The sequence below is a fragment of the Providencia sp. PROV200 genome (genome assembly GCF_049901995.1).
GTDB lineage: Bacteria > Pseudomonadota > Gammaproteobacteria > Enterobacterales > Enterobacteriaceae > Providencia > Providencia rettgeri_E.
Genome location: NZ_CP096307.1, coordinates 2,532,542 through 2,763,227 on the forward strand (window position 1 = coordinate 2,532,542; position 230,686 = coordinate 2,763,227).

The following is a 230,686-nucleotide window of genomic DNA, read 5'->3' on the forward strand; positions in this document are numbered from 1 at the left end:
ACTGACCATGCAAATAAGAACATGGCTTCAACATCGAAGATAACGAAAAACATGGCGACTAAGTAAAACTTAGCGGACATGCGGAGACGTGCACTACCGACCGAGTCGATACCTGACTCATAAGGAACGTGTTTTGTTCTGGCTTTGGCGCGGCTACCTAAAAAGTGACCCGCGACCAACATGAAAGCACAAAGACCGATAGTGCCGATAAGGAATATCGCAAACGCCCAGTTATGGGCTAACGCTAGGATTGATGTAGACATACTCGTTGCTTACTCATTACTTATGGTGTGTTAACTGCTCTTTTTTACATCACGGCAGTATTGCACCACAATTGCCCAGTTAATCGAGAAGAAAGACCAAAATTGATCACAAACTAAAATATCACCAAACTTAAATCAGTCTGTTGACTGCGTTTGGTTTGTCCTCTCTCATTACAATTTACCTTACTTAAATTAAGTAAAATAACCCGTATTTATTACAAAAACTTCACACTACAAAAACAACGGAACAACAAAAAGTACCCATAATCTGCTAAAACGTGTCAGTGTAATGATACTCAAGTAAACACGCAAACTAGTTTAACTGATTATTCGTTTTTACTACACCATTATCTCAGGAAAAACCTGTCTTAACAGATGAAAAATTGCGCTTTTTATTTGATCTAACGCACACTTTTATTGAAAAAGTACTCAAATTGTTTACATAGCATTCAATTTAACTTTAAGTCTTCTTAACTCTTTTTAACGCATGACTTCAAGTAACTACCTGACATTCCAGTGCTATTTTATCTATTCAATAAAAAAACATTGTTAACAACATAACAAATCATTAACTAAACAATGAAATTCAGGTTATGCCAGCTACATCACAATTATTTCATGGTCTTTCTTATTTAACCATACTTATTAAGTGGTTAATTGTTTTTTTTATGACCAAATATCGATAAAAAATTGATAAATTTGAATTTGATAACCTATTAAAAATATCACTGAGGATTATTTAAACACCCGCAAGCACAAATTTCTCGATGCGATTTCCCAATATTGAAAATTTTGTTTCACTGTATGAGATAATCGTTTCAGTCATCGGCAGCGAGCCACGTTCATCTGCATCAAACCGCTTAACCTACTCGTGAGGGAGTCATTCATCCAATGAAAGCCATCTCAATCTCAGTAGCAGCTTATTTAGACTGTGATTAACACATTGATTTTATTTGAACACGGGCAATAACACATTGATCACAAACAAGTGATTCAGAAATAAACGGACAAAAAGAATATAAAAAAACGGCAATCCCAAAATAATTGGAATTGCCGTCAGTACACTAAATCGATTAAATATTATGCTTAATGTAATAAGTTGAATCGATTAAGTTAATTACCTTCTTCGTTGATATCCACCAATTCACTTACTGGGGTTGCAACATAAGGGATTTTTTTGTTTTCAATCGCATCGAATACCGTAAGAACAAAATCTTTTTGCTCATCTGCATTCTTATACAACCAATACTGAATATCAGGTAAACGTGGCAACCCATCAGTTTCATTCAAGATGCGTAAATCCGCATTTTGCATTTCCATAGGCCTTGCTGTTACCCCAACTTCTGCATTTACCGCTGCGCGAACAGCAGGTAAAGAAGCGGCTTCATACGCCACATGCCATGACAAACCTGCGTCATCAAGTGCACTTGTACAAAGTTTACGATATGGGTTAGTTTCGTCCATAACCACTAATGGGACAGGCTCATTAGGACGTAATTGAAAATCTGGTGCACTATGCCACAAAACAGGCACTGTTCTTAAAGCCGTTTTGGGATGATGGCTAATTCTTGCCGTTGTTAAAGCAAGGTCTATCTCATGGTTATCGAGCATTGACTCAATAAACTGAGCCCGTTTAATACGCACCTCAACCGCAATTCTTGGGTAAACAGACGCGATACGATTAAGCAGGAAAGGTAATAAGATATCGACGGTGTCATCAGATGCACCAATACGCAATTCACCATCTGCGTCATTATAAGTTAATGATGCTGTTGCATCATCATTGGCACGCAGTATTTGCCTTGCGTAACCCAGTAATTGTAATCCATGTGCAGTGAGCAACTTATTTCGCCCATGACGAGCAAAAAGCTCACGGCCAACTAATTGCTCTAAGCGTTGCATTTGCTGGCTCACAGCAGATTGTGTTCGACAAACAGCTGCAGCCGCAGCTGCGAATGTGTTAAGATCAGCGACAGCAACGAAAGTACGTAGCAAATCAAGATCTAGGTTCATGATGGGACGATTGGAATTTATCATCGTTCATTCTCTTATATAATTTTATGTTACCTGGTGTTTCTGCTCTCCTCCATGAGAATCAGCGAGTTTATAGCGACTACTAAGCAAGTGCATTTCTAATCCATAGATCTGCAATAACTTCTCATTATTTTACTTTTTTGCACCCTGCTCGTTATTCATTGATAATAAGCCATGTGTACAAATAGCATACTTCCAAAAATCAAATAATCTTAATAAAAAGGCGAGGTTTTACTAAAAACAAGCTAAACGTGCTTTATAAGATTCGCCTAAATAGTAACATATTTAATGTAATCGCAATTATTTTAATGTAAGCACATTATAAAATTCGTTTCACTATTTTATAATAGATATAAATATCAAATAGTTAAAATTTTAAGCAGCACTTTTCGTTAAAAAAAACACCTCGAAACAATCAATATTACTAACAAAAACACACTAATTATTATAAAAAAAGGCCATTACAGCAAAAAAACCATGTCTGATTTAACCATTCAATGCTTAATATTACATTTTGATACAATTTTTCCTTCTTCAGCATTTTTATGCTTTTTTTTCTTTTTATACTCCAAAACATCAAAGAATATTAAAATTATAGTTCAACTAAACGCATATTTTAAGAACTAATAGCCTACTTAAGCGATATAATAAGATACCAAACATTACATTTACGCGTAAACCAACCTTTTACACCAAAAATAACCTTGCATCTTCAAAAGCTTCTGAGGGAAGAGTACAGTAAAGGAATAAAGTCGGTTCGACCAATATAACCCTTAGGGGAATGAGATAACTATGAATAATCTAACTAAATCCAGTAAGCTCGATAATGTTTGCTATGACATTCGTGGGCCCGTATTAAAAGAAGCTAAGCGCCTAGAAGAAGAAGGCAACAAAGTCCTCAAACTCAATATTGGTAACCCGGCCCCGTTTGGTTTTGAAGCCCCGGATGAAATCCTAGTCGATGTCTTACGTAATCTGCCAAGCTCTCAAGGCTATTGTGATTCCAAAGGGCTCTATTCTGCACGTAAAGCTATCGTCCAGCACTACCAAGCTCGTGGTATTCACGAAATGACGGTAGAAGATGTTTACATTGGTAATGGTGTATCTGAACTTATCGTCCAAGCAATGCAAGCACTGCTTAATAATGGCGATGAAATGTTAGTGCCTGCCCCTGATTATCCACTATGGACTGCTGCAGTTTCCCTTTCTGGTGGGAAAGCCGTTCATTATATGTGTGATGAGCAGCAAGGTTGGATGCCTGATATTGAAGATATTCGTAAAAAGATCACCCCAAGAACGCGTGGTATTGTAGTTATCAACCCAAATAACCCTACTGGTGCGGTCTACAGTAAAGATCTATTAATGGAAATTGTCGAATTGGCTCGTCAGCACAACCTTATCATCTATGCTGATGAAATTTATGATAAAATTCTTTATGATGATGCCGTACATCACTCGATTGCTGCCCTCGCCCCTGATTTATTAACCATCACATTCAATGGGTTATCTAAAACGTATCGCGTCGCTGGCTTCCGCCAAGGTTGGATGGTATTAAACGGCCCGAAAAAACATGCTAAAAGCTATATTGAAGGTTTAGAAATGCTGGCCTCGATGCGCCTGTGTGCTAACGTTCCAATGCAGCATGCTATTCAAACTGCACTTGGCGGCTATCAAAGCATTAGCGAATTCATTCAGCCGGGTGGGCGTTTATACGAGCAACGTAATCGTGCATGGGAATTGATCAACCAAATACCGGGCGTTTCATGCGTCAAACCGCAAGGTGCTCTCTATATGTTCCCGAAAATAGATATTAAACGATTTAATATCTATGACGACCAGAAAATGATTTTAGACCTGTTATTGCAAGAAAAAGTGCTATTAGTTCAGGGGACCGCATTTAATTGGCCTGAACCCGACCATTTTAGAATTGTCACATTACCTTATGCGGACGACCTTGAAATGGCGATTAGCAAATTTGGCCGTTTCCTTGAAGGTTATCGCCAATAAAATTAGCGTCAATATATAAAATAAAAGCCTCCTATTCTGGAGGCTTTTAATATTCTAAATCTAGCCATCATTAATAGACTGTATTATTCTGATGATTAAAGAATGGAAATAAAATAAATTGCCACCAGGAAAAAACCCAATAATATAAATGGAAAATATTTCATACTGCCTCTTTATTTCTGGATTGAACATTCATTATATTTTTTTGATTATATAATTCAACACAATTAAAATATCAGTTAACTTACAATCTAAATTAGATGTTATTATTAAGATGGTCTTGGTTTGATTGATAAATATTAAAATATAATCTTTGAATAGTAACTTATTAAAAAACAATAAATTTATATCACAGTCACATTATTTCCGTTATAATTTTTGTTGTTTGCAGACACCATAAAAGAGGACTTATGAGCTACTTTTTCGCCCACCTAGCTAGAATGAAGTTAATCCACCGCTGGCCGTTAATGCGCAATGTCCGAATCGAGAATGTCTCTGAACATAGCCTTCAAGTAGCCATGGTGGCCCATGCGCTCGCAATCATTAAAAACCGTAAATTCTCAGGGAATGTCAATGCCGAAAAAATCGCATTGTATGCGATGTACCATGATGCTAGCGAAGTGATTACCGGTGACCTACCAACACCGATTAAATATCATAATCAGCAAATTGCCCATGAATACAAAAAAATAGAGAAATTCGCTCAGCAAAAGCTATTAGATATGCTCCCAGAGGAGTTACAAGAGGATTTTAAAGCGCTGCTGATAGAAGACATACAATCAGAAGAAGAGCATTTTATTGTTAAGCAAGCGGATACGCTGTGTGCCTACTTAAAATGTTTGGAAGAGCTATCCGCAGGCAACAGTGAATTTAAGTTAGCCAAAAGGCGCCTAGAAAAAATGTTAGCGGAAAGAAATAGCCCAGAAATGGAATACTTTATGAAAGTCTTTGTGCCTAGCTTTACACTTTCATTAGATGAAATTAGCAATTAGTAACTATTATAACATGTAGGAATACACTTCTATTCCTACATACATTCATTAGACCAATACTAATGGTGTACTACAGCCTGATGATGATGGGAATGCCACGTAAAGTGTTTTTGCTTCGCCATTAACACCTAATATAACTTTGTTATTATCACTTTCAGATAATGAACAATAGAACCGATTTTGGCTTTTATAGGTTTTGCCACTTTCTGTCGTTATTTTCACCCGCCAATAATCATAATTTTCTGCTATTCCATTAAGATGTGGAAATGATAACGCATGATAAACTTTTGTTTTATCAGCAATGTCCACGATAGTCTTTGAAACACTATATTGTTCTTTTCTATTCAATATACCTGATAAGAAATGAATAATTTCAACTGATACTAATCGCTCTCCCCAATAATTTTCAAAATCACAAATACCCAATTTAAATCTATATAAATCCGTATGTTTATCTTGTTGCATTTTAAATAACCTCTTTTTTATATTTCACAGAGTCAGTTTTAGTCAACTGTAAAAAATATTAGCCATTTATTCCTATTGAATAAAAAAATTCATTAAGAATAACTTGATGCTATCAAAAGAAGTTTTTTTTCCAATCTTAATTGGAGTAATAAATTAATATTTTATAACGCACTCTATAACTGATTAAATAACTCAGTTATAGAGCCGATGTTTATATCGTATTTTAAATTTAGAAAGGAAATAAAATGGGAATGACTGCAATACTAATGAACATCACAATAATGGTAAAAGGCACTCCAATTTTCAGAAAATCAGAAAACTTATAACCACCAGGACCAAGAACTAAGGTATTCACGGGGGAAGACACTGGCGTCATAAAAGCAGCTGATGCCGCAATACCAACAACCATGGCAAATGGCAGCGGTGAAACCTCCATTTGACGTGCTGCGGCAATTGCAATTGGCGCCATCAATACCGCTGTTGCAGTGTTGGAAATAAACAAACCAATCGTGGCGCAAAGAATAAATAAACACAGCAACATAACATGCGGCCCTAACCCCCCAGCTATCTTCATTAATGCATCAACCGCAAGTGCTATCCCGCCCGTTTCTTGCAATGCGAGCGCAAAAGGCATCATCCCAACAATCAATATAATACTCGGCCAGTGAATGGATTTATACGCGCTTTCCATGTCGATACAGCGAAATTTTCCCATAAGCAAACAGGCAATCAGCGCAGCAATAAAATTAGGAATTTCATTGGTCACCATCATCGCGACCATGAGCGCCAAACAAAATAAAGCATGAGGAGCTTGAGAGGCGGCAGGTGCAACAGCCTCGACTTCAGCAGCGAGATTCAGGACAATAAAGTTACGCGGCTTTGTTGATAAAATCCGAATTAATTTCCAGTCACCAATGACTAATAAAATATCCCCCAGCCTAAGCGGTTCATCAACTAACTTTCCATCCAATGCTTTACCATCACGGCGAATACCAACAACGTTCAAACCATAGCGAGTACGAAATTTAATATCCTTTAACGATTTACCCAATAGTTCGGAATCTGGGTTCATCGAGACTTCAGCCATACCTACGTCTCGTGATTGCTCTGAAAAATAATCACCTCGCAAAATCATGGGTTCAAGGAGTTGTTCGCTACAAAACTGACGTAAGTCGTCATCACTCACAGAAATATCAATTAATAAGACATCTCGCTCGCGTAACTCCGTTCCCCCTGTAGCGCTGACCATCACACGACGGAATTTACGCCAACGCTCTATCCCTACCACGTTAGCTTCGTAACGAGAACGAAGATGCAGCTCATCAAGAGTATGGCCAATAAGTGGGGAACCTTTGCGGATAGCAAGACGGCGAGCTCTGCCCGTCAGCTTGTAATCTCGAATTAAATCACGGAAAGTACGCTGATATTTAACTGGTTGTTTATCAGTTTCATTACTGCCTAGCCAGCGCCTTGTCAGCCACATGTAGGCGATACCCGCAAATAAAACTAAAATACCAATCGGGGTAATAGAGAAAAATTGAAAGCCTTTGATCCCTTCTCGTACCAATTCACTGTTCACCACCATATTAGGTGGCGTTGCTACCAATGTCATCATCCCACTGATTAACCCGGCAAAGCCTAATGGCATCATTAACCGGCTAGGGGATGTTTTCATGCGTGATGCGACACTTAAAACGACGGGGATAAAAATAGCCACCACCCCCGTAGAGCTCATAAAAGCCCCTAGCCCAGCGACGGTAAGCATTAAGAAAACTAACATTTTGCTTTCGCTGCTTCCTGCAACGCGAACAAGCCAGTCTCCCATTTGATAGGCTATCCCTGTGCGAACAAGGCCATCACCGATGACAAATAATGCGGCAATTAGCAAGACGTTAGGGTCAGCAAAACCGGCGGTAGCTTGTTCTAGCGTTAAAGTATCGCTCAATACAAACGCGACAATGACAAGTAACGCTACCACATCCATACGGATCTTATTTGTGGTAAATAAAACTATCGCAATTAATAGGAGGGTCAAGACCCACAGCAATTCTCCGTTCAAAATATCCCCTTTCGACGAAAAAAAACATTGCTAAGTATTTTATTCAGTTAAGCATGTTTTACGGAGAATTTCTTTGATTAAATCACCATTAAGTCAAATTAGACACGAAAAGTTCATAATCACCATTATTGTCAGGCCCCGTAACGGAAATTTGTGCTAATGAACTCACAATTACTTGGATTTCATCACGACGTGGCATGCCTTCTGGCGCATGAACTGCGACCACTTGGCAACCTGCCGTTAATGCAGAATGGATGCCTGCCTGCGCATCTTCAAAGGCAATGCAGGATTTTGCAGGAAGAGAAAGTGCTTGAGCCCCAAGTAAAAACGGCTCGGGATCAGGCTTCCCATTTGTGACTTTCTCAAATGTCACCCAGTGCTTAGGTTCTGGTAGGCCTGCCGCTTGCTGACGACCATGTGCAATTGGCACTGTACCAGAGGTAACAATGGCCCACGGAGCCCCGATTTCATTTAAACGTGATAGCAAGGCAATCGCGCCAGGCAGGGCAACCACGCCCTCCACATCTTCGCTTTCCATTTTTTCTAACCAGCGAAAATAACCCATAATTTCTTCATCACTCGCCTCGGGTAAAAAATGGCGCAAACTGGTCATTGCTGGTTTACCATGAATATAGCTAATAACTTCGTCCGCACTTTTACCAATACGCTCACCAAATTTACACCAGCAACGCTCAACTACTGCCAGCGAATCCGCCAATGTGCCATCCAAATCAAATAGAAACCCTTTTGCCTTTAATTTCACGTCTACCCCTTTATTTGCTATTCACATAATAATTGAATCGATTCTGACCCATTAGTTAACGCTAAATAGGCACATATACGCAACCTCAATATAATAAATAATTAAGAATTGAGCCGAAGACTTAGATTTGAATGCGCTAGAAGCTGTTGATCCTTGCTTTTTTGAACAACATGGCGATTTCTGTTGTATTTGCTTTCTTACGAAATCATTGTGAAGCGTCTATACCATTCCTAAAAAATGCAAATTTACAGTTTGCTAAAGTACTTTTCGATATTAATCACTAGTAATTACGCAGTACCTAGTTAAATACACTATCAAATTAGACCGATAATTTCATTGATCGTGAAATCAGTTGACGATTTTCATTTTAATCGTTTTAAATCAATACATTACATCAATATCTATCGGCTGTAATATTTAGTAACATAGTTTATTTCTATGTACATTAGAACTTACTGGGCTTATCGTGGTTTAGTCTGTTTTTTGTCCGATGATTATTCTGTTTTTGCTTATTTAGGGTGTTTTTGTTAGCATTATATAGCGATATTTCAACCAGTTTACGCTAAGTCACTTATCCTAGAGAGATACGTAAGTAGTACGTGTATTTACACGCTATTCATCTGCTTTTATCATCCTTAACTCAAATCTTACCGTGCGCACGGGCTGAGATGACGAAAATTAATCGATAATTATGTCGACTTAACCCAATTTGTCATTCTGGATAAAGGATATCGCTATGCCAACTCCATGTTATATTTCCATTGAGGGAAAAACCCAAGGCAACATCACTGCCGGTGCATTTACTGCGGATTCTGTCGGTAACATCTATGTACAAGGTCATGAAGACCAAATGTTAGTGCAAGAGTTTTCTCACGTTGTGACTGTGCCGACTGACCCACAATCCGGTCAACCTTCAGGCCAACGTGCGCACAAGCCGTTCCGTTTCACCGTGGCGTTAAACAAAGCCGTTCCGCTGCTGTATAACGCATTAGCGTCTGGCGAAATGTTGCCGAAAGTGGAACTGAAATGGTACCGCACATCCGTTGAAGGCAAGCAAGAGCATTTCTTCACCACCACACTGACCGATGCGACTATCGTTAATATCGATTGCCAAATGCCACACTGCCAAGACCCGGCGAAAGCGGATTTCACGCAGTTAATCGAAGTCTCTCTGTCTTACCGTAAAATCGATTGGGAACATACGGTTGCAGGCACATCCGGTGCCGATGACTGGCGTGCGCCGCTCGAAGCGTAATTGACAATAGCCTGTTCTAATGCGTGAGTGATGACTCTTGTGTGGCTCGCGCATTTTACGTGGGAGGGTTTGCATGGCAAGAACTACTGTGCAAGGAAAAAAAGTCGGGTTACATCAAGACAAAACGACCACAGGAGCAACCTGCCTAGCCAGTATCTCAACGGTTACCAATGATGGCACTCGTGTATTACGGGTTGGTGATAAAGCCACACGTTGCCCACACTGTAAAAAAGAGGGGACGTTGGTAACGGGAGAGGAAAGCATGATATTACACGGACGTCGTGTTGTTGTTGAAGGTTCGATTGTGCAATGTGGCTGTCCCTACGGGGCTAATCGCTTGGTGTGTTGAGTTTTTTCTGTTGAATTTATAAAGGTATTTCGGTATGGATGGATTGGTTTTTACCTGTCAATTTAAAGGTGTGCCACCCGATACGTTTGCGGTGACTGAGTTTCAACTGACAGAGCACTTGTCGGAGTTGTTCACCTTATCGCTAACCGCTGTCAGCGCGCTTCCTTCCATTCCGTTTGATGACATGTTGGGGTTTGCTTGTTCATTAACTGTGACGCGCAATGGTAAACCAGTACGCACTGTACGCGGGTTACTCGCCAGCGCAGAGCAACAAAATACGGACGGTAATCGAACGTGGTATCATTTTATTATTCGTCCTGAAATTTGGGTCATGTCATTAGGGCAAAATAGTCGCATTTTTCGTCGGATGACCGTGCCGGATTTGCTTCAACAGTTGTTGTCAGAATCGCACATTAAAGCAAGTTGCAAGTTTTACGCAAAAACGCCTTACCCGCAACGCGATTACATCACGCAGAAACGCGAATCCAACTACCAATTTTTTTGTCGTTTAGCCGCCGAGGAAGGGATTAGTTTTTGGTTTGAGGATACAGGACGAGAGCCACGGCTGTTTTACAGCGATTCTCATTTAGGGATGACGTCGGGAATTGATTTGGTGTATAACCCCCAGTACGATACCGATACCCAAGACCATACTGCCTATCACTGGCGCTATCGCGAGTCGTTGCTATCTGGCAAAACCCTCTATAAGGATTACAATCCTGAGCGCCCCTCTTACCCATTAGAACATGAATTAAAAGGGGATATCCATGGTCAGCACCCCTTTTACGAAAGTTATGGACGTTTTCAAACCCAAGAGGATGCAGACCGCTTTACGGCGCTTCGTCATGAAGGGAGTCAGCAATTCCGTTGTGTTGGCAGTGCGACCACTAACTGCTTTGCTTTGATGCCGGGCAAAATTTTCTCGTTGTCATCCCACCCTAGCCTTGATATGAACCGCCCTTGGCAAGTGGTGTCGGTTTCTCATCACGGAGTCCAACCTTTAGCAGATAACAGTGGTGGCGAAGGTACGACTTTATCCAATCAACTGACATTTATTCCGAGTGAGCTAGATTGGCGCCCACCGTTTATTCATAAACCCACCGCTGATGGGGATGAATTGGCGACGGTGGTTGGGCCGGATGGGGAAGAAATTTACACGAACAAAGACGGGGCTGTGAAAATCTATTTTCACTGGGACCGATATCGTGAACCTGATTTAAGCAGCTCTTGCTGGGTACGTGTCGCACAAGGTTGGAATGGGGATGGATATGGGTTTATGGTGATACCCAGAATCGGTCAGGAGGTGCTTGTTAGCTATCTAAATGGGGATATTGATAGGCCGATTATCACGGGATGTACTTATAATGGGCGCAATGTGCCACCGTTAAATCTCCCCAATGAGATGACCCGTACCACGTTTAAAACGAAAACCCACAAAGGGGATGGTTTTAACGAATTACGTTTTGAAGACAGAGCCGGCCAAGAGGAAATTTATTTCCATGCCCAGCGCGATATGAATGTGCACATTGAACACGATACGCATTGGCATGTTCAGCATGACGCTAAACATCGTATTGATAATGACCGTTTTACAGAAATTGCGGGCAATGAGCACTTAGTCCTTAAAGGCAGCCAAAAAGAAAATATTACAGGCAATGCCTCTTTGCATATCGAAGGTGACCAGCAGACACAAGTTGACGGGAAAACGGTGCATGAAAGCAGCCAGCAAACTCATTTAGTCAGCGGCGGGAAAATCGTTCTGGAAGCGAATACGGAAATCACATTGAAAGTGGGTGGCAGTTTTATTCGTATTACCCCCGGCACGATATTTACTTCTAGCGATATGGTGGTCGGTGGTGGCAGTGCAGGCAGTGGCGCCCCAGTTGCTTTGGAATTGCCAGACGGCGTCGCGCCGTTTGAGCAGCCACCGTACCCCGTCAAAAAATACTGTGCGATGGCGGCGCAGCAAGCGGGGGGATTAACCGTGAAGCCGAGTGAGGATGAGTAATGCCACAGACTCTGATACAACAGCAGATGCTCACACAAACATCAATTTCGACCCCATGCTCAACCTGGTTATCCTGGTTAACGGCTACCCCACAAAATGATGTGTATTTTTTGATTAATACCCTATCTGACCCCAATCCGATTAAACGGTTCTATGCCCATGATTGGATTGAGGAAGCCTTCCCGATTTACCACGGAACGGCATTGGCACATTTGGCTGAGGTGAGTCCTTGGCTCGTGAAAGTAAAACGGTCAAAATTATTTCACCTCGGTAAAATGTTAGACAGTGAGCCATTCAGCGACCCCAGTTGGGGCTGGGCGTATCAAAGTCAATTGGATTGGCGTACCCAAATCACCCACTGGCAAAAATACCAGTTCGCTTGGATGGGGGAGGAGAAAATCATTTTTCGCTTCTTTGATGCTCGCATTGCGCGCACCTTATTACCTAAATTAGGCCGAGGCGACTGGGCATTACTGATGATGCCCGTTGAGAACTGCTTTATTGAAGAGAGTGAAACGAAGGTGATTTATTCACGCCCTCCATATGCAGAGCCGTTCATTAGCCCTGCTGATTATATTCTCAGTGAAGCGTTGATTAAGGTCTGGCGAAATTCAGAACAAGCCTATCTGAATGTGATTGATAATTTTTATATCCAATTTTGGGAGAACCATCCGACCTTAGCTGACCCGTTAGATGAGCCCGAAGGACGGCTAATAGGGCTTATCCGTGAATGGATGGACGAGTGTCAACAAAAGCGCTTAGACACCGCGTATCTCTTTGATGATTTATTTTTGCGTTACCTTGATGAAAATGGCTATTTACCCGACATGACAAGGAGTGCCAATGCCGTATCAGTATAATGATCCCTATTGTGCAGATTGTTCTAAGCGCAAGGCATGGATTGAATGCGTGCTGGTTGATGAATTTAACCAACCGTTAGCAGAAATGGCGTATACTTTAAAAGTCCGCAACGGTGTCATTAGAAAAGGTGTTACTGATGCGCAAGGGTATTTGAGGCAAGAAGACTTACCCCGTACGGTGGCAACATTGACCATTGAGTCTCAAAAACTCACCGATGAAATGGAAAAGCGCCCACTGAGAACACTTCGAGGGGAGGATCACTCGACCGTCAAACCGGATGCACTATTACAAGGCTATTCCTATCGGTATGCGGTTATCGGGGAATTATGCGATAAAGCCCCGGATATCGATAAATGGGAATCTGCTCGTTTTGGGCTGCCGTATTATCATTTTCCCAAAGAAGACGAATTTAATGGGTTGAAATTCATGGGAGAAGATTTTAATCAGCGTCATATGATAGAAGTCTGTCCATTTAGAGCATGGTCGCTAATTCTCAATCACACCCCAGACTATGACATGGTGAATGCCTATAACTTAGGATTGATGTCATTGCTTGTGTATAAAAATGAGACTATGGTTGACCCAACACAAGTACAAAACATGCGAGAATACATTCGCACTCCGGATACCATCACGTCTTTTTTCTATCAGCAATGCTTTGATTTATCCCAATCCCCCGTGATTAAAGACAGTCACGATTACCCCGCTATTGTGACGGATGTGCCCTTTAACCAACGTTATCGTCCAGCGATATTTTTAGATGTTACTCAGGCTAAAAATCACGAAAAAGGCGACCATGATACAAAACTCTTTTTTGTGGAAAATGAGACTCAAATCATAGTGGCGTGGCGCGGTACAGCCAGTTTGCGTAGCGTGCTCACCGATGCGACGTATCAACCCATCCCTTGCCCAACCACATTAATCTCTGATGGAAAATCAAACGTTCATCGCGGTTTTTTAGAAGCCTATCAATGTGTTGAAAGGTATTTCAGTGAAAACACAAAACAAATAGGCAGCATTTCTAAGGAAAAAAACTTATACATCTGTGGTCACAGCTTAGGCGGCGCCCTTGCTTTATTGCACGCCACAGAATTAAGAAAAAATAACCCACTGCTTTATACCTACGGGATGCCACGAGTGTTCACCATCAGCGGGGCTAAATCGCTAAGTTCACTTAATCATTACCGTCACGTTAATGATGCAGATACCGTCACCAGCGTACCGTTTGATACCAATATGGACAGTTGGCTCTTCGAAATAGGCGGTGGATTAGGGACTACATTAGGCGTACTCTGGACGGTCGCCACCCTTCCCACTGTTCCATTACAAAAAAGTCTACCGGATTTTGGTGAAGTGTATTCTCACCAAGGTAATCCAGTCAGTCTCTTTAAAGCCCGACAAATTGGTGAAGAAATACAATACACGCACACTGGCGTGACTGTCGGGAAAAAACGCTGGCGCATGAATGGCGAATATAAATTTTATCTCGTGCCAAATATAGCGAACGTATTAAATAATAAATTACAGAAAGAACAAACTGGACTGGTACAATCGTTAGGCATTGATAAACAACGATTAGATGATACATTTCCTCAGCGTAATAACCCCAATCTAGACACGATTATCACCATGCCGCTAGATCATTTTATGGGGAGTCAATATCAAGCGATTATCAATAATCAGTTACTCTTTACTGTTTCTCCTGAGAAAACCCCCAAACACGTCGCATCAAAACAACGATTTGAAGCGCTCACGCATCATCAAGACGCTTACAAATTAAATGCCGAACGCAATACCACATTTATTTCCCTTGAAAGTAAACTTACCAAGGGTGTTACCCAGCAAATAAACCAAAATTCCCGTTTAAAAGATGCGCTAGAACGTTATAAGGAAGAAACTCATGAACTACCTGTGTCATAGAACTGGATTAGCGGCATTGCTCAGTATCATTACTCTACAAGGGTGTGCGCAAAATCAGTCATTTTTACCTCCAACCGATGGGGAACGAATTCACTTTACAGCAACTATCCCCCAAGAATTAGTATCATCGCCAATTTATGCGGTATATCGTTCTGAAGTCTGCCGCAAAGAAAACCGAACCTCCAATATGGAGGTTTACACGGTCCCGGGATATCATCGCGAGCAATATCCGTTAACGATGAATGCCTTGAATCAAGTGGAAGCGAATATCCCTCAGTCTGGAGGTGGAAAATGTGACTGGAAACTCAGCAATTTTGTTTTTGAAGTCACACTCAAAGATCCGACTAAAATAAATCCCTTGATATCGGATAATTTAGGTAAAGAAATAACCTTTGTATTAGACAATAACGCGCCAGCAACATTTGATGGTGGCTATGAAAAAAAATCAGGGGATTTTAATGATACATTAACGTTATTCCCGTTGATCACAGAAGATTTTATTGGTGGTCACGAGATGTCATTTTGGTTAATAGCCAAATATGAAACCATGACATATAAAGTAAAAAATGCCAAGAATATCAATGTTAATGTTGATTATAAATCAGACTTTAAAACTCATCGGATCGGAATTAAAAAGAAAGATAATAATGAAATCGCAACTTTTATTTACTCAAATGGCGAAAAAGAAAAAACCAGATGGCTTTTTCCTGAATACAAAAAATTGATCGCGATATCAGAATCTATGACACAAAAATAAAAAACTAACCGCTATTTTCTATCGATCCAAATTTAAAATATCACTTTTAATTAGGGGAATAGGATATGCCATGATAGAGCCACTATGTAAGGATAAGCCAGAAATTCATCATAAAGATGCTTATCCGTTAAACGCGTAGCGTAATACGACGTTTATCGCGCTTGAAAACGCCCTTAAGAATGAGGTTAAACAAAGTACAGAAAAAGATGATGTATTGAAACAGGCACTTGAACGCTATAAGGATAAAACGCATGAAATTTAAAGCGAATAAAACGGTATTGGTTATACTGCTCGGCCTGTTTTTTTTACACGGCTGTGCAGCCAATAACAGTACGTTTTCACCCTCATTAGATGGCGAAAATATTCATTTTACCGCCACTGTGCCTAGCGAACTAGAAGCCTTACCCATTTCCGCGAGCTATCGCTCTGAAATCTGCCGCAAAGAAAACCGAACCTCCAATATGGAGGTCTACACGGTTCCGGGATACTATCGTAAGCAATACCCCCTAACGATGAATGCTTCGAATCAACTGGAAGCGAATATCCCTCAGTCTGGTGGAGGAAAATGTGACTGGAAACTCAGCAATTTTGTTTTTGAAGTCACACTTAAAGATCCGTCAAAAATTGATCCTTTAATATCAGATAATTTAGGTAAAAAAGTTAGCTTTGTATTAGACAATAACGCGCCAGCCACATTTGATGGTGGCTATGAAAAAAAATCAGGAGATTTTAACGAAACGTTACTTTTTTTCCCTCTTTTAACAAAAAATTATTTAGATGGATATGAAGGGACATTTTATCTCATAGGGAAAAATGATCCTTTAACATATAAAATAACCAATGCCAAGCGAGTTAATATAAATGTTAATTATAAAAAACAATACCTTTCAGTTTGGACAGGCAGGCTTAATAATAATAGACCATTTATGACTTACCCGAATGGAGATATCGTTTATGGTGAAGTTAGACCTCAATACAAAAAACTGCTCAAGATATCAGAGTCTATGCCGTCTAAATAAAAATAGGACGTACATTTTCAAGTTCCCATAAGAAGACGTTATGGGGTGTTTTGACTTAAAGAACATAAGCACGCCGTTGGCGTGAGCATCGCGGTAAAGCCGCTCTATTTCTATAATGCCCCCTATTGTGCAGATTGTTCTAAGCGCAAGGCATGGATTGAATGCGTGCTGGTTGATGAATTTAACCAACCGTTAGCAGAAATGGCGTATACTTTAAAAGTCCGCAACGGTGTCATTAGAAAAGGTGTTACTGATGCGCAAGGGTATTTGAGGCAAGAAGACTTACCCCGTACGGTGGCAACATTGACCATTGAGTCTCAAAAACTCACCGATGAAATGGAAAAGCGCCCACTGAGAACACTTCGAGGGGAGGATCACTCGACCGTCAAACCGGATGCACTATTACAAGGCTATTCCTATCGGTATGCGGTTATCAGGGAATTATGCGATAAAGCCCCGGATATCGATAAATGGGAATCTGCTCGTTTTGGGCTGCCGTATTATCATTTTCCCAAAGAAGACGAATTTAATGGGTTGAAATTCATGGGAGAAGATTTTAATCAGCGTCATATGATAGAAGTCTGTCCATTTAGAGCATGGTCGCTAATTCTCAATCACTCCCCAAACTATAATATGGTCAATGCTTATAATTTAGGGTTAATGTCATTGCTCGTGTATAAAGATGAGACCATGGTTGACCCAGATGAAGAAGAAAACATGCGGGAATTTATCAACACACCGGATACCACCACGTCTTTTTTCTATCAACAGTGTTTTGATTTATCGACCGCCCCTATCATGGCGGACTTTCACGATTATCCTGCTATTGTGACAGATGTTCCTTTTAAAGAGCGCTATCGCCCTGCAATTTACTTAGACCTTCAACAAGTGAAAGACGCACCCAAGTTTGAACATGACACCCAAATGTTTTTTGTGGAAAACGACACGCAAATTATTGCCGCATGGCGAGGTACCGCTGGTGTAAGAGACGCGCTCACCGATGCAACGTATCGGCCCATTCCCTGCCCGAAAAGCATTCTTTCCGCCGAAAACGCCAAAGTACATAAAGGTTTTTTAGATGCCTACCAATGTGTTGAAAAATATTTCAGTACGCAAATTGAAAAAATTCAAAATATATCAATTCACAAAAAATTATTTATTACCGGTCATAGTTTAGGGGGCGCACTCGCGTTATTGCACGCCAGCGAATTAAGAAACAATAATCCGCTCTTATACACCTATGGTAGCCCGCGTGTTTTTACGGGCAGTGGCGTTAACGCTTTAACATCCGTCACTCATTTTAGGCATGTCAATGATGCGGATACCGTTACCAGTGTACCATTCGATACCAATATGGATAACTGGCTATTTAATCTCTATGGTCCATTGGGCACTGTTTTTGGGTTTGGCTGGACGCTGGCAACATCACCAACTATTCCACTGCAAAAAGCACTCCCTGATATGGGGGAGGTTTATTTCCACCACGGCAACACCGTCAGCTTCTTTGAAGCCAGACAAATCGGTGAAGATCCAAAACATCCCGTCGGGGATGGAGCTGGTACCGTTCGCGCCCGTTGGCGTATGAATGGCAACTACAAATTTTACTTAGTCCCTGATATTGCCAATAAATTAAATGGTCAGTTAGAACAAGACCAAAAAAATTACATTCATGCCATCAAAGCAGACCGGACTCTTATCGATGAAATATTCCCTAAAGGTAACAACCCATCGTTAGACACGATTATGACCATGGCAACCGACCACTTTATGGCCAGTAAATACCAAATGATTATGAATAATCAGTTATTGAGTGTGTTAGAGCCCACAAAAACGCCTAAGTTAAGCGCTTCAAAACAGCGATTTGAAGAACTTATTCATCATAAAGATGCTTATCCGTTAAACGCGCAGCGTAATACGACATTTATCGCGCTTGAAAACGCCCTTAAGAATGAGGTTAAACGAAGTACAGAAAAAGATGATGTATTGAAACAGGCACTTGAACGCTATAAGGATAAAACGCATGAAATTTAAAGTGAATAAAACGGTATTGACTACATTGCTCGGCCTATTTTTTTTACACGGCTGTGCAGCCAATAACAGTGCGTTTTCTCCCCCATTAGGCGGCGAAAATATTCATTTTACCGCCACTGTGCCTAACGAATTAGAAGCCTTACCCATTTCAGCCACTTATCGTTCTGAGACGTGTCGTAAAGAACGGCGAAACTCAAGCATGAAAACCTATACCATTCCCGGATTTCATCATGCCAACTACCCACTGACTATTGGGCAATCAAACCAAGTCGAAACGCTCGTTCCTAAGTCAGGGGGCAGCCAATGCAATTGGAAACTCAGTAATATTAAATTTGAAGTCAAACTCAAAGACCCATCAAAAATTGATCCGTTAATATCAAAAAACTTTGGTATGGAAGCAACGTTTGTACTTGATAACAATGCACCAGCGACTTTTGATGGCGGCTATGAAAAAAAATCGGGGAATTTCAATGAAATATTAACGTTATTCCCTATGATTAGTCAAAGATATCCCAATGAAAACATAAAACAATTTTGGTTAATTGCAAAATATGAAACCATGACGTATAAAGTAAAAGAAGCTAAAGAAATCAACATTAATATCGATTATAAATCTGATTTAAAAAGTTATTGGTATGGGATTAAAAATAAAGGTGACTCTATGGCTACCCTTATTTACCCTAATGGTAAACAAGAAAAAACCAGAGAAATTTTACCCGAATATGAAAAACTGCTTGAAATATCAGAATCCATGATTAAAGAATAAACAAACTAACCGCTTTTTTCTATCGACCCAAATTTAAAATATCACTTTTAATTAGGGGAATAGGATATGCCATGATAGAGCCACTATGTAAGGATAAGCCAGAAATTCATCATAAAGATGCTTATCCGTTAAACGTGCAGCGTAATACGACGTTTATCGCAACGGTATTGGTTATGCTGCTCGGCCTGTTTTTTTTACATGGCTGTGCAGCCAATAACAGTACGTTTTCACCCCCATTAGACGGTGAAAGCATTCATTTCACCGCCACCGTACCTAGTGAATTAGAGGCATTACCCATTTTAGCTACCTATCGTTCTGAAATCTGCCGCAAAGAAAACCGAACCTCCAATATGGAGGTCTACACGGTTCCGGGATACTATCGTAAGCAATATCCCCTAACGATGAATGCTTCGAATCAACTGGAAGCGAATATCCCTCAGTCTGGTGGAGGAAAATGTGACTGGAAACTCAGCAATTTTGTTTTTGAAGTCACACTTAAAGATCCGTCAAAAATTGATCCTTTAATATCAGATAATTTAGGTAAAAAAGTTAGCTTTGTATTAGACAATAACGCGCCAGCCACATTTGATGGTGGCTATGAAAAAAAATCAGGGGATTTGAATGAGACATTAACGTTATTTCCGTTGATTACAGAAGATTTTATTGGTGGTCACGAAATGTCATTTTGGCTAATAGCAAAATACGAAACCATGACTTATCAAGTGAAAAACGCTAAAAATATCAATGTAAATATTGATTATAAATCAGATATGAAAACCTACAATATTGGGCCTAAAAATAAAAATGAAGATTCAATAGCCACATTTACTTACCCCAACGGTGTTCAAGAAAAAACCCACTGGCTTTTTCCTGAATACAAAAAATTGGTCGAAATATCAGAATCTATGACACAAAAATAAAAAACTAACCGCTATTTTCTATCGATCCAAATTTAAAATATCACTTTTAATTAGGGGAATAGGATATGCCATGATAGAGCCACTATGTAAGGATAAGCCAGAAATTCATCATAAAGATGCTTACCCGTCTCATATTACGATGGGGGTTGGGGTGTCGAGTGGTAACGCAGATAACCTTTACAATAATATTGTTATCGGTTATCCCATCACGGTGTGCAACCCCTTGAATATTTGGCTTCACAGCAAACAAAATTTAATGCAGCGTTTGAGGCAGCTTTGCAAGATGCGTTAGCCTGTACGGTACTGCGTGATGGAGAGCTTGTGCTGAGCTTTGAAGTCGAAGCGGGTATTTTTGCAGGTGATCCTCTGGGGCAATCTATTCCATCCATTTATTGGTACTACTTGGTGGATCGTCTGAAAGGTGAGATTGCGCCATTGCGTTACCGAAACGGTGATCCTGATGATAAACTTTATGGCTGTATTGATGAGGAAGGCACCGAATGACGAGTTTATATACGGCAACAAAGCACCCAGAGCAATTAGAAACCACGCCATTGATTGAAGAAAGTCATCACTACGATGATCCGTTGGAGCCTCAAAAGCTGGTATTTTTAGATACGGTCAATAAACAGCGTTGTGTGATTAACTCCCCACAGCGGAATAGCCAGCTCACTAATACAATACCTTTTTTTATCGTGTTACTCTTTATGGCTTTTTACACTGCATCTACTTTTTTTAAGGTGCATGTTGAAAATAAAACATCAATTGAAATGATGGCTAAACATGTAGAAAAAAAGTATGGTAATGAAAAAAAACAAAGTAAGTTATCAGCAAAGTTAATTGAGTTATATAAACCTTATTTTGGAAAAGAAAAAATAAGTTTATGGGAGTATATAAAAGCTTACAATTCAGGTAACTTTGTTATAAATGGCCAATATGGTAAATATTTAGTTATCGGCTGGCTAATTTTTTTCCCCGGCTTTTTGTGGCTATTGGGTTACCTCTCTTTCTTCACACCTCCGGTTTACCTTATTGCGGATAGGCAACGAGGAATACTGTATAGCTATGGGATGGGGAAAGTACGTTTAACACGCTATGAAGATGCTCAAATTGGCTATGCGGGCAAAATGTTGGCGATTAAACTGTATGGCATTGATGAAAAAACAGGGCAATTGAAAACCATACTTTACAAGCCAAATGTCTCACATTACTCGAGTTTCCTGACCAGCACCGACAGTGAAAACCACCGTTTTATCACGTTTCTCAATGCTTATATGCAAGAGGGGCGAGATGCCGTTTCGTCAGTCGATTACCAAGCTCGTAAACCCTTTTTGTTTTTTGGTAAAAACCCGCTTCCTGCTGATTTTGAGCAACAGGTCGAACAGATTTTAGCAAAGCTTGATCAGGAGAAAAAACGCAATGCGTAGTCTTGTGAACGGCAGAAAAATTATCTTAAAAAATGATACGACGAATACTGGTGGTACGGTACTGACAGCTTCTTCTCTCGCCAAGCAAACCCAAGGTGTCGCCTGTGTGGGCGACTCTGTTTATTGTCCTTCATGTAAAAAAACAGGGACTATCGTTGAAGGCGATAGCTTAATGAAAATTAATGGTATCCCTGTTGCGCTAGAAGGTCACAAAGTCGCTTGTGGATGTTCTGGGGGCTGTGTGCTTGTTGCTGTAGGCTAAATGTTAATGTGTTTTAACTTGCTCATATAGCTCGCATATCAGTATCACGTGTTGCTACTTTACTAATGACAAGCAAACATGCTCTAAATATTCACGCTGTAGCTAGGCGACTAGAGAAGATATCTCGGGGAACATACAAATGTATGTGTCCCGCGTCGCCGAATGTAGTCAACAACACTACAGCGCGAAGAATGACGAGTACTAAGCGTTGAAGATTTGGGATATCTCTACTGCTGATAAATGATACTGCCTTGGACATGCATGCCAAATCGCTAACATACGATTATATTTTTCCCACATTGGTGTTTGTGAGTTAAACCCATGCGTTCCGCTGTCAAAGTGGGTATAACGCCCTTCTGTGTTGACCATAAAACGGACATAGCTCAGATAACGCGCTTCTGTTGCGGCATCAAAGCCCAAAAATTGCACACGGCGGCCATCAATGTCTTCTTTATTTGCCATGTTGCTATAAGAGACTTGCAGCGCATGGTACATTTCCATGATATCAATAACAGTACGGCAGGTGTCTTCACTTAAATGACCAAAGTCTCTGTCTAACTCACGCATTTGTAAACCGAAACCACGTTCAATAATGGTTTGTAAGCGGCGATAACGTTCTGCATTATCGGGGTCAAGCATGGTCATCATTTTATATTGATTAGATAAGATCAAGCGTTGTGCGTTAGTCATTTCCATCAGGGTTCTCCCACTAAAAAGTATGGCTTATCTTCGCATTCAACATCAATCATAGACAGTGAAAACATCGCTTTTATTGATCTAAACACGTTTTTTGCATTACTTATTGTTAAATCTACCTTTTAATGGAAATCATTCCTTAGATATCTTCCAAAAAGGAACGGTCCAACTGCTTAAACGCACGTTTTAGCAAATCAGCTAACGCCATATAATCAGGTTGCTGTTCAACCGGTGCCATGACAATACCCGCTTCGGTAAATTTATCACGGATCTCGTGAAACCAGCTCAACAAGCTCGATGGCAGAGGCGTCGCCGCACGTTTTCCTAACCACCATAAACCTTGCATTGGCAAGCTACAGGCAAACAGTGCCGTAGCAATGGCGGGACCAAGTTGCCCACCTAACGCGATTTGCCATGCTAATGTGAAAATTGCAATGGGCGGCATAAAACGAATACCAAAGCGAACCGCCTTGTTAATGCGAATTTCGGGGAAGATTGGCGACAGTTTTTTCTCCATAGGAAAAGTCTTCAGATAGTGGTTACCTAATCTAAAGCGTTTAAAAAAACCGGGCGGTGTACTTTGCAATGTACTCATGAAACGTTTCCTATCGACTTCTTAAAAACTGGGGCAATAATTTATAAATTGCACGATAGTAAAATGATAGCACATTTAAGATAACGAAATTATTTCATTACATTTACCTTAAGTTAAGTCACTTTACTCAATATCAGCTATTCTAATAGCAATGTAACCCTGTGCTATAATACCACTTTATACGTCACTTATGATTTTAATCAATCAAAGCGCCTATTTTTAAAAAAAACGTATAAAATATAAAATAATTTTAGTAGAATCTACCGCATTTAGAATTGCTGTTGCATTTGTTACTTTTTAGCTTTATCCATCTTCAAAACAGAAGATAGACAACAGTTATATATATTGGGGTTATTGGTCGTTATTTCAACACTAGGTGCAAAGGTTTACTTTTATAGGCTTTTGCTGAAAAAAATAGCGTCTGTTTTATCAACTCCATAGGGATCTCACGATCTTTAACTTTTTCGCCTTTAACATGATATCAATCATGATGTTTCAGGTCATAAATACGCTAGGCTTTAGCTGTATATTTTTAATCTGAGTCTTTTCATGTTGTTTAAAAGGCTTCACAACAACAATTAACGATAGGTATTTCCATGTCAAGTAAGCTGGTACTGGTTCTAAACTGCGGTAGCTCCTCACTGAAATTCGCCATCATCGACCCAACTAATGGCGATGAATTTTTATCTGGATTAGCTGAGTGCTTTAACCTCCCGGAAGCCCGTATTAAGTGGAAAATGGATGGTGCTAAGAAAGAAGCGCCTTTAGGTGCTGGTGCAGCGCATAGCGAAGCATTGGATTTCATTGTTAACACTATTCTTGCTGAAAAACCTGAGCTATCAGAGCAAATCACCTCCATCGGTCACCGTATTGTTCATGGTGGTGAGAAATTTACCTCTTCTGTATTAATCACAGATGATGTGATTGAAGGCATCGAAGCGGCTATTCCATTCGCGCCATTGCATAACCCTGCTCATCTCATCGGTATTGAAGAAGCAAGAAAATCCTTCCCGCATCTGATCAACAAAAATGTCGCTGTCTTTGATACCGCATTCCATCAGACCATGCCGCAGGAAGCTTATCTGTATGCATTGCCATACGAATTATATTCAGAGCATAGTATCCGCCGTTATGGTGCGCACGGTACAAGCCATTACTATGTTTCCCGTGAAGCTGCGAAAAAGCTCAACAAATCGGTTGATGACCTCAACGTTATCACTTGTCACTTAGGCAACGGTGGTTCTGTTACTGCTATTGTTAATGGTAAATGTGTAGATACGTCAATGGGCTTAACGCCATTAGAAGGTCTGGTAATGGGAACTCGTAGTGGTGATATCGACCCTGCAATTATTTTCCATTTACATGATTCTTTAGGCATGAGCGTTGATCAAATCAACAAAATGCTAACCAAAGAGTCTGGTTTATTAGGTTTAACTGGCGTAACTAGCGACTGCCGCTACGTTGAAGACAACTACGGCACTAAAGAAGATGCCACTCGCGCAATGGATGTTTTCTGCCACCGTTTAGCAAAATACGTTGGTGCATACAGCGCACTGATGGAAGGCCGTCTTGACGCTATCATCTTCACAGGTGGTATTGGTGAAAACTCAGCGCAAGTTCGTGAAATTACTTTGAAGAAACTGGCTATCCTTGGTTTCGAATATGACCATGAACGTAACTTGGCAGCACGCTTCGGTAAAGAAGGTTTAATCACCACCGATAACAGCCGCCCTGCTCTGGTTATCGCAACCAATGAAGAGTTGGTTATCGCCCAAGATACTGCGCGTTTAACCGCATAAGCAACTTCTACCGCCAGCAACCTGCTGGCGGTATCGTTTTGTCATTAGAGTAACCGAAATAAAGAGGTTCCCGTGTCCCGTACAATTATGTTAATACCTACTGGCACCAGCGTTGGCTTAACTAGCGTTAGCCTAGGTGTCGTTCGCTCAATGGAACAAAAAGGTGTTCAATTAAGCGTTTTCAAACCTATCGCACAGCCACGCGTCTCTGGCAATAAAGACCAAACCACTGAAGTCCTGCGCTCTCATTCAAGTATTACCACCATTGTTGAGCCCCTAACAATGGAATACGTTGAATCGCTACTGACCTCTTCCAAAAAAGATGTGTTAATGGAAGAAATTGTCGCTCGCTATCATGACCACACAAAAAATGCGGAAGTAATTTTAATTGAAGGTTTAGTGCCAACGCGTAAACATTCATTTGCTCAATCATTAAACTATGAAATTGCTAAAACATTAGGCGCAGAAATTGTTTTCGTCACTGCACCAGGCAACAGCTCAATCACGCAAATGCAAGAGCGTTTAGAGTTAGTACGCAACGAGTTTGGTGGCCAACGTAATAAAAATATTATTGGTGTTATTATCAACAAGGTGAATGCACCTGTTGATGAGCAAGGTCGTACTCGCCCTGACCTGTCTGAAATCTTTGATGATTCAACGAAAGCGACGGTGGCTAACCTCGATACTAAGCAACTTTCTGCACTAAATCTGCCTGTTCTTGCATCCATTCCGTGGAACTTTGATTTAATTGCCACTCGTGCAATTGACATGGCAAAACACTTAGGTGCGGAAGTTGTTAACGAAGGTGAAATTAAAACTCGCCGTGTTAAATCTGTTACCTTCTGCGCACGTAGTATCCCGCACATGCTTGAGCACTTCCGCCCTGGCTCATTATTAGTGACCTCCGCAGATCGCCCTGATGTGTTAGTTTCTGCATCATTAGCAGCAATGAATGGTGTTGAAATCGGTGCGGTTCTACTAACAGGTGGCTACAACATTGATCCGCCTATTCGCCAACTGTGTGAACAAGCATTCGAAACAGGCCTACCTGTGTTTATGGTGAAAAGCAATACATGGCAAACATCACTGAATCTGCAAAGCTTTAGCTTAGAAGTTCCTGCTGATGACCATGAACGTATTGAAAAAATCCAAAACTACGTGGCCCGTCATATTAGTAGCGATTGGATCGAATCACTGGTTGCAGACTCTGAGCGCCCTAACCGCCTATCACCACCTGCTTTCCGTTATCAGTTAACTGAATTAGCACGTAAAGCTGGCAAACGTATCGTTCTTCCTGAAGGCGACGAGCCACGCACCGTTAAAGCTGCATCTATCTGTGCAGAACGCGGCATCGCAACTTGTGTACTGTTAGGTAACCCAGAAGATATTCGTCGCGTTGCGGCAGCACAAGGTATTGAGCTCGGTACGGGCATTGAAATTGTCGACCCAGTTAAAGTACGCGAAGAGTACGTTGCTCGCCTCGTTGAATTACGCAAGAACAAAGGAATGACCGAGGTTGTTGCTCGAGAGCAACTAGAAGATAACGTCGTATTAGGTACATTAATGCTAGAAAAAGGCGAAGTTGATGGCTTAGTTTCTGGTGCTGTTCATACGACTGCAAATACTATTCGTCCACCGCTGCAATTAATTAAAACAGCACCGGGCAGCTCATTAGTTTCTTCCGTCTTCTTTATGCTATTGCCTGAACAAGTGTTTGTTTATGGTGACTGCGCTATCAACCCAGACCCAACTGCAGAGCAACTATCAGAAATCGCTATCCAATCTGCTGATTCTGCAAAAGCGTTCGGTATTGACCCACGCGTTGCGATGATCTCTTATTCTACTGGTGATTCAGGTGCAGGTAGTGACGTTGAAAAAGTGCGTGAAGCAACACGTTTAGCGAAAGAAAAACGCCCAGACTTAATCATCGATGGCCCATTACAATATGATGCGGCAGTGATGGCTGACGTTGCTAAATCTAAAGCGCCTAACTCGCCAGTTGCAGGTAAAGCGACCGTATTTATCTTCCCTGACTTGAATACCGGTAATACCACTTATAAAGCAGTACAACGTTCTGCTGACTTGGTATCTATTGGTCCAATGCTGCAAGGTATGCGTAAGCCTGTCAATGACTTATCTCGTGGTGCATTAGTTGATGATATCGTTTATACGGTTGCATTAACCGCAATCCAAGCAGTACAAAACGAAAACGCATAATTTATCTCTTTATGCTAAAAAGCGCTCAATAGAGCGCTTTTTTTTATATTTGAAATCAATGGCACAAATAAACAAATTAATTACCATTAAAACTATCATCAAGTTTATTAGTCGCATTTTTTATTAACTATATCAAATTTACCGATGATAGCATTCGCACAAATTTTTTGTGTCACATGATAGCGATGGTAATAATATGAATCACCTAACTAAAAATCTTATAATCATAATCGGGACTTTATTCCTAGCGTCTTGCTCCAGTCGCCTTCCGTCTTCATCAGAACAATCAAATTTTTTGAGTAACTATGAGCGTTTATCTGAAGTCAAAACGCCGTCTGGCAATATAATCAAAGCATGGCGTTCAGACCAACTAAATATAACCCAAAAGAATAAACTTATTTTTACCCCAATAAAATTTAAGCCTCTTAATGAACACAATAAAATAAATGAAAAATTCGCAACGGTTCTACTTAATTACACGAATCAACAGGTCAAAAAAGAGTTAGAAAAGCACTTTGAATTAACTCAAACACCAGGGCCTAATACATTACAATTTTCAGGTGTCATTACCTCTGTTAGCGCAACTGCCGAAGAACTCAAACCCTATGAAGTTTTACCTGTCATGTTAGTGATAGCTGGAACCCAACTTGCGGTAGGAAGCCGAGATGCTGACACGAATATTTATTTCGAATGGAAAGTCACTGACTCACAAACTGAATTACCTTTGTATGAAGCCATTAGGAAAAACAGTGGGAACCAATTAAGCAATACAGAGCAGGTGATTACCTTAGAAGATTTAAAGGACGCTGTTGATATTATCGCGGATGAAGTTGTTCCAAACGCATAATATGCCATTACGGATGGTAAATTAAATTACCATCCGTAATTTAATAGACTATCTTTTACGCGTAAATAATGAAACTACCACTGCAACAATAATATTCAGAATAAATGCCGCAATACCGATATTCATGAAACTTAAACTTTCCCCCAACCAAGGGAACAGTTGTGCTAACGAAATTTTCTCGATATAAGTTACCGCAAGGAATAAAACCCCCGCAGAAATCCCACAAATCGCCCCTGCTGGTGTCATTGGATTTTGTTGTTTAAAGCTCATCAATAACGCAGGGAAAAACTGTGCGACAATATTTACCCCGAGTAACATAATCGCTACGAGAGTATCGTTACTGTGGAAAATAAAATACAAGCTGACTAACGCAACAACTGGCACCATAAAACGCGCATAAACACCCGACTGGCGTTTTTCTTCACTTACACCCATCGCTTTTTGCACAACGCCGGCTAACATATTGGAGGTGGTTAGCAACAACATCGACCCTGGGACTAATGCGGTTAACATCCCTGCTGCACCGATAAAACCGACCACAATCGGTGAGAAGGTGCTTTTAGATATCTCAAACAGCGATAAATCCACCGCGGCCCCTTCAAGATGCGGAATTTGCAATATAGACGCATAACCGACAAAAAAAGCAAATAGCATAATCAAGCTATAAGCTGGGATCAGAATACTATTACGTTTCAGTGATTTTTCATCCTTTGCAGTAAACACTGCGGCCATATAATGTGGCCAACAGAAATAGGCAACCACAGATAAGAATATTGTGGAAATATACCAAGGAATATTTAACCCTGTTTCGGAGAAGGTTAAAAAGCTTGGCATCGCCGTATCTATCGCTTTAAACATCTCCCCAAAACTACCGTAATAATGTAGTGGGATATAAATACCGATAAACACCACCACAATTAAAATCATTAAATCTTTCAGGGCAGATGTCCAAGCAGAACCATGAATACCTGAAATCATCACAAACAGCGTCACAGCAATAATTCCAATCCAGATGGCAATATCTGCAGGAATTGCGCCATAAGATGCTTGAGAAACAATAATACCTAACCCTTTGAGCTGCAAAACGAATAAAGGCACCATCGCAGCAATAGAAATTAAGCTAATTAAGAACCCTAAACCTGGGCTTTGATATTTCTTGGTAAACAATTCAGAAATCGTTCTGACATCATTATCTTTAGCAAAGCGCCATACTCTTGGATGTACCCAATATAAAAAGATCCCCATAAACGCATTGACTGCTAAGGTATATAGGATTGCAGGGCCTTTTCCGTAAGCCCAACCGCTCCCTCCGAGGAAGGTAAAGGTGGTATATATTTCCCCTGCACTGAGTAAAAAAACCAGCAGAGCCCCGTAGCTACGACCACCGACAGACCACCCTTCGTGATCCATCGTTTTTCCTTTTTTAGCGCGAATAGCTAAATAAATACTAAAAAAGAAAAATGCAGTGATGATAATTAATGCGGAACTCATGATGTTTCCTTAGTATTTTTATTATCTAATACATTGATTAGTAACATCACCAACGCTGTAACAATCACCCATGCGACAATCCAAAACATTAAAAATGGCAAGCCCATCACAAAAGGCTCGACTTGGTTAACGAAATAAATGCCCACGGTTAATGCTAGAATTGGGAAAATAACTAAATAATGATACCACTTCATAGAAAATTCCTTATTCCATTACCCTAAAGAAACCAATTCACGGGGTAGATGACTTAGCATTTCAACGCCATCTTCAGTGATGAGTAGCATATCTTCAATCATAATACCGCCCACACCAATCCCGTAATATGGCGTTTCTAAACTCATAACCATCCCGGCTCGAAATACTTCTGTCGTTGCAGCACTCACAAATGGGGCTTCTTCTAACCCGACAAACACCCCATCACCATGGCCTAGGTGCCCACGGTTATAATAAGGCAATCCCGAGGAACGAATAAGTGCCATGGTTTCATTAAAAACATCACTTAATGCGACACCGGGTGCAACTCGGCTTAACATATATTGATGGCCTTTTAAAATGGTTTGATAAATAGCAGCGACTTTTTCATCCGGTTTACCAACCACAAATGTGCGTGCAATATCCGCGCCATAGCCAGCCACATCAACGCCACAGTCAAATTTAATTAAATCACCTTCTTTTGCTGGTTGGTCATCTGGGATCAATTTTGGGGAAAAATCACTGCCAACTGAAATTAAATGGAAACGGCTATAGTTCGTTTCTGGGAATTCCATCACTTTCGCTTTAAAAGCTGCAGTTAATTCTGCTGAAGTACAGCCAACTCGAATTAATTTACTCGCAGCAGCGATACCGGCTTCTGTAATTTGTGCAGACTTTCTGAGGTGAGCAATTTCCCACTCACTTTTAATCATGCGTAATTCATTAAATAGAGGTGAAGAGTCAACCAAATTTAGCCCAGGGATAACCTTATCCAGCCATACTTTCCCAGTATGGGTAATTTGGTTTAATTCAATCGCAACTGGTTTCCCATAAACGCCCGCATCTGACAGCGCCTCTTTCAGTATATTAAAAATCGTTTCTATTGGGCTATTAATTGGCCTTGCCTTCATTACTTTGCCATTTTCAGGATTGTAAGGGTCATCTACATCCACCCAAATTGGAAATGTTTTAATCTTTGCATTAGGCATTTGAAGTGATAAATTCGCCGCTTCAAATTCATTCATAATAACCAATGATTCAATAGAAGGATCACGGAAAATAACTGCGATAGCAGAGCCGGTTTGCCTGAAAGTATACATAAAGAAGCTTGCAAAACCGGTTAAGTGATAAAAATTATCACCCACTGTTGCGATTAATACTTCAATCCCTTCACGCTCCATAATCTCACGAGCTTTATGAGTTACGTTCTCAAGGTGTTGTTGTTTCAAAAAAGTATTCTGTTTATCAATTGTCATTTTTATTCTCTCGAAGCGTCTATCTACATCACGCAATGCATCATATCGCAAACGATAAATGTTAAGATCTGTCACATTATATCTAGTGTAGAAATGAATACATCGTTTAACATGCAAGTTATTTATAACTAATAGTTATATATTAGCCTGAAATTAACTTTGCTAGAGATTTGATTTTAGGGAAAATAAAGAAAAGGACTAAATAAATTAGCCCTTTAATCATTTAAATCTGAGTAGTTATGAGTTTTCAGCACAAGTGATGGTTTTTTCTAACTCATTATTACGTGTTAACCATAAAGAAAGCGCTTTAAGTGAATCTGGCGTAAATTCGTCACAACGTGCGCTGATCTCTTTCGGAGTCAACCAACTGACCTCAGCCACTTCAGTTTCTTGTAAAGCGAATGGGCCATGGCTTACACAACTAAACAACCCGCCCCATACACGACAATGCGCATCTTCAAAATAAAAATGGCCATGTTCAGCAAAAGGAACACCTGCAATACCCAGCTCTTCTTCCGCTTCGCGCTTTGCAGAATCAAGGATATTTTCACCTTTTGTCACGACGCCTCCTGCTGTTGCATCAAGGAAACCGGGGTGAAAATCTTTAATATCTGTGCGTCGTTGAACCAGTATTTTTCCCATTCCATCATGGACAACGATGTAAGTTGCACGATGGCGTAGGTTTTCTGCTCGCATTTGGCTACGTGTTGCCTGAGCAATCACCGTATTGTCTTCATCAACAATATCGACCCACTCAACGACTTCGGTTGGTTGTTCCATCCTGTAAACCTTTTATTTTTAAGCTAAAACTGCTTATATCATTAGACTGATTATTATTGTGCGCCAAACAATAATAATCTGCATTGATCCACAACTATAGAAACGATCCTAGCTGAATTTGTGATGGGTTGCCATCATAAAAAAGCACTTCTTTATTACAATGCTAATGAGAGCCAGTTTCTTTAAGGTACTCCAAGCAAATCATACAAATTGTGTTCACAAATGCTATAGTTAAATCATAACTAAGCAACAACGCTGCGGTTTGGGTATATTGACAAGGGGTATCCCCTAAATAGTTCAAATTGCAGCTAGGCGCTAAGAGATGGCATCCTTAGGAGCATACACAAGTATGTGACTAAGGTGACAGAACGTAAGCAACAACGCTGCGGTTTGAAATATGACGGGGATGGCGATGAAGATACTCATAACAGGCGGCACCGGGCTAATCGGAACACCACTTATCCAAAAACTGATCTCTCTAGAGCATCAGGTTACTGTATTAAGCCGCTCTCCACAAAAAGTTTATAGCCATTTTTGCAAGGCTGTTGAGTGCTGGACGACTCTCAATGACCAAACTCACTTAAATGAATTTGATGCTGTCATTAACCTTGCTGGCGAACCCATCGCGGAAAAACGCTGGACAGAGGAACAGAAAAAATTGCTGTGTGACAGCCGCTGGAAATTAACTCAACAGCTTAGTGAATTAATTACGGCCAGTGAAACACCACCTAGCGTATTTTTATCAGGTTCAGCCGTTGGGTATTATGGCAACCAAGGCCAATCAGTCGTCACAGAAGACGAACAGCCCCACGATGAATTTACTCACCAACTCACACAGCATTGGGAAGCTTTAGCCGCTAATGCGCAATCAGAAAAAACACGCGTTTGTTTATTACGCACCGGCTTAGTGTTATCAGCGAATGGCGGTTTACTTGCCAAAATTCTCCCCATTTTTAAAATGGGTGCGGGTGGCCCAATTGGTGACGGGAAACAATACATGCCATGGATACATATCAACGATATGGTGCGTGCGATTTGTTTTCTATTAGACACCCCAACGCTCTCAGGTCCCTTTAATATGACCTCACCTTATCCGGTTCATAATGACTTATTTTCTGCCACATTAGGTGATGTTCTTAATCGCCCTTCATTTGTGCGAACACCCGCTTTTGTGATTAAAGCCATTATGGGGGAATCTGCAGCACTGGTCTTGGGTGGCCAACAGGCGATCCCCAAACGATTAGAAGAGGCAGGCTTTCAATTTGAACATATCGAATTAAAAGAAGCGCTTACTGACTTGCTTCTTCCACAGACTGATCAGTAAATATTATTTCGCCCCCTGCCAGCGGTGAAATAGGTCTTGTTCCAGTTCGATATCAAACTGATCAAGAATGCGATTCACCGTTTGGTCAATAATATTTTGGATTGTTTCAGGTTGGTGATAAAACGCAGGCATTGGGGGCATGATCACGGCTCCCATTTCTGCAGCTTGAACCATTAGTTTCAAATGCCCAACGTGCAATGGCGTTTCACGGACACCTAAGAGTAATTTTTTACCTTCTTTCAGCACTACGTCCGCAGCTCTAGTGACCAACGTATCTGTATAACTATGAACAATGCCTGATAACGTCTTCATGGTACAAGGCATGATCACCATACCTGCGGTACGGAACGAGCCCGAAGAGATTGCAGCTGCGATATCACGGCTATCATAGTTATGGTCAGCGAGCTGTTGAATCTGTTTGACACTGTAATCTGTTTCTAATGCTAATGTTTGGCGGGCAGCCGCACTCATCACCAAATGGGTTTCTACCTCTTTGACAGGTTTCAACACTTCAAGCAAGCGGACACCATAAATCGCCCCACTTGCCCCGGTTAACCCAATGATCAGTTTTTTCATTTCGCTGCCCTATTCACGATAACTCACCGTATTATATACAAATCACACTAGAATGGCAGACACCAACGACGCTGTAGCTCTAGCTATGACGAATTTTTTGGCTATCAGCCGCAATCCCAATTATACACGACCCGACTAAAATCACGTTTTTTCAAATCATCAGGGTGAATAAAGAAATTACCCACACCGATATCCCCCCAGAGGATGTCAACTTCATGGTCGCTATCTATTTGTAGGAGTAATTCATATTGTTGAATTTCTTCCTCATACGTCCTCGGATCAGTTTGGGTAAAAAATGGATAACCGCCAATACAGTGAGCACCTGACGCGAATGCATCACTATAAGGTTCAACCCATTCGTCGTAAAAATCTTCACCTTCAAATTGGTCTTCATAATCGTAGAGGTTGTCGACCCCTAAAATTTTCTGACCAAATTGGAAATCATCGATACTGATGTACTGTTCCGCAAGCGCATATTCAATACGGCATTGACAGTCTACCGGTGTATAATAATCATCGTTGTGTGCCGCAATAACCTCAGAGAAATCTTGGGTTAATTGGTTTGGGTCTTCAATAATATCCTCCCAATAAACGACTCTGAAGTCCTCTTGGTTTTGTCTATCATCGAAATCTGCACCATATAAATCATCACCACCAATAAAAAACTGCAAAATACCTTTTTCTGGGTAATTTTCAAGTTTGGGCATTTGTGCAAAATTAATTTGCGCCAACAACTTTAAAGGCGTTCCTTCACTATTGGTTGGGTATTTTTCATTCAAAGGCAAGTATGGCATACCACCGACTCGGCTCTCCCATAACACATAATTATCAACGGGGGTTAAGGCCATTTTTACAAACTGTTTTTTAGTGGCTTTAATTTTATCTGCGAAAGGTTTAATCACATCAGGAAGGGAATTGAAGTCGACCATATAGCATTCCAAATAGACAGTTAATGTCCCTCTAGACTACTCGATTTTTACGTATTTTAAATCAGATATAACTGTAACTTATTCTTTCGTTTCAAGTCATAGTTAAAAACTATAACTCATTTTCTAAATAGTTTCGGTTACAGCTAGGCGGCGAATGAAGCTATCCCAAGGAGCATACAAAAGTATGTGACTTGGGTAGCTGAATAAAGCCAACAACGCTGTAGCCTACACTATGACGAAAATTTAGCCTTCGTTGTAAATCTCCAGATCCTCGACTTCACTCTGATCTTTGAGCTTTAACTCATCGTCTTTACGTAAATTCTCTAGGTAGTCTAAATAACTTTGGTCGATATCTTTTGTCACATAAATACCATCAAATACTGAGCATTCAAACTCCGTGATTTCCGGGTTTTCTTCTTTGACAGCATCCACCAAATCACTTAAATCTTGGAATATTAGGCCATCTGCACCGATAAGCTTGCGGATTTCATCCACTTCACGACCGTGTGCAATCAATTCATTAGCATTTGGCATATCAATACCATATACGTTCGGGAAACGCACTTCGGGTGCCGCTGAGGCAAAGTAAACATTTTTTGCTCCAGCTTCGCGTGCTAGCTCAACAATTTGCTCAGATGTTGTTCCGCGCACAATTGAGTCATCGATGAGTAAGACGTTTTTATCACGAAACTCTGCACGATTCGCATTAAGTTTACGACGCACGGATTTACGACGCTCTTGCTGACCCGGCATGATAAATGTACGGCCTACATAACGGTTTTTCACAAAACCTTGGCGGTAGGGTTTATCAAGAATATGTGCGATTTCTAGCGCAATATCACACGATGTTTCTGGGATAGGGATCACCACATCGATATTTAAATCTTCCCATTCACGGGCAATTTTGGCGCCCAGTTTTTGCCCCATACGTAATCTTGCGTTATATACCGACACTTTATCAATAAAAGAGTCTTGGCGAGCAAAATAGACATATTCAAAGATACATGGGGTTAATTGTGGGTTGTCAGAACATTGGCGTGTAAATAATTGCCCTTTTTCTGTCACATATACCGCCTCACCCGGAGCCACATCGCGTAAAAATTCGAAGCCTAAAGTGTCGAGTGCAACACTTTCTGAAGCGACCATGTATTCGTGCTCACCACTTTCAGTAATGCGGCGCCCTAGTACTAATGGGCGAATTCCATGAGGGTCACGGAAGGCTAACATGCCATGGCCAATAATTAATGCCACGCATGCATATGCACCGCGTATTTTTTTATGCATGGCAGACACTGCGCTGAAAACATTGTCTGGCTCAAGAGGGAAATGATCAAACCTATCCAACTCATGCGCTAATACGTTCAGTAGTATCTCAGAATCAGAGGTAGTGTTAACATGGCGGCGAGCGGTTTCAAATAAGCTTCGCGTTAATTCGTGCGCATTTGTCAGATTACCATTATGTGCAAGGGTAATACCAAAAGGTGAGTTTACATAGAAAGGCTGTGCTTCTGATGCACTCGAACTGCCTGCTGTAGGATAACGAACATGGCCCAACCCCATACAACCTTGTAGTCTGAGCATATGTCGGGTTTCAAAGACGTCTTTTACAAGGCCATTCGCTTTACGTAAACGAATATTATTTTTGCCATCAATTGTGGCAATACCTGCTGCATCTTGCCCACGATGCTGAAGCACCGTGAGAGCATCATAAATTGATTGGTTTACCGGTGTAACACCGGCGATACCGACAATACCGCACATTTAGTCTTTCCTCATCAGCCAGACGGAGAAATGTTCTCCGGTAGGAAACTTGACGCATTTTGCAGGTAGTCAAAAAACCACCTGATTATATGACTGAACTGCGGAATAAGTTCCGAACGTTGCCAATCCTCACTTTGAGGTAATGGTGTAAATGTATCGAGAAAAAACAGCAATGCCGAAACAATCAGTACACCACGCAACGCGCCGAAGCAGATCCCCAGAACCCGATCTGTGCCTGATAACCCGGTTTTTTGTACTAACGAGCTAATCACATAGTTCACCACCGCGCCAACAATTAATGTGGCAATAAACAGTGCGGCGATAGCAATGCCATTCCTAACCAGTACATCCTCAAAGCGAGTAAAATAGCCCGCTAAATAAGGGTAGAATGTACTCGCAACAAAAAAAGCACAGCCCCATGTAACCAATGAGAGCGCCTCTCGTACAAACCCACGGATCAAGCTAACTAGTGCCGAGAAGCCAATAATGGCGATAATTGTGTAATCTATCCAGACCATATTTTATTCCAAAATTCGCACTCACGACATCAGCGAAGTGCATTCTAACAGAAAACGAAAACGTTTGCGTAACCATTTTTCTATCAAATTTAAAAAAATAGCGGCGAAAAGAAAAAATCATAATCGCCGCAGTAAGTTACTAAATCCCCTTACCTTTTAGGGATTATTGAAATTCTATTTTAAGGTTTATAGCTTTGAATTATTCCTTTTGTTCCCGTAATCTTGTTCAATTCAGGTAAAGCTGCTTCTAAGCGCTGCCTTGAGGCTTCTGGCCCTACGTAAATACGTGTGAGTTTATTATTCACCGGTTTTGCGGGAACCGTATACACTTGGTAACCAGACAACCTTAGTTTAGCGACTATCTCCTCAACTTTACTTGCATTGTTCAATGCAATCACTTGCACCACAAATGCTTTGCCCTGCGGCTGAGGTTTTGGCTCGGGCTTAGGTTCAGGCTTCGGTTGTGGTTTCGGTTCAACTTTAGGTTCTGGCTTAGGTTCTGGCTTGACTGGCTCAACGACACTCGGTGCAGGGACTGTTGCCGATGGCCGCGTTTCAACCCGTTCATTTTGCTGCTGCGTAATGGCTTCTGACAACATGGCTTCAGAAGCCCCTTCTGAAGAAGCGGTGGTTGTCGTACTCACAATAGGCGCTATTGCCTCAATATCTTCTTCATCACCCGGTTTAGGGATAATAGGAATGGCCGCAAATTCATTTTCATTGTATTTCTTATCGCCATCAAGCAGAGCAGGAAGCACAATGACCCCCACTGCAACAAGCACAATGGCGCCAGCAAGTCGATTCTGAAATTTACTAGCCACCGGCACTATCCTTCTTGATTTTCCAATAACATCATGACGTGAGCGACGGTATGAAATGACCCGCACACCACAATCACATCTTGCTCGTTCGCATCGATGCAAGCTTGTTGCCACGCTTTTTCTACGCTGTCAAACTGGTTAGCCGCCGGTAAATATTGACTAAGTTCGGCCACATCGGCTCCCCTAAACTCAGTGAGTGGCGCGAGGTACCAGTCGGTGACTTGTTGAGACAAGCACTCAAGCGTCCCTTTGATATCTTTATCGCCTAGCATCCCAACCACCGCGCGAATGCGACGGTTTTTAGTTTCTGGTAAGGTAGCTAATTTACTGACTAAGTACCCAGCTGCATGTGGGTTATGAGCGACATCCAATATCATTAACGGTTTTTCACCGATAATTTGGAACCGTCCCGGTAATTGAGCCGATTTCAAGCCTTGATGAATAGCGGGTTCAGTCACTATCTGGGCAATATCAGTGTCAATTTCCAGTAAGCAACTCACCACACCCAGCGCTGTTGCTGCGTTCGCTAAAGGTACATTAGGTAACGGTAAATTATGCCATTCACGCTGTGAACCTTTCCATGACCAACTATTCGCTTGTTCACTGTATTGCCAATCTGTACCTCGGCGAAATAGCTGTGTACCAAGCAGCTCAGCCACTTCGCCAATTGAGGCTGGCATGTCCGGCTCACCGACCACTGCATAGTGACCTTTGCGGAAAATACCGGCTTTTTCATAACCAATATGTTCACGGTCTGCACCTAGCCAATCTGTATGGTCTAAGGCAATACTGGTGATCGCCGCAATATCCGCATCAACGACATTGGTCGCATCTAACCGACCGCCTAAACCGACTTCTAAAATCACAATATCGAGTTTAGCTTGCTTAAATAATTGTAAAGCCGCCAAGGTACCGTATTCAAAATAGGTCAGCGAAATATCTGCACGTTGTGCTTCAATTATGGCAAACGCCTCACAAAAATCAGACTCAGGGAGCTCCTGGCCTTGAATACGAACGCGTTCGGTATAACGAATAAGGTGCGGTGAACTGTAAACCCCAACCTTTAACCCAGAAGCCATAAAAATGGACTCTAGTGTATGGCACGTTGTTCCTTTGCCGTTGGTTCCAGTGACTGTGATAACTTTGGGAGCAGGTTGCGTTAGGTTCATTTTCCTAGCAACTTGACCGACTCGATCCAACCCCATATCAATATTTTGGCTATGTAAGTCGGTGAGATAAGAAAGCCAAGCCTCCAAAGGAGACTTGGCGTTAGGAATGATTAGATTACTCATCATCTTTTTTATGCTTTTCAGAATCCTTTTTTGGCTCTTGGGCATCTAGTTCATCAACGGCATCAATATCGATTTCAACCGTTTCCGCTACAATGATAGGTGTCTCATTAAAGCTCGGTTTATTGGTTAACATCGCCAATATTTCAGCTAAACGGTCACGCATCTCAGGGCGGCGAACTATCATATCAATCGCGCCTTTCTCAAGTAAGAATTCACTGCGTTGGAAGCCTTGTGGTAATTTTTCACGAACCGTTTGTTCGATAACACGCGGCCCAGCAAAACCGATTAATGCTTTCGGCTCTGCCACGTTAATATCACCTAACATCGCTAAACTAGCAGACACTCCCCCCATGGTTGGGTCGGTCAATACTGAAATGTAAGGTAAACCACGTTCTTGCATTTTTGCTAATGCGGCACTGGTTTTTGCCATCTGCATCAATGATAACAAGGCTTCTTGCATACGAGCTCCGCCACTCGAAGAGAAACACACCAATGGGCAGTTATCTTCCAGTGCTTGCTCAACCGCACGTACAAAACGCGCACCGACAACAGAGGCCATTGAACCGCCCATAAAGGCGAATTCAAATGCTGCTGCTACAACAGGCATGCCTTTCAATGTGCCTTTTAGCACGATGATCGCATCTTTTTCACTCGTTTCTTTTTGCGCTGCAGCAATACGGTCTTTGTATTTTTTTGAATCTTTGAACTTAAGAATATCTTTTGGCTCAAGCTCACTGCCTAATTCCGTTGTTGAGTTTTCATCAAGGAAGGTTTCTAAGCGCTGACGTGCGTGAATTCGCATATGGTGGTCACATTTAGGACACACAGATAAATTACGTTCTAATTCAGCACCATATAATACTTGCCCACAGCTATCGCATTTAGTCCAAACCCCTTCTGGGATATTGGCTTTGTGTGATTGGGTCAAGTTACCTTTCTTTAAAATTTTTTCAATCCAGCTCATTAATGGACCTTTTTGTCTGATTCACTCTGGTTATCACCAGTATGTAATTTTTTGCCATTAAACCACAATGATATCTCACTGTAGATAAAAACTTGTTAAACCGCTTAGCGGTTATCGATTTTTTGCGCTGCCGCACGCTTTTCTTTCGCCGCTATTCGACGATGACGAATAATTTCAACCACACCCGGCAGAATTGAAACAAAGATAATCGCGACTATCAGTAATTTCAAATTGTTTTGCACGAACGGTAATTCACCAAAGAAATAACCCGCATAAGTGAATAATAATACCCAAATAAACGCGCCCGTCACATTATAAAAAGCAAAGTGACGATAAGACATTTTCCCCATTCCTGCAACGAATGGTGCAAAAGTTCTGACTATCGGCACAAAGCGTGCCAGTATAATCGCTTTACCGCCATGTTTTTCATAAAAAGCATGAGTTTTATCTAAATAAACACGACGAAAAATCTTCGAATCTGGATTTTTGAATAATTTTTCACCAAAAATACGCCCGATAGTGTAGTTCACCGCATCACCAATTATTGCCGCAGTGATCATTAAAGCGACCATTAAATGGACATTCAGGTCATTGCTGTCTAATGACGCAATCGCGCCAGCAACAAATAATAACGAATCTCCAGGTAAAAATGGTGTGACCACTAACCCTGTTTCACAAAATAGGATCAGAAATAGGATACCATAGACCCATGTACCATAATCTCTGACCAGTTCAGCAAGATGGACATCGATGTGTAAAATAAAGTCGATAATAAACGTGATAAATTCCATAAAATCCTCATTGATAATAGCATCCATGCTATTTACAAAAATTATGAGATAAATAAAAATTCGCTTTACATCAGTTCATCTGCCAGAAAAAGCGGCCCCATCACATTCTGAGGCAACTCAAATTTCTCTGGGTAATCGACACTCACTAAATACAACCCTTCCGCTTTTGCGGTTGCAGCTGCCTTGGTACGGTCTTTTAACTCAAGAAGATGCGCCATCCAATCAATGTTTTGATTGCCACAACCAATCTCCAACAGACTTCCGACAATATTTCTCACCATATGGTGAACAAACGCATTGGCTTTGATGTCTACCACCACATAATTACCGTGGCGGCTGACATTCACATGCATCACATTACGCCATGGCGACTTCGACTGACACTGGACTGCTCTGAATGAGGTAAAATCACGCTCACCCAATAGCGCCTGTGCCGCTTCATGCATTCTTTTTTCATCGAGTGGGTAATGAAAATGCGTTACGCCATTCGATAAAATTGCAGGCCGATAACGATGATTAAAAATCACATAGCGATATCGACGCGCTGTTGCACTAAAACGTGCATGAAACTCTTCAGCTACAGGTTTACACCAGCGGACAGCGATATCTGCTGGTAAATGGGTATTAGCCCCCATCGTCCAAGCCGCCTCTTTACGGATGGCCGAGGTTTCAAAATGCACCACTTGGCCTGTGGCATGCACACCAGCATCGGTACGCCCTGCGCAAAACACGCTAATTGGCTCCGCAGCAATCTTTGATAAAGCTTCTTCTAAGCAGCCTTGAACACTTTTGACTTCTTGCTGACGTTGCCAACCAAAGTAACGACTGCCGTTGTATTCAATACCTAATGCGATTCGATACAACTGTGTAGACTCAGACATTAGTAAAACAGCTCCTGAGCCAGTTTTTCTGCTGTTTCTACCGCCATCAATGCCCCACCGAAACGCACGTTATCAGCCACTGACCAAAATTGTAAAATTTCAGGTATGCCGTAATCATTGCGTACACAACCAATACTGAGTTGATCATGACCTGACGCTTCAGTTACCTGTGTAGGATAATCTCCCTCTTCTGAGACCTGAATATCGTCAAAACGTTCAAGTTCATCGTTAACTTCTTCTGCACTCATTGGGCGCAATGTTTCTAAATGAACAACTTGTGCATTACCATAAAAAACAGGAGATTGGATAAAACTCACCGCCACTGGCAAACCATCGTCTTGCAGTACCTTACGCACTTGCTCAACCAAACGACGTTCGTGAACCACACTGCCTTCCATGTCAGCCAGTAATGGCAACATATTGAACGCGAGTTGCTTACTAAAACGACCTTCTTCTGCAGGAATACCATTCAATAAACGCGCACTTTGCCCGGCCAGTTCGTCGACAGCAGCTTTACCATAACTGGAAACCGACAGCATATTTGTTAAGGTAATACGCCCTAACCCTGCGGCATCCACCAGCGGTTTAATTGCTGTTAATAGTTGGCTTACCGAGCTATCTGCCAATGAAATAATATTACGGTTGCGATAATCAGCTAGCACGTGCGGATTCACATTTGGCACGACCAACGGCACATCCGGTTCTTGGGCAAAGACACCGCTAGTATCGATAACAATACACCCTTCTTGCGCTGCCAAATCGGCATATTCTAGGCTCACACCTTCATTGGCAGCAAAAAAGGCTATTTGTGCCTGTGACCAATCAAAATCGGCCACATTTTCAACTTGAATACTTTTACCATTAAAGCGTACGCTCTCCCCTGCACTACGCTCGCTGGCAAGTAAATACAATTCGCCGACTGGGAATTCTCTTTCTTGTAACAGTGAAATAATCGCTTCACCTACAGCACCGGTTGCGCCCAATACTGCAATATTCCAACCTTCAGTCATGGCTATTCCTCTAAAAAATAAAAAAATCAAACAACCCCCAATTATTAGGGGCTATTTAATTAGATGTTCATTTTAACTACATTTATTATGCGTGGGTTAAACGAGTCTTAAAACCCAGCGCATTCAGCTGCGATGCCGTTTGTTCATTATCACAAATAATTTCAAGGGATGACCATTCACGGCGTTCTTGGTAATTTTTGCGCAGTTTATCAAATTCGCCTTTGCCCCCTGCAACCGCTCTTAACGCAGCGTCATCTCGGCGCACATCATACACGAGATGCACTAACCTTTTGAGCTGGTTTTGCGTTAATTTACCATTGAAAGTCAATTGATTAATATCTGGCTTAGGCAGTAAGGATGAAAGGCAAACTTGTGACGATTTGCCGAGAAACTGACAGTAAGCTTCATAAACTTGCGTGGTTCCTCGCGCTTTGCCTTCTAGCGTATAACCTGCAATATGCGGCGTGCCGATATCCACTAATGCTAAAAGTGCTGTGTCTAAATCAGGCTCTGGCTCCCACACATCTAAGATAACACTGAGCTTTTTTCCGCGGTTAAGTACAGATAATAGTGCTTTATTATCCACTACCTCACCCCGACTTGCGTTAATCAAAATGGTGCCAGCCCGTAATTTTGCTAAACGCGCTTCATCCATTAAATGGAAAGTTTGATATTCCCCTGACATATTCAGCGGAGTATGGAAGGTGATGACATCAGAGCGCTCAAGGAGATCTTCAAAAGAAACAAATGGCTCTTCGTCCCCTTTGGCTGCTCGCGGTGGGTCGCAGAGTAATGTTTTGACGCCCCAAGCCGATAACCTAGCGGCTAAGCGCCCTCCGACATTGCCAACGCCAATAATGCCAACGGTTTTATCACGCAAATCAAAGTTATCGCGTTCCGCTAGCAATAATAGTGAGGAAATCACATATTCAACAACGGCTATCGCATTACAACCCGGCGCTGATGAAAAACCAATATTTGCCGTTGATAACCACTCGGTATCAATATGATCAAAACCGGCTGTCGCGGTTCCAACGAATTTAACTGGCGTATTACCGAGCAGTGATTCATTGACCTTAGTGATAGAACGCACCATTAATGCATCCGCATCAATTAATTCTTGTTCTGGTATAGGACGTCCCGGTACTGCTTTCACTTCACCAAGCTCGCTAAATAAAGTTTGAGCATAGGGCATATTCTCATCGACTAAAATTTTCACGCTGTTGTCCCAATCAATCACTTTTTTGTATTGTGTCGTTATATAGATAGGTGGAACAATATTTTGCCACGGTTTAAGCCAGATGCCTATTAGAGGTTGCCTTCTACGGCAAATTCTTTCACTCGAAAACGGTCTGGTGTCACCCCTGATATTTGCTGGAACATTGCAATAAAAGCGGATGCCGAACTGTATCCAACATCAAGTGCGACTTCATGTACACTCTTCCCTTTTTCTAGCCCTGCAACCGCATGTAGGTATCGCAAGCGTTGGCGCCATTCACTAAATGACATCCCTAGCTCTTGTTGGCAGCGTCTTGATAACGTGCGTTCCGATGTGTAATAGCGTTTCGCCCATTGTGCTAATGTCGTGTTATCGGCTGGGTCGCTTTGTAACTCTAATAAAATGGGGGCAAGAAATTTGTCTTTTGAAACTGGTAAATAGGTGTCTTGGCAGGAAGACAATGGAAATTGGTCAATCAACACATGCGCCAAACGCAGGTCTTGCTCGGTTTCAGGTTGAACAATACCGCGTTGGTACATATCCGTCATAATTGATTGAAATATAGGGCTAAGCTTAATCACACAAGGCCGTTGAGCAAGCACTTGGTTGTATTCATGTGAAAAATCTATGATCCGAAATTTGACACTTTCTTTATTAAAGCTAGCATGGGAGATGTTGGCAGGGATCCAAATGCAAAATTCTGGTGGCGCTAAATAATGTTGGCCTGCCACCTCCATTTCCATGATGCCACAAACCACATACAGCATTTGTCCAAAAGGATGTGAATGGGATTTATACTCAGTGAGAGCCGCTGTTTGCTCGTGACGAAAAGCCACCAATTCGGGCTCTACGATATTGCATTCACTAATTTGCCAGATGTCTGATTTTAAGTTTTCCATAGTCCTGTCTGAAAAGCGTTATTGATTGTCTGATTATCAGTATATATAAAAAATCGGACAGATGTATACTAGCGCCCATTCAATATGGGAGAGTGTTTTAATGAAAAATCTTCTTTTTCCGCTCATTGCGGTTTTATTATGGTCAGTTAACGCCATTGTTAACAAAGCGGCGTCAACTGCCATTGACCCTGCGGCAATCTCATTTTACCGGTGGGCACTGGCATTTCTTGTCATGACCCCTTTTGTATTACGTTCTGTGCTGCGTAACTATAAAATGGTCATGAAACATTGGTGGCAACTCGCCATTTTAGGCGCTTTAGGGATGATGCTATACCAAAGTTTGGCTTATTATGCCGCACACAGTGTGAGCGCCACCTTCATGGGAATTATGAACTCGATGATCCCATTATTGACAGTCATTATTAGTATCTTTGTGCTACGCGTTATTCCTACCGTAGGGATTGTGCTCGGTTCAATTCTCTCATTATGTGGATTAGTGTGGCTAGTGAGCCAAGGAAGTCCAAGTGCGTTATTCTCTCAAGGCTTAGGCCAAGGGGAAGCCATGATGTTGGTTGCCTCTGCAGCATACGCCCTATACGGTGTTCTGACTAAGCGTTGGTCAATTCAGTTATCGAGTTGGGATGCACTTTACGTTCAAATTTTCTTTGGCGTGATCATGCTACTCCCTAATTTCTTATTCGCTGAAGATGTCTCTCTGAACAGCCAAAATATTGGTTTAGTGGTGTTTGCAGGTATTGCCGCTTCCATTATTGCGCCTGCATTATGGATACAAGGTGTCATGCGTCTTGGTGCGAATACAACCTCTATTTTTATGAATCTTGCCCCTGTTTTCACTGCCATTATCGCTATTTTCGCCTTAGGTGAAGAATTAAAAAGCTACCATTTAATCGGTGGTGGAGTGGTATTGCTTGGGGTCATGTTAGCGCAACAATTACGCACTCCACTGACAGAATTATTCCGCCGTGAAAAAAAGGTGGTTCAAGAGGATTCTTGCCAGTAGAATAGAATTATAAAAGCAATAAATGCAATGTCGTCACTCATATGCCCCACACTGTGGGGCTATGTTTGAAATCCCCTCTATTTTTTCTTCATTTTCCCGTTAGTTTTCTTCACCATTCATACTTTGTGACATTTAAAATATCTTCAATTCACCTTTAACTCGCTCATCATTGATATGATTTATCGGATTACCATGTTCCAGATAAGGGAAAATCCGATTGAATCTTCTAGGATTACAATTAGACTTAAACAAAATCAAATACCTCTTTAGGAGTAGCAACTCCACTCAATAAGCCATGATAACGCGATAAACCTAAATGGAGCGTGGCAAGTAACCACTATAATAAGGAATAACAATGACTAAGGCGTTTAAAGTTGGGTTGTTCATATTGATAATAATTGCTGTAGCCACTGGCATTTATTTTATCAATAACACCAACTCATCCTCTCCCTCCCAATTAGGCTATGATTTATATCAACAAGGTGAATCTCAAGCTGCATTTGAACAGTTCCAAAAAACAGCAGAGCAAGACGCACAGTCCGCTTTTGCATTAGCCATGATGTATAAAGACGGTATTGGTACAAATGTCGATGATGTGGCAGCTCAACACTGGTTAATTAAGGCAGCAGAAGCTAACAATAAAAATGCATTATATAACCTTGGTTTTTTCCGCTATAAGCACATGATAGAAGACACTTCTACAGATGAAAACGGGTTAACTTCTTTAACGAAAGCCGCTGACCTCGGTGTAAAAGAAGCACAAGAAATGGTTGGTGGTATTTATTTAGCTGATAAATACGAAGAAGTTCCGCAAAATATTGAACTTTCTCGCCAATATTTCACTTTAGCTTCTGACCAAGGCTCAAAACTGGCCAAATTTGCTTTAGGTTATATCGCCCATGACTTTGACAATGACAGTAAGAAAGCCGTTGATATATTAACACCACTTGTCAGCAACGATTTTCCCTTACCCGCTATGCTGCTTGCCTCGATTTATAAGGATGGCGGTAACGGTATACCACCGAACCCATTACTCGCTAAAAAGTACGAACGCCTCTCTTTCTCCTCTGCATTAGAATACATTTCTGACGCAGATGAATTAGAACCAGGGCCTTTATCATTGTATGGTTCACAAACAGAAGAAGAGAAGCAAGCGGTCATTACTAATTTAGAGGAACGGGCGAGCCGTGGTGATGAGAACGCCATCTATGTGTTGTACCAAAAATACATGACTGGCGATGGTGTTAGGAGAAATAAAAACCGTGCAATGGCTTATATCCGCCCTCTTGTAGACGAAAAAAAACCTAAAGCCTTATTTTTAAATTACCAAGCCGACAAAGATCGTATTCAGGATTTAACTGACGCCGCTGATGGTCAATATCCTCCCGCGATGTATCAAGCCTATAACGTGTATTCTGGCCGTACATTTAGCGATGTTAAGCGAAATGATGCTTTAGCTGAAAAATATCTCACCGCTGCCGCAGACCTTGGCGATTTAAACGCACTTGTTACCATCAACCAGAGAGCAATTTCCAGTTACGATTTTCCAAACAAAAAACTGAGTGATATTGTCGCCAAATATACCCCTATTTTAATGGAAAAGTACCCGAACTCCGCGGAAGCGTTAGAGGCGGCAAGTGATGTTTATAGTGTTAAAGGTAGCCCATTATTTTCGCCAGAAAAAGCCTTCGCCGCGTTAGAAAAAGCAAATCGCATTGACCCCAATTATGATGCTCAGATGCAATTAGCGCGTTATTATATTAATGCTTTTGGTACTAAGCAGGATGTGCAGAAAGCCGCTAAATTACTCATCGACAACCTTAATGAAAACGGTTATCCATCAACCGCTGAGCGCTTATTGGTTCAAATATATTATCGCTATGATATTAAAGCACTTATCGATGAAAAAACGATTATTGATATCCTCAAAGAAGATATAATTAAACGCGAAAATTATTCCTTAGCTTATTTATATGCTGACTATTTACTAAAGGAAGATGCTGAGAAAAATAGTGATCAGGCTTTTGATTTATATGAAAAATCAATCAAACAAAATTATAATAGCCAGGTTTATTATGCTGCTGCATTATTAAAATATCGACCAACAGAGATCGATAAAATCGCTAACCTGATTAGCAATGTACTCTATTCATCTCAAGCACAAGCTGAATTACGTCCACATGAGCTACAAACCGCCCAAGATGTTTTATTAAAAGTAGGTTTAAATCGCGCTGATACAAAAGCAATATTGGTAAAAATGGCGTTATACGATAACCATGCCGAAGCACAAAAATTAATTGAACCGCTTATTAGTAATGATGCTGATATCACTTATTTATATGGGATAAACAAACTTAATCAATTAACGAATGTTGACACTTTAAGTGATGCTGAAATAAAACCATTGTACGATTATATTTTAAAAGCCGGAGAATTAGGTAGTTCATCAGCTTATTTATATATCGCACAGAACCTTGATGGCGTCACTTACCACAATGATAAGGCATATTATAAATCTCGCTTCCAACAAATTACTGGGCTTACCGTAAAAGATTTAATTCCTCAATATAAAAAATGTGCGGCACTGAAGAACAACCGTTGTTTATATGAATTAGGGGAAATTTATCAAGAAGGTAACTACGGGGAAGATGCCAATTATGATACTGCCCTTTTCTATTACAATCAGATTTCTGATCCTGATTTTAGCTTCTTAAAATCACGTAAAAGAGAAATTGAAAAATCCAAAGCTTCATTTGCCAATATTCTAGAAAAAGTGAAACAGAATGACCCAGATGCGTTACGTACACTCGCCAATGCTTATAAATATGGTAACTATGGGCAGAAAATCGACCAGAAAAAATGGCTTGAATATCTAGAGAAAAGTGCAAAACTCAATCAAGAAAGTGCGCTTGAAGAGCTTATTGATTATTACCAACAAGATCAATTTATCAATGCAAATAAAGCCAAAATCTTAGGGTATTACGACCAATTAGCCGCCATTGGCAGTAAAGACTATACTCGTAAACTGGCACACCAATATTTAAAAGGCAGCCAGCTTGTTGATATTAATCGACAAAAAGCACGTGAGTATTACCTTAAAGCAGGAAGTTGGGGCAATGAATTCATCAAGTATATGGATGATTATGACATTGGTATGAAAACGCTCAATGACAGCCCTTCTGCGAAATACAAAGTGGGTCGAGCTTATTTCTATGGGCGAGGTGTCAAAGAAGACTTTTGGGAAGCGGCTAAGTACCTAAAACAAGCGAGTGATGAAGGTAATGACTACGCCATCGCACTCTATAGTGAAATGCGATATATGGGCGTACTGAATGAAGAAAAAAACGCTTGGGTAATGGAACCTGATTGGGATGAAGCCATTGTTTATCTAAGAAAACATTCTAATCCAAAACGGGTTGGTGATTATATTGAAGCCTATGAAACCCTCGTGGTCCCTGCCCAAAAAGGCGATATAAGCGCTTATATTAAACTTGGCGATTGGTATAGTACGCGCGGCCGAGATCTCGCAGCGCAAGATTGGTATAAGAAAAGTATCGACGCTGGCAATTTAGCTGCTTATCAATCTCTTGATTCCGTGACTGAAGATAACCAAACAAAACGCCAAAATTATATTGATGGCACAGCGAAAGGTGACCTTTTCTCTAAAGTTCAATTAGCCGAAACGTATTTATATGATAACAAAATTCTCACGAACTCTCCTGAATATGATTTAGCGATTCAATATCTACAAGAAGGAATGAAATCAAGCGATAATAAGCTTTCGAATGAAGCCTTTAATGCATTGGGGGATTTATACAAAAATGGAATTGAAGATAAAAAAAGGGAGCTCAATCGTCCCAAAGATCAACAAAAATACTTAGCGCTGCTGTTAAGTGAAGAAAATACTCGTACCCAAGCTTTAATTGACCTTTATTACTATTATGTAAATAGTGATAACGCTAAAGCCTTAACCTATTTACAACGGGCTTACGATAAGGGTGATTTAGCGGCAACGAAAAAACTCTATCAAATCTATTATCCCGGCCAATATTGTAGTAACAGCGATAATGTGGATATGGATAAAGCGAGCCGATATTTGAAGGAATGGATTGAAAAAAGCAATTTCCAGAAAAATACCGACAAACATTATATTCATTATCCTGAGAGCCTTTCCGAAGAGATGGGAACCACCTATTTAAAAGGCGATTGTAATGTTGAACAAAATATCGACAAAGCCATCGAATGGTACCAAATTTCGCTAAATTACCATCCTACTCATGCACTTGGTTCGATTTATAAGGCTTATGTCGAAAAAGGCGATGCCAAGCAGGCTTATTACTATGCATTACTACTTGATAAAAAACCAAGCTACATCGAGCTACTGGATACACTTTCAGCGCAAGATAAACAAGCGGTTGAGAAACAAGTTGCCGATGAAAAAGCCTATGAGAAGTATGGCCGCTTTGCCGAGCAAATTGAAAAACAGCGTGTCGAAGCTGAGGCAGGCGATAAAATGTCAGCCTTCTCATTAGGTATCGCCTATGCGCGTGGTGAGCACGTGCCTGAAGATACGCAAAAGATGATCTATTATTATGAATTAGCAGGGAAAAATGGCTACCCTCGTGCTTATAATATTTTAGGCAATCTGTATCGTAAAGATAACGAGCGCGGCATTGAAAAAGACTTCCCGAAAGCGCTTTATTACTTTGATTTAGGTGCACAACAAAATGACAGTAATACGGCTCACCTCGCCGGTGATATGCTCTACTTTGGCCAAGGCATACCAAAAGACTATGTTAAAGCGGCTAAATACTACGATATAACAGACCTAGAACAAGGCACCCACCATGCAATGGCAAAATACAAACTTGCTTATATGTATTATAACGGCTGGGTCGGTAGCAAAAGTAAAGAAGATATCCAAAAAGCCCATGACTACCTTGAACTGGGTGCTAAATACCTCGACAAAGACTCAATCAAAGCATTAAAAGAATGGGACTTTAGTATGTTAAATCAATAAGCCATAACGCTAAGGCGCTAATTAACTTAGCGCCTTCATCCATCTACAATCATCATTTTTACACCCACCAAAATCGTCTTTTATAGCAGCTACTTATAATATAAGTAAAAAATTATTAGCTAATGATTTTGAGTTATATTAATTAAATTTTCATATTAAATAAAAATTAGTCTTCCTCCCATCGTTAGATTATATTTTATTTGCGTCTGCATATCGGCAGATTTAAATAATCTATTAACAAGGAGTGTTTACTATGATTTCAACATTTAATAAAGCGCATAAATCATTGGGAAGTATAAAAATCCAAGATATATATAAGGAGATAGACTATTCAACAATCTTATCTATTAGTAAAAAACCACCCATAAATACCATTTACCTAGAAAAAACATATCAAAGTGTTCTAGAAAATGCAGAGCAAAATAGTATAAATATTCGTCACTTACTTAATAAAATTGATTATTTAAAACGTAAATTTAAAGCGGCGGGTTCTGATGAATTGAATGAATTAAAAAATATAGAACATACACTTTCCGTACAAGCCGAAAACCAAGAAAAAAACTTCGACAGATTACAGTTATTACACAGTAAGCATACGAACAAGCAAGGGCATTATACAATTTCAGAAATTTCAGAGTTTATGAGTCTCAATAAGTCCCATTTAATTGACCGATATGAAGCCGATTTATTGAGTTTACAGAATGAGATGGAAGACCATTTTATTTTACCTGATGAAATTTCACATCAAAGAAATCATATTATTCTAAATGCCATCAGCTCAGAACTTAACCAAATTAATGCTAACCTAAATAACAGTTACCATTTATCGCGAAAATATCTACATAGAACCACTGAAAACATGCAATCTAGGCTTACCTTGATGCAAAAAGCATTCTACGCAGAAGGAGATATACATAATTTATACAATGACTCTAAAGAAAGTAAAAATAACGTAGAAAAATTGCTAAAAAAACTTAATAATGATGGAGTAATGCACTCTGCTAGCAATAATACTATCAATAAATTGATAAAACATACGACAAAATTAAATACTCAATATGCAAAAATTCAATATTTACACCATAGTTTTGATACAATAAAAAGCTTTGAATATTTAGATGATGTTCAAAAGCACATTGAACAAGACAACGGATTTAACAGCAACCGCATTAAAAGCGATTTCCAAGAAAATAAAGAGTTAAAATTACTCACTGAGTTATCCAAATCCGTTGATAATTTAAAAACATTAAAATTTAATGCCGGAAAAAAATTGGATAATCATATCTTATCCATTGATGGGCTATTTCCATATGGCTCTGACAGACAAACAAAATACCAACAAGACATTCAAAATAAATTAGAAAAGTTGTTCGACAAAATTGAACTACGTATCAACATAGAAATGAAAAAAGACGCCGGTTTATATTACGACCAGTCCACATATTTGATCCATCGGTCTCAGCTAGAAAGAAACATACTGAATATAAAAGAAGATTTAGAAAATTACATCATTGAAAATAGGCTGTTAGCTCAGGAGAAAAATACCCGTGATAATATTGAAGAGTTAGCGACCCAGTTTTCTGATGAATTCCTTAGAACAAAAACACTACAAAAATTTATTAATTTAGAGTTTAATAATCATCTACAACAATTTTCTCCACCAATTGAGGTAGGCTCTTATATTAATAATTTTGGTGAAGGTAAAGATAATATCTACATGTTAGCTGTGGAAAAAAAACTATTGAAAAATGAAATAACTAATTTAATTTCTAACATTCGTATAAAGGTCCCCTTAAAATCATCGTCATCTACGATTGATGAAAATACATATTATCAAACGGTTCAAGATAAAATGTATTCCTTATTAAACTTAACTGAGCAATTAGTCGCGTTATCAAAACTGTACGACTCAAAAGGACATTCAGAAATACGCGAATTCATTAATGATATACATGCTTTAGAAAAACAAATTGCTCAGACCGAGAAAGAGATATCTCTATACATTTATACCCACTCAGAAAATAAAGACAAAAAATCAATTTCTTCAGAAATTACACCTTTGCTTATTGAATTAATTAACAAAAAAACAAAAATCATGTCAATTGAAACCACGATTAACAAGAACTCAGATAAAATCAACCTGAACGTCGTTGATAACGATGGAAATGATAAAGACCTAGGAGCGTTATTATCATCGATCATCGCTGAGTTTCCACAAGACACGATTGCGAGTGATGTTAACCACCAACCCTTGCATAATAAATCAATGCCTATATTTGCCCCATCACAATATTAACGCGTATTCTCATTAGATTTACTATTTCACTGCGATTGAAACCACCTACCGTATTGGGTGGTTTTTTTTAAAAAGGCGCTTGGCTAACTTTGAATGCGATTCGAACTAACAATCCATTGAGTAATTTACTTTTTAATAATTGAGGTTCAGAACCATGATAGCGCGCAATATCTTTTACGAGCGCCAATCCAAGCCCCGCTCCTTCCTTCCCTAATGCATTATTTAAACGTGTAAACGCTTCCATTGAACGGTTAATTTTAGCATCAGGGATCCCAGGCCCCGAGTCCTCCACTTCCAAGACCCAATGAAAATGGTCGTCACTACTGACCACTCGGACGGTGACCTCCCCATTTTCAGGTGTATATTTGATGGCATTATCAATTAAATTTGCACACATCTCTGCGAGTAGAATTGGCTCGCCTTTGATCCATGCCGTTTCTGCGCCTTCATAGCCTAAGTCAATATTTTGGCTTTCTGCTTGGGATAGCCGAGTAAAACAGACTTGATGAACAATTTCGACCAAATTTATGGCTCGGTACTGTGCAATGGCCTCTTTTTCATGAGCTTTTAATCGCGATAGCTGCAAAAGCCTATCAGTCAGAACAATCGTATTATCGAGTGTTTTTTCAATGGCTTGTAAACTCTGTTGCCGTTGGGTTTCATCTGTACTATTAATCGCCACAGAAACTTGCGTTTTAAGCACCGTAAGTGGAGTTTTAAGCTGATGAGAAGCATCTGCACTGAATCGCTCTTGTCGTCTAACCATCCGCTTTAGGCGGGAAATATACCGGTTTAATGCATCAATAAGCGGTGATAAATCAGACCACGGCAGTAAATCTGGCAATGGCGTTAAATCATTAGCAGAACGCCCTAACATTAAATGAGACAATTTTTTCAACGGTGCTAGTAGCTTACTCAGTAGGATATAGGCAAGAACCAAGGTTAACAACACCACTGTCCCTTGGCTCATCAAAGCAGAGATTAACAATTGGTTAGCGAGATCTTGTCGTGAATAGACCGTTTCCGCTACACGGATTTCAACCATCCCCGTTATTCCATCTTCATTAATAGGTTGATAAAACGCAGCAATACGGATAGGCAAGCCCTTATACTGCGCATCATAAAAATAAACTAGCGCAGTATAATGCTGTGAACGCATCCAATAAGCGGGAATTGGCGGCAAATCGTCATAACCGGAGATAGTTTCACCGTCAGGGGAGATTACTTGATAAAAAATTCGGTCATTATTATTTAGTTCAAAACTATCAAGCACGACATAAGGCACACTCACAGAGAGGTGCCCATCGATTACTTGCAAACGTTCTGCAACTGTCCGTGCTGAAGCTAATAAGGTTCGGTCATAGGCTAAATTTGCGGCATTTTTTGCACTGTAATAGTGGGTATAAACCGAAAAACTGCCCAATAAAATGAGGGGGATACCGAAAAAGAGCAGCAACTGATGAAAGAGAGAGCGTGGATGAGAGACTAATTTCATACACTACACTGCTCTAATCGGTATCCCAATCCGCGTAAAGTATTGATATTAACATCTGAACTGGCAAGCTTTTTTCTTACACGATGAACATATAATTCAATACTTTGTAAATTGGCTTCATCAGATAACGAAAAGACCTGTTCAAATAATTGCATTTTAGAAACAGGACGTCCTCGCCGATGAAATAATGTGTTTAACACCGCATATTCTCTTGGTGTTAAGCCGAGAGGCTCTTCGCCTAATAAAAAATAGCCATCCTCATGGTAACTCAGTAATCCAAACTGTTGTGACTCATTGACTTTCCCTTGGCTGCGTCGCAATAAAGCACGAAGTCGCGCTTCTAATTCCGCAATGTCAAAAGGTTTCGTCAGGTAATCATCAGCCCCCGCATTTAGCCCCTGTACACGGTCGGCCACGTCTGAATTCGCCGTTAATAACAAGACAGGGGTTTCTTGATGGCGTTTACGCATTTGCGCTAATACCTCAAGCCCACTCATTCTCGGAAGTGATACATCTAACACGACTAATTCATAGTGCTCAGTCTGCAATAGTTGGTCCGCTATTGCGCCATCACTGGCAACATCAACCGCAAACCCAGATGATGATAACGCTTTTTGTAACCATAATGACAATTCGTCATGGTCTTCAACCAATAAAATTCTCATGCCGCATACTCATTATAATTATTTATCAGTATACGTTGGCATTCCATTGGATGAATGGAAAGCAAATGTGACCATTTTTACTGTGTCCATCACAACTATTGCTAACAAACACTATTAACGTGATTAATTTAACATTAAATTAACATAACAAAAAAGTAAAAATACAAAACAATCTGATATATATCACATAAAAATAATAATATTTGTTAATGAAAGGTAAATGAAAGCTTCATCGGGCAATGATGTCATACGAATACAACAAGAAGTAAGCAATTTTTACCTCTAATTATTGTCTTAGTAAGGAAAAAAGAATGAAAAAATTCACACTGAAGGCCTTAGCAACAGCAATATTTTTAGTTGGCATTAACTCTGCAAACGCCCTACCCGAACGTACAGAATGTATTGCCCCCGCCAAACCTGGCGGTGGTTTTGATTTAACCTGTAAGTTAGTACAAGTGTCTCTTCTTGAAACCAAAGAAATTGAAAAACCGATGCGCGTGACCTATATGCCAGGCGGTATTGGCGCGGTCGCTTATAACGCGATTGTTGCTCAGCGCCCTGCGGAACCCGGCACCATCGTTGCATTCTCCGGGGGGTCATTGCTCAACCTTGCACAAGGTAAATTTGGCCGCTATAACGAAAATGACGTGCGTTGGCTTGCCAGCGTTGGCAGTGACTACGGCATGATTGCCGTTCGAGCTGACTCCCCTTATAAAGATCTCAAAGATTTAATGGATACCTTCAAAAAAGACCCTAATAGCATCGTATTTGGGGCGGGAGGATCTATTGGTAGCCAAGACTGGATGAAAACGGCTTTACTCGCAAAAGCGATAGACATTGACCCTCGCAAAATGCGTTATGTCGCTTTTGAAGGAGGCGGTGAAACCTTAACCGCGCTGCTGGGTAACCATATTCAGGTACTTTCAGGGGATATCAGCGAAATGACGCCATATATCAATGAAGGTAAAATTCGTATCCTTGCCGTCTACGCAGACAAACGCCTTGGTGATGGGTTATCCGATATCCCTACAGCAAAAGAACAAGGGTATGACATTGTCTGGCCAATCATTCGCGGTTTCTATATGGGTCCAAAAGTGTCTGATGCAGATTATAACCAATGGGTTGAAGCCTTCCAAAAATTGCAACAAACCGACGAATTCAAAAAACAACGCGAACTGCGTGGTTTATTTGAATACAACTTAACCGGGCAAGAACTCGATAGCTATGTCAAAAAAGAGATCGAGCAGTATCGTGAACAAGCCCGTGCTTTCGGTTTAGCCAAATAACGGAGTGAACGATGAGCCAACGCATATTTGCCATAGTTTGGCTAATACTGTGTGCTATCGGAATTTATATTGGCTGGGGGATCCAAAGTGAGTTTACCTACGAACCACTGGGCCCCCGCCCTTTTCCGGTTGTCATACTCTCCTTAATGGCGCTTTGTGCTCTTGCCTTATTATTTGGCAAGCAAGAAGCCGTTGAGTGGCCAAAACCCTATGTATTACGCCGTTTAGTTTTATTAGTCGTTGCACTCGTGATCTATGCATGGGCTTTTGAATGGTTAGGATTCCCAATTGCAACCACTTTACTCACCATCAGTATTGCCCTGCTATTTGGTGCGACGCCCATCGCCGCGATTATTTCAGGCCCTATCTTAGGTATCTTTTTGTTCTATGCCTTTGATAAATGGCTAGATGTAACCTTGCCTATTGGCAGCTTGCTAAGTTAAGGAGCGAAATCATGGAAACTTGGATGTATCTATCTCAAGGTTTTGAGGTCGCACTGGTTCCTCAAAATATCTTGATCGCCTTAATCGGCTGCTTTATTGGGACTATCGTGGGGATGCTTCCCGGCCTCGGCCCTATCAATGGCGTCGCAATTTTGCTGCCGTTGGCTTTTGCACTGAAATTACCTGCTGAATCTGCATTAATCTTACTCGCCACAGTTTATTTAGGTTGTGAATATGGCGGACGTATATCATCAATCTTACTCAATGTTCCTGGCGATGCCGCTGCCATCATGACCACGCTAGATGGTTATCCTATGGCAAAACAAGGAAAAGGTGGTGTCGCGCTCTCTATTTCTGCGGTCAGTTCGTTCATTGGTTCAACAATTGCGATTGTAGGGATAATTCTATTCGCTCCCTTGCTTGCGCAATGGTCACTCGCCTTTGGCCCTGCCGAATATTTCGCCTTAATGGTTTTTGCCATTGCCTGCTTAGGTAGCATGATGAGCCAAAACCCAATCAAATCACTATTGGCGGCCTTAATGGGGTTATCACTCGCCACGGTGGGAGTGGATGCCAACTCTGGGGAATATCGTTTTACGTTCGATAGCGTACATTTATCGGATGGTGTGCAGTTTATCGTCGTAGTTATTGGTTTGTTCTCTGTCAGCGAAATTTTATTGATGCTCGAAGGCACAGCGACAGGCCAAGGTCTGATCCGCAAAACAGGCCGAATGCTGTTCAATCGCAAAGAAGCTAAAGCGTGTGCTGGCCCGGCTTTACGTTCTTCTTTTATCGGTTTCTTTGTTGGCGTTCTTCCGGGAGCGGGAGCCACCATTGCCAGCGCTATCACTTATATGACGGAAAAGAAAATCAGTGGTGAGAAAGGGGATTTTGGTAATGGCGATGTTCGCGGTGTCGCAGCACCAGAAGCGGCCAATAATGCCTCTGCCTGTGGCTCATTTATCCCAATGTTAACCCTTGGTGTGCCGGGTTCAGGAACCACAGCGGTCATGATGGGGGCGCTAACGCTCTACAATATCACCCCAGGCCCAGGGATGTTTACTGAACAACCTGATATTGTTTGGGGGTTAATTGCGGCTCTGTTGATTGCTAACGTAGTCCTACTCATCATGAATATTCCATTAATTGGCTTATTCACGCGTATGTTAACGGTGCCATTATGGTTTTTAGTCCCTGCTATTGCTTGCATTTCTGCTGTAGGGGTGTATGCCGTTCACAGTACAACGTTTGATTTGTTACTGATGATGGGGCTAGGTGTATTTGGGTTTATTCTACGAAAAATGAACTTCCCACTTTCACCATTAATTTTAGGGTTTGTACTCGGTGAAATGTTAGAACAAAACTTACGCCGTTCACTGTCCATCAGTAATGGTAATTTCGATATTCTTTGGAGCAGTACGATTTCTCAAAGCTTATTAACACTTGCGGTATTAGTACTAATTCTACCACCGATTATAAAGCGTATTCGTAAACGTAAACAATCCACTGTCTCATCGTAATTAAGTGTTCATACAATCTCTGTAAAACTTTGCCCCAGTGTATTTGGGGCATTTTTTATTAATAAGTAGAGAGTCTTATATAGCTAAGTAAAACCATATTTTCATCACGAGTTCCTTCGCCATAATAGACATACTTTGATGGTGAACTAGTGATAGTACTTGGCCGCTATGGAGCATTTCTATGTAGTGGAAATGGATTCTCAATATTATGTATTTTACTAATCATTTTACTAAATTTACTGCGAATATAACGAGATAATGCCTTGCCTAAAATTTTAAAATCCTGCATCCAAATAGCCGCATGAAACCTTGTTACACTCATATAATTTCCTCTATTCATCTAAAAATTGAGCTAATATCATGTCACTGTTTTGGATAAAAAAATTTAATAAAATGATGTATATTCACTCAGTCATTAATAAGTCATTGATTAAGATAATGACGATATATTGAATAGCGTCAATCAATTATTTTAGTCATCTCATTTATTAAAACATAAAACACAATGTTCGATAGATTACTTTTCGTCCTTTTTAACATCCAGCCGAAACCGCTAGCGTATACGCGTACCATTGATGTCTATGGCGACCGTTACACTATTCATAGCCAAAAACCCGTAACTATCACGGAAAAAGACAGCGGTTATATCGAAATAAAAGCGCTGGGTAAAATACATATTTTTTGTGGTAAAATTCTGCATATCAGCGTAAAGAAAAATACCACTTTGGTGACTATTGGTTGGTCGAAAGGCAAAAGTCAAATATTTGAAGTGCGTAAAAATGTGAAAGAAACTGCATATCGAGTGAATTCAAATAATTCGAGTTCAAGCTACACGCCCCCTTATTATGACTGCGCATCCAGTGATGATAACCACCGCTCAAGTAGCCATTATTGTTCTAATGATAACTCAAGTTCTGATTGTTCATCATCCGATTCAGGGGGAGCTGATGGCGGAGGTAGTGATTAAACAAAAAAACGAGAACCGAAGTTCTCGCTTATTTAATACCTTAGGCTAATACAAATTACGCTTTGTATTTGCTCATCACTAATGTGGCGTTAGTTCCACCGAAACCGAAGCTGTTAGACATGACGGTTTCCAGTGCTTGTTCCGTTGGTTTAGTCACGATGTTCAAGCCAGCAGCTTTCTCGTCTAAGTTTTCGACGTTAATGCTTGGTGCAATAAAGCCGTGCTCTAACATCAGTAAGCTGTAAATCGCTTCGTGCACACCCGCAGCGCCTAATGAGTGACCACTCATCGCTTTCGTTGCAGAAATTGCAGGCGAATGGCTACCAAACACTTCTTGGATAGCTTCTAACTCTTTGGTGTCACCCACTGGCGTTGACGTACCGTGTGTGTTGATATAATCAATTTTATCAACACCCTGCATTGCCATTTGCATACAACGCACTGCACCTTCACCTGAAGGGGCAACCATGTCTGCACCGTCAGAGGTCGCACCATAGCCGACAATTTCAGCGTAGATATGTGCACCACGCGCTAACGCATGTTCTAATTCCTCGACAACAACGATACCGCCACCACCTGCGATAACGAAACCATCACGGTCTTTATCGTAAGTTCTTGATGCTTTGTCTGGCGTTTCATTGTATTTAGTCGACAATGCGCCCATCGCATCAAACTCACAGGTCATTTCCCAGCTCAGCTCTTCACCGCCACCTGCGAAAACCACATCTTGTTTGCCTAATTGAATTAATTCAACCGCATGACCGATACAGTGCGCTGATGTTGAACAAGCAGAACTGATTGAGTAGTTTACACCTTTGATTTTGAAAGGCGTTGCTAAACAGGCAGAAATACCCGATGCCATTGCACGGGTCACCATATATGGGCCCACACCACGTAAACCTTTCGCACGCATACCGTCAGAACCCGCTACTTGGTTACGTGGAGAACCACCACCCGAGCCTACAACGATACCTGTGCGTAAATTTGAAACTTGTTCTTCAGCTAAACCTGAATCCGCAATCGCTTGTTCCATCGATAAATAAGCATAGGCGGAGCAATCACTCATAAAACGGAAAATCTTACGGTCGATTAAGTCTTTTGGGTCTAAATTTTTGACATTACCCCAGACATGGCTACGTAGCCCTGCCTCTTTGAATTCTTCTGAGAAAGTGATCCCGGAACGACCTTCCTTCAGAGAAGCCAGTACTTCTTCCTGGTTATTACCAAGGCTGGAAACAATACCTAGACCAGTGATGACTGCACGCTTCATTCGTTACCTCATGTCTATAATTATATGATTGCGGGATTACAGGGTGTCACTTTAGCTTACACTTGTACGCTGAACAAGTCCGATCAGGGTAAATATTTGTATTTTTTTCTTTGTGACGCGAATGAGACTTTTTTATGACGGTAGCCTTACACCGATATCAGCGGTAAAATTTAGGAATTATATAAATAATGTAGGCTTATCGTGAAAAAGAACGCTGTACAAACCGCACGCCTAAGTTGGAATGACGAAGGCACCCCCATGTCTGAACAGTTTGCAGATATCTATTTTTCTAACCAAAATGGCTTAGAAGAAGCTCGCCATGTTTTTTTGCAAGGAAATCATTTTCCTGGCCGTTTTGCTACGCACCCTTCTGCAACCTGTGTAATTGCCGAAACAGGGTTTGGTACCGGTTTGAATTTTTTAGCATTGTGGCAATCTTTTAATCAATTTAAAGCCGCAAACCCCAATGCAACATTACAGCAATTGCATTTCATCAGCTTCGAAAAATACCCATTAACAAAAACAGATTTAATCGCAGCACATCACTGTTGGCCTGAACTTGCTGCCTTATCGCAATCCCTTTGTGATAGCTGGCCACAAGCTTTACCGGGTAACCAGCGGATCATATTAGAAAATGGCCATGTCATATTAGATTTATGGTTTGGCGATGTTAATGAGCACATTTCTTTACTGAAAAATAATTTAAACAATAAGATAGATGCATGGTTTTTAGATGGTTTTGCCCCCTCAAAAAATCCCGAAATGTGGAGTGAACAGCTGTTCACTAACATGGCAAACTTAGCCCGCCTTAATGGGACTTTTGCCACATTTACCGTAGCAGGCGCGGTCAAGCGAGGCCTACAACAAGCTGGCTTCACCCTTAAAAAGGTCAAAGGCTTTGGCAACAAGCGAGAGATGTTAACGGGTGTATTAGCCGAAAAAGAAATTGATATCCCAACGCCTTGGTTTGCAAGACGAAAAGCAGATAACCCAGCTGATGTCGCTATCATTGGTGGTGGGCTCGCCAGTTTAGCAGCGGCCTACGCCCTTCATCATCGCGGTGCAAAAGTTACCCTATATTGCCAAGACGTCCAAGTTGCGCAGAATGCTTCAGGTAATCGCCAAGGGGCTATTTACCCCTTACTCACTGGCACTAATGACCCCCTTGAACGCTTTTTTGTCAGCGCTTTCCCTTTTGCCTCTCGTTTTTATCATCAGCTGGCCAAACAAGGGCTCGCGTTTGAAGGGCAATGGTGTGGAGTGAGCCAATTAGCCTATAACGACAAAGTGGCTCGCAAAATAGCAGGAATGTTAGGAACCGAGTGGCCGGCTGATTTTGCGATTGGTAAAAGTCGTCAGCAACTGAGTGATATTTGCGGCGTTGATGTCAACCATGATGGCATTCATTATGCTTCTGGAGGATGGCTGTGCCCTGCTCAACTGTGTGAGAGTTTGCAACAATATTTGCAACAACAGGGAGTCAACTTCTGTTTTGAACATAGTGTCGTTGAATTAAAACAAACGGAACAAGATTGGCAGTTATTAATTGAAACGGCACAATACAAACAGCTAACACGTGTTCACTCAACAGTCATCATTGCTAATGGGCACAAGTTGCGCCAATTTACACAAACCGTTAATTTACCCATTTCACCTGTGCGTGGGCAAGTCAGCCATATTCCAACCAATCATACGCTACAACAGCTGAAAAATGTTTTGTGTTTTGAAGGGTATTTAACGCCAGCCGATGCCTCTGGCGCGCAACATTGCTTAGGCGCTAGTTATCAGCGTGAACGACTTGATTTAGATTATAGTGAGGAAGAACAACAAGGAAACCGCCAAAAACTGGTTGATAACCTACCCGATGTGACTTGGCCTAGGGATATCGATATTTCCCAGCAACATTCACGCCAAGGTATTCGTTGTGTTATTCGTGACCACTTCCCTTTGGTAGGAAATGTGCCTGATTTCGAGCAACATTTGGCGCACTATCATGATTTACCGACTAAAATCGCCAAGCAACAGCCCATCGCCCTAGCGCCTGTTCACCCAAATTTATTTATTTTTGGTGCATTAGGGTCAAGAGGGTTATCAACCGCCCCACTTTGTGCAGAATTACTTGCCGCCCAAATTTTTGGGCAAGTGCTCCCATTTGACGATGAAACCCTTGCAGAACTCAACCCAAACCGTTTTTGGGTAAGGAAATTATTATTAGGTCGCCCTATTAAACTCCCTTATTAATACATTAAGTTAATGAAATAGCCATTGCACAGCGGTCTTCAGCTGCAAACCCTGCATCGACCTCAGATTGTAAAATAGCCTGTAACTCAGTGGTTAGCTCATTAATTTCAAGAATTTTAAAACCTAAGCGTTGGTAATAAGGTGCATTCCAAGGCACATCACGGCAAGTGGTCAATGTCACTACCGTGATCTTGCGTGCCAAAGCGGCATCAAGAACCTGCTTAATCAACTTTTTACCCAGCCCCTGACCTTGCCATTGCTGGCAAACAGAAACCTCACAAATATGCAGGCTATGATGATGATTTTCAGCATTGATAAAGCCAATTGGTTCATCACAATCATTCACCACAACCCATTCTAATTGCGCTGAAATAAAGCCGAGGTGGTCTTGCTCTGTTTGTCCCTCTCCCTCAGCAAGCCATTGATATTTTTCGACACTCGAGAACGCCTGCCCTGCAGAAGCTTCTACAGCAGGAAGGTGCTTGGCATCAAAGGGGGTTGCTAAACGAATATTCGCCATAATGTTTACCTACAACAAAATTTAGCTAACAAAAAAGCGGGTTTCCCCGCTTTTCATGCAGAAATCTATAAAATTAAATTGCGTTATTTAATAAGTTTTTCCACATATCTAATACCAATACTTGGTCTGGTGGCGTCAATTCGCCTGCTTTGATGGCATTTTGAATACTGACTTCAACACGTTGGTATAATGCTTCAGAACTGGTTTCGTTTTCTTCTTCCAGTTCAGCTACAGCAAGGGTTAAGTGACCACGCAAATAGCCGCCAGCGAAGAGCTCATCATCACTCGCGTGTTCAACCATATCATCAATTTTCGTTAGTATGCGTGTTTCTAAATCCGCAAGCATGCTTAATCCTTACTATATTGTGTGTTCATTAGGCAAAAATATCTTCCGGGTAAGGAAAAGCTTCTGCACAAAGAGGTGGCGTATTGTAAAACAATTGTAACGCATTAATAAAGCGTAATGGGCGCTCAGGGATGCCATTTTCTAAATAAAGCATCACTTGGGCATGAACTTTGCGCATAAACGCAATGCGGTCAGGCTCAAAATCCCCTTCTAAGTTGTCACAACTGACATTAAATGGAATGCCAACAGCAACACAAAACAACCAATCAAGTGCTTGAGGTTTGATTTCCACCACTTCAAACTCACACTGTGTTTTTTCATCTCGCCCATCAGGGCAATACCAATAGCCGTAATCAACTTGCTGGCGCCTTGCTTCCCCTGCGATACACCAATGTGAGATTTCATGTAATCCACTGGTGAAAAAGCCGTGTGCGAATACAATTCGGTGATAAGGCACAGCCTCATCTGCGGGTAAATAAATGGGTTCATCATCCCCTTTTACCAGTCTGGTGTTATATGTCACACCAAAGCATTCATCAAAGATGTTGATTAGATCCTGATAATTATGTGTACTCATGAATAATTTAAATCATCTTAAAATAATGAGAGAAACCAAGCTTTAATCACGTCACCATGGCTATCATGGAGTAATTTAATACTCATCAGCAACGAAATCACCACGATCATCGGCCTGATCAGTTTCTGTCCTTTGGTTAATACCAAACGCGCACCTAAGCGAGCGCCAACCATTTGGCCAATTAGCATAACAAAACCTAATGCCCAAAGAACATGACCCCCGATAATAAAAAACACTAAAGAGCCGAAATTAGAGGCAAAATTAAGTAACTTCGCATGTGCAGTGGCTTTGGCAAGGTTATAGCCAAGCAACAAAACATAACCTAACGCTAAAAATGAACCGGTTCCGGGACCAAATGCCCCATCATAAAAACCCAGAGTCATCCCAATTGCCACCCCGAAAAATGGCATACTAATACGTTGTTGACGGTCTTGCACACCAATTGACGGCGTTAATAAAAAGTATAAACCGACACAAATCACCAAAATAGGCAACAGTTGTTTTAAAAATGCGGTATCAATCATTTGAATGACAATCGCACCTAACATGGCGCCAATCATCGTCATAATGAACGGAAACAGTTGTTCTCGTAAATCTATTGCTTTACGCCTGACGAAATAGAGTGTTGAAGAGAACGAACCGCCAACCGCTTGCAATTTATTGGTCGCTAAAGCTTCAACAGGCGTTATTCCTACAGATAACAGGGCAGGGATCGTTAATAGCCCCCCGCCACCAGCGATAGAGTCAATAAACCCTGCAAACAGCGCAACAAAGAAGAGTAAAGCATAAACTTCAGGTGCAACGGCAGTTAGCCAATCCATTTTACTATCCAAAAAGAAGAAATATCATGATGTTGATGTGAATATATCGCCAATCAGATTTGGTGATATCACAACCTAGATGAGGTATTTTTAGGAGGCTTCATCCGAACCTTCATCATCAACAAAGCGACCTTATAGGCCGCTCAGTTGTCACTACATAAACACAGTAAAAACAGTTACTCAAACGGTTCCATTACTGGTGTCACATCCGCACATTGGCCTCGATGACGTAAATAGTGGTCCATCAGGACAATCGCCATCATCGCTTCTGCAATTGGTACCGCGCGAATGCCTACACAAGGGTCATGACGCCCTTTGGTGATCATTTCAACTTCTTCACCATCACGGTTTAATGTTTTACCTGAAACGGTAATACTGGATGTCGGTTTTAACGCAATATGCGCAATAATCGGCTGGCTGCTGCTAATACCACCTAAAATGCCGCCTGCATGGTTTGAGGTGAAACCATTACGGGTAATTTCATCACGATTTTCACTACCTTTAAGCGCAATAACCCCGAAACCATCACCAATTTCCACCCCTTTCACAGCATTAATACTCATTAACGCATGAGCGAGATCGGCATCTAAACGGTCAAATACCGGCTCACCTAAGCCCGCAGGGACATGCTCTGCAACGACGGTAATTTTAGCACCAATCGAATCACCTTCTTTCTTTAAACCACGCAATAATTCGTCAAGTGCGTCTAACTTGCTTGGATCGGGACAGAAAAATGGGTTTTCTTCGACAATTGACCAGTCTTTAATTTCACAAGCGACTGACCCCATTTGCGTTAAACAACCATGAATTTGCACACCGAGCTTTTCTTGTAAATATTTTTTCGCAATCGCACCTGCTGCAACACGCATGGCTGTTTCACGTGCTGATGAACGACCACCACCACGGTAATCACGCTGGCCATATTTTTGTTCGTAAGTGTAATCCGCATGGCCGGGCCTAAATACATCTTTAATCGCGCCATAATCCTGCGAGCGTTGATCGGTGTTTTCGATTAATAACCCAATACTGGTGCCCGTAGTAACTCCATTAAACACACCAGATAAGATTTTGACTTGGTCAGGCTCCCGACGCGCTGTCGTATAACGCGATGTTCCTGGACGACGACGGTCTAAATCTTTTTGTAAATCTGCTTCTGTCAGTGCTAAGCCTGGGGGAACCCCATCGACGATGCAACCTAATGCAACCCCGTGTGACTCACCAAATGTGGTTACGCGGAAAAGTTGCCCAATTGAATTTCCTGCCATCGGAGTTTCCTATTCTAAGCCATTCTTGTTTTACTAAGAATTTTGGTTGTTAATTATTATATCGTTGTGTCGTTATTATTGATTACATGATCTTGAAACATCACGCAACTGTTGATTAATCGATATAAAGCTCAAAATGTGCGTGGTGCTCGACAAGTTGTTCACGCGTTAACATAAACACCCCGTCACCACCGTATTCAAAGTCTAACCAAATAAATGGAATTTCAGGATATTGTTCAATCAGATGAACCATACTGTTACCCACTTCGCACACTAACACGCCTTCTTCTGTCAGAAAACGCGGTGCATTGGCTAAGATACGACGCACCAGTTTCAAACCATCACTTCCAGCGGCTAGTGCTAGCTCAGGCTCAACACGGAATTCTTCTGGTAAATCGTCCATATCTTCCGCATCCACATACGGAGGATTAGTGACAATTAAATCGTATTTAACCTCTGGCATTTCCCTGAATAAATCCGAACGGATAGGGATCACTCGATGCTCCAAACCATGATTGGCGATATTCTGCTCAGCAACGCTTAGCACATCACTTGAAATATCAACCGCATCGACTTCTGCATCAGGGAATTCATACGCACAAGCAATCGCAATACAACCACTTCCTGTACATAAATCAAGAATGGTTTGTGGTTCATCCGCCACTAAGCCAACAAAATGGTTATTGATTAATTCACCAATTGGCGAACGTGGGATAAGCACGCGCTCATCAACATAAAACTCATGGCCACAGAACCATGAGCGATTAGTCAGGTATGCGACTGGAATACGCTCATTAATACGGCGCAAAACACGCTCAATAATGCGGTGGCGTTCCGTTGGCGTTAGGCGTGAGGTTAACAGCTCATCGGGCAGGTCTAGAGGCAGGTAAAGTGTTGGTAACACCAATTGTAGCGCCTCATCCCATGGGTTATCTGTACCGTGGCCATAGTACACATTGGCTGCATTAAAGCGGCTCATCGTCCAACGTAAAATATCTTGAATGGTATGAAGTTCTGCAACGGCTTCATCAACGAAAATCTTTTCCAAGAAGGGGTTCTCCAGCCTGTATTTTGAAAGGGAATATATGAATAACTAAAGTTTGCCACGAAGTGAAAGACAAATCAGCAGATTAATGTAATAAAATTTGCCAAGGGGATCGGCTCATCGCGCTTATTAATGCATGTTTTGACGTAAAAACGCCCTTTATTTAGCTAAAGGGCGTGAGGAAAATAACAAGTTCAGCAAAGAAGCAACAATATTAGCTTTCGTTTTGCAGTACGATTTCCGCCTCTTTCACAGGTTTTTTTACCCAAAGTGCGTAGGCGATAGTCAGTAATACTAACCAAACAATGCCTACATAGAGTGCAATTCGTGTTGATTCAAAATACCCCAAGACACCAAAAACAAACACCATAAATGCAATGGCTAAAATAGGAGCGACAGGCCACATCGGTACAGGGAATTTTAATTGGCTAATTTCTTCTGGCGACATTTTTTTGCGCATTGCAAACTGTGACAGTAAAATCATCAACCATACCCAAATCGTCGCGAACGTCGCAATTGACGCAATCACCACAAACACATCGTCAGGAATGACATAGTTCAATACTACGCCCACCAGTAATACCGCGACCATCACTAATACCGTCATCCAAGGCACGCCGTTTTTTGTCAGCTTGGTAAAGGCTTTTGGTGCTTGTCCTTCATGTGCCATGCCATACATCATACGCCCTGCACCAAAGATATCGCTGTTAATTGCCGAAATTGCTGCTGTGATCACCACAATATTTAAGATATTCGCTGCAGATTGAATACCTAAGCTATCGAAGATCTGCACAAATGGACTACCTTGCTGCCCAATTTGGTTCCATGGATAAATACACATCAAGACAAATAACGTCAGGACATAGAACAATAAGATACGAATTGGCACCGCATTAATCGCTCTTGGGATCGTGGTTTCAGGGTTTTTCGCTTCACTCGCGGTAATACCAATAACTTCAATTCCCCCGAACGCAAACATCACCACCGCAAAGGATGCAATCACCCCACCAATACCATTTGGCATAAACCCATCGTGAATAAATAAGTTTGATACCCCAACCGCATGGTCTGCAGCTTGGCCAAAACCAAACATCATAATGGCGGCACCACCGACAATCATCGCAATAATCGCAATAACTTTAATGATTGACAGCCAAAACTCCATTTCACCGAAGGTTTTCACGTGACATAGGTTTATCGCACCAATAAAGAAAATAATGCTTAACACCCAGATCCACTGTGCAACCTCTGGAAACCACAGTTTCATATAAACACCAAATGCCGTCACGTCCGCCAAGCAAACAATAAGCATTTCAAAAACATAGGTCCAACCCGCAAAAAAACCGGCTCTCGGCCCTAAATAATGGCTGGCATACTGTGAGAACGACCCCGCAAGTGGTCGATGAACCGCCATTTCACCCAGTGCTCTCATAACCATAAACACTGCGGCACCGCCGATAATATAGGCGAGCAATACCGCGGGACCCGCGGTTTCTATTGCTTTCGCTGAACCATAAAACAAACCTGTACCAATCGCAGAACCTAAAGCCATAAATCGAATGTGGCGCGCAGAAAGCCCTCGCGCAAGTTGTGATGTGCTTTGCATGATTTATCCTTCGTATTATTTTATTGTCGTGCAGATAAATACTTCAGGCGGCCAGTACATTGCCGGCCACCTTTTATTTGCTTGATATATTAGTTAGGGAAGACTGCGCCAGCCTTGAAGAGCGCAGACAGTTTATATTGGTTAATTAAATTAATTGCCGCTTCAATATCAGGGGCAAAATAACGGTCTTTATCATAGTAAGTCACTTGATCACGTAATGTTTTACGTGCTTTTTCCAAGGTTTCACTCGACTTCAAACCTTCACGGAAATCCATACCCTGACACGCAGAAAGCCATTCAATGGCTAAAATACCCGTGACATTCTTTGCCATCTCCCATAATCGACGCCCCGCTGCAGGTGCCATCGAAACATGGTCTTCTTGGTTAGCCGACGTTGGTAGGCTATCGACACTTGAAGGATGGGCTAATGCTTTGTTTTCACTGGCTAATGCAGCGGCCGTCACTTGGGCTATCATAAAACCTGAGTTCACGCCCCCATTATTCACTAAGAACGGTGGCAACTGCGACATGTGGGTATCCATCAATAATGCAATGCGACGTTCGGATAACGCACCAATTTCCGCTAACGCAAGCGCAATATTATCTGCCGCCATCGCAACAGGCTCTGCATGGAAATTACCGCCCGAAATAATATCGCCATTATCAGTAAAGACTAATGGGTTATCTGACACCGCATTGGATTCAATTAATATCACTTCGGCTGCTTGACGAATTTGAGTTAAACAAGCCCCCATGACTTGTGGTTGGCAACGTAATGAATACGGATCTTGCACTTTCACACAGTTCTCATGGGACTTCGCCAATTCACTCGTCGGTGATAAAATATCACGGAACATCGCCGCAACATCAATTTGCCCTTTTTGCCCTCGAACTTCTTGCACGCGTGCATCGAACGGTTTACGAGAGCCCAGTGTGGCTTCAACACTCAGCGCTCCACAGACAATGCCAGATAGCAGCAATTTTTCTGCTTCAAATAACCCTTTTAGTGCAAAAGCGGTGGAAGTTTGCGTCCCATTTAATAATGCCAAGCCTTCTTTCGCTTCTAATTTCAGGGGCTTTAACCCGGCCTTTTCAAGGGCTTTTTTCGCTGAAATCCATTTACCTTCAACGCGTGCTTTACCCTCACCTAATAAAATCAAGCTCATATGCGCTAATGGCGCTAAGTCGCCAGAAGCCCCCACAGAGCCCTTAGCCGGTATAAATGGATAAACTTGCGCATTCACTAATGCAATTAAAGCATTAATGACTTCAAGGCGAATACCAGAGAAACCGCGAGCCAAACTATTAATTTTGAGTACCATGATTAAACGCACGAGGTCATCATCTAACGGCTCGCCAACACCCGCTGCGTGAGACATCACAATAGAGCGTTGTAATGATTGCAAATCTTTAGTCGCAATACGCGTATTAGCAAGTAAGCCAAACCCCGTATTGATACCGTAAGCGGTTCTATCTTCCTCAATAATTTTATTTACTGTCGCGACACTTTTTTCAATCGCCGTATGCGCTTTTTTGTCTAAAGAGACAGTTACTGCTTGCTGGAAAACAACGCGTAAGTCTTCGAGTGTCATTTTTCCTGGGTGAATAGTTAACTTAGTCATTAATGGCACTCCTTAACGTGTTTTAATCATTGGTAAATTAAGATTTTTTTCTTGCGCACAGGCAATCGCGATGTCATAGCCCGCATCAGCATGGCGCATGACGCCAGTTGCCGGGTCATTGTGCAATACTCGAGCAATACGCTCTGCAGCTTCATCCGTTCCATCACACACAATCACTACCCCTGAGTGCTGAGAGAAGCCCATGCCTACGCCACCACCGTGATGTAAAGACACCCACGTCGCACCACTGGCTGTATTTAATAACGCATTGAGTAACGGCCAGTCTGAAACAGCATCAGAGCCATCTTTCATAGATTCTGTTTCTCGATTTGGGCTTGCTACTGAACCTGAGTCTAGGTGGTCACGGCCGATAACAATTGGAGCCGAAACCTCGCCGCTTCTGACCATCTCATTGAATGCTAAACCTAATTTAGCGCGATCCCCAAGCCCGACCCAACAGATACGCGCTGGCAAACCTTGAAAGCTGATACGTTCACGCGCCATATCCAACCAGCGGTGCAAGTGCTTATCATCCGGTAAAAGTTCTTTCACTTTCGCATCGGTTTTATAGATATCTTCAGGATCCCCTGATAACGCGACCCAACGGAATGGGCCAACACCACGGCAAAATAGCGGACGGATATAAGCCGGTACGAAACCGGGGAAATCAAACGCATTTTCGACGCCCATTTCCAATGCCATTTGGCGAATATTGTTCCCATAATCAAAGGTGGGGATCCCTTGTTGTTTGAATGCCAGCATCGCTTTAACGTGTTCCGCCATGGATTTTTTTGCCGCTAACGCGGTGGCTTGCGGGTCTTGTACACTGCGTTCACGGTACTCTTCCCAGCTCATCCCAATTGGCAAATAACCATTCAATGGGTCATGAGCACTTGTCTGATCGGTCACCATATCCGGTTTTACACCACGTTTGACAAGCTCAGGAAGAACTTCAGCGGCATTCGCACACAGTGCGATAGAAATGGCTTTTCCTTCCGATGTGTATTTTTTAAGACGCGCTAACGCATCATCAAGATCGGTCGCTTGTTCATCCACATAATGGGTTCTTAAGCGGAAGTCGATGCGGCTTTGTTGACATTCAATATTCAAAGAACACGCACCCGCCAATGTCGCAGCAAGAGGTTGCGCCCCTCCCATACCACCTAAACCTGCGGTAAGTACCCAGCGCCCGGTTAAATCACCGTTAAAGTGCTGACGCGCGGCTTCAACAAAGGTTTCATAGGTTCCTTGCACAATGCCTTGACTGCCGATGTAAATCCAGCTACCTGCGGTCATTTGCCCATACATGGCGAGGCCTTTCGCATCCAACTCATTAAAATGTTCCCAGTTTGCCCAATGTGGCACTATATTTGAGTTGGCGATTAAAACACGCGGAGCATTTTCATGGGTTTTAAAAACACCGACAGGCTTACCTGACTGTACCAACAGTGTTTCATCGCTCTCGAGCTGTTTCAGGGACTCAACAATTTGGTCATAACATTGCCAATTCCGTGCCGCACGCCCAATGCCACCATAGACCACTAATTCATGAGGGTTTTCTGCAACATCCGGGTCAAGGTTATTCATTAACATACGTAATGGGGCTTCAGTGAGCCAACTTTTGGCACTTAATGTGCTCCCCCGCGGCGCCCTAATTTCGATATTTCGATATTTATTATTCAGTCCTGTCACTTGTATACCCTCTTTTATCTGTCCATTAACGACCTTTTACTGTTCTTATAGATATAGTTGTATATACATGTAGGATCAATCAATCTTTTAACATAAAGATTAAAAAAATGTGACATAAAGATATTTTTGTTTAGATAAAACAATTAGATAAAAAACAAGATTGATATTTTGGTGTGTTTTCTTTATTCTAAATATGCCTACCAAGTCACATTTAATTTACAATAAATTCACACCAAATGGGTATGGAAGAGAATAGCTCGATACGATAAGCGGAAAATAGGTTGTATATCATTCCGCCCATATATTTACGTGGTGAAATAACTTATGACGTGAAACTACCTTTAAGCTTATAGCGGTGGCCAGGAAACAATAGCTTGGTACTTGTCACCGTGAAAGACTGGGACCAAGTACGCCTTGTAATTAGCAAACAAGATGCGCCGGTGGTTATTTGCAATAACCTTGCTGAACGCTCATCAGCTTCTACAGCCTCAACAATATGCTCTCCTTGTGTTAAAGGAGCTACTTGAGACAAATAATCATGAGGTGTGATCGATAAAAAATTTTGCTGTAAATAATCAGGCGCTGCTAACGCATTGACATATCTGTCTTCAATTTGAACAGGAATATCATTCTCTAAATGAACAATAATAGAGTGGAACACTGCCGTATCCGGCCTGATATTTAACTCATTTGCGAGTGCGGGTGATGCTTGTATTTCTTCGAGTTTAATTATCCGGCAACTATATTTGTGGTTTCTTGCCAGTATTTCCGCTTCAATACTGTGAATTTCAAATAGTGCAGATTGACCTTTTGGCTCAGCCACAAACGTCCCTACCCCCTGCAAACGAACCAACAACCCTTCTGCAGTTAATTCACGTAGTGCTCGGTTTGCCGTCATTCGACTACATTGAAACTGCGTGACTAACTCAGCCTCAGATGGAATCCGGTCATTTGCCTGCCATTCTGCTGTATGGATCTTTTCAATTATCGATTGTTTTACTTGCAAATACAGTGGGAGCGGTGCCCCTTGTTTATCCTTTTTATCGGCTGTCACAGTCATTTCCAATTTAATGATTAAAATCTTAAGTATTAATATGCTATTTATTAAATAGCATACAACACGACCTGGGTGCTATCGGACATTTTTTATCCTGACAGTCGCGAATAAAAACATCATGCTTAATTATTGAGCATTTACATAATTAAACGATGCTATTTCAATAAAAACAAACAGAAAACATTTAAGGTATATAGCAGCAAACATCCTCATTCACTGCTATCAATTATTGTTATTTCTGTGGATAAACTGATGGGTCACACATATCACCGTTTCGATGGGTAATGTTGCCTTCATGGACTCTGATGAGCAATGGGTTGCTCCCTTGCTCATAAATCATTTCGACTGGCTCTTGCGCATCCCACACAATAAAATCAGCAACAAAGCCCGTTTTTAACTGCCCATGGCTATTTTCACGGCCTAACGCTTTCGCTGCGTGACGTGTCACGCCAGCCCATACCTCTTCAGGTGTCAGCTTGAATAAGACAGCACCCATATTCATAATAATACGCAATGAAGCAAAGGGACTGGTGCCTGGGTTAAAATCTGTTGAAACCGCCATAGGGACATTGTATTCCCGCAATAATTCAATAGGCGGCAACTTGGTTTCCCTTAAAAAATAAAATGCCCCCGGTAGTAAGACTGCAACGGTTCCGCTCGCTTTAAGTGCTTTAACCCCTTCTAAATCTAGATATTCAATGTGGTCAACCGATAAACCTTTGTATCGAGCAACTAATTCGCTCCCACCTAAATTTGATAACTGCTCCATATGCCCTTTCACAGGAATGCCTAATTTCTGAGCTGCTGAAAATAATTTTTCGCTTTGGGCGAGGGAAAACCCCACGCTTTCACAGAAAACATCGACTGCCTCAAACAAGCCTTTTTCCCATAGTTCAGGCATAATTTTTTGACAAATCAAATCAATGTAGTCATCAGGCTTATCTTTATATTCAACGGGTACTGTGTGAGCGGAGAGTAATGTTGAACTGACTGAAATAGGATATTGTGCAGATAACCGTTTTGCGACTTGCAATTGTTTTTCTTCATTTTCATAGTCGAGACCATAGCCCGATTTCATTTCAATGCTTGTCACCCCTTCTCGAATTAATGCTTCGAGCCTTGGTTTTGCCCGCTCAAATAATTCGTTCTCGCTCATCTTACGTGTTTCTCGCACTGTAGAATTAATTCCACCACCTTGAGCGCTGATGGTTTCATAAGAAACCCCATTCATTCGCTGTTCCCATTCAGAAGCGCGGTCACCACCAAAAACGAGATGTGTATGGCAATCGATTAATCCTGGGGTTATTAATTTACCTTTTACATCAATAACCTGGCAGTCATTTAATTCAATTTCCTGAGTAGGAACAATTGCAACTATTTTATTATCACGAACGACTAAATCATGGTGATTAATAAGTCCATAAGGGGCAGGCAGTTCTGGATCCATAGTGGCAATACGGCCATTACGCCAAACAACATCCTGCGAGTGTGTTTTGAATACCATCGTTTTTCCTATTGTTATTGAACTGAGTTTTACTCATTGATTCATAAATAGTATAGATATGTATATACAATTAGACTAGCAAGTCCCCTTTTGTCAATGCTTACCTGCAAAAAGGTTATAAATATGTTACTTAGCGCGAACAATCTGCGATTATCACCATTCACCAAAAATGAGTTACACTACCAACCAGAAAAATTGATCACAAAAATACACGATTAACATTATGAAAAAAAAATTTGGTCTAGAAGATGAAGAGATCCGTCTTTTCAAAGAAGCCATTAGTGGAGCAAAAAAGATCCACCAGGACCAAGTCCTGCACGCACCTGTTCGCACCAAGGTGACACAACCATCAAATAAAAAAGTCATGCAAGAACAGGTTGACGCCTCTTTTTATTTTTCAGATGAATTTCAACCTCAACTTGAACATGAAGGCCCAACGCGTTATTTGAGGCCCGACGCTAACCCTTATGAATTAAAAAAACTTCGTCGGGGTGACTATGTTCCCGAATTATTTTTAGATTTACATGGCTTAACACAAATGGAAGCAAAACAAGAAATTGGTGCGCTCATTGCGGCATGTAAGCGTGAAAATGTCTATTGCGCCTGCATTATGCACGGCCATGGTAAACATGTTTTAAAGCAACAAACACCATTATGGTTAGCCCAACACCCTGATATTATTGCTTTTCACCAAGCACCTAAAGAATGGGGGGGGAATGCAGCCTTATTACTACTCATTGAAACTGCAGAGAGCGCTCGCCGTTAAGCGCTCATCCGTTCTGTATTATTTTGCAAATAATAGTTGTGATGGACTCAACATCCATTCTAAATGACTTTTCTGATGAGCCACGTCAATATCAACACATGCCACTGTTGATGTGGTGAACATCGGAGGTTCTTTATGTGGACATAGCTCCGACACTAAATACCCTACCAGCGGTAAATGAGATACAACTAATATCGCATTAGCGCCTAGCACAGCAAGGTCTCGAATATGATCAGCCACAAATGCGGCATTCCCACCTGGCGTTAATTGCCTTAAAACTTCCGACTTTGCTGGTAAATCAAGGTGTTGACTCACAACCTGCCTAGTTTGTTCGGCTCTTAGATAGGGGCTCACTAACACCGAATCAATCTTAATACCTTGGTTCTGTAACCATTGAGCCATTAATACTGAGTCGTCTTTTCCCTTTTGAGTCAATGGGCGCTCAGCATCGCTAGGCGCTTGTATCGCTGCATCACCGTGACGCATAATGTAAACTTGCATAATCCACCATCTGAGTAACCTACCTGATTAAGGTGGCTATTCTTTTGTTGTTAAGATAATTGTTGTAAAAGTAACCATCAGTTGGGGTGAAAGGTGATTCTGCATGAAATGTTCAATAAAGAAAATGATTTGAGTGGATTTTTGTCTATGTTTTATCGGCAGACATGACAAAAAACAGATTTATTTTTTTAATATCATAAAGTTAATACAGACAATTTATTATCGTGGATAATCGCTCTGCACGTTCAGAGAAACCTAATACTAAAAACAGGTTCAGTATCAGGCATTAGGCCATTGAATTGACGGTTAAACCGCTACCATTTCAATGACCTACTCTCTCGCTTTTTACTTGCTCTTATTCTTCCATATGATCAGGGAAAAATGTTTGATTACTCTCAGCCATATCACACAATAACTCGCAAGGCTTAAATTTATCGCCGTATTGCATTGCTAAGTTGTGTAGCGTATCTACAGTCTTAGTAATCCCCAAGCTATCCATATACCGAAACGGACCACCAAAGAATGGCGGGAAACCGATACCAAATACCGCCCCTACATCCCCATCACGTGCACTTTTAATAATCTTTTCATCAAGGCAACGGGCCGCTTCGTTAAGCATCATCATAACGCACCGCTGTGCAATATCCGCTTTAGTCAATGTATTGTTGGGAACTACGCCAATCAGTGAATAAATGGTTTTATCGACTTGACGTTTACTGGCTTTTTTCCAAAACCACAACTTATTAGTGTGATGACCATATTCATAAAAACCTTTGCCGTTTTTCTTACCTTTACGGCCATCTTTAACGACTTTATCGAGAATATCAGGGGCTTTGAAACGCTCACCAAAACGCTCAACTAAAATCGGTAAAATTTTAGTTCCTACATCAATACCGACTTCGTCTAATAGATTAAATGGCCCGACAGGGAAACCAAATTCAACTAAAGCGCGATCAATGTGCTCTATTGACTCGCCTTCAACAAGGCATTGGGCAGCTTCACACAAGAAAGGCGCTAAAATGCGATTTACATAAAAACCGGCATCATCCCCTACGACAATGGCTGTTTTACCTTGACGTTTTGCTAAAGCAACAACGGTTGCAATCGTTGTTTCGTTTGTTTGTTGGTGAGGGATGACTTCAACCAACGGCATTTTATCGACTGGACTAAAATAGTGTAGACCAATGACTTTTTCCGGGTGAGTCGCATTCTCTGCAATTTGGTGAATAGGTAAAGATGATGTATTAGAAGCAAAAATGGCTTGTTGTTTCGACATCTGTTCAACTTCAGCAACCATTTTTTGTTTTAGAGCCAAATCTTCAAACACGGCTTCAATAACAATATCTGCGTTTTCAAGCCCTTGATAACTCAATGTGCCTGATACCTTAGCCATAATAGCGGCACGTTCTCGGGCTAATAACCGCCGTTTGATAACTCGCTGAGTCAGTAGATCCCAGCTATAACGCAAAGCTTGGGTGACACCTTTATCTGAAATATCTTTAATACGAACCGGCAATTTACCTTGAAAAGCGGTGACATAAGCAATTCCCCCCCCCATCAACCCGCCGCCAAGCACACCAACTTGATTAATTTTCAAGGGTGCGGCTTGCGCCCCTGTTTCATTTTTTAACGCAGTGACCGCAAAAAATAAATTACGTAATGCGGCAGACTCTGGTGTCATCACGAGTTCACCGAAGGCTTTCGCTTCTTCTGCGTAACCTGCTTGTAAACCTTTATTCATACCTGTTTTCACAACATGAATAATTTTTTCGGGGGCTGGATAATGGCCTTTGGTTTTGCTGAGCGCTTTTTGCTTTGCACTATCGAATACTTTATTACGTAATAATTTACTGCTTAATAAACGCTGTTGCCAATGGATAGCGGGACGCTGAACGCCCCCTTTTTTCACCATCTTCACTGCAACGTCGAGTAAAATAGGCTGAGGAACGACATCATCAACCAACCCTATTTTCAGCGCCTGTTTTGCTTTTAACTGGCGGCCTGTCAGCATTAAATCCAATGCATGTGGAATACCAATCAACCGAGGTAAACGCTGCGTTCCCCCAGAACCTGGCAATAACCCCAACTGTACTTCGGGCAAGCCTAATTTCGTTTTATCATCATGGGAACAAACCCGCGCATGACATGCCAAGGCAAGCTCTAACCCGCCGCCTAAACACGCGCCGTGTATTGCAGCAATAATAGGCAATGGGTAATTATCGATTTTATCAAATAGTACGTGGCCTGCTTTTGACAACTCACTGGCTTGGGCTTTACTTTCACAGCCAGCTATCATGCTAATATCTGCGCCTGCAATAAAATTGTCTTTTTTCCCTGAGGTGATAACTAAACCTTTTAAACCAGAGGTAGACTGCGCTTGTTGTAAAATGGCAAGGAATTGCTCCGCAAATTCCGCTTTTAATGTATTCACTTTTTCATTCGGTACATCAATGAAGATGACCCCGACGTTTTCATCATAAATTTCTAAACGGAAAGCCTGTTGTGTTTTTTCTCTTGCAACTTCTATAGCAGAATTTTGAGCCATTATTCCACCTCTAAGATCATAGCTGCACCTAAACCACCCGCAGCACAAGCTGTTGTTAAACCAAAACCACCACCCCGTCTGCGCAATTCATTTAGGGTTTGTGTCACCATTCGTGCGCCTGTGGCTGCAAATGGGTGCCCGTAAGCGATAGAGCCCCCTAGGACATTAAATTTATCCATATCCACTTCGCCAATTGCGTTATCCATTCCCAATTTTTCTTGAGCGAATTTACGGCTACCAAACATGTGTAAATTAGCGAGCGTTTGCGCTGCAAAAGCTTCATGCATATCAATCAGGGATAAATCTTGCAGCGATAACCCTGCTCGTTTCAACGCAAGCGGGGTAGCATAAGAAGGCCCTAAAAGCATATCTTCCCATACGTCTATCGCTGAAAACGCATAGCTTCGAATATAACCTAACGGCGTATAACCCAGCGATTTTGCTCGAGACTCGGTCATCATCAATACTGCTGCGGCACCATCCGTCAACGGCGTGCTGTTCGCCGCGGTCACACTACCGTGCTTACGGTCAAAGGCCGGTTTTAATTTCGCATAGGATGATAATACTGAGTTTGTACGCACATTGTTATCTTGGGAAAAGGCTTGCTTAAAGGGGGGCATATATGCGGTCATAACTTCATCATTTAACGCACCATTTTCCCACGCTTTGGTCGCTAACATATGCGAGCGATGAGCAAGCTCATCTTGCTGAGCTCGGCTAATTTGATAACTTTTCGCCATTTGCTCCGCAGTATCTCCCATACGCAGCCCCGTAGAGTATTCCGCAACCCCGGGAGCAACAGGCGCTAAATCTTTCAAGCGTAATTTCGCTAACAGTGATAATTTTTGCCCAACAGACTTTGCTTTGCTTAATGCTAATAATGTCTCTGCCAATTTTTTTGATACGCCAATTGGAAGCACAGAGGATGAATCAGCTCCGCCAGCAATACCGATAGAAATATCGCCAACCTTCATACTTTGAGCAACGTTAACAATTGCTTGAAAGCTGGTGGCGCAAGCTCGGGATACACTATAAGCATCCGTTGAGACACTCATCCCTGTTCCAAGAACAATTTCCCGCGCAATATTCGGTGCTTCAGGCATTTGTACCACTTGCCCAAATACCAGTTGCTCAATCAGGTTTCTATCTAAATCATTACGGGCTAATAATTCAGCAACTACGGCTTTACCGAGATCGACGGCTGGGATTCCTGCGTATGCCGTAGATTGCTTTGCAAAAGGCAAGCGTAGACCACTGACAATGGCGATCCTTTCATTTGTTTTATCTGTATTTTCACCATGGTTGAGATGTTGATTCATGGTCGCTCCTGCTAAAAGCAAAAATGAAAATTATAGTTAACTAACTCACTAAGCGGACAAGGAGGTCTGACCTGTAGTGATTGTTAACATAAATTTCACAATTATCAATGAGTATTAATAAAAAATGCGAGCAGGTACGCAACTTAGAGTAAAAACCCAACAAATTATCGCAGAAGAAAACAGAGAGGAATAAAGGAAGCCTTTTATCACTGAGCGTTAATTACGCTATCGTTTTAGTGATAAAAGGCAAATCAGAGCAAATTCAAACGATTGATTAGCGAAGGCCTAATTGAAAAATCAGGCTTTCAGCTTCACAGCTAAAACTAAACTCAGCCGTCAGCTCAACGCCACCCTCTACAGACTTAATAGAATGGGTTATCGCACAAGGGTCTGACTCAACAGATTTTGCTTTCTCTGTGAGTGTTTTCAACATAGTTTCCGCTTCATTTTGTGTAGCGAATACATGCTGATACGAGGCAGTGCAGTCTTTATTATCTAATACTGTTCCCACATCTACGCAGCAGCAGGCTGCGGTTTCATCCGCGCTACAACGGTTAATCGCATCAGTCATTTTACTCTCCAAATAAACAAACTGTTAAGTCGCTATCATAACGCTGAAAAAGTGCTAAAAACTAGTGTGTATCAAAATATATCACTAATAATTAAACATAAGTTTGATCTTACCCCGTGTTCGTATACTTTTTGCTCCCAATTCGTCAGTCAATGTTGCTATTTTGTTAAATATGTCGCATTTTTGAAAACAAAGTCACAATAACTGCAAAACAAGCTTGCAACATATCAGGTGGTCAGACCTATACTCTAGTAACTGGTCTGATTTGTCATAACGGCAAGGGACCCTACAATTCTGCGCTTCTTGCGATAGAAGTCGCTTTATTCAAAATAAAACATAAGAGGGTTTTGGTCATGAGCCAGAAAAACCTGTTTTCTAGATCAGCTTTAGCAATAGCAGTGGCAATTGTATCATCCAACGCAGGCGCGGCTGGTTTTTTGCTTAATGAATATTCTACATCCGCACTGGGACGCGCGTTTTCTGGGGCGGGTGCGATGGGCGACAACGCAAGTGAGGGAAGCCGAAACCCTGCTGCCATGATGTTGTTTGATCGTCCTTCTCTTTCTGTTGGTGCCGTTTATATTGACCCAAGCGTTGATATTAAAGGCCGCGATAATAGTGCTTTTACTTCCAATGATATTGCTCCAAGTGCAGTTGTACCTAATGCCCATTTCATTTTCCCAATTAATGATAAATGGGCTGTTGGTACATCAATGACCACTAACTTTGGTTTAGCCACTGATTTCCCTAAAGATTACGCTGGTGGCCCAGTTGGCGGCAAAACTGATTTAAAAACCGTTAACTTAAATTTAAGCGGTGCATATCGTTTAAATGATAATTTTAGCTTTGGTTTAGGCGTTAACGCTGTCTATGCAGATGCCGAAATCACGCGTCATATGGGAGTTGGAGCCTCACAAATCCCACCATCCTTAGGCGTGACACCAAGCACAACTGCAGCCAAGCTTAAAGGTGATGACTGGGGCTACGGTTGGAATACCGGAATCTTATATGAATTTAATCAAGACAACCGTTTAAGCTTAACCTATCGTTCAAAAGTTAAAGTTAAATTTGAAGATGGTAAGTTTTCAAACGACCTTCCAGCAATGCTTGGGGGGTTAAATGGTGGTAGCGTTAAAGGTAAACTCGACCTTAATCTACCAGATATTTGGGAATTTTCCGGCTACCATAAAGTCGCGCCAAAATGGGCTCTCCACTACAGCGCTTCCTATACAGGTTGGAGTACATTTAAAGATTTAACGGCTTATCAAAAAAGCGATGGCAAAGAGCTATTCCATAAACCAGAGCACTTTAAGGATGCATGGCGTTTAGCATTAGGTACAACCTATTTTTATGATGATAATTGGACCTTCCGCACGGGTATCGCCTATGATGAAAGCCCAGTCCCTGCAAAATACCGCTCAATTTCGATTCCTGACCAAGACCGTTATTGGTTAAGCGCAGGAACCACTTATGCATTCAATGAAAATACAACTGTTGATGTGGGTATTGCTTATATGCATGGCAAGAAAGTTAATATCAACGAAATGCTAAAAGAAGGTGACCCAAACACAACAACTCGCTTCAAATCTGAAGGTTCTGCTTGGTTATACGGTGTAAACTTCAACTATACGTTCTAATTAATCGAATTTTTAAGTATCGGGGAGTCCTCTCCCTGATACTATTATCAATGTCAATTGCTCCATCCCACTCATTTTCAAAACTTAACATAAATTTTCTTGACCCTAACCCGCATCATATGTAAATTAAATGTTAATCACATGAGTTCACCTCATCATTTCTTTATAAAATACACACTATCGCATTTTTAAGATAAATCGTTTTATATTTCATTAGATTATCATTCGTTCTCTGAATGTTCTTATTTGCAAGTACAACTCAATAGCATAATTTATATTGATGATACCCACTAATATATATGGCCTTTCATCAAACTGTATTAATAACGCTATATTCTATTATTGGCTACTGCCGCGAAGGCGTGTAAAAGAGGCAACAATGACGAAAACTTAGGAGGCTGTATGGGAACACTGTTTACTGTCGGTTTTATTGGTGTATTAGGGGTAATAGCCTTGATTGACACCGTCTCTCAACGAGGAAAGCGAGACAATGATTAGTTTTTTATTTATCACTCTCTAGTATCATGCGTATACAAGAGAGTGATAAACCTTCCAAAACAATTCAATTTACTAATCTATCGAATCAAGCTGGTCTTCAATCGCTGCCGCATTTGGGTTTTCTGTTGCTTTTAACGCGCCACCACTTGATAAAAAGTCATTACGTTGGAAATAGGCTTCTCGCATCATTAAGTACGGGTCTGAAGAGTTCTTCAATAATCCATCTGAATCTAATAGCCTTGCTCGGGTTTCAATTCCTTCCAGTGCCCATTTACCCGCTGACATCCAGAAAGTGAGATAGCTTAGCATTGGATATAAGTCATCAACTAAGTCACCCCCTTGCTCCCTTGGTGTTGCACTGCCGTATCCCGGTAACACCACATAAGGACCATAGCCCACATCGTAATAGCCTAAGGTATTACCAAAACGTTTTGGCTCTTCTTTTGCTAATTGAGGGTTTGCCATTGTCGCCACATCAATGAGCCCCCCCATACCGAAGACGGTATTAAGGAAAAAGCGGTTAAAATGTTTGAAACCTTGAGTCACTTCCCCACGCAGAAAGCTATTTAACATACTTGCAGGTTCTTCAAGGTTAACAAAAAAATTGGTTAATCCATTACGGGCAGGCATCGGGACATAATCATTCCAAGCAACAGCAACTGGCCTCAAAACATAAGGGTCAAGGACGTTATAGTTGAAATTAAACATTGCTCGGTTAAACCCTTCTAAGGGGTCTGAACGCTCATGTGTTTCTGGGTCAATGCTACTTGCACAACCTGCAATTAGCACCCCTGCCAGAAAAACGCCCGTCATGCGAAACTTCATAACACTTCTCCATTCCCTGTACCGTCCTACTGCGGTACTTTTCCACTGTAATAACTATTTTGCTTATAGTAAGGCGAAAAAAAGAATTATGTTAATCCTTTTGAGTTATTCGATTATCATAAAGGTTAATTATACGCCATTTAATAATATTCTTATTATAAGAAAATTGGACAATTAGTACAAAATAGAAATGTGCCCACTCAACCATAAAGATGGTAACCACCCTATTTTCGAATGAAAAACAGCCAAATAAATATTTATGGAAGATAAATTCGATTATTTGTCCGTAACAACTTGATTCAATTAGACCTGAACAGTAAAATGCCTTCGCTGTCGTAATTATGACGCCAAAAGTCCCCTTAGTTAAATGGATATAACGAGCCCCTCCTAAGGGCTAGTTGCAGGTTCGATTCCTGCAGGGGACACCATTGCCACTTCTAAAGACCTCTCAAGACTTCCAATTTTTCAAACAAAAACAACAAATTAATTATTTTGACTTCCAAGAAGGTCTAGTAACTTCTAGTGGAATCTAAGTGCTAATGTGTATAGTATTGTGTATAGGTCTAGGTTCGATAAAAAAACTATACACATTATGCTGCTCACTGATATCCAAATTCGTAAAGCTAAGCCTAAAGATAAGGTTTACACCCTAAATGATGGCAATGGCTTATCCCTTCTCATTGACCCCAATGGTTCCAAGGGGTGGCGATTTCGTTATCGCTTTGCGGGTAAGCCTAAAATGATTTCATTTGGCGTGTATGGGCAAATTTCTTTAGCCGATGCCAGAAGAAAAAGAGATGAAGCAAAAAAACAGCTTTCAGATGGCATAGACCCAAGTGATGCGCGCAAATCGGAAAAGATCACACAAAAATACGCTGCTGAAAATACGTTTAAAGCGGTTGCAATGGAATGGCATGCATCAAAATGCTCTACATGGTCAAAAGGCTATGCGAGCGAAATATTGCGTTGTTTTGAAAATGATGTTTTCCCTTTCATTGGTAGTCGGCCTATTGACCAATTAGCGCCATTAGAATTACTTGCCGTATTGCAGAAGATAGAAAAACGTGGAGCATTAGAGCAGGCAAGTAAAATTCGCCGTCGTTGTGGTGAAGTGTTTAGGTATGCAGTTATTACAGGCCGAGCAAAATATAACCCTGCCCCAGATTTGTCTGGTGCAATGAATAAGCCTGAAACCAAACATTTCCCATTCTTGCAAGAAAGTGAAATTCCTGATTTTGTAAAAGCGCTTAATAACTACCAAGGCAGTAAAATCACGAAATATGCCACCCAGCTATTAATGCTAACAGGTGTTAGAACTGTTGAGTTAAGATTCGCGGAATGGTCAGAATTTGATTTTGAAAATGCACTTTGGGAAATACCTAAAGAACGAATGAAAAAGCGTCGCCCTCATTTAGTTCCTCTCTCACCACAGGTATTAGAGATCCTTGATAAGCTAAAAGTTATTTCAGGTAACTATTCACTACTTTTCCCTGGGCGTAATGACTCACGAAAACCCATCAGTGATGCGAGTATAAATAAAGTTATCGCCAAAATTGGCTATAAAGGTAGGCTGACAGGTCACGGTTTTAGGCACATTATGAGCACTATTTTACATGAAAAAGGCTTTGATAGTGCGTGGATTGAGTTGCAACTTGCGCATGTTGATAAAAACTCCATCCGTGGAATTTATAATCATGCTTTATACCTAGAAGGTAGACGTACAATGTTAAATTCATATTCTGCTTTACTTAAATAAACTAGGTGTAATTTCGTGGAATGTTTGATAATTTATTAATGGAGATGTTAGAAAATGCGGAATTTATATTATCTATGAAACCAAATATTTCATTTTCTAATGAAATAAAGGTATTTTTAGGGCCATTATTTAACGTAATCCCAGCTTCACTAAATTTATCTATTAAATTTCTTTGATGCACTTTATAATTATATTTTCCTGCAGTACTAGTAATACAATTGTTCGCTGAGTTAATTATCCCCTCAACGCCAGACATAAATTCAATATAGTCTTGAGATATATTTAACTCACCAGACCTTGATTTCGGAAACATTAAATTATACAAACAAAAAATATTTATTTTATCTGACTTTAGCATATCTCGCTTGTTTATTTCAGTATTAACATAATCCTTGAACATCCCAAAATGAGATATATGGTTTGTTATTACCGTGTTCTTAGCATTCAATTGATATGTATCTAATGCTATGCGATTATTGTTTGCATTTAGTTCATATGTATTTAAAGCAATAACCACACCTACCACAGTAATAAATGTAGTTATAACCCAGAAAGCAACCTCTATTATTGATAGTGACCACTTTATTTCTTTATATAAATTATCAATTCCATGACTAGATAGATTAAAACCACGTTCATATAACTTAGAAGACACTACCGTCCAAGCTATTGAAACAACGCATATAACTACCGAAAAAACCAAGATCCCCGCGATAATATAAATAGCTACCCTTATTAATGGGTTTTCAATTTTCATATTCCTTTATCCCCTTTTACCTTCGGGTTTGATTTTTTGCAATTCATTTCTAAGATAGGTAACCATGTTATGAAATTCTATAGACCTATTCAAAATAGAAGTTCTATAATAAGTTAAATGATATTTTCTACTATACCACGATTTATTATTATTCCCTTTTGAGTATGATGCTCTTAAACTGTTTAGTGCTGCCTTTGTTTTTTGCACATCTCTCCATGAAGGCAATGGCTTTATTTTTGCTATTACTTTAAAAAATTGAAGGTGTTTATTATGGTTCAATCTTCCTAGTCGATTGATTCTACCTAAACATCGATTATATTCTTTTCTATAAGTACCAGACGTCCTCATGTTATTTTTTTTAGCTAAATTACATAGATTATGTAATGATGCTCTAATTTTCTTGACTTCATCTGATGGTACTCTTGGTTGTGCAAAATCAACTCGTAGCCCATGAACAACAAGCGGCTGCATAGACTCTTTTATTACTTTGGTTTTATTTTTATTTACAGGCAAATCTTTATTTGCAAGCATGTTTTCAATATGTAATTTTATTTGCGAGAAATCAAAATTAGGTAGCTTTGACGATACAGTAATATCGTCAACTAATCTTGTATAAACTAAATTTTTCCTCTCAGCTCTTTTAACAATATCAGCCTCTAAATCATGCAAACATAATGAGGCAATATAACTAGATGTTAAAGCACCTTGAACAATGAAATTACCTTTACAGCATAAGTCAGTAATAAGTTGTAATGCATCTCCTTGTATTTTCAATACCTTGCTAAATACACTTGTTACTATATCTTTATGAATGTTGTCAAAAAAGTTGTTAATATCAATTTTAAGTATCGATCTAGCGCCACAATGCAAGCTTGCACATGCAACATAATCTCTTTTAATATTATCTTCATGGTTATCATTATCACTTGGTACTGAACCAAATAAATGATTAGGCCATTTAATTAAGCCCCGAAATATTCTTCTGTTAATTCTATATTGAACCTTACGTAAATCTGAATTCAATGAATAAACTATTCTATCAGTACCATCAATTTTAGGAACTTTAAGCTCTATATACTTTTCATTATCAGGCAATGAGTTAATCCTGATCAGCTCACTCTCACTTATAGAAAGCGCCTCAGATAAAGTTTTTAACGAAGTTATTCTCTGTTTTGCTAGGGAGCGAGGTGTATGAGGACAAAAATTTTCATTATTTAACATAAGATAACATCTAGTATAAATAGCAAAGTTACACATAGCCTTCCCATAATCAAGGGTGCACAGAGTGATGTAATCTTAACCAACTTTTGTTAGCATCAGCCATCACTCTATAGCGGCTATGTGCAATATGCCGTAGGCTACGGTATCTTTTCCGCCGTTGACTGCGACGGTCGTGTCCTTCGGAAATGTCCAAATATATTGGACGCTTTAAATATAAAAATTTAAAGCAGTAATCTAACAAAAAATATGTTGGTTGCAATTAATCAGCGAAACGCTGACGCAAATAAACTATAACAAAAAATATATTTAGTTCAAGCTTAAGTGAAACAAAAACCCACGTAAAATTCACTACACCGCACCCGCCTGCACAATTTGGATCATAAAATTATTTCAGTTTTAAAATTCTACAAAATATATCGCTAAGCCGTACCAATACTAGGGCGTACCCGAAAATCTCAAACTGAAATGTGTGAAAAGATTTTCAATGAATTTCAGTTTTCAAGTGAAGCACACCTAGTGAATTAATTTATAATCACTTGAATATAAATAACTTTTCTATTTTACGTGAGATTTTCACTTAAGAGTTGAAGCCGCATAAAAACTGAAAAACTAGCATCCATGCGGCTTGAGAGGAAATAAAAAACTGAAATATGAACAAATTACTTTTTTATTTTAGTGTGCGTTTTTTGAACTAATGAATCTTTATTTAACCACTTATCAATCAAACGGTGGGCTTCTTTTTCTGTATATCCCCTTAGCTCTATGACTTTTTTAGTGTCACTCACTTCTATTCGAATATTACGTTTTTCATTAAACATATTTAATTACCCTTAGTAATAATCGCTACTTGGTTATATGTCGAAGGGAGTTAAAAAATATTTAACAACAAGAATACAATTTAATTAGATAAATAAGTTAAAATAATCACTTTTAATAGATAAAAAATCCAATACCATCAGCTGTACATTAATGCTTGGTGAGCTAATTAGTAGTCAAATAGAGTTATTCTTCGTATTAAATTAAGCTAGTCCAACTTCTTCAAAATACCCTCTACTTATTGTTCTAAATGCTTTTTATCGTATTAATACAAATGATAACAATGTCAACTTACAGCAGATTAAATGCAGTAAATATGATTATGATAATTCAATTTTAGTGAGATAATGCCTTTCCATGCCTGTCTCAGGGAAATCAGGCAATGACATTTGTTTCACATACCCTAATTTTTCATAAAATGGCAAGGCTTGAAAACTGAAGGTGTCAACTAAGCTATGAATACAACCTATTTTGATTGCTTCCCGTTCAGCAGCCTTCATCAATTTACTGCCTAACCCCATTTTTCTGGCGTCCTCACTCACCCATAAAAAATCAATACAGAGCCAATTCGCCTTCACAGAAGCCAGTAATCCTCCAAGCATAACACCAGAGTCATTTTTAAAATAAACGCCTAGCTCACCAAAACGTTCTGCATTCAAATATTGGATATTAAAACTACGTAACCCTGCAAGGAGTTCTTCTTTATCTTCAGTGGTGATTTCATGTGCAATAATAATATTCATTCGATGCTCTGTTAATACTCGGCTAATAACGTGTTATTTCAAACATATTTACTTTGATAAGTAAACAGTAAAATAGGAGAGGATTGAATATGCTATTTTAAAATACATCAGTTTCTATAATTTGGGTAATTAAAGCCGTTACAGACAATACCAATGAGGATTTGATCATTTGCTGAAAACGGTGTTTTTGTAATTCAATTAATTGGTTATCGACAAGATCCTCTGGTTGATTGAATCTCATCATTTCTGGTAAAGGTTCCATACAATGAAGCATTTTAATACTGCCTAAAATTTCATCATCGGTGAAATTCAGATCCACGTTTTCTACTGATAACGATCCATTCAAAGCAAGGAATAATTCTATATCCTCATAGGTTTCTCGAGAAATAGCCCCTAATGCAAATAGGAGTTTCAAACGAACTGATAACTCACCTAATGGGCCATTTCCAGTCAAAAGAGGCTCAACTGCATATTTTACTGCATAATCATCCTTTCTAAAAACTTTTAACATTAATTTATCAATAGCTTGTGAGATTAAAATAACAACCTCCTGGACAAATAAATGCACCTCCGGTCGTTGATTTAACCGTTCAAGAACTTGATTTTCAATGTTTTGTTTATTTTCCATATTAGCTTCTTTTATCACTTTATAGCTATATTACTTTATCTCACATAGCAAATAGCCATAAAGTGATTGAACCTCAAAAATTAATCCATTACCCGTAATATTACTTATTATTCAGCATCATTAATTGATATTGAGTACAAATTCTATCAATTATCTCTGGATATTGCTCTAACCCACAAAGCTCAACAACCGCTTGATATATACCTTTGCAAGCAACTAGCTTTGCCATTTCATTTGCTTGGGGATCGGCTTCACATCTGAAATGTAATGCGGCAGCAATTCCTATGATCAGATTTTCATTTGGTAATTGGTATTCTAATGTGCCTAACAACGGCTTAATTAAGCGATCATTAGAACTTAATTTTCTCATAGGCTGCCGCCCTACTCGACTGACATCATCTTTTAAATATGGGTTTGAAAAGCGACTTAGTATTTTATCTATGTATTGATTATGTATTTGTGAATCAAAACCATAACGTTGAATTAAAACTTGTCCGCTTTCTTGCATAGCTGATTTAACAACAGTATAGATCCTCAAATCTCCAATTGCCTCGCTGATTGTCTGGTACCCATATCGCTGCCCTAAATACGCTGTCATTGCATGACCTGTATTTAATGTAAATAATTTACGTTCAACAAATGCCATTAGATTGTTCGTCAATTCCATTCCATCGATAATAGGAATATCACCAACAAATTGTGTTCGGTCAACAATCCACTCACTAAAGGATTCGACAGTAACATCAAGTGGGTCATCATTCGCTGCATCCATCGGAGGAACGATCCGGTCAACTGCGGAGTCTACAAAACCAATATGTTGGTCAACCCATTGATGTAATTCTTCCGGCAAATGAACCAACACATGTTGTTTTAATTGGCTAGTTCCCCTTACCATATTTTCACATGCAATTATATTGAGTGGCTGGTTATTTCCCTGCGATTTTCTATAAATTATGCCTTTAGCTATCGTTGACGCTATTTTTTCAAGTACTTGTGGCCCGACAGCAGTTGTAAGCATATCCGCTGTTGCAATAAACTCTATCGTTTTAGGGTCATTACTATTAACAGCGTGAATGTGTTGGACTTTCTCGATACGATTTTCCTGACCAACAACATGAACATTATAAGATTGCTGATGCGCGAGTTGGTCAATTAATGGCTGATTGACATCAGTAAAAGTTACTTGTGAATTTGCGTCTGCTAATAATTTACCAATAAAACCGCGGCCTATATTTCCTGCACCAAAATGAATGACTTTCATTATTATTCTCCTTATGCTGCACTTTGAGACGCTAAAATTTCGAGTACTTCCTGAACATCTTGGGTTTCACATAAACGCTCAATAACCCCATCTTCATCTAACGCGGAAGTAATTCGTGTGATAACTTCAATGTGCTCATTATTTTGTGCTGCAATACCAATAACTAAGCGGGCAATTTCATCAGGTTCTTCACCAAATTGTACGCCTTCAGGGTATTGGCAAATAACAATGCCGGTTTTTAATACACGATCTTTTGCTTCTATGGTGCCATGAGGAACAGCAATAGATTCACCTAGATAGGTTGAAGTCAGTTTTTCGCGAGCTAACATCGCCTCAATATAGTCAGGCTCAACATAGCCACCCTCAACTAATTTTTGCCCTGCAAATTGAATGGCTTGCGTTTTATTCTGTGCAGATAGGTTTAAATGAATATGCTTTGCACTCAATGTAAATATCGCATCATCATGATCTTCCATTTCATAGGATTCATCATTTGCTGCAATAATCGTTTGTTTAACCAGTCGTCCATCATTTGCTGCTTTAGGATTTTTTTTAGCTATTAAATTGGTGACTAAATCATTATACGTTTGGCTATCTAAGAAGTTTGTTAAAGAAATATGCATTGCATTTGGTGCAAATGACTGTGCCCTTTGTGTTAGGTCTCTATGAGTAATGACAATATCAACGTTATCTGGCAGGTCGTTAATTGCCATATTAGTGACGGTAATATCGATTAACCCTGCATCTCGCACTTTTTTGGCTAATACCCCAGCCCCCATTGCACTTGACCCCATGCCTGCATCACAAGCAACAATAATGCTGCGCACTTGAGCTAAATTGATAGAGGTATCTTTATTGATTGAGCTTGTTGCTGATGACTTTGATTGCGTTTTCATATTGCGCATTTTTTTCGTCGCACTTTCGAGCTCATCATCATCGCCAATTCGTGTTCGTTTTAATAAAAGTACTGAAACGATAAAAGAAACAACTGTAGCACTGGTGACTGATAAAATAACGCCAATAAGTGATGATTTAGGGGTCATCAGTAGAACTGCAAATATTGAACCCGGTGATGCTGGGGAGACTAACCCTGCATGAAAAAGGTTCATAACAAACACTCCTGTCATCCCGCCCAGAATAACAGCAAGAATTAACCGAGGGTTCATTAAGACATAGGGGAAATAAATCTCATGAATCCCACCAAAAAAGTGAATAATTGTGGCCCCTGGTGCAGATTGCTTGGCATTACCTTTACCAAAAAACATATAAGCGAGTAAAACGCCTAAACCTGGTCCGGGGTTTGCTTCAATTAAGAAAAAGATGGAGGAACCTGTTTCAGATGCTTGCTGAATACCTAACGGTGAAAAAATACCGTGATTAATAGCATTATTGAGAAATAAGATTTTTGCAGGTTCAACAAAAATAGACGTGAGTGGAAGTAAGTTATTCTCCACCATCACGTTCACACCAGCCGCTAATATTTTGGATAACCCTGCAACAAGAGGACCGATCGCTAAATAAGCCAAAATAGCTAATAACATGCCGATAATGCCGGATGAAAAATTATTCACCAACATTTCAAAACCTGTTTTAACCTTGCCTTCAATCCACAAATCAAAACGTTTTATTGCATATCCGCCTAATGGGCCAGCAATCATTGCCCCCATAAACATCGGCATGTCAGCACCAACAATGACTCCCATTGTTGTTATTGCACCAACTATTCCACCCCGCTCTCCACCGACCAAACGGCCACCGGTATAACCGATTAATAGAGGGAGTAAATAGGTGATCATAGGACCAACAAGTTGAGCTAATGTCTCATTAGGCCACCAGCCCGTTGGGATAAATAACGCGGTAATTAATCCCCAAGCGATGAAAGCACCGATATTAGGCATAACCATATTACTGAGGAAACGCCCAAAATTCTGTACCTTTAATTTGATATTTGATGTTACCATGATAGAACCCCGTGGTACGAGAATGATAAAGTTGTAACGTTATCGCCAAATAACGTCTGTGATTTTTTCAACTCTTTCACTCTAGCATGAGCTTTATCAGATCCGCACCACGTGGGCCTTTATGTGAACAAGATCACTATTAGCCCCCGACTTACCCCACCTTTATATTGATGAAGATCACATAAAAATCATGTTACTAAATTACATTGCTCTTTTTTCACACAAAAAAACCATTTTTAGTGATGTTAGTCACAGTTTAAAACTCGTTATTTATCTTCAATTAGTGAAGAACATCACAATTTATTTTCTATTTATCTTTTTTATCCTGTGGACTGATATCAATTATCCAACTGTACAAATCACTTTTTATATTTTGTAATAAAATTACTAAACGCACTTTCTTCATTTTTCTTTGCATGCTGCAATAAATCACATTATCGTCTTTCGTAGTCAATGCCTGTTATTGCTATGTGAAAACTTCATTTTCTATTTCATTATTACTACCGTCTTTTTGCGATAATCTTAAACTGAATTAACGACAACGTATTATTATCAATACATTATTTAACCTTGCTTAGTCTGGTCTTCACCGATAAATTACCTCTAATTTTCTTAATTAAAATGTGAATATCATGACGTTAACCATTATTGTTTTTCTTTTGGTTTATATTGCGATGGGCTTTGGTAAGCTACCCGGCTTTAAAGTTGATAGAACTGGCGCTGCGGTTATTGGTGCCCTAGCTATGATGGCTATTGGTAGTATTACCCCTCCTCATGCATGGAATGCTATCGATTACCGAACGATTGGGATGTTATTCGGGCTTATGGTTGTTTCAGCTTCTTTTGTTGTGTCTGGTTTTTATAGCTGGACCGCAAATAAAGTCGCAATGCTAAAAGTTTCGCCCCCTATATTACTCGCTGTTTTAATTCTTGTTGGTGGCTTTCTTTCCGCATTGCTCACGAATGATGTTGTTGTTGTCGCGATGACTCCATTATTAGTATCAATTAGTTTATCTCGCGGTTTAAACCCAATTCCTTTTTTACTTGGCTTTTGTTTCGCAGCGAATAACGGAGCTGCAGGTTCATTAATTGGTAGCCCACAAAATATGATCGCAGCACAAGGGCTTGATATCTCGTTTGTTGGCTTATTACAGGCATCAGCAATACCAGCCCTGCTTTCCTTACCATTAACATGGTTAGTACTCGTTTGGTTATATCGTCATCGTTGGTATTTGACTAAAGAAAATACGCTCTCAACTCCCCCTAAATCAACCCAAGAAACATTAGATGTCTGGGAGACAGCAAAAGCGGGTGTCATTACTTTCGCAGTCATCATTACCTTTATTGTGACTGATATTCCTAAAGAACTTATTGCATTAACGGCTGCTGGATTTTTATTATTAAATCGATCTATTGCCTCGAGTGATATGCTTAAACTCGTTGATGGTAATCTTTTATTACTCATCATGGGGCTATTTGTTGTCAATGCCGCTTTTGCTGCCACGGGACTACCTCAGCAATTATTAACTGATTTGCGAAACTACGGTGTGGACCTCAATAATCCATTAGCCCTATTTCTAGTGACCGGTGTCCTAAGTACTATTGTTGGAAATAATCCTTCCGTCATGCTACTTGTTCCTTTCTTAACACCTGAAGGCAATGCCGATTCGTTAGGCTCTGCTCTCGTATTGGGTTCTGGTTTTTCAAGTAACTTACTGGTCTTCGGTAGCCTTGCTGGCATTATCGTCGTTGAGCAATCAGCGGCATATGGCGTGAAAATTTCTTTCGGTGAGTTCTCTAAATCAGGGGGAATTGTCGCGCTATTGTGTATGCTATTAGCCGCTGCTTGGATTTTACTTGCGTTATAGTCGTTTTAACCAATCTGCTATCACACTGGCAGATTGGTTATCATGATATTTTCTATGACAGGATCGCAAAAGAACGAACAGGAAAACCACTGGCATTATTGGGTTTTGCGACGATATTAAAAATTACCGCACCACGTGTAGGTACTTGGTCTAAATTAGCAAGCAATTCAACTTGGTAGGTATCTTGTTCTAATACATAATACTCACCGAGTAATGCATTATTTTTTCGAAAATCTTTTGCGGCATCAGTATCAAATGTTTCATGGCCAATTGCTTTTATACCGCGTTCTTCAAATAAAAATTTGAGTGCGTCCATACCCCAACCCGGTATTTGGTTATTGCCCTCGTCATCTTTATTATCCATAAGCTCTTGTGATGGCCAACGTTTACTCCAGTCAGTGCGTAATGCGACAAAACTCCCAGATTCAATTCGGCCATTTTTCGCTTCAAAATTAAGGATATCATCAAGAGAAAATGCAAAATTAGGATCTTCTTTTGCTCTCTCAGACTGGTCAATAACAATTAATGGCAGAACAAGTTCCTTTAATTCGAGCTCATGTAAATAACGTTTTCCTTCCACGAAATGGCAAGGTGCATCAATATGGGTGCCATATTGCCCTGGAAATGTAAACTGCTGCGCAAAAAAGCCTTCTGGGTAGCCAAATAATGTTTTAAATTCGGCAGAGTCAAACATAAAAAAATGCGGTGAGTCTTTATCGAAACTATGGGTCAAATCGACCCATTTTTTAGATTTTATTATATTAAATGCATCAATTAATTCATTGCTCATATTTGCCCCTGTCAGTTCTATTGTCTAAATAAACCTATCTACAAACTATTTTTATAATGCCTTTCCTAACCTATTAAATAACGAAAAAACATTCTGTTGTCTACAAATTCAACACGAATCTTTTTCATATTAAATCAGTAAGATATTTATTTTATATAGAAAAAACCACTAATTAATAAAAATTAGTGGTCAACGTAATAATCAAAATAAAAAATAGACTAGGATTTTATTTAGGATATTTATTCCAGCTCTCAGGTTCAATAAAGCCATCATAAATACGCTGCGAACGAATATAATCTGCATACTCTTTAGACTCAAAAGCGTCTTTCAAATCTTTTGCCCACTGAGCATCTAAATCTTTTTGCATAACAGTCACAATAACGCGATGCTCTAGCGGTGAGCTTTCTACAACTAAACCATCAGCAATACGTTGGCCGGCACTTGCCACATAGTTACCATTCACAACAACAAAATCAACATCATCTAATAATCGCAACCCTTGTGCCGCATCGGTTTCTCGAATATCTAAGTTATATTCATTTGGGGAGATATCATTAACACTAAAACTTAATGTACTCACATCTGGCTTAATTTTTATCCAACCTAACTTTTCCAAGATCCTCGCGCCACGCTCTGCATTAACGGGGTCATTAGATAACGCAACAATCATACCGTCTTTCACTTCATCCAGTGTTTTATGTTTATTTGACCGCAGACTTTGAGGTGCACTCGGTGAGTCTGTTAACGCCACCATATTAATATTATTCTTTTTGTTATAAGCCTCCATATAGGCGCGGCTTTGGTTTACAGATGCATCAATAGAGCCTTCCTCAAAAGCAGGGTTAATTTGTCTATTCTGGGAAAATTGGCGCAAATTAACGGTATAACCTTTTTTCTCTAAAATCGGTACGATACCTTTGTCTACTTGGTCAATATAATTGCCAACACCAAAACCTATTGTAATTTGTTTTTTATTCGGATTATCTTTTTCGCTATTATCGCCACACCCAGCCAGCACCGCTAAAGCCACAGTCATTAAAGATAAATTTATTAATTTTTGTTTTAACATAGATAACAACCCTGTAAAGATATTTTGGGCAGTATAATCATAATTAGCGAGTACAACTTAGACTATATCGTTATAACTTAATACTAAAGTAATATAAGAATGGCATTTGATTCCTTTTAGTTATAAGTATATAACAAATAGATCGTTCGATTAGTAATGTGATTGATATGTAATGAAGGAGATAAAAAACATTTAAAAAAGTGAGTTGCTTTATGAGTCTTTCCTATAATGATGTAATTAATTCTTTAACTAATTTAACACCAGATTCCAGCCTAGCTAAAATTCGCCATGAACGCGCAGTGGCGACTGAAAATACTCAAGCCGTATTTGACGCTATTTTTTCTACGCCATCGACACTTCTCACAAATGATGTGAAATACTATTTTGCCTATGAAGTTGCAAAAGTGACAGGGAGTCCCCGCCTCACTGAATTTTATTTTCAATTAATAGACTCAATGCCTGATGAGCCGCTTAGCAAACCACTGGCTACAGCAAAAGAATATCTGCAAGTTTTAACACAATCACCTAAAGATACCCATTACCAATTAATGACTGCGTTAACTGAACAAGGTTGGCAACAAAGTGACATCATTCTACTTGCTCAATTAATAACTTATGTCACCTATCAAGCGCGTCTAATCGAAGGGGTTCTGTTACTGACGAATAATAGTCATCTTGCACATAACTCACCTAAAGTGGTGGCTGGCAAATGGAACCACCAACCATTAACCCGCAAAGGAGAACCTTCCCCAACGGCTTTTACACAAGATAATTTAGGATGGGAAGCTTGGATTTCAGCAAGGGATGCAAAAACGCTATCCGCTGAAGAAGCCCAAATCATGAAAAAATTTGGTCAATTAAACTCTGAGTATTTTTTACTACTCGCCCATCAAAGTAAGATTTTAGAGTTACGAACTTTAATTGACCGTGGCGTATTTTATACCTCAGAAGGGTTACCTCGCTGGGAACGTGAATTCGCTGCAGCCGTAACCAGCAAAGTTAATGGCTGTATATACTGCGCTTCTGTACATGCGAGAAAAGCCAGCCAGTATGCAAAAGAACGACGCGCTGATGTTGATAAACTACTAGCAACTGCGACGGGTTCAGTACTTGCTGAAGGTTTTGATGACAGACTCCTAGCCATTACAGATTTAGTCGCCTCTTTATCTGCAACCCCCATCCAAGCCACACCATCACAAATTGAAGAGTTAAAAAATTTGGGGTTATCTGAACTTGAATTACTTGATTTAGTTCAATCCACGGCCTTCTTTTCATGGGCGAACCGCTTAATGTTATCGCTGGGTGAGCCCTTTGAAATAGTAGAGGACAAGGAGTAATTCAATGGAACTGATTATGGGTTTAGAGGTATTAGAAGCGCAAATAAAACAAGATTTGCAGTATTTAAATTTACCGATAACGTCTTGGTCATTATCAAAAAATGACCCTGAAAACCAAACTATTGATGTCGCTATCATTGGTGCGGGTATGTCCGGGATCACAGCTGCGTTCGCTCTGAAGTTACGTGGTATCAATGCCGTTGTTTTCGACCAAGCCCCTGTAGGCAAAGAAGGCCCATGGCAAAGCCCTGCATTAATGGAAACATTACGTTCCCCAAAACATGTGGTTGGCCCTGCGCTTGCATCCCCCTCTTTAACTTTTCAAGCTTGGTTTAAAGCCCAGTTTGGCATTCAAAAATGGGATGAACTCGATAAGATTCCACGTTTGCAGTGGGGGGAATACCTGCAATGGTATAAAACCATGACAAAACCCTATGTACTTAACCAATACCAATTAGTCGATGTTCAATTAAACGATAACTACCGTGAATTAATTTTTGATACTCCTAACGGTACTGTCAGGTATCAAGCACAACATGTTATTTTATCGACGGGTATGGAGTCTTTTAGTGAAGCTAATATCCCTAATTTTATGAATGATATCCCAACAACCTATTGGGAACATTCATATGCAGGTACTGACTATCGTCGTTTTAAAGGCTTAGACATTGGTGTTGTGGGTTATAGTGCCGGTGCGATGGATAGTTCAGCAACAGCATTAGAAAATGGCGCTAATTCCGTTGAGATTTTGATCCGCGCTAGCGACATGCCCCGCGTAAATCGAGGAAAAGTTGCTGGAAGTGCAGGATTTACCAATGCGTATGCCTATTTTACAGATGCTCAGAAGTGGCATTACACTGATTATGTTGCCAAAGCCAAAACGCCAGCTCCTCATGGCAGCACGTTGAGAGTTTCTCGCCATAAAAATGCTTATTTCAATTTCAATACCCAAGTTAAATTTATTGAATTGAAAAATAAAAAATTGCATGTCACAACAACGACAGACAAATTCGTATTAGATTATTTAATCTTGGCAACTGGCTATCGGATTAATTGGGCCAAACACGGTGCCTTTCATCAATTATCTCCGCTAGTTAAAACGTGGGGAGATGCATACACGCCATCCATTCATGAAGAAAATACAGAGTTAGCTTCACATCCTTATTTAGGTAATCACTTTGAGTTTCAAGCTAAACACAAGCAAGACACATTAAAAATCAATCAGTTATATTGTTTTAACTTAAGTGCATCGCTCAGTATGGGCCCGGTCATAGGGTTAATCCCTGGAACGAATATTGGGGCAGAACGATTGGCTGACCATATTGCAGCTCAATTGTACTTGAGCCATCAAGAACAACACCTTGAGCAAGTCAAAAATAGCCAAGAGGCTGAATTATTAGGTGATGAGTGGCAACCCGCTGCACCACCTTCAGAACGCGTGCAATTAACTGATAATGTAGAGTAAATCATGATTACCTTTCAAAATATTCAAAAAGTCTATGAAAAAGATGGGCAGTCTTTAGTTGCATTGCAAGACATTAATTTGCATATCAATAAAGGTGATATCTTTGGATTTATTGGTTATAGCGGAGCGGGTAAAAGTTCACTTATCCGCTTGGTGAATCAATTAGAAAAACCAACCAGTGGTGCCGTTATTATCAATGGCCAGAATATTGCTGAACATACCCCTGCAGAAACTCGTTCACATAAAAAAAGCATCGGTATGATTTTCCAGCATTTCAATTTGCTAGAAACGAAAACTGTTGCTCAAAATATTGCGATGCCCTTATTACTTTCAGGTGTCGATAAACAAGAAATCACTCGGCGAGTTGATAGTATTCTTGAATATGTCGAGCTTAGCGATAAAAAAAACCAATACCCTGGGCAGTTATCTGGTGGGCAAAAGCAGCGTGTGGGGATTGCGCGTGCGTTGATCAACAACCCACAAATTTTACTATGTGATGAGGCCACTTCAGCACTCGACCCACAAACGACGCGCTCAATTTTGCAATTACTAAAAAAGATCAATCAAGAGCAACACATTACTATCTTGCTAGTTACTCACGAAATGGAAGTTATTGAACAAATTTGTAACCGTGTTGCTGTTATGGGGTCTGGCAAAATTGTCGAAGAAGGAACTGTACTTGATATTTTTGCCAACCCACGCCAAGACACAACCAAGAAATTTGTAGGAACCGTATTAGACGAAGAAATTCCAGAACGCGTTCTACATAACTTAGAACATCAACAAGATGTTTATCGTCTTGAATTTTTAGGGGCTTCCGCGCAACAACCTGTCGTTAATGAGTTAATACTCAAAGAAATTGTCAAAATAAATATCTTATTTGCCAATATGAAAGAGATCAGTGGTGTCGTGCTGGGCAGTATGTTTGTCCAATTTATTGGTGATAAAGAAAAAATTGATGAAGCCGTTGCTTTTCTTCGCCAACGTGGAGTTGCAGTCAATCAGGGGGCGCTATGACACAATTATTTGAAACCGCTTTAACGACGAAACAGTTTTTATTAGCGATGTCAGAAACCTTTACGATGGTCAGCATTGCCCTTGTATTAGGTTCTATATTTGGGATCCTATTAGGTATCGTACTTGTTGTAACGAGGCCAGAAGGTATCTGGGAAAACAAATGTATTTATCGCATTGTGAACCCGATTATTAATATTATTCGTTCATTGCCTTTTATCATCTTATTAGTTGCAATGATCCCCCTTACGCGCTTTATGGTAGGAACCTCAATAGGAACAACTGCAGCCATTGTGCCATTAGTCATTTTTATTGCTCCCTATACTGCACGCTTAGTTGAAAACTCATTACTTAGTGTACATTCAGGTATTATTGAAGCGGCTGATTCTATGGGAGCAACAAATTGGCAGATTGTTTGGCACTTCATTTTACCTGAAGCGAAGTCATCATTAATTCTCAGTTTAACCGCTGCCAGTATTACTTTAGTTGGTGCAACCGCGATGGCAGGAGCCGTTGGTGGTGGCGGTGTCGGTGACTTGGCCCTAAACTACGGCTACCAACGTTTTGATAATATAGCAATGGCTATCACCGTTGTCACATTAGTGATTATCGTACAAGGCATGCAATTTATTGGTGACTATTTAGCGAAAAAAGCACGCTTCCATTAGTTTCGTGGTAAAGGTCGAAAATATATTCGGCCTTTTCTCTTTTACCTAACTTTATAAGTGTCGATTATCATCCTTAATACTTGCGGCAGCCCCAACACCATAATTATCGTTAATAGAAAAAATTAACAATAAAACTCACTCTCGCGCTTACTTATTCATATTTATCATTTTTTTACGTATTTTAGTGCTCTTTTATAGTGAAAAATGCGATAAATAATCAAATTATTTAAATTTATTTATATTATAATCATGTAGATATATATTTTAATGGATGTTATCTGCTTTTTGCTAAAATAATCTGTTCTCAATGTATATTTAATCATTTTGTTGTTTTTTGCTTTCTACGCGCGCTTTACGATGCATCGTCAGCGTTTTATTCACTTACAGATTAAACTGATTATGCCAACTATTGAACAACTTATTTTATTGATTTCTATACTTATTCTTTTGGGGATTTTCTCTAGTAAATTATCTGCTAGACTCGGTTTGCCCATGCTTGTCATGTTTTTATTTGTTGGCATGTTAGCGGGTGAAGATGGGATAGGTAAAATTACGTTTGATAACGTTAATGTTTCGTATGCTGTTGGCTCTCTCGCACTTGCTTTAATTTTATTTGATGGGGGTCTTCAAACATCAGTAAAATCTATTCGTCTAGTTTGGAAACCGTCTTTTACACTAGCAACACTAGGCGTTCTTGTAACCGCAGGGGTGACTGGCCTCGCGGCGGCTTATATCCTCGACGTTCCTCTTCTGGAAGGTCTATTGTTAGGCGCGATCGTCGGTTCTACGGATGCTGCCGCCGTTTTTTCCTTACTGCGCAACGCCGGGATCTATTTAAATGAACGCCTGCAATCGACTTTAGAAATAGAAAGTGCAACCAATGACCCCACTGCTATATTCTTAACGGTTGGCTTATTACAACTCTTAATGAATCCACAAGCTTCAGGTAGTGAGTTAATTCTGCTATTTTTTAGCCAGATGGGGATAGGTACAGTTGTTGGTTTGAGTGTAGGCTGGGTTTCAGTCAAAATTATCAATAAGATTAAACTAATAGCTACTGGGTTATATCCTGTGCTTGTCGCTGCCTGTGGGCTGCTTTCTTTCGGTCTCGCAAGTAATTTAGAAGGTAGTGGCTTCTTATCTATTTTTGTTACTGGTGTAGTAATTGGTAACCATCGGTTTGTTTTTCAACGCAATACATTTTTGTTCCATGATGGATTAGCATGGCTAAGCCAAATTATCATGTTTGTTATGTTAGGGTTACTTGTCAACCCAAGCTCTCTAATTGAAGTCTGGCTTGAAGGTTTGATTATTGCCCTTGTCTTAACGTTTATCGCAAGGCCATTGGCTGTAATACCGGTTCTAAAATTATTTGGTTTCCCTAAACCTGAAATTACATTAATTTCTTGGGTAGGATTACGTGGCTCTGTCCCTATTATTCTTGCTATTTTTCCGTTTATCTATGGTTTACCTAATGCTCATCTAATTTTTGACGTAGTTTTCTTTGTGGTATTAATTTCAGCGACCTTACAAGGTTCAACCTTGCCTTATGTTGCACGCAAATTAAATTTAATGCAGCCACCGCCATTGATCCCTGCGGCAACGTTAGATATTACCGCTGTAGACCAAATAGATGCAGATTTAGTGGAATATACATTAGGTGAGGATTGCTCTGCAGTAGGTCGTCGATTATCGCAACTTGCATTACCTGACCAAACTGTTATTGCAATGATCACGCGAGAAAAAAGTGTTTTACCTCCAAGAGGGTCAACTATCCTTCATGCCGATGACCATTTATTTGTTGTTCTTAAACCTGAGAATCGTATTTTTCTGGAGCATTTATTTTCAGAAAAAAACATCTCTGAAAACACGCCTATTGAACTACCCGAAACAGGATTAAGTTTAAAAGGAACGACCCGATTAAATGAGATCCACTCATCTTATGGTATCCAAATTGATAATGGCGATGAAAGAACGCTTAACCAATTTATTTATGCTTCTATATCAGAACCTTTACAAGATACCGTCTTGAAATTAGAACAACTGCAATTAAAAATTGGGGAAATGATAGGGACACGCATCATAACCGTAATATTAGAACCAATTAAAGAGATGGAAGGTTGACTATGTTCAAATGTGCCAGAGATAATGACTCCCATTTTAAGTAATAGTGAATTCAACGATAAAAAATAAAAGCCCTTTCGGGCTTTTATTTGTTCTTTTATGAAACATGGAATAATAATAGTTATTGTCTGATTTAAACTATAAACAGCAATTGTGTTTAATTTACGTTCCTAATTTAAACAATTAAGAATGAAAATCAATTATGTTTCATTCTGGGACAATATCGATATCTGGCTATATAAGGGTATATGCAGTACTTTCAAACCCTTTATTACCTGTGTCCTCATCTACTTGAGTATCCTCTTGTAGGACTTCACTAAAAAACTCACCCATGTTAACGTCTAAAACTTTTAGTACTCGAACAAGACAATCTATATCGATACGATTAACACCACGCTCGTAACGAAATAGCTGCTGTTCACTTATATCTATCTCTTTAGCTAACTGAAAAACAGTAAAGCCTTGAGCTCTTCTAAGGGCTTTTATTTTTTGTCCAACTGCACAAGCGACAGGATATTTCGTGTTCATAAACATTCTCGCTTCAATTTATTATTAAGGAAATAAAAATTAACAGATAATTATCTGCAGATTTTATTTTTATATTTATGTGTATAACAGTGATAATGCTATAGACGATTCAGCATATATCGGAAAGAATGATATACTACCCTTATAATTAGTTTCAACTAGTCCTAAATTGACATTGCAACTATGTAACAAAGTGTTTCATGCTATACATTTTGCATTTGAAAGCGAAATACCGCTTTAAAATCACTCAGTTACACTAAATGTGCGTAATTTTTTTAAATAGTCGCCCAAAAGATATATCTCTCCTTATGGAATATTAATCTAAAAAAGACCCACATTGCCGATGTATAACCTAAAAATAAAGGAAATAAACAGAATTATTTAACACTGTAACAATATTAATGTTATTGATACAATTTAACATAACCAGAAATGATAACCCCTGTATTCATGGCGCTTTAATGTAAAAAATAGTAAAAACAATCAATTTTATCTTTAAAAATCTCTAATTTGACAAATATTAGTACATTAAAAAAACAGCGAGGCTGTTACAATTAGCAAATTTTTAAATTAGCGAGACAGCGATTTATTATGCTCAAGTACCAATCATAACAAAACCATAACGTTAAGAAAGCTTATTATTCATTTTACTAGATGAATATCACAAAATTATGAAAAATAAATTTCATCGATAATCCATTTTTGATTTAACTTTTTTTGTTTTTTACCGTGTGAAAATCAATACAAAAACTCAAAAGCAAACACAATCTTAGAGTTTTAAACTGAAATATAGCGCTTTCCATTTACTATGTGATAAGATTTGTTTATAAAAAATTATATTTACTTTTTCTATTCTACAAGTAACCACGAAACATTCATTTCCACCGTTTTATTTTGCCAGTTATGTATAATGAAAACATTCTATTCTATAACTAGCCAAATATATTCTGTTATTGCTAGATTGAAATATCGATATAAGTGCTAGGTGGTATTTATAAGGTGTATACTGGGTTATTATGCATATAAAGTGAGCCGCAAAATCATTAATTGTCAAATTCTTTACCATGCAACTCAGAAAATGTAATCAACAAAATAAGTATATATCCGTTAGATTTAATCTGTAATGAAGTTATGTTTGATTCACTTAGAAATGGCTTGAGATGGTGGGTCGTGCAGGATTTAAATCCTTCGGATTTACCCTACGGGCTGAACCTGCAACCAGCTTGTCAAGGCATGGCTTAGCGGCTGAGTGTTTATTTGGTTAGGGGTGTATTCGAATTTACAACTTTGAGATGGTGGGTCGTGCAGGATTTAAATCCTTCGGATTTAGCCTTCGGCCTGAACCTGCAACCAGCTTGTCGAGGTATGGCTTAGCGGCTGAGTGTTTATTTGATTAGGGGTGTATTCGAATTTACGACTTTGAGATGGTGGGTCGTGCAGGATTTAAATCCTTCGGATTTACCCTACGGGCTGAACCTGCAACCAGCTTATCGAGGCATGGCTTAGCGGCTGAATGTTTACTTGATTAGGGGTGTATTCGAATTTACGACTTTGGGATGGTGGGTCGTGCAGGATTTAAATCCTTCGGATTTACCCTACGGGCTGAACCTGCAACCAGCTTATCGAGGCATGGCTTAGCGGCTGAATGTTTACTTGATTAGGGGTGTATTCGAATTTACGACTTTGGGATGGTGGGTCGTGCAGGATTTAAATCCTTCGGATTTACCCTACGGGCTGAACCTGCAACCAGCTTGTCGAGGCATGGCTTAGCGGCTGAGTGTTTATTTGGTTAGGGGTGTATTCGAATTTACGACTTTGAGATGGTGGGTCGTGCAGGATTTAAATCCTTCGGATTTACCCTACGGGCTGAACCTGCAACCAGCTTGTCGAGGCATGGCTTAGCGGCTGAGTGTTTATTTGGTTAGGGGTGTATTCGAATTTACGACTTTGAGATGGTGGGTCGTGCAGGATTTAAATCCTTCGGATTTACCCTACGGGCTGAACCTGCAACCAGCTTGTCGAGGCATGGCTTAGCGGCTGAGTGTTTATTTGGTTAGGGGTGTATTCGAATTTACGACTTTGAGATGGTGGGTCGTGCAGGATTCGAACCTGCGACCAATTGATTAAAAGTCAACTGCTCTACCGACTGAGCTAACGACCCATCTTGGAATTTTTTATTTTTTACTGCTTAGATGGTGGGTCGTGCAGGATTCGAACCTGCGACCAATTGATTAAAAGTCAACTGCTCTACCGACTGAGCTAACGACCCATCTAAATTTGTATTTTAATGCGAGTAATGAATGAAGTGGTGGGCGATAGCGGGCTCGAACCACTGACCCCCTCCTTGTAAGGGAGGTGCTCTACCAACTGAGCTAATCGCCCACTTCATGACTTATACTACCACATTGTAATAAATAATTGGTGGGCGATAGCGGGCTCGAACCACTGACCCCCTCCTTGTAAGGGAGGTGCTCTACCAACTGAGCTAATCGCCCACTTCATGACTTATACTACCACATTGTAATAAATAATTGGTGGGCGATAGCGGGCTCGAACCACTGACCCCCTCCTTGTAAGGGAGGTGCTCTACCAACTGAGCTAATCGCCCAATTATTTATTTTTCATCGTCAACGGTGGTGGGCGATAGCGGGCTCGAACCACTGACCCCCTCCTTGTAAGGGAGGTGCTCTACCAACTGAGCTAATCGCCCCGTCGTCGATGGAGGTGCATTATAGGGATACTGAGTTCTGAGTCAACGCTTTTTCAATAGATTTTTTTCGTTCGTTGCAAAAATAATCAAGATGTTTCAATATTCGCCAGAAAAGCCGCCTTTTTAATCAATTACCTATCATTTTCTCGTTATTCTTTTAAGAAAAAAACAGAAACTATTTTTAAAGCGCATTTATTTATGTCAAATTTGGCGAAACAAACTAATTTCTTGCCTTCTATTCTGATAACTTGATTGAGGAATCATTGTAGGATGATAGAATAGATATACATTTTAGCAATGCTTAGACATTTCACTGCTTAGAACATCAAACTCGCTATCAAGTTAATTGTGCCTGTTTTTAGTTTCCTAACCGTGAACAGATAAGCGCTTCAAAAACATGTTTTGCAATTAAGGCAATCTCGATGAGTAAAATCAAAACCCGTTTTGCGCCAAGTCCAACTGGCTATTTACACGTTGGTGGTGCACGTACCGCTCTGTATTCCTGGTTATTTAGTCGCCACAATCAGGGCGAGTTTGTCCTGCGTATTGAAGATACTGACTTAGAACGCTCAACTCAGGAAGCTATCGACGCCATTATGGACGGTATGAACTGGTTGAATTTAAATTGGGATGAAGGCCCTTACTATCAAACTAAACGTTTTGATCGTTATAATGATGTCATTGACCAAATGTTAGATGCGGGTACCGCTTATCGTTGTTATTGTTCAAAAGAGCGCTTAGAAGCGTTACGTGAAGAGCAAATGGCCAATAACGAAAAGCCTCGTTATGATGGTTGCTGCCGTGACCACGCCCACAATCATACACCTGATGAGCCACACGTTGTTCGTTTCCGTAACCCACAAGATGGTTCTGTTATTTTTGATGATAAAATACGTGGGCCAATTGAATTTAGTAACCAAGAGTTGGATGATTTAATCATTCGTCGTACTGATGGTTCCCCAACATATAACTTCTGCGTAGTCATTGATGACTGGGATATGGAAATCACTCACGTTATCCGTGGTGAAGACCATATCAACAACACACCTCGCCAAATCAATATTCTAAAAGCATTAGGGGCACCAGTGCCTGTGTATGCTCACGTTTCGATGATCCTAGGTGATGACGGTAAAAAACTGTCAAAACGCCACGGTGCTGTTAGCGTTATGCAATATCGTGATGATGGTTATTTGCCGCAAGCCCTTCTTAACTATTTAGTACGTTTAGGTTGGTCTCATGGTGACCAAGAAATTTTCACTGTTGAAGAAATGAAAGAGTATTTCAGCCTTGATGCTATCAGTAAGTCAGCAAGCGCGTTTAACACTGAAAAATTACAATGGTTAAACCATCATTATATCAATACCTTACCAGCCGAAGAAGTTGCAACTTATCTTGCATGGCATATTGAACAACAGAATATTGATACCAGCACAGGGCCTCAATTAGTTGAACTAATCAAGTTACTGGGTGAACGTTGCAAAACATTGAAAGAAATGGCGGAATCTTGCCACTATTTCTACCAAGATTTTGACGAGTTTGATGCAGATGCTGCGAAAAAACATTTGCGCCCAGTCGCTCGCCAACCATTAGAAGTGATAAAAGCTAAGTTAGCTGCGATAACTGATTGGACTGCTGAAAATGTTCACCAAGCCATCGAAGCAACCGCAGCAGAATTAGAAGTGGGTATGGGTAAAGTGGGTATGCCTTTACGTGTTGCTGTGACAGGTGCTGGCCAATCTCCAGGCCTGGATGTCACTGTCCACGCTATCGGCCAAGCACGTTCCATAGCTCGTATTGAAAAAGCCTTAGCGTTTATCGCTGAACGTGAAGCTTCTGCTCAATAAGTAAAATGATTGGCCTCCAATTTATTGGGGGCCAGTTCTCTACCTCAATCCCCCTTCTCCACTCAGCTGACTGCAAAATGTTCTATATTTCAGCAATTAAACCTAAAACCCGATTATTTTATTGACACTCTAACTTAGCTTGAATATGATGCATCCCGTCCAAAAGATTTTGTTTGGGGCTATAGCTCAGCTGGGAGAGCGCTTGCATGGCATGCAAGAGGTCAGCGGTTCGATCCCGCTTAGCTCCACCATCTAATTCCCTGTTAGGTGGCACAATACAAAACATTTCGATTGGGGCTATAGCTCAGCTGGGAGAGCGCTTGCATGGCATGCAAGAGGTCAGCGGTTCGATCCCGCTTAGCTCCACCAATCATTTAAATACTAAACGTCACTACTCGTCTCTTCCATTTTAAATCAATATATACTCAATAAATTCAATATGATGTGATCGTCACGAAGCCAAATTCTCTTGAAGATACGCTTTCCCTACGACAATGTAGATCAGTCGCATACAGAGTGAACTTTAGTCCAGATCAAATATTTGGGGATAATATGATGTGCTAGAACGATTGAGATTAAAAAGGGCTTAACACCAAGCCAGTCAACTAACCCCGTTTTAATGGCTTTACCAGCCCTTCTAGGCCCTCAATTTTAAGCCCTAGCGTCATTTCCATTAACTGTCCTAAACGTCCAGCAGGGAACTCCCCTTTCTTATAAAACCATAATAAATATTCTTCGGGTAAATCAATCAATACACAGCCTTTATATTTACCAAATGGCATATACGTGTTGGCCATATCAATGAGATCTTGTTTTTCCATTCTGAGTTCTCTTTCATATCAAGCACAAAAAACGGCGTTCATCTGAACGCCGTTTCGTAATCTAGCATGTTTTCGTGGATTACAAAACCAACCCAACGACCGCTGCAGATAAGAAGCTAACTAAAGTTGAACCGTACAGTAATTTCAAGCCAAAGCGAGCTACGGTATTACCTTGTTTCTCATCTAAGCCTTTAATTGCACCCGCAATGATACCAATAGATGAGAAGTTAGCGAAAGACACTAAGAATACGGATAAGATCCCAACAGAGCGCTCAGATAACCCACCAGCAATCGCTTGCAAGCCGTCCATCGCAACGAATTCATTCGTGACCATTTTCACTGCCATAATTCCGCCAACTTGTAAGGCTTCATCGGCGGGAATACCAAGCATCCATGCAAACGGATAGAACACGTAACCTAACATGGTTTGGAAGTCGATACCGAATACCGCGGAGAAAATACCGTTAATCATCGCTATGAGGGCAATAAAACCAATCAACATCGCTGAAACGATAATCGCTACTTTAAACCCAGCAAGAATATATTCACCTAACATTTCAAAGAAGCTTTGTCCTTCATGCAGGTTGCTCATTTGAATATCTTCTTCACCTTCAGGTGGATACGGGTTAATCAGTGATAGGACGACGAAAGTACCAAACATATTTAGAACCAATGCAGCGACCACAAAACGCGGCTCTAACATGGTCATGTATGCCCCAACGATAGACATAGATACTGTTGACATGGCAGTTGCCGCCATGGTGTACATTCTGCGGTCTGACATCCGGTTCAGTTGGTCTTTATACGCAATAAAGTTTTCTGACTGACCCAGTAACAATGAACTGACTGCGTTAAAAGACTCTAACTTACCCATACCATTCACTTTCGATAACACGGTACCGATGATACGGATCACGATAGGGAGAATTTTGACGTGCTGTAAGATCCCGATCAACGCAGAAATAAAGATGATTGGGCATAACACTTGTAAGAAGAAGAACGCTAAGTTGCCTTCAATCATGCCACCAAAAATAAATTTAGTCCCTTCTGCTGCATAGCCTAGCAAGTGGGTAAATACCCCTGCCACACCAAGAACAAAAGATTCGCCAATATTCGATTTTAAGAACAAATACGCTAATGCAATTTGAATAACGAGTAGTTGAACAACATAGCGAGGACGGATCCCTCTACGGTTACTACTGGCTAAAATGGCAAGTGCTGCAATTACAACTAAAGATAAAACGAAATGCAGGATCGAGGTCATATGCGACTCCAACAAATTTAAGAATCAGTCTATGTGCATATTCTATGTAATAGACAACATTTAAATGAGACGGGAGTCACATTAATATGAAAGCTTACTAGGTGTATTTTGCAAAAAGAAGAAGGTGATCACGTTTCAACGATAACAATTCCTACCATTCGCTTTTTTTGCACAGAAATTTTACTGAAAATTTAAGTTAAGACTTACAACAACCTGCGTATAAAATTGTTGCCTACAATGATTGTAGGCAACTAAGTCAAATTGAATATAGTTCACTATTGGATATTCAGCAAACGAATCAATTCATTTTCATCAATAACGCGTATGCCGAGTTCATTTGCTTTTGCTAATTTAGAACCTGCGGCCTCTCCTGCGATAACTAAATCTGTTTTTTTAGAGACGCTTCCTGAGACTTTCGCGCCCAAAGCGACCAATTTGTCTTTGGCTTCATCACGGGTTAATACACTCATCGAGCCAGTCAACACCACCGTTTTACCTGCAAATGGACTGTCGATTTCTGCACTATTCACCACTTTGACTTCAGGCCAGTGAATATTTGCTTTAGTCAGTAAATCTTCAATCACCGCTTGGTTATGAGGTTCACGGAAAAAATTGACCACATGTTTCGCAACTACATGACCAATATCTTGAACGGTTTTTAGTGACTCTTCATCCGCCGCCATCACAGCCTCAAGTGTGGTGTAATGCGCTGCTAAGTTTGCCGCCGTTGCTTCGCCAACCTCACGAATTCCAAGGGCATAAATAAAGCGAGCCAATGTTGTTTGCTTAGACTTATTGAGTGCATCAACCAGATTCTGTGCCGACTTCGGCCCCATTCTATCGAGGCCAGTTAAGATACCAGCACTTAACTGATAGAGGTCTGCGGGGGTTTTGACATACTCTTTTTCAACTAACTGGTCGATAATTTTATCGCCCATGCCATCCACATCCATTGCGCGGCGTGAGACAAAATGCTTCAGTGCTTCTTTGCGTTGTGCCCCACAAATCAGCCCACCTGTACAGCGCGCTACCGCTTCACCTTCAACTCGTTCGATATCAGAGCCGCATACAGGGCAATGGGTTGGGAAAACAATTTCGCGGCTATCGGCAGGTCGCTTATCAACGACAACACTGACGATTTGTGGGATAACATCCCCTGCTCGGCGAATAATGACCGTATCACCGATATGCACGCCAAGACGTTCAATTTCATCTGCATTGTGTAGCGTCGCATTGCTGACGACTACACCGGCAACTTGCACGGGTTCTAAACGCGCCACAGGCGTGATGGCACCGGTACGCCCAACTTGAAATTCTACATCTTTTAATAGTGTTACTTGCTCTTGAGCAGGAAATTTAAACGCCGTCGCCCAACGAGGTGCTCGAGAAACAAAGCCTAACTCTTCTTGAATTGCAATCGAGTTAACTTTAATCACCACACCATCGATATCAAAGCCAAGATCAGGACGAACTTGCTCAATTTCACGATAGAAATCTAATACAGCCTGATGACCAACACGTAATTGAACATAATCACTAACCGGCAAACCCCATGCTTTGAATTGCATCAAACGCTCATAATGTGTATCTGGTAACGTGCCACCTTCTACTAACCCAACACCATAACAATAAAAAGTGAGAGGCCTTTTGGCGGTAATACGTGGATCCAATTGACGTAGAGAACCCGCAGCCGCATTACGAGGGTTCGCAAAGACTTTACCATCTGTTTTACGCGCTTGCTCATTCAGCGCTTCAAACCCTTTTTGAGGCATGAAAACTTCACCGCGGATCTCAACACGATCAGGCACATTGTTACCTGTTAAACGTAATGGAATAGCGCGTATGGTTCGAACATTCGCAGTAATATTTTCACCGACAGTCCCATCACCGCGAGTCGCAGCTTGTACTAACTCACCGTTTTCATACAACAAACTTACCGCTAGCCCATCAAGTTTGAGCTCACAACAGAAAGTCAGTTCTTGATGATTTTTCAAACGGTCTCTTACCCGTTTATCAAATGCAAGATAACTTTCCTCATCAAAAACATTATCTAGCGATAACATAGGAATTTCATGGCGTACGGTATCAAACGCAGCTAATGGCGCGGCACCAACACGTTGAGTCGGCGAATCACTCGTGACAAGTTCAGGATGTTGTGCCTCTATCTCTTTGAGACGTTGCATTAACTTGTCATATTCAACGTCTGGAATTTCAGGCGCATCTAATACATGGTATTGATATTCATGATGACGTAACTGTTTTTTTAATTCGTCTATTTCTTGTTTGGTTGTCATGATCCACTCATACAGATAAAAAACCCCCAATTAATGGGGGTTCTGTTCAATGTTTATTTAACTTAATGTATTTCTAATTCGAGCATGGTACACCTCTATTTTTTGAGGTGTCAGCATTTTACGTTCGTCATCAAGGACTACCCCTCCCGCATCTGATGCGATACGTTGAGCGGCTTGTAACATCAGTTTGAAATTTTGCCCTGCATCACCGTAAGACGGTACCATCATGAACATGGAAACCCCTGGCGTAGTAAAGTCAGCCATTGTCTCAGGGTCGAATGAGCCCGGTTTCACCATGTTAGCAAGGCTAAACAACACTGGTCCCGTACCCGATGGATTGACATGGCGGTGGAATATTTTCATTTCCCCGAATTGGAAACCGGCTTGTAAAATACTTTGCAGTAATAACTCACCTTGAAGTTCCTGCCCTTGCAAAGCGGCTACGTGAAGTACCAGGACTGTCTCCTTGCTACTTGTTGTAGCAGGATCTTCCTGCGGCTCAGCTTTCTTCTCAATATGCTGCGTCTCTTGTTCATAGGTACTCGACTGGGGCTCTTCTCTTAATTTAGTTGAATCAATATGTGGTTCAGTAGCGGCATTGGTAACCGGTTGAGTTTGAAGTTCAGGCTCAACGGCTACTTCCTCACTCATGTTAATGGTGAGTTGCTCAGGAACATGAACAGCTTCATTACGTTGATGCGGCGTAGGTTCGCTATGTACGGGTGATTTAGCCTCTGGCTCCCTATTCATAACAATATCAGGTTCAACCGACGCCTGTGCCTGTATATTAGGTTCAACTGGAGACTCATTTTTTACCGGATATACAGGCTCAGTGGCAGCTGGATGAACAGGTGCCTGCTGAGTAGGTTGATTTTCAGTAAATAATGCAGAACTATCATATTCTGATGAGTTCTCTTGCATATCGTTCTTTCTACGTTTTACGGGTCTGTCGCGAAATAACTTCGAGCGCTCTTTACGGCTGGTCCATAAACCATGCAGTAATAAAGCGACAATCGCTATCGCACCTACGACCACTAATATCAGACGCAAATCCTGCATCGCTGCTATCTCTAGTTGATGAATGATAATGCCAACACGGCGGAAACTACCTTAAGATTATTTCTCAATTGCTCTAAGTGCAACCCCCAGAACGATTTTCTTACAAGAAAGAGAATATTCCGCTTTCATTTGCTGCTTTTTTAAGCGAATAATGGCTAGTCAGCCTAATTTCATATCTATATGATACATGGTCAACCGAAAAGGAGAGAACAAGAAGTATGACCCAATCGACATTTTCGACACAAAAAGACCATTCTGGTTTTTATTATTTTACACAAGGCTGGAGACTAATCACTCGGCCCGGTATTAAACGTTTTGTTATTTTGCCCCTATTAGCCAATATTTTATTCTTAGGCGGCGCATTTTGGTGGTTATATACCAAGCTTGGTGGCTGGATAGACCAAGTGATGGCTTACATTCCTGACTGGCTACAATGGCTCGATTATGTTATTTGGCCAATCGCTGTTATCTCTATTTTGCTCGTATTCACTTATTTTTTTAGTACGGTTGCTAATATTATCGCTGCACCTTTTAACGGTTGGTTATCAGAAAAACTCGAAGCGGAGCTAACAGGTAAACCGTCACCAGATACTGGCGTTGCTGAGTTATTAAAAGATGTACCTCGTATGATAAAACGCGAGTTTGTCCGAATCGGTTACTATTTACCTCGCGCTATTGGGTTATTGATCCTATTTTTCATACCTGGTATTGGCCAAACCGTCGCTCCGGTACTGTGGTTTTTATTTGGTGCTTGGATGATGTCAATCCAGTATTGTGATTACCCGTTTGATAACCACCGTGTTGGTTTTAGCGAAATGAAACAAGCGCTTGCCAAAGAACGGATGCGAAATATTCAATTTGGTGGCGTTATCAGCCTGTTAATGATGGTCCCTTTTGTCAACTTAGTGATCATGCCTGTTGCAGTTTGTGGTGCAACATTGATGTGGGTTGACCGGTATCGTGACCGCTACGCACGCTACTAATCTATTAAATCATTGCGCAGGTTTACCGCCTGCGCTCTTCTTTTATTTAATTCTCTTACCTATTTTCTGCAAAATTTCTTAGAACTATTAGGTCTAAAATAGCATTTCGTTATAAGCTTATACTCAAATCGTATTTGCATTAATTTGTTCTTTCCGTATGTTGAATCCATCTCATTATTTTTTAATCAATACTGATTACATTACTGGCTAACCGATTTTTAAGGATATCCCATGAGCAAAATTTATGATGACAACTCGTTGACCATTGGCCACACCCCGCTTGTCCGATTAAAGCATTTTGGTAATGGCAATATTTTAGCAAAAGTGGAGTCTCGCAACCCAAGCTTCAGTGTTAAGTGCCGTATTGGTGCGAACATGATTTGGGACGCAGAGAAAAAAGGTATCCTAAATAAAGACAAAGAATTAGTTGAGCCAACCAGTGGTAATACAGGTATCGCTTTAGCCTATGTCGCTGCGGCGAGAGGTTATAAATTGACCTTAACCATGCCTGAAACGATGAGTATTGAACGCCGTAAACTGCTCAAAGCATTGGGTGCCAACCTCGTTTTAACTGAAGGGGCAAAAGGCATGAAAGGTGCGATAGCTAAAGCTGAAGAAATAGTGAATAGCAATCCTAAAAAATACCTATTACTTCAACAGTTTAACAACCCAGCAAACCCTGAGATTCATGAAAAAACCACAGGCCCTGAAATTTGGGAAGATACTGACGGCAATGTCGACGTTGTGGTTGCAGGTGTCGGTACAGGTGGAACCATTACAGGGATTGCAAGGTACCTGAAGAACACCAAAGGCAAAGATGTGACTATTGTAGCTGTTGAGCCAGAAACCTCCCCCGTTATCACACAAGCCTTAGCAGGTGAAGAAATTAAACCGGGACCACATAAAATCCAAGGGATCGGAGCTGGGTTTATTCCAGGTAACTTAGATTTGAAATTACTCGATAAAGTCATTCAAATCAGCGATGACGAAGCCATCAAAACTGCTCGTGAACTGATGGAAAAAGAAGGCATCCTAGCGGGTATTTCATCAGGCGCTGCTATTGCTGCTGCCACTCAAATTGCCGTAGACCCTGCCTATAAAGGTAAAAATATTGTCGTTATTTTACCTTCTTCGGGTGAGCGTTATTTGTCTACAGCCCTATTTGCTGACATCTCCGCTGAGTAACATAATTTCGTTACAATATCGTTAAAAAAGCACCTAAATGGTGCTTTTTTTGTGGTATGGATCAAACTTTAGCACGGATGGAGATGATTTATAATTCGGGGTTTAGTATTAAACATAGTAATTATTTTGCACCTCGAAATTAATCACTTTTTAGCCAACCTCAAGGGCAACTAAAATAATGTATCAATGAGAAAAGGTGGCGAGATAGCAAGAAAAATAGAAAAAGGGTTGATACCGCACAAAGTAGGAAACCTTTTTTCAAGTTAATAATCTAACTTATACGCAAACCTAGTCTATTTCATCTACAATTGGCTGGGTAATTAAAAAAACGAAAGTTATTGAGGAAATACTATGTTTCAGCAAGAAGTTACTATTACGGCACCAAACGGTCTACATACTCGTCCTGCAGCTCAATTTGTAAAAGAAGCAAAAGCATTCTCTTCTGACATTTCTTTAATTTCTGGCGGCAAATCCGCTAGCGCAAAAAGTTTGTTTAAATTACAAACCTTAGGCCTAACGCAAGGCACAGTTGTGACAATTTCTGCTGAAGGCGAAGACGAAAAAGAAGCCGTTGAGCATTTAGTTAAACTGATGGGCGAATTAGAATAATTTCGCACGAAAATAGCATTTACTGATTTCATTCAATGTCCCTGAGTGATGTCATTCGGGGACATTTGTATAATCGGCTATATTCATTGTCGTCTCTGCAACATCAGAACTCCCAGCACTAGCAGCAGTAAGGTAATATTATGATTTCAGGAATTTTAGTATCCCCGGGTTTTGCTTTTGGTCAAGCTTTAATCCTCAAAGAAGATCCTATCGTTGTTAGCACAAAGAAAATTGCTGACGATCAGGTTGATAAAGAAATCGCTCGCTTTATTGAGGGGCGAAACAAGTCAGCCGAACAACTCAATTTGATTAAAGAAAAAGCCGAAAAAAATCTTGGAGCTGAAAAAGCTGAGATTTTTGAAGGTCATATAATGCTGCTGGAAGATGAAGAACTAGAGCAAGAAATTGTCACTTTAATCAAAGGCGACAAAAAAACGGCGGATGCAGCTGCATACTCTGTTATTGAAGATCAAGCCCAAGCGCTTGAATCCCTTGATGATGAATACCTTAAAGAACGTGCCGCTGATGTGCGTGATATCGGTAAGCGTTTATTAAAAAATATCTTAAATATTCCTATCGTTGATTTAAGTGCAATCAGCGAAGAAGTTATTTTAGTCGCAGCTGATTTAACCCCTTCAGAAACCGCACAGCTGAATTTAGATAAAGTATTAGGGTTTATTACTGATTTAGGTGGCCGTACATCACATACCTCAATTATGGCGCGTTCCCTTGAATTGCCAGCCATTGTAGGTACGAGTGATGCCACCAGCAAAATTAAAAATGGCGATTTCATTGTATTAGACGGTGTTAACAACACTATCCACCTAAATCCATCTGAAGCCGAAATCGATAAACTGAAAGCCTTCCGTGATGAATATCTTCAAGAAAAAGAAGAGCTCGCAAAATTAAAAGATTTGCCAGCTATCACCCTTGATGGTCATCAAGTTGAAGTTTGTGCCAACATTGGTACCGTCCGTGATGTCGCTGGTGCAGAGCGCAATGGCGCAGAAGGTGTTGGGCTCTATCGAACTGAGTTTTTATTCATGGATAGAGACTCTCTTCCTACCGAAGAAGAACAGTTCCAAGCTTATAAAGCCGTTGCAGAAGCAATGGGCAGCCAAGCCGTTATTGTCCGCACTATGGATATCGGCGGTGATAAAGACCTGCCATACATGAATTTACCGAAAGAAGAGAACCCATTCCTCGGCTGGCGTGCAATTCGTATTTGTCTTGATCGCAAAGAAATCTTACACTCACAATTAAGGGCTATTTTAAGAGCCTCTAAATTTGGTAAACTGCGTATTATGTTCCCAATGGTTATTTCCGTTGAAGAAGTTCGTGAACTAAAATCAGAGCTAGAAATACTAAAAGCGCAGTTACGTGAAGAAGGTAAGGCATTTGACGAGTCAATTGAAGTCGGTGTGATGGTTGAAACCCCAGCCGCTGCGGTTATTGCTCGCCATTTGGCAAAAGAAGTTGATTTCTTTAGTATTGGGACGAACGATCTCACTCAATACACTTTAGCGGTCGACCGTGGTAATGAACTGATTTCTCATCTTTACAACCCGATGTCACCCGCTGTCCTAAACTTAATTAAGCAAGTGATCGATGCATCACACGCTGAAGGTAAATGGACTGGGATGTGTGGGGAGTTAGCTGGAGATGAGCGTGCAACCTTATTGCTACTTGGCATGGGTCTGGATGAATTTAGTATGAGCGCAATTTCAATTCCACGTATCAAAAAGTTAATTCGCAATGCGAGCTTTACTGATACTCAAGCTTTGGCTGAACAAGCACTTGCTCAACCAACAGCGGATGAATTGATGAAACTTGTAGATACCTTTATCCAAGAAAAAACGTTATGCTAAGAACAGCACATTAGTTCGGTCCCATATAAAACGATTAGGAGAAGGTCCATGGGTCTGTTTGATAAACTGAAATCACTCGTTTCGGAAGACAAAAGTAGCAGTGGCAGTATTGAAATTATCGCACCTTTATCGGGTGAAATTGTCAATATTGAAGATGTTCCAGACGTTGTGTTCGCAGAAAAAATTGTGGGTGACGGTATTGCGATTAAACCCGCAGGTAACAAAATCGTTGCTCCTGTAGACGGCACAATTGGTAAAATTTTTGAAACTAACCATGCATTTTCTATTGAGTCAGATGATGGCATAGAACTATTCGTTCACTTCGGTATTGATACCGTTGAGCTTAAAGGTGAGGGTTTTAAACGTATCGCTGAAGAAGGTCAAACGGTGAAAAAAGGTGATTTAATCATTGAATTTGATTTAGCACTGTTAGAAGAGAAAGCAAAATCAGTTCTAACGCCTGTTGTCATTTCTAATATGGACGAAATCAAAGAACTCAACAAACTGACTGGCTCAGTGACTGTCGGTGAAACTGTTGTCATGCGTATTAAGAAATAACTCAACAGCCAATATTTAGTTTAAACCATCAGGCCTTGCCTGATGGTTTTTCATTTCTGAGCTCTTTATTGAAAACAGCTGAATTCAATGGTCTTACTCATTAAATACACCCGTTGATAAATAACGGTCTCCTCGGTCGCAAATAACAGCCACGATAACCGCTCCAGGGTTAGCCTTCGCCACTTTTAACGCACCGGCAACCGCCCCTCCAGAGCTCACCCCACAAAAGATACCTTCAACTTTAGCTAAAGCTCTCATAGTCTCTTCCGCTTCTTGCTGGTTTATATCCAGTACGCTGTCGACTAATGAGTCATCGAAGATACCGGGCAAATAACCAGGGGACCAACGGCGAATACCGGGGATCTGACTCTTTTCCGCAGGCTGCAAACCTACAATATGTACATCTGAAGATTGGGATTTTAAATAACGGCTTACCCCTGTAATTGTTCCTGTAGTTCCCATACTGGATACAAAATGGGTAATGTTTCCGTTAGTTTGCTGCCATATTTCAGGGCCTGTGGTTTTAAAATGGGCCAACGGGTTATCAGGGTTATTAAATTGGTCTAAAACTTTCCCCTCACCTCTTTGTTCCATTTCCTTAGCCAAATCGCGGGCACCTTCCATACCCACAGCCGTACTCACTAAGATGAGTTCTGCACCATAGGCTTGCATTGAAGCTTGCCGCTCTTTACTCATGTTATCTGGCATGAGTAATTTCAGTTTGTAGCCTTTTACTGCGGCAATCATCGCAAGTGCGATACCTGTATTTCCACTCGTTGCTTCAATTAGCGTATCACCTGGTTTAATTTCACCCCGTAATTGCGCTTCATTAATCATTGAGAATGCCGCGCGATCTTTTACTGAACCCGCGGGGTTATTGCCTTCAAGTTTCACCCAAATTTCAGCGTCAATCCCTTGTGTTAAGCGCTGAAGTTTTACTAATGGGGTATTACCGATAAACTGTTCCAGAGCCGACACTTTACCATCCTTATAATTTTTATATATAAATAAGAAACAATAGAGATAAGATATTACCCCAATATTGATACGTGAAAGTTGAAATCTCTTCACATTAATATTAGAAAAATAGGTTATCTTAATAAGCATTTCTGATATAGCTAATTGATATATTATATTACAATAAGTTTATAGAATTGCCAGCAATATTTCACATAAAAATACAACGATTAATGTCGCAATATCAATCAGTTACAGGAGTTAAGACGCAAAGGGAATTAGGCTAAATATCTACATATATAAAGCCTAACCATTGGTAATATATGGCGGGAATAATAGAAAATATAACACCAATAATATATTTATCAGTATTATAAATTATTGAATTTTATATTCATGCGCTTTTAGCTAATGGTGGAAAAATTAATTCCTGATCCCCTTGATAAATCTTTGCCTGTTGGCTGCCTAAAAAGTAACATTCACCTCGGGTAGGTATGGTTTTAGCAGACTGCCAAATCACTGACAACGGTTCTTTACCCCAACCTAAAGGCTGAACAGTTAATTGCCAAAAATGCCCTCTTGGCCCCGATTCGGTAACCCTAACGGGTAAGCGGTGCTGCTCATCCACTTCCGCTTGTAATGAAATATCCCAAGGCCGTAAAAATACATCGACTTCACCTTGCTGAGCACCTGTATGCTTTAGTGGGAACTCATACCCATCGATATTTAATGTGGAACCTTTGATATGGGCAGAAATCTGGTTAATTTCCCCCATAAATTCAAGGACAAAACGTGTTTCTGGGCGCTGCCAAATATCGCTCGGCGTCCCTACTTGTTCAATATGACCTTGGCTCATCACCACCACTCTGTCTGCCACTTCCATGGCTTCTTCTTGGTCGTGGGTGACAAAAACACTGGTAAATTTTAACTCGTCATGTAATTGGCGTAGCCAACGGCGTAACTCAATACGCACTTGTGCATCGAGCGCACCAAAAGGCTCATCCAATAATAAAATTTGCGGATCAACCGCGAGAGCCCTTGCTAATGCCACTCGCTGTTTTTGTCCCCCTGATAGCTGTGCGGGATAACGTGAAGCCAAATGACCAAGTTGAACCATTTCTAGCAATTTGGTTACTTTATCTTTAATAACCTGAGCTGATGGCCGCTGTTTTCTAGGTAAAACAGTTAAACCAAATGCCACATTATCAAATACTGTCATGTGGCGAAATAGCGCATAATGTTGAAATACAAAACCAACATGCCTATCTTTGGCGTGGATTTTACTGACATCCTGACCATGAAAACGCAATAACCCCTGACTTTGCTGTTCAAGCCCTGCAATAATACGCAATAAGGTTGTTTTTCCTGAACCAGAAGGCCCTAATAGGGCAACCATTTCACCCGATGCAATATCCAGTGAAATATCGTTGAGTACTTGGGTTTTACCAAAGAACTTACCGATTTTTTCAATTTCAATACTCATGATTAATGGACTCCTGATTCAGATTGCTGGCGACTTAAATGCCACTGCAATGCACTTTTAAGAATTAAGGTGATAATGGCCATGACAGCTAGGATCCCCGCAGCCGTAAACGCCCCTACCGTATTATAATCTTGATGCAATAATTCAACCTGCAACGGTAAGGTGTATGTTTCTCCACGAATAGCCCCGGAAACCACTGAGACCGCACCAAATTCACCAATCGCCCGGGCGTTAGTTAAAACGACCCCATACAAAAGCGCCCAGCGGATATTCGGTAAGGTCACACGCCAAAACATCTTCCACCCTGAGGCTCCCAGTAACACTGCCGCTTCATCTTCTTGGCTACCTTGGCTTAGCATCAAAGGCACCAGTTCACGTACAACAAATGGGCAAGTCACAAAAATGGTCACCAATGCCATACCTGGCCATGAAAACATCAGTTGGATGTCAAAACCTTCAAGCCATCCACCAAACCAACTGTTTGAACCATAAAAAAGTAAGTACAGCAAACCCGCGACAACAGGCGAAACCGCAAACGGGATATCAACCAAGGTTAATAATAACTGGCGACCGGGAAACTGAAATCGCGTCACTAACCACGCCATCATGGTGCCAAACACTAAATTTACAGGAACGGTAATTAAAGCAATTAATACTGTTAAACCAATGGCATGTAACATATCAGGGTCTGCCAAATTCAGTAAAACGGCATCTAACCCTTTTTGAAAAGCCGTAATAAATATCCAAACAATTGGAATGACTAACAGTAAAAATGAAAATAATAAACCTATTGCAATAAGTAGCCATTTTCCCCAGTTAATTTGAGTACGGCTAGCGGTGTGAATTGGTGTAATTTGCGCCATTACTTGCCCCCTAACCGTTTACCAAAGCGGCTTTGTACTAAATTGACACTAAATAAGAGTAACAATGAAACCGCTAAAATAACTGAGGCGACAGCACTGGCTGCCGGATAATCAAATTGCTGTAGCTGACTAAAAATCATTAATGAGACCACCTCGGTTTGCCATGCAATATTACCTGCAATAAAGATAATGGCACCGAACTCACCTAAACTACGTGTAAAGGATAAAACCGTCCCGGCTAATAGTGCCGGCGAAACTTCCGGCAATATGACACGGCGGAAAGTCTGCCAACGGTTAGCCCCCAGGGTTTGAGCCGCCTCTTCGTACTCAGGTCCGAGCTCTTCCAGTACTGGCTGAACCGTGCGTACAACAAACGGAATACTGGTAAACGCCATCGCAACCGCAATTCCCAGCCAAGTATTCACGACTTTAATATCAAACTGCTGAAGATATTGCCCATACCAGCCCGAGGTTGCAAACAGGGTTGCCAATGTCAGCCCCGCGACAGCGGTAGGTAAGGCAAAAGGTAAATCCACTAAACCATCTAAGAACAAACGCCCAGGAAAACGATAACGCGTTAGGATCCACGCTAATAGCATGCCAAACACCGCATTAAACAAGCTTGCGACTAGCGCTGACAATAGCGTCACTTTATACGCGGCAACCACTTGCGGGTAACTAATGACCGCCCAATATTGCTGCCATGTCATTTCTGATAATTGAATTACCAATGCGCTCATGGGTAATAGCAATATCAAGCAGGTATAAAACAGGCTGCTACCTAGCGTTAGCCCGAAACCCGGCAAAAAGCGCTTTCCTGAACGATCCATTAACGGCGCCCTTCAGCCATTAATTGGTCAAACTCTCCACCCGTCGCAAAATGAACCTCCATCACTTTTGGCCAGCTCTCAAATTGTGATTCAACGGTAAAGAGCTGAGTTTCAGGAAATTTAGCCTTATTTGCATTCATCACAGCTTTGTCATTCACTCGATAATTGTACTGAGTGATGATTTCTTGAGCCTGTGGGCTATAGAGATAATTTAAGTAAGCTTTAGCAACGTCTTCAGTCCCATTTTTCTGTACATTTTTGTCGACCCAAGCGACAGGAAACTCCGCTAAGATATCTACGGGTGGCACAATAACTTCGTAGTCTGACTCACCGTACTGAGAGCGAATATTATTCACCTCTGATTCAAAACTAATGAGGACGTCACCGAGCCCTCGCTCAATAAATGACGTCGTCGCGCCACGCCCACCGGTATCGAATACTTCTACATTTTTCAAAAACTGTTTCATTTGCTCACGGGTTTTTGCTTTATCATCTTTATTTTCCTGATTAAAAGCGCCCCATGCCGCAAGGTAGGTATAACGGCCATTTCCTGATGTTTTTGGATTTGGGAAGATTAATTTGACATCTTCACGGACTAAATCATCCCACGTTTTAATTCCTTTAGGGTTTCCTTTACGAACTAAAAATGCCATCGTTGAATAGTAAGGCGAGCTGTTATTTGGTAAGCGCGCTTGCCAGTCTGCTGGGATCAGATTCCCTTTCTCATGCAAAATTTGCACGTCAGTGACTTGGTTGTAGGTCACGACATCTGCTTTCAAACCTTGTAAAATAGCCAAGGCCTGCTTAGATGAACCTGCGTGTGATTGCTTAATCGTGAGTTTGTCGTCAGGGTGAGCCTCATTCCATTGCTTTTCAAATGAAGGGTTCAACGCCACAAATAATTCACGGGCAATATCATAAGAGCTATTAAGTAGTTCAGCGGCAACTAATGGCGAGCTCCCAAGTAATGATACCGTTGCTAAACTCGCTAGTGCTGTTTTTTTCAAAAATGATTTTTTCATTCCACACCTGTTCGTAACTAAACCCAAATGGCTAACATTAAAACCACTGTATATGTTTTGGTTATAACTGTGTAGCTATCAATCACCTTTTTATATACCAAATTGGAATAACAAAGAAATGAACGTCATAAGCAGGAAAATTAACTGATTTTTTAATTAGTTAGTGATATGAATATTACTCAATGGAAGGGCATTCTATAAGTTAAATCATTACTAGGAAGTCAGTCGGCATTAATGACAATGGGTTAATAATAGAATAAATACAAATCATTATGTTTAAATTGCTAGTATAAATAGTGACTCTACATAATTTGTGTTACAGCTAGGCGGCAAGGAAGATTAGCCCTAGGAGCATACAATAGTATGTGACTAGGGTAATCTTACGTAGCCAACAACGCTGTAACACAAAGAATGACGAGTAACTCTAAAGAGACGTCAATGTCTCAATCGACGGAGCATAGTAATAACTCCCCGAAACGGCTTTCGTCATACGCAGCAAATCATCGTATTTGCCGTCTTTTTCACCGAACATGCTTAATAATTGCTGTTCAATATTGTGTAACCTTGCACAATAAGCGATAAAGAATAAACCATGTTTGCCGCTTGCTGTGCCATATGGCAAGCTGTGACGCATAACTGAAAGCTCTTCGCCCTCTTCTTCTATCACCACGCGTGAGACATGAGAGGTGACATTACGTACATCTTCATCTAATTCAACGCTATCTTTTTTCGTACGGCCAATCATTTTTTCTTGTTCATGTTCCGAAAAACGATCCCATTTTCTCAAATCGTGTTCATAGCGTTGGACTAAAACATAGCTTCCGCCTTTATCTTCACCATCTTCGATTAATGTGACTTCCGCGATTTCTTCACCTTGTGGATTTTCTGTTCCATCAATAAAACCGCTTAAATCCCTATCATCTACCCAACGAAAACCATGAATTTCTTCAACCACAGAGATGGATTTACCAAATGCTTTTAAAGCTGCCTGTGCTAATGAAAAATTAATATCATGACGCAGTGATTGAATGTGAATAAACATATCCCGCTGAGTGGCGGGAGCAAGCCCTTTCCCCAGAGTTTGAAATGGTTTCAATTCAGGGGCACTATTTGCCTTACCGAGCTGTTTCCAGATGTCAGAGCCAAACGCGATAACGGCACCAAGACGATCGTCTGGATATTGCGCTTGTAATTTGGTTAAAGCCTCGACAAAGCTTTTACATCCAGACTTAACTTCATCCAGAGATCCCTCTTGCACTTGCGCTTCAATAAAAATACCAAAACGGCTATGTTCTTTCAAAATACCACTTTGAGAATGAGACATACGGTAAACCTCGTAAAATGAATATGTTATATAACCTATTTCTTATATAAACGATTTTAATAGCTTATCTTATCGTCATGATGTTCACCTTGTTTTAACGCAAGGGAATATAGGTTTCCGGTCTATTATAAGAAAGAAAATTTAAGAAAGGGGAAATTTCTTTGAAAACAAGGAAAAAGAAATACTAACGGAAAAATATCGCCAGTATGAATAGTCCTGGCGATATCATTAACGAAATGAACCTATTTATGCCAAATAATCTGTGATATTTGCCATGTTTTCAGGTCATCATCTGAAGGCATTAGATCTTCTGGACCTTGCCATTTACCTGTAAACCGGTAAACCACTTTACTTGATTGCGGTGAATTACATTCAATTGTCGGAACGTCATTTACACGCTCACCTAAGCCGCAGATACCAAATGCTTTTTGATAAATTTCGCTAAATTCAGTACCAATCGTAGGCCCCCATTCAGTTATAATATCTGGGTCATTCACGGTAATTCGTGATACATAACCATGTTCAGGGCCAACGATTTCTAATTTTACTTCATTATCATCCATTCCTTGGAAAACTGTGACCACATCCCCACTTTCCATTTGCATACCGCTGCGTAATGTATAGCGGTCATTGAGTTGTTTCTTAATGATATCCGCTTGCATTGGTGTAAAATTTGTCACTTGGCCAAGCCCTGAATCAGAAACCACCAGCGGGCCACTAAACCAAGTCGACGGTGAAAAAACCTTCACACCCGCACACCCTGATAACAGGGCTGCTCCACAGAGTAGAGAAGCCTTAAACAACGGCGATAATCCATTATTACTATTCAACTTTGCATGTTGGGACATATCATCCTCTTTTATGAGTCGCATAATGCATATTGTGACAATCTATTTATTAAAACATTCCCATGAATAGTTAAATAAATAGTCAATTAACTTAAAAATCCGTTTCGTGCGTTAATTTTTTCGAATAAATTAAACGTTCAGGTTGTTCTTCTTCATACAACATTTTTTCAAACATACAGATAGCCGCATCCGACTCTTCACTCACTAATAGCTCTATTCTTCCGCAACCTCTGGCGATCAGTTTCTTTTCTAGTCGGCTCACTAGTGCGTTAGCGATACCCCGTCCACGGTATTCAGGATGAACGGCAAGGTAAACAGCGGTGCCGCGAATGCCATCATACCCCCCCATAATGGTGCCAACGACTTCACCGGCAACTTCAGCCACTAAAAATAAGTCTGCCCCACACTGTAATTTGCGTTCGATATCGAGCTCAGGATCCCCTGAAAATTCATTGAGAGAACAGCGTTCCCAGAGTGTCAGGACATCTTCATAATCACTTTGCCGAAAGACTCGTATTTCCATATTATTTGCCTGCTTAACCTAATCTTTCTGCCATTATCTCTGCTTTTACGACACAATCAATATTCAATATGCCTTTCTTCGTACAAAAGGGTATACTTTAACCATTATTTTTTACCTATGGTTCTATTATAAAACAATGAATTACCCAGATATTGATCGCGTAAAAAGCTATTTGCAAAGCTTGCAAGAGACGATTTGCCAAAAAATCACTGAGCTAGATGGTAAAGAAACTTTTCTAGAACAAACATGGGAACGCTCTGAAGGTGGTGGAGGTCGCAGCCGGGTACTAACTAAAGGGGCACTATTTGAACAAGCTGGGGTGAATTTCTCGCATATTAAAGGAAAAAAATTACCTGCATCGGCTTCTGCACATCGCCCTGAACTTGCAGGTCGCAGCTACCAAGCAATGGGCGTCTCTCTCGTTATTCACCCGCTGAATCCTTATATTCCAACAACCCACGCTAATGTCCGTTTCTTTATTGCGGAAAAAGAAGGTTGTGAGCCCGTTTGGTGGTTTGGTGGCGGCTTTGATCTCACCCCTTTCTATGGTTTTCATGACGATGTCATCCACTGGCACACCGTTGCTCGTGATTTATGTCGTCCTTATGGGCATGATGTTTATCCTAAATATAAAAATTGGTGTGATGAATATTTCTTCCTGAAACATAGAAATGAACCTCGTGGTGTTGGCGGCCTATTTTATGACGACCTTAACCAAGGTGGGTTTGAATCTTGTTTTGACTTCACTCAAGCAGTTGGCAATGGCTTTTTAGATGCCTATGTGCCTATTGTTGAAAAACGCCGAGAGTATTCATGGGGTGAACGAGAACGCCAATTTCAATTATATCGCCGTGGCCGTTACGTAGAATTCAACTTAGTGTGGGACAGAGGTACATTATTTGGCTTACAAAGTGGAGGCCGAACAGAATCCATCTTAATGTCAATGCCACCGCTTGTTCGTTGGGAATATGACTATCACCCAGAACCGAATAGCAAAGAAGCCGCTCTCTATACTGAATTTTTAATCCTAAATAAAGAGTGGGTTTCGCCATAATTAATGACACTGGTTTATAAATTAAGGTAGAAAGATAACTGTTCTACCTTTCTAATATAAAATAACAGCAATTGACTTTAAAGCTTATACATCAACTAGTTACAAAATTATCACAACAGATTATGATTCCATTTCACCCAACTGAATGGAGTTATAATATGAATCAATTTTTAGGCCGTTCGTTACTCTCACCTTGTTTATTGGCCAACTTAGTAACTAAAGCAGGTCATAATGACTTAAAATCAACGCTCACACATATCAATGATATTATGAGCCGAACCTATTCACATGAAGATGCATTACTTCATCGCAATAATCTTTCATCTTGTCCTATAGATACAACAGGAAAGCGTTATAACCGCTTTATTCGTGACGCTCAAGTCCCCGTTCCATATAAGCACCACTGGCATTCCGACCTACCAATCTGTGAACGTTCAGGGCTTTCTCCTGATAGTCATATGCCACATGATGATTATGCTGTCATTATGTGCGAAGACGACACTCAAGCACCCTCAAGACCCGCGGGGCAAGTATTTAATTCAATTGGCGTTATTCGCACCTTTTTTAAGGAAAAATTAAATATTGATCAAATTTTTGGCTGTTCTGCTGATATTAATGCGGTTATTCATTATGGAACAAACTATGCTAACGCATTTTGGAATTCTCAAGCTATTTTCTTTGGTGACGGGGATGGAATCGTTTTTGGTCCATTCTATAACGACATTGATATAATCGCTCACGAACTTGCTCATGGTTTTATTAGTTCAAAAGCTGATTTTAGATACTCTTTCCAGTCTGGAGCACTGAATGAGTCCGTCGCAGACGTACTTGGGATTATGGTGAAGCAATATTTGAACAATGAAACCGCGGATACATCCAGCTGGTTGCTTGGTGAAAATTTATTTATTGACCAAATAAATGCGCCTGCACTGCGTTCTATGATAAATCCAGGCGACGCTTATTATCTTTCTGATGACATTAGAGATCCACAAGTTGGCCATATGGCTCAATATCAAGATTTACCTATTTTTATTGATAATGGTGGCGTACATATTAATTCAGGCATTCCAAATAAAGCCTTTTACCTATTAGCCAAAAGCCTTGGCGGCTATACATGGGATATTGCGGGTAAAATTTGGCTTGAGGCCGTATCTGACAAACGCGTAACCTCGAAGGCGACCTTCATCGAATTTGCAGATGCAACGATCCGTGCAGCTAAGAAATTGTTTGATGATAATATCGCACAAAAAACACAACAGAGTTGGCTAGATGTTGGGTTGAAAGTTAATCTGTAGTAATCAATATCACTAGACAACATTAAACTATTTAAGATCCATTTTCTGAAAAACTAAAGGCCGATATTAAAGAGCATTCGCTAACTCTTTCAATCAGCCTTATTAACCAAACCTGCACGTCAACGTTTTTTCTTTTTTCTACCTGGTTGTGTAAATTTTTTACGTGTCGGGTTTTCTGTTTTTGCTTTTGGTTTACTTGGCGATGCTTGCTTTGTATTCCCTTTAGTCGCAGAAGTGGATTTCTTTGGCTTTTTCAATTTCACGTCTGACTCAGATTTTTCCATCATATCAAATAATTCAATCAGTTCGTCATCCGTTAAATCTCGCCACTCACCGACAGGAATACCAGTCAACCTGACATTCATGATACGAACACGTTCAAGTTTAGTGACGTCAAAACCAAAATGCTCACACATACGACGAATTTGACGGTTTAACCCTTGCACAAGCGTAATTCTAAAAACAAAAGGCGCTTCTTTCTTAACCTTACATTTTTTAGTCATTGTACCGAGGATCGGGACACCAGCCCCCATGCCACGGATAAAATCATCTGTAATGGGTTTATTGACGGTAACTAAATACTCTTTCTCATGAGAGTTTCCAGCCCGTAAAATTTTATTCACCAAATCCCCATGGTTAGTGAGAAAAATTAACCCTTGAGAGTCTTTATCTAAGCGCCCAATTGGGAAAATTCGGGTGCTGTGATTAACATAATCAACAATATTATCTTTTTCGCCACTCTCCGTCGTACTGACAATACCGACAGGCTTATTGAGTGCGATTAACACTAAATCTTCTTCATTACGCGGCTCAATTAATTGCCCATTAACTTTTACTACGTCACCCGAAAAAACTTGGTCGCCAATTCCTGCACGCTTACCATTAATAAATACATTACCTTGCTCAATATAACGGTCAGCTTCACGTCTTGAGCAAATACCACTTTCACTAATATATTTGTTTAAACGTGTAGAAGAACGAGTATCCATAATTTCCCTCAATTACTTATCCCCCTGCAGCCCTATTTTTATCTATTTTGGCAGCACAGGCACAATGTTAATTTTCCAAACCTTCGAAGTCAGTAATATAGTAAAAAGCCGTAACATCATAATTTTGTTACGGCTTTTTATAAGGTTAATAAACCTTAATTAACTAACGTTTTTTCATATGTTGCATTAAACGTTTACGCTTACGTAATTGCGTTGGCGTTAATTTATTTTTCTTATCTGCATAAGGGTTTTCACCCTCTTTAAACAGAATTCGAATTGGCGTTCCCATCACTTGTAATGAACGACGGAAGTAATTCATCAAATAACGCTTATAGCTGTCGGGTAAATCGGAGACTTGGTTACCGTGGATCACCACAATCGGTGGGTTGTGCCCACCTGCATGCGCATATTTCATTTTCACACGACGACCACGGATAAGCGGTGGCTGGTGCTCATCTTCAGCCATCTTCATGATGCGAGTTAACAGTGCCGTACCGACTCGACGAGTTGCTGACTCGTAAGCTTCTTGCACTGATTCAAATAGGTTCCCCACCCCACTACCATGCAGCGCAGAAATAAAGTGAATACGCGCGAAATCAATAAAACCAAGACGCAGTTCAAGCATGTCTTTTACGTGTTCGCGATCTTCTGGTTTCATACCGTCCCATTTATTGACCGCAATCACCAATGAACGTCCCGCATTGAGGATAAAACCAAGTAAAGACAAATCTTGGTCTGAGATACCTTCACGTGCATCAATAACTAATAATACGACGTTCGCATCTTCAATCGCTTGTAATGTTTTAATTACAGAAAATTTTTCGACTGTTTCTGTGACTTTACCGCGTTTACGTACACCTGCTGTGTCAATCAGGATATATTCACGCTCATCGCGTTCCATTGGAATATAAATGCTATCACGGGTTGTCCCAGGCATATCAAACACGATAACTCTATCTTCACCCAATATCCGGTTGGTTAATGTGGATTTACCTACGTTCGGACGACCAACAATGGCTAATTTAATCGGTAAAGTTGTTGGGTCAAAGTCGTCTTCTTCATCTTCATCAAGCTCACCTTGTGCTTCTAATTCAGCCCAATAAGCCGCATTTTCTTCTTCTTCGGTCAGCTCAACGTCTTCTTCGACTTCACCAATAAACGGTTTCAACGATTGTTCTATTAACTGAGTAACACCACGACCGTGTGATGCGGCGATAGGATGAATTTCCCCTAAGCCAAGAGAGTAAAAATCCCCAATTGCCGTTGTGACATCAATACCATCTGTTTTGTTTGCAACTAAATACGTTTTTTTCTTACGACTACGAAGATGTTTGGCAATACCTTCGTCCGCAGGCATTAGCCCAGATCTTGCATCAACCATAAACAGAACAATATCGGCCTCTTCAATGGCTTGCAAGGACTGTGCGGCCATGTGCGTTTCTACGCCTTCCTCAGTCCCATCGATACCACCCGTGTCGATAATAATGAATTCATGCCCTTCAACTTCAGCACGACCATATTTGCGATCACGAGTCAGACCGGGAAAGTCCGCTACTAATGCGTCACGGGTACGGGTTAAACGGTTAAATAACGTGGATTTTCCTACGTTTGGACGCCCTACCAGCGCTACGACGGGTATCATTCTTAGATGCCTCACAACTTTTATTAACTAAAGGAATTCTGAGGCTTTAACTCAGAAAACAAAAAAACGAAACGGCTCCTGTCTTCAGGAACCGTTGATTTTATCGATAAATTGGCGGTTTGTCAGAAAATTAACGTGTTAACAGGTAAACTGTTCCGTTTTTTGTCTGAACCATTAGCTTATCACTCGCAACGACTGGGCGACTGTGAATACCGGAGCTGTTTAGTTTGTTTTGCGCAACAAACCCACCCGTATTCATATCTAACCAATGCAGGTAGCCTTCTTTATCACCGACAACAAGGTAACCATTATACATTTCTGGCGCCGATAACCCACGATTTAACAGGTCTTCCTGTGTCCATAGCGTCACACCGTCGCTTTTACGAACAGATAATACGCGGTCATTTTGATCTACGAGATACAGGTTTTCACCAGACATCACCATGTTATTGATTGAGCCCAAATCACGTTTCCACAGAATTTGACCGGAACGCATATCCAGTGCCGCCAATGTGCCATTATAAGCAATCGCATACACTTTACCGTCATCAATAATTGGTGTCATATCGACATCATTTAAGCGGCCGATTTCTGTCGAGCTTGTCACTTGCGAAATACGTTGTTGCCAAATTAATTGACCTTGAGACAACAGCACTGCACTAACACGACCGTTATCCCCACCGACAATCGCAGCACCAAAAGCCACCGCAGGAGCAGATTCACCACGTAATGACAACGATGGAGTATCCATGTTAACGGTCCATTTGATTTCACCGCTATTGACATCTAAAGCTTGCAGTTGACCATTACTGGTGTGAATAATAACAAGATCGTTACTCACTACCGGTTTAGAGAGGGCTTCACCTGCAACTTCGACATCCCAAACAACTTGGCCATCTTCTTTGTTCAGAGCAATTACGGTTCCGCGCTCTGTACCCACAAAGATTTTGTCGCCATCAACAGTTAAACCGCCTGACAGTAACGCAGACAAGTTAGCAGAAAGAAAACCTGTTCGTTTAGATAAATCGACTGACCAGAGTTCTTTACCGCTATCGAGTTCAAAGGCTTTAACTAAACCTTTGCGGTCTGCTGCATAAACCGCTGAACCGTCCCAAGCAGGTGATAATTCAGAATAAAATTGTTCAACACCATTTCCGACAGATTTATCCCAAACAATTGATGGGCTGAATTGATTTTCAACCTGTGGAAGTGGCGCCATGATAATAGAATCAGTTTCGCTGGAACAACCGGCAAGTAAAGCTGAAGCGACTAGGCCAACTAAAAGTGTTTTGCGCAACTGCATGTTTGTCGTTTCCTTTCTTCTTATGAATTAGATACGTTGTTCAACTTCAGAGTCAAAATACCTCTAATAGATTGAGAGCCTTCACTTTCTAACCCCTGAGCGTAAGCCGCTTTCGCACCTGCTTTATCGCCCTTATGGAGTAAAGCATCACCACGGACATCCTGTGCCGTTGCTTGCCATGATTTACTTTTAATATTTGCAACTGAGGCTATCGCGCCATCAGCGTTACCTTGAGCCAATTGGACTCGCGCTAAACGCAGGTTAATTAAATCTTGCATATCTGCGGTTTTTGCCTTCGCTAGTGCATTGGTCAAAGCAGTTTGTGCGTTAGCTAAATCACCTTTATCTACAGCAATTTGCGCAAGCTCTAAACCCATCATCGCACTGTATACATCGTCAGTTTCAGCCGCGAATTTTTGTGCTGCAACAATACCTTGTTCTGAACCCGAACGTAGCTGAGTATTTACTGCTTCAAACTTTTGAGCGCTTTCTTGCAGTACATTGATTTTATGTGATTGCCAGTAGTTCCAACCAAATACACCACCAACACCAATTACGAGGCCAACAACTAATGCCACGCCATTATTCGCAAAGAAGCGTTTAATCGCATCGACTTGATCATTTTCGTTTGTATAGACTTCCACTTGTCTCTCCTTAACCTAATAACTCGGCGATGCGTGACGCCATAAGTTGCTGCGAAATGGTTTCTTGTACGCCTGTGCGTAAATCTTTCAAAGTGACGTGATTATTTTGAATTTCATCTTCCCCCAAGATCAGGGCAATTTTAGCGCCTTGTTTATCCGCTCTTGCTAATTGTTTCTTGAAGTTACCACCACCGTGGTTAGTCATTAACCGCAGTGTCGGTAGTGCATCACGCACTTTTTCGGCCACTAATATCGCTGCTTGTTGGCTATTTTCGCCAAATGAAGCAAGATAAACATCAGCCACTGAAGCATCCGCTGTAAATTCAGGATTCACCTCTTGAACTAATAACACCATGCGTTCCATACCCATGGCAAAACCTACCGCAGGTGTTGCACGACCGCCTAATTGTTCAACTAAGCCATCATAACGGCCACCCGCGCAAACTGTCCCCTGTGAGCCCAACGCCGTTGTTACCCATTCAAAAACAGTGCGGTTATAGTAGTCAAGACCACGAACTAAGCGCTGATTAACACGGTATTGAACACCAGCGGCTTCTAACAGCTTGCATAAGCCATCAAAGTGCTCACGTGATTCGACATCAAGGTAATCAAACAGTTCAGGTGCATCATTCAATAAAGTCTGAACGCCTTGATTTTTGGAGTCCAAAACACGCAGAGGATTTGTGTACATCCGGCGTTTACAATCTTCATCCAGCTTGTCTTTATGCTGTTCTAAGAAAGCAACTAGAGCCTCACGGTAATTAGCACGCGCTTCTAATGAGCCAATCGAGTTCAGCTCTAATGTCACATGCTCACTAATACCTAACGCTTTCCACCAGCGCGCTGTCATTAAAATCACTTCGGCATCGATATCCGGGCCAGCAAGCCCAAAAACTTCAGCCCCTAACTGGTGAAATTGACGATAACGACCTTTTTGTGGACGCTCATAACGGAACATAGGGCCTAAATACCACAAACGCTGTTCCTGATTGTACAGCAAACCATGCTCAATACCGGCACGGACACAACCTGCGGTATTTTCAGGGCGTAATGTCAGACTTTCATCATTACGGTCATTGAAAGTGTACATTTCTTTTTCAACGACATCCGTCACTTCACCTATCGCTCTGCGAAATAGCGGGGTCTGCTCTACAATCGGGGTACGAATTTCACTAAAACCATAACCCTGTAAAATATTTTTTAATGTTGCTTCGATTTTCTGCCATACACGCGTGTCAGCTGGCAAGTAATCATTCATGCCGCGAATGGCTTGGATATTTTTTCCCACTTTATTTCTCTATTTTCAGAATTACATAAGTTTGATTATAAGAGCGAAATATCATCTGGTTCAATCAACAAACACCAATTACTGATACTAATCGGGATTTATCTGTCAATTTGTACGGTGAGCGACCGATTTTAGAAAAAAATGCGGATAATTGATATAGTGTTTGTTCTAAATACGCCAAACGACTCTGCAAGTCGCTTGGCATTAAACAGACAACATTAATCTTTTAAGTTGACTTCAATCCGTCTACTTTCATCCATCATCGCTGCTTTAGCTCGAATTTTAGCCTCTAACTGGTCGATAATATTGTCATTATCAAAGCGCTCTTTTTGACGTTTACCGTCTTCATAAAAACCGCTCTTGGTTTTTGCTCCTGCAACACCTAAGGTCGACACTTCCGCTTCACCAGGGCCGTTAACCACACAACCAATAATCGACACATCCATTGGTGTAATGATGTCTTCTAAACGCTGCTCTAATTCATTCACGGTACCTATCACGTCAAACTCTTGCCGTGAACACGTTGGACAAGCAATAAAATTAATGCCACGCGAACGAATACGCAGTGATTTTAAGATATCAAAACCGACTTTAACCTCTTCAACCGGGTCTGCTGCTAAAGAAATACGCAAGGTATCACCGATACCTTCAGACAGTAGCATTCCTAAACCAATTGCCGATTTTACTGAGCCTGCACGTGCACCACCGGCCTCGGTGATCCCTAAATGCAGTGGTTGATCGATTTTATTCGCTAATAAACGGTAGGAGCCGACAGCGAGAAACACATCTGATGCTTTTACACTGACTTTAAACTGGTCAAAATTCAGTCTATCTAAGATATCCACATGGCGCATTGCTGACTCAACTAAGGCTTCAGGTGTCGGTTCGCCATACTTCTCTTGAATATCTTTTTCAAGGGAACCACCATTGACCCCAATGCGAATAGGAATATTGTAATGGCGTGCACAATCAACCACTTGGCGAATTCTTTCTTCGCTACCAATATTACCTGGGTTAATACGCAAGCAATCAACACCGTATTCGGCCACTTTTAATGCAATACGATAGTCAAAATGGATATCAGCCACCAGAGGAACACTAACTTGCTGTTTAATCAACTTAAACGCTTCTGCCGCATCCATCGTAGGAACAGAAACGCGAACAATATCCACCCCAACACGCTCAAGTGATTTAATTTGGCGGACAGTGGCTTCGACATCAGTTGTGCGGGTATTAGTCATTGACTGGACAGCGATAGGTGCGCCATCGCCTACTGGTACGCTGCCTACATTAATACGAGTGGATTTACGTCTTTTTATCGGTGATTCATTATGCATTTTTGTTTAATTCTCCGAACGTCCATGTGCTCTTTGTTACCGTGGTACTCTGTGCTACCGAGGTATAGTTTTAACGATTATTTTTATACGCTCAACTATACACAAGAAAACAAACCATAGCCTATCAAAAAAGATGTTTTCGGATATAGTTTGCTTCATTTTGTCTTTCTAATTTAGGCTTCAGGTAATTTCAATTTTGCCGGACGTTTCGCTTTAATGAAGCGGCTTAAGTCAACGTCATTACCTTGGAACTGTACCGTGACATTTGCTGGCGCACCGATGTTCAAACGATAAGGCTGCGGGCCATCAAGTTCCAGCTTATCACCATTATTTTTGGTGCCACTAAATAAGATTTTATTATTCGCATCACGAATTTCTAACCAGCACTGGCCAGTAAAGTTCAAGACCAAAGCTTGGCTGCTAACAGCAACAGAGTCAGTCGTTTCTGTATTTTGTGTTCTGTCTAATGCAACGGAAGATTGCGGTGCATTAGGTAATGGAATGGTTCTGACTGGCTCGGTAATAGTGTCTGTGGTTAAGACAGGCTCTTGGGCTTGTAATTCAAGCGTATTTTCCTGTACGACAGGGGCTGTGTCAGTTGAGACAATCTCTGTTGAAGTCGACAATTCAACCGGGGTTGCGCTGTTATCTTGCTGAGACAAAATCAAATCATTTTGATTTGCCATTGAAACTAGCTCATTTTTCTGTGCGTTATGATCTTGCCACCACCATACACCGACCATTGCAATCAGTACAATCACAATCAACCAAGTCAGTTTCATTAACCAACCTTCACGCTTTTTACGTTTTTTTCCTAAAGAATAGCTTTGCATAGGAGAAACTTTGGCTAATGTGATAGGTTCTTCCGTTTTTAGATACGCCTTTAATTCATTTTCTGGTATGCCGACCATTCGAGCATAAAGGCGAATATAACCACGTAAAAATGTCGGTTCGACACCAGCGGGTGCAATGTCTTGTTCTATCTCTTTTACCGTACTGATTTTAAGGCATAATCGTTCTGCAACAACATCTTGGGTTAGCCCCATGCGCTCACGTGCTTGCATCAATAATTGTCCGACTGTCGTCGTAGTCTGTTCGGTATTATTTTCGATAGTCATTTGCTGGCAACACTATTTCCAAGTTTAAAATATATAAAGCAAGCATTGAGCAGCTTTATTCGTCAATAATTTATCATCATGTTGAAACAACAATTAAATTTTTCTTATTGCTTCTACTATTGTAGGTGAACAAAGGCGTTTTGCCTAACTCTAAAACGCCCTAAATCATAACCTAATTCACTGATTCAAACATATTTATAAATCAGACTGTTTTTACCTGAATAGGTTCCCCTGCTAAACGTTTTTTCAACGTCCGCTTTGTTCTGTCGATCACGTCGCCAGCAAGTTGTCCACAGGCAGCATCGATATCATCACCGCGTGTTTTACGCACTATTGTGGTAAAACCATATCCCATCAACACTTTACAAAAACGGTCAATACGACTATTCGAACTTCTACCGTATGGCGCTCCTGGGAACGGATTCCATGGGATCAAGTTGATTTTGCTCGGTGTGTTTTTTAAACATTCCGCTAATTGATGTGCTTGCTCAACACTGTCGTTAACGTGATCTAACATCACATATTCAACGGTTACTCGTCCTGCATTGGCATTCGATTTTGTTAAATAACGATTCACACTGTTGAGGAAGGTTTCAATATTGTATTTTTTATTAATTGGAACAATATCGTCGCGAATATCGTCTGTTGGCGCATGCAACGAAATCGCTAACGCAACATCAATCATATCGCCTAGCTTATCCAGTGCAGGTACAACACCCGATGTTGAAATCGTTACGCGACGCTTAGATAACCCAAAACCGAAGTCATCTAACATAATTTCCATGGCTGGAACCACATTATTCAAATTTAATAATGGCTCACCCATTCCCATCATTACGACGTTGGTAATTGGACGACGTCCACTGGATTTCAGTGAACCAATAATTTTGGCAGCACGCCAAACCTGACCAATAATTTCTGAAACACGTAAGTTACGGTTGAAACCTTGTTGCGCCGTAGAGCAGAATTTACATTCCAATGCGCAACCAACCTGTGAAGAAACGCACAATGTTGCACGATCTGCTTCTGGGATATACACAGTTTCAACCAGTTGGTCACCCACTTTGATGGCCCACTTGATGGTACCATCTGATGAACGTTGTTCATCAGCGACTTCTGGCGCACGGATTTCTGCAACTTCTTTCAGTTTTGCTCTAAGGACTTTATTAATATCGGTCATTTGGTCAAAATCATCATAGCAATAATGATAAATCCATTTCATGACCTGATCAGCGCGGAACGGTTTTTCACCCATTTGCGCAAAAAATTCGCGCATTTGTTTGCGGTTTAAATCAAGTAAATTCGTTTTTTGGTTCGTTTTTTCTGGTGTGACAGAAATAGCGGAAGAAGTTGCACATTGTGCATCTGTCGTCATATCAGACATGGTGTATTGCCTCGTTGTTACACTTTCGGCAGTGCTAATGATGAATATAGCACGACGTAATTTTTGCGGTCTTAAAAATATAATCGCCCCGCTAATTATAGCAGGGCGTCGCATTGTACAAACTTTATAACAATAATGCTAATGCATTAGTTAAAGAAGTCTTAGCGCGGGCAGATTTCATCAGCAGTGAAGAAATAAGCGATTTCACGGGCAGCAGATTCTTCAGAGTCTGAACCGTGAGTTGCGTTTTCAGTGAAGCTGTCTGCGTAATCTGCGCGTAAAGTACCCGCTAATGCGTTATCTGGGTTCGTTGCGCCCATCAGGTCACGGTGACGTTGGATTGCATTTTCACCTTCTAACACTTGCAGCATAATAGGGCCTGAAGTCATGAATTCAACCAGACCTTCAAAGAAAGGACGGCCTTTGTGTTCAGCGTAGAAGCCTTCAGCTTGCTCACGAGTTAAATGCATCATTTTAGCCGCGATAATAGTGAAACCCGCGCTTTCAAAACGGTTGTAGATTGCACCAATAACGTTTTTCTTCACAGCGTTTGGTTTAATAATAGAAAATGTACGTTGAACAGTCATAAATAACCTCTTAGCGATTCATTAGGCCTTTATTCTTTATTCTTCCCTGTAACTTAGGATTCAAGAACTTAAAATAGGCATGTTGTAGTTTTTTATATTATTTCTAATTCTATTGTTAGGCTTTTAAACTTCAAAAGCAACCCTATCTAGGAAAAAGAAAAATAAGGCGATGATTATAGGGGCTCTGATTACAATTTCCTACAGTCACAACAACATTTTGTTAAACTTTTTATAGCAAAAAACACTATTTTTTCGGGTAAGTCACATTTTTCCTCTATTACTTCACTCTAAAGCTGATCGCCGTTACTTGGCCACTTAAATCTAATACCGAAATTTGGTAGTTTCCACTTTTATCCAGTGTTAGCAAAATAGAACCGTTTTGTTCGGTTGTATTCACTTGTTCTCCATTTAAAAACCACCATTTCTGCCCTTGTCCACCTTGTGTGATTAAACGTAAATCTAAGCTGGTTTTTCCAGGTAGACGCTGTAAAACTTCCCCATCACGGATACCAGAAATCAATAATGGCGGCATTTCTAACTTCATAGGAGGACAAGCTGGATCCACTTTTGGTAACCGATTCTCCCGTTTTTCACTGTTTGGCAACCATGACTCCACCGTAATGGGCCATAAATGCACTTCTTTTTCTTGGGCATTCGGGCAATCAGCGGCAACTTGGCGCCCTTTTTCATTGACCCAAATTTTTTGTCTTAATCCTAATAGTGACTCTTGGTCTCGCGCCATTAAAGTCGGTGGGATTGTATTATCTAAGATCCAGCTAAGACGCCTTTGGCGGCAATTATTGTCATCTTTCAGTAATGATGTGCCTCCCGGCCAGCAAATCACCGCTTGGCTTACACTTGCAGGCTTCACATCTTTTGGTAACGGCTCATGAGATTGGTAAATTTTGCTCAGTAACATGCCATTTATTTGATTCATGATAGGGATCGCTGTAGCAAAACCTAACTGCCCTGCAACAGGTGTGGCATCTGGCCGCCCAACCCAAACACCGATGGTATAACGTGGGTTAACACCAATTGCCCACGCATCACGGTAACCATAACTGGTCCCTGTTTTCCATGCCAAATTTACTTGCCCTGATAAGTTAGTATCCGGTACAGGACGCGCCTCTCCGCCCATAATCCGGCGCACAATCCACGCGGCTCCCGATGACATCAGCGCTCTATCGCGAATTTCATCCGTTGGTTTAAAACGTAGCGGCGACACATAACCTTTTCTCGCAAATGCGCTGTAAGCGGAAACCAAATCTTCCATCCGTGTGGCTGTGCCACCTAAAATTAGCGATAAATTTGGCTCGCTGCCTAACGGAAAGCGCAGTTCAGTCCCAACATTGCGAAGTTGAGCCGTAAATCGTTTACTGCCATACACGTCTAACAACTGCACTACGGGTAAATTCAAGGAGCGAACTAATGCATCACTGGCACTCACAGGGCCATTAAAACCACTGTCAAAGTTACCGGGACGATAATCATTAAAGCGCCGCGGAACATCTTGTAATAACGATTCCGCGTGGATGAGGCCATCATCCATCGCTAATGCGTATAAAAATGGTTTTAACGTTGAGCCGGGGGAGCGCCAAGCGCTTATCATATCGACATGCCCAAAACGGCTATCATCTTGGAAATCAATGGAGCCAATATACGCTTTCACAGCCATATCCGTATGATCGACCACCAAAATCCCCAATGATGTTTGTTTTGGCAGTTGGTTTTTCCAATTCATTGCCATATCTTCCAGCTGCCTTTGTAAACTGGCATCGATAGTGGTTTCAATGATGGACTCTTGCGCACCTTTGGTCACCCGCCTTGCCAGCAAGGGAGCTGAATGTGGATTTTTTCGCGGTGCTAACCAAATTTGTTCTTGTTTAATATCCGTAACTTTTTCAGGGCTCCAGACTTGGTATTCTTCTAATCGGTCTAACACCTTATCTCGAGCAGCTTGTGCCCTTTCTGGATAACGATCTGGCCTTAAACGACTAGGGGCTTGAGGTAGAACAGCAAAAAGCGCAGCTTCGCTTGCTGTTAATTTTGCCGGTGACTTATTCAAATATACCCAGCTAGCGGCCCCAATCCCTTCAATGGTTCCACCATAAGGCGCGCGGTTTAAATACATCTCCAATATTTCATCTTTTGAGTAGTGATACTCAAGCTGTGCTGTACGCCAAAGCTGTTTCAGCTTACCGCCCAATGTTCTTTCATGAGGGTCAATTAGCCTTGCGACTTGCATCGAAAGGGTACTACCACCTGACACAATACGCCCTGAGCTCACAAACTGCCCCGCAGCCCTAACTAACGAAAACGGGTTTACTCCCGGATGACGATAAAAATGGCGATCTTCATAGGTTAATAACGCTTCGATAAAATCAGGGGAAACCTCTTCGAGTGTAACCGGAAAACGCCAAATACCCTCTTTGTCTGCAAAGCGCCACAATGGTGTACCATCTGCTGCAACCACGGTTCGTGCCATTTCAATTTGCTTAAGCGGCAACGGCCAGATTTTATCAGCCGCTAGAAAAGCCAGTGGCAAAATAATGACCAACAGAACCAGTGTGATGCCTGTGCGACGTAACCATTTTTTCATTGCTGGGAGTACCAAAAATAAATTAAAAAGAGCCCTTATACTTTATATATAAGGGCTTTATATAAGGGCTCAATTTAGCGGTGATTAACGGACGATTTCTAATTGGCCATCAGAGTAGCCTGTCGCTCGCCAATCAGGGACATACATTGATTCCACTTGTGGGACAGGAATACTGTAAACACCTGGAGTGACCGCACGTGCCAAGTAAACTAATGTCGTTGGTCGATATTGCTGAACTTCAACGGCAGCCACAAAACGGTCATCACGGTATTCCATATGGCGAATTTGTGATTGCTGCATATCATCAATCAGTTCTTGCAAGTTTGGTGCCGAATCACTTAAGTTTGCACTGCTATTCGCTAAGTTTTGGTTTTCCAACTCTAAACCAGCTGGCAATAAGTCAACCACTAACGCATCTGGCACACTTTGGGATGCCTGAACTTCCAGCTTAACCACCACCATTTCACCGCTTCTTAGTCTATCTAATGAAATGCGATTGCCTTTCATATCATAGTAACTGCGAGTGATACCTAGTACGTTGGAACTTGGTTTCGGTGAATGTTGTGGATAACCCACTACGTTTAAGCGTGTATATAGGGTATTGGTTCCACTGTTTTCGATGCTATAGCCTGTTTCTAATTGACCTTTGCTCAAGAACTCACTCACAGGTTTATCTGAAACCATCGGAGGTTCTTGGCCATTAATCGTTGCTTTCCATGGGGCTTCACTTTCATTTAAGTAGAAACGGCCGGCTAAGTACAACGCGTTGCTCTCTTGTGTCGAGAAATAACGTTGAGAAGTCAAGTTATTAGACAAGGTTTGCAGTTTTTGATCGCGCGATTTTGGCATTAAATTATACTCATTTAACAGCGCAACAATCATCGCATCATCACGGATCACTGAGCCGTAGTCCCCGACATAACTGTAGCGATTACGTTGTTTTTTCAGTCCGTCAATCACCGCGCTCTCACCACGTGATTTATCCCCCATCAAGTTCAACGCAACGCCTAACTGTACAAGCGGCAAGCCACTCGCGGCATGATCTCTTTGGTTATAAAGTTGACGTAATGCTCCTAAAGGCGCTTTTTGCTGTGACGCCAACACTAAGCCTGCATAAGCTTGAGTTGCGAAACGTGCACCTGCCTGATTTTCCGTATAAGGATAATTGATTTGGTTGCCATCTTGTAAATAGCTCAATAAGCGCGTGTTCGCGTTACTGATAGCTTCTTGGGGAACCGTAAACCCACGCTGATTCGCTTTATTCAAGAAATCTGCTGCATATGCGGTTAGCCAATACTCTTCGCGGCCGTTTCTATCCCATAACGAGAAACCGCCATCATTACGTTGCATACTTAACAAATGCGGAATACCAATTTCAATCGCTTTATGGCGATCTGCATCCGTTTGCGTTTTAATCCCTATTTTATTCAGCTCAGCTTGAGTTGAGAATAATGATGGATATAACCCGCTGATAGTTTGCTCTAAACAACCGTATGGATAAGCAAATAACTCTCGAATATAACGTGAGATATCTAATGGCGGACGGCTGGTTAACAGAACTTGCCCTTCAATGGTATCCGGCTGTAGGCCCGCAATTTGGTTAATTGGCAGCGCCCATGAAGTACCTGGCTCAATCGCGGTTGCAAACGAAACGGTTTCTGCCGGTTGTGCCGGACGAACACCCACTTTCCAACTGTTGCTGTAATCTTTATTGGCTTCGCCTTGAATGTTAATGCCATTAATGGTCATCGACACTTCGCCTTCACCAAAGCCGTAGTCTGCTTTGACTGGTAAGTTAATCGTGGTGCGTTTGCCTTTTGGTAACTCCAACTCTCGGCTGCTGACGCCATCAAGTTTCACCATTCCTGATGCCTTGAAATTAACAGTCACATTCTGCGTGTTATCCGTCATATTGGTCAAATCAAGTGCAAAATAAGACTTATCACCGCCAGCCATAAATCGTGGCATCGACATTTGTGTCACTAATGGTGCCGCGACAATCACTTTGCTATCCGCATGGCCGAACTCTTTTTCATTCCATGCTTGCGCCATTACGCGGAGTTCGCCGTTAAAATCAGGGATAGCAAGGCTAATTTCACCTTCGCCGTCTTTATTTAATGTAACAGGCTTAGCCTGCTCAGCAATAATTTGCACTTCAGTGAGTGGCTTCATACCACCACGCTCTAATGCCGCCTCTTCACTGTCACCACCAAAGCGTAGGTTAGCAACCTTACCTTGGCCTTCGATTAAGTGACCATAAACGTCATATTGATCAACACCATAGCGTTTACGACCAAAGAAAGCGTCATAGGGGTCCGGTGTTTTGAAATCCGTGATATTCAATACACCTGTATCAACTGCGGATAACAACACATTCACTTTTTCAAGTAACGGTTTGCCATCTTGTGCGGTCGCTTTAATTTTTACCGTCAAGTCTTGATTAGGACGCATTTTGTCTGGCGTCGTTAGTGCCAACGCTATTTTACGATTTTCATCTGCAATCGGTAAATGCAAGACACCCACAGCACGTTTCACCGTGGCTTCTTTAGAGTCATCTCCTGGGCGAACCACAACTGCTGAGACGTAGAGGTCATGACGAGCCCACTCTTTATTGACAGGGATCTCAACATCTAAGCCTTTTTCTGGCACATCAATTTCTTCCCACCACAATGGGCCATTACTCGATTCGAGCAAGATGTACCCTTTCCCTGCTTTTGGTGATTCAATACGAACTTTGGCTTTTTCACCCGGTAAGTACGCAGGCTTATTCAGACTAAGTTTCACTTGGTCAGGGCGAACTGAGCCACTTCCCCCCGTATTATCTTGCCATGAATACCCCGCCCAGAACTGGACGCTAGAAACGAGCTGATTCTCTGGGTTGACGACTTCTAAACGGAATGCGCCCCAATCCACAGGGAAGGAGACTTTCGCTGTACCGTCTTTGGCGATGGCAATATTTTCATTCGCCATAATGAGGTCTTTTTGGTCATAATTTGAAGACCAGCCACCACTTTCAGACCAACTCCAATAATAATCACGGCGTTCGTACACTAGACGCGCTGTTAAGTTTTCTGCCGCCAGTTTATTACCCGCTGCATCTGCCATGACTAATTCAAACTCAGCTAACGAGTTTTCATCCACATTATGACGTTTGACATAACGGTCTGTGCGGTAATCATAAATTTCTTTTTTGGCAAACAATGGGCGAATACCCACCAGTTTTTCCGCTGGCCAAATCGCTTGCTCTGCACGACGCGTCACCGGACGGCCACCCGCTTCAAGCAAACTTGCTTGTAAAACAGCTGAAATCGGTGAACGTGTTGAACTCCAATTACTGTTTGGAATTGAAATCACCGTTTCACCGTTGCTGTCTAGCGTCAGGTCAAACTCATCCAACTTACGTGGTAAGCCCTCTTCGTTGACAGCACCAAATTCAAAGCCCGGTAATTTTGCTACCGCTTCGCGATTGGCCTTTAACACAATTTGGCCTTGTAACTGGTTATCTGCCGCTGGCGCACCATATAAATAACGCCCTTGAATATCAAAATCCACGGATTGATCCGTTAAACGCGGCACATCGCTGCCAACGATTTCTAACGCCATACGTTCAGGCATGAAATCTTCAACATTAAATTTGTAATAACGCAGTGGCGAGCCATCACCTAAATCAAAGCGCAGTGACCAACCGCCTGTCTCTGCATTTTTAGGGATTTCAAATTGATATTGATATAGTCCATCTTGGTTTTCTTCCGGCTGCCAAACAAAGCTGCGAACCACTTGCCCATCCGTTTTTAATACATCAACTTTAACGGGCTGAGTTTTAACCGGATTACCATCACCATCACGCAATAAACCATTGACCAGTAGCAATTCCCCCGGTCGATATAAATCACGTGGCCCAAAGGTGAAAAATTGTTTTGCGTAGCCTTCGGGGCCTGAAATATCGAATTCAGATAAATCAAGTGCTGGCTGAGTCAAGTCAATCATACTGGTTTGCCCTTCGTGGGTTGCCAGTAATAGTTTTCCGCCCGCTAATTTATCTAACTGAGCATGACCATCGCCATCTGTCATGCCTTTTGTCACTAACTGGCCTTTTTCATCCAAAATACGCAGCTCAACACCTTTAATTGCGGAGCCTTTCGCTAAGGATTGGGTGAAAATGTCGACACGGTCTTGGTAACTGTGCAGCGACACACCAATATCACTCAATGTGAAGACGGTCGCAGGGAATTGGTAACTATAGCTGCCTGCTTTTTGCATGATGGCCAAATATACGCCGTCTTGCTGCAACTCTTTGATATCTTTCAATGGCAGTAAAATCGTTTGGCGGGTATTTTTATCTGGATTTAAGTCAAAGCGGCCAGTATAAGCCAGCTCCACTTTGTCGAGGAATTCTTCTGAATACCAATATTCATAATTACTGCGGTATTGCCATTGCGCTAAAAACTGCGGTAATTGTTTTTCATTCACACGGAAAAAATTGACGTCAACTTTATCAACGTTCAAGGCGATCACAGGTAAGCCTTGGGCAACCTTACTCGGTAATAAGGAGCCTTTGCTAGCAAAACCAACCGTTGGGATGATTTGCGCTGTGGTCAGTTTTTTCTCAAAACTGTCGGCCAGTGTACGCTCATTAACCGCTTTAATACCCGGGTTAATGGTTAGATTTAATTCTTTAGAGGGGGGAAGGTGGCGAAAACGTAGCTCCATTTGGTTATCAGACAGCTCCCAAGCGCCATCTAACTTACCCGCTTTAACATCAATAAGGTTAATAAACTGGCCGAAGTCTTGGTTGGCTTGTAATGGCACGGAAAATGTCACCACCATGGCACTCGCACCATCAAGCTGTAATTCAGATGCATCCAAAATAGTTAAATCTTTCCCTGCATATTTTTTTATCATTTCTTCAGTGGAAAGTTTCGGTGCTACTTTTTTCTGCTCTGCAACTGGCGCTGTTTTGGTTTGATTTTCTGGCGCTGTGGTTGAAACATTTGACTCATTTTTGGTTGTTTCTTCTGCATTATCACAACCAGTTAATGCCACTACCGATGCCAATGCCAGTGCTAAATAACGTTTTTTGGTTTTGAGACCCGCCAATGAAGCCCAACTTGATTGTTGTTTCATTACCGCCCGCCCTTTAATTAGTTAAATGTGTTCTCTTTTTAAGGTTTTAACAGAAGGTTAAAACCGTACTATATACCTTGAAATCGCTTAAAATACACACAGATAAATGCTGCTGATAGTGTTTCAATTATCGATATAATTTAACAGAATGTGATAAAAACACCTATCAGACAAAACGGAAAAATGATGGGAGAGAAAAACAGCAAAATGAAATACTGTTTTTTAAATAGTAAGCAAAATATATATTTAATAAATGAGCAATATGGGTTTTAGGAGTGAGAAAAAACTCTCTCACTCTAATCACAGGGTCATTATGTATTTTTTACTGGGATCGTATCGCGTAAGAAGCTCCCAAGACGACGCTGATAAAAGGGTTGAACGTGTTGAGTAATAAAGTGGCTAACCCCTTGCTCATTTTCATTCACCACACAAAAATCAATAGATTCGTCATCAGCTAAGAACTCACACGCAAGTGTCCCTGCTTCATGAATTATGGTATCAATATTTTCCGCACCTACGGTAAACTCCAACGCTATCATTAAGATAGGCGTTTCTTCAGCAGCATCACTCTCTGTTGCGGAGACCATAAAACCGCGTCTGACCACTTTGTGTTGTTTAAAAAACTCAGTCAGCGCCTCAACAATCGCCTGCGGTTGTTCCTCTAACACACTTAATTTCAGTGATGAGCCTTTTGGCACGGTTAATTCCGTAAATTGGATCTCAGTTTCTTGGTTGGAACTGTTATTATTCGATTGCTGCGACATTGCCAATCCCCTGCTATGAAAAAGAATCGCTTATTATACTCGCAAATACGCCAAGGTAAAAAAATAGGCACGAAAAGTCACCTTCTCGTGCCTGTTATCAATCAAATATTTACTATTTTGATTTACTGATTAATAAGTTAGCCAGTGTTCTTACACCAGTACCTGTTGCGCCTTCAGCCCATAAGCTAACCGCGGATTTGCGGTAAGTCGCTGAGCAGTCAATATGCACCCAGTTTTGACGATAATTTTCAACAAAGTGCGATAAAAAGGCTGCCGCTGTACTTGCACCCGCGGTATGAGATGGTGCTGCAATGTTGTTTAAATCGGCAAAGCCTGACGGCAATTGTTGGCGATGGAACTCTGCTAATGGTAAGCGCCAAAATAACTCGAACTCTGCATCTGACGCGCTCATTAAGTCAGCAACTAATTTGTCATCGAAGCTTAATACTGAATGGTAGTCATTACCCACTGCCATTTTTGCTGCGCCTGTCAAGGTTGCTGCATCAATGATCAGTGTTGGTTTTTCTTTGCTCGCATCAATCAAACCATCAGCCAATACTAAACGACCTTCAGCATCCGTATTCATAATTTCAACGGACTTGCCATTACGGTAACGAATAATATCACCTAGTTTGAATGCATTGCCGCTAACCATATTGTCAGCAATACACAGGAACATTTTCACGCGTTTTTGTAAGCCACGCGAAATCGCTAATGCCAATGAACCCGCTAATGTTGCCGCACCGCCCATATCCGCTTTCATTGAATTCATTGAAGCAGAAGGTTTGATGCTATAACCGCCTGAATCGAAGGTAATACCTTTACCCACTAACGCAGCAAATACGGGGGCGTTCGGGTTGGCACCCGGGTTGTAATCTAACGCTAAAAAGACAGGTGGACGACTTGAACCACGACCTACCGTATGAATACCGGTATAACCTTGTTCTAATAAATCATCACCTTTAATAATACGATAGCTAATGTCTTGTGCGCCTACCGTGCAGAGTAAATCAATGGCGCGTTGTGCGAGTTGTTCTGGCCCTAATTCTTCTGCCGGTGCGTTAATCACATCACGTACCCAATCAATGGTACGAATGCGGTTTTCTAATTCTTTGCGATCCGCTTCTGGTAATACAGGCCATTCAATCGTTCTAGCCCCTTTTGGCGCACGAAAACCTTGCCAAAATGCCCAGCTTTTTTCTAAATCCCAACCTTCGCCAGCCAAAGCAACATTACGGATCCCTTGGCCATCTAATTTACGGCCAGCGCTTTGTACTGCGCATAATTTACCTGCATGTTTCAGGTGGATTGTCATCCCTTTATCACTAGAGCTTAACAATGCGCCCTCACCCCAACAAGGTGCAGCTGGCTCACAAGAAATCATTACTGGCATAATTTGTTTTGTCATCGTTTTTCTCACTTTGTCTATTTTTGCAGACAGCAAAAGCCCATTTATTCTGTCAGCAGATGGCATTACCTTAACTGATAAATGCCAACAGGGATATCATTATAGTGCTGATATAAAATAAAAAACCGAGCACTATTTCTAATAGTCGCTCGGTCTTTAGAATAAATCCCTCGTTACTCGAATTCATCCAGCCAAACTAACAAAATAGCCTCTAGGATTTTCTCATTCGATTTTTGCGGATCATCATCAAATTCTTCTAAATCGCAAATCCACTGGTGCATATCGGTAAAGCGCACCGTTTTCGGATCAACATCTGGAAATGCATCATACAGGGCTTCACCGATTTCACGGCTATTTGACCATTTTAAACTCATGTTTTTCTCTCATTATATGAACAACTATTTTTCAAATTATAGTCCTTTGAATCATATCAACTGATCTTTTTCATCTATTCTTCATTATACTGTTTGTGAGAGGTAAATCGATAAGTGTTTCCAGACAAGCCAATGTAATGCCTTGCTCTTTTAATGCAGCAAACAAGCCACTTGATGATACATAAGGGCAACCCAATTTTTCTTTGATATTTTGAATTCGTCTATTTTCACTGGCTTCTGAACAACCTTGAATATAACTGATTTCTTTTACCTTACAGTGCGAAAGCAGTAGGCGTATGGTTATCATCTCTTTTCGTGTAAAACGAATATGGCCAAAACGCATATATTTTTGAGGATTTAATAGTTCCGGTGCAACATTCTTTGTTTGCCCCAATAATTGTGTTGTTATCGGAATATTCGCCCTCATAGGCAGTGTGACCTCGGGATTTTTTTTCCAAATTTGGTTGGCATACTCCGAAATGATAGGACGATGCTTATAAATAGATAACATCTCAGATAATGTGAGCTGCTTATTTGAATTTACCGTTGTAATTTCAAATGTACTCCCATATCTATTACAAAAATCAACTTTAAATTTACTTTTTTTCGATTTAGCTAGAATCTTCATGAAAACTTCTGGGTAATTATTCCAATATTGGATGCTCGATTTTAATCTTTCTTCCACCAAAAGATCCAACCCACTGTTTAAACTTATTAATTGCCATTCATAATTATTAGATGCTATATGCATTGTTTTATTTTTTAAATCAACACAGAAATAGGTAACATCAACATCATGCCAATCAAAAATATTTATAAATTCATTTTTAAAATTACTACATATATCTTCAAAAACTTGGCTTTCAGCATTCATATCAATTCCTTAATAAAATTTAACTTCCCATTTTTGTCTCTATTTCAAAATCTTTAGGTGTTTTTTTATAAATTAAAAATCGAAGTGCACCACACAGTGTTAAAAATAGCCCCACATAAACTATATTAATATTAGCAAGATAAGTTGTAATCAAAGGTGAGACACCACCAAAAAGCATTGCTGTAAAGTTAAAACCTAACGCAAGTGTAACAACCTTTTCTTTTGCCGCTTTAAACAACATAAAGGGGGTCGTTGCTAAAATCATTGCTGCATATATATTGATAATTATTTGAGAAATAATAGTTAATATTATAGATTGGCTGCTAATTAATAAAAACATAGGAATTGATAAAAACACCATTCCTATCACACCGAGGTTATATACCTTTTCCAAAATATTATATTTGTCGGTAAGCCAGCCACAAATTAACATAAAAGATAGAAGTAAAATTGACAATAACAGTGCCCATACAGTCCTATCTTCTATCATTTGCATTTTTTCAAGAAACATAGCTGTTGAAACATGCTGCACAAAGAAGAGCACATTTCCAGGTATGGTTAATAAAAAAACAAAAAACATATCCATATAACTAATAGGTACTGATTTTATTTTTTCACTTGAATTATTAGGCAATTTCATTCTAAACCAAAAGCTAATAGCAATATTAAGCACTCCTAAGAACAGGGGAACTCGCCATCCAATACTTTGCATCATCTCTGGTTCTAAAAAAAATTCCAAAGCAAATACAACTGTAAGTGAAATAATAATACCGAATGCTGTACTGCCATTGATTATGGCTGATAACCTTGAGCTTTCATTATTCTTAGAATTATTAAAAAGGTAAGTAATTAATGATGGGTATTATCCTGCAAAACTAAATGATAGTGCCATTTGCAAAATTAAAATGGCAATAGGAGTGTAATTCCCTAATAAATTAATAGGTAATAATGCCATGCATAGTGTAGCTGTCCCTGTTATAAAACTTGTTAAAACCAATGCGGACTTTTTACCAACACTGTCGGCATACCGCCCTATAATATAAGCACCAACAGGCCGAATAATAAAACGCAAAGCAAATATACCCCATACCATCTCTGTCGCTTGGTTATAGCCTAGCCGCTCTAATTCTGCGCTGAGATAACTCGATATTGCCGCAAAAACAGCAATATCATAATATTCAAGTGTATTACCAGCCACTGCGCCAAATCGATATTTCCATTTCATGATAAAATTCCTTTTTATCTCCAACTTTATTTAATTAGCATTTATATAATCATTAAATCATTATCTTTTAATCCAAAGATAACCACTCAATATCGATATTATCTATAACATAAAAAACAAAGTGTACAAAGTGAAAGTTTAATTATTAACTTTAAATTAGCTGGTAAATAAAACTGAATAGTTTCATAATATATAAACAATTCATTTATTAAAATGAAATATTATGAGTTGAATTTTAATTTCAAAAAAAACAATAATAATGAAAATATTGAAATACAACAAAAAATCGCCCTTATTACATATATAAATAGATATTAAGGACGATTTTCTGTTATTTTTTATAATAATTCACGTTGTCGCTAGGCGGCAAATGAGCTAATCCCTTGGAGCATACACCAGTATATGACTAAGGTTAGTGAAAGAAGCCCCCCTACAACGCGAAATATAACAAACTATTCAATGCTCTAAATAGTTCGTATTGTAGGTAGGCGGCAATTGAGAGTCTCTTGGGGAGCATATAAAAGTATGTGACCCAAATACTTGAAAGAAGCCAACACCCCTACAACGCGAAATATAACAAACTATTCAATGCTCTAAATAGTTCGTATTGTAGGTAGGCGGCAATTGAGAGTCTCTTGGGGAGCATACAAAAGTATGTGACCCAAATACTTGAAAGAAGCCAACACCCCTACAACGCGAAATATAACAAACTATTCAATGCTCTAAATAGTTCGTATTGTAGGTAGGCGGCAATTGAGAGTCTCTTGGGGAGCATACAAAAGTATGTGACCCAAATACTTGAAAGAAGCCAACACCCCTACAACACGAAATATAACAAACTATTCAATGCTCTAAATAGTTCGTGTTGTAGGTAGGCGGCAATTGAGAGTATCTTGGGGAGCATACAAAAGTATGTGACCCAAATACTTGAAAGAAGCCAACACCCCTACAACGCGAAATATAACGAGCATTAGTGTTCGCGGGCGTGATTAATAGTATATTTGGGTATCTCTACCACTAAATCCTCATCCGTCACTAACGCCTGACAACTTAAACGGCTTTCAGGCTCTAATCCCCACGCTTTGTCTAACATATCGTCTTCTAACTCACTACTCTCTTCCAGTGAATCAAAACCTTCACGAACGATACAATGACAAGTTGTGCAAGCACAGGATTTTTCACAGGCGTGCTCAAGCTCAATACCGCTGCGTAGTGCAACATTTAAAATAGACTCGCCTTCTTGTGCTTCAACAACAGCACCGTCTGGACATAAATCACTATGAGGTAAAAAAACTATTTTCGGCATAATTATATCTCATCCACAGAATGGCCTGACAACGCTTGTCGAATGGAGGTATCCATACGACGCGCTGCAAACTCCTGCGATTGCTTATCCAGTTGTTTAATGGCATTTTCAATTACGATTGGGTCAGTGCCCTCAACCGCTTTAATTAACTCATTGACCGCATTATCAATTTCTGACTCTTCTTCTGGCGTCAGTAAATTGCCATCTTGGGCTAATGCGCTCGTTAAACTTTCAAGCACTCTTGCAGCTTCAACTTTTTGCTCCGCTAAGCGGCGCGCATTTAAGTCATCTTGCGCGTTAGTCATTGAATCTTTAATCATGTTTGAAATTTCGTTATCTGTTAACCCATACGATGGCTTAACTTGAATAGAGGCTTCTATGCCAGTGGACTTTTCCATAGCGCTAACACTTAATAGCCCATCCGCATCCACTTGAAAAGTAACACGAATATGTGCGCCACCTGCAGCCATTGCAGGGATATCACGCAAGGTGAAGCGAGCTAATGAACGACAATCAGCTACCATTTCGCGTTCACCTTGCACCACATGAACGCTCATCGCCGTTTGCCCATCTTTAAAGGTGGTAAATTCTTGAGCGCGAGCAACTGGGATCGTCGTATTACGCGGGATCACTTTTTCAACCAATCCCCCCATGGTTTCTAGGCCAAGGGATAACGGGATCACGTCCAATAACAACATTTCGCTGTCGGGTTTGTTCCCTACTAAGATATCCGCTTGAATGGCGGCACCAATCGCTACCACTTTATCTGGGTCGATAGATGTCAGTGGTGACTTACCGAAAAAATCGCCGACTTTCTGGCGTACTAAGGGGACGCGAGTCGAGCCACCAACCATGACAACGTTCAGCACCTCTTGCGCTTCAACACCTGCATCTTTTAACGCACGGCGACAAGCCATTAGTGTGCGTTTAACATGGGTTTCAATAAGCGCTTCAAACTGCTCGCGACGGATTTCCCCTTGCCAATTAGCAAGTTTGATTGTCGCAGCGTCCGCGTCACTGAGCATGACTTTGGTTTCTGTCGCCACATTAAGTAATTGACGATTTAACTGATGGTCACCTTGTAATGAAACTCCTGCCTGCTCTGCGATCCACTGTGCCAGTACTTGGTCAAAATCATCGCCTCCAAGTGCGGTATCGCCACCTGTCGCTAAGACCTCAAAAACACCGCGACTCAGGCGCAAAATAGAGACATCAAAAGTCCCACCCCCGAGATCATAAACCGCTATCACGCCTTCTTGTCCAGAATCTAATCCGTAGGCAATTGCAGCCGCAGTCGGCTCATTCAATAGGCGTAACACGTGTAAGCCTGCAAGACGAGCCGCATCTTTCGTGCCTTGGCGCTGGGCATCATCAAAATAGGCAGGAACCGTGATCACTACGCCATCCATTTCCCCACCCAATGTTTCTTCAGCGCGTTTTGCTAACGTTTTCAATATATCCGAAGAAACTTGAATAGGATCTACTTGGCCGGCAGCCGTTTGGATAAACGGCAAGCCATTTTCACTCGCACTCAGCTGATACGGCAAATCAGGATAACGTTTTTGAATATCCGCCAATGAGCGCCCCATCATACGTTTAACTGAAATAATGGTATTCACTGGGTCTTGCTCCGCAAGTTGCTTCGCATCCCATCCCACTAATTTGCTTGCAGGCTGATAATTAACAACCGATGGTAATAAAAAGCGGCCTTGGTTATCTGGCAAAGCCGCAGCTTCACCACTACGCACTGTTGCAATCAAAGAGTGGGTGGTACCTAAATCAATGCCTGCCGCCAATTTGCGTTGATGCGGAGCTGCTGTCATACCGGGTTCGCTGATTTGTAGTAACGCCATAATCGTTTTCTCTTAAAATTCATCTAGTAACCGTTCTTCGAGTTGCTCAGCTTGCTGCTGAAGCTTATCGAGAAAACGTAGTTTACGTACGGTATCAGCGGCTTTTTCCCACTGCATGGCATCTAACTCTGTCACCATCAGTGCGCTTCGTGCTTGCTGCATTTTTTTGACGTTTTGCATAAATTTAGCCAATAAATCAAGTGCATCGTCACTGTTTTCAATATTGTCTAACTCTTCACGTAGCTCAAGCTGCTCCATCAAGAATGCCGTATCATGCATAGTATGTTGTTCGTTATTAATGTCGAAACCATGCAATGAAAGCATATATTCCGCGCGTTTTAGCGGATGACGAAGGGCTTGGTAGGCAGCATTAATGGTTGCTGCTTTTTGCAGTGCTTGCATTTTTTCCTGTTCAGAACAGGTAGCAAAACGGTCAGGATGGTATTGACGCTGTAAATCTTGAAAACGTAGCGTCAGTTGTTCATTATCAATGGCATAAATGGGAGTTAACCCAAAAAGAGTAAAGTAATCCATAAGTGCTCAGTTTCTCGAACCGGTTACCAATACCACTAACATGCAAATCGCTTATATTAGTGAGATTGGCCGAAAATTAGGCTTAATTGAACGCATTATACGTGAAAACTTTCACCGCATCCGCATTCGCTATTGACGTTAGGGTTATTAAATTTAAACCCTTCGTTTAAGCCTTCTTTCACAAAATCCAGCTCAGTGCCATCAAGATAAACAATGCTCTTGCCATCGATAATGACTTTAACACCTTTATCTTCAAAAACTGTGTCTTCTTCATTGATTGTATCAGCAAACTCAAGAACATAAGCCATTCCTGAACAACCTGAAGTTCTTACACCTAAACGCAAACCTTCACCTTTTCCACGATTTTGCAGAAAAGATTGAATACGCAGCGCAGCACTTTCTGTAAGAGAAATAGACATTGCAAACCTCACTTTAGAAACAAACAAGGCAGATGCTACTCATGAGTCGCATCCGCCTTCAAATTATTTTATACCCATTTATTTCCAAACTAAGAAACTCAGCGATGTTTAGCCTAGAGGCCATGGGTATTGTTCCAGTTATAGGACGATAACTTGTTGTTATTTATTAATATGGGTTGCCCTATAGACTGATTAAAAATTTATTTGCTTTGGCGTTTGCTTTTGTAATCAGCAATAGCAGCTTTAATTGCGTCTTCTGCTAGAATTGAACAGTGAATTTTCACTGGTGGTAATTCTAACTCTTCTGCAATTGCTGTATTTTTGATTGACTCAGCTTCATCCAAACTTTTGCCTTTCATCCACTCAGTCACCAGTGAACTTGATGCAATTGCTGAACCACAACCATAAGTTTTAAAGCGTGCATCTTCAATAATGCCGTCATCATTTACTTTAATCTGTAATTTCATGACGTCACCACAGGCAGGTGCACCTACCATACCACTACCGACGCTTGGGTCGCTGTTGTCAAACGAACCAACGTTGCGTGGATTTTCATAATGATCGATAACTTTTTCACTGTAAGCCATTTTTAAACTCCTGAAACCGTCTGATTAATGGTGAGACCATTCGATGCTGTTAAGATCTACGCCGTCTTTAAACATTTCCCATAAAGGAGACAGCTCGCGTAAGTGGCCAATTGCGCCATGAATCATTTTGATTGCATAGTCAATTTCTTCTTCTGTCGTGAAACGACCTAAAGAGAAACGGATTGAGCTATGTGCCAGCTCATCATTCATCCCTAAAGCGCGCAGTACATAAGAAGGTTCTAGGCTTGCAGAAGTACATGCCGAGCCTGAAGATACAGCCAAATCTTTTAATGACATCATCAGTGATTCACCTTCAACATAGTTGAAGCTGACGTTCAGAATGTGCGGCGCACCGTGTTCTAAATCACCATTGAGGTAAACTTCTTCGATATCTTTAATGCCGTTCCATAAACGCAGGCGTAAACCGCGTAAGCGCTCAGATTCCGCTGCCATTTCTTCTTTGGCAATACGATAAGCTTCGCCCATACCCACGATTTGGTGTACTGGTAATGTCCCAGAACGCATACCGCGTTCATGACCACCGCCGTGCTGTTGCGCTTCAAGGCGAATTCGTGGTTTACGGCGAACATACAGTGCACCAATACCCATTGGCCCATAAAGTTTGTGCGCAGAGAACGACATTAAATCGACTTTTAACGTATTTAGGTCGATAGGCAATTTGCCCACGCTTTGAGTTGCGTCGACGTGGAAAATAATCCCTTTGCTACGGCATAATTCACCAATAGCTTCGATATCCTGCACTACACCAATTTCATTATTAACATGCATAATAGAAATTAAAATAGTGTCTTCACGGATAGCGTCTTGTAGGTCTTGCATAGCAATTAAACCGTTGCTTTGCGGTGACAGGTAAGTCACTTCAAAACCTTCACGCTCTAATTGGCGGCAGGTATCTAAAACGGCTTTGTGTTCCGTTTTACAAGTAATAATGTGGTTGCCTTTCTTTTTATAGAAATTAGCAGCGCCTTTAATCGCTAAGTTATCAGACTCAGTTGCGCCTGAAGTAAACACGATTTCACGTGGGTCAGCACCCACTAATTCAGCGATTTGATTACGAGCAATATCTACCGCTTCTTCCGCTTGCCAGCCGAAACGGTGAGAACGGGATGCTGGGTTACCAAAGTTCCCATCCATTGTTAAACATTGCATCATTTTTTCAGCCACACGCGGGTCAACCGGTGTTGTTGCTGAATAATCAAGATAAATTGGTAATTTCATTGCTCACTTACTCCAAAAGACAAGCTAACTTGACTTTAATTTTTAAAGATACAAATGGCGGAAACTAGATCTTCGTCTAACCACTCACCGAGATGTACCGACTGCAATTATTTTAATATTTTTTAAGCACGTACATTGATAATCGATTCAGGTGTGATCCCATTTGGCATGGTTTTACGCTGTTCGTTATCTTGTCTATCAGCAACAACCATGACTTCTTGGTTTTTAACCAGTTCATCAAGGCTAATGCTGCTTAGAAAACTTGTAATTCTGTCACTTAAATCACGCCACAGTGCATGAGTTAAGCAGCGGTCGCCATTTTGACAACCTTCTTTATTACCCTGACAACGTGTGGCGTCAACAGATTCATCTACCGCAGCGATTACTTCAGCAACAAAGATTTGGTCTGCGTCTCTACCAAGCAAATAACCGCCACCTGGGCCGCGAACACTCGAAACCAACTCGTTTTTACGTAAACGAGAAAAAAGTTGCTCAAGATAAGAGAGGGAAATACCCTGACGTTCAGAAATGTCCGCTAAAGGCACGGGACCTGACTGAGAGTGTAATGCGACATCTAACATCGCAGTTACTGCGTAACGCCCTTTGGAAGTGAGTCTCATAACATATTACTCCATGGTAAATTATGGTCAGATTGTGACATTCCTGAGTAATTTAGTCAACTATTTACCTGACTAATTTACTCAAGTATTATTCACCTGTTTTTACCGTGGATTTCGCCTCACTTTTTCGCCCATTTTTCCATCGACGTTAAAATACCCCGCAGGATATGTAACTCTTGGGTTTCGATGTGTGCACGTGTGAATAAACGACGCAATTTATTCATAATTAAGCCAGGGTGCGCTTTACGAATAAAACCAGATTCATTCAATACACTTTCAAGATGAACATAAAAACGCTCAACATCTTCTGATGGCGGGTATTCTACCTCATCATCTGTTGAAATTACCGTGTTTTTTTCATCCATTGAAAGATGCGCCATGCGTATCTCATAACTTACCAATTGAACCGCCATCGCTAAATTCAAAGAGCCGTATTCTGGGTTCGTGGGGATATACAAATGATACTGACATTTTTGTAGTTCTTCGTTGGTCAAACCCACTCGCTCACGGCCAAAAACGATAGCAACGGGGGATTCTTTGGATTGCTCAACAGATTTAACACCACACTCACGCGGCTCAACCATTGGCCAAGACAAGGTGCGAGAACGGGCACTGGTGCCGATCACTAACTTACAGCCTTCTAAGGCTTCATCGAGGGTTTTAACGATTGTCGCATTACCAATAACATCACTCGCCCCGGCAGAAAGTGCAATAGCGTGTGAATCAGGTTCAACAAGAGGATTAACGAGGTACAGATTAGAAAGCCCCATGGTTTTCATTGCACGGGCAGTTGAGCCCATATTACCAGTGTGTGAGGTTTCAACAAGAACAATACGGATATTATCTAGCATGGTTTATACGTTTAATGAAAAAATTATCGCAATAGCTTAACACAAAATTGCTTATTGTGACGAACATCTATATACTTCGGCACTCCAGTTTTTCGTTCTTTAACATTCCAGTGGAAAAAGCCCATGCATCCGATGCTTAACATCGCCATACGTGCAGCACGTAAGGCCGGTAATCACATAGCTAAAAACTATGAAATGCCTAGTAATATCAAAGTGACTCAGAAAGGCACTAACGATTTCGTGACTAACGTTGACCAAGAGTCTGAGCAGCTGATTATTGAAATCATCCGCAAGTCATATCCAGAGCACACTATTATCACTGAAGAAAGTGGTGAGTTAATTGGTAAAGATGATGATATTCAATGGGTTATCGATCCACTGGATGGCACTACCAACTTCACAAAACGTCTCCCTCATTTTTCTGTTTCTATCGCTGTACGCGTTAAAGGCCGTACTGAAGTTGCTGTTGTTTACGACCCAATGCGTAATGAATTATTTAGCGCAGTACGTGGACAAGGCGCTCAACTTAACGGTTATCGTATTCGTATCGACGAAAAACGTGATCTTGATGGCGCTATCGTTGCGACAGGTTTTCCTTTTAAACAAAAACAACACGCTGCGGTATATATGAATATCATGACTGCAATGTTCGATAAGTGTGCTGATTTCCGTCGTACAGGTTCTGCAGCCCTGGATTTATGCTATGTTGCTTCTGGTCGTGTTGATGCATTCTTTGAGATCGGCTTAAAACCATGGGATTTCTTAGGCGGTGAACTAATCATGCGTGAAGCTGGCGGTATCATGACTGACTTTATTGGCGGCCATAATTATATCGCATCTGGTAACTTAGTCGCTGGTAGCCCACGCGTTGTTAGAGACATACTGTCCGTCATGAAAGATGAGTTATCGGAAGCATTAAAACGCTAATTCGACAACGTATTGAATTTTAACACCCACACAATTCGACTATTTTGTGTGGGTGTTTTTTTACTGATTAAACCGTTTGATGCGTATTAAAATAAGATAACGCCTTTAATTAACTCACGGTTATTAATCACGTCTTGCTCATAACTATTACCAATAGAATTAAAATCAAATTGATGAGTTAGCATCATTTCACTCGCGAGCTTTCCTTCCGCCATCAACCTTGCCACTTTATTGAAATCTTCAAGCGTCGCATTGCGACTTCCCATCATTGTTGTTTCTTTCTTATGAAAATCAGGATCTGGAAACGATAAATTACCTTTAAATAGCCCAACAAAAACAATCAAACCACCATGGCGAATTAAATTCACCGCAGTGTTCATTGCGTGTTGATTCCCCGTTGCATCAATGACTTTCTCTGCAAGCATCCCTGAAAAATGGCTTTCAATACTTGATAAGTAATTTTCACTCGCTGGGTCACACGTTGTTAAACCTAATACCTTTTCAACATGTTGACGACGAGCCTCACTGGTGTCAGCAACTAATACGTTAGCACCGTCTGCTTTAGCAATCGCAGCAACACCAAGCCCTATCGGACCAGCCCCTACGACTAGAACAGTATCTTGAGGCTTAACTTGTGCGCGTCTCACTGCATGAGCACTAATCGAAAACGGTTCAATTAACGCCCCATCAATATCAGTAACGGTATCCGCAATGGCTAACACGTTGTTTTGTGGGACGTTTAAGAACTCACAAAAACCACCATCTTCATGAACCCCAATCACCGAAATTTTTTCACAACAATTTGTTTTACCACTTTTGCAAGCCCCGCACTCATAGCAAGCAACATAAGGCATCACGGCAACACGCTGCCCAACTTTCCATTGAGTGACATCAGAAGCAACCTCGCAAATAGTGCCAGAAATTTCATGGCCTAATACGCGTGGATACTGGAAAAATGGCTGATTTCCTCCCCAGGCGTGAATATCTGTTCCACATATTCCAACGGCATGTATTTTTATTTTTACGTGCCCAACTTTAACTGTAGGTTCAGCAACGTCTTGATAGACTAATTTTTTAGGTTCCTGGCAAATCAATTGTTTCATATTTTCCTCCGTCAATTTATCTGTCTTTTTTAATTTAAAAAACATAGACTAGATACTTAGCAACCGAATTTTGTGATTAAATGTTTTTAAATCGGTTTTAAATCGGTCTTTAAAGAATAAAAAACAGCTTAAGGGGCAGTTAAATGGTGAGGAGTAAAAATATACGTTATGGGTCAATTAACGAATTTTTAGATGCAATTCATAAAAATTTATTAACGTCCCCCTTCCCATCACAATCTTCTTTAGCGGAAATGTTTAATATCAGCCGAACTACCGTTAGACATACCCTTGAATATTTATTAGAAAAGAAAATCATTGAAAAACAAGGGAATGACTACCATGTCATTCGCTATCCCAATAAAACTGATTTTTTCCCAGTTGAGTCAAGCCTTCCAGATCAACAAATCGTCTTATTCGAAAAAGCGTTTTACCAAATGATTAAACGCAAAGAATTGATGCCCGGAGATACTTTTACTGAGTTACAATTGGCGAAAAAAAGCCATGTGAGCTCTAGCGTTGTCCGTGAATTTTTAGTGGAGTTTTCTCGTTATGGGTTAATTAAAAACACCCACCGAGGAAATTGGCACATGATGAAGTTTTCGCGCGAGTATGCAGAAAAACTCTTTGAGTTCAGAGAATTACTAGAAACCAATGCCCTTACGCACTTTTTAAATTTACCCGCAGATGACCACCGTTGGATTTTAGCAAAAGAGCTATTACTTAAGCATAGAACACTGCGCGAAACAGTGACTATCAATTACCGCGACTTTTCCCAACTCGATTATGAGCTACATAGCCTTATTTTATCGGGTGCCAACAACCCATTTTTCAGTCAGTCTCTTGAAATCATCACTGTAATATTCCACTTTCAATACCAGTGGGATGAGTCTGACTTAAAAGAAAGAAATGTACTGGCAATTGAAGAACATATGACCATTTTAAGTGCTTTAATTAGTCGTAATGATATTGTTGCGATGAATGAACTTCGTCACCATTTAGATACCGCTAAACGAACGATGATCAACTCTATACAGCAAACTTATGAATAAGTAACACTAACCTCCCAAGGCCAATGGATGGCCAATAACAACCTTTCTTTTGATCGAACATTGTATGTATCAAACACAAACCTGAATTTTTCAGTAAAAAAAACAACTTAATTATAAAGCCATTATTTACCACAAATAAGATACGGAATAAATCACGATATTTTTCAATAACTTAAAGAAACTCATCATAAAATTAATTTTATACATCAACAAACAACCTGTTTTTAACTGATAAAAAACACATTAAAAACATGAAAAAGCCATTCGTTCCACAAAATTGATTCAATTAATAGTCCATAGAAAAAAATACTTCTAGTCTGAGTCAACACCAGATGATTAATACACATAATAACTAGAGGAATGGTCATGGATTACTTAAATCGACAGTCAATGGCTAGCAAGCAATACCCAGAGAGAATTCTGCAATTCGGAGAAGGCAATTTTCTACGTGCTTTTATCGACTGGATGGTTGATCAACTGAATGAAAAAACAGACTTCAATAGTGGTATTACTATTGTTAGACCAATTGACTCATCACATCCCTCAATTAATCAACAAAATGGACTTTATACCGCCATCACCAGGGGAATTAATGAACAAAAACAAAGCGTTTCTAATATAAGAATAATTAATTCAGTTAATCGTGAAATACTTATTTACTCTGAATATGATAAATATTTAAAGTGTGCAGAAAATCCCGACTTACAATGGATATTCTCTAACACAACCGAAGCCGGGATCGTATATAAGCACGATGTACGTCTAGAAGACACACCAGCAAGTAGTTTCCCAGCTAAACTTACGCAATTCTTATTTCACCGCTTTCAATATTTTAATGGTGATACTAGCAAAGGATTGTTCATCATCCCTTGTGAGTTAATTGACTATAATGGCGATAAACTACAAGAGTTTGTAAATAAACATGCGCAAGACTGGAAACTTCCCGCAGATTTCATTACTTGGCTAAATGACAGTAATACATTTTGTTCTACATTAGTCGATAGAATTGTTACAGGTTACCCAAAAAATGAAATTGAAAAACTGGAAAAAGAATTAGGTTATAAAGACGATTTTCTCGTCACGGCTGAATATTTCTATTTGTTTGTCATTCAAGGGCCAAAAGTATTAGAGCAGAAACTAAAACTAAATGAATTACCATTAAATATCAAAGTGGTCGATGATATAAAACCCTATAAAGAGCGCAAAGTGGCAATCTTGAATGGTGCACACACTGCGATGGTTCCTGTTGCTTACTTAGCAGGCATTAGGACTGTCCGTGATGTCACTACCAATCCCGTTTTTTTATCTTTCATTAAAGATTTAATTGATAATGAAGTTATTCCTGTTTTATCTCAAAGCCCTTCAGAGCTCACGGCTTTTGCTTCCGCAGTGATTGACCGTTTTAATAACCCATATATAGAACATGAGTTAATGTCAATTTCGCTTAACTCACTCACTAAATTTAAAACTCGCTTATTGCCCCAATTAATCTCTTACGTTAATCAATACAATAAAATCCCTTATTGCATTTCATTTTCACTTGCTGCGTTGATTGTTTTCTATCGCGGAGAACAGGCTGGACAGCCCATTCCTTTAAATGATGATGATTATTTACTGGAACGCTTTAAAGCTTGGAACGAACTCTATGACTCAAATGTAAAACAACTTACTGAAAATGTGCTAGCGATGTCTGATTTATGGGGATTGAACCTCAACGAAATACCAAAATTACAGGATGATGTGAGCCAGAAAATTACTGAAATTCTGAGTCATGGTACAGAATCAATGCTACGCAAAAAATATGTTTGTTAGAAACAAATAATAAATACTTAAAACAATAAATCCCCCTACAGGAGATACATTTATGAAACTGAGCACATTAAACGGAAAAACACTTCTTAGCTTAACACTCAGCACAATGCTATTAATGGGCAGCATGACAGGAGCAGCATTTGCAGATGCTAAATATAAGCTAAAAGTTGCTTATGAAAATAACCCAGGAGAGCCATTTGACTTAGCTATCCACGAATGGGCAAAAAAATTCAATGAAAAAACCAATGGCGAAGGTGAATTGATCCCTTATCCAAGTTCGCAATTAGGGTCCAAAAAGGATGTCATCGAACAAATGAAGTTAGGTAGCCCACTAATTACTTTAGCGGATGGCGCCTTCTTCTCTGATTATGTACCTGATTACGGCATTATGTTTGGACCCTATTTAGGGCTATCTTATAAAGATATTTTTAAATTGAACGCCTCGCCTTGGTATGGTTCTTTAGAACAACAGTTAGATAAAAAAGGCCTTCATGTCGTTTCTAAAGATTGGCTATATGGTTCACGCCATATCTTAGCCAATAAAATGATCCAAACCCCAGATGACCTAAAAGGTTTAAAAATTCGCGTTCCTAATAATAAAATTCAAATTAAAGGTTTAGAGGCAATGGGTGCCACCCCTACTCCATTACCTTTAGCTGAAGTTTATACTGCACTTAATCTTAAAATTATTGACGGTGCAGAAAACCCAATCCCAGTGCTATATGGGCAAAAACACCATGAAGCAGCTAAGTTCTTGATCCTAACGGGCCATGTAGAGAACGTGACCAACTTAGTCATGGGCAGTAAAACGTATGATAAATTACCCGAAAATATCCAACAGGCTTTAGTTGAATCAGGTAATGAAGCTGGGCAATTCTTAACAGATTTAGTCCTACAGCAAGAAAAAGAAATTATTGAGAAAATGAAAAATGAAGGCGTTACGGTTGTTGAAGTAGATAGAGCGCTCTTCAAAGAAAAATCTAAACCTTTCTATAATGAGTTCCCTGAATGGTCTGCGAACTTATATCAACAAACTCAAGATATTATTAATAATTAACCCTATGACTTGGCGGTGCTTACCGCCAATATTTTAACAACACAAATGGTTAACTATTGTTCTCGCAAGGATTTTTTATGTTTAAATTTCTGGGGAAATTAAGTGATATAGTGGCATCACTTGCCGTTGCCGCTATTGTCATTATTACTATTCTTGCTGTATTCATGCGCTGGCTTCTTAATGACCCTTTAATGTGGAGTGAGGAAGTTTTAATCATTTGCTACATTTGGTTGGTGATGATTGGTGCAGCATCCGCTGCGGGTAAAAGAATGCATGTCAGTATTGATGCGATTACCTCTTTATTTCCTGAAAAAGTACAATTAGCTATTGCGGTTATCACTCATATTATGGCCATTATTGCTTTATCTATTTTTGGGTATCTTGGATATGAACTCTCGATTATCGCAGAAGACAAAATAACACCGATTATTGGTGTGTCTTATTATTATATCGACCTTTCTGTACCCATTGGCGCATCCATCATGGTGTTATTTTCTATCCAACATTTACTGGAAGACATGAGTAAATTACTAAAAGGAGATAAACCATGTCAGTAGTTATCGCCTGTATCGTATTAATATTTTGTTTTTTAATTAATGTTCCTATTTTTTTAAGTGTGCTTATTGCATTGCTCACTTATTTCTTTTCTGTCGGTGATATCTCTCCGCTTATTGCCGTGCAGCGCATTATTGGGGCAGGAGAAAATGTCACATTACTCGCAATCCCTTTTTTCATTTTGCTAGGTAATCTTTTAAATTACACCGGTATCACTAGCCGAATGTTAAAATTTACTGGCACACTGTCTGGTCACTATCCAGGGGGACTTGCCCAGTCTAACGTATTATTAAGTACAATGATGGGTGGACTTTCTGCATCTAACCTTGCTGACTGTGCAATGCTATCTAAAATGCTAGTGCCAGAGATGACCAAATTAGGTTATGGGAAAAGCTTCTCTGCTGCTGTTACTGCTGCAGGGTCATTAATAACACCTATTATTCCACCCGGTATTGCATTAATCATCTATGGATTTGTTGCTGATGTTTCTATTGGCAAGATGTTCATGGCTGCGATTATTCCCGGTTTAATGTGCTGCGTTGCTTTAATGTTTGCCATTTATCTTATTGCCAAAAAACGTGGATACAAACCGGCTAGAGATAAAGCTCCGACATTTGCTGAAGTTTACCAGACAGGTAAAGGAGCGATGTCTGCGTTCCTTTTAGTCCTCGTTATTATTGGTGGAATTCGTTTTGGTATCTTTACACCGACAGAAGCGGGCGCGATTGCAGTGCTTTACGTTATTGTAATTGGCACTTTCTTTTATCGTGAAATGAAGTTAAAAGACATTGCAGCCTCATTTTTAGAAACAGCTCGTTCAACAGCAAGTATTATGTTGATTATCATGACTTGCTCTGCATTAGCTTGGGTATTGACAAACGAGCAAGTGGCGCAAGATGTCGCCAGAATGATGACCAATTTCTCTGACAATCCATATGTTTTCTTAATGATTGTCAATGCTGTGCTCTTAGTTCTAGGTATGTTTATTGAGGGTAATGCCGCAATTATTGTCCTTGTTCCATTATTAATGCCTACAGTAAAACTTTTAGGAATTGACCCTATCCATTTTGGTATTGTCATGATCCTTAATTTAGCTATCGGCTGTTTAACACCACCAATGGGAACAGTCATGTTTGTGGCTACATCGATTACGGGCGTGCGTATTGCTGATTTTATTCGTGAAGTTATGCCATTATTCTTAACATTAATTATCGTATTACTCTTAGTCACTTTTATGCCTGTATTTACGACATTCCTACCAAGCTTATAAGTTATATCTCAATGGCAAGTCATTATCTATGATTTGCCATTTTTATTATCAACTCTATTTATTGTGACAATCGCAAATACAGCAGGAAACAATCGACATGCCGATTGTTCGAAAGAAGGATGGCGTTGCCAGCCTTGCAAAAAATTTGCGTTGATGACACTGGAAAACAAATTCAATACCAAACCAAGCTATAAAATAGCTTTAACACCTTTTATAGCTTGGCTGGTGATTTTAGGATTGAGCCACCACTTTAGGCCGAATAAATAAGGCAGGAACAGCAAGAAGCGCCATTAAATAAAAAACTACGCCATGATGTGCAGGTACTCGCTCATAAATGTACCCTACAATAATTGTCAGTACAGCTAACCCACCACCAGTCGCAAGTGCAGAGTAAATACCTTGTAATGGGATAATTTCATTTTCTTTTCTTGCGCTGATAAAACGCATTGCCGCTAAGTGGCAAACCGTAAAAGTACCACTGTGCAGAATTTGCACCACAATTAATACCGGTAATGCCGTAAATGCGCCCATCAAGCCCCAACGAATAATTCCACAAAAGGCTGATAACAGCAGTAAATTGCGAGCACTCCAACGTCTAAATAAACGGTGACTTAACATAAATACAATGACTTCAGCAACGACACCGAGCGACCATAAATTACCAATGACTAAATCTGAATAGCCGGCTTCTTTCCAAAATAGGGAAGCAAACCCATAATAAGCCGCATGAGCCCCTTGCAGTAACGTAACACAGATAAGAAACCTAACGACATTTTTGTCTGCAATCAATTGTTTAAATCTAACCTTATTACCACCATCCGCTTTCGCTGCCCCCATTGGCATAATTGCCGGCTTCAGCATTGCGCCTAATAATAACGCTAAACAGCTCACTATCAAGGCCATCATGATGGCTTTATTACCCCAAACACCCGCTAAATACCCCATCAGTGATGAGCCGATAATAAAAGCTATCGACCCCCAGACGCGGATCTTGCCATAGTCAAAGGTAAATTGTTTTTGCCATGTCCCTGCCAGTGAATCTCCCAGTGGAACCATTGGCGCAAAAAATAGGTTAAACCCAATCATTACAAATAGTAACCATGCCCAATGAGATCCCAGAGCGAAGCCAATAGAGAAAATGAGCGAAAGCCCTGCCAGTAAGCGTAAAGCCATGATCAACTTCGAGGGTTCTTTAACTAAAGGAGTAATAAACATCGCGCCAAGGAAACGAGCTGCGAGCCCTACCCCTAACAAAACACCTATCATTTCTGCATCAATTCCCTCACCTTGTAGCCAAACTGACCAAAATGGTAAGAAAATACTGTAGGCAAAAAAGTAGGTAAAATAATCAATAGCTAGCCAACGCGTTGATGGAATGACCATCACTCCTCCGTTTTTTCAATGCAAAAAACCCGCTCATACATACATGTAGAAGCGGGTTTAGGTAATTAATATTACGTTATGTTATGCGTAAACTGGGTGTTTTTTGCAAATTGCTAATACTTTTTGCTTCACGCTCTCAATGGTCGCTTCGTCATTGAGATTGTCTAGAATATCACACATCCAGCCAGCTAGCTCACCTGCTTCTGCTTCTTTGAAGCCACGACGCGTAATCGCAGGGGAACCAATACGTACACCAGACGTTACAAATGGGCTCTTAGGATCGTTCGGCACACTGTTTTTGTTAACAGTAATATTCGCACGGCCAAGCGCTGCATCTGCATCTTTACCGGTGATGTCTTTATCAACCAAATCAACTAAGAATAAGTGGTTTTCAGTTCCGCCAGATACCACTTTGTAGCCACGTTTTTGGAAAACATCGACCATTGCCTTCGCATTCTTAGCAACTTGTTGTTGATAAGCTTTAAACTCAGGTTCCATCGCTTCTTTCAGCGCAACCGCTTTACCTGCAATAACATGCATTAAAGGGCCACCTTGAGATCCAGGGAATACCGCTGAGTTGATTTTTTTATACAACTCTTCGTCACCACCTTTAGCTAAAATTAATCCACCACGTGGACCCGCTAAAGTTTTATGTGTTGTTGTCGTCACAACGTGTGCATGAGGAACGGGGTTTGGATAAACACCCGCAGCAATCAAACCTGCAACGTGAGCCATATCAACAAACAGGTAAGCACCAATACCGTCTGCGATTTCACGCATTTTTGCCCAATCAACCACACCTGAGTACGCAGAGAAACCACCGATAATCATTTTTGGTTTGTGTTTTTCCGCTTGCGCTTTGATATCGTCGTAGTCAATTTTACCGCTTTCATCAATACCATAAGGTACGATGTTATACAGTTTACCAGAGAAGTTAACTGGTGAACCGTGGGTTAAGTGGCCACCATGTGCAAGGTTCATCCCCAGAACGGTGTCGCCTGGTTGTAATAACGCCATGTAAACTGCGGCGTTAGCTTGTGAACCTGAGTGTGGTTGTACGTTTGCGTAGTCAGCACCAAATAGCGCTTTTGCACGGTCAATCGCTAATTGCTCGACCACATCAACATGCTCACAACCACCATAGTAGCGTTTACCTGGATAGCCTTCTGCATATTTATTGGTTAGCTGAGAACCTTGAGCCTCCATGACTCGTGGACTGGTATAGTTTTCAGAAGCAATTAATTCAATATGTTCTTCTTGACGTTGTACTTCTTGCTCCATTGCTTCCCATAATTTTGGATCGTAGTCAGCAATATTCATTTCACGCTTTAACATTCGCTTCTCCTGCCTCAGCAATTCAATAGGTTGAAAATCGATTCATCGCAATGACACACAGTGTAAACTCTTTTTCACTCTTGAGATAGCCCTAAAGAAAAAATATACGCAAACGATTGCATTAATTTTTTTCACTTCATTTGCTTCTGAAGGCTTCATTATAAAATAGCCCAAATTTTAATTTTTGACGGACAAACCTCCAGATTTGTAATCCCCTTCTCATTATGTGCCTAAATTCACCCTATTTTCCCGGTTTGAGTCTTTACATAAACCCTTAAATATTATAAGTTGTATTTAAAATACATCTTTATAAATCGCCTTCATGGATCTCAAAAAATAGAGGTTAACTGAGATGAAATAATATTATCTCTCTGATGTACAAAGAGATATTTTTGATATTACAAAAATAGCTCTTTACCTTAACGATAACGAGAACATGAAAATAATTCAGGAGCACCTGTATGCTAGATAGCCAAACCATCGCCATTGTTAAATCCACCATTCCTGCCATTGCTGAAACAGGGCCAAAACTGACCGCGCATTTTTATGATCGGATGTTTAAACAGCATCCTGAGTTAAAAGATATTTTTAACATGACTCACCAAATGAATGGGGACCAACGTGAAGCCCTTTTCAATGCTATCTGCGCATATGCTGTGCATATTGAAACACCTGAAGCGCTTATTTCAGCTGTCGAAAAAATCGCACAAAAACATGTCAGTTTGAATATAAAACCTGAGCACTACCCAATTGTCGGGGAAAACTTGCTTGCAGCCATTGATGAACTCCTTAATCCCGGCCAAGAAGTTCTTGATGCATGGGGAAAAGCTTACGGTGTTTTAGCTGATATTTTTATTGGTAGAGAGGCTGCAATTTACCAAGAAAATGCAAATAAAGATGGGGGTTGGGAAGGCTTACGTGAATTTAAATTAGCGCAAAAACAACCACAAAGTGATGTGATCACAAGTTTTGAATTTGTGCCTGTCGACGGGCAACCTGTCGCGGATTACCGACCAGGCCAATATATCACGATTTATGTCAACAACCCGGGATTTGAAAACCAAGAAATCCGCCAATACTCACTGACTACTGCCCCTAATGGTCGTAGCTACCGTATCGCGGTAAAACGTGAAGACCAAGGCACCGTTTCTAATTTCTTACATCAACAGTTAAATGAAGGTGACAGCGTGCATCTCGCACCTCCATGTGGGGATTTCTTTATCGATGTTGATAATACAACACCTGTTACGCTAATTTCCGCCGGGGTTGGCTTAACCCCAATGTTAAGTATGTTAAATCATCTAACAGAACAAGCTCACAGCGCACAAGTAAATTGGTTCCATGCCGCTGAGAATGGTGCAGTTCATGCCTTCAGACACGAAATTCAACAACTACTAGCAAAACAGAAAATTAGCCAATCTGCGATTTGGTTTAATCAACCAAGAGAGGATGATCGCCTCGGGTTTGATTACCAATATGAAGGTTTAATGAATTTAGAATTGGTACGTGAATGGATTGAGCAACCGAATATGCAGTTTTATTTCTGTGGCCCTGTTGGTTTTATGCAGCACATAGGTAAGCAGTTAATTACGATGGGTGTCGATGCCGATGCGATTCACTATGAATGTTTTGGCCCACACAAAGTATTGCCCCTCAACTAATCGATAAAAAATGCGCTTCTATTTAGAAGCGCATTCTATGAAGCATATTAACTGAAGAAAATTGGTTAACTAGTTAAATGTTCGTAGTTTTCTAATTTAGCGGTAACGGGCTCGCATAATAAATACACAATTCTAATCCCATTCCTGTGTATTTTCCGTTACCGCATTTTCATACAAACTTAATTTATTAAATTGCTTCTTCGTCTTGCTCACCGGTTCGAATACGGATCACTCGAGCGACATCATAAACAAAGATCTTCCCATCACCAATTTTGCCAGTTTGTGCAGTTTGCATAATGGTTTCAACGCAGTTTTCAACGATGTCATCAGGAACAACAATTTCAATTTTTACCTTAGGTAAAAAGTCGACCATATACTCTGCACCGCGGTAAAGTTCAGTATGCCCTTTTTGACGTCCAAAACCTTTTACTTCGGTTACAGTCATTCCTGTAATACCGACTTCAGCCAACGCTTCACGAACATCATCAAGTTTGAATGGCTTTATAATTGCATCAATTTTTTTCATAAGTAATTCCTGTTATGACCAGTTTTTACGGCCAAAACCTGAGGTGATCGGATAGCGGCGATCTTTGCCAAAATTACGCATCGTAATACGTGGCCCAACCGGTGCCTGACGACGTTTGTATTCATTAATATCAACAAGACGCACAACTTTGCGTACTACGTCTTTATCAAAACCAAGCTTGATTAGGTCATTCACTGACAAGTCCTTTTCCACATAACCTTCTAACAAGGCGTCTAGCACATCATAAGGCGGCAGGCTGTCTTGATCTAGCTGACCCGGAGCGAGTTCGGCTGACGGAGGCCTATCAATCACACGTTGTGGAATTGCGGGAGAGAGTGTATTACGGTATTTAGCTAGCTCAAAGACAAGGGTTTTAGGCACATCTTTTAGCACATCAAACCCACCGGCCATATCACCATACAGCGTTGAGTAACCGACCGCTGATTCACTTTTATTACTGGTTGTCAGTACCAAACGACGACGTTTATTCGACATCGCCATTAAAATAACGGCTCGGCACCGTGCTTGTAAGTTTTCTTCGGTTGTATCTACCGCAGTTCCTTCAAACATAGGCGTTAACTGTGCCATAAATGCATCAAACATCGGCTCGATAGATACTATATCAAACTCAACACCAAGCAAGTCAGCTTGTTCTTTGGCGTCGTGAATGCTTATTTCAGAAGTATAACGGAATGGCATCATCACGGCTTGCACATGCTCTTTGCCTATTGCATCAACGGCAATCGCTACTGTCAGCCCTGAGTCAATCCCCCCCGATAAGCCTAAAATAGCCCCATTAAAACCATTTTTATTGATGTAGTCGCGAGTTGACATGACTAAGGCTTGGTATACCTGTGCGACAGGGTCATTTTCAATAAATACACTACCTTCGCTCACCAGTGCAAGTTCATCAAATTGCACTGTAATAACCTGCTCTTTAAATTCTTCCAATTTAAAGGTTTGTTTGCCTTTGTTTGCAATGATTTTTGAGCCACCATCAAACACCAATTCATCTTGCCCACCCACTTGGTTAAGATACACAATTGGCATATGAGTGCGTTTACAATGTTCGACTAATAAATCGGTTCGAATATGTTCTTTATTAATGTCATAAGGGGATGCATTGATTGTCAATAATATTTCAGCACCAGCCCCTTTAGCTGCATCTACCGGCTCGTCATACCAAATGTCTTCACAAATCAATAAGCCAAGCTGATAGCCTTTAAATTCAACGACACAGGTTTTTTCATCTGCGGTAAAATAACGAGGTTCATCAAACACACCATAATTGGGTAGCTCTTGTTTAAAATAACGTGCGTGCAGTTTACCTTGGTAGAAAAATGATAATGCATTATAGATATCATCCCCTTCATACCATGGGTGGCCAACGATAATCGCTGTCTCAGAGCTTGCTTTTTGTAAACGTTCTAGCTGTGCGACGCAACGATCTTCAAAATCGCCACGAAAAATCAAATCTTCTGGTGGGTAGCCTGTCAAAGACAGCTCTGAAAACATGACAATATCTGTGTTTGGTGCTTGTTCACTCACAACTTGCAACATGCGTTCGCAGTTGCCTTCGATGTCACCGACTAACCAATTAAGTTGTGCTAGTGAAATATTAAGCTTACGGCTCATAAGGTGTTTTTTCTCCCGGAGCGTGAATATGAATTGCCTTATTCCACATAATGTAATCGATAACAACCATGTGGTAAATAATTCTTATTTATTCTTTGAAATCATTGGCTTCTAAATCATGGCGACCAAGTAATTTATAAAACTCTGTACGGTTTCGTCCTGCCATTCGAGCCGCTTGGGTGACATTTCCTTTTGTCATTTGTAATAACTTACGTAAATAATTCAGTTCAAATTGATTACGTGCTTCAACGAATGTCGGCAAAGCGGTATTTTCACCTTGCAGGGCTTGGCTAACCAACGCTTCACTGATCACCGGCGATGTTGTGAGTGCCACACATTGCTCAATCACGTTAACTAACTGGCGCACATTACCCGGCCAGCTCGCTGTGATTAAACACTTCATCGCATCGCTGGAAAAACTGCGTACAAAGGGTTTATGGCGTGATGCTGACTCGCGTAATAAATGATTAGCTAATAATGGTATATCTTCTGAACGCTCATTTAACGCAGGAATACGTAAATTAACTACATTTAAGCGATAGTAGAGGTCTTCACGAAACTCATTTTTTTCCATCGCTTTAGGAAGATTACGGTGAGTCGCAGACAAAATACGCACATCAATGTCTAAATCACGGTTACTACCTAATGGACGAACTTTGCGCTCTTGCAATACCCGCAGTAATTTAACCTGCAATGGCATTGGCATATCACCAATTTCATCTAAAAATAACGTACCACCACTAGCTGCAAAAAATAACCCTTCGCGATTACTGACTGCACCGGTAAAAGCCCCTTTCGCATGGCCAAATAATTCAGACTCTAATAGTTGTTCAGGTAATGCACCACAGTTAATAGCAATAAACGGCTTACGAGCCCTAGGACTAGCCTTATGAATCGCTTGAGCCAAAACCTCTTTACCTGTACCACTTTGCCCATTAATAAGCACGCTAACATCAGATTGTGCTACCATATGTGCTTGTTCTAACAGCCTTATCATCAAGGGGCTACGCGTGACAATCCCCGAGCTCCACTCTTCATCGCTAATGGGTGTCGAAGAGAGCGCGAGTGCTTCATCAATGGCTTTATATAATGCATCTTTATCGACAGGTTTAGTTAAAAAACTAAATACGCCTCGCTGCGTTGCTGCTACTGCATCAGGGATAGAGCCATGTGCCGTTAATATAATGACAGGCATATTTGGATGCGCTTTTTGTATCTCATCGAAAAGCGCCATACCATCCATTTCGTCCATCCGTAAATCGCTGATCACTAAATCTAATTTTTCTTTTTGTAAGATTTTTAGTGCTTCGGGACCACTTTCTGCTGTAGTGACTTTAAAACCTTCACTACTCAAGCGCATGCCTAACAGTTTAAGAAGGCTAGGGTCATCGTCAACTAACAATAAATTTGCTGACTTACGATTCGTCATTTTTGTTCATTCTCCGATGAATTTTGCTCTACTGGAGAAGATACGCTGCTATCAGGCTTTGGCGCTTCTGAGGAAATAGGTTTATCTCCTTCCACCCCATTTTCCACCTCTTTTTCGGTTTCGTTCGTGCTTTTTTTGCGAGAAGAAAGCTGACGTTCAATATCCGTTAAATTTTCAAGCTTACGGGAGGTCGTATTCAGCTCGAAAGCCAATTTAGCATTATCTTCCTTTAAACGGTCGAGTTTGCTATCCATTTCTTGCTGTAAGCGTTTATAACGAGCCCCAGCGTCTGACAAGTTGATAATTTGTACTTGTTGCTCACGCCACAGTTGTAATAATGGCCGCACCGCGGTTGGAAAACTCAAGCTATACGTGTTTATGCTATCAAGCATTTTACGACGCTCAGCAATGGATGGATCAGCAGAGTTCAACAAAATATTCTGTTGAAATGCACTTGACCAGTTTGTAACCTCTATTTTACCTGCATCCGCACGCGCTTGGCTGGTTTCAGTACGGTCTGCACAGTCCATCATGCGCAACCAAAATAGTGCATTTTCCCGTGCAGTTGGCTGGTCATTATTCCAAATCGTTTCACATGATGTATAACGGTAGTCTGTCACTTTAACTTCCGGCACAACAGCTTGAGCCAGTGTATCGAGAGGTGACTGACCATTTTTTGTTACACATCCACCTAAAATTAAGGAGAATAAAACGACACTAAAATTAAGCCCTTTACGTCTCATCACATAAGGTACTCTTTTATTATGTTTACTTAACGATGCCTTACGGTAAAGTACCGCCCAAACACCTGTAGACCGATTTACCATTATTCATTCTCTGCGGTTAGAGGCAGTTCAATTCTAAAACAGACATCTGCTGATTTATTGGGAACAAGAGATAGTTCTCCACCCATTTGTTTAATACAATCTTGCGCAATACTCAGCCCTAGGCCACTTCCTTTAACAGCACCTTTTCTTTGTAATGAACCTTGATAGAAGGGTTCAAAAATCATACTTTGCTCAGATTCAGGAATTGGCGTTCCCGTATTCGCAACTTCAATCAGAAGTTTATTGCCAGTTTGGCGACTAGAGATCCAAATATTACCTGATTCGCCACCATAGTGCACCGCATTGGAATAGATATTATCAATAACTCGCCCAAGAAGTGAGGGTTCAGCTAAACAGCTATCTACTTTTAAACGGACGTCTGTTTTGATGTTCTTAGCCCGTGCGGGTAAGTTATGTGCTTTGACGATATCTTCAATGAGCTTTTGTAAATCAACAATCTGTGCTTCTGGTGGGTCATCGACGAGCTTACGATTATAATCAAGTAATTGCTCAATAAGTTGCTGAAGATGCTTACTACTGTGATCAAGAATTTCTACAACTTCTTTTTGAGACAGCGTTAATGGCCCTGCAACCTCATCCGCAAGTAATTCTGTCCCTTCACGCATGCTTGCAAGAGGCGTTTTTAATTCATGTGAAATATGGCGGAGAAATTCGTGACGCTGTGATTCAAGCCAAGACAATCGTTCACTTAACCAAATAATGCGCTGGGCGATTGTCCGTAACTCCCTAGGGCCTTTAAAACGCTCAATATTACTGGCAAGTGTACGCCCAGTACCAAGACGATTAATCATTCGCTCGATAGCCTTGACGGGGCCAATAATCATTCGAGTGAATAATGCCACCAACAAGGCGCTTAATAAAAATAAAATTAAACTTTGCCAGCCAAATAGTTGACCTTTATTCGCAATCGCTTTTTGCAACTGTTCCCCACGGCTAAAAATGACATCCCGTGTTTCTTGCACTAATGAAGCATTCGCAGCAGAAAATTGTTCTAAAGCCTGTGTGATTTTTTCTGTTGGTTCATTGTTTTCACATGTGACGGCCTTAAGCGCATCCAACGTTTTAGTCAACGCGGAAGTGTCCGACGAGGCAGGTAAGATAGTGCTCTGGCGCTCAAACATTTGCTGGTAGTCAGCAAACTGTTTCTGATATTGGGTTTTCAATGTGGGATCTTGCAAAACACAATATTGACGATAGCTCCGCTCCATTTCTAAGGCGAGGCTACTCATCACTTCACTACGCCGTGCGTCAAGCAACGTGGTTTTATTGATATTGGCAGCTTGGTTACTAAGTTGCTCAAGGCTTTGATATGCTTGATAAGCTAATACCAATAAAGGAAGTAGTACAAGCCAAAACGCCATCACAACTAGTTGACGCAAGGAGCGAGGGAAAAAACGCCATTTACTCAATACATTCATCTCATACCCATTAAACGTATTGCAATGGTAGCAGAACTCTTTGTCATGCGAAAAGTACAATCCAAATTCTGTGTCCCATAGCGTTAAAATCAGACTAAGTGTAATAATGAAATAGCAATGAACGTGCCAAGTTAATTGGTGAAAAGTGATATTTTTCAGGTAGCTATATTCTGCAAGCCAAATTGCTTCATATCTGACTAGCCTAGAATATCTTCAGCTATGCCCTAAATCATTCGGATTGCAACTAGGCGCCAAGTGAAGATATCTCTAGGAGCATGACGAGAGCCGCTGAGCGCAGGTAACAATGCAGCAGTTAGAAGTATGGCGGATATTTTGGTGGGTATAAAACAGGAAGGCGGAGTAAAGGACTCACCTTTACCCCGCCAGCGATAACAACTGCTATGATATTGACTGCTTTATATAATTATGTCTTTACATTAAAGATAATTATATAGGTGGTGCCTCACTCCACGTGTCGCCCTGTGTTTGATAAGGCCCGAAGGCGAGTATCTATGCTGTTGGACGGTAGGCACCTTACTTTGGCGTCATTCTTGGTTTATGTGGTATGTACCCAACTAATTTTGGACCTACATAAGAAGTTGAATGAGCAACTGAATATTATTATGCACATGCCGTGCCAACTTTTCAATTTATTTTTTAACGCATTAAAAAATAAGACAATTTATTTTTTACAGCCTATTCAGAGATTCTGGATACACTGAAACGGTTTATCTCTTTCTCAATATTGTCGCTAATTTAAGACACCCTAAACACCAATTTTATAAGTCTATATTTATCAACAAGATAAATGTCTCCTTTTGGAGACACCCCTATGGGGGGTTTGTCGCTATTTTTATACACCTTGTTTTTTGGTTGTTTATTGTTCAACACAAATAAGTTTGCGTGAAAATTTTACCTCAATAAAAAAATTGCTCGTCATTATGGATGAACAGCAGAATTTTACATTCTGCTTCTAGCTTATCTTTTCCTATATTGATATAAGATTTCCCAATACCCTACTCATCAAATTGATAAAAATATGATAAAAATCGCGTTAGTTGATGACCACATCGTTGTGCGTTCTGGTTTTGCACAACTTTTGACACTTGAACCTGATATTTCGGTTATCGGGCAATATGCCAGTGCTCAAGACGCTTGGCCTAATTTGCTTAATTTAGACATTGATGTCGCCATCATGGATATTTCAATGCCAGATGAAAACGGTTTACAGCTTTTATCACGGTTACGCCAAAAAAAACCTGATTTTCGCACCATTATCTTGAGCATTTATGATACCCCAGCCTTTGTACAAAGCGCATTGGATGCAGGTGCAAGCGCTTATTTAACAAAACGTTGTGGCCCTGAAGAATTAGTCCAAGCCGTTCGCTCAGTGCACCAAGGCGGCTGCTACCTATGCGCCGATGCTATGCGAGCGCTACGCCATTCACCACAACAGCAAAAAAGCCTACAGGAATTGACGCCCCGAGAACGGGAAGTGTTTGATTTATTAGTCGCTGGCTTTAGTGTAAAGGTTATCGCAGAGCAACTTGAACTAAGCCATAAAACTGTGCATGTGCATCGCGCAAATATTTTAGGCAAATTACAATGCGAAAATACCATCGACCTTGTTCATTACGCGTTAGAGCATAACCTAATTTCAAGGTAATTCAGGCATGAATAAAAGCTTACGGTTAACGCTACAATCCATCTTTTTATTTTTTACCTACTCCCTGTTATGGATTGGGTTGTGGATCATCGGCTTTTATTTAAGTCAAAACAGTTTTCAAGCCACTTTGTTTCTACCACAAGGCTTGCGTCTAGCTTTGATGATTATCCTTTGGCGGCGCTACTGGCCAACACTGCTACTTAGCGAAGGAATATTAAATTTTTGGTTATCATCAGAGCAACTGCTCTTCCAGCCAGTTTTACTGTTATCCCCATTATTAAGTCTTGGTGTTGCTTTCGTCATTCAAAACATCTGGTGGCGCTATACGTTATATTGGCAACGATTATTATTATTACTCGCTGGTGTTGCCGCAAATAGCGTATTACATGCTTTATTATTCAGTGGGTTATCATCTTATTCCATTAGCCAATTATTCCTAACAACATTCACCGGAGGAATACTCCTCTCTCCTTTTGTTTATCTCATTTATGAGTATCTCCACGAGCAGCACTACCAAATGCTCCTTGATTATGGAACGCCAGATAAACAATTACGAACCTCTTTAATAGTTTGGTGTTTTCTATTCTGTGTCGTCGGGTTGAGTGCCCAAGTCTTTTTTGCCCCCGAAATTGAGCGGTTAATTGTCCTACTCGTCTTTATTCCTAATGTTTTTATGGCTTATCGCTATGGTTGGCAAGGGGGCGTACTTTCTGCATTATTAGGTAGTTTAATTATTACTTTTGCACGACAATTTCACGGTGCCTTTGTTGATTTAGAAGAGCTAGAAATGTTTCTCAGTTCCCAAGCCTTAATTGGCATTGGGCTTGGGATAGCAATTAGCCGACAAAAACAACTGGCGAGTAACCTACAGCGCTATCGACAACGCTTAGAGCAAGAGCTAAAAGCGCGACGCGACTTAATGTTACAACTCGTTCATACCGAGGAAGATATCAAAAAAGCGATTGCTCGCGAGTTGCATGATGAAATTGGGCAAAATATTACTGCCATCCAAATTCAGTCAATGCTAGTGAAAAAAACAGCGTCTGACGACATCAGCCACCAAGCTGCAAGCCAAATAAATGAACTGGCTCAGCAAATTCACCAATCTACGCGGCAATTATTGCGCCAATTGCGCCCTCCCGTATTGGATGAAATGTCCCTTGAAAATGCACTTAAGCACTTAATTACTGAATTTTCTTTTCCACAGAATAATATTCAATGTCACTTTCATTATGGCTTACAAGAAACGCCGATCAATGAAACGGTTTTATTTACACTTTATCGCCTCGTCCAAGAATTACTTAACAATATCAGTAAACATGCAAGAGCCACACAAATTCACATATCTCTCAAGCAAATAGGTGACTCGATCCAGCTAGTTGTTGATGACAATGGCGTTGGCATTCCATTTAGCAAACGCACGAGTGGCTTTGGTTTGCGCGGTATTGAGGAGCGAGTTCGAGCCTTAGGCGGTGACTGGACATTGACCACACAAAACGGAACACAAATAAGTGTTAACTTGCCCACATTTTGAGATAAAACATCGCAAAACTAGGAATAATTCCTAGTCCCCTAATACCTTCTCTCATCCTTTTTGTTAAAAACTTGATTACATTTCGCCTAACAAGAGAAACCGCCCTATGACAGGTAAAGACACCTTGAGTCTGGATAACACGTATCGTTTTTGGCGTCGCCGCTTAATGCTATCAATGATTATTGGTTATGCCACTTTTTACCTTACGCGAAAGAGTTTTAACTTCGTGATGCCTGTCATGCAAAACGAGCTGTTTCTCGATAAAAGCGATATTGGCTGGATAGCGACGGCATTTTATTTAACCTACGGTATTTCTAAGTTTTTATCGGGCATTTTCCACGATATCACCGGATACCGTTGGTTTATGGGTGTCGGCTTAGTGATGACAGGGCTACTCAATATTATTTTTGCCTATTGCTTATCGTTTCCGGCGTTATTGATCGTATGGACACTAAATGGCTTTTTTCAAGGCTGGGGCTGGCCACCTTGCGCACGCATTCTAACGCACTGGTATTCACGCAATGAGCGTGGCTTTTGGTGGGGGCTGTGGAATATTTCCATCAACCTAGGGGGGATGTCACTGCCCTTGCTGACGGCGCTATTGGCAACCCAGTACAGCTGGCAAATGGCATTAATTGTCCCTGGCGTTATTGGAGTCATCATTGGGTTATGGCTGTGCCGCCAATTACGTGGCACACCACAAGAAGAACAGCTTCCAAGCGTGGGGCAATGGCGACAAGATGTGTTGGAGTTGCGCCAAGAGCGTTTGTCCCCTCCCATGCCGATGTTAACGATTTTAAAAGAAGCCATTATTTTTAACCGTATGATTTGGTTACTGGGTTTCTCCTATATTTTGGTTTATCTCATCCGCATGGCGATAAACGATTGGGGGAATTTATGGTTAACAGAAAAGCATGGCACTAACTTACTCAGTGCCAATGCCACATTATCGTTATTTGAATTGGGGGGATTATTAGGTGCTCTCTGCTCGGGCTGGGGCTCTGATATCCTATTTCGTGGCCAACGAGCACCTATGATCCTACTGTTTTCATTGGGCCTTTGTGTTTCAGTCAGTGCCTTATGGTTAACGCCAATTCATCACTACGCTTTATTGGCTGTATGTTTCTTTGCTATCGGATTTTTTGTTTTTGGACCCCAAATGTTAATCGGTCTAGCTGCAACAGAATATTGTCATAAAAAAGCAGCTGGAGCGGTAACGGGCTATCTGGGTTTGTATGCCTATTTAGGCGCTGCAATCGCAGGATGGCCGCTCTCTCAAGTCATTGCACACTATGGTTGGTCAGGAATGTTTTCTTTACTAACGAGTGCCGCGGCTTTGATGGGATTACTGCTAATGCCACTTTTGATTGCCAATGTCAGCAAACGAGAGCATTTAGCAGGCACTGTTTCACCCTCTGATAATAAAACCTGAATAAAGGACTGACAATGAAACTGAAAACTCTCTCTACGCTTATCGCTGCGGGTTTATCCCTAGCGGCTATTTCTACCACTGCAAATGCGGCAGGCCGTTTAGTTGTCTACTGTAGCGCCACTAACGCCATGTGTGAAACGGAAACACAAGCTTTTGCGAAAAAATACGATGTTAAAACCACGTTTGTCCGTAACGGTTCTGGCAGTACTTTAGCCAAAATTGAAGCAGAAAAACGTAACCCACAGGCTGACGTGTGGTATGGCGGTACATTAGACCCACATTCACAAGCTGGGGAAATGGATTTACTTGAGCCATACAAGTCGCCAAATCTGTCTGAGATCATGCCGCAGTTCCAAGACCCTGCAAAACGTAAAGGCAACTACTCTTCCGCTGTTTACATCGGTATTTTAGGTTTCGGTGTCAATAAAGATCGCTTAAAAGAGAAAGGCTTACCCATTCCAACTTGCTGGAAAGATTTAACTAAGCCTGAATATAAAGGCGAAATTCAAATTGCAGACCCACAAAGTTCAGGAACTGCTTATACCGCATTAGCTACTTTCGACCAATTATGGGGAAATGAGCAAGCCTTTGATTATCTAAAGAAATTAAACTCAAACATCTCTCAATATACTAAGTCAGGTATTGCCCCGGCACGTAATGCGGCTCGTGGTGAGTCGGCAATTGGTATTGGCTTCTTACATGATTATTCATTAGAAGTGGAAAACGGTGCGCCATTAGAGCTTATCGCTCCATGCGAAGGTACTGGCTATGAAATCGGCGGGATCAGTATTCTGAAAAATGCACGAAATATGGATAACGCGAAACTGTTCGTTGATTTTGTCTTATCGAAAGAAGCTCAAGAGCTGAGCTGGAAAGAGGGTAAATCTTACCAAATCTTAACCAACACAACGGCGGAGTCCTCGCCTATTTCATTAAAACTCAATGAGTTGAACCTAATTAATTACGATATGGATAAGTACGGAGATGCTGACGTCCGTAAGGATCTTATCAATAAATGGGTTACCGAAGTCAAAATGAGCAAATAGCCATTAAGTGCGGCGTTCAGGCGCCGCACTGGGCACTTACTTAACTAAAATAAAAAATTAATTTAATTAAGCTTCGAGTTATGCGTATTGTTATGGTGTGGCAGAGTGAAACCCACTCCGTAACAATGCAAAATATGACGAGCTTAGGGGGAACTATGTCTCAAACCCTAACCTTATCGACCCCAACCAAAAAGGATAGTATCTTTTTTTGGCTGCTGATTGCTTGGCTAGGTTTCGCACTACTACCTTCTTGGAGCCTAGATTATGGCGTACTTGATTCAACACAAGACGAAATCATAGCGGCCTATGGTTGGAGTAGCCTAAACATTAGCTGGCTTTGGTATTTATTACCTTCCATTTTATTTATTCGCCCGTTAACACCAGCGGATCGTTATCACAAAACACGCCATTACTTTGATATTAGCGTAGCTGTTATCACCGCCGCACTGGTGATCTTAACCTCCTACTTTGAAGGAAAAGGGTTAGGTTACTCCGCTATTGTGCTATTTATCGCCTTGGGAATGGTGATGACATTGGCGTTAACTCGCCTTGAATGGCTCGGTGGAGACCAGTTTGTTATTGGCTCACTGATCACCGTCGTTGCGTTGATAACCCTGTTTATTGTGTTCCCAAGTGTCGCTATTTTCATTCCGATGTTTACGGATGGAAATGGCGACTTTGCGCCATTCGCCTTTGTGGCAATTTTGACACAATCTCATATTGTCCAAGTTATTATTAACTCAGTATTTTTATCGTTAGCAGTAGGGGCTGGCTGTACTTTCTTTGGTTTAATTTTAGCCATTTATACCACGCGTATTGCTAAACGCTCTGCGATTATTGGCCGTGTTTTTTCGATTTTGCCTATCGTCACTCCACCATTTGTCGTTGGTCTCGGAGTCACCTTAATGATGGGGCGCTCAGGGTATATTACTGAATTCCTTGCGGCCTATATGGGCCTTGAAAATACCAACTGGCTGTATGGCTTTACAGGCATTTGGTTAGCGCAAGTTCTCGCTTTCACACCAATGTCATTCATGATTTTAGATGGTGCGATTAAAACCATTCACCCATCTTTAGAAGAAGCGTCTTATACTTTACGAGCCAACCGCTACCAGACATTCTTTAATGTATTTATGCCATTACTGAAACCTGCTTTGGCAAACGCATTTTTAATCGTTATCGTGCAATCATTGGCTGACTTTAGTAATCCGCTGGTTTTAGGCGGTAACTTCGACGTACTCGCAACGCAAATTTACTTCTATATCACCGGTTCACAGCTGGACTATCAAGCCGCTAGTACCTTGGGGGCGTCACTATTAGTGTTCTCATTATTAGTATTCTGCGTTCAGTATATGTGGATAGGCAAACGCTCCTACGTCACCGTGTCAGGGAAATCTTACCGTGGTGATGTCCAGCCGTTACCAACGTCATTAATTGCCACTGTAACAACGTTTTTAGCCATTTGGGTTGCATTTAACGTCTTGTTATACGGCAGTATTTTCTACGGCAGTTTCACTGTTAACTGGGGCGTTGACTACACCTTAACCTTTGATAACTTTATTAAATTATTTGGTCAAGGCATGAGCGATGGGGCATGGCCGTCATTGTTGGATACCCTTCTGTACGCGGGTATTGCCGCACCTATTACTGCGATCCTTGGTTTACTGATTGCCTATATCGTGGTTCGCCAAGACTTCCGTGGTAAAAAGACCATCGAATTCACGACAATGCTGTGCTTTGCGGTTCCGGGTACCGTGGCAGGTGTGTCATACATTTTAGCCTTTAACGACTCACCGTTCTATTTAACGGGAACAGCCGCTATCGTTATTATTTCGATGACTATGCGAAATGTTCCTGTCGGGATCCGTGCGGGTATCGCAGGTTTAGGCCAAATTGATAAATCATTGGATGAAGCGTCACTCAGCTTACGAGCGGGTTCAATGCGTACCATCTTCTTTATCCTATTGCCATTGCTGCGCCCAGCTATTCTCTCGGCCCTGATTTATAGCTTTGTCCGTGCAATCACCACGGTCAGTGCGATTGTGTTCTTGGTTACACCAGATACTCGCGTCGCAACGGCCTATATCTTAAACCGTGTCGAAGACGGTGAATATGGCGTTGCCATTGCCTATGGCTCAATCCTGATTGTCGTAATGTTGGCAATTATTTTCTTATTTGACTATTTGATTGGCGAAGCCCGTGTTTCACGTTCCAAAGCCAAAAATGCAGAGTAATCACGGAGTAACTGACATGACACAACATCATTTTGTTGAACTAAAAAATGTGACTAAACGCTTTGGCAACAATACCGTCATCGATGATTTAAGTCTTTCCATTCCGCAAGGTAGCATGGTGACCCTACTCGGCCCATCAGGTTGCGGTAAAACCACCGTATTACGCTTAGTGGCTGGTTTAGAAAAACCCACGGAAGGCCGTATGTTTATTGACGGTGAAGATGTAACTGACCGTTCCATTCAACAACGCGATATCTGTATGGTTTTCCAATCCTATGCCCTGTTCCCCCATATGTCCTTGGGGGACAACGTGGGTTATGGCTTAAAAATGTTAGGATTACCCAAAGCCGAAATCAAAAAGCGAGTTGACGAGGCATTAGAATTAGTGGATTTAGCCGGTTTTGCTGACCGCTTTGTCGACCAAATTTCTGGGGGACAGCAACAACGTGTCGCTTTGGCTCGTGCATTGATCCTTAAACCCAAAGTCCTGTTATTTGATGAGCCATTGAGTAACTTAGATGCAAATTTACGTCGTAGCATGCGTGAAAAAATCCGTGAATTGCAGCAACAGTTTAATATCACCTCTTTGTATGTTACCCATGACCAAAGCGAGGCCTTTGCGGTTTCGGATATGGTGTTGGTCATGAATAAAGGGAAAATCATGCAGCTAGGCTCACCGCAAGAGCTCTACCGCCAGCCAGCTTCAAAATTTATGGCGAGCTTTATGGGCGATGCGAATATTTTCCCTGCAACGCTCAGTACGGATTCTGTGGATATTTTCAATTATCGCTTACCACGCCCAGAACAGTTTGTGACTGATAAAACCGCAGTGACTGTGGGGGTTCGTCCTGAAGCCATCACGCTGAGTTTACAAGGTGAAGACAGCCAACGCTGTACAGTGACTCATGTTGCTTATATGGGGCCTCAATATGAGGTTACTGTTGATTGGCATGATCAATCAATGTTGCTGCAAATCAATGCCACTCAATTACAACCTTCTGTTGGGGAAAACCTTTATTTGCAGATCCACCCATACGGCATGTTTATTCTTGAGTAAGATCCCACTCTTTGAATAATACTAAATGTCATTAGATAACAAGGAAAACTTAGCATTGTGAATAGCACATTCCCCCATAAGGGTGGAGGGGGAATGTGCTTCATAAGAAAATAATCACTAGAAGTATATTATCGGTGACTTCAATATCAATTTTTATTTTTTTCTGAAAGTACAATTAACATACTTAACAAAATAAATAACATACCGATTATCATCGAAATTGTCATTGACTCATCTAAAAGATAGGATGAAATCATCACACTAATGATTGGTGAAATAAGAATTGAGTATGATGAAAGCTTTGCGTCACCATACCCTATCATATAATACCAAAGAACATAAACAATCACGCCATTAGCTATCCCTATATAGATAATTGGTATATATACACTCATAAAAAATTCAGAATGTATATTACTCAATATGTTTAAATCAACATTTAAAAATGGAATTAATAAAACAAGAAAAATAAATGAGACTATATTTTGATAAAATACTTTTGAAGTTAGATTTGTTTTTATGGTGATTTTTTCAGATAAAATAGTTCCTAGTGCCCACATAAATGCACTTAATAAAATTATCATTTCACCAATACTTATACCAACTGGTGATATAAAGATAAAAATACCACTAATGCATAACAAAGATACAAATACTGACTTAGCTTCAATATATTTATTCATTACACCCAATATAACTGTTGCCATTACTGGCATTGTATAAACAAGTACAGATGCCTTTACCGCTTCTGTATACTTTAACGCCAAACTATTTAATATAGGAACTAAAAAAACATTTAAAAAACCAAGTGGGATACTTTTTACAAAATCCCGAAAATTAAACCGACATCGACTAAAAAAGAAAAAAGCAAAACACAAAAAAATAACTGAAATAATTAGTGAGTAAATTCTAAAAGCCCAGACACCTACTTGGTCAATCGCTAATTTTGATATAGGAAATGCACTCCCCCATATGAATGATATTAAAATAGCACAAAGAAGTATTTTAATTTTCTTCATTATACCTCACAACTAATGCTATTCTCTTATTTGTTTTATTAGATGTCACTGTGGAAACGAAATGTGGGATTTTCCTTTTTTTGTATCAAAAATTAAAACATTAAGTCATGCAATATTATTTCATTCTTCATATTTCTACCTCTAATAAATTTAATTTAATCACATAAGTTATCTAAATTGATAGCGCTATCATTAGAAAATATTAAATTAAGGTAGTCAACACCAGTCGATTAATAAAAAATAACACCACATAGATAATAAACATATTGGTAATGCATATTATTTGAATGTATATTTCTAAATGCAATAAAAAAACAGCGCCTAAGTTTTCTTAAACGCTGCTTTTAATAGCAAGATTAATTATAAAAACGCTTTATAGGGCAATTCAGGTTCATTTTTGAAAATATCACTAAAGCCGCGGAAATGTTGATAATGCATACGGCCTTTATCCGTTGGATAAGTGTATTTTCCACCTACTTGCCAGAAGAACGGCGCAAATTTATATTGCAGACGCTCTTTTTTCATATTCCACAAGACTTCAATTTCACGTGGGTCGTTTTGGAAGTTCGCCCAAATATCATGGTGGAATGGAATAACACGTTCGCAATCCAATGACTCTGCTGCACGTAAAATATCGGATGACGTCATTTTATCGGTCACACCACGTGGGTTCTCACCATAAGAAAGCAATGCCACATCAATATTGTAACGGTTACCATGAGCTGCATAATAGTTTGAATAATGCGAGTCACCAGAGTGATACAGAGAACCACCAGTGGTTTCAATCAGGTAATTCACTGCACGTGAATCCATACCATCTAAAATTTGCTTATCATAAGAAGAAACGCCCTGTGGCAATGTCACTAACGCAGTACGGTCGAATGAATCTAATACACGGATTTTCATATCACCGATATCAATCACATCCCCCACTTTGGCGACCACACAGCGCTCTGCGGGTACGCCCCACTTAGTCCATAAATCCACGCAAGCTTGTGGACCTATAAATTTAACGTGATCACCGCAGTTTTGCATAACCGCAGCAGCAACGTTGACATCAATATGGTCAGCATGGTCATGGGACGCTAAAATCGCATCAACCTCTTTAATGGCAAACGGATCTAAAGGAAAAATCGCAGTACGTAAGTTAGGTTGTAGCGCTTCAACACCACCCATACGCATCATTTGGTGTTGCTTATTCATGAGTGGATTCTTTTGCGTTTTTTTCCCTGTTCCACACCAAAAATCGATACAAACATTGGTGTTTCCCTCACTTTTTAACCAAATTCCTGTGCACCCTAGCCACCACATTGAAAAGGTATTAGGTTCAACAATCGTTTTTTCAATTTCTTCATTTAGCCACGTTCCCCACTCAGGAAACGTACTTAAAATCCAAGATTCACGTGTGATTTCATTTACTTTGCTCATAGTAATAATACCTTTTTCCAGAATTTTAGACGTAGGGAGCCTGATGCCTTAATCGAGAAATTAAGGCATAGCGGCAGAATTTGTGTAAATTTAAAAAGTCAGCTATTCGACGAAATTACACCAGTATCACTCGCGTGCCCTGTGCGGCAATCGCTTTGATAACTTCAGCGTTGGCATTCTTCCCAGTGATAAGAACATCTATCTTATTCGCTGGGCAAAATAGCATTCCGGTTCGATGACCCACTTTGGAACTGTCTACAACAACGACTAATTTATCAATTTGGTCAAGCATTTGCTGTTCTGCTACCGCGGTTAACATGTCAGCTTTGTATAAACCGGCCTCCGTTAATCCTTTACCTGAAGTAAACATCCAGTTACCGGCATAGCCCATTAACGTGTTCAAAGCAGGATTCAAAAAAATGTTTTGTGCTTTGTTATACTGCCCACCGATTAAAATGACGTCATCATGGTCTTGGTCAATCAAATAACTCGCTAATGGAAAATAATTCGTCACAATTTGCACGTTTTTCCCGCACAATTGTTGCCCTAACATAAACGCGGTTGAACCACAGTTAATAACAGCACTTTCCCCCGGAAGACAAAGTTCCGCGGCTTTAATCGCGATTTCTGATTTTTCTTCATAGTGCTCTGTACTGTTAATATTTAATGGTGTCCACTTACGTTTTTTGTTTTCAATACGTTCAGCACCATTACGGACTTTTCGCAATTTACCTTGCTCATCTAACTTTGAAATATCACGACGAGCAGTTGCAGGCGACACACTAAATTTTTCAGTAATATGAGAAACATTGATCACTCGATGTGTTTCCAATAACGACAATATTTCATTGTGTCTTTGCACTTCATTCATAATCATCGCCTTATTTGTTAATAATCACCACCATGATGATAAATGATTCAAAATGATTATCGGTGATTAGTTTTGATTCTATTTATCTCATCTAATGTTGTCAACCTTTACACATGCAAAAACACAACATTTGACACAAATAAAACAAACCCATTGATACATATAGATAATTTAAATTTTACGTGATCAGGTCGCCATTTATTTATTTTTTTACTGGTAAAAAAACAGACAAATGCAAACAATCATAAAAGAGCAATTCGTGATTATGTATGATCACATTTGATTTTTGCGAGACTGTTTAAACGCTTTAAATGATTATATCGCAATAACACCAGATACGATCAATATGAATCATCTCTGACCCAGATAAATTACAAATACAATTTGATTAGAGGTAAAAATATGGATTTTTTATACGACGCTTTCTATATTTTTTACAGCCAAGTAATGACAAAAGCGCCTCTATTATTAGGCTTAGTCACATTTATTGGTTATTGGCTATTAAAGCGCGATGGCACGACCATTCTCAAGGGTACAATCAAAACAATTGTTGGTTTTATGCTAGTCGGCGTGGGGGCTAGTACCTTAGTTTCCAGCTTTAAACCCGTCATTGAAAAAATGTCTGAATACCACGGGCTGACAGGCTCAGTTATTGACCCATATACGTCAATGATGGCGACAATGGAAGCGATGGGTGATAACTACTCTTGGGTGGGCTATACCGTTTTATTAGCCCTCGCCCTTAACATTCTTTTAGTCCTTTTTCGCCGCGTGACGGGTATTCGTACCATAATGTTGACGGGGCATATTATGTTTCAACAAGCAGGCTTGATCGCGGTTTTCTATTTTGTTCTCGGTTCAAGCATGTGGGAAACTATTCTATATTCCTCAGTTTTAATGGCACTGTATTGGGGGATTTCCTCCAATATTATGTTCAAGCCAACACAAGAAGTCACGGGAGGAGCAGGTTTTTCTATCGGCCACCAGCAACAATTTGCCTCTTGGATAGCCACGAAAGTCGCACCTAAACTCGGCGATAAAAAAGATAGCGTTGATAACTTAAAACTGCCGAAATGGTTACATATCTTCCATGACAGCATTTCCGCCACCGCCATTGTAATGACCTTATTCTTTGGTGTGATCTTAATTTCCTTTGGTATCCCCAACCTACAAACCATGGCAGGGACTACCCACTGGACCATTTATATTATTGAAACCGGTCTAAAATTTGCTGTCGCTATCCAAATCATTGTCACTGGCGTGCGAATGTTTGTTGCCGAGCTTTCTGAGGCCTTTAAAGGAATTTCCGAGCGAGTCATTCCTAACGCAGTGCTCGCCATCGATTGTGCAGCAATCTATGCATTCTCCCCTAATGCCATGGTATTTGGCTTTATGTGGGGGGCGATTGGGCAATTTGTTGCCGTTCTGGGTATGTTGGCATTTAACTCGCCAATTATGATTATCCCCGGTTTTATCCCAATGTTTTTCTCCAATGCCACTATCGGTATCTTTGCAAACCACTTTGGCGGTTGGAAAGCGGTCATGAAAGTGTGTTTTGTGATGGGGGTCATCGAAGTATTGGGTTCTGCTTGGGCAATTAGCTTAATTAACAGCCAAGGCACTGACTTCAGTGGTTGGATGGGTATGGCCGACTGGGCACTCGCCTTCCCTGTCATTATGCAAGGGTTGTCGTTCTCTAAAATGTTCTTCTTTGTGGTTGTCGCCTTAGCCGTTGTCTATATGTATTTTGCAGCGAAGAAATTACGGGCCGAAGAAGATGCCCAGAGCACAAGCGAACCGGTCGTTAATACTAGCGAAGAAACCGAAACAGCCCCTATTGAACATCATAGTACTAAACCCGTACGTATTTTAGCTGTCTGCGGTAATGGGCAAGGCTCGTCCATGATGATGAAAATGAAAATTGGCCAGTATCTTGAGAAAAAAGGGATCCCACACATCATGGATTCTTGCGCAGTATCTGACTATAAATCGAAATTAACAGCGACTGATATTATTGTCTCTTCTAAGCATTTAAGCTCAGAAATGGATCCAGGTGAGGGTAAGTTTATTCTTGGCGTACAAAATATGCTCAACCCCAACTCCTTCGGTGATGAACTACTCGATATCATACATACCAATTTTATCGGAAATAAATAGCCTAAGTCATAGGGATCGATATCGCTCACGACGGTATCGACTTCCTTAACATTAAAAATAGGAACGCAATGATGGGATTTAAACAATCACTAATCGACAATCATTCAATACAGCTGCAAGCATCCGCTGATAACTGGCGTGATGCTATCAAAATAGGTACAGACCTGCTCATCGCTTCGGGTGCCATCAAACCCAGCTATCATGCGGCAATCATCAGCAGCGTCGAAAAGCTCGGCCCTTATATTTGCATCGCGCCTAACTTGGCCCTTCCCCACGCTAGGCCTGAAGATGGTGTACTAAAAACCGCCTTTGCTTTAGTCACACTAGAAAAACCGATTATTTTTGAGGGCGAAGATGAACCCGTTGATGTACTGATCACCTTAGCGGGTAGTTCATCAGATGAACATATGGAAGGCTTGATGGAAGTGACTCGCGTCCTCGATGATGAGGACAGTGAAACCGGTGTCGACCTTGATAAATTACGTCGCTGCCGCACCATTGATGATGTTTATCAGGTTATTGATCAAGCATTATGCTAATTTAATGATAATAAAAAGAATCATTAATTAGCGATAGAGGTAATCAACCATGTATAAAGTATTAGCGCTTGACTTAGATGGCACCGTTTTAACCCAAGAACACACTATCCATCCCGCAGTCAAACAAGCGATCCATGAAGCAGCAAAGCAATGCCATATCATGATAGTCACAGGGCGCCACCACACCGCGGCCCGCCCCTATTATGATGAGCTTGGTTTAACCACGCCAATTATTTGTTGCAATGGTACTTATATCTATGATTACCAAAATGAAAAAGTTATCACGCACAATGCCCTTACCAAAGAGAATGCGCTTACTTTTATTGAACTGGCGCAACAGGACAAACTAAAAATGGTGATGTACATCACCGATGCCATGGTGTATTCAAAAATCGATCCTATCGATTACATGAGCGCGATGGAGCAATGGGCTAACAACCCAGCCATGGCACATCCGCCAAAAATTTATCGCATTGATTCATTTGAAGAACAAGTCCAGCACGCTGACTATATTTGGAAGTTTGTCGTCGAAGGTGAACCCGCTACATTAGAGCGCTTCTTAAACTTGCCTTGGATAAAACACACTTTTAATGCAGAAAAATCATGGTCAAACCGTTTCGACTTTGCTGCAAAAGGCAATAACAAAGGAACGCGTTTAGCTGAATATCTCAACACACTGGGTTATGACTCAAACCAAGTTATTGCTGTTGGTGATAATCACAACGATATCTCCATGATTGAGCTAGCAGGCTTAGGCGTTGCAATGAAAAATGCAGATGACACCGTGAAATCCCATGCGGATTTTGTTTGTGCGACAGATAACAATGGTGATGGCCTTGCGCGTCTCATACATGAAAATATTTTAGGACAATCACAATGACAAAGCCTTTGATCCAAATTGCTTTAGACCAAACCAACTTACCCGCAGCCCTCGAAGTGGCTGAAAATGTACACACTTTTGTCGATATCATTGAAGTGGGTACTATCTTAGCCTTTGCAGAAGGCATGAATGCGGTCGCGACTTTACGTCAAAAATACCCCAACCACATTCTGGTTTGTGATATGAAAACCACCGACGGTGGAGCCATTTTGTCGAAAATGGCATTTGAGGCAGGTGCAGATTGGATCACTGTTTCAGCCGCAGCACATATTGCCACGATTGCTGCCTGTAAAAAGGTTGCCGATGAATTTAATCGTGAAATCCAAATTGAAATCTATGGTAATTGGACGTTTGAAGATGCCAAAAATTGGGTCGAACTTGGGATTTCACAAGCGATTTATCACCGTTCTCGCGATGCCGAACTTGCTGGTATTGGCTGGGCAAATGAAGATATCGAAAAAATGCGTAAACTGTCTGATTTAGGGTTAGCGCTCTCAATTACTGGCGGAATAGTCCCTGAAGACCTTCATCTATTTAGCGGTATCAAAGCGAAAGCCTTTATTGCAGGCCGTGCATTAGTCGGTGAGAAAGGCAAAAAAACGGCAGAAGCACTAAGAGAGCAGATTGACCGTTTTTGGAATTAATAAGCTTTAATTAAGTCACTATACTCACCCTAACCTAATAACATCAATAGGTTAGGGTTTCGTCTTGTCTTCGTTCTATCAGGTTAAAACGAGTCGATCATGCACTTAATATTCTTTTATACTTATCTTTTTGATAAAAAATTATTGACAAGTTGAGTCGGTTGCCAATGACTCTTTATTTTTTCAACATCATCAATTCCACCACTCATATATTCATCTTGCAACCGCATTTCTGCTAAAGTATTCACTAAATACTCAAGTTTTTGCGCTGTTGTGTACTTTCGGGCTCCTGGTAATACATTATGATGAATAATGACTGGCTCTTGACTATTTTTGTGTTGGATAAGTGTGAGCTTATAACCGGACTCAGAGCTATAAATATAGTGAACTGTTTCAGTTTGGTTATCAGGTTCTATTATTTCCGGTATTCTATTAAAGCTAATTAAGTGTATCCTATCTTTATCATTGTAGTGACGAATAACACTCGACCCGCTGAACTCCCCATTAACAATAAATATATTTTCCCCTTCTTGGTCACTCAACAGCCCACTATGGCCATTAGCGATAAGTACATCATTTCCAGCACCACCGTATAAATCAATATTGCCTTCCTCTGCATACAAGACATTATGGCCAGCTTTACTGTGCGTCATAGATAAACTTCCTGTGCCCATATTGGCTTTAAATACTCGTCCATGTTGGCTTTCATCTATAATTTTTTGTTGATGACCTGTGAATTGCATAACTAACTGAGAAGGTTTTGAATCCTTTTTAATATGGACCTCCGGTAAAGATAAATCCATTATTGCGTGCTTCGAGTTTTCGAAAAAGCCTTTAAAAGCAAACATCGGCTGCCATGGTAATAATGGCGATTCTCTTTGCCAATATTGCTTATGCTCCGCCAGATACCTGACCATGTGGCTCATACTTTCTTTGACATCATTTGGAATATTATCAGGGAGCCTATGATAATGGTGAATATGATTTTTATTTATTTCATCTGAAGATATTTTTTTTATTTTCACCTCGCGTAGTTTTGAAACTGACGTAAAAACTTGATACCGTACACCACTTTCTTCTATTTCTTTATATGTCTCATTAAAATGCATTAAATGAATATTATTAATCCCATTGTTATCATTAATAACTGTTATCCCACGGCCTTTAGAACCATCCACAATATAGTGGTCATTACCATCATTGCCATTTAAGGTATCATTGCCTAAGTCTGATAATAATAAATCCCCTTGTATACTACCCTCGACAAAATCATTCCCAGCACCACCATATAAAACATTCATTCCTTCATGAGCAGTGATTTTATCGTTACCATTTCCACCATTAGCAATCACACCCAAATAACTATAGTTATAGATTATATCATCGCCATCTAATGCATCAATAATCGCATTTTGATAAGTCTCTCCTCTTCTATGGTAAAGTTCATCAGATTGTTGAGTCAATAAATCGGGTCTTTTTTCAGTAACTATTTCATGCCCTTCTTTCTTTAGATTTATCTTAAATAGATTATCATTCGCATCCTTTACATATATATGTTGGAATTCTGTATTTTCATAGCCTATAAATTTGATATTCAATTTTTTATCATTAAACATATTGGAAAAATATATTGACTGACCACCTGTACGTAACTGTTTTCCATATTCATCAAATAATTTTATAAAAATACTATTATCGCGCCCATCTCTTCCTTTCATATTACTAAGGTCGATGGTCAATTCCGATTGTTCAAGCCCCCCCGGTTTTAATTGATAAATATCATCCCCTTTTGTTGCTATAATATAGCTATTTCTATTTACCATAGTTAAGTTATCATCACGATGACTACCTGTGTACGTTAAGTTTTTAATATTCCCATTAGGATTAAAATAACCCCATATTGGAGATGAATACCCCTGATTATTAATAATCATATTTTTCATTTCTTGATTGATTATGACTTTATCATTCTCAGTTCGCCTTTTAAGGTGATCTTTATCTTGAAAATAGCTAATCTCATAAATCTTATCAAAATTCGTCTTATTTCCATGATTCATTGGCGTAGGTATTAAGCTGAAACCATCATGTGTATATAGTTGATAATGATGTTTTAATACTTTTCCATCTGGTGAGTTCTGATAAACATTTTTTAATGTTAAATTCAACTCTAAAACATCTGTGGTTTTATAAGGCGATTTTGTTTTAATTGTTAATACAAGGTCATTATCCACTACCCTTACATTAACGATCTCCTTTAGCGTATAACCTAAGTGAACGTCACTCTGGCTTTTTGTTGTTTCAACAATTCTTGCATTTAATTTAGTTATTTTTTTGTTTTTAATATTCGTCCATTGATAACGGCGCAGATAATAACTATCATCGCCATCTCCACCTCGCGCAACCCCCGACCGAAAAATAAGATGATCGTTTCCATCATATCCATTCATCGAGGCTTTCATCTCACCTGCATCTAATACATTATTTTCTTTATTCCCTTTTATAAATAAATTTGATTTTATACTCCCTGAAAAAACAACATTTTTAGTCTTCGCCAATTTAATTTCATGCCCTTTCACTTTACTTAAATGAAGATCATTTTTCATTAAATTAATATATATTGATTTTTTATCAATGTAATTTGAAGCATCAATTTCATTTTCGAAAGACATTCCCATCTTTAATTTATTTATAGCATCCATATTAACTCGCTTAAAATTGCCATGAATATAAATCACTAAGCCATTCACTGTCTTAGCACTATTTAACACTCAATAATTTAACATTTAATTTATTTTTTAATTAAAAAGTTAATCTGATATATCAAAAAATTCATTCACAAAATAAATTAAAAATTAATTAATATTTAAATAATAAAAAAGCACCCTATCATTTTGGCTTTATACCTCATGATAGGGTGCTTGTATTCAAATTAGCGTAAAGACTAATTTGCTTAGAGACTAATTGCTTAAATGCGAATTAGCCTAATTGCTTACGTGCATTACGGAAAATGCGCATCCACGGGCTGTCTTCTCCCCAATTTTCAGGGTGCCATGAATTGCTCACAGTACGGAAAACACGCTCAGGGTGCGGCATCATGATCGTTGCTCGGCCATCTGTTGAGGTCACCGACGTAATACCATTAACTGAGCCATTCGGATTCGCTGGGTATTGCTCGGTCACTTGGCCATAGTTATTTACGAAGCGCATTGCCACCAGCCCATTATCTTCTAGTTGCTGTAAATGCGCGGCTGCACGTGCTTCCACTTGACCTTCACCATGAGAAACCGCTATTGGCATACGAGAGCCCGCCATGTCTTGCAGTAACAGCGATGGGCTTTTTGCTATTTCAACTAAGCTAAAACGCGCTTCAAAACGTTCAGAACGGTTACGCACAAAACGCGGCCAGAACTCAGCACCTGGGATAAGCGAATGCAAGTTCGACATCATCTGGCAGCCATTACATACTCCCAATGATAAAGTGTCTGCACGGTTAAAGAACGCAGCAAATTCATCACGGACTTTATTATTGAACAGAATAGATTTTGCCCAACCCTCGCCTGCACCTAATACGTCCCCATAAGAGAAACCGCCACAAGCCACTAATGTTTGGAATTGCTCCAAAGACAAGTTACCCGCAAGTAAATCACTCATATGCACATCAACCGCATCGAAACCAGCACGGTCGAAAGCGGCAGCCATTTCCACATGGGAGTTCACGCCTTGTTCACGTAAAACAGCCACTTTAGGACGCACGCCTGACAAAATAAACGGCGCTGCAATGTCTTCTTCAATGTCATAAGTCAGTTTCACATTCAAGCCAGGGTCTTGATTATCCTGCTTCATCGCATGTTCTTCGTCTGCACACACTTCGTTATCGCGCAAGCGCTGCATTTGCCAAGTGGTTTCAGCCCACCATTGACGTAATAAGCTACGAGACTCACGATACACAACCGTGTCACGGCTATTGATGATCACGACATCATCCTGTATTGCAGCACCTAAATAATGAACACAGCCTGCAAGCCCTGCTTGCTCAAAGCATTCTGCCACATACGCTCTATCCGCTTCATGAATTTGAATGACCGCACCTAACTCTTCGTTAAATAATGCCGCTAAGGTATCTTCATCGAATGAACTGATATCGACATTTATACCGCAGTGACCCGCAAAAGCCATTTCCACTAACGTGACGAATAAGCCACCATCTGAGCGGTCATGGTAGGCTAATAATTTTTGCTCTGATAATAACTTCTGAATGGTATTAAAGAAGCCAAGCAATACTTCTGGATTGCGTACATCCGGGGCTTTATTACCTAATTGACGATATACCTGTGCTAGCGCAGAACCGCCTAATGCGTTATTACCTTGCCCAAGGTCAATCAATAACAAGGCGTTATCATTAATTGTTTTTAATTCAGGTGTCACGGTTAAGCGAACATCTTCAACACGCCCAAATGCGCTGATCACCAAGGAAAGTGGCGATGTCATTTCACGCTCTTCACCATCCTGCTGCCAACGCGTTTTCATTGACATAGAGTCTTTACCAACAGGGATGGTTAACCCTAACGCAGGGCAAAGCTCTTCCCCTACCGCTTTAACCGCTTCATATAAACCGGCATCTTCCCCTGGGTGCCCGGCTGCTGCCATCCAGTTTGCAGAAAGTTTTACACGTTTAAGATCTTGCACATAAGAGCATGCTAAGTTAGTTAAGGCTTCACCTACCGCCATACGCGCCGACGCGGCGAAATCCACTAAAGCCACTGGCGTTCTTTCACCAATTGACATGGACTCCCCGTAGTAGCTATCTAAACTCGCAGCCGTGACCGCACAATCAGCGACAGGGATCTGCCATGGGCCAACCATCTGATCACGGGCAACCATACCTGTAACGGTGCGATCCCCAATGGTAATTAAGAATGTTTTTTCAGCTACAGCGGGTAAATGCAGAACACGTTTTACCGCTTCATTTAAATTAATCGCCGTTCTGTCTAATGAATCTGGCTCTGCCTTTAATGTTTTCACATCACGCAACATTTTGGGTGTTTTGCCTAATAAAACATCCAGTGGCATATCAATCGGCTGGTTTGCAAAATGTTCATCATTCAGCGTTAAATGACGCTCTTCAGTGGCCTCCCCAATGACGGCGAACGGTGCCCGTTCACGTTCACAAATCGCAGTAAATACAGGAAGTTGCTCAGGTGAAACCGCCATGACATAACGTTCTTGTGACTCATTACACCAAACTTCTAGCGGGCTCATACCTGGCTCATCATTCAGGATCTTACGTAATTCAAAACGCCCACCACGGCCACCATCATTCACCAGCTCAGGCATGGCATTCGATAAACCACCCGCACCTACGTCATGGATAAATAAGATAGGGTTATCGTCGCCAAGCTGCCAGCAACGGTCGATCACTTCTTGGCAACGGCGTTCCATTTCAGCGTTATCACGCTGTACTGAAGCAAAATCGAGGTCCGCATCGGATTGGCCTGATGCCATGGATGAAGCGGCTCCACCACCTAACCCAATATTCATTGAAGGGCCACCCAGTACAATGAGCTTAGCACCGACCGTAATTTCACCTTTTTGTACGTGGTCTGCACGGATATTCCCTATGCCGCCTGCCAACATAATGGGTTTATGATAACCACGTAACTCTTCACCATTGTGGCTATTGACCTTTTCTTCATAAGTACGGAAATAGCCTAATAACGCAGGACGGCCAAACTCATTGTTAAATGCCGCCCCCCCTAATGGCCCTTCCATCATAATATCCAAAGCGGTCACAATGCGCTCTGGCTTACCAAAATCTTCTTCCCAAGGCTGTTCAAAACCAGGAATACGTAGGTTAGAAACCGAAAAACCGACTAAGCCCGCTTTTGGCTTCGCGCCGCGACCTGTTGCGCCTTCATCACGGATTTCACCACCAGAGCCTGTTGCTGCTCCTGGCCAAGGCGAAATCGCTGTTGGGTGGTTATGGGTTTCCACTTTCATTAAGATATGAGCATCTTCTTGGTGGTAGCGGTAAGTGCGCCCTTCGGGCTCAGGGAAGAAACGACCAACAGGCGAGCCTTCCATCACGGCTGCGTTATCTTTATATGCCGATAAAACGTGGTCAGGTGTTTTTTCAAACGTATTTTTAATCATTTTAAACAGCGACTTAGGCTGTTCTTCACCATCAATCACCCAATCCGCATTAAAGATTTTGTGGCGACAATGTTCTGAATTTGCTTGAGCAAACATGTATAGTTCAACATCCGTTGGGTTACGCTCTAACCCAATAAAGGCATCTAGCAGGTAATCAATTTCGTCATCAGCTAACGCTAGACCCATTTCCCTGTTTGCTGTATCCAATGCAAGACGGCCCCCCGTAATCACATCAATGGATTTCATTGGTGCCGGCTGCTGCTGCACAAATAATGCACTCGCTTGTTCAAAAGAAGAGAAAATGCTTTCCATCATGCGATCGTGCAAAGCCGCGATCACTTCATGCCACTGTTCTTGGGTCAGTTCACCACCTTGAACATAGTAAGCAACCCCACGCTCGATACGCTTTACTTGGCTAAGGCCACAGTTATGGGCAATATCCGTTGCTTTTGAAGACCATGGAGAGATAGTACCCGGACGAGGGGTGACTAAAATAAGCTTACCGAATGGGTCGTGCTCTGCCAGAGAAGGACCATACTTTAACAAACTGCTTAGTTTGCCTTGCTCGCTATCACTCAACGGCGCTGATAATTCAGCAAAGTGCATATATTCAGCATAGATATCCGTGACAGGAAGCTGTTTTTCTGCAAACAGCGCCAAAAGGCGGGTAATACGAAATGCTGATAGAGCAGGTGAACCACGCAAAATTTCCATCGTCTTAATTTCTCTCTTTTAAACGCCAGCCCTGAACATGAAAGCAGGGAAACCGGAACACATTATAGAGCAATGTTCATCAATACGAAACCGTTTGCGTGATTAAAAAGGAAGCGATTAGTTAAATATTATTCTGTGCTAAATACGATAATATAGGTTGCACCGTTCCTAAATGTTGAGCAAAATAGCCGACTACTGGAATTATAACCATATTTAGCCATACTCTTTATTGATGTATAGCACCAGTCAATGCACGAGAAACTATTATTTGAATAACTTAAAAGTTAACTATTTAATTGTCGTGGTTATCGCGCTACTGGCTACTATGGTCATCGGTTTTAACGTCCGTTGGCCCAATACGCAAAATTCACAAATTAATAAAATTATTTCTCAAGGTGAATTACGTATTAGTGCCGTTAGCTCACCACTTATCTATATTGATGAGCAAAAACAGCTGCGTGGGTTTGACTACGAGCTGGCTCAAGGCTTTGCCTCATACCTAGGTGTTAAGCTTAAAATAACCATCCGCCCAACATTCGAGCAAATATTCGATGACCTTGAAAATGGTGATGCTGATATCGCAGTCGCGGGCTTGTTATATAACAAAGATCGTTTAGCCAAAACGAAAACCGGTCCTAGTTACCTCAATGTCACTCAACAACTTGTTTATCGCAAAGGAACCAATCGCCCTAAAAATTTCAATGAAATTAACGGCAAATTATTGGTTACTGCTGGCACCGCTCATGCAAGCACACTAAAGGCGCTGGCCAAAGAATACCCAAACCTAAAGTGGGAGGAAACCTCAAAATACAATACCAATCAAATCCTTGAAATGGTTGCTGATGGCGAGGTTGACTACACATTAGAAGACTCTATCGCAGTTGCATTACAGCAACGTATTCACCCTCAAATTGCTGTTGCTTTTGATTTATTGGATGAACACGCTATCACTTGGTACATGCGTCGTAGCAAAGAAAACAGTTTAGACGCTGCATTACTTGATTTCTTTAATCTCAGCCATGAGACCGAATTACTCGCACGTCTTAATGAAAAATATTTTAGTCATGTAGAGTCTTTCGATTATTTCGACACAATGGCATTTATAAAAGCAATTGATAACAAACTTCCCGAATATCAACCGCTGTTTGAAAAGTACGCTCAGGTAATTGACTGGAAATTGTTAGCGGCTATCGCATGGCAAGAGTCCCATTGGGACCCTTTAGCAACTTCGCCTACGGGGGTACGTGGGTTGATGATGTTAACCAAGCCAACGGCAACAACAATGGGTATTGCTGACAGGTTAGACCCTGAAGAAAGTATTAAGGGTGGAGCCGCGTATATTGCTTATATTATGGAACGTTTACCTGAAACCATCGAAGAGGATGACCGTATCTGGTTCGCCCTTTCTGCCTATAATATGGGATATGGGCATATGCAGGATGTACGTAAATTAACTGAAATGTTAGGTGGAGACCCTAACCGGTGGCTAGACGTAAAAGCCCGTTTACCTTTATTAACACAGAAAAAATATTACTCACAGCTCACTTATGGTTATGCACGTGGCCACGAGGCTTATCGTTACGTTGAGAATATTCGTCGTTATCATCAAAGCTTAGTTGGTTACCTACAAAGCCAAGAAAGAAAACAGCATGCGCTTGATATTGCACAAAAATCACTTATTTATTTAATCTCCCCAGAGGATCATACAGAAGGTGGAGCTCTAACGATTCAAAACCAGTCCCCTATTCCTGAAAAAGTGAGTACTACACACTTAGGGAAAATGAGTTCTGTAACGCAACCACCTAAAACACTCGAAGAAAAAAGACTACCATTAGGAAAGTATCTGCTTTCACTACATCCAGCGCAAAATACCGATGAAACCGATGATAAAACGCCCATCACACCACTAAAAGCACCTGAGAAGCCGTTATAAATCATGCTAAAATAAAATGGGAGCGCTAAAATTTACCCTATTAGCGCTTTTGTTCTTTTTTTTGGGCTCTACGCAGCTTAAAAAAAGCACTCAGCATTGAAGAACACTCTTTTTCTAGAACACCACCAGTAACATCCACATAATGATTTAACCCTGCTTGTCCCATGATATCTAGGTAAGAACCACAAGCTCCCGTTTTAAAGTCCTTAGCACCATAAACTACACGGCTAATACGGCTGTGGATCATTGCACCTGCACACATAATACAAGGCTCTAAGGTGACATATAAGGTGGTATCTAATAACCGATAATTTGACAGCTCATGCCCTGCTTGTTGTAAAGCCATAATCTCAGCATGTGCTGTCGGGTTATGATCAACAATAGAGCGGTTCCAACCCGAAGCAATCAAATAGTTATCTTTCACTAAGACCGCACCGACAGGAATTTCTCCAAGATCTTGTGCTTTTAGCGCAAGTTCAATGGCTTGTTGCATCCAATACTCATCAATTTCTATTTGTGTCACTCTTACCTCTAACCAATGCGTTTACACGTGATTATCCTTAAATGTTAGAATGACCGCAATTAAAATGCTTTTGCTTTTATAATAACAGCCTAATTTTAATTGCTGAAAATCGCTAACTTAGCTGCAAACCCCATAAAAAACGCACCTACCGTACAATTTCCAAGCTTTGCAAGGAGTTGTTTTTCACGTAAAAAACGGGCTATCAAGTAACCACTAAAAATCAATAAGCTTAAGTATAAAAAACTAACTAATTCTAGAATAGTTGCCAGTACAAGATAAGGCACCCATGCATGAGAGTAATTAAAATCAACAAATTGTATAAAGAAAGAAATATAAAATAAAATTGCTTTTGGGTTTGTTAAGCTAAGTACAAGGGCACGAGTAAAATGTTTTTCTGTTTTGATTGAGATAGTCTCAATGCCGTCTTTACTCGATTTTTTATGCATAAATGTGCTATATAAAATTTTACCACCTAAATATAGCAGGTAAGCTGCACCTAAATAGCGTACTATCATAAATAGCGTTGGAGATGCTTTTATCACTGACGCGACACCGATAAATGATAGGAAAATTAATATCGCATCCCCAGTAAATACCCCTAGAGCAGCTCGATAGCCAAACCGTGTACCGCTCGATGTACTTGTTTTTAATACATATAATGAATTAGGTCCAGGTACAATAATGATTAATACAAGCCCTGCCAAATAAGTCCAGAAGTTAAGAACCCCAAGATTTTCGAACATACTTTTAACCCTTTATCTTTTTTATTATTTTTATCATAACTTTCAATCTTTGTGAATATTTATTCTATTAATTAGATGTATGAAATGAACTAATAATAAAGATTATTTTAAATCTAACTTATTTATTTATGATAACTAGGCAATCACATTATTATTCATTATTAACATTAGAAGGAATAAATATATGGCTATCATTAGACGTTTAGTACAAGATGGTTCATTTGAAGAGTTTTATCCAACAACAATGACCTTCAGCGCTGCAAAGCGTAATTATTTTTTAGGTCACTCAAAAGATAAAACTTACGTTGTATATTCCATGGCTGAAAATGGTAAAATCGACCCAAATGCTCCTGCACAAAAAGGAAAATTAAGATCCTACCTTGGTAATATTCAAGCATTTTATGATACGGTAGAGAATAAACAATACTTATATGGATATAATTTAAGCGAAAAAATCGTTGAGTTATATGAAATCGATGATAAAGCAGGTATAAAACTACTCTATGTTGATGAATTTACTGTTGGAAGTACGATTCAATCAGCAACTCTGTTTATTGCTAATGGCCTCATTCATATATTTAGCCAAGCTGAAAAAGATAAAAGCTGGAGAACTCATAGCTATAGTATCATATAATATCAGCGTTATATTTTATGAACATTTAAATTAGTGCCCAAGGGGCATTTTGCCCCTTATTTAAAATAACTAATTTAAAATTATATTTTTATAATGAGATTAATAACAATCATAACCACAGGAGGAGTCTTAGCATAAAAAACACCATTAATAATTAAATTAACCATCTTTATTTCACATATCTAAATTTAAATTTTCAGTATAAGTGTATTTACATTCTCGTCTAAATTTATATTATTATATTTTAACTTGCTGATTGTTATAAATCAGAAAGTAACTACCCGGATATCACTAAAACAATAAAAAACACCAATATTTTAAAATAAAAAAATTGATAACCAAAAAACAAAAATTTATCGTTTAAATGATATAAAACATCTACATTATGATTTTTGTTACTTTTTTCAAACTTTGAAGGTAAAATACACGGCATAAAAATATAAAAAACAAACGAAAGTAACGAATAGGTGCAAGGTATAAGTTACTAGTTTTTAACTTAATACAATGTAAGTAACTGATATGTCTTTATTAATTACAAAACGCTGTATCAATTGCGATATGTGCGAACCTGAGTGCCCAAATGATGCAATTTTTATGGGCGACGAAATTTATGAAATTGACTCAACCCTATGTACTGAATGTGTAGGCCATTACGACAAACCTACTTGCCAGTCTGTATGCCCAATTACTAATACGATCATCACTGACCCCCAACATATCGAGACTGAAGAACAGCTTTGGGATAAGTTTGTCGCCATTCACCATGCGGATAAAATTTAGGCTTAACTTCACTTATTTTTAATTATCCACCTAGTTCCCCCTAAATGCTGCCAGTGACTTTTACTGGCAGCTCGATATAACATCAATTTAAGAATTACTTTCTATGATAACTGTCGCAGATGCATAATGCCGTTCATCGGTAATAGAAACATGGCAATGCGTGACTCTTAACCGATTCGCTAGCTCTAATGCCTCACCAGTTAAACTTAATAATGGTTTCCCCAATTTGTCATTGGTGACTTCAAATTGGTTAAAGGCTAAACCATTACGGATCCCAGTACCTAATGCTTTAGCTGCCGCTTCTTTCACAGCAAACCGTTTTGCTAAAAAACGAGCTGGCTTTGATTGCTGTTGATATTGGGCTAATTCAGTCTCAGTTAGAATTCTTTTCGCCAGACTATCACCGGTTCGTTCAAGCACCGACTCAATTCGAGCAATCTCAACAATATCCGTTCCTAATCCAACAATGGCCATTATTTACGTGCTTCTAATAAGATTTTTTTCATATCAGCAACGGCTTGGGCCAAACCACTAAACAAAGCTCGCCCAATAATTGCATGGCCAATATTAAGCTCATAAATTTCAGGCAACTGCGCAATACGTTGAACATTATGGTATGTTAAGCCGTGGCCTGCATTGACTTTAATGCCTTTACTTGCTGCGTACACGACGCCATCACGAATACGACGAAATTCTAACTCTTGCTCTTGTTCTGACTTAGCATCAGCATAAGCTCCAGTGTGGATTTCAATAAATGGTGCGCCACACGCTTGAGCGGCATCAATTTGCTGATGATCCGCATCAATAAATAATGAAACGAGAATACCCGCGTCAGTTAGACGTTTTACAGCATCAGCCACTTTCTGCTTTTGACCCGCAACATCTAAACCGCCTTCAGTGGTGACTTCTTCACGCTTTTCTGGCACTAAACAGCAAAAAGTCGGTTTGATACGGCATGCAATTTCAACCATTTCCTCAGTTACTGCCATTTCAAGATTCATACGCGTTTGAATAGTTTCATTCAACAAAGTGATGTCTCTATCTGTAATATGGCGACGATCCTCACGTAAGTGCACTGTAATACCGTCAGCGCCTGCTTGCTCCGCAACAAATGCAGCTTGTACAGGGTCTGGATATTGCGTTCCTCTTGCATTTCTAACCGTTGCAATATGGTCGATATTTACGCCTAACAAAAGCTCTGCCATTTTTTATTCCCCATTAATAAATGCTAATAAACTTATTTACCCACTATCCTACTGTAATTTTCTCTGTTGAGGGAATAAATCTCTCACCATTCGAAGCAAATTCCAATCCACAAGCTCTGTTTCAGTACTTGAACTTTATTTTTGCGAAGCGCTTCGTAAGATTTTATATCGGCAAAAAATTAGCGTTGTCTGATTACGCTAATTCAGCTAAAAAGACACATGAGAAAAGGATTTATGGCAATGATAATGGCGTGACAAATTAGATAAAAATAAAATTAAAAACAGTGTTAACTCTGTTTGTTATGTTCAACGGGTGAATAAGTAAACTGACGAAATAATTCTCGGCTTTTTAAAGGTTTACCACCTAAATAAGGTTTTAATGCCAGCCGGGTAAAACGTTTTGCTGCTTTAAGCGTATCTGCGTCAGGAAATTCTTGACTCGCCAATGCTTTCAATTGTTTACCCGTAAAACTAAGTTGGTCAACAACCAAACTGCCAATGAACCCCTTTTCTTCTCTATACCGGTAAGTCATTGTGTCAGAAACAGGTTCCCCGCTACCAGCACAATGTAAAAAATCAACACCATAACCAAGGTAAGAAAGCAAAGCTAATTCAAATCGACGCAATGCAAACTCGGGAGTGCGCTCACTTGCAGCCAGAATTTGTAAGCAGGAGAGGTAATCAAAAAATAGTGCAGAATATGGTGTACCAAATTCTAATACACGCGCGGTTAATTCATTAAGGTATAAACCGCTATATAGCACGGTACCTGTTAAAGGGAGGGCTAAAGATACGGGATCCGCATTAATTAAGGTTTTGATTTCACCTTTGCCACCCCAACGGATGAGCAAAGGTGTAAAGGGCTGTAAACTCCCCCTTAATGGTGAGCGATTACGGCGAGCGCCTTTTGCAAGTAAACGTATTTTTCCTTCACCTTCAGTAAAAAAATCGAGCAATAAACTCGTTTCACTGTAAGGCCTTGAATGGAGTACAAACGCACGCTGCCAACCACTCACTTTGCCACCTACTATTTTAGGTCGTCAACATAACCTAGGCTGCGTAATGCTCTTTCGTCATCAGCCCAACCAGATTTAACCTTAACCCAAAGCTCAAGGTGAACCTTGTTATCAAACATTCTTTCCATATCAATACGAGCTTCGGTACCAATAGTTTTCAGTTTGCTACCTTTGTTACCAATAACCATTTTCTTTTGGCCTTCACGCTCAACAAGAATTAAGCCATTGATATGGTAAATACCCGTATCAGTTACTTTAAATTGTTCAATTTCAACTGTAATTGAATATGGCAGTTCGTCACCTAAGAAACGCATGAGCTTTTCTCGGATAATTTCTGATGCCATAAAACGCTGCGAACGGTCAGTAATGTAATCTTCTGGAAAATGGTGCACTGCTTCAGGGATATGCTGTTTTACAATCTTAGCGATGGTATCAACACCTACACCTTTTTCTGCACTGATAGGAACAACATCCAAGAAATTCATTTTCTGGCTGATCATACCAATATGAGGAAGTAAAACCGTTTTATCAGTGACGTTGTCAATTTTATTAATCGCTAAGATCACAGGGCAACGTAAGCTAGATAGCTTGGTCAGTACCATCTCATCATCAGCAGTCCAATTCGTCCCTTCAACAACAAAAATAACTAATTCAACATCGCCAATTGAACTGGATGCAGCGCGGTTCATTAAACGGTTGATTGCACGTTTTTCTTCAATATGAAGTCCTGGGGTATCAACATAAATAATTTGATAGTTATCTTCTGTATGGATCCCCATAATACGATGGCGAGTCGTCTGTGGCTTTCTCGAAGTAATCGAAACTTTTTGCCCCAGTAATTGATTCAATAATGTCGATTTACCGACATTTGGCCGTCCAACTATGGCAACAAAACCACAGTGGGATTGTAATTCACTCATTCAAGCTCCAAAATTTTCAATGCTTGCTCTGCTGCTGCTTGCTCTGCTTTACGACGGCTTGAGCCAACACCATTAATCGGTTGGTCAATACCACTAACTTGGCAGTGGATCGTAAACTCTTGATCGTGAGCTTCACCTTTAACCTGAACAACCAAATAATTAGGTAGTGGTAAATGGCGCCCTTGCAGATATTCTTGTAACCTTGTTTTCGGGTCTTTTTGTTTATCACCCGGACTGATCTCAACCAGTCTACTTTGATACCAATCTAAAATAATTCTTTCGATCGTTTGGATATCACTATCTAAAAAAATACCACCGATCAGTGCTTCAACAGTATCAGCAAGGATAGATTCGCGACGAAAACCACCGCTTTTTAATTCCCCCGGCCCTAAACGTAAACATTCACCGAGTTCAAATTCGCGTGCGATTTCTGCTAATGTATTTCCGCGTACAAGCGTTGCTCGCATACGACTCATATCCCCCTCGTCTACCTTTGGAAAACGGTGGTATAAGTCATTTGCGATCACAAAACTCAAAATCGAGTCACCTAAAAATTCTAGACGCTCATTATGTTTGCTGCTTGCACTTCTATGTGTCAATGCTTGGATTAATAATTCGTTCTGTTTGAATTGATAACCAAGCTTACGCTGTAATCTTTCTAATAAATAGGGGTTCATGTGCGCCCAACCATTTTTATTTGATAAAAAAGCACACGCAACAGACCTGTAAAATACCCCATTTTACAAAACTGTTGCGTTTGCACTGACACCTTATTTTCCCACATTTTTTGCAGCTCAGTGGAACTAATTATAAAAAACTATTAGTTACAATAAGTTAAAATGGGAGAGTTAATAATTGAGGAGCCAATAATATTAATTAATTTATATTGTACACTGGGTAAAACAATAATGCTTCGGATAATGCAGGTTTTCAAACGAAAACCTGCATTTTCAACATTTCGCTAAACCAACTAATCAAATTATAGTGGACCAATTCGACTAAAGCGTACACCCGTCGGCCATTCGTTTTCTTGTTTATCTAAACTTAACCAAATAAATACCGCACGACCAACTAAATTTTCCTCCGGTACAAAGCCCCACATACGGCTGTCAGAGCTATTATCTCTGTTATCACCCATCATAAAGTAGTGCTTTTCAGGAACAATCCATTCATTCCTCGGCATGCCTGGTTGCAAATATTTTGCTTCAGTAATTGCTTGGCGAATAATAAGAATTTGATGCTCAACAGTATCTAATTTTTCGCTGCGCTCATACTGACGTAGCGCATTCCTTGGTAATGCTTGATCTAACGGAACTTCATAATTCCCTTTTTGGTTGTCAACAACAGAACCGATATCAAGGAACATTGTCCACTCACTCGGAGCCAGAGGGCCATAAACAATTGGCAGCTTCTCTGTACACTTGTTGTCAGCACAATTTGGGTAAATTGTTAGCTCTTTAGCATCCGGGTTATAAACAATTTTATCTCCCGGTAGACCAATAACACGCTTTACGAAATCTACGTTAGTATCTTTCGGATATTTAAATACCGCGATATCACCACGCTTTGGCTTACCCGTTTCAATGAGTGTCGTTTGGGTAATTGGATCTTTTAACCCATATGCAAATTTCTCTACCAACATAAAGTCACCAACTAACAACGTTGGCATCATTGACCCTGAAGGTATTTGAAATGGCTCATAAATAAATGAGCGCACAACCAATACAATCGCTAACACAGGGAAAATAGATGACCCTGTTTCAAGCCATGATGGACGGCGGACAGCATTTGCTACATCCGCTTCACTCACTGCGCCATTCGCTGCATCTTGTAACTGCTTGAGTTTTGCTTTACGTGCAGGTGCAAATTTAAACTTGTCTAAACACCATATAATCCCTGTGATTAATGTTGCCAGTGTTAGGATCAAGGCAAAGGTGTTCGCCATTGAGGCTCCTTGTAAACTTAGTCTTTACCAACGTGCAATATAGCAAGGAACGCTTCTTGTGGTAGCTCAACGTTACCAACCTGCTTCATACGTTTCTTACCATCCTTTTGCTTCTGCAACAGTTTTTTCTTACGACTAACGTCACCACCATAACACTTGGCGAGTACGTTTTTACGCAATTGTTTAACTGTAGAACGAGCAATAATGTGGTTACCAATCGCTGCTTGTATCGCAATATCAAACTGCTGACGAGGGATTAGCTCTTTCATTTTTTCAACCAGTTCACGACCACGATGTTGAGAGTTCGCACGGTGAGTGATCAAAGCCAACGCATCAACACGCTCATTGTTAATAAGAACATCAACACGCACCATGTCTGATGCTTGGAAGCGTTTAAATGCATAATCTAAAGATGCATATCCTCGAGAGGTTGATTTTAAGCGATCGAAGAAATCCAATACGACTTCTGCCATTGGGATTTCGTAAGTCAGCGATACTTGATTACCATGATAGACCATATTGGTCTGAACGCCACGTTTCTCAATACAAAGTGTAATAACGTTACCTAAATATTCTTTAGGCATCAGCATATGGCATTCTGCGATTGGTTCGCGTAATTCTTCAATATTGTTCAATGCTGGTAGCTTAGATGGGCTATCAACATACACGATATCACCGTTGGTTTGCTGCACTTCGTATACTACCGTGGGTGCAGTGGTAATCAAATCAAGGTCATATTCACGTTCTAAACGCTCTTGAATGATTTCCATGTGCAATAGGCCAAGGAAACCACAACGAAAACCGAAGCCTAGTGCAGTCGAAGTTTCTGGCTCATAGAATAAAGAGGCGTCATTTAGACTTAATTTACCTAACGCATCACGAAATGATTCATAATCATCAGAACTTACAGGGAATAACCCAGCGTAAACCTGTGGTTTAACCTTTTTAAACCCAGGCAATGCTTTATCCGCTGGATGACGAGCTCCCGTTAGCGTGTCACCGACTGGAGCTCCTGTAATATCTTTAATTGCACAAACCAACCAGCCTACTTCACCGCAATTCAAAACATCGCGATCAATTCGCTTGGGTGTAAAAATACCGAGACGGTCCGCGTTATACACTTGGCCAGTGCTCATGACTTTAATTTTATCGCCTTTTTTCAATGTTCCGTTCTTAATGCGGATCAATGAAACAACGCCTAAATAGTTATCAAACCATGAGTCAATGATGAGTGCTTGCAAAGGCGCATCTGCATTCCCAACAGGTGGTGGGATCTCTTTAACGAGGCGTTCAATTACATCTTGAACACCAATACCCGTTTTCGCAGAGCAGCGAACCGCATCATGTGCATCAAGACCAACAATATCTTCTATCTCATCAGCAACACGTTCAGGATCGGCAGCGGGTAAGTCAATTTTATTTAAGACTGGAACCACTTCTAAGTCCATTTCGATAGCGGTATAGCAGTTTGCCAAGGTTTGAGCTTCAACACCTTGCCCTGCATCAACCACCAGCAAAGCACCCTCACAGGCTGCTAATGAACGAGATACTTCATAAGAGAAGTCAACGTGACCCGGTGTGTCAATGAAGTTTAATTGGTAAGTTTCACCATCTGAAGCTTTATAATCAAGCGTCACGCTCTGTGCTTTAATAGTGATCCCACGCTCGCGCTCTAAGTCCATCGAGTCTAAAACTTGCGCTGCCATTTCGCGGTCGGTTAAACCACCACAAATTTGGATAATGCGGTCTGACAAGGTCGACTTACCGTGGTCGATATGAGCAATGATGGAAAAGTTTCTTATATTATTGATTTTCAAGGTAATATCTTCTTTTAAATTGCCTTACAAAATCAGTTTTGTGCAAATGTCGCAACAAAACTAAAATGCTATGATTATCACAAGATTGTTAATTAGCTGCATTTTACATATAAGAACCCGCTAACACAAAGATTCAATGTAAAACAACTGTAAACCTACATAAGGTAGGTAGGTTAGTCGCCCTAATTCAGTATAAATACGACTCACTTCAACCATTTTTATAGCCATAATCAATCTATTGTAATTTCTAACTCAAAACTGACAAAATATGTTAATGACCTGATTTGTCATAATACTATATCTGTCATAATACTATTTGCCTGCTAACTAACTCTCATCCACAAAAAAGGGAAACATATGTTCCCCTTCTATTGATAATATCAAATTAACCTTCTAACTCAACATATTGAAATTTAGCAATTAATTTGCACTGAAAGCTCGTTTGGATGTAACCCAATCTGTAAAACGACGGGTTGAAAAGCTTCATCATCACGCCAATTTGATGCGAGTCTACGCGCGACATAAAAACCAATAATACCACCAATTACACCTGAAATCGCTATCCAGAGCTGCTCAAAATCAAACGCCTGCGCTAAGCCAGCAAAAATAAATAACCCGAAAATAGGCGTTAAATAAACTAATAGCGCTGAGCGAATTAAACTTCCTTCAGGAATACCGACTTCAACTTTTTGCCCCTCAACTAGCGGTTGCTCAATCGCAATTTCTAATTCATGTTCCGTATTTGGCCCTATTTTGCTTAAAGCATAAGAACCACAGGTTTTTCGAGCACTACAACTGCCACACCCGGACGAAGAACCATAGCGCAATAAAGCTCTACCGTTTTGCCAACGGACTACTGTTGCCCACTCTTTTACCATAATTTACTCCCGAAACTGAATACTACCTGCGACCATTTGTGCTGTTGCTAACGGTAATTCACCGATGATAGTGATGACATTTTGCTTTTGCGTCATTGTGTAAATAGTCCGACGCCCATTTTGAAGCGGTTGGTCAAGTAACGGGCCTTTAGTTGATTTTGTCACATTTACAGAAAAGGTAAATAAACCATCACTAAACATCGCGGTTTCTACTACGTCATCTTCCGCCAATTTTCGCGAAGATCGAGATATTTCTTCAAAACCTGGAGGTAACATGCCCACTTGCCATTTAAAAGAAGGATTTCCATTTGTAGGGGAAATCAATAATGGTGGCATATTTACCTTACTTAATGTGAGTAATGAATCCTTCACTGTTTGGCTATCTAGCACCGTCGAGATAACACGAAATTGTTCTAATGTTTGGCTATTATTATCGAGAAGGTCAATACGTAATGGCAATTTCGTTTCTTCGTCGATTAATACTACATAGTTAAACCGAGAGTTGTCTTTCGATATTATGCGAATTACTAATGCGGGCCTATCGCCAATGTGGGTACGCCCTGCATCAATAAAATTATAATAAGGCTTAATCTGTTGATAATTGGCAAAAACTACTGACGGTAAGTTATCAACTATATATTTGCCGTTTAAGCTAAAAGCATCAAAACCAGGTTCAAAATAACTGATTTTATTGCCCTTTTGTACAATTTCACGGCGCGATGAGTCCATTTGGATCATTTGTGAAACAGGCTCACCATTGATGACTGCATGACGATAACGTACTGGTGTTATTGATTGCGGGCTGAATGTCATATAAGACATTTCGTAAGAAAGGTTCTGGGCAGCATTTCCCATTTCTTTAAAAAGAACATCGGCATCTAGTTCAGATGCCGAAGCTTGATTAGAAATAATCAGGCTGCCCGTCAGGCAGATGACGGATAACCATTTATTCATTATTGCAATTTAACTCCTGCTGAAGACGCAGGTTGTGCAGACTCTTGATATTGCTGGTTAAGCATCGAGCGTCTTTCAATTTCATATTGTTGAAGCATCGCATTAATACGTTGATTTTGTTGTTCAACTTGTTGAATTTGCTGCTCATTACCAAATAATTGGTTATCTGAGATATTCAAGCTAACTGGCGCCCCACTACCGACAGGGATCGTGTTGAACATTGGCTCGTCAACAGGAGAGTCAACAGCAGTACTTTGGTTATATTGTTGAACACCAACAATCACGGCCAAAGATACACACGCTGCAACACCAATTTGAGTCAACTGGCTCGCCCAAGGACGAATTTTGCCCCAGAATGGGAAAGCCCCCCAAGTCGCAGGCTCTGGCTGCGATTCGACAACTACCTGAGGATTAATACGCACAGCTTCATTCTCTAATGCTGCCGCAACTTTACTTGCAATATCAAAGTGCATGACTTCACTAGTATCGTTACGTAGAGTATCACGAATAAGATGATAGCTCTCCCAACGTTGTTTTAACGTTGAATCACGTGAAATAGCGTTGACCAGTTCTAAGTCTAGTACTTCGCCATCCATCATTGCGGAAAGTTTCTCTCTTTGCATGCCCAATTACCTTCAGTTAATTGCATCACAATTATATTTAATTGACTGATTTAACATATTAATACTGTTGAATCAGTGGTTGAACTTTATTGTCAATTGCTTCCCTTGCCCTAAAAATCCGAGAACGTACGGTGCCAACTGGGCAATCCATTATTTCTGCGATTTCTTCGTAGCTCAAACCATCTAACTCACGAAGCGTAATTGCCATTCTGAGGTCTTCAGGCAGCGATTCGATGGTTCGGAAAACAACTTTCTTTAATTCATCAGACAACATTAAGTTCTCTGGGTTCGAAATTTCTTTTAAGGCACCTGCGGTTTCAAAGTTTTCTGCATCACTCGCTTCCAAGTCCGACGCAGGTGGGCGTCTATCTTGGGCAACTAAATAATTTTTAGCTGTATTTACCGCAATCCGATAAAGCCAAGTATAAAATGCGCTGTCACCACGAAATGAACCAATGGCACGATAAGCTTTTATAAATGACTCCTGTGCAACATCAGGCACATCCGCTTGCGGTACATAGCGGGATACTAGGCTCGCGACTTTATGCTGATATTTTATCACCAATAAGTTGAAAGCTTGTTGATCGCCTTTCTGTACCTTTTCAACCAAAATCTGGTCGGTCAGTTGCTCGCTCATTCCAGGAAATATCTCCCGAATTCAGGCCGATAATATGTTAACTTGATCATGTTCTCCCTTCCTAAAGCAAGCACTACTTTGAGTAGTAGAACTCGTTGAAGTTCAATTTAATCTAAAAAAATAGTCAAAAATTTACAAAACCGATAAAAAAATTACTTAGATGATCTTAAAGATCCTTATTAAAACAAATGCCTATAATAATCTTACTGACTCATAAGACAGCATACAGATTTTAAATATGAATGCGATAGCTATCACAGTAAAACCATTTGAATACGTAAATAGCGCTAGGTCAATATACTGTGTCTTAACAACCATCCACTAATAGCAATAGGACACTCGATAGGCTAACATAAAAAACTCAATACATGCTATTATATACATGCAAACACTTATGAACGGATCCACACAGCATTACACTGATATTTTAATCATTGGGAGTGGTGTCGCAGGACTTTCAGCTGCCTTACGGCTCGCCCCTTTTCATCAAGTGACCATTCTCAGTAAAAGCAGCCTCAGCGAAGGGGCATCTTATTACGCGCAAGGCGGTATTGCCGCTGTTTTTGATGACACAGACAGCATCGAATCCCATGTTGAAGATACCCTAATTGCTGGTGCAGGTATCTGTCAAAAAGAAGCGGTTGAGTTTATTGCCTCCAATGCGAAACATTGCGTACAGTGGCTTATCGACCAAGGGGTTTTATTCGATACTGAAGTTACCGAGAACGGCGAAACACAGTATCATTTAACTCGTGAAGGTGGTCACAGCCATCGCCGGATCTTACATCATGCCGATGCGACAGGAAAAGAAGTTGAAACCACCTTAGTCGATCTTGCTTTTGCCCATCCCAACATTCATATTAAAGAACGTTATAATGCCGTCGACCTTATCCTTTCCAATGCGTCTGAATCACCACGAATTTTAGGCGCTTACGTTTGGAACCGCCAAAAAGAACAAGTTGAAACTATTCGAGCGAAAACAATTGTACTCGCCACAGGTGGGGCGGCTAAAGTTTATCAATATACCACAAACCCAGATATTTCTTCTGGTGATGGCATAGCAATGGCATGGCGAGCTGGCTGCCGTGTTGCTAACCTTGAATTTAATCAATTCCACCCGACTTGTTTGTTTCACCCACAAGCACGTAATTTTTTATTAACCGAAGCATTACGTGGTGAGGGGGCTTACCTCAAGCGCCCTGATGGAAGCCGGTTTATGCCCGATCACGACGATCGTGGTGAACTTGCTCCTCGCGATGTTGTTGCACGAGCTATTGACCATGAAATGAAGCGTCTTGGGGCTGATTGCATGTATTTAGACATCAGCCATAAGCCTAGCGATTTCGTTAAAAATCATTTTCCAACGATTTATGCGAAATTGATGACGTTAGGGCTCGATCTGACCAAAGAGCCCATCCCTATCGTTCCTGCAGCCCATTATACCTGCGGTGGTGTTATTGTAGATGAAGCTGGTATGACTGATATCACGAATCTCTATGCAATTGGCGAAGTTAGCTACACCGGCTTGCACGGTGCAAACCGTATGGCTTCCAATTCGCTATTAGAATGCTTGGTATACGGCTGGGCGGCAGCAGAAAACATTAATAAAACGATCAAACAGATCGATGAAATTCCCTATTTATCTGAATGGGATGAAAGCAGAGTACATAATTCAGATGAACAGGTTGTTATTCAACATAACTGGCATGAATTGCGTCTATTCATGTGGGATTATATGGGGATCGTAAGAACCACGAAGCGCCTTGAACGCGCACTGCGTCGCATCCATCTATTGCAGCAAGAGATTCATGACTACTATGCTAATTTCCGTATTTCAAATAACTTACTTGAATTACGTAACTTAGTTCAAGTCGCTGAGTTAATGGTTCGCTGTGCATTAGAACGCAAAGAGAGCCGTGGGTTACATTACACCTTAGATTACCCAGAACCACTTCCTAATTCAGGTCCCACTATTTTAAAACCTGAATAACATGAGCTAGAGCCGGCCTTTGAGCCGGCTTTAATATTTCACATAAAATGGCTGAATGAGTTTACGAAATTCATCGGTATACTCACCCTTTTCATCTTTGAGTGCCAGCGATGTCACTTGTGTTTGTGTCTCTTGCAGTTGAATGCCCAATAGCATGCGATGGTAGACCGTTGTAGGTTTATCACTAACATTGACGCGAAAAGCGGTAAACCAACCTGAATTCTCAGCCATCTTCTGCATTTTTTCACCAACTTCATAGGGCAGCACTAAGCAAAATAGTCCATGAGCAGCAAGGCAAGCTTTCGCACTTTCAAGTAAAACATCATGTGTTAGCGTCGATGTATATCTTGCTTGGTCTCTTTTTTCATCTCGACATGCAACCGCAGGTTCAAAGTAAGGCGGGTTACTGACAATTAAATCATATTGCGCTGCAGATGATTGGCTGTAGCTCACAATGTCTTGGTTGATGACCTGTAAACGATCCACCCATGGTGATTCAATAAAATTTTCTTGTGCTTGCGCTGCTGCATCATTATCTAATTCAACAGCATCAACACGTAATATTGCATTTCTCTGTGCTAGCATCAACGCGATTAACCCGCTACCGCTTCCGATATCTAAAGCAGACTGGATCCCCTCTACAGGAGCCCAAGCGCCCAATAGCACACCATCCGTTCCCACTTTCATCGCACATCGGTCATGAGCCACAAAAAACTGTTTAAACGTAAAACCGCCTTTGCGGTAATTCTTTTCTTGCTTACACATTCAGGCACTCTATTGGTTAATATTTATTCGACCATTCTCATTTTAAGCAGATAAAAGTCATAATTTAACCTATTTGCTACAATATAATTCTCATATTATGAGAATTATATTTGAGACGGAAAAAATTTACTGATAAGTTCGAAAAAAAGGAGATGCCATGAACAGTATAAATAGAACCTTAGACATCTTGTCTTACATTACAACTTGCGCCTCTCCGGTGACACCACAGTCTATTTCCTCAGCGCTAGACATCCCATTATCAACCGTTTATCGGCTACTGACAATTCTCATAGATTGGGAATTTGTATCTCACGCAAAACAATACGGTACATATTGCGTCGGTTCGCAGAGTATCAAAAATCAAGAAAAATACTATCACCACAGTTTATTGATGAGCGCCTCTAAACAAGAGCTACAAACTTTAGCGAAAAAAACCCAAGAAACCGTGGCGATTATCACCTCAAATATACGGGAAACCATTTGTGTCGACATGATTGAGAGTGAACAAGCACTACGCTGCTCTTTTATTATTGGCCGCGGTAATACCTTAATCAAAGGTGCAAGTGCGAAAACGCTGTTAGCTTTTCGTCATGAACAATACCAAAACCAAGTATTTGAGGCTCATGCAAAACAATTAACTACTGAGCAACAAAAATTGAAACTACAACAAGATTTACAAAAGATACGCCAACAAGGTTACGGCGTGTCTGTAAGTGAAATCGATGAAGGCGTACTGGGTGTCTCTGCCCCGATTTTCAAAGGGAATGATGTATTAGCCGTCGTTTCAGTTATGGCACCTGAATTTCGTTCTACACATCGCGTGGATGAGTTTATCACGCACACCAGCCAAACCGCGCATAACATCACTAAACTCATTAACTTGGAGTAATTATGACACAACCTTTCCAATGGCAAGGGCGCACAGATGGTGAAACACAAGAACACTTGCGCATCCACCAAGTCATGAACAAACACACACCCGCCAAATTTGCATTAATTGGTTTTGCCTCTGATGAAGGCGTCCGACGCAATAAAGGCCGCCAAGGCGCTAAAGCAGGCCCTGATGCAATTCGTCATCAGCTGGCAGGGTTACCTATTCATCAACCACTTGCAATCAAAGACGTTGGTACAATCCGCTGTGATGATGGCAATTTAGAAGCTGCACAGCGCTGTTTATCCGACCAACTTATTGCTCTCCTCGCTGATAACCAAAAGCCGATTGTCCTTGGCGGTGGTCATGAAGTTGCATTCGCAAGCTTCCAAGGTTTGTTTGACTATGTTGAACAGTATCAAGCGGGTAAAACGATTGGTATTATCAACTTTGATGCACATTTTGACTTACGCGAAGCCCCTGTCGCCACATCTGGCACCCCATTTTTACAATCTGCCATCTTGTGTCAGCAGCACCAGCGCCCTTTCCAATATTTATGTTTAGGCATCGCTGATCATGGCAATACAAAAGTCCTATTCGACACCGCAGATAAATTGGGTTGCCAATATATCCGCGATAAAGAATTAGCTTACTCTAAGCTTCCTCAAGTAATTGAAAAGATTAAAAACTTCATTGACGATGTAGACTATTTATATGTCACCGTTGATTTAGATGTATTCTCTGCTGCTATCGCACCGGGCGTGAGTGCGCCTGCACCAAAAGGCATTTCCACTGAAATTTTTGATGAACTGTTTGCCATTATCAAGCACAGCCAAAAAATTGCTGTTTTTGATATCGCAGAATGCAACCCTGAATTTGATATTGACAACCATACTGCCAAACTCGCGGCTTATTTGATTTACCAATACTTATTTTAATAAAACAACACAACAACTCGACTGATAAATACACTGTTTCTCACGCTGTTAAGATAATTAATTTTCAAACACCACAATAAAAATAGCTTTGAAGTTGATTATCAAACTAGCCGTAGCGCAATAACTTAATGGTTTTTAACTATTGAATTTCGCGTTACAGCTAGGCGGCAAGTGATGTTATCCCTAGGAGCATACAAAAGTATGTGATTAGGGTAACGGAGCGCGGCCAACAACGCTGTAGCGTGAAAGACAACAGTTAAAAAGGGAAAAATATGATTCTACACCTCGACACACTCTCAACCCTCTTCCTAACGGTGATCTGCCTACTCATGGGGATCCACTTAAAAAAACGCATCGAATGGCTACAGCGCTTTTGTATCCCTTCTCCCGTCATTGGTGGTTTTCTCGTTAGTCTGATTATTTGGGGGCTTAAATCATTTAACTTAGCCGAAATCAACTTTGATACAAGTTTACAAACCTTTTTAATGGTCGCTTTCTTTACGACTATTGGTATTGATGGCAGCTTCCGCATCTTAAAAAGTGGCGGCCGGTTACTCTTTATCTACCTGTTTATCTGCTGGTTTGTCGTTATCTTCCAAGACACCTTTGGTGCAGGCCTTGCGCATTTACTCGGTGTTGACCCCGTTATTGGTATCATGGCTGGTGGTGTTTCACTTACTGGGGGCCATGGCGGTGCGGCTGCCTTTGGTGGAATGGCTGAAGGCCTTGGTGTGCAATCTGCAACAGTTGCAGCAATTGCCGCGGCAACTTTTGGACTAATTACAGGAAGCTTACTTGGCGGCCCTATAGCCACGTTCTTAATTAAGAAATTTAACGTTCAGATTAAAGCAGATGAAAACGTTGAGCGAGTTCAAGTTCCTGAAACTATTGCAGGAAAAATTGAATCTATCGATGCTCACGCTTTTTTAAAAATGTTAGCGCTCGTCTTAGGGATTATGGTCATCGGTCAACTCGCTTCAGCGCAATTTACCAAGGCAACCGGGTTTTCACTACCCAGCTATGTTGGGGCAATGATCATTGCAATTGTGATCCGCAATATTAATGACCAAGTAGAATTGTTCCGTATCAACCAAAAATCCGTTGACCTTATCTCTGAAGTTTCACTTGGCCTATTTTTAACGATGGCCATGATGTCATTGAAAATATGGGAACTAAAAGCGGTTGCTTTGCCATTATTCACCATCCTATTGGCACAAGTCATTATTTTAATTCTATTAGTTGTCTTTGTCATTTTCCGCTTATTAGGCAAAAACTACGACGCTGCAGTAATGTGTGCCGGTTTAATGGGACACGGTTTAGGGGCGACACCAAATGCAATGGCAAATATGTCCTCTGTATGTGAACGCTACAAACAAGTTTCAATGAAAGCTTTCATGATTGTGCCACTCAGTGGTGCGGTACTCATTGACTTAGTGGGTATTCCTTATCACACATGGTTAATTAATATACTAAGCTAGCGATGCATGAAGGAGGAGAAACTCGCCCTCCTCCTTCAATTATTTATCTTCTCTATATTTCACTCATATCCACAGATATATCACTCCCTGTCCGTAGTGAAAACAGTTACACTTGAGCAAAGCTGATTTTTTCAGGTGAACAATTTTGCTAACCTGTTTATAATCAGCGCCCCAAATAGAGGTATATCATGACTGCATCCACTTTTACTGAACTAGAACTTGATGAAAGCCTAATTGATGCGCTTTCAGATAAAGGCTATCAACGTCCAACCGCGATTCAAGCGGCAGCAATTCCTGCTGCAATGGATGGCCGCGATGTATTAGGTTCAGCCCCGACAGGAACAGGTAAAACCGCAGCGTTTTTACTGCCTGCGATCCAACATTTGCTTGATTTCCCAAGAAAGAAATCAGGGCCGCCTCGCGTTCTAGTTGTCACGCCGACTCGTGAATTAGCTATGCAGGTTGCTGACCAAGCAAAAGAACTATGCGCCCATAATCACTTAGACATCGCAACAATCACGGGTGGTGTTGCTTATATGAATCACGCTGAAGTTTTCAGCGAAAATCAAGATATTGTCGTCGCAACAACAGGCCGTCTACTCCAATATATTAAAGAAGAAAACTTTGACTGCCGTGCCGTTGAAATTTTGATCCTTGATGAAGCTGACCGCATGCTCGACATGGGGTTTGCCAATGATATAGAAACAATTGCTGGTGAAACACGCTGGCGCAAGCAAACCATGCTATTTTCTGCCACTCTTGAAGGCGAAGCTATTCGTGACTTTGCTGAGCGCTTATTAGAAGACCCAATTGAAATTGACGCTGACCCTTCTCGTCGTGAGCGTAAAAAAATTCAGCAATTTCATTACCGAGCTGACACACTAGAACATAAAACAGCCTTACTGTGCCATTTGTTAAAACAAGATGAAGTCACCAAAGCTATCGTCTTTGTGCGTAAGCGTGAGCGTTTGCGTGAATTAGTCCAATGGTTACGTGAAGCGGGTATCGAACCTTGTTATCTTGAAGGTGAAATGCCACAGGCTAAGCGTAATGAAGCGGTACGTAGCCTAGTTGATGGCCAAGTTAAAGTACTCGTTGCAACCGATGTGGCTTCTCGTGGTTTAGATATCGAAAACGTTAGCCATGTTTTTAACTTTGACTTACCTAGAACTGCAGATGTGTATTTGCACCGTATTGGCCGTACCGGCCGAGCGGGCCGTAAAGGAACTGCAATTTCCTTGGTCGAAGCGCATGATTTCCCTTTATTTGGTAAAATTACTCGTTATATTGAAGAGCCTATCAAGATCCGTGTTGTTGATTCTTTACGTCCAACAACTAAAGCTCCTTCAGACGCGATGTTAAATAAACCAAAACCATCGAAGAAAGTGCTTGCTAAGCGTAAAGAAAAGAAAAAAGAAGAACAAGCCAAGAAAAAAGAAAAAGTACGCCATCGCGACAAGAAAAATATTGGGAAACGTCGTACTCCGGCTAGCCATTCCGTATCAATAGATAACGACAAAAACTAGTCACTAAAAACGGGTTTAGGCCCGTTTTTTATTTAGCTCATCATTTGAAAAGCTTTATCTCGCATTTGTTTGCCTTCAGGCGTTAATAAATCATATTTAATAATATGGTTACCAAGTATATCCTTACAATCTAAGCCTTTATTATTTTTAATACGCCAATCAGCCCCATTCTCCAATAATAATGCGGCAACATCGAGAGCATGACTATTTAAAGCATCATGTAAAGGAGTATTCCCTAAACTGTCTCTCATATTAACTGTTAATCCATTTTTTAATAACAGTTGTGACTGTACAAAACAACCATTTTGCGCCGCTAAATGTAAAATACTTTTTTGTTCTCTTGATTGAAACATTTTAATTGATTGGCCATAACGGGATTCAATTAAAATTTTCATAAATTGCCCATTAGCTGTTCTCACTGAGTGCTGAGCAAGAAAATTAATGTCGCAAGGTTTATGGTCTAATGATAAAAGTGCTGAAAACTCAGTTATATTTCCTTTTTTCATTGCATTTTCACAACACTCTTGCCAACTTACTTCTTGTTTTTTTTCTTTAGTGGGAAAAATTTCCAGTGGTATTTCTTGTATTTTATTATATTCACCTGTAATTGCATTCCAATTATTCCATGGTTTATGTTTGCACATAACCCTAATAATCTTAAGCATTGAATGAGCTATAAAACTTCTTGTTAATAAACGGGTGGGTAACCAATTTTTCCAAGAGCTATGTTCGCTATAAGCCATTTTAATACAATTTCCCAACGCAGAAGGGATTGGTAAAGAGTTTTGCAATCTATCAAGCCAGTCATATTGCACCGTGTAATAGCGTATCAACCCTTCTTGTGCAATTTTTTCAGCAACGTGATAATCAATCCCAATATTATTAATAGTGTTTTTTGCCAATCCAGCAGGAGTGAATGCAATACAGGGCGATTGACTTGCTAACGCTGCAATTGATGCCAATCCTCCACCTAATGAATGCCCTGTACAGATCGTATTTCCATTTACTGCATTGGATAAAATATTCATCAAACCAACGGCTTGAAAATATTGAGAATCATAAAGACCAAGACCTTGACGAATATTACTGTAAAAATCGATAATATCATTAGTACCAGCAAAACAAAGAATATATAAATCATTAAACCGACAGATATTAGCCTGAAACCCTGTTTGGCCGTCATTCAATAATTCAGCGTTAATCCCAAGATCATAAACCTCTTTATTATTTAACCTTTGAACCCCCTGTATATACCGCCAATCTTTATCATAGGCCCCCTGAGATAATAAAGCTAAAATATAATCACTTTGTTGTGCATGCCCCCCTAAAAAATCTTCTCTTACTACATCTTTAGGCCATAGTTCTGTTGTGCAAGGTTTAACCGCTTGGTGCTGATGCCGTAAATAAATATTTAAGTTTTCTCTAACAAAAAAATATTCATCTTTTTTTGATAGTGTTTGTTGTGTAGATAATGACATGAGTTCTCCCTAACAAGTATATTTGTTGGAAGAATATTGAAATACAAATAACCAAGGTGGGAAATAATCAACTTTATTAGTAACAAATAAAAAGCCATTGCTAACAATGGCTTTAGAATTTAATATACGTTATTAGATGTAATTATATTTAATATTTATTACAAGCTTTCAGTGAAAGTACGAGTAATAACATCACGCTGTTGCTCAGGCGTTAATGAATTAAAACGCACTGCATAACCAGAAACACGAATTGTTAATTGTGGATATTTTTCTGGGTTTTTAACTGCATCTTCTAATGTTTCGCGACTTAATACGTTAACATTTAAGTGCTGGCCACCTTCAACGCGCACAGTTGGCTTCATTTCCAAAGGCACTTCGCGATACTCAAAAGTACCTAATTCGTCTTTAGCAACGATTTGCCCTTCGTTATAATCGGCTTTCGCGCAAACGCAACGAGCTTCATTTTTTTCGTCATCCAGTAACCAGAACGAATTCAACAGCGCTGCATTATCAGTTTTTGTAATTTGAATACCTGTAATCATGTCGACCTCCACGTTCGAGCTAGATTGCATTCGATTTACTTAATAAATCGAAGCTACATTAACCATTAATCTTATAAAAACTTGCAATTGGATATTTGGTCTAACCAATGTATATAGATATTTTATACCAGCTAGACCCTCTTGTTTCTTTGATATTTATCAATTATTCCATTTGGCAACTAATTTGGACTGCTCAACTTTATGATTTAAATCAAAATTCACAATTTGTTTTTTTAACTATTTTTACAAGATTTCAATTTTTTTTTGAATTAATCGTCAACATCGGGGCTTTATCTCTCCTTCATGAACCAGTAAGCTTATGGTTATCAACTGGTTCATATAATTGTTCCTTCATAAATTCATTGTTATGGAATATTTCATGTCAAACTCCATTACGTGGCACGATGTTATTGGCTCTGAAAAATCAAAACCTTATTTCAAAGAGACGTTGGCTTATGTCGCAGAGCAACGCAAAAATGGTAAGGTAATCTACCCTGCTCAAGACGACGTTTTTAATGCATTTAAGTATACCGAGCTTTCCGATATTAAAGTCGTTATCCTAGGACAAGACCCTTATCATGGACCAGGGCAAGCCCATGGCCTCTCTTTTTCCGTACTTCCTGGTATTAAGCCCCCCCCATCATTAGTGAATATGTATAAAGAGCTCGAAAAGGATATTGATGGATTTCAAAGGCCGTCTCATGGTTACTTGCTCAGTTGGGCTCAACAAGGTGTTTTACTCCTTAATACCGTCCTCACCGTAGAGCAAGGCAATGCACATTCTCATGCTCATTTAGGTTGGGAAACATTTACAGATAAAGTCATTGAAGCAATTAATGAAAATACTGAGGGTGTGATTTTTTTACTCTGGGGCTCACATGCCCAGAAAAAAGGTAAAATTATTGATACCAAACGCCATCATGTTCTGAAAGCACCTCACCCTTCTCCACTTTCTGCTCACCGTGGTTTTCTCGGATGCGGGCATTTCTCACAAACAAATGAGATTTTAGCTCAGCAGGGCAAAACCCCCATTGATTGGGCGCCAGTGATTAGTGAATAGTTTCAGGTTGTAGACATAAAAAATGGGATACTTAAGTATCCCATTTTATCAATTACTTAGATACAATCACCATTGCAGGTCTGAGTAAACGGTTATTTAACGTGTACCCTTTTTGCATCACATCAATCACATGGTTAGATTGGTGATCAGGTGACTCAATCATCGTCATCGCTTGATGAACCTCAGGATTAAATGGCACATTCACTTCACTTACAGGCTCAATACCGAACTTAGCCACTGCATCTAAGAAGGTTTTTAGCGTTAAATTTAGCCCTTCTAACATCGCTTTAGACTCTTCACTTTCGTGATCAGCAGCTTCTATTGCACGTTCCAAGTTATCAATCACTGGCAATAATTCATTTGAGAATTTTTCCAGTGCAAATTTATGTGCCTTTTCGATATCTTGCTCAGTCCTACGACGAATATTTTCAATTTCGGCGTGTGCACGTAACATCGCTTCACGTTCAGTTTTTTGTGAAGCTTCTAACTGTTGTTCAAGCTCAGCAATACGCGCGGCTAACGCTTGTTCGTCTGCTTGTAACTCATCAGCTTGTTGAACGCTGGCTTCTTGCTCAGCTTGAACTTTTTGTGATTCATTTTGTTCAAAAGCTTGCTCATTATGCATGTTTTGGTCTTTACTACTCATGAATATCTCCGCGTATTTAGCATTAATCCCATATATGAGAGTATTATGGGGATCTAATACAGGGATTCAAGGGAAGTCATACAATCAGAGGCCAAAAAAGTATGCAAAAGGGCAATAATACACCACAACCACATTTTAAAACGATAGGCATTGTCGGGCACCCTAGGCACCCTGAGGCTTTGGCGACTCATGAATTAATATACCATTGGCTAGTTTCAAAAAAATATCATGCCATTATCGATAAACAAGTTGCTAAAGATTTAAAATTAACCAATGCCAACACCGGGACATTAACTGAAATAGGCCAACAGGCTGACTTAGTTGTCGTCGTAGGGGGAGATGGCAACATGCTTGGCGCTGCGCGTATTTTATCTCGGTATAATAATAAAGTTATTGGTGTAAATCGCGGTAATCTCGGTTTTCTTACTGATTTAGACCCTGATAACGCATTACAACAACTTTCGAGTGTTCTTGAAGGTAAATATCGTGAAGAAAGACGTTTTTTGCTAGAAGCTCAAGTTATTAAAGCTAACCAAAAAGCCCGTAAAAGCAGCGCAATTAACGAAATTGTTCTACACCCAGGCAAAGTTGCCCATATGATCGAATTCGAGGTCTATATTGATGAAAAATTTGCCTTTTCTCAACGTTCTGATGGCTTAATTATCGCCACACCAACGGGCTCTACAGCGTATTCTCTTTCTGCTGGTGGCCCTATCTTAACCCCGAATTTGGATGCGATTGTATTGGTTCCTATGTTTCCACATACCTTATCCTCAAGGCCTCTAGTCATTAGCAGTGACAGCAGTATTCGGCTGAAATTCTTACGAACAAATATTGATTATGAAGTCAGCTGTGACAGCCAAATTATGCTCCCTATTCAGGATGGCGAGGAAGTCATTGTTAAACGTAGTAATAAAAACCTTAATTTAGTTCATCCACAAGATTATAATTATTTCAATACGTTAAGTTCAAAACTAGGATGGGCTAAAAAAACTTTTTAATTTTTTCACTCTGCCTCTTTACTGTATAAAAAAACAGTCATACACTGTATTAAAACACAGGTGTGTATTTTTACAGGAGAGCGCAGATGCTTACCCAACTAACAATCAATAATTTTGCCATCGTCCGTGAATTAGAAATTGATTTCCGTAATGGTATGACAACCATAACTGGTGAAACAGGTGCGGGTAAGTCTATTGCTATTGATGCACTTGGCCTGTGTCTAGGGAATCGGGGTGAAGCCAATATGGTACGTCCCGGTGCACAACGTGCTGACCTTTGCGCTCGCTTTTCCTTAGTAGATGCACAAATGGCTGCCAATTGGCTTACAGAACACCAACTTGATAACCAAAGTGAGTGCTTATTACGTCGTACTATCTCTCCAGACGGGCGTTCACGTGGCTTTATTAACGGCGTTTCAGTTCCTTTATCACAACTTAGAGAGCTAGGCACATTACTGATCCAAATTCATGGCCAGCACGCACACCAACTCTTGCTAGATAGCGCTCATCAAAAATCCCTGCTTGATGCTTATTCAAACCAGCAAGAACTGCTTGTTCAAATGAAAAAAGCATGGCAAACATGGCATGATTCCTGCCAACAATTAGCCATATTTCAAAAACAGATGCAAGAGCGTGAATCTCGGCAGCTGCTGCTGGAATACCATCTGAAAGAACTAAATGAATTCCTCCCTGTTCAAGGAGAATTTGAAGAGATAGACCAAGAATATAAACAGCTTGCTAATCATGGGCAATTTTTAGCTATTGGGCAATCAACAACGCAAATACTCTCTGAAAATGATGATGCAAATGTTATTAGCTTATTAAATATAGCAAAAAATGAATTGACTGATTTGGTCGCTCTTAACCCTAAATTTTCAGAGCTACTTGATATGCTTGAAGAAGCATCGATACAAGTCAGCGAAGTCAGTGATGAAATTAAGCACTATTGTGACCAATATGAGCTTGACCCTAATCGTTTGTTTGAACTCGAAAAGCGTATCTCTAAACAAATTAACTTAGCACGTAAACACCATGTCACACCAGAAGCCTTACCTGAATTATTTCAGCAATTACTAAGTGAACAAGAACAGATAGTCAATCAGAATGAAGACGCAGAAGCCTTAAATGCGCAAGTACAAGCAAATCATCATATAGCTCTCGAATGTGCAGAACGTTTACACCATGTACGTCTACACTATGCCCAAGAATTAAGTACATTAATTACCAATAGTATGCATCAACTTTCAATGCCTCATGGCCTATTTACCATTGATGTAAAATTTATACCTGAACAACTACAAATCGATGGTGCCTGTAAAGTAGAATTCAATGTGACGACTAACCCAGGGCAGCCACACCAAGCGCTTGCTAAAGTTGCATCGGGTGGTGAATTATCACGTATAGCATTAGCTATCCAAGTCATTACTGCTAAAAAGATGGATACACCTGCATTAATATTTGATGAAGTCGATGTCGGTATTAGTGGGCCAACAGCGGCAATTGTAGGGAAATTACTACGTGAACTCGGTGAGTCAACGCAAGTGATGTGCGTTACACATTTACCACAAGTCGCTGGGTGTGGTCATCATCACTTTTATGTGAGTAAAGAGACAAATGGCATAGAAACAGAAACTCACATGCAATTACTGGATAAAAAAGCTAGATTACAAGAGCTTGCGCGTCTTCTTGCTGGTTCTGAGGTAACAAAAAATACGCTTGCCAATGCTAAAGAGTTACTTGCAGCATAATTTTTGACAACTTTTTTATGCTTATGTGGTCTTAGAGTCGATAAGGAAGGTTTTAAATTGTATCAATGTCGATTATCATTGATGTTCTGACTCCAAAAGGAATGAGATATCCATGCGTTATAAATTGTTAACTGCTGCAGCACTATCACTCGCATTAATGTCTACGGGCTGTTCAATGATGGAACGTCTTGTCTATCACCCAGACATTAACCAAGGTAATTACCTCACAGCGAAAGATGTTGCTAAGATCCAAAAAGGAATGACACAGCAACAAGTCGCTTATACTTTGGGCACGCCAATGTTATCTGACCCATTTGGTACTCAGACTTGGTATTATGTTTTCCGCCAAGAACTTGGTCATGACCCAGTTCAGCAAGAAACTTTAACTCTGATCTTTGATCGTAATGGCATTCTGACTGACATCAAAAACGAGAAAAATCTTGCCGCGCAAGAATCAATGGAAGCCGCTGAAACAAAAGTATCAGAAACTAAAGCAGCGGAATAACCTAAGACACTAGAGCTACTTAGAATGATAATAACGCCCTGTCTTTTTAAAAGTTACCTAGGCAGGTTGTTATTATAAATGTCTTTATTACAGATTTATTTAATCTCATTTAAATTAAATAAATTTCAATAAAAAACCGAGCTTTTGCTCGGTTTGCTACTCTAGAATAAGGTGACTTATTTTTTATTTTCTTTAGATTTTTCAGCTCGCTTACGACGTAATTCTTTTGGATCTGCAATCAAAGGTCGATAAATCTCAACCCGATCCCCATCTTGCACTAAATCAGTCAATTTTGCGGGGCGACTATAAATACCAATCTTATTTTTTTTAAGGTCAATATCATCCCTAAGAGCTAGGATGCCAGAAGCAAGTATCGCTTCTTCTACTGTACTACCCTCTTTAACTTTAACCGATAGCAAAAATTGCTTTTCAGGAAGCGCATATGTCACTTCAATATTCAGCTCAGACACTGTAAACATCCTTCGCTCTTAAAGTAAAAGCTTGAACCATATTATTTGCTAATTCTTTGAAAATTTTACCAAATGCAAGCTCTATCAATTTATTTGTAAACTCAAAATCAAGGTGAAACTCGATTTTACAAGCGTCAGCACTTAAAGGAATAAATCTCCAGCCACCCGCTAATTTACTAAATGGCCCTTCCACAAGTTGCATATGAATGCACTTATTATCTTCTAGCACATTTTTTGTGACAAAAGTTTTGCTAA

At 40.5% G+C, this 230,686-nt stretch carries 195 protein-coding genes and 9 tRNA genes (2 of these 204 cut by a window edge); 77 read left to right on the top strand and 127 right to left on the bottom strand.

Features of this window, described 5'->3' with window-relative positions:
* Both M1E86_RS11600 and M1E86_RS11605 read right to left on the bottom strand, forming a co-directional pair.
* A protein-coding gene (locus M1E86_RS11600) for an NADH-quinone oxidoreductase subunit A (RefSeq protein ID WP_004259806.1) crosses the window boundary here: on the bottom strand, window positions 1–263 show its 5' portion. Its footprint begins 181 nt before the window's first position; only the first 263 of its 444 coding nucleotides appear in the window; its start codon is at window positions 261–263; the stop codon falls past the left edge of the window.
* Window positions 264–1,376: 1,113 nt separating this feature from the next.
* Complete coding sequence (locus M1E86_RS11605) at window positions 1,377–2,300, bottom strand: LysR family transcriptional regulator (RefSeq protein WP_125891291.1); 924 nt, start codon at window positions 2,298–2,300, stop codon at window positions 1,377–1,379.
* A gap of 789 nt (window positions 2,301–3,089) precedes the next feature.
* Between M1E86_RS11605 and M1E86_RS11610 the strand changes: the two genes are divergently transcribed.
* Entirely contained in the window at window positions 3,090–4,304 is a 1,215-nt protein-coding gene (locus M1E86_RS11610) for a pyridoxal phosphate-dependent aminotransferase (RefSeq protein WP_125891292.1), read from the top strand.
* Between the two features lie 410 nt (window positions 4,305–4,714).
* Window positions 4,715–5,296 (top strand): 5'-deoxynucleotidase, encoded by a 582-nt coding sequence (yfbR, locus tag M1E86_RS11615; RefSeq protein ID WP_125891293.1) that lies wholly within the window; start codon window positions 4,715–4,717, stop codon window positions 5,294–5,296.
* 48 nt (window positions 5,297–5,344) lie between these two features.
* Here yfbR and M1E86_RS11620 read toward each other — a convergent pair whose 3' ends face one another.
* From M1E86_RS11620 to M1E86_RS11630, 3 genes are all read right to left on the bottom strand, one after another.
* The gene (locus M1E86_RS11620; protein ID WP_285315835.1) at window positions 5,345–5,761 is read right to left on the bottom strand and encodes a hypothetical protein; all 417 of its coding nucleotides are present in this window, start codon (window positions 5,759–5,761) and stop codon (window positions 5,345–5,347) included.
* Between the two features lie 229 nt (window positions 5,762–5,990).
* Window positions 5,991–7,820 (bottom strand): SLC13 family permease, encoded by a 1,830-nt coding sequence (locus tag M1E86_RS11625; protein WP_213912532.1) that lies wholly within the window; start codon window positions 7,818–7,820, stop codon window positions 5,991–5,993.
* Between the two features lie 88 nt (window positions 7,821–7,908).
* Window positions 7,909–8,583: a sugar phosphatase gene (locus M1E86_RS11630; RefSeq protein ID WP_125891296.1), complete on the bottom strand. Its 675-nt coding sequence runs from the start codon at window positions 8,581–8,583 to the stop codon at window positions 7,909–7,911.
* Window positions 8,584–9,319: 736 nt separating this feature from the next.
* On the opposite strand from M1E86_RS11630, the gene M1E86_RS11635 reads away from it, so the two are divergent.
* The 14 genes from M1E86_RS11635 (at window position 9,320) to M1E86_RS11700 (ending at window position 22,158) form a co-directional block, all read left to right on the top strand.
* Window positions 9,320–9,838 carry an Hcp family type VI secretion system effector gene (locus M1E86_RS11635; protein WP_004246976.1) on the top strand — a complete coding sequence of 173 codons (519 nt, stop codon included), beginning with the start codon at window positions 9,320–9,322 and terminating at the stop codon, window positions 9,836–9,838.
* Between the two features lie 73 nt (window positions 9,839–9,911).
* Entirely contained in the window at window positions 9,912–10,187 is a 276-nt protein-coding gene (locus M1E86_RS11640; protein ID WP_180312087.1) for a PAAR domain-containing protein, read from the top strand.
* Window positions 10,188–10,221: 34 nt separating this feature from the next.
* Window positions 10,222–12,195, top strand: a complete 1,974-nt coding sequence (locus M1E86_RS11645; RefSeq protein WP_213912531.1) for a type VI secretion system tip protein TssI/VgrG — start codon at window positions 10,222–10,224, stop codon at window positions 12,193–12,195.
* The gene (locus M1E86_RS11650; protein WP_213912530.1) at window positions 12,195–13,055 is read left to right on the top strand and encodes a DUF4123 domain-containing protein; all 861 of its coding nucleotides are present in this window, start codon (window positions 12,195–12,197) and stop codon (window positions 13,053–13,055) included. Before M1E86_RS11645 ends, M1E86_RS11650 begins: the two co-directional genes overlap by 1 nt.
* A complete protein-coding gene (locus M1E86_RS11655) occupies window positions 13,039–14,976 on the top strand; it encodes a lipase family protein (RefSeq protein WP_213912529.1) in 1,938 nt (645 codons plus the stop codon). Before M1E86_RS11650 ends, M1E86_RS11655 begins: the two co-directional genes overlap by 17 nt.
* The gene (locus M1E86_RS11660) at window positions 14,957–15,733 is read left to right on the top strand and encodes a hypothetical protein (RefSeq protein WP_213912528.1); all 777 of its coding nucleotides are present in this window, start codon (window positions 14,957–14,959) and stop codon (window positions 15,731–15,733) included. The genes M1E86_RS11655 and M1E86_RS11660 overlap by 20 nt, the downstream gene beginning before the upstream one ends.
* A gap of 251 nt (window positions 15,734–15,984) precedes the next feature.
* Window positions 15,985–16,752 (top strand): hypothetical protein, encoded by a 768-nt coding sequence (locus M1E86_RS11665; protein ID WP_213912527.1) that lies wholly within the window; start codon window positions 15,985–15,987, stop codon window positions 16,750–16,752.
* An 81-nt stretch (window positions 16,753–16,833) separates the two neighbouring features.
* Window positions 16,834–18,783: a lipase family protein gene (locus tag M1E86_RS11670; protein ID WP_426099096.1), complete on the top strand. Its 1,950-nt coding sequence runs from the start codon at window positions 16,834–16,836 to the stop codon at window positions 18,781–18,783.
* Window positions 18,773–19,549 (top strand): hypothetical protein, encoded by a 777-nt coding sequence (locus M1E86_RS11675; RefSeq protein ID WP_213912526.1) that lies wholly within the window; start codon window positions 18,773–18,775, stop codon window positions 19,547–19,549. Before M1E86_RS11670 ends, M1E86_RS11675 begins: the two co-directional genes overlap by 11 nt.
* A 173-nt stretch (window positions 19,550–19,722) precedes the next feature.
* Window positions 19,723–20,469, top strand: a complete 747-nt coding sequence (locus M1E86_RS11680) for a hypothetical protein (RefSeq protein ID WP_213912827.1) — start codon at window positions 19,723–19,725, stop codon at window positions 20,467–20,469.
* Between the two features lie 70 nt (window positions 20,470–20,539).
* Window positions 20,540–20,761, top strand: a complete 222-nt coding sequence (locus M1E86_RS11685; RefSeq protein WP_213912851.1) for a hypothetical protein — start codon at window positions 20,540–20,542, stop codon at window positions 20,759–20,761.
* The gene (locus tag M1E86_RS11690; RefSeq protein WP_426099097.1) at window positions 20,746–20,973 is read left to right on the top strand and encodes a hypothetical protein; all 228 of its coding nucleotides are present in this window, start codon (window positions 20,746–20,748) and stop codon (window positions 20,971–20,973) included. The genes M1E86_RS11685 and M1E86_RS11690 overlap by 16 nt, the downstream gene beginning before the upstream one ends.
* Window positions 20,970–21,896, top strand: coding sequence for a hypothetical protein (locus M1E86_RS11695; protein WP_213912525.1), 927 nt, complete (start codon window positions 20,970–20,972; stop codon window positions 21,894–21,896). Before M1E86_RS11690 ends, M1E86_RS11695 begins: the two co-directional genes overlap by 4 nt.
* On the top strand, window positions 21,889–22,158 hold the full coding sequence (locus tag M1E86_RS11700; protein WP_094961045.1) for a PAAR domain-containing protein: 270 nt from the start codon (window positions 21,889–21,891) through the stop codon (window positions 22,156–22,158). The genes M1E86_RS11695 and M1E86_RS11700 overlap by 8 nt, the downstream gene beginning before the upstream one ends.
* Before the next feature lie 201 nt (window positions 22,159–22,359).
* Here the strand turns inward: M1E86_RS11700 and M1E86_RS11705 are convergent, their stop codons facing one another.
* Together M1E86_RS11705 and yfbV are read right to left on the bottom strand one after the other, a co-directional pair.
* The gene (locus tag M1E86_RS11705) at window positions 22,360–22,854 is read right to left on the bottom strand and encodes a YfbU family protein (RefSeq protein ID WP_102137636.1); all 495 of its coding nucleotides are present in this window, start codon (window positions 22,852–22,854) and stop codon (window positions 22,360–22,362) included.
* A gap of 139 nt (window positions 22,855–22,993) precedes the next feature.
* Window positions 22,994–23,449, bottom strand: a complete 456-nt coding sequence (gene yfbV, locus M1E86_RS11710) for a terminus macrodomain insulation protein YfbV (protein ID WP_125891311.1) — start codon at window positions 23,447–23,449, stop codon at window positions 22,994–22,996.
* A 596-nt stretch (window positions 23,450–24,045) separates the two neighbouring features.
* Here yfbV and ackA point away from each other — a divergent pair.
* The 3 genes from ackA (at window position 24,046) to M1E86_RS11725 (ending at window position 28,312) form a co-directional block, all read left to right on the top strand.
* Complete coding sequence (gene ackA, locus M1E86_RS11715) at window positions 24,046–25,248, top strand: acetate kinase (protein WP_125891312.1); 1,203 nt, start codon at window positions 24,046–24,048, stop codon at window positions 25,246–25,248.
* 87 nt (window positions 25,249–25,335) lie between these two features.
* Complete coding sequence (pta, locus tag M1E86_RS11720; RefSeq protein WP_213913237.1) at window positions 25,336–27,465, top strand: phosphate acetyltransferase; 2,130 nt, start codon at window positions 25,336–25,338, stop codon at window positions 27,463–27,465.
* A gap of 196 nt (window positions 27,466–27,661) precedes the next feature.
* Window positions 27,662–28,312 carry a DUF3313 domain-containing protein gene (locus tag M1E86_RS11725; RefSeq protein WP_213913224.1) on the top strand — a complete coding sequence of 217 codons (651 nt, stop codon included), beginning with the start codon at window positions 27,662–27,664 and terminating at the stop codon, window positions 28,310–28,312.
* A 48-nt stretch (window positions 28,313–28,360) separates the two neighbouring features.
* On the opposite strand, the gene M1E86_RS11730 is transcribed toward M1E86_RS11725, so the two are convergent.
* From M1E86_RS11730 to yfcD, 4 genes are all read right to left on the bottom strand, one after another.
* Complete coding sequence (locus tag M1E86_RS11730) at window positions 28,361–29,803, bottom strand: sodium:solute symporter family protein (protein ID WP_213913223.1); 1,443 nt, start codon at window positions 29,801–29,803, stop codon at window positions 28,361–28,363.
* Entirely contained in the window at window positions 29,800–29,997 is a 198-nt protein-coding gene (locus M1E86_RS11735) for a DUF3311 domain-containing protein (protein WP_125891316.1), read from the bottom strand. Before M1E86_RS11735 ends, M1E86_RS11730 begins: the two co-directional genes overlap by 4 nt.
* Window positions 29,998–30,015: 18 nt before the next feature.
* Entirely contained in the window at window positions 30,016–31,251 is a 1,236-nt protein-coding gene (locus M1E86_RS11740) for a M24 family metallopeptidase (protein ID WP_213913236.1), read from the bottom strand.
* A 237-nt stretch (window positions 31,252–31,488) separates the two neighbouring features.
* A complete protein-coding gene (yfcD, locus tag M1E86_RS11745; protein ID WP_213913222.1) occupies window positions 31,489–32,031 on the bottom strand; it encodes an NUDIX hydrolase YfcD in 543 nt (180 codons plus the stop codon).
* A 412-nt stretch (window positions 32,032–32,443) separates the two neighbouring features.
* Between yfcD and M1E86_RS11750 the strand changes: the two genes are divergently transcribed.
* Window positions 32,444–33,355, top strand: a complete 912-nt coding sequence (locus tag M1E86_RS11750; RefSeq protein WP_213913221.1) for a TIGR01777 family oxidoreductase — start codon at window positions 32,444–32,446, stop codon at window positions 33,353–33,355.
* 3 nt (window positions 33,356–33,358) lie between these two features.
* Here the strand turns inward: M1E86_RS11750 and M1E86_RS11755 are convergent, their stop codons facing one another.
* The 12 genes from M1E86_RS11755 to M1E86_RS11810 all read right to left on the bottom strand — a co-directional run bounded on the left by M1E86_RS11755 (window position 33,359) and on the right by M1E86_RS11810 (window position 45,016).
* Entirely contained in the window at window positions 33,359–33,931 is a 573-nt protein-coding gene (locus M1E86_RS11755; protein WP_426099098.1) for a UbiX family flavin prenyltransferase, read from the bottom strand.
* Window positions 33,932–34,035: 104 nt separating this feature from the next.
* Window positions 34,036–34,860 carry a YwqG family protein gene (locus M1E86_RS11760; RefSeq protein WP_213913219.1) on the bottom strand — a complete coding sequence of 275 codons (825 nt, stop codon included), beginning with the start codon at window positions 34,858–34,860 and terminating at the stop codon, window positions 34,036–34,038.
* Window positions 34,861–35,103: 243 nt separating this feature from the next.
* Entirely contained in the window at window positions 35,104–36,621 is a 1,518-nt protein-coding gene (gene purF, locus M1E86_RS11765; protein ID WP_125891322.1) for an amidophosphoribosyltransferase, read from the bottom strand.
* 14 nt (window positions 36,622–36,635) lie between these two features.
* Window positions 36,636–37,139 carry a colicin V production protein gene (gene cvpA / locus M1E86_RS11770; protein ID WP_004912301.1) on the bottom strand — a complete coding sequence of 168 codons (504 nt, stop codon included), beginning with the start codon at window positions 37,137–37,139 and terminating at the stop codon, window positions 36,636–36,638.
* Between the two features lie 179 nt (window positions 37,140–37,318).
* On the bottom strand, window positions 37,319–37,960 hold the full coding sequence (gene dedD / locus M1E86_RS11775; RefSeq protein WP_125891323.1) for a cell division protein DedD: 642 nt from the start codon (window positions 37,958–37,960) through the stop codon (window positions 37,319–37,321).
* A 5-nt stretch (window positions 37,961–37,965) separates the two neighbouring features.
* Window positions 37,966–39,255 (bottom strand): bifunctional tetrahydrofolate synthase/dihydrofolate synthase, encoded by a 1,290-nt coding sequence (gene folC / locus M1E86_RS11780; RefSeq protein ID WP_213913218.1) that lies wholly within the window; start codon window positions 39,253–39,255, stop codon window positions 37,966–37,968.
* Window positions 39,245–40,216 carry an acetyl-CoA carboxylase, carboxyltransferase subunit beta gene (gene accD, locus M1E86_RS11785; RefSeq protein ID WP_125891325.1) on the bottom strand — a complete coding sequence of 324 codons (972 nt, stop codon included), beginning with the start codon at window positions 40,214–40,216 and terminating at the stop codon, window positions 39,245–39,247. The genes folC and accD overlap by 11 nt, the downstream gene beginning before the upstream one ends.
* 104 nt (window positions 40,217–40,320) lie before the next feature.
* Window positions 40,321–41,007 (bottom strand): DedA family protein, encoded by a 687-nt coding sequence (locus M1E86_RS11790; RefSeq protein WP_125891326.1) that lies wholly within the window; start codon window positions 41,005–41,007, stop codon window positions 40,321–40,323.
* 65 nt (window positions 41,008–41,072) lie between these two features.
* Entirely contained in the window at window positions 41,073–41,888 is an 816-nt protein-coding gene (gene truA, locus M1E86_RS11795) for a tRNA pseudouridine(38-40) synthase TruA (RefSeq protein ID WP_125891327.1), read from the bottom strand.
* Window positions 41,888–42,898, bottom strand: a complete 1,011-nt coding sequence (locus tag M1E86_RS11800) for an aspartate-semialdehyde dehydrogenase (RefSeq protein WP_125891328.1) — start codon at window positions 42,896–42,898, stop codon at window positions 41,888–41,890. The genes truA and M1E86_RS11800 overlap by 1 nt, the downstream gene beginning before the upstream one ends.
* An 85-nt stretch (window positions 42,899–42,983) precedes the next feature.
* Window positions 42,984–44,117, bottom strand: a complete 1,134-nt coding sequence (pdxB, locus tag M1E86_RS11805; protein WP_213913217.1) for a 4-phosphoerythronate dehydrogenase PdxB — start codon at window positions 44,115–44,117, stop codon at window positions 42,984–42,986.
* Window positions 44,118–44,206: 89 nt separating this feature from the next.
* Window positions 44,207–45,016 carry a helix-turn-helix transcriptional regulator gene (locus tag M1E86_RS11810; RefSeq protein ID WP_213913216.1) on the bottom strand — a complete coding sequence of 270 codons (810 nt, stop codon included), beginning with the start codon at window positions 45,014–45,016 and terminating at the stop codon, window positions 44,207–44,209.
* A 100-nt stretch (window positions 45,017–45,116) separates the two neighbouring features.
* On the opposite strand from M1E86_RS11810, the gene M1E86_RS11815 reads away from it, so the two are divergent.
* The 3 genes from M1E86_RS11815 to M1E86_RS11825 all read left to right on the top strand — a co-directional run bounded on the left by M1E86_RS11815 (window position 45,117) and on the right by M1E86_RS11825 (window position 53,353).
* The gene (locus tag M1E86_RS11815; protein WP_125891331.1) at window positions 45,117–46,037 is read left to right on the top strand and encodes a DMT family transporter; all 921 of its coding nucleotides are present in this window, start codon (window positions 45,117–45,119) and stop codon (window positions 46,035–46,037) included.
* 355 nt (window positions 46,038–46,392) lie between these two features.
* Entirely contained in the window at window positions 46,393–51,057 is a 4,665-nt protein-coding gene (locus M1E86_RS11820) for a tetratricopeptide repeat protein (protein ID WP_426099099.1), read from the top strand.
* A gap of 253 nt (window positions 51,058–51,310) precedes the next feature.
* Window positions 51,311–53,353 (top strand): hypothetical protein, encoded by a 2,043-nt coding sequence (locus tag M1E86_RS11825; RefSeq protein ID WP_213913215.1) that lies wholly within the window; start codon window positions 51,311–51,313, stop codon window positions 53,351–53,353.
* 67 nt (window positions 53,354–53,420) lie between these two features.
* On the opposite strand, the gene M1E86_RS11830 is transcribed toward M1E86_RS11825, so the two are convergent.
* Window positions 53,421–54,848, bottom strand: a complete 1,428-nt coding sequence (locus M1E86_RS11830) for a sensor histidine kinase (RefSeq protein ID WP_213913214.1) — start codon at window positions 54,846–54,848, stop codon at window positions 53,421–53,423.
* Window positions 54,845–55,513, bottom strand: a complete 669-nt coding sequence (gene tctD / locus M1E86_RS11835; protein ID WP_213913213.1) for a transcriptional regulator TctD — start codon at window positions 55,511–55,513, stop codon at window positions 54,845–54,847. The genes M1E86_RS11830 and tctD overlap by 4 nt, the downstream gene beginning before the upstream one ends.
* Window positions 55,514–55,824: 311 nt before the next feature.
* Between tctD and M1E86_RS11840 the strand changes: the two genes are divergently transcribed.
* The 4 genes from M1E86_RS11840 (at window position 55,825) to M1E86_RS11855 (ending at window position 59,729) form a co-directional block, all read left to right on the top strand.
* Window positions 55,825–56,799 (top strand): Bug family tripartite tricarboxylate transporter substrate binding protein, encoded by a 975-nt coding sequence (locus M1E86_RS11840; protein WP_125891335.1) that lies wholly within the window; start codon window positions 55,825–55,827, stop codon window positions 56,797–56,799.
* A gap of 11 nt (window positions 56,800–56,810) precedes the next feature.
* Window positions 56,811–57,242, top strand: coding sequence for a tripartite tricarboxylate transporter TctB family protein (locus tag M1E86_RS11845; RefSeq protein WP_213913212.1), 432 nt, complete (start codon window positions 56,811–56,813; stop codon window positions 57,240–57,242).
* Window positions 57,243–57,253: 11 nt separating this feature from the next.
* Window positions 57,254–58,762: a tripartite tricarboxylate transporter permease gene (locus tag M1E86_RS11850; RefSeq protein ID WP_213913211.1), complete on the top strand. Its 1,509-nt coding sequence runs from the start codon at window positions 57,254–57,256 to the stop codon at window positions 58,760–58,762.
* A 505-nt stretch (window positions 58,763–59,267) separates the two neighbouring features.
* Window positions 59,268–59,729, top strand: coding sequence for a hypothetical protein (locus M1E86_RS11855; protein WP_213913210.1), 462 nt, complete (start codon window positions 59,268–59,270; stop codon window positions 59,727–59,729).
* Window positions 59,730–59,784: 55 nt separating this feature from the next.
* Here M1E86_RS11855 and fabB read toward each other — a convergent pair whose 3' ends face one another.
* Window positions 59,785–60,999 carry a beta-ketoacyl-ACP synthase I gene (gene fabB / locus M1E86_RS11860; protein WP_125891339.1) on the bottom strand — a complete coding sequence of 405 codons (1,215 nt, stop codon included), beginning with the start codon at window positions 60,997–60,999 and terminating at the stop codon, window positions 59,785–59,787.
* Window positions 61,000–61,200: 201 nt separating this feature from the next.
* Here fabB and mnmC point away from each other — a divergent pair, with 201 nt between their 5' ends.
* Window positions 61,201–63,240 (top strand): bifunctional tRNA (5-methylaminomethyl-2-thiouridine)(34)-methyltransferase MnmD/FAD-dependent 5-carboxymethylaminomethyl-2-thiouridine(34) oxidoreductase MnmC, encoded by a 2,040-nt coding sequence (gene mnmC / locus M1E86_RS11865; protein WP_285316796.1) that lies wholly within the window; start codon window positions 61,201–61,203, stop codon window positions 63,238–63,240.
* Between the two features lie 4 nt (window positions 63,241–63,244).
* Here the strand turns inward: mnmC and M1E86_RS11870 are convergent, their stop codons facing one another.
* The 11 genes from M1E86_RS11870 to hutI form a co-directional block, all read right to left on the bottom strand.
* Window positions 63,245–63,760, bottom strand: a complete 516-nt coding sequence (locus M1E86_RS11870; protein ID WP_213913208.1) for a GNAT family N-acetyltransferase — start codon at window positions 63,758–63,760, stop codon at window positions 63,245–63,247.
* Window positions 63,761–63,833: 73 nt separating this feature from the next.
* Window positions 63,834–64,106: a YfcL family protein gene (locus M1E86_RS11875; RefSeq protein WP_004257217.1), complete on the bottom strand. Its 273-nt coding sequence runs from the start codon at window positions 64,104–64,106 to the stop codon at window positions 63,834–63,836.
* A 28-nt stretch (window positions 64,107–64,134) separates the two neighbouring features.
* Window positions 64,135–64,683: an elongation factor P hydroxylase gene (locus M1E86_RS11880; protein WP_125891342.1), complete on the bottom strand. Its 549-nt coding sequence runs from the start codon at window positions 64,681–64,683 to the stop codon at window positions 64,135–64,137.
* A gap of 17 nt (window positions 64,684–64,700) precedes the next feature.
* A complete protein-coding gene (locus M1E86_RS11885; RefSeq protein ID WP_004912371.1) occupies window positions 64,701–65,504 on the bottom strand; it encodes a TSUP family transporter in 804 nt (267 codons plus the stop codon).
* Window positions 65,505–65,680: 176 nt separating this feature from the next.
* Window positions 65,681–66,769: a chorismate synthase gene (aroC, locus tag M1E86_RS11890; protein WP_125891343.1), complete on the bottom strand. Its 1,089-nt coding sequence runs from the start codon at window positions 66,767–66,769 to the stop codon at window positions 65,681–65,683.
* 115 nt (window positions 66,770–66,884) lie between these two features.
* On the bottom strand, window positions 66,885–67,817 hold the full coding sequence (prmB, locus tag M1E86_RS11895) for a 50S ribosomal protein L3 N(5)-glutamine methyltransferase (RefSeq protein WP_125891344.1): 933 nt from the start codon (window positions 67,815–67,817) through the stop codon (window positions 66,885–66,887).
* 211 nt (window positions 67,818–68,028) lie between these two features.
* Window positions 68,029–69,420 (bottom strand): amino acid permease, encoded by a 1,392-nt coding sequence (locus M1E86_RS11900; RefSeq protein WP_213913207.1) that lies wholly within the window; start codon window positions 69,418–69,420, stop codon window positions 68,029–68,031.
* A gap of 89 nt (window positions 69,421–69,509) precedes the next feature.
* Entirely contained in the window at window positions 69,510–71,042 is a 1,533-nt protein-coding gene (gene hutH / locus M1E86_RS11905; protein WP_125891346.1) for a histidine ammonia-lyase, read from the bottom strand.
* A 12-nt stretch (window positions 71,043–71,054) separates the two neighbouring features.
* Window positions 71,055–72,734, bottom strand: coding sequence for a urocanate hydratase (gene hutU / locus M1E86_RS11910; protein WP_125891347.1), 1,680 nt, complete (start codon window positions 72,732–72,734; stop codon window positions 71,055–71,057).
* Between the two features lie 322 nt (window positions 72,735–73,056).
* Complete coding sequence (gene hutC, locus M1E86_RS11915; protein WP_213913206.1) at window positions 73,057–73,794, bottom strand: histidine utilization repressor; 738 nt, start codon at window positions 73,792–73,794, stop codon at window positions 73,057–73,059.
* Window positions 73,795–74,023: 229 nt separating this feature from the next.
* A complete protein-coding gene (gene hutI / locus M1E86_RS11920; protein ID WP_213913205.1) occupies window positions 74,024–75,295 on the bottom strand; it encodes an imidazolonepropionase in 1,272 nt (423 codons plus the stop codon).
* Between the two features lie 223 nt (window positions 75,296–75,518).
* On the opposite strand from hutI, the gene smrB reads away from it, so the two are divergent.
* Window positions 75,519–76,061 (top strand): endonuclease SmrB, encoded by a 543-nt coding sequence (gene smrB, locus M1E86_RS11925; protein WP_125891350.1) that lies wholly within the window; start codon window positions 75,519–75,521, stop codon window positions 76,059–76,061.
* Window positions 76,062–76,079: 18 nt separating this feature from the next.
* On the opposite strand, the gene sixA is transcribed toward smrB, so the two are convergent.
* The 4 genes from sixA to M1E86_RS11945 all read right to left on the bottom strand — a co-directional run bounded on the left by sixA (window position 76,080) and on the right by M1E86_RS11945 (window position 80,997).
* Window positions 76,080–76,562, bottom strand: a complete 483-nt coding sequence (gene sixA / locus M1E86_RS11930) for a phosphohistidine phosphatase SixA (protein WP_213913204.1) — start codon at window positions 76,560–76,562, stop codon at window positions 76,080–76,082.
* Between the two features lie 355 nt (window positions 76,563–76,917).
* On the bottom strand, window positions 76,918–79,107 hold the full coding sequence (gene fadJ / locus M1E86_RS11935) for a fatty acid oxidation complex subunit alpha FadJ (protein ID WP_213913203.1): 2,190 nt from the start codon (window positions 79,105–79,107) through the stop codon (window positions 76,918–76,920).
* Window positions 79,107–80,426 carry an acetyl-CoA C-acyltransferase FadI gene (gene fadI / locus M1E86_RS11940; RefSeq protein WP_125891353.1) on the bottom strand — a complete coding sequence of 440 codons (1,320 nt, stop codon included), beginning with the start codon at window positions 80,424–80,426 and terminating at the stop codon, window positions 79,107–79,109. Before fadI ends, fadJ begins: the two co-directional genes overlap by 1 nt.
* A gap of 274 nt (window positions 80,427–80,700) precedes the next feature.
* The gene (locus tag M1E86_RS11945) at window positions 80,701–80,997 is read right to left on the bottom strand and encodes a YfcZ/YiiS family protein (RefSeq protein WP_213913202.1); all 297 of its coding nucleotides are present in this window, start codon (window positions 80,995–80,997) and stop codon (window positions 80,701–80,703) included.
* A 353-nt stretch (window positions 80,998–81,350) separates the two neighbouring features.
* Here M1E86_RS11945 and fadL point away from each other — a divergent pair, with 353 nt between their 5' ends.
* Entirely contained in the window at window positions 81,351–82,634 is a 1,284-nt protein-coding gene (gene fadL / locus M1E86_RS11950; protein ID WP_213913201.1) for a long-chain fatty acid transporter FadL, read from the top strand.
* A gap of 570 nt (window positions 82,635–83,204) precedes the next feature.
* Here the strand turns inward: fadL and mlaA are convergent.
* Window positions 83,205–83,957 carry a phospholipid-binding lipoprotein MlaA gene (gene mlaA, locus M1E86_RS11955; RefSeq protein WP_102137593.1) on the bottom strand — a complete coding sequence of 251 codons (753 nt, stop codon included), beginning with the start codon at window positions 83,955–83,957 and terminating at the stop codon, window positions 83,205–83,207.
* Between the two features lie 353 nt (window positions 83,958–84,310).
* Here mlaA and M1E86_RS11960 point away from each other — a divergent pair.
* Both M1E86_RS11960 and M1E86_RS11965 read left to right on the top strand, forming a co-directional pair.
* A tRNA-Arg gene (locus M1E86_RS11960) sits at window positions 84,311–84,385 on the top strand.
* A 164-nt stretch (window positions 84,386–84,549) separates the two neighbouring features.
* Window positions 84,550–85,713 (top strand): phage integrase central domain-containing protein, encoded by a 1,164-nt coding sequence (locus tag M1E86_RS11965; protein WP_213913200.1) that lies wholly within the window; start codon window positions 84,550–84,552, stop codon window positions 85,711–85,713.
* A gap of 1 nt (window position 85,714) precedes the next feature.
* Here M1E86_RS11965 and M1E86_RS11970 read toward each other — a convergent pair whose 3' ends face one another.
* The 7 genes from M1E86_RS11970 to M1E86_RS12000 form a co-directional block, all read right to left on the bottom strand.
* Window positions 85,715–86,470 (bottom strand): retron Ec48 family effector membrane protein, encoded by a 756-nt coding sequence (locus M1E86_RS11970; RefSeq protein ID WP_213913199.1) that lies wholly within the window; start codon window positions 86,468–86,470, stop codon window positions 85,715–85,717.
* A gap of 6 nt (window positions 86,471–86,476) precedes the next feature.
* Window positions 86,477–87,691, bottom strand: coding sequence for a reverse transcriptase family protein (locus tag M1E86_RS11975; protein WP_213913198.1), 1,215 nt, complete (start codon window positions 87,689–87,691; stop codon window positions 86,477–86,479).
* 659 nt (window positions 87,692–88,350) lie between these two features.
* Window positions 88,351–88,509, bottom strand: a complete 159-nt coding sequence (locus M1E86_RS11980) for a hypothetical protein (protein ID WP_213913197.1) — start codon at window positions 88,507–88,509, stop codon at window positions 88,351–88,353.
* Window positions 88,510–88,827: 318 nt separating this feature from the next.
* Window positions 88,828–89,250 (bottom strand): GNAT family N-acetyltransferase, encoded by a 423-nt coding sequence (locus tag M1E86_RS11985; protein WP_125891371.1) that lies wholly within the window; start codon window positions 89,248–89,250, stop codon window positions 88,828–88,830.
* Window positions 89,251–89,347: 97 nt separating this feature from the next.
* Window positions 89,348–89,878 carry an MltR family transcriptional regulator gene (locus M1E86_RS11990; RefSeq protein ID WP_248466692.1) on the bottom strand — a complete coding sequence of 177 codons (531 nt, stop codon included), beginning with the start codon at window positions 89,876–89,878 and terminating at the stop codon, window positions 89,348–89,350.
* 100 nt (window positions 89,879–89,978) lie between these two features.
* Window positions 89,979–91,139 carry a mannitol-1-phosphate 5-dehydrogenase gene (locus tag M1E86_RS11995; protein ID WP_213913196.1) on the bottom strand — a complete coding sequence of 387 codons (1,161 nt, stop codon included), beginning with the start codon at window positions 91,137–91,139 and terminating at the stop codon, window positions 89,979–89,981.
* An 11-nt stretch (window positions 91,140–91,150) separates the two neighbouring features.
* The gene (locus M1E86_RS12000; protein WP_426099100.1) at window positions 91,151–93,100 is read right to left on the bottom strand and encodes a PTS mannitol transporter subunit IICBA; all 1,950 of its coding nucleotides are present in this window, start codon (window positions 93,098–93,100) and stop codon (window positions 91,151–91,153) included.
* A gap of 632 nt (window positions 93,101–93,732) precedes the next feature.
* Here M1E86_RS12000 and M1E86_RS12005 point away from each other — a divergent pair.
* A complete protein-coding gene (locus M1E86_RS12005; protein WP_213913194.1) occupies window positions 93,733–94,968 on the top strand; it encodes an SLC13 family permease in 1,236 nt (411 codons plus the stop codon).
* 52 nt (window positions 94,969–95,020) lie between these two features.
* Here M1E86_RS12005 and M1E86_RS12010 read toward each other — a convergent pair whose 3' ends face one another.
* Together M1E86_RS12010 and M1E86_RS12015 are read right to left on the bottom strand one after the other, a co-directional pair.
* A complete protein-coding gene (locus M1E86_RS12010; protein ID WP_213913193.1) occupies window positions 95,021–95,758 on the bottom strand; it encodes a cyclase family protein in 738 nt (245 codons plus the stop codon).
* Window positions 95,759–95,984: 226 nt separating this feature from the next.
* Entirely contained in the window at window positions 95,985–96,827 is an 843-nt protein-coding gene (locus tag M1E86_RS12015) for a MetQ/NlpA family ABC transporter substrate-binding protein (RefSeq protein ID WP_213913192.1), read from the bottom strand.
* A gap of 212 nt (window positions 96,828–97,039) precedes the next feature.
* Here M1E86_RS12015 and M1E86_RS12020 point away from each other — a divergent pair, with 212 nt between their 5' ends.
* From M1E86_RS12020 to M1E86_RS12040, 5 genes are all read left to right on the top strand, one after another.
* A complete protein-coding gene (locus tag M1E86_RS12020) occupies window positions 97,040–98,164 on the top strand; it encodes a CMD domain-containing protein (RefSeq protein ID WP_213913191.1) in 1,125 nt (374 codons plus the stop codon).
* 4 nt (window positions 98,165–98,168) lie between these two features.
* Window positions 98,169–99,629 carry an NAD(P)-binding domain-containing protein gene (locus M1E86_RS12025; RefSeq protein WP_213913190.1) on the top strand — a complete coding sequence of 487 codons (1,461 nt, stop codon included), beginning with the start codon at window positions 98,169–98,171 and terminating at the stop codon, window positions 99,627–99,629.
* A 3-nt stretch (window positions 99,630–99,632) separates the two neighbouring features.
* Window positions 99,633–100,646: a methionine ABC transporter ATP-binding protein gene (locus M1E86_RS12030; protein WP_426099101.1), complete on the top strand. Its 1,014-nt coding sequence runs from the start codon at window positions 99,633–99,635 to the stop codon at window positions 100,644–100,646.
* A complete protein-coding gene (locus tag M1E86_RS12035; RefSeq protein WP_213913188.1) occupies window positions 100,643–101,311 on the top strand; it encodes an ABC transporter permease subunit in 669 nt (222 codons plus the stop codon). The genes M1E86_RS12030 and M1E86_RS12035 overlap by 4 nt, the downstream gene beginning before the upstream one ends.
* Before the next feature lie 357 nt (window positions 101,312–101,668).
* A complete protein-coding gene (locus M1E86_RS12040) occupies window positions 101,669–103,435 on the top strand; it encodes a potassium/proton antiporter (RefSeq protein WP_248466696.1) in 1,767 nt (588 codons plus the stop codon).
* 234 nt (window positions 103,436–103,669) lie between these two features.
* Here the strand turns inward: M1E86_RS12040 and M1E86_RS12045 are convergent, their stop codons facing one another.
* From M1E86_RS12045 to M1E86_RS12075, 7 genes are all read right to left on the bottom strand, one after another.
* Window positions 103,670–103,963 carry a helix-turn-helix domain-containing protein gene (locus M1E86_RS12045; protein ID WP_125891382.1) on the bottom strand — a complete coding sequence of 98 codons (294 nt, stop codon included), beginning with the start codon at window positions 103,961–103,963 and terminating at the stop codon, window positions 103,670–103,672.
* A gap of 2,085 nt (window positions 103,964–106,048) precedes the next feature.
* Window positions 106,049–106,124, bottom strand: a tRNA-Lys gene (locus M1E86_RS12050).
* A 32-nt stretch (window positions 106,125–106,156) separates the two neighbouring features.
* Window positions 106,157–106,232: transfer RNA gene (locus M1E86_RS12055), tRNA-Lys, on the bottom strand.
* 37 nt (window positions 106,233–106,269) lie between these two features.
* Window positions 106,270–106,345 (bottom strand) — tRNA-Val (locus M1E86_RS12060).
* 37 nt (window positions 106,346–106,382) lie between these two features.
* A tRNA-Val gene (locus tag M1E86_RS12065) sits at window positions 106,383–106,458 on the bottom strand.
* A gap of 37 nt (window positions 106,459–106,495) precedes the next feature.
* A tRNA-Val gene (locus M1E86_RS12070) sits at window positions 106,496–106,571 on the bottom strand.
* Window positions 106,572–106,597: 26 nt separating this feature from the next.
* Window positions 106,598–106,673, bottom strand: a tRNA-Val gene (locus M1E86_RS12075).
* A gap of 422 nt (window positions 106,674–107,095) precedes the next feature.
* On the opposite strand from M1E86_RS12075, the gene gltX reads away from it, so the two are divergent.
* The 3 genes from gltX to M1E86_RS12090 all read left to right on the top strand — a co-directional run bounded on the left by gltX (window position 107,096) and on the right by M1E86_RS12090 (window position 108,886).
* Window positions 107,096–108,517, top strand: coding sequence for a glutamate--tRNA ligase (gltX, locus tag M1E86_RS12080; protein WP_125892116.1), 1,422 nt, complete (start codon window positions 107,096–107,098; stop codon window positions 108,515–108,517).
* 175 nt (window positions 108,518–108,692) lie between these two features.
* Window positions 108,693–108,768, top strand: a tRNA-Ala gene (locus M1E86_RS12085).
* Window positions 108,769–108,810: 42 nt separating this feature from the next.
* Window positions 108,811–108,886 (top strand) — tRNA-Ala (locus tag M1E86_RS12090).
* Between the two features lie 236 nt (window positions 108,887–109,122).
* Here the strand turns inward: M1E86_RS12090 and M1E86_RS12095 are convergent.
* From M1E86_RS12095 to zipA, 4 genes are all read right to left on the bottom strand, one after another.
* Window positions 109,123–109,338 carry a DUF3820 family protein gene (locus M1E86_RS12095; protein ID WP_004912576.1) on the bottom strand — a complete coding sequence of 72 codons (216 nt, stop codon included), beginning with the start codon at window positions 109,336–109,338 and terminating at the stop codon, window positions 109,123–109,125.
* Window positions 109,339–109,417: 79 nt separating this feature from the next.
* A complete protein-coding gene (locus tag M1E86_RS12100; RefSeq protein WP_004264869.1) occupies window positions 109,418–110,602 on the bottom strand; it encodes a NupC/NupG family nucleoside CNT transporter in 1,185 nt (394 codons plus the stop codon).
* 275 nt (window positions 110,603–110,877) lie between these two features.
* Window positions 110,878–112,896 (bottom strand): NAD-dependent DNA ligase LigA, encoded by a 2,019-nt coding sequence (ligA, locus tag M1E86_RS12105; RefSeq protein WP_125892118.1) that lies wholly within the window; start codon window positions 112,894–112,896, stop codon window positions 110,878–110,880.
* A 57-nt stretch (window positions 112,897–112,953) separates the two neighbouring features.
* Window positions 112,954–113,955 carry a cell division protein ZipA gene (gene zipA / locus M1E86_RS12110; RefSeq protein ID WP_213913187.1) on the bottom strand — a complete coding sequence of 334 codons (1,002 nt, stop codon included), beginning with the start codon at window positions 113,953–113,955 and terminating at the stop codon, window positions 112,954–112,956.
* Window positions 113,956–114,173: 218 nt separating this feature from the next.
* Here zipA and cysZ point away from each other — a divergent pair, with 218 nt between their 5' ends.
* From cysZ to crr, 5 genes are all read left to right on the top strand, one after another.
* On the top strand, window positions 114,174–114,938 hold the full coding sequence (gene cysZ / locus M1E86_RS12115) for a sulfate transporter CysZ (protein ID WP_125892122.1): 765 nt from the start codon (window positions 114,174–114,176) through the stop codon (window positions 114,936–114,938).
* Between the two features lie 231 nt (window positions 114,939–115,169).
* Window positions 115,170–116,123, top strand: a complete 954-nt coding sequence (gene cysK / locus M1E86_RS12120; RefSeq protein ID WP_213913186.1) for a cysteine synthase A — start codon at window positions 115,170–115,172, stop codon at window positions 116,121–116,123.
* A gap of 351 nt (window positions 116,124–116,474) precedes the next feature.
* Window positions 116,475–116,732, top strand: coding sequence for a phosphocarrier protein Hpr (ptsH, locus tag M1E86_RS12125; protein ID WP_004264876.1), 258 nt, complete (start codon window positions 116,475–116,477; stop codon window positions 116,730–116,732).
* 140 nt (window positions 116,733–116,872) lie between these two features.
* Entirely contained in the window at window positions 116,873–118,600 is a 1,728-nt protein-coding gene (gene ptsI, locus M1E86_RS12130) for a phosphoenolpyruvate-protein phosphotransferase PtsI (protein ID WP_125892126.1), read from the top strand.
* Between the two features lie 48 nt (window positions 118,601–118,648).
* Window positions 118,649–119,158, top strand: coding sequence for a PTS glucose transporter subunit IIA (gene crr, locus M1E86_RS12135; protein ID WP_125892128.1), 510 nt, complete (start codon window positions 118,649–118,651; stop codon window positions 119,156–119,158).
* A gap of 93 nt (window positions 119,159–119,251) precedes the next feature.
* Here crr and cysM read toward each other — a convergent pair whose 3' ends face one another.
* The 8 genes from cysM to M1E86_RS12175 form a co-directional block, all read right to left on the bottom strand.
* Window positions 119,252–120,136 carry a cysteine synthase CysM gene (gene cysM, locus M1E86_RS12140; RefSeq protein ID WP_213913185.1) on the bottom strand — a complete coding sequence of 295 codons (885 nt, stop codon included), beginning with the start codon at window positions 120,134–120,136 and terminating at the stop codon, window positions 119,252–119,254.
* Window positions 120,137–120,509: 373 nt separating this feature from the next.
* Entirely contained in the window at window positions 120,510–121,598 is a 1,089-nt protein-coding gene (gene cysA, locus M1E86_RS12145) for a sulfate/thiosulfate ABC transporter ATP-binding protein CysA (RefSeq protein WP_213913184.1), read from the bottom strand.
* A 2-nt stretch (window positions 121,599–121,600) separates the two neighbouring features.
* Window positions 121,601–122,461 (bottom strand): sulfate/thiosulfate ABC transporter permease CysW, encoded by an 861-nt coding sequence (gene cysW / locus M1E86_RS12150; protein WP_125892135.1) that lies wholly within the window; start codon window positions 122,459–122,461, stop codon window positions 121,601–121,603.
* A complete protein-coding gene (gene cysT, locus M1E86_RS12155; protein WP_125892137.1) occupies window positions 122,461–123,291 on the bottom strand; it encodes a sulfate/thiosulfate ABC transporter permease CysT in 831 nt (276 codons plus the stop codon). The genes cysW and cysT overlap by 1 nt, the downstream gene beginning before the upstream one ends.
* On the bottom strand, window positions 123,291–124,313 hold the full coding sequence (locus tag M1E86_RS12160) for a sulfate ABC transporter substrate-binding protein (RefSeq protein WP_102137561.1): 1,023 nt from the start codon (window positions 124,311–124,313) through the stop codon (window positions 123,291–123,293). The genes cysT and M1E86_RS12160 overlap by 1 nt, the downstream gene beginning before the upstream one ends.
* A 424-nt stretch (window positions 124,314–124,737) precedes the next feature.
* Window positions 124,738–125,637 carry a Dyp-type peroxidase gene (locus tag M1E86_RS12165; protein WP_125892139.1) on the bottom strand — a complete coding sequence of 300 codons (900 nt, stop codon included), beginning with the start codon at window positions 125,635–125,637 and terminating at the stop codon, window positions 124,738–124,740.
* A 242-nt stretch (window positions 125,638–125,879) separates the two neighbouring features.
* Window positions 125,880–126,485 carry an RpoE-regulated lipoprotein gene (locus M1E86_RS12170; protein WP_213913183.1) on the bottom strand — a complete coding sequence of 202 codons (606 nt, stop codon included), beginning with the start codon at window positions 126,483–126,485 and terminating at the stop codon, window positions 125,880–125,882.
* Window positions 126,486–126,576: 91 nt separating this feature from the next.
* Window positions 126,577–127,008 carry a GNAT family acetyltransferase gene (locus tag M1E86_RS12175; protein ID WP_004264887.1) on the bottom strand — a complete coding sequence of 144 codons (432 nt, stop codon included), beginning with the start codon at window positions 127,006–127,008 and terminating at the stop codon, window positions 126,577–126,579.
* Window positions 127,009–127,144: 136 nt separating this feature from the next.
* Here M1E86_RS12175 and hemF point away from each other — a divergent pair, with 136 nt between their 5' ends.
* The gene (gene hemF, locus M1E86_RS12180; RefSeq protein WP_213913182.1) at window positions 127,145–128,062 is read left to right on the top strand and encodes an oxygen-dependent coproporphyrinogen oxidase; all 918 of its coding nucleotides are present in this window, start codon (window positions 127,145–127,147) and stop codon (window positions 128,060–128,062) included.
* A 158-nt stretch (window positions 128,063–128,220) separates the two neighbouring features.
* Window positions 128,221–129,357: a M4 family metallopeptidase gene (locus M1E86_RS12185; protein WP_185746904.1), complete on the top strand. Its 1,137-nt coding sequence runs from the start codon at window positions 128,221–128,223 to the stop codon at window positions 129,355–129,357.
* 119 nt (window positions 129,358–129,476) lie between these two features.
* On the opposite strand, the gene rluF is transcribed toward M1E86_RS12185, so the two are convergent.
* From rluF to trmJ, 25 genes are all read right to left on the bottom strand, one after another.
* On the bottom strand, window positions 129,477–130,346 hold the full coding sequence (gene rluF / locus M1E86_RS12190) for a 23S rRNA pseudouridine(2604) synthase RluF (protein ID WP_125892147.1): 870 nt from the start codon (window positions 130,344–130,346) through the stop codon (window positions 129,477–129,479).
* Between the two features lie 163 nt (window positions 130,347–130,509).
* On the bottom strand, window positions 130,510–131,988 hold the full coding sequence (der, locus tag M1E86_RS12195; protein WP_125892149.1) for a ribosome biogenesis GTPase Der: 1,479 nt from the start codon (window positions 131,986–131,988) through the stop codon (window positions 130,510–130,512).
* A gap of 130 nt (window positions 131,989–132,118) precedes the next feature.
* A complete protein-coding gene (gene bamB / locus M1E86_RS12200) occupies window positions 132,119–133,291 on the bottom strand; it encodes an outer membrane protein assembly factor BamB (protein WP_125892150.1) in 1,173 nt (390 codons plus the stop codon).
* A 20-nt stretch (window positions 133,292–133,311) separates the two neighbouring features.
* Window positions 133,312–133,935: a YfgM family protein gene (locus tag M1E86_RS12205; protein WP_125892152.1), complete on the bottom strand. Its 624-nt coding sequence runs from the start codon at window positions 133,933–133,935 to the stop codon at window positions 133,312–133,314.
* Window positions 133,936–133,945: 10 nt separating this feature from the next.
* Window positions 133,946–135,223: a histidine--tRNA ligase gene (gene hisS / locus M1E86_RS12210; RefSeq protein WP_213913180.1), complete on the bottom strand. Its 1,278-nt coding sequence runs from the start codon at window positions 135,221–135,223 to the stop codon at window positions 133,946–133,948.
* 218 nt (window positions 135,224–135,441) lie between these two features.
* Window positions 135,442–136,560: a flavodoxin-dependent (E)-4-hydroxy-3-methylbut-2-enyl-diphosphate synthase gene (gene ispG, locus M1E86_RS12215; protein ID WP_125892156.1), complete on the bottom strand. Its 1,119-nt coding sequence runs from the start codon at window positions 136,558–136,560 to the stop codon at window positions 135,442–135,444.
* Window positions 136,561–136,733: 173 nt separating this feature from the next.
* Window positions 136,734–137,678, bottom strand: a complete 945-nt coding sequence (gene rodZ / locus M1E86_RS12220) for a cytoskeleton protein RodZ (protein WP_125892158.1) — start codon at window positions 137,676–137,678, stop codon at window positions 136,734–136,736.
* A gap of 202 nt (window positions 137,679–137,880) precedes the next feature.
* A complete protein-coding gene (locus M1E86_RS12225; RefSeq protein ID WP_125892160.1) occupies window positions 137,881–139,062 on the bottom strand; it encodes a bifunctional tRNA (adenosine(37)-C2)-methyltransferase TrmG/ribosomal RNA large subunit methyltransferase RlmN in 1,182 nt (393 codons plus the stop codon).
* A gap of 161 nt (window positions 139,063–139,223) precedes the next feature.
* The gene (gene ndk / locus M1E86_RS12230; RefSeq protein ID WP_004264899.1) at window positions 139,224–139,649 is read right to left on the bottom strand and encodes a nucleoside-diphosphate kinase; all 426 of its coding nucleotides are present in this window, start codon (window positions 139,647–139,649) and stop codon (window positions 139,224–139,226) included.
* Between the two features lie 277 nt (window positions 139,650–139,926).
* The gene (gene pbpC / locus M1E86_RS12235) at window positions 139,927–142,248 is read right to left on the bottom strand and encodes a peptidoglycan glycosyltransferase PbpC (RefSeq protein WP_213913178.1); all 2,322 of its coding nucleotides are present in this window, start codon (window positions 142,246–142,248) and stop codon (window positions 139,927–139,929) included.
* Window positions 142,249–142,332: 84 nt separating this feature from the next.
* A complete protein-coding gene (locus tag M1E86_RS12240) occupies window positions 142,333–147,372 on the bottom strand; it encodes an alpha-2-macroglobulin family protein (RefSeq protein WP_426099102.1) in 5,040 nt (1,679 codons plus the stop codon).
* A 311-nt stretch (window positions 147,373–147,683) separates the two neighbouring features.
* Window positions 147,684–148,136 (bottom strand): enhanced serine sensitivity protein SseB C-terminal domain-containing protein, encoded by a 453-nt coding sequence (locus M1E86_RS12245; RefSeq protein WP_125892166.1) that lies wholly within the window; start codon window positions 148,134–148,136, stop codon window positions 147,684–147,686.
* 112 nt (window positions 148,137–148,248) lie between these two features.
* Window positions 148,249–149,544 carry an aminopeptidase PepB gene (gene pepB / locus M1E86_RS12250; protein WP_125892168.1) on the bottom strand — a complete coding sequence of 432 codons (1,296 nt, stop codon included), beginning with the start codon at window positions 149,542–149,544 and terminating at the stop codon, window positions 148,249–148,251.
* 173 nt (window positions 149,545–149,717) lie between these two features.
* A complete protein-coding gene (gene iscX / locus M1E86_RS12255) occupies window positions 149,718–149,918 on the bottom strand; it encodes a Fe-S cluster assembly protein IscX (RefSeq protein ID WP_004912658.1) in 201 nt (66 codons plus the stop codon).
* 70 nt (window positions 149,919–149,988) lie between these two features.
* On the bottom strand, window positions 149,989–150,792 hold the full coding sequence (locus M1E86_RS12260) for a helix-turn-helix transcriptional regulator (protein ID WP_125892170.1): 804 nt from the start codon (window positions 150,790–150,792) through the stop codon (window positions 149,989–149,991).
* Window positions 150,793–150,811: 19 nt separating this feature from the next.
* Window positions 150,812–151,507, bottom strand: a complete 696-nt coding sequence (locus M1E86_RS12265; RefSeq protein WP_426099103.1) for a hypothetical protein — start codon at window positions 151,505–151,507, stop codon at window positions 150,812–150,814.
* Window positions 151,508–151,654: 147 nt separating this feature from the next.
* A complete protein-coding gene (locus M1E86_RS12270; RefSeq protein ID WP_426099104.1) occupies window positions 151,655–152,017 on the bottom strand; it encodes an MFS transporter in 363 nt (120 codons plus the stop codon).
* A 970-nt stretch (window positions 152,018–152,987) separates the two neighbouring features.
* The gene (gene fdx, locus M1E86_RS12275; RefSeq protein WP_042844637.1) at window positions 152,988–153,323 is read right to left on the bottom strand and encodes an ISC system 2Fe-2S type ferredoxin; all 336 of its coding nucleotides are present in this window, start codon (window positions 153,321–153,323) and stop codon (window positions 152,988–152,990) included.
* Window positions 153,324–153,325: 2 nt separating this feature from the next.
* Entirely contained in the window at window positions 153,326–155,176 is a 1,851-nt protein-coding gene (hscA, locus tag M1E86_RS12280) for a Fe-S protein assembly chaperone HscA (protein WP_213913174.1), read from the bottom strand.
* Window positions 155,177–155,188: 12 nt separating this feature from the next.
* Window positions 155,189–155,710 (bottom strand): co-chaperone HscB, encoded by a 522-nt coding sequence (gene hscB, locus M1E86_RS12285; RefSeq protein ID WP_213913173.1) that lies wholly within the window; start codon window positions 155,708–155,710, stop codon window positions 155,189–155,191.
* A gap of 95 nt (window positions 155,711–155,805) precedes the next feature.
* Window positions 155,806–156,129 carry an iron-sulfur cluster assembly protein IscA gene (iscA, locus tag M1E86_RS12290; RefSeq protein WP_125892177.1) on the bottom strand — a complete coding sequence of 108 codons (324 nt, stop codon included), beginning with the start codon at window positions 156,127–156,129 and terminating at the stop codon, window positions 155,806–155,808.
* Window positions 156,130–156,329: 200 nt separating this feature from the next.
* The gene (gene iscU, locus M1E86_RS12295) at window positions 156,330–156,716 is read right to left on the bottom strand and encodes a Fe-S cluster assembly scaffold IscU (protein ID WP_004264914.1); all 387 of its coding nucleotides are present in this window, start codon (window positions 156,714–156,716) and stop codon (window positions 156,330–156,332) included.
* Window positions 156,717–156,740: 24 nt separating this feature from the next.
* Complete coding sequence (locus M1E86_RS12300; RefSeq protein WP_125892179.1) at window positions 156,741–157,955, bottom strand: IscS subfamily cysteine desulfurase; 1,215 nt, start codon at window positions 157,953–157,955, stop codon at window positions 156,741–156,743.
* A gap of 122 nt (window positions 157,956–158,077) precedes the next feature.
* A complete protein-coding gene (iscR, locus tag M1E86_RS12305; protein WP_004264917.1) occupies window positions 158,078–158,575 on the bottom strand; it encodes a Fe-S cluster assembly transcriptional regulator IscR in 498 nt (165 codons plus the stop codon).
* Between the two features lie 119 nt (window positions 158,576–158,694).
* The gene (gene trmJ / locus M1E86_RS12310; protein WP_125892181.1) at window positions 158,695–159,426 is read right to left on the bottom strand and encodes a tRNA (cytosine(32)/uridine(32)-2'-O)-methyltransferase TrmJ; all 732 of its coding nucleotides are present in this window, start codon (window positions 159,424–159,426) and stop codon (window positions 158,695–158,697) included.
* A gap of 123 nt (window positions 159,427–159,549) precedes the next feature.
* Here trmJ and suhB point away from each other — a divergent pair, with 123 nt between their 5' ends.
* On the top strand, window positions 159,550–160,353 hold the full coding sequence (gene suhB, locus M1E86_RS12315) for an inositol-1-monophosphatase (protein ID WP_125892183.1): 804 nt from the start codon (window positions 159,550–159,552) through the stop codon (window positions 160,351–160,353).
* Window positions 160,354–160,439: 86 nt separating this feature from the next.
* Here suhB and M1E86_RS12320 read toward each other — a convergent pair whose 3' ends face one another.
* Window positions 160,440–161,456 carry a zinc-binding alcohol dehydrogenase family protein gene (locus M1E86_RS12320; RefSeq protein WP_213913171.1) on the bottom strand — a complete coding sequence of 339 codons (1,017 nt, stop codon included), beginning with the start codon at window positions 161,454–161,456 and terminating at the stop codon, window positions 160,440–160,442.
* 143 nt (window positions 161,457–161,599) lie between these two features.
* Here M1E86_RS12320 and M1E86_RS12325 point away from each other — a divergent pair, with 143 nt between their 5' ends.
* From M1E86_RS12325 to M1E86_RS12345, 5 genes are all read left to right on the top strand, one after another.
* Window positions 161,600–162,505 (top strand): GntR family transcriptional regulator, encoded by a 906-nt coding sequence (locus M1E86_RS12325; RefSeq protein WP_125892187.1) that lies wholly within the window; start codon window positions 161,600–161,602, stop codon window positions 162,503–162,505.
* Window positions 162,506–162,871: 366 nt separating this feature from the next.
* On the top strand, window positions 162,872–164,317 hold the full coding sequence (locus M1E86_RS12330; RefSeq protein ID WP_185746905.1) for a tagaturonate reductase: 1,446 nt from the start codon (window positions 162,872–162,874) through the stop codon (window positions 164,315–164,317).
* 52 nt (window positions 164,318–164,369) lie between these two features.
* The gene (locus tag M1E86_RS12335) at window positions 164,370–165,374 is read left to right on the top strand and encodes a C4-dicarboxylate TRAP transporter substrate-binding protein (protein ID WP_125892191.1); all 1,005 of its coding nucleotides are present in this window, start codon (window positions 164,370–164,372) and stop codon (window positions 165,372–165,374) included.
* Window positions 165,375–165,451: 77 nt separating this feature from the next.
* Window positions 165,452–165,931, top strand: a complete 480-nt coding sequence (locus M1E86_RS12340; protein ID WP_213913170.1) for a TRAP transporter small permease — start codon at window positions 165,452–165,454, stop codon at window positions 165,929–165,931.
* Window positions 165,922–167,199: a TRAP transporter large permease gene (locus tag M1E86_RS12345; protein ID WP_125892193.1), complete on the top strand. Its 1,278-nt coding sequence runs from the start codon at window positions 165,922–165,924 to the stop codon at window positions 167,197–167,199. Before M1E86_RS12340 ends, M1E86_RS12345 begins: the two co-directional genes overlap by 10 nt.
* 231 nt (window positions 167,200–167,430) lie before the next feature.
* Here the strand turns inward: M1E86_RS12345 and M1E86_RS12350 are convergent, their stop codons facing one another.
* Window positions 167,431–168,582, bottom strand: coding sequence for a 3-phenylpropionate MFS transporter (locus M1E86_RS12350; protein WP_125892195.1), 1,152 nt, complete (start codon window positions 168,580–168,582; stop codon window positions 167,431–167,433).
* Window positions 168,583–168,663: 81 nt separating this feature from the next.
* A complete protein-coding gene (gene glyA, locus M1E86_RS12355) occupies window positions 168,664–169,917 on the bottom strand; it encodes a serine hydroxymethyltransferase (RefSeq protein ID WP_125892197.1) in 1,254 nt (417 codons plus the stop codon).
* A gap of 461 nt (window positions 169,918–170,378) precedes the next feature.
* Here glyA and hmpA point away from each other — a divergent pair, with 461 nt between their 5' ends.
* Window positions 170,379–171,578: an NO-inducible flavohemoprotein gene (gene hmpA / locus M1E86_RS12360; protein WP_213913169.1), complete on the top strand. Its 1,200-nt coding sequence runs from the start codon at window positions 170,379–170,381 to the stop codon at window positions 171,576–171,578.
* A gap of 187 nt (window positions 171,579–171,765) precedes the next feature.
* Here hmpA and glnB read toward each other — a convergent pair whose 3' ends face one another.
* The 5 genes from glnB to M1E86_RS12385 form a co-directional block, all read right to left on the bottom strand.
* Window positions 171,766–172,104 (bottom strand): nitrogen regulatory protein P-II, encoded by a 339-nt coding sequence (gene glnB / locus M1E86_RS12365; RefSeq protein WP_004912721.1) that lies wholly within the window; start codon window positions 172,102–172,104, stop codon window positions 171,766–171,768.
* A 12-nt stretch (window positions 172,105–172,116) separates the two neighbouring features.
* Complete coding sequence (locus M1E86_RS12370) at window positions 172,117–173,739, bottom strand: NAD+ synthase (protein ID WP_213913168.1); 1,623 nt, start codon at window positions 173,737–173,739, stop codon at window positions 172,117–172,119.
* Between the two features lie 88 nt (window positions 173,740–173,827).
* Window positions 173,828–175,168, bottom strand: a complete 1,341-nt coding sequence (gene glrR / locus M1E86_RS12375; protein ID WP_125892203.1) for a two-component system response regulator GlrR — start codon at window positions 175,166–175,168, stop codon at window positions 173,828–173,830.
* Window positions 175,165–175,995 (bottom strand): two-component system QseEF-associated lipoprotein QseG, encoded by an 831-nt coding sequence (gene qseG, locus M1E86_RS12380; protein ID WP_125892205.1) that lies wholly within the window; start codon window positions 175,993–175,995, stop codon window positions 175,165–175,167. The genes glrR and qseG overlap by 4 nt, the downstream gene beginning before the upstream one ends.
* Window positions 175,995–177,434, bottom strand: a complete 1,440-nt coding sequence (locus tag M1E86_RS12385; RefSeq protein ID WP_125892207.1) for a sensor histidine kinase — start codon at window positions 177,432–177,434, stop codon at window positions 175,995–175,997. Before M1E86_RS12385 ends, qseG begins: the two co-directional genes overlap by 1 nt.
* A 1,039-nt stretch (window positions 177,435–178,473) precedes the next feature.
* On the opposite strand from M1E86_RS12385, the gene M1E86_RS12390 reads away from it, so the two are divergent.
* The 6 genes from M1E86_RS12390 to fbpC all read left to right on the top strand — a co-directional run bounded on the left by M1E86_RS12390 (window position 178,474) and on the right by fbpC (window position 186,403).
* Complete coding sequence (locus M1E86_RS12390) at window positions 178,474–179,100, top strand: response regulator transcription factor (protein WP_125892211.1); 627 nt, start codon at window positions 178,474–178,476, stop codon at window positions 179,098–179,100.
* 7 nt (window positions 179,101–179,107) lie between these two features.
* On the top strand, window positions 179,108–180,634 hold the full coding sequence (locus M1E86_RS12395) for an MASE1 domain-containing sensor histidine kinase (RefSeq protein WP_125892213.1): 1,527 nt from the start codon (window positions 179,108–179,110) through the stop codon (window positions 180,632–180,634).
* A gap of 106 nt (window positions 180,635–180,740) precedes the next feature.
* Window positions 180,741–182,066 carry an MFS transporter family glucose-6-phosphate receptor UhpC gene (gene uhpC / locus M1E86_RS12400; protein ID WP_213913166.1) on the top strand — a complete coding sequence of 442 codons (1,326 nt, stop codon included), beginning with the start codon at window positions 180,741–180,743 and terminating at the stop codon, window positions 182,064–182,066.
* 14 nt (window positions 182,067–182,080) lie between these two features.
* On the top strand, window positions 182,081–183,112 hold the full coding sequence (locus M1E86_RS12405) for an ABC transporter substrate-binding protein (protein WP_125892217.1): 1,032 nt from the start codon (window positions 182,081–182,083) through the stop codon (window positions 183,110–183,112).
* A 155-nt stretch (window positions 183,113–183,267) separates the two neighbouring features.
* On the top strand, window positions 183,268–185,346 hold the full coding sequence (locus M1E86_RS12410) for an ABC transporter permease (RefSeq protein WP_125892219.1): 2,079 nt from the start codon (window positions 183,268–183,270) through the stop codon (window positions 185,344–185,346).
* 16 nt (window positions 185,347–185,362) lie between these two features.
* A complete protein-coding gene (gene fbpC / locus M1E86_RS12415) occupies window positions 185,363–186,403 on the top strand; it encodes a ferric ABC transporter ATP-binding protein (protein ID WP_125892221.1) in 1,041 nt (346 codons plus the stop codon).
* A gap of 146 nt (window positions 186,404–186,549) precedes the next feature.
* Here the strand turns inward: fbpC and M1E86_RS12420 are convergent, their stop codons facing one another.
* From M1E86_RS12420 to ulaR, 3 genes are all read right to left on the bottom strand, one after another.
* Window positions 186,550–187,422: a DMT family transporter gene (locus M1E86_RS12420; RefSeq protein ID WP_213913165.1), complete on the bottom strand. Its 873-nt coding sequence runs from the start codon at window positions 187,420–187,422 to the stop codon at window positions 186,550–186,552.
* Window positions 187,423–187,782: 360 nt separating this feature from the next.
* The gene (ulaG, locus tag M1E86_RS12425) at window positions 187,783–188,850 is read right to left on the bottom strand and encodes an L-ascorbate 6-phosphate lactonase (RefSeq protein ID WP_213913164.1); all 1,068 of its coding nucleotides are present in this window, start codon (window positions 188,848–188,850) and stop codon (window positions 187,783–187,785) included.
* 115 nt (window positions 188,851–188,965) lie between these two features.
* Window positions 188,966–189,721, bottom strand: coding sequence for an HTH-type transcriptional regulator UlaR (ulaR, locus tag M1E86_RS12430; protein WP_125892228.1), 756 nt, complete (start codon window positions 189,719–189,721; stop codon window positions 188,966–188,968).
* Window positions 189,722–190,123: 402 nt separating this feature from the next.
* On the opposite strand from ulaR, the gene M1E86_RS12435 reads away from it, so the two are divergent.
* The 4 genes from M1E86_RS12435 to M1E86_RS12450 all read left to right on the top strand — a co-directional run bounded on the left by M1E86_RS12435 (window position 190,124) and on the right by M1E86_RS12450 (window position 193,941).
* Window positions 190,124–191,878, top strand: a complete 1,755-nt coding sequence (locus M1E86_RS12435) for a PTS ascorbate-specific subunit IIBC (RefSeq protein ID WP_213913163.1) — start codon at window positions 190,124–190,126, stop codon at window positions 191,876–191,878.
* A gap of 71 nt (window positions 191,879–191,949) precedes the next feature.
* Window positions 191,950–192,417 (top strand): PTS sugar transporter subunit IIA, encoded by a 468-nt coding sequence (locus M1E86_RS12440; RefSeq protein WP_213913234.1) that lies wholly within the window; start codon window positions 191,950–191,952, stop codon window positions 192,415–192,417.
* 49 nt (window positions 192,418–192,466) lie between these two features.
* A complete protein-coding gene (locus tag M1E86_RS12445) occupies window positions 192,467–193,297 on the top strand; it encodes a Cof-type HAD-IIB family hydrolase (RefSeq protein ID WP_213913162.1) in 831 nt (276 codons plus the stop codon).
* Window positions 193,294–193,941, top strand: coding sequence for a 3-keto-L-gulonate-6-phosphate decarboxylase UlaD (locus M1E86_RS12450; RefSeq protein WP_125892234.1), 648 nt, complete (start codon window positions 193,294–193,296; stop codon window positions 193,939–193,941). The genes M1E86_RS12445 and M1E86_RS12450 overlap by 4 nt, the downstream gene beginning before the upstream one ends.
* A gap of 122 nt (window positions 193,942–194,063) precedes the next feature.
* On the opposite strand, the gene M1E86_RS12455 is transcribed toward M1E86_RS12450, so the two are convergent.
* Window positions 194,064–196,640, bottom strand: coding sequence for a calcium-binding protein (locus tag M1E86_RS12455; RefSeq protein ID WP_319863664.1), 2,577 nt, complete (start codon window positions 196,638–196,640; stop codon window positions 194,064–194,066).
* Between the two features lie 277 nt (window positions 196,641–196,917).
* Window positions 196,918–200,805, bottom strand: coding sequence for a phosphoribosylformylglycinamidine synthase (gene purL, locus M1E86_RS12460; protein ID WP_213913160.1), 3,888 nt, complete (start codon window positions 200,803–200,805; stop codon window positions 196,918–196,920).
* 268 nt (window positions 200,806–201,073) lie between these two features.
* Between purL and mltF the strand changes: the two genes are divergently transcribed.
* Window positions 201,074–202,738 (top strand): membrane-bound lytic murein transglycosylase MltF, encoded by a 1,665-nt coding sequence (mltF, locus tag M1E86_RS12465; RefSeq protein WP_125892240.1) that lies wholly within the window; start codon window positions 201,074–201,076, stop codon window positions 202,736–202,738.
* Between the two features lie 40 nt (window positions 202,739–202,778).
* Here the strand turns inward: mltF and tadA are convergent, their stop codons facing one another.
* Window positions 202,779–203,261, bottom strand: coding sequence for a tRNA adenosine(34) deaminase TadA (gene tadA / locus M1E86_RS12470; protein ID WP_213913158.1), 483 nt, complete (start codon window positions 203,259–203,261; stop codon window positions 202,779–202,781).
* Window positions 203,262–203,356: 95 nt separating this feature from the next.
* Window positions 203,357–204,004 (bottom strand): leucine efflux protein LeuE, encoded by a 648-nt coding sequence (gene leuE / locus M1E86_RS12475; RefSeq protein WP_213913157.1) that lies wholly within the window; start codon window positions 204,002–204,004, stop codon window positions 203,357–203,359.
* A gap of 184 nt (window positions 204,005–204,188) precedes the next feature.
* Here leuE and M1E86_RS12480 point away from each other — a divergent pair, with 184 nt between their 5' ends.
* Together M1E86_RS12480 and M1E86_RS12485 are read left to right on the top strand one after the other, a co-directional pair.
* A complete protein-coding gene (locus M1E86_RS12480) occupies window positions 204,189–204,638 on the top strand; it encodes an XRE family transcriptional regulator (RefSeq protein WP_102137513.1) in 450 nt (149 codons plus the stop codon).
* Window positions 204,639–205,157: 519 nt separating this feature from the next.
* Window positions 205,158–205,418 carry a YfhL family 4Fe-4S dicluster ferredoxin gene (locus M1E86_RS12485; protein ID WP_036959019.1) on the top strand — a complete coding sequence of 87 codons (261 nt, stop codon included), beginning with the start codon at window positions 205,158–205,160 and terminating at the stop codon, window positions 205,416–205,418.
* A gap of 87 nt (window positions 205,419–205,505) precedes the next feature.
* Here the strand turns inward: M1E86_RS12485 and acpS are convergent, their stop codons facing one another.
* The 11 genes from acpS to rpoE form a co-directional block, all read right to left on the bottom strand.
* Window positions 205,506–205,892, bottom strand: coding sequence for a holo-ACP synthase (gene acpS / locus M1E86_RS12490; protein ID WP_125892246.1), 387 nt, complete (start codon window positions 205,890–205,892; stop codon window positions 205,506–205,508).
* Window positions 205,892–206,623: a pyridoxine 5'-phosphate synthase gene (gene pdxJ, locus M1E86_RS12495; RefSeq protein ID WP_213913156.1), complete on the bottom strand. Its 732-nt coding sequence runs from the start codon at window positions 206,621–206,623 to the stop codon at window positions 205,892–205,894. The genes acpS and pdxJ overlap by 1 nt, the downstream gene beginning before the upstream one ends.
* A gap of 287 nt (window positions 206,624–206,910) precedes the next feature.
* A complete protein-coding gene (recO, locus tag M1E86_RS12500; RefSeq protein WP_125892250.1) occupies window positions 206,911–207,639 on the bottom strand; it encodes a DNA repair protein RecO in 729 nt (242 codons plus the stop codon).
* An 11-nt stretch (window positions 207,640–207,650) separates the two neighbouring features.
* Window positions 207,651–208,559, bottom strand: a complete 909-nt coding sequence (era, locus tag M1E86_RS12505; protein ID WP_125892252.1) for a GTPase Era — start codon at window positions 208,557–208,559, stop codon at window positions 207,651–207,653.
* Entirely contained in the window at window positions 208,556–209,236 is a 681-nt protein-coding gene (gene rnc / locus M1E86_RS12510; RefSeq protein WP_426099105.1) for a ribonuclease III, read from the bottom strand. Before rnc ends, era begins: the two co-directional genes overlap by 4 nt.
* A gap of 302 nt (window positions 209,237–209,538) precedes the next feature.
* On the bottom strand, window positions 209,539–210,504 hold the full coding sequence (gene lepB / locus M1E86_RS12515) for a signal peptidase I (protein ID WP_213913155.1): 966 nt from the start codon (window positions 210,502–210,504) through the stop codon (window positions 209,539–209,541).
* A gap of 17 nt (window positions 210,505–210,521) precedes the next feature.
* Window positions 210,522–212,315 carry a translation elongation factor 4 gene (lepA, locus tag M1E86_RS12520; protein ID WP_213913233.1) on the bottom strand — a complete coding sequence of 598 codons (1,794 nt, stop codon included), beginning with the start codon at window positions 212,313–212,315 and terminating at the stop codon, window positions 210,522–210,524.
* Window positions 212,316–212,734: 419 nt separating this feature from the next.
* Window positions 212,735–213,199: a SoxR-reducing system protein RseC gene (rseC, locus tag M1E86_RS12525; protein WP_125892256.1), complete on the bottom strand. Its 465-nt coding sequence runs from the start codon at window positions 213,197–213,199 to the stop codon at window positions 212,735–212,737.
* A 3-nt stretch (window positions 213,200–213,202) separates the two neighbouring features.
* Window positions 213,203–214,153, bottom strand: coding sequence for a sigma-E factor regulatory protein RseB (gene rseB / locus M1E86_RS12530; RefSeq protein ID WP_125892258.1), 951 nt, complete (start codon window positions 214,151–214,153; stop codon window positions 213,203–213,205).
* Window positions 214,153–214,776, bottom strand: coding sequence for an anti-sigma-E factor RseA (gene rseA, locus M1E86_RS12535; RefSeq protein WP_213913154.1), 624 nt, complete (start codon window positions 214,774–214,776; stop codon window positions 214,153–214,155). Before rseA ends, rseB begins: the two co-directional genes overlap by 1 nt.
* Before the next feature lie 58 nt (window positions 214,777–214,834).
* Window positions 214,835–215,413: an RNA polymerase sigma factor RpoE gene (gene rpoE, locus M1E86_RS12540; RefSeq protein WP_004264984.1), complete on the bottom strand. Its 579-nt coding sequence runs from the start codon at window positions 215,411–215,413 to the stop codon at window positions 214,835–214,837.
* A 394-nt stretch (window positions 215,414–215,807) separates the two neighbouring features.
* On the opposite strand from rpoE, the gene nadB reads away from it, so the two are divergent.
* Window positions 215,808–217,403, top strand: coding sequence for an L-aspartate oxidase (gene nadB / locus M1E86_RS12545; protein ID WP_185746906.1), 1,596 nt, complete (start codon window positions 215,808–215,810; stop codon window positions 217,401–217,403).
* A gap of 30 nt (window positions 217,404–217,433) precedes the next feature.
* Here nadB and trmN read toward each other — a convergent pair whose 3' ends face one another.
* On the bottom strand, window positions 217,434–218,168 hold the full coding sequence (trmN, locus tag M1E86_RS12550) for a tRNA(1)(Val) (adenine(37)-N(6))-methyltransferase TrmN (RefSeq protein WP_213913153.1): 735 nt from the start codon (window positions 218,166–218,168) through the stop codon (window positions 217,434–217,436).
* Window positions 218,169–218,325: 157 nt separating this feature from the next.
* Here trmN and M1E86_RS12555 point away from each other — a divergent pair, with 157 nt between their 5' ends.
* The 4 genes from M1E86_RS12555 (at window position 218,326) to srmB (ending at window position 222,981) form a co-directional block, all read left to right on the top strand.
* Complete coding sequence (locus M1E86_RS12555; protein WP_213913152.1) at window positions 218,326–219,057, top strand: IclR family transcriptional regulator; 732 nt, start codon at window positions 218,326–218,328, stop codon at window positions 219,055–219,057.
* A 2-nt stretch (window positions 219,058–219,059) separates the two neighbouring features.
* Window positions 219,060–219,977, top strand: a complete 918-nt coding sequence (gene hutG / locus M1E86_RS12560; protein WP_125892266.1) for a formimidoylglutamase — start codon at window positions 219,060–219,062, stop codon at window positions 219,975–219,977.
* A gap of 272 nt (window positions 219,978–220,249) precedes the next feature.
* Entirely contained in the window at window positions 220,250–221,455 is a 1,206-nt protein-coding gene (gene gltS / locus M1E86_RS12565; RefSeq protein ID WP_125892268.1) for a sodium/glutamate symporter, read from the top strand.
* A gap of 188 nt (window positions 221,456–221,643) precedes the next feature.
* Window positions 221,644–222,981, top strand: coding sequence for an ATP-dependent RNA helicase SrmB (gene srmB, locus M1E86_RS12570; protein ID WP_213913151.1), 1,338 nt, complete (start codon window positions 221,644–221,646; stop codon window positions 222,979–222,981).
* 32 nt (window positions 222,982–223,013) lie between these two features.
* On the opposite strand, the gene M1E86_RS12575 is transcribed toward srmB, so the two are convergent.
* Together M1E86_RS12575 and grcA are read right to left on the bottom strand one after the other, a co-directional pair.
* Window positions 223,014–224,459 carry an ankyrin repeat domain-containing protein gene (locus M1E86_RS12575; protein ID WP_125892272.1) on the bottom strand — a complete coding sequence of 482 codons (1,446 nt, stop codon included), beginning with the start codon at window positions 224,457–224,459 and terminating at the stop codon, window positions 223,014–223,016.
* Between the two features lie 158 nt (window positions 224,460–224,617).
* Window positions 224,618–225,001 (bottom strand): autonomous glycyl radical cofactor GrcA, encoded by a 384-nt coding sequence (grcA, locus tag M1E86_RS12580; RefSeq protein ID WP_125892274.1) that lies wholly within the window; start codon window positions 224,999–225,001, stop codon window positions 224,618–224,620.
* 379 nt (window positions 225,002–225,380) lie between these two features.
* On the opposite strand from grcA, the gene ung reads away from it, so the two are divergent.
* The gene (gene ung / locus M1E86_RS12585; RefSeq protein WP_213913149.1) at window positions 225,381–226,061 is read left to right on the top strand and encodes a uracil-DNA glycosylase; all 681 of its coding nucleotides are present in this window, start codon (window positions 225,381–225,383) and stop codon (window positions 226,059–226,061) included.
* 52 nt (window positions 226,062–226,113) lie between these two features.
* Here the strand turns inward: ung and grpE are convergent, their stop codons facing one another.
* Window positions 226,114–226,707, bottom strand: a complete 594-nt coding sequence (grpE, locus tag M1E86_RS12590; RefSeq protein ID WP_125892278.1) for a nucleotide exchange factor GrpE — start codon at window positions 226,705–226,707, stop codon at window positions 226,114–226,116.
* A 101-nt stretch (window positions 226,708–226,808) separates the two neighbouring features.
* Here grpE and nadK point away from each other — a divergent pair, with 101 nt between their 5' ends.
* From nadK to bamE, 3 genes are all read left to right on the top strand, one after another.
* A complete protein-coding gene (gene nadK / locus M1E86_RS12595) occupies window positions 226,809–227,708 on the top strand; it encodes an NAD(+) kinase (RefSeq protein WP_125892280.1) in 900 nt (299 codons plus the stop codon).
* An 86-nt stretch (window positions 227,709–227,794) separates the two neighbouring features.
* A complete protein-coding gene (gene recN / locus M1E86_RS12600; protein ID WP_213913148.1) occupies window positions 227,795–229,456 on the top strand; it encodes a DNA repair protein RecN in 1,662 nt (553 codons plus the stop codon).
* Window positions 229,457–229,568: 112 nt separating this feature from the next.
* Window positions 229,569–229,961: an outer membrane protein assembly factor BamE gene (bamE, locus tag M1E86_RS12605; protein WP_125892284.1), complete on the top strand. Its 393-nt coding sequence runs from the start codon at window positions 229,569–229,571 to the stop codon at window positions 229,959–229,961.
* A gap of 176 nt (window positions 229,962–230,137) precedes the next feature.
* On the opposite strand, the gene M1E86_RS12610 is transcribed toward bamE, so the two are convergent.
* Together M1E86_RS12610 and M1E86_RS12615 are read right to left on the bottom strand one after the other, a co-directional pair.
* Entirely contained in the window at window positions 230,138–230,431 is a 294-nt protein-coding gene (locus M1E86_RS12610; RefSeq protein WP_125892286.1) for an RnfH family protein, read from the bottom strand.
* Window positions 230,424–230,686, bottom strand: the 3' portion of a protein-coding gene (locus M1E86_RS12615; RefSeq protein WP_213913147.1) for a type II toxin-antitoxin system RatA family toxin. It continues 172 nt past the right edge of the window; only the last 263 of its 435 coding nucleotides appear in the window; the start codon falls outside the window, past its right edge; it ends in the stop codon at window positions 230,424–230,426. The genes M1E86_RS12610 and M1E86_RS12615 overlap by 8 nt, the downstream gene beginning before the upstream one ends.

Coding starts and splice junctions, on each gene's coding strand:
- sixA (WP_213913204.1), bottom strand. CDS start 76,562: ATGCAAGTTTACATTATGCGTCACGGTGATGCAGCGATACAAGCGCCT.
- M1E86_RS11830 (WP_213913214.1), bottom strand. CDS start 54,848: ATGAAATTAGTCTCTCATCCACGCTCTCTCTTTCATCAGTTGCTGCTC.
- M1E86_RS12025 (WP_213913190.1), top strand. CDS start 98,169: ATGGAACTGATTATGGGTTTAGAGGTATTAGAAGCGCAAATAAAACAA.
- M1E86_RS12445 (WP_213913162.1), top strand. CDS start 192,467: ATGTATAAAGTATTAGCGCTTGACTTAGATGGCACCGTTTTAACCCAA.
- M1E86_RS11760 (WP_213913219.1), bottom strand. CDS start 34,860: ATGGTCGACTTCAATTCCCTTCCTGATGTGATTAAACCTTTCGCAGAT.
- ulaR (WP_125892228.1), bottom strand. CDS start 189,721: ATGAATGAAGTGCAAAGACACAATGAAATATTGTCGTTATTGGAAACA.
- tctD (WP_213913213.1), bottom strand. CDS start 55,513: ATGAGAATTTTATTGGTTGAAGACCATGACGAATTGTCATTATGGTTA.
- M1E86_RS11995 (WP_213913196.1), bottom strand. CDS start 91,139: ATGAAAGTCATTCATTTTGGTGCAGGAAATATAGGCCGCGGTTTTATT.
- M1E86_RS12020 (WP_213913191.1), top strand. CDS start 97,040: ATGAGTCTTTCCTATAATGATGTAATTAATTCTTTAACTAATTTAACA.
- M1E86_RS11820 (WP_426099099.1), top strand. CDS start 46,393: ATGACTAAGGCGTTTAAAGTTGGGTTGTTCATATTGATAATAATTGCT.
- M1E86_RS11675 (WP_213912526.1), top strand. CDS start 18,773: ATGAAATTTAAAGTGAATAAAACGGTATTGACTACATTGCTCGGCCTA.
- aroC (WP_125891343.1), bottom strand. CDS start 66,769: ATGGCAGGAAATTCAATTGGGCAACTTTTCCGCGTAACCACATTTGGT.
- pdxJ (WP_213913156.1), bottom strand. CDS start 206,623: ATGGCAGAGCTTTTGTTAGGCGTAAATATCGACCATATTGCAACGGTT.
- M1E86_RS11735 (WP_125891316.1), bottom strand. CDS start 29,997: ATGAAGTGGTATCATTATTTAGTTATTTTCCCAATTCTAGCATTAACC.
- recN (WP_213913148.1), top strand. CDS start 227,795: ATGCTTACCCAACTAACAATCAATAATTTTGCCATCGTCCGTGAATTA.
- crr (WP_125892128.1), top strand. CDS start 118,649: ATGGGTCTGTTTGATAAACTGAAATCACTCGTTTCGGAAGACAAAAGT.
- M1E86_RS12265 (WP_426099103.1), bottom strand. CDS start 151,507: ATGATGCAAAGTATTGGATGGCGAGTTCCCCTGTTCTTAGGAGTGCTT.
- ptsI (WP_125892126.1), top strand. CDS start 116,873: ATGATTTCAGGAATTTTAGTATCCCCGGGTTTTGCTTTTGGTCAAGCT.
- M1E86_RS12005 (WP_213913194.1), top strand. CDS start 93,733: ATGACGTTAACCATTATTGTTTTTCTTTTGGTTTATATTGCGATGGGC.
- M1E86_RS12405 (WP_125892217.1), top strand. CDS start 182,081: ATGAAACTGAAAACTCTCTCTACGCTTATCGCTGCGGGTTTATCCCTA.
- fabB (WP_125891339.1), bottom strand. CDS start 60,999: ATGAAGCGTGCAGTCATCACTGGTCTAGGTATTGTTTCCAGCCTTGGT.
- bamE (WP_125892284.1), top strand. CDS start 229,569: ATGCGTTATAAATTGTTAACTGCTGCAGCACTATCACTCGCATTAATG.
- uhpC (WP_213913166.1), top strand. CDS start 180,741: ATGACAGGTAAAGACACCTTGAGTCTGGATAACACGTATCGTTTTTGG.
- rluF (WP_125892147.1), bottom strand. CDS start 130,346: ATGGATACTCGTTCTTCTACACGTTTAAACAAATATATTAGTGAAAGT.
- M1E86_RS12320 (WP_213913171.1), bottom strand. CDS start 161,456: ATGAAACAATTGATTTGCCAGGAACCTAAAAAATTAGTCTATCAAGAC.
- M1E86_RS12300 (WP_125892179.1), bottom strand. CDS start 157,955: ATGAAATTACCAATTTATCTTGATTATTCAGCAACAACACCGGTTGAC.
- M1E86_RS12440 (WP_213913234.1), top strand. CDS start 191,950: ATGGGATTTAAACAATCACTAATCGACAATCATTCAATACAGCTGCAA.
- M1E86_RS11740 (WP_213913236.1), bottom strand. CDS start 31,251: ATGACAATTGATAAACAGAATACTTTTTTGAAACAACAACACCTTGAG.
- hscB (WP_213913173.1), bottom strand. CDS start 155,710: ATGGATTACTTTACTCTTTTTGGGTTAACTCCCATTTATGCCATTGAT.
- M1E86_RS12385 (WP_125892207.1), bottom strand. CDS start 177,434: ATGAATGTATTGAGTAAATGGCGTTTTTTCCCTCGCTCCTTGCGTCAA.
- M1E86_RS11850 (WP_213913211.1), top strand. CDS start 57,254: ATGGAAACTTGGATGTATCTATCTCAAGGTTTTGAGGTCGCACTGGTT.
- M1E86_RS11900 (WP_213913207.1), bottom strand. CDS start 69,420: ATGCAAAGCACATCACAACTTGCGCGAGGGCTTTCTGCGCGCCACATT.
- mlaA (WP_102137593.1), bottom strand. CDS start 83,957: ATGAAGTTTCGCATGACGGGCGTTTTTCTGGCAGGGGTGCTAATTGCA.
- M1E86_RS11825 (WP_213913215.1), top strand. CDS start 51,311: ATGATTTCAACATTTAATAAAGCGCATAAATCATTGGGAAGTATAAAA.
- rseA (WP_213913154.1), bottom strand. CDS start 214,776: ATGCAAAGAGAGAAACTTTCCGCAATGATGGATGGCGAAGTACTAGAC.
- hutG (WP_125892266.1), top strand. CDS start 219,060: ATGACACAACCTTTCCAATGGCAAGGGCGCACAGATGGTGAAACACAA.
- M1E86_RS11755 (WP_426099098.1), bottom strand. CDS start 33,931: ATGAAAAAACTGATCATTGGGTTAACCGGGGCAAGTGGGGCGATTTAT.
- folC (WP_213913218.1), bottom strand. CDS start 39,255: ATGATGAGTAATCTAATCATTCCTAACGCCAAGTCTCCTTTGGAGGCT.
- iscA (WP_125892177.1), bottom strand. CDS start 156,129: ATGTCTATTTCTCTTACAGAAAGTGCTGCGCTGCGTATTCAATCTTTT.
- fadI (WP_125891353.1), bottom strand. CDS start 80,426: ATGAATCAACATCTCAACCATGGTGAAAATACAGATAAAACAAATGAA.
- M1E86_RS12340 (WP_213913170.1), top strand. CDS start 165,452: ATGTTTAAATTTCTGGGGAAATTAAGTGATATAGTGGCATCACTTGCC.
- cysK (WP_213913186.1), top strand. CDS start 115,170: ATGAGCAAAATTTATGATGACAACTCGTTGACCATTGGCCACACCCCG.
- hutI (WP_213913205.1), bottom strand. CDS start 75,295: ATGGTATTCAAAACACACTCGCAGGATGTTGTTTGGCGTAATGGCCGT.
- M1E86_RS11815 (WP_125891331.1), top strand. CDS start 45,117: ATGAAAAATCTTCTTTTTCCGCTCATTGCGGTTTTATTATGGTCAGTT.
- hscA (WP_213913174.1), bottom strand. CDS start 155,176: ATGGCGTTACTACAAATCAGCGAACCCGGTATGACAGCAGCTCCGCAT.
- pta (WP_213913237.1), top strand. CDS start 25,336: ATGTTAATACCTACTGGCACCAGCGTTGGCTTAACTAGCGTTAGCCTA.
- fadJ (WP_213913203.1), bottom strand. CDS start 79,107: ATGGCTCAAAATTCTGCTATAGAAGTTGCAAGAGAAAAAACACAACAG.
- M1E86_RS12370 (WP_213913168.1), bottom strand. CDS start 173,739: ATGAGCCGTAAGCTTAATATTTCACTAGCACAACTTAATTGGTTAGTC.
- leuE (WP_213913157.1), bottom strand. CDS start 204,004: ATGTTCGAAAATCTTGGGGTTCTTAACTTCTGGACTTATTTGGCAGGG.
- M1E86_RS12000 (WP_426099100.1), bottom strand. CDS start 93,100: ATGGTAACATCAAATATCAAATTAAAGGTACAGAATTTTGGGCGTTTC.
- trmJ (WP_125892181.1), bottom strand. CDS start 159,426: ATGCTAGATAATATCCGTATTGTTCTTGTTGAAACCTCACACACTGGT.
- cysA (WP_213913184.1), bottom strand. CDS start 121,598: ATGAGTATTGAAATTGAAAAAATCGGTAAGTTCTTTGGTAAAACCCAA.
- M1E86_RS11725 (WP_213913224.1), top strand. CDS start 27,662: ATGAATCACCTAACTAAAAATCTTATAATCATAATCGGGACTTTATTC.
- ptsH (WP_004264876.1), top strand. CDS start 116,475: ATGTTTCAGCAAGAAGTTACTATTACGGCACCAAACGGTCTACATACT.
- hutH (WP_125891346.1), bottom strand. CDS start 71,042: ATGACTAAGTTAACTATTCACCCAGGAAAAATGACACTCGAAGACTTA.
- glyA (WP_125892197.1), bottom strand. CDS start 169,917: ATGTTAAAGCGTGAAATGAATATTGCTGACTACGATCCAAAATTATGG.
- M1E86_RS12100 (WP_004264869.1), bottom strand. CDS start 110,602: ATGACCTCGATCCTGCATTTCGTTTTATCTTTAGTTGTAATTGCAGCA.
- grpE (WP_125892278.1), bottom strand. CDS start 226,707: ATGAGTAGTAAAGACCAAAACATGCATAATGAGCAAGCTTTTGAACAA.
- ligA (WP_125892118.1), bottom strand. CDS start 112,896: ATGACAACCAAACAAGAAATAGACGAATTAAAAAAACAGTTACGTCAT.
- M1E86_RS12260 (WP_125892170.1), bottom strand. CDS start 150,792: ATGAATGCTGAAAGCCAAGTTTTTGAAGATATATGTAGTAATTTTAAA.
- srmB (WP_213913151.1), top strand. CDS start 221,644: ATGACTGCATCCACTTTTACTGAACTAGAACTTGATGAAAGCCTAATT.
- accD (WP_125891325.1), bottom strand. CDS start 40,216: ATGAGCTGGATTGAAAAAATTTTAAAGAAAGGTAACTTGACCCAATCA.
- M1E86_RS11870 (WP_213913208.1), bottom strand. CDS start 63,760: ATGGCGAATATTCGTTTAGCAACCCCCTTTGATGCCAAGCACCTTCCT.
- M1E86_RS11730 (WP_213913223.1), bottom strand. CDS start 29,803: ATGAGTTCCGCATTAATTATCATCACTGCATTTTTCTTTTTTAGTATT.
- M1E86_RS12330 (WP_185746905.1), top strand. CDS start 162,872: ATGGATTACTTAAATCGACAGTCAATGGCTAGCAAGCAATACCCAGAG.
- M1E86_RS11685 (WP_213912851.1), top strand. CDS start 20,540: ATGATAGAGCCACTATGTAAGGATAAGCCAGAAATTCATCATAAAGAT.
- fadL (WP_213913201.1), top strand. CDS start 81,351: ATGAGCCAGAAAAACCTGTTTTCTAGATCAGCTTTAGCAATAGCAGTG.
- M1E86_RS12045 (WP_125891382.1), bottom strand. CDS start 103,963: ATGAACACGAAATATCCTGTCGCTTGTGCAGTTGGACAAAAAATAAAA.
- M1E86_RS12455 (WP_319863664.1), bottom strand. CDS start 196,640: ATGGATGCTATAAATAAATTAAAGATGGGAATGTCTTTCGAAAATGAA.
- M1E86_RS11700 (WP_094961045.1), top strand. CDS start 21,889: ATGCGTAGTCTTGTGAACGGCAGAAAAATTATCTTAAAAAATGATACG.
- M1E86_RS12095 (WP_004912576.1), bottom strand. CDS start 109,338: ATGGAAAAACAAGATCTCATTGATATGGCCAACACGTATATGCCATTT.
- M1E86_RS12485 (WP_036959019.1), top strand. CDS start 205,158: ATGTCTTTATTAATTACAAAACGCTGTATCAATTGCGATATGTGCGAA.
- M1E86_RS11880 (WP_125891342.1), bottom strand. CDS start 64,683: ATGAGTACACATAATTATCAGGATCTAATCAACATCTTTGATGAATGC.
- hmpA (WP_213913169.1), top strand. CDS start 170,379: ATGCTAGATAGCCAAACCATCGCCATTGTTAAATCCACCATTCCTGCC.
- ispG (WP_125892156.1), bottom strand. CDS start 136,560: ATGCATAATGAATCACCGATAAAAAGACGTAAATCCACTCGTATTAAT.
- M1E86_RS11705 (WP_102137636.1), bottom strand. CDS start 22,854: ATGGAAATGACTAACGCACAACGCTTGATCTTATCTAATCAATATAAA.
- ndk (WP_004264899.1), bottom strand. CDS start 139,649: ATGACTGTTCAACGTACATTTTCTATTATTAAACCAAACGCTGTGAAG.
- M1E86_RS11605 (WP_125891291.1), bottom strand. CDS start 2,300: ATGATAAATTCCAATCGTCCCATCATGAACCTAGATCTTGATTTGCTA.
- purF (WP_125891322.1), bottom strand. CDS start 36,621: ATGTGCGGTATTGTCGGTATCGCCGGTGTTACACCGGTAAACCAATCA.
- M1E86_RS12270 (WP_426099104.1), bottom strand. CDS start 152,017: ATGAAATGGAAATATCGATTTGGCGCAGTGGCTGGTAATACACTTGAA.
- iscR (WP_004264917.1), bottom strand. CDS start 158,575: ATGAGACTCACTTCCAAAGGGCGTTACGCAGTAACTGCGATGTTAGAT.
- M1E86_RS12555 (WP_213913152.1), top strand. CDS start 218,326: ATGAACAGTATAAATAGAACCTTAGACATCTTGTCTTACATTACAACT.
- truA (WP_125891327.1), bottom strand. CDS start 41,888: ATGTCTGAGTCTACACAGTTGTATCGAATCGCATTAGGTATTGAATAC.
- M1E86_RS12185 (WP_185746904.1), top strand. CDS start 128,221: ATGAATCAATTTTTAGGCCGTTCGTTACTCTCACCTTGTTTATTGGCC.
- rnc (WP_426099105.1), bottom strand. CDS start 209,236: ATGAACCCCTATTTATTAGAAAGATTACAGCGTAAGCTTGGTTATCAA.
- M1E86_RS11855 (WP_213913210.1), top strand. CDS start 59,268: ATGTTCGATAGATTACTTTTCGTCCTTTTTAACATCCAGCCGAAACCG.
- cvpA (WP_004912301.1), bottom strand. CDS start 37,139: ATGGTCTGGATAGATTACACAATTATCGCCATTATTGGCTTCTCGGCA.
- M1E86_RS11840 (WP_125891335.1), top strand. CDS start 55,825: ATGAAAAAATTCACACTGAAGGCCTTAGCAACAGCAATATTTTTAGTT.
- pbpC (WP_213913178.1), bottom strand. CDS start 142,248: ATGAAAAAATGGTTACGTCGCACAGGCATCACACTGGTTCTGTTGGTC.
- smrB (WP_125891350.1), top strand. CDS start 75,519: ATGAAAAAAAAATTTGGTCTAGAAGATGAAGAGATCCGTCTTTTCAAA.
- purL (WP_213913160.1), bottom strand. CDS start 200,805: ATGGAAATTTTGCGTGGTTCACCTGCTCTATCAGCATTTCGTATTACC.
- M1E86_RS12160 (WP_102137561.1), bottom strand. CDS start 124,313: ATGAAAAAATCATTTTTGAAAAAAACAGCACTAGCGAGTTTAGCAACG.
- M1E86_RS11695 (WP_213912525.1), top strand. CDS start 20,970: ATGACGAGTTTATATACGGCAACAAAGCACCCAGAGCAATTAGAAACC.
- M1E86_RS11655 (WP_213912529.1), top strand. CDS start 13,039: ATGCCGTATCAGTATAATGATCCCTATTGTGCAGATTGTTCTAAGCGC.
- M1E86_RS12010 (WP_213913193.1), bottom strand. CDS start 95,758: ATGAGCAATGAATTAATTGATGCATTTAATATAATAAAATCTAAAAAA.
- M1E86_RS12345 (WP_125892193.1), top strand. CDS start 165,922: ATGTCAGTAGTTATCGCCTGTATCGTATTAATATTTTGTTTTTTAATT.
- lepB (WP_213913155.1), bottom strand. CDS start 210,504: ATGGCGAACACCTTTGCCTTGATCCTAACACTGGCAACATTAATCACA.
- M1E86_RS11640 (WP_180312087.1), top strand. CDS start 9,912: ATGGCAAGAACTACTGTGCAAGGAAAAAAAGTCGGGTTACATCAAGAC.
- M1E86_RS11980 (WP_213913197.1), bottom strand. CDS start 88,509: ATGTTTAATGAAAAACGTAATATTCGAATAGAAGTGAGTGACACTAAA.
- M1E86_RS11885 (WP_004912371.1), bottom strand. CDS start 65,504: ATGGATTGGCTAACTGCCGTTGCACCTGAAGTTTATGCTTTACTCTTC.
- nadK (WP_125892280.1), top strand. CDS start 226,809: ATGCAAAAGGGCAATAATACACCACAACCACATTTTAAAACGATAGGC.
- M1E86_RS12350 (WP_125892195.1), bottom strand. CDS start 168,582: ATGGTCATTCCATCAACGCGTTGGCTAGCTATTGATTATTTTACCTAC.
- M1E86_RS11645 (WP_213912531.1), top strand. CDS start 10,222: ATGGATGGATTGGTTTTTACCTGTCAATTTAAAGGTGTGCCACCCGAT.
- rpoE (WP_004264984.1), bottom strand. CDS start 215,413: ATGAGCGAGCAACTGACCGACCAGATTTTGGTTGAAAAGGTACAGAAA.
- M1E86_RS11610 (WP_125891292.1), top strand. CDS start 3,090: ATGAATAATCTAACTAAATCCAGTAAGCTCGATAATGTTTGCTATGAC.
- M1E86_RS12030 (WP_426099101.1), top strand. CDS start 99,633: ATGATTACCTTTCAAAATATTCAAAAAGTCTATGAAAAAGATGGGCAG.
- M1E86_RS11990 (WP_248466692.1), bottom strand. CDS start 89,878: ATGGAAAATAAACAAAACATTGAAAATCAAGTTCTTGAACGGTTAAAT.
- M1E86_RS11650 (WP_213912530.1), top strand. CDS start 12,195: ATGCCACAGACTCTGATACAACAGCAGATGCTCACACAAACATCAATT.
- hemF (WP_213913182.1), top strand. CDS start 127,145: ATGAATTACCCAGATATTGATCGCGTAAAAAGCTATTTGCAAAGCTTG.
- M1E86_RS11975 (WP_213913198.1), bottom strand. CDS start 87,691: ATGTTAAATAATGAAAATTTTTGTCCTCATACACCTCGCTCCCTAGCA.
- bamB (WP_125892150.1), bottom strand. CDS start 133,291: ATGCAGTTGCGCAAAACACTTTTAGTTGGCCTAGTCGCTTCAGCTTTA.
- M1E86_RS12015 (WP_213913192.1), bottom strand. CDS start 96,827: ATGTTAAAACAAAAATTAATAAATTTATCTTTAATGACTGTGGCTTTA.
- M1E86_RS11800 (WP_125891328.1), bottom strand. CDS start 42,898: ATGACTGAAGGTTGGAATATTGCAGTATTGGGCGCAACCGGTGCTGTA.
- grcA (WP_125892274.1), bottom strand. CDS start 225,001: ATGATTACAGGTATTCAAATTACAAAAACTGATAATGCAGCGCTGTTG.
- M1E86_RS12035 (WP_213913188.1), top strand. CDS start 100,643: ATGACACAATTATTTGAAACCGCTTTAACGACGAAACAGTTTTTATTA.
- glrR (WP_125892203.1), bottom strand. CDS start 175,168: ATGACGAATCGTAAGTCAGCAAATTTATTGTTAGTTGACGATGACCCT.
- iscU (WP_004264914.1), bottom strand. CDS start 156,716: ATGGCTTACAGTGAAAAAGTTATCGATCATTATGAAAATCCACGCAAC.
- M1E86_RS11810 (WP_213913216.1), bottom strand. CDS start 45,016: ATGGAAAACTTAAAATCAGACATCTGGCAAATTAGTGAATGCAATATC.
- cysZ (WP_125892122.1), top strand. CDS start 114,174: ATGACCCAATCGACATTTTCGACACAAAAAGACCATTCTGGTTTTTAT.
- rseC (WP_125892256.1), bottom strand. CDS start 213,199: ATGGTAAAAGAGTGGGCAACAGTAGTCCGTTGGCAAAACGGTAGAGCT.
- M1E86_RS11970 (WP_213913199.1), bottom strand. CDS start 86,470: ATGAAAATTGAAAACCCATTAATAAGGGTAGCTATTTATATTATCGCG.
- M1E86_RS12575 (WP_125892272.1), bottom strand. CDS start 224,459: ATGTCATTATCTACACAACAAACACTATCAAAAAAAGATGAATATTTT.
- acpS (WP_125892246.1), bottom strand. CDS start 205,892: ATGGCCATTGTTGGATTAGGAACGGATATTGTTGAGATTGCTCGAATT.
- fbpC (WP_125892221.1), top strand. CDS start 185,363: ATGACACAACATCATTTTGTTGAACTAAAAAATGTGACTAAACGCTTT.
- M1E86_RS11875 (WP_004257217.1), bottom strand. CDS start 64,106: ATGCTTGCGGATTTAGAAACACGCATACTAACGAAAATTGATGATATG.
- M1E86_RS11750 (WP_213913221.1), top strand. CDS start 32,444: ATGAAGATACTCATAACAGGCGGCACCGGGCTAATCGGAACACCACTT.
- M1E86_RS11945 (WP_213913202.1), bottom strand. CDS start 80,997: ATGACTGATGCGATTAACCGTTGTAGCGCGGATGAAACCGCAGCCTGC.
- M1E86_RS12480 (WP_102137513.1), top strand. CDS start 204,189: ATGGCTATCATTAGACGTTTAGTACAAGATGGTTCATTTGAAGAGTTT.
- M1E86_RS12225 (WP_125892160.1), bottom strand. CDS start 139,062: ATGTCTGATATGACGACAGATGCACAATGTGCAACTTCTTCCGCTATT.
- M1E86_RS11620 (WP_285315835.1), bottom strand. CDS start 5,761: ATGCAACAAGATAAACATACGGATTTATATAGATTTAAATTGGGTATT.
- ulaG (WP_213913164.1), bottom strand. CDS start 188,850: ATGAGCAAAGTAAATGAAATCACACGTGAATCTTGGATTTTAAGTACG.
- yfcD (WP_213913222.1), bottom strand. CDS start 32,031: ATGGAACAACCAACCGAAGTCGTTGAGTGGGTCGATATTGTTGATGAA.
- M1E86_RS12395 (WP_125892213.1), top strand. CDS start 179,108: ATGAATAAAAGCTTACGGTTAACGCTACAATCCATCTTTTTATTTTTT.
- M1E86_RS12435 (WP_213913163.1), top strand. CDS start 190,124: ATGGATTTTTTATACGACGCTTTCTATATTTTTTACAGCCAAGTAATG.
- M1E86_RS11845 (WP_213913212.1), top strand. CDS start 56,811: ATGAGCCAACGCATATTTGCCATAGTTTGGCTAATACTGTGTGCTATC.
- gltS (WP_125892268.1), top strand. CDS start 220,250: ATGATTCTACACCTCGACACACTCTCAACCCTCTTCCTAACGGTGATC.
- M1E86_RS12240 (WP_426099102.1), bottom strand. CDS start 147,372: ATGAAACAACAATCAAGTTGGGCTTCATTGGCGGGTCTCAAAACCAAA.
- fdx (WP_042844637.1), bottom strand. CDS start 153,323: ATGCCGAAAATAGTTTTTTTACCTCATAGTGATTTATGTCCAGACGGT.
- M1E86_RS12325 (WP_125892187.1), top strand. CDS start 161,600: ATGGTGAGGAGTAAAAATATACGTTATGGGTCAATTAACGAATTTTTA.
- M1E86_RS12170 (WP_213913183.1), bottom strand. CDS start 126,485: ATGTCCCAACATGCAAAGTTGAATAGTAATAATGGATTATCGCCGTTG.
- glnB (WP_004912721.1), bottom strand. CDS start 172,104: ATGAAAAAAATTGATGCAATTATAAAGCCATTCAAACTTGATGATGTT.
- M1E86_RS11660 (WP_213912528.1), top strand. CDS start 14,957: ATGAACTACCTGTGTCATAGAACTGGATTAGCGGCATTGCTCAGTATC.
- M1E86_RS12245 (WP_125892166.1), bottom strand. CDS start 148,136: ATGTCGCAGCAATCGAATAATAACAGTTCCAACCAAGAAACTGAGATC.
- yfbR (WP_125891293.1), top strand. CDS start 4,715: ATGAGCTACTTTTTCGCCCACCTAGCTAGAATGAAGTTAATCCACCGC.
- M1E86_RS12450 (WP_125892234.1), top strand. CDS start 193,294: ATGACAAAGCCTTTGATCCAAATTGCTTTAGACCAAACCAACTTACCC.
- cysW (WP_125892135.1), bottom strand. CDS start 122,461: ATGGCGCAAATTACACCAATTCACACCGCTAGCCGTACTCAAATTAAC.
- M1E86_RS11965 (WP_213913200.1), top strand. CDS start 84,550: ATGCTGCTCACTGATATCCAAATTCGTAAAGCTAAGCCTAAAGATAAG.
- yfbV (WP_125891311.1), bottom strand. CDS start 23,449: ATGAGTACATTGCAAAGTACACCGCCCGGTTTTTTTAAACGCTTTAGA.
- iscX (WP_004912658.1), bottom strand. CDS start 149,918: ATGAGTTTAAAATGGTCAAATAGCCGTGAAATCGGTGAAGCCCTGTAT.
- zipA (WP_213913187.1), bottom strand. CDS start 113,955: ATGCAGGATTTGCGTCTGATATTAGTGGTCGTAGGTGCGATAGCGATT.
- hutC (WP_213913206.1), bottom strand. CDS start 73,794: ATGACTGTGACAGCCGATAAAAAGGATAAACAAGGGGCACCGCTCCCA.
- M1E86_RS12040 (WP_248466696.1), top strand. CDS start 101,669: ATGCATCGTCAGCGTTTTATTCACTTACAGATTAAACTGATTATGCCA.
- M1E86_RS11985 (WP_125891371.1), bottom strand. CDS start 89,250: ATGAATATTATTATTGCACATGAAATCACCACTGAAGATAAAGAAGAA.
- ackA (WP_125891312.1), top strand. CDS start 24,046: ATGTCAAGTAAGCTGGTACTGGTTCTAAACTGCGGTAGCTCCTCACTG.
- M1E86_RS11665 (WP_213912527.1), top strand. CDS start 15,985: ATGAAATTTAAAGCGAATAAAACGGTATTGGTTATACTGCTCGGCCTG.
- M1E86_RS12410 (WP_125892219.1), top strand. CDS start 183,268: ATGTCTCAAACCCTAACCTTATCGACCCCAACCAAAAAGGATAGTATC.
- M1E86_RS12165 (WP_125892139.1), bottom strand. CDS start 125,637: ATGTCTCATTCTCAAAGTGGTATTTTGAAAGAACATAGCCGTTTTGGT.
- gltX (WP_125892116.1), top strand. CDS start 107,096: ATGAGTAAAATCAAAACCCGTTTTGCGCCAAGTCCAACTGGCTATTTA.
- M1E86_RS11790 (WP_125891326.1), bottom strand. CDS start 41,007: ATGGAATTTATCACGTTTATTATCGACTTTATTTTACACATCGATGTC.
- rodZ (WP_125892158.1), bottom strand. CDS start 137,678: ATGACTATCGAAAATAATACCGAACAGACTACGACGACAGTCGGACAA.
- era (WP_125892252.1), bottom strand. CDS start 208,559: ATGAGTGAATTACAATCCCACTGTGGTTTTGTTGCCATAGTTGGACGG.
- rseB (WP_125892258.1), bottom strand. CDS start 214,153: ATGAATAAATGGTTATCCGTCATCTGCCTGACGGGCAGCCTGATTATT.
- der (WP_125892149.1), bottom strand. CDS start 131,988: ATGATACCCGTCGTAGCGCTGGTAGGGCGTCCAAACGTAGGAAAATCC.
- nadB (WP_185746906.1), top strand. CDS start 215,808: ATGAACGGATCCACACAGCATTACACTGATATTTTAATCATTGGGAGT.
- M1E86_RS12390 (WP_125892211.1), top strand. CDS start 178,474: ATGATAAAAATCGCGTTAGTTGATGACCACATCGTTGTGCGTTCTGGT.
- pepB (WP_125892168.1), bottom strand. CDS start 149,544: ATGACAAAACAAATTATGCCAGTAATGATTTCTTGTGAGCCAGCTGCA.
- qseG (WP_125892205.1), bottom strand. CDS start 175,995: ATGGTAAATCGGTCTACAGGTGTTTGGGCGGTACTTTACCGTAAGGCA.
- M1E86_RS11680 (WP_213912827.1), top strand. CDS start 19,723: ATGCTGCTCGGCCTGTTTTTTTTACATGGCTGTGCAGCCAATAACAGT.
- M1E86_RS11635 (WP_004246976.1), top strand. CDS start 9,320: ATGCCAACTCCATGTTATATTTCCATTGAGGGAAAAACCCAAGGCAAC.
- M1E86_RS12175 (WP_004264887.1), bottom strand. CDS start 127,008: ATGGAAATACGAGTCTTTCGGCAAAGTGATTATGAAGATGTCCTGACA.
- suhB (WP_125892183.1), top strand. CDS start 159,550: ATGCATCCGATGCTTAACATCGCCATACGTGCAGCACGTAAGGCCGGT.
- cysT (WP_125892137.1), bottom strand. CDS start 123,291: ATGGATCGTTCAGGAAAGCGCTTTTTGCCGGGTTTCGGGCTAACGCTA.
- trmN (WP_213913153.1), bottom strand. CDS start 218,168: ATGTGTAAGCAAGAAAAGAATTACCGCAAAGGCGGTTTTACGTTTAAA.
- M1E86_RS12335 (WP_125892191.1), top strand. CDS start 164,370: ATGAAACTGAGCACATTAAACGGAAAAACACTTCTTAGCTTAACACTC.
- ung (WP_213913149.1), top strand. CDS start 225,381: ATGTCAAACTCCATTACGTGGCACGATGTTATTGGCTCTGAAAAATCA.
- M1E86_RS12420 (WP_213913165.1), bottom strand. CDS start 187,422: ATGAAGAAAATTAAAATACTTCTTTGTGCTATTTTAATATCATTCATA.